Source organism: Arthrobacter sp. 147(2020), assembly GCF_013116715.1.
In the GTDB taxonomy this organism is placed as follows: Bacteria; Actinomycetota; Actinomycetes; order Actinomycetales; family Micrococcaceae; genus Arthrobacter_D.
Genome location: NZ_JABFOM010000006.1, coordinates 1 through 170,966, shown reverse-complemented (window position 1 = coordinate 170,966; position 170,966 = coordinate 1). Strand labels below are relative to the sequence as shown.

Annotated in this window: 156 protein-coding genes, 2 tRNA genes, 1 pseudogene and 1 riboswitch; of the genes and pseudogenes, 112 read left to right on the top strand and 47 right to left on the bottom strand. The window is 65.7% G+C overall.

The window, feature by feature from the left end; genetic code table 11:
• Positions 1-319, top strand: a pseudogene (locus tag HMI58_RS06860) (hypothetical protein); the annotation flags it as partial.
• 38 nt (positions 320-357) lie between these two features.
• Here the strand turns inward: HMI58_RS06860 and HMI58_RS06855 are convergent.
• From HMI58_RS06855 to HMI58_RS06845, 3 genes are all read right to left on the bottom strand, one after another.
• The gene (locus tag HMI58_RS06855) at positions 358-2,154 is read right to left on the bottom strand and encodes a biotin carboxylase N-terminal domain-containing protein (protein ID WP_171618611.1); all 1,797 of its coding nucleotides are present in this window, start codon (positions 2,152-2,154) and stop codon (positions 358-360) included.
• 190 nt (positions 2,155-2,344) lie between these two features.
• Positions 2,345-2,971 (bottom strand): Maf family protein, encoded by a 627-nt coding sequence (locus tag HMI58_RS06850; protein WP_171586362.1) that lies wholly within the window; start codon positions 2,969-2,971, stop codon positions 2,345-2,347.
• Between the two features lie 83 nt (positions 2,972-3,054).
• Entirely contained in the window at positions 3,055-4,773 is a 1,719-nt protein-coding gene (locus HMI58_RS06845; protein WP_171618610.1) for a DUF885 domain-containing protein, read from the bottom strand.
• A 159-nt stretch (positions 4,774-4,932) separates the two neighbouring features.
• On the opposite strand from HMI58_RS06845, the gene HMI58_RS06840 reads away from it, so the two are divergent.
• Positions 4,933-6,195 carry a serpin family protein gene (locus HMI58_RS06840; RefSeq protein ID WP_171618609.1) on the top strand — a complete coding sequence of 421 codons (1,263 nt, stop codon included), beginning with the start codon at positions 4,933-4,935 and terminating at the stop codon, positions 6,193-6,195.
• A gap of 34 nt (positions 6,196-6,229) precedes the next feature.
• On the opposite strand, the gene HMI58_RS06835 is transcribed toward HMI58_RS06840, so the two are convergent.
• The 3 genes from HMI58_RS06835 to HMI58_RS06825 all read right to left on the bottom strand — a co-directional run bounded on the left by HMI58_RS06835 (position 6,230) and on the right by HMI58_RS06825 (position 10,235).
• Entirely contained in the window at positions 6,230-8,287 is a 2,058-nt protein-coding gene (locus HMI58_RS06835) for an acyltransferase family protein (RefSeq protein WP_171618608.1), read from the bottom strand.
• Positions 8,288-8,361: 74 nt separating this feature from the next.
• Positions 8,362-8,619, bottom strand: a complete 258-nt coding sequence (locus HMI58_RS06830; RefSeq protein WP_318779156.1) for an acyl-CoA carboxylase subunit epsilon — start codon at positions 8,617-8,619, stop codon at positions 8,362-8,364.
• Positions 8,616-10,235 (bottom strand): acyl-CoA carboxylase subunit beta, encoded by a 1,620-nt coding sequence (locus tag HMI58_RS06825; RefSeq protein ID WP_171618607.1) that lies wholly within the window; start codon positions 10,233-10,235, stop codon positions 8,616-8,618. Before HMI58_RS06825 ends, HMI58_RS06830 begins: the two co-directional genes overlap by 4 nt.
• Before the next feature lie 211 nt (positions 10,236-10,446).
• Here HMI58_RS06825 and HMI58_RS06820 point away from each other — a divergent pair, with 211 nt between their 5' ends.
• Positions 10,447-11,307, top strand: coding sequence for an NAD(P)-dependent oxidoreductase (locus HMI58_RS06820; RefSeq protein ID WP_171618606.1), 861 nt, complete (start codon positions 10,447-10,449; stop codon positions 11,305-11,307).
• Here HMI58_RS06820 and HMI58_RS06815 read toward each other — a convergent pair.
• A complete protein-coding gene (locus HMI58_RS06815) occupies positions 11,304-12,236 on the bottom strand; it encodes a DUF559 domain-containing protein (protein ID WP_225667945.1) in 933 nt (310 codons plus the stop codon). The genes HMI58_RS06820 and HMI58_RS06815 overlap by 4 nt on opposite strands.
• Positions 12,237-12,519: 283 nt before the next feature.
• Between HMI58_RS06815 and HMI58_RS06810 the strand changes: the two genes are divergently transcribed.
• The 4 genes from HMI58_RS06810 (at position 12,520) to HMI58_RS06795 (ending at position 16,076) form a co-directional block, all read left to right on the top strand.
• Positions 12,520-13,401, top strand: coding sequence for a biotin--[acetyl-CoA-carboxylase] ligase (locus HMI58_RS06810; RefSeq protein WP_171618605.1), 882 nt, complete (start codon positions 12,520-12,522; stop codon positions 13,399-13,401).
• A gap of 18 nt (positions 13,402-13,419) precedes the next feature.
• A complete protein-coding gene (locus HMI58_RS06805; protein WP_171618604.1) occupies positions 13,420-13,980 on the top strand; it encodes a PH domain-containing protein in 561 nt (186 codons plus the stop codon).
• 34 nt (positions 13,981-14,014) lie between these two features.
• Positions 14,015-15,196 carry an adenylate/guanylate cyclase domain-containing protein gene (locus HMI58_RS06800; protein ID WP_171618603.1) on the top strand — a complete coding sequence of 394 codons (1,182 nt, stop codon included), beginning with the start codon at positions 14,015-14,017 and terminating at the stop codon, positions 15,194-15,196.
• Positions 15,197-15,308: 112 nt separating this feature from the next.
• Positions 15,309-16,076 (top strand): protein phosphatase 2C domain-containing protein, encoded by a 768-nt coding sequence (locus HMI58_RS06795; protein ID WP_171586355.1) that lies wholly within the window; start codon positions 15,309-15,311, stop codon positions 16,074-16,076.
• 62 nt (positions 16,077-16,138) lie between these two features.
• On the opposite strand, the gene HMI58_RS06790 is transcribed toward HMI58_RS06795, so the two are convergent.
• Positions 16,139-16,894 carry a LysE family translocator gene (locus HMI58_RS06790; RefSeq protein WP_171618602.1) on the bottom strand — a complete coding sequence of 252 codons (756 nt, stop codon included), beginning with the start codon at positions 16,892-16,894 and terminating at the stop codon, positions 16,139-16,141.
• A 130-nt stretch (positions 16,895-17,024) separates the two neighbouring features.
• Here HMI58_RS06790 and HMI58_RS06785 point away from each other — a divergent pair, with 130 nt between their 5' ends.
• Positions 17,025-17,936, top strand: coding sequence for a LysR substrate-binding domain-containing protein (locus tag HMI58_RS06785; protein ID WP_171618601.1), 912 nt, complete (start codon positions 17,025-17,027; stop codon positions 17,934-17,936).
• A gap of 21 nt (positions 17,937-17,957) precedes the next feature.
• Here HMI58_RS06785 and HMI58_RS06780 read toward each other — a convergent pair whose 3' ends face one another.
• Positions 17,958-18,395, bottom strand: coding sequence for a hypothetical protein (locus HMI58_RS06780; RefSeq protein WP_171618600.1), 438 nt, complete (start codon positions 18,393-18,395; stop codon positions 17,958-17,960).
• Between the two features lie 35 nt (positions 18,396-18,430).
• Here HMI58_RS06780 and HMI58_RS06775 point away from each other — a divergent pair, with 35 nt between their 5' ends.
• From HMI58_RS06775 to HMI58_RS06750, 6 genes are all read left to right on the top strand, one after another.
• Entirely contained in the window at positions 18,431-19,144 is a 714-nt protein-coding gene (locus tag HMI58_RS06775) for a VOC family protein (RefSeq protein WP_171618599.1), read from the top strand.
• Positions 19,145-19,317: 173 nt separating this feature from the next.
• Complete coding sequence (locus HMI58_RS06770) at positions 19,318-19,755, top strand: hypothetical protein (protein ID WP_171618598.1); 438 nt, start codon at positions 19,318-19,320, stop codon at positions 19,753-19,755.
• Positions 19,756-19,824: 69 nt separating this feature from the next.
• On the top strand, positions 19,825-20,712 hold the full coding sequence (locus HMI58_RS06765) for a hypothetical protein (protein WP_171618597.1): 888 nt from the start codon (positions 19,825-19,827) through the stop codon (positions 20,710-20,712).
• Between the two features lie 44 nt (positions 20,713-20,756).
• Complete coding sequence (gene ligA / locus HMI58_RS06760; RefSeq protein ID WP_318779155.1) at positions 20,757-22,937, top strand: NAD-dependent DNA ligase LigA; 2,181 nt, start codon at positions 20,757-20,759, stop codon at positions 22,935-22,937.
• Entirely contained in the window at positions 22,934-23,785 is an 852-nt protein-coding gene (locus tag HMI58_RS06755) for an inositol monophosphatase family protein (RefSeq protein WP_171618596.1), read from the top strand. The genes ligA and HMI58_RS06755 overlap by 4 nt, the downstream gene beginning before the upstream one ends.
• Entirely contained in the window at positions 23,782-24,234 is a 453-nt protein-coding gene (locus tag HMI58_RS06750) for a DUF2087 domain-containing protein (RefSeq protein WP_171618595.1), read from the top strand. The genes HMI58_RS06755 and HMI58_RS06750 overlap by 4 nt, the downstream gene beginning before the upstream one ends.
• Before the next feature lie 20 nt (positions 24,235-24,254).
• Here the strand turns inward: HMI58_RS06750 and HMI58_RS06745 are convergent, their stop codons facing one another.
• The 3 genes from HMI58_RS06745 to HMI58_RS06735 are packed head-to-tail and all read right to left on the bottom strand — an operon-like array spanning position 24,255 to position 25,768.
• On the bottom strand, positions 24,255-25,091 hold the full coding sequence (locus HMI58_RS06745) for a formate/nitrite transporter family protein (protein WP_171618594.1): 837 nt from the start codon (positions 25,089-25,091) through the stop codon (positions 24,255-24,257).
• Between the two features lie 6 nt (positions 25,092-25,097).
• On the bottom strand, positions 25,098-25,490 hold the full coding sequence (locus HMI58_RS06740) for a VOC family protein (RefSeq protein ID WP_171618593.1): 393 nt from the start codon (positions 25,488-25,490) through the stop codon (positions 25,098-25,100).
• Positions 25,487-25,768 (bottom strand): metalloregulator ArsR/SmtB family transcription factor, encoded by a 282-nt coding sequence (locus HMI58_RS06735; RefSeq protein WP_171586344.1) that lies wholly within the window; start codon positions 25,766-25,768, stop codon positions 25,487-25,489. Before HMI58_RS06735 ends, HMI58_RS06740 begins: the two co-directional genes overlap by 4 nt.
• 59 nt (positions 25,769-25,827) lie before the next feature.
• On the opposite strand from HMI58_RS06735, the gene HMI58_RS06730 reads away from it, so the two are divergent.
• From HMI58_RS06730 to HMI58_RS06690, 9 genes are all read left to right on the top strand, one after another.
• Positions 25,828-26,514, top strand: coding sequence for an ABC transporter ATP-binding protein (locus HMI58_RS06730; RefSeq protein ID WP_225667944.1), 687 nt, complete (start codon positions 25,828-25,830; stop codon positions 26,512-26,514).
• Positions 26,459-28,072, top strand: coding sequence for a DUF6297 family protein (locus tag HMI58_RS06725; protein WP_192476254.1), 1,614 nt, complete (start codon positions 26,459-26,461; stop codon positions 28,070-28,072). Before HMI58_RS06730 ends, HMI58_RS06725 begins: the two co-directional genes overlap by 56 nt.
• 18 nt (positions 28,073-28,090) lie before the next feature.
• Complete coding sequence (locus HMI58_RS06720) at positions 28,091-28,789, top strand: GNAT family protein (RefSeq protein ID WP_171618592.1); 699 nt, start codon at positions 28,091-28,093, stop codon at positions 28,787-28,789.
• Positions 28,790-28,847: 58 nt separating this feature from the next.
• Positions 28,848-29,363, top strand: a complete 516-nt coding sequence (locus HMI58_RS06715; RefSeq protein WP_171586342.1) for a GNAT family N-acetyltransferase — start codon at positions 28,848-28,850, stop codon at positions 29,361-29,363.
• 6 nt (positions 29,364-29,369) lie between these two features.
• Positions 29,370-29,786: a hypothetical protein gene (locus tag HMI58_RS06710; RefSeq protein ID WP_171586341.1), complete on the top strand. Its 417-nt coding sequence runs from the start codon at positions 29,370-29,372 to the stop codon at positions 29,784-29,786.
• A gap of 406 nt (positions 29,787-30,192) precedes the next feature.
• The gene (locus HMI58_RS06705; RefSeq protein ID WP_171618591.1) at positions 30,193-31,653 is read left to right on the top strand and encodes a hypothetical protein; all 1,461 of its coding nucleotides are present in this window, start codon (positions 30,193-30,195) and stop codon (positions 31,651-31,653) included.
• A 51-nt stretch (positions 31,654-31,704) separates the two neighbouring features.
• Positions 31,705-33,393, top strand: a complete 1,689-nt coding sequence (pelF, locus tag HMI58_RS06700; RefSeq protein ID WP_171618590.1) for a GT4 family glycosyltransferase PelF — start codon at positions 31,705-31,707, stop codon at positions 33,391-33,393.
• Complete coding sequence (locus HMI58_RS06695; protein ID WP_171618589.1) at positions 33,390-34,457, top strand: putative glycoside hydrolase; 1,068 nt, start codon at positions 33,390-33,392, stop codon at positions 34,455-34,457. Before pelF ends, HMI58_RS06695 begins: the two co-directional genes overlap by 4 nt.
• A gap of 102 nt (positions 34,458-34,559) precedes the next feature.
• On the top strand, positions 34,560-36,050 hold the full coding sequence (locus tag HMI58_RS06690) for a hypothetical protein (protein WP_171618588.1): 1,491 nt from the start codon (positions 34,560-34,562) through the stop codon (positions 36,048-36,050).
• A 25-nt stretch (positions 36,051-36,075) separates the two neighbouring features.
• Here the strand turns inward: HMI58_RS06690 and HMI58_RS06685 are convergent, their stop codons facing one another.
• Genes HMI58_RS06685 through HMI58_RS06675 form a run of 3 tightly spaced genes read right to left on the bottom strand, consistent with a single transcriptional unit; the run spans position 36,076 to position 37,490 of the window.
• A complete protein-coding gene (locus tag HMI58_RS06685) occupies positions 36,076-36,414 on the bottom strand; it encodes a transcriptional regulator (RefSeq protein WP_171618587.1) in 339 nt (112 codons plus the stop codon).
• Positions 36,404-36,868 carry a hypothetical protein gene (locus HMI58_RS06680; RefSeq protein ID WP_171618586.1) on the bottom strand — a complete coding sequence of 155 codons (465 nt, stop codon included), beginning with the start codon at positions 36,866-36,868 and terminating at the stop codon, positions 36,404-36,406. Before HMI58_RS06680 ends, HMI58_RS06685 begins: the two co-directional genes overlap by 11 nt.
• A gap of 46 nt (positions 36,869-36,914) precedes the next feature.
• Entirely contained in the window at positions 36,915-37,490 is a 576-nt protein-coding gene (locus HMI58_RS06675; protein WP_171618585.1) for a dihydrofolate reductase family protein, read from the bottom strand.
• Between the two features lie 130 nt (positions 37,491-37,620).
• Here HMI58_RS06675 and helR point away from each other — a divergent pair, with 130 nt between their 5' ends.
• The 13 genes from helR to HMI58_RS06610 all read left to right on the top strand — a co-directional run bounded on the left by helR (position 37,621) and on the right by HMI58_RS06610 (position 61,565).
• Complete coding sequence (gene helR / locus HMI58_RS06670) at positions 37,621-39,804, top strand: RNA polymerase recycling motor ATPase HelR (protein ID WP_171618584.1); 2,184 nt, start codon at positions 37,621-37,623, stop codon at positions 39,802-39,804.
• A 400-nt stretch (positions 39,805-40,204) separates the two neighbouring features.
• The gene (locus HMI58_RS06665) at positions 40,205-41,626 is read left to right on the top strand and encodes an HNH endonuclease signature motif containing protein (protein WP_225667952.1); all 1,422 of its coding nucleotides are present in this window, start codon (positions 40,205-40,207) and stop codon (positions 41,624-41,626) included.
• A gap of 12 nt (positions 41,627-41,638) precedes the next feature.
• Entirely contained in the window at positions 41,639-42,226 is a 588-nt protein-coding gene (locus HMI58_RS06660; RefSeq protein ID WP_171618582.1) for a DUF1349 domain-containing protein, read from the top strand.
• A gap of 80 nt (positions 42,227-42,306) precedes the next feature.
• Positions 42,307-42,603, top strand: a complete 297-nt coding sequence (gatC, locus tag HMI58_RS06655; RefSeq protein ID WP_171586331.1) for an Asp-tRNA(Asn)/Glu-tRNA(Gln) amidotransferase subunit GatC — start codon at positions 42,307-42,309, stop codon at positions 42,601-42,603.
• A 2-nt stretch (positions 42,604-42,605) separates the two neighbouring features.
• Positions 42,606-44,177: an Asp-tRNA(Asn)/Glu-tRNA(Gln) amidotransferase subunit GatA gene (gene gatA / locus HMI58_RS06650; RefSeq protein ID WP_171618581.1), complete on the top strand. Its 1,572-nt coding sequence runs from the start codon at positions 42,606-42,608 to the stop codon at positions 44,175-44,177.
• A gap of 5 nt (positions 44,178-44,182) precedes the next feature.
• Positions 44,183-45,691, top strand: coding sequence for an Asp-tRNA(Asn)/Glu-tRNA(Gln) amidotransferase subunit GatB (gene gatB / locus HMI58_RS06645; RefSeq protein WP_171618580.1), 1,509 nt, complete (start codon positions 44,183-44,185; stop codon positions 45,689-45,691).
• Between the two features lie 100 nt (positions 45,692-45,791).
• Positions 45,792-46,745, top strand: a complete 954-nt coding sequence (locus HMI58_RS06640) for an aminoglycoside phosphotransferase family protein (protein WP_318779154.1) — start codon at positions 45,792-45,794, stop codon at positions 46,743-46,745.
• 1 nt (position 46,746) lies between these two features.
• On the top strand, positions 46,747-47,499 hold the full coding sequence (locus tag HMI58_RS06635) for a hypothetical protein (RefSeq protein ID WP_171618579.1): 753 nt from the start codon (positions 46,747-46,749) through the stop codon (positions 47,497-47,499).
• 125 nt (positions 47,500-47,624) lie between these two features.
• Positions 47,625-48,668 (top strand): L-threonine 3-dehydrogenase, encoded by a 1,044-nt coding sequence (gene tdh / locus HMI58_RS06630; protein ID WP_171618578.1) that lies wholly within the window; start codon positions 47,625-47,627, stop codon positions 48,666-48,668.
• A gap of 11 nt (positions 48,669-48,679) precedes the next feature.
• Positions 48,680-49,879 carry a glycine C-acetyltransferase gene (locus HMI58_RS06625; protein ID WP_171618577.1) on the top strand — a complete coding sequence of 400 codons (1,200 nt, stop codon included), beginning with the start codon at positions 48,680-48,682 and terminating at the stop codon, positions 49,877-49,879.
• A gap of 18 nt (positions 49,880-49,897) precedes the next feature.
• Positions 49,898-50,971 (top strand): FAD-dependent oxidoreductase, encoded by a 1,074-nt coding sequence (locus HMI58_RS06620; RefSeq protein WP_171618576.1) that lies wholly within the window; start codon positions 49,898-49,900, stop codon positions 50,969-50,971.
• A gap of 149 nt (positions 50,972-51,120) precedes the next feature.
• A complete protein-coding gene (locus HMI58_RS06615; protein ID WP_171618575.1) occupies positions 51,121-57,930 on the top strand; it encodes a hypothetical protein in 6,810 nt (2,269 codons plus the stop codon).
• 2 nt (positions 57,931-57,932) lie between these two features.
• Positions 57,933-61,565, top strand: a complete 3,633-nt coding sequence (locus tag HMI58_RS06610; RefSeq protein WP_171618574.1) for a hypothetical protein — start codon at positions 57,933-57,935, stop codon at positions 61,563-61,565.
• Between the two features lie 3 nt (positions 61,566-61,568).
• Here HMI58_RS06610 and map read toward each other — a convergent pair whose 3' ends face one another.
• On the bottom strand, positions 61,569-62,339 hold the full coding sequence (map, locus tag HMI58_RS06605; RefSeq protein WP_171618573.1) for a type I methionyl aminopeptidase: 771 nt from the start codon (positions 62,337-62,339) through the stop codon (positions 61,569-61,571).
• Between the two features lie 154 nt (positions 62,340-62,493).
• Here map and HMI58_RS06600 point away from each other — a divergent pair, with 154 nt between their 5' ends.
• Both HMI58_RS06600 and HMI58_RS06595 read left to right on the top strand, forming a co-directional pair.
• Positions 62,494-62,976: a cation:proton antiporter regulatory subunit gene (locus HMI58_RS06600; RefSeq protein WP_171618572.1), complete on the top strand. Its 483-nt coding sequence runs from the start codon at positions 62,494-62,496 to the stop codon at positions 62,974-62,976.
• A gap of 7 nt (positions 62,977-62,983) precedes the next feature.
• The gene (locus HMI58_RS06595) at positions 62,984-64,174 is read left to right on the top strand and encodes a cation:proton antiporter (RefSeq protein WP_171618571.1); all 1,191 of its coding nucleotides are present in this window, start codon (positions 62,984-62,986) and stop codon (positions 64,172-64,174) included.
• 20 nt (positions 64,175-64,194) lie between these two features.
• Here HMI58_RS06595 and HMI58_RS06590 read toward each other — a convergent pair whose 3' ends face one another.
• Entirely contained in the window at positions 64,195-65,019 is an 825-nt protein-coding gene (locus tag HMI58_RS06590) for a siderophore-interacting protein (RefSeq protein ID WP_171618570.1), read from the bottom strand.
• A 180-nt stretch (positions 65,020-65,199) separates the two neighbouring features.
• Here HMI58_RS06590 and HMI58_RS06585 point away from each other — a divergent pair, with 180 nt between their 5' ends.
• Positions 65,200-65,745: a hypothetical protein gene (locus HMI58_RS06585; RefSeq protein ID WP_171618616.1), complete on the top strand. Its 546-nt coding sequence runs from the start codon at positions 65,200-65,202 to the stop codon at positions 65,743-65,745.
• Positions 65,746-65,769: 24 nt separating this feature from the next.
• Here HMI58_RS06585 and hutH read toward each other — a convergent pair whose 3' ends face one another.
• A complete protein-coding gene (hutH, locus tag HMI58_RS06580) occupies positions 65,770-67,347 on the bottom strand; it encodes a histidine ammonia-lyase (protein ID WP_171586318.1) in 1,578 nt (525 codons plus the stop codon).
• A gap of 126 nt (positions 67,348-67,473) precedes the next feature.
• Between hutH and HMI58_RS06575 the strand changes: the two genes are divergently transcribed.
• The 5 genes from HMI58_RS06575 (at position 67,474) to HMI58_RS06555 (ending at position 73,787) form a co-directional block, all read left to right on the top strand.
• A complete protein-coding gene (locus HMI58_RS06575) occupies positions 67,474-68,160 on the top strand; it encodes an IclR family transcriptional regulator (protein ID WP_171618569.1) in 687 nt (228 codons plus the stop codon).
• Positions 68,157-69,851 carry a urocanate hydratase gene (hutU, locus tag HMI58_RS06570; RefSeq protein WP_171618568.1) on the top strand — a complete coding sequence of 565 codons (1,695 nt, stop codon included), beginning with the start codon at positions 68,157-68,159 and terminating at the stop codon, positions 69,849-69,851. The genes HMI58_RS06575 and hutU overlap by 4 nt, the downstream gene beginning before the upstream one ends.
• 161 nt (positions 69,852-70,012) lie before the next feature.
• Positions 70,013-71,239 carry an allantoate amidohydrolase gene (locus HMI58_RS06565; RefSeq protein ID WP_171618567.1) on the top strand — a complete coding sequence of 409 codons (1,227 nt, stop codon included), beginning with the start codon at positions 70,013-70,015 and terminating at the stop codon, positions 71,237-71,239.
• Positions 71,236-72,585, top strand: coding sequence for a formimidoylglutamate deiminase (locus tag HMI58_RS06560; protein WP_171618566.1), 1,350 nt, complete (start codon positions 71,236-71,238; stop codon positions 72,583-72,585). Before HMI58_RS06565 ends, HMI58_RS06560 begins: the two co-directional genes overlap by 4 nt.
• Positions 72,582-73,787 (top strand): amidohydrolase family protein, encoded by a 1,206-nt coding sequence (locus HMI58_RS06555; protein ID WP_171618565.1) that lies wholly within the window; start codon positions 72,582-72,584, stop codon positions 73,785-73,787. The genes HMI58_RS06560 and HMI58_RS06555 overlap by 4 nt, the downstream gene beginning before the upstream one ends.
• Positions 73,788-73,832: 45 nt before the next feature.
• Here HMI58_RS06555 and HMI58_RS06550 read toward each other — a convergent pair whose 3' ends face one another.
• Complete coding sequence (locus HMI58_RS06550; protein WP_171618564.1) at positions 73,833-74,777, bottom strand: SDR family oxidoreductase; 945 nt, start codon at positions 74,775-74,777, stop codon at positions 73,833-73,835.
• 210 nt (positions 74,778-74,987) lie between these two features.
• Here HMI58_RS06550 and HMI58_RS06545 point away from each other — a divergent pair, with 210 nt between their 5' ends.
• The 3 genes from HMI58_RS06545 to HMI58_RS06535 all read left to right on the top strand — a co-directional run bounded on the left by HMI58_RS06545 (position 74,988) and on the right by HMI58_RS06535 (position 77,000).
• Positions 74,988-75,815 (top strand): helix-turn-helix transcriptional regulator, encoded by an 828-nt coding sequence (locus HMI58_RS06545; protein WP_171618563.1) that lies wholly within the window; start codon positions 74,988-74,990, stop codon positions 75,813-75,815.
• A gap of 125 nt (positions 75,816-75,940) precedes the next feature.
• A complete protein-coding gene (locus HMI58_RS06540; RefSeq protein ID WP_171618562.1) occupies positions 75,941-76,312 on the top strand; it encodes a glyoxalase superfamily protein in 372 nt (123 codons plus the stop codon).
• A gap of 49 nt (positions 76,313-76,361) precedes the next feature.
• Positions 76,362-77,000, top strand: a complete 639-nt coding sequence (locus tag HMI58_RS06535) for a DinB family protein (protein WP_171618561.1) — start codon at positions 76,362-76,364, stop codon at positions 76,998-77,000.
• Here HMI58_RS06535 and HMI58_RS06530 read toward each other — a convergent pair.
• The 3 genes from HMI58_RS06530 to HMI58_RS06520 all read right to left on the bottom strand — a co-directional run bounded on the left by HMI58_RS06530 (position 76,978) and on the right by HMI58_RS06520 (position 80,153).
• A complete protein-coding gene (locus HMI58_RS06530; RefSeq protein ID WP_205207958.1) occupies positions 76,978-77,883 on the bottom strand; it encodes a carbohydrate ABC transporter permease in 906 nt (301 codons plus the stop codon). The two genes, HMI58_RS06535 and HMI58_RS06530, sit on opposite strands and share 23 nt — an antisense overlap.
• 2 nt (positions 77,884-77,885) lie before the next feature.
• Positions 77,886-78,821 carry a sugar ABC transporter permease gene (locus HMI58_RS06525; RefSeq protein WP_171618560.1) on the bottom strand — a complete coding sequence of 312 codons (936 nt, stop codon included), beginning with the start codon at positions 78,819-78,821 and terminating at the stop codon, positions 77,886-77,888.
• Positions 78,822-78,905: 84 nt separating this feature from the next.
• Positions 78,906-80,153, bottom strand: a complete 1,248-nt coding sequence (locus HMI58_RS06520; protein ID WP_171618559.1) for an extracellular solute-binding protein — start codon at positions 80,151-80,153, stop codon at positions 78,906-78,908.
• Positions 80,154-80,449: 296 nt separating this feature from the next.
• On the opposite strand from HMI58_RS06520, the gene HMI58_RS06515 reads away from it, so the two are divergent.
• The 6 genes from HMI58_RS06515 to HMI58_RS06490 are packed head-to-tail and all read left to right on the top strand — an operon-like array spanning position 80,450 to position 85,841.
• Positions 80,450-81,370 (top strand): SIS domain-containing protein, encoded by a 921-nt coding sequence (locus tag HMI58_RS06515; RefSeq protein WP_171618558.1) that lies wholly within the window; start codon positions 80,450-80,452, stop codon positions 81,368-81,370.
• Between the two features lie 5 nt (positions 81,371-81,375).
• Positions 81,376-82,335, top strand: a complete 960-nt coding sequence (locus tag HMI58_RS06510) for an ROK family protein (protein ID WP_171618557.1) — start codon at positions 81,376-81,378, stop codon at positions 82,333-82,335.
• Complete coding sequence (locus HMI58_RS06505) at positions 82,332-83,342, top strand: 1-phosphofructokinase family hexose kinase (protein WP_171618556.1); 1,011 nt, start codon at positions 82,332-82,334, stop codon at positions 83,340-83,342. The genes HMI58_RS06510 and HMI58_RS06505 overlap by 4 nt, the downstream gene beginning before the upstream one ends.
• A complete protein-coding gene (locus tag HMI58_RS06500) occupies positions 83,339-84,205 on the top strand; it encodes a class II fructose-bisphosphate aldolase (protein ID WP_171618555.1) in 867 nt (288 codons plus the stop codon). Before HMI58_RS06505 ends, HMI58_RS06500 begins: the two co-directional genes overlap by 4 nt.
• The gene (locus tag HMI58_RS06495; RefSeq protein WP_171586302.1) at positions 84,202-85,002 is read left to right on the top strand and encodes a DeoR/GlpR family DNA-binding transcription regulator; all 801 of its coding nucleotides are present in this window, start codon (positions 84,202-84,204) and stop codon (positions 85,000-85,002) included. Before HMI58_RS06500 ends, HMI58_RS06495 begins: the two co-directional genes overlap by 4 nt.
• Positions 85,003-85,022: 20 nt before the next feature.
• Positions 85,023-85,841 carry a CPBP family intramembrane glutamic endopeptidase gene (locus HMI58_RS06490; RefSeq protein ID WP_225667943.1) on the top strand — a complete coding sequence of 273 codons (819 nt, stop codon included), beginning with the start codon at positions 85,023-85,025 and terminating at the stop codon, positions 85,839-85,841.
• Positions 85,842-85,889: 48 nt separating this feature from the next.
• On the opposite strand, the gene HMI58_RS06485 is transcribed toward HMI58_RS06490, so the two are convergent.
• Complete coding sequence (locus HMI58_RS06485) at positions 85,890-86,531, bottom strand: VOC family protein (RefSeq protein ID WP_171586301.1); 642 nt, start codon at positions 86,529-86,531, stop codon at positions 85,890-85,892.
• 142 nt (positions 86,532-86,673) lie between these two features.
• A riboswitch (SAM riboswitch) is annotated at positions 86,674-86,808 on the top strand.
• A 19-nt stretch (positions 86,809-86,827) separates the two neighbouring features.
• Here HMI58_RS06485 and HMI58_RS06480 point away from each other — a divergent pair.
• Positions 86,828-87,958, top strand: a complete 1,131-nt coding sequence (locus HMI58_RS06480; protein WP_318779153.1) for a homoserine O-acetyltransferase — start codon at positions 86,828-86,830, stop codon at positions 87,956-87,958.
• A 27-nt stretch (positions 87,959-87,985) separates the two neighbouring features.
• On the opposite strand, the gene HMI58_RS06475 is transcribed toward HMI58_RS06480, so the two are convergent.
• Together HMI58_RS06475 and HMI58_RS06470 are read right to left on the bottom strand one after the other, a co-directional pair.
• Positions 87,986-89,125: a winged helix DNA-binding domain-containing protein gene (locus HMI58_RS06475; RefSeq protein ID WP_318779152.1), complete on the bottom strand. Its 1,140-nt coding sequence runs from the start codon at positions 89,123-89,125 to the stop codon at positions 87,986-87,988.
• A gap of 8 nt (positions 89,126-89,133) precedes the next feature.
• A complete protein-coding gene (locus tag HMI58_RS06470; RefSeq protein ID WP_171618554.1) occupies positions 89,134-89,979 on the bottom strand; it encodes an SGNH/GDSL hydrolase family protein in 846 nt (281 codons plus the stop codon).
• 62 nt (positions 89,980-90,041) lie between these two features.
• Between HMI58_RS06470 and HMI58_RS06465 the strand changes: the two genes are divergently transcribed.
• Positions 90,042-90,749 carry an alpha/beta hydrolase-fold protein gene (locus HMI58_RS06465; protein WP_171618553.1) on the top strand — a complete coding sequence of 236 codons (708 nt, stop codon included), beginning with the start codon at positions 90,042-90,044 and terminating at the stop codon, positions 90,747-90,749.
• 9 nt (positions 90,750-90,758) lie between these two features.
• Here HMI58_RS06465 and HMI58_RS06460 read toward each other — a convergent pair whose 3' ends face one another.
• The gene (locus HMI58_RS06460) at positions 90,759-91,004 is read right to left on the bottom strand and encodes an RNA-binding S4 domain-containing protein (RefSeq protein ID WP_171586298.1); all 246 of its coding nucleotides are present in this window, start codon (positions 91,002-91,004) and stop codon (positions 90,759-90,761) included.
• Between the two features lie 91 nt (positions 91,005-91,095).
• Here HMI58_RS06460 and HMI58_RS06455 point away from each other — a divergent pair, with 91 nt between their 5' ends.
• The 3 genes from HMI58_RS06455 (at position 91,096) to HMI58_RS06445 (ending at position 94,564) form a co-directional block, all read left to right on the top strand.
• The gene (locus HMI58_RS06455; protein ID WP_171586297.1) at positions 91,096-92,064 is read left to right on the top strand and encodes a DMT family transporter; all 969 of its coding nucleotides are present in this window, start codon (positions 91,096-91,098) and stop codon (positions 92,062-92,064) included.
• A 188-nt stretch (positions 92,065-92,252) separates the two neighbouring features.
• Positions 92,253-93,641, top strand: a complete 1,389-nt coding sequence (locus HMI58_RS06450; RefSeq protein WP_171586296.1) for a glycine--tRNA ligase — start codon at positions 92,253-92,255, stop codon at positions 93,639-93,641.
• Positions 93,641-94,564, top strand: coding sequence for a GNAT family N-acetyltransferase (locus tag HMI58_RS06445; RefSeq protein ID WP_171618552.1), 924 nt, complete (start codon positions 93,641-93,643; stop codon positions 94,562-94,564). Before HMI58_RS06450 ends, HMI58_RS06445 begins: the two co-directional genes overlap by 1 nt.
• A gap of 8 nt (positions 94,565-94,572) precedes the next feature.
• On the opposite strand, the gene HMI58_RS06440 is transcribed toward HMI58_RS06445, so the two are convergent.
• Genes HMI58_RS06440 through HMI58_RS06430 form a run of 3 tightly spaced genes read right to left on the bottom strand, consistent with a single transcriptional unit; the run spans position 94,573 to position 97,042 of the window.
• The gene (locus HMI58_RS06440; protein WP_171586294.1) at positions 94,573-95,412 is read right to left on the bottom strand and encodes a lysophospholipid acyltransferase family protein; all 840 of its coding nucleotides are present in this window, start codon (positions 95,410-95,412) and stop codon (positions 94,573-94,575) included.
• A complete protein-coding gene (locus tag HMI58_RS06435; RefSeq protein ID WP_171618551.1) occupies positions 95,409-96,239 on the bottom strand; it encodes a DUF1295 domain-containing protein in 831 nt (276 codons plus the stop codon). The genes HMI58_RS06440 and HMI58_RS06435 overlap by 4 nt, the downstream gene beginning before the upstream one ends.
• A gap of 50 nt (positions 96,240-96,289) precedes the next feature.
• Entirely contained in the window at positions 96,290-97,042 is a 753-nt protein-coding gene (locus HMI58_RS06430; protein WP_171586292.1) for an alpha/beta fold hydrolase, read from the bottom strand.
• Between the two features lie 155 nt (positions 97,043-97,197).
• Here HMI58_RS06430 and HMI58_RS06425 point away from each other — a divergent pair, with 155 nt between their 5' ends.
• The 6 genes from HMI58_RS06425 (at position 97,198) to HMI58_RS06400 (ending at position 104,862) form a co-directional block, all read left to right on the top strand.
• On the top strand, positions 97,198-98,547 hold the full coding sequence (locus HMI58_RS06425; protein ID WP_318779151.1) for a YibE/F family protein: 1,350 nt from the start codon (positions 97,198-97,200) through the stop codon (positions 98,545-98,547).
• A gap of 85 nt (positions 98,548-98,632) precedes the next feature.
• Complete coding sequence (dusB, locus tag HMI58_RS06420; RefSeq protein ID WP_171586394.1) at positions 98,633-99,829, top strand: tRNA dihydrouridine synthase DusB; 1,197 nt, start codon at positions 98,633-98,635, stop codon at positions 99,827-99,829.
• A 7-nt stretch (positions 99,830-99,836) separates the two neighbouring features.
• Positions 99,837-101,120, top strand: a complete 1,284-nt coding sequence (locus tag HMI58_RS06415) for a deoxyguanosinetriphosphate triphosphohydrolase (protein ID WP_225667951.1) — start codon at positions 99,837-99,839, stop codon at positions 101,118-101,120.
• A 105-nt stretch (positions 101,121-101,225) separates the two neighbouring features.
• Positions 101,226-103,175 (top strand): DNA primase, encoded by a 1,950-nt coding sequence (gene dnaG / locus HMI58_RS06410; protein WP_171618550.1) that lies wholly within the window; start codon positions 101,226-101,228, stop codon positions 103,173-103,175.
• 55 nt (positions 103,176-103,230) lie between these two features.
• A tRNA-Asn gene (locus HMI58_RS06405) sits at positions 103,231-103,306 on the top strand.
• An 86-nt stretch (positions 103,307-103,392) separates the two neighbouring features.
• Complete coding sequence (locus HMI58_RS06400) at positions 103,393-104,862, top strand: SDR family oxidoreductase (RefSeq protein ID WP_171618549.1); 1,470 nt, start codon at positions 103,393-103,395, stop codon at positions 104,860-104,862.
• Between the two features lie 97 nt (positions 104,863-104,959).
• Here HMI58_RS06400 and HMI58_RS06395 read toward each other — a convergent pair whose 3' ends face one another.
• Entirely contained in the window at positions 104,960-106,180 is a 1,221-nt protein-coding gene (locus HMI58_RS06395; protein WP_171618548.1) for a multidrug effflux MFS transporter, read from the bottom strand.
• Positions 106,181-106,504: 324 nt separating this feature from the next.
• Between HMI58_RS06395 and HMI58_RS06390 the strand changes: the two genes are divergently transcribed.
• The 5 genes from HMI58_RS06390 to HMI58_RS06370 all read left to right on the top strand — a co-directional run bounded on the left by HMI58_RS06390 (position 106,505) and on the right by HMI58_RS06370 (position 110,366).
• Complete coding sequence (locus HMI58_RS06390; RefSeq protein WP_171618547.1) at positions 106,505-107,308, top strand: phage holin family protein; 804 nt, start codon at positions 106,505-106,507, stop codon at positions 107,306-107,308.
• Between the two features lie 74 nt (positions 107,309-107,382).
• A complete protein-coding gene (locus HMI58_RS06385; protein ID WP_318779150.1) occupies positions 107,383-108,030 on the top strand; it encodes a CDP-alcohol phosphatidyltransferase family protein in 648 nt (215 codons plus the stop codon).
• Positions 108,031-108,081: 51 nt separating this feature from the next.
• The gene (locus tag HMI58_RS06380) at positions 108,082-108,975 is read left to right on the top strand and encodes a DMT family transporter (RefSeq protein WP_171618546.1); all 894 of its coding nucleotides are present in this window, start codon (positions 108,082-108,084) and stop codon (positions 108,973-108,975) included.
• Between the two features lie 58 nt (positions 108,976-109,033).
• A complete protein-coding gene (locus HMI58_RS06375; RefSeq protein ID WP_171618545.1) occupies positions 109,034-110,230 on the top strand; it encodes a glycosyltransferase in 1,197 nt (398 codons plus the stop codon).
• 62 nt (positions 110,231-110,292) lie between these two features.
• A tRNA-Ile gene (locus HMI58_RS06370) sits at positions 110,293-110,366 on the top strand.
• A 67-nt stretch (positions 110,367-110,433) separates the two neighbouring features.
• Here the strand turns inward: HMI58_RS06370 and HMI58_RS06365 are convergent.
• Positions 110,434-110,880 (bottom strand): DUF5956 family protein, encoded by a 447-nt coding sequence (locus HMI58_RS06365; RefSeq protein ID WP_171618544.1) that lies wholly within the window; start codon positions 110,878-110,880, stop codon positions 110,434-110,436.
• A 63-nt stretch (positions 110,881-110,943) separates the two neighbouring features.
• Positions 110,944-111,267 (bottom strand): DUF6504 family protein, encoded by a 324-nt coding sequence (locus HMI58_RS06360; protein WP_171618543.1) that lies wholly within the window; start codon positions 111,265-111,267, stop codon positions 110,944-110,946.
• Between the two features lie 231 nt (positions 111,268-111,498).
• Between HMI58_RS06360 and HMI58_RS06355 the strand changes: the two genes are divergently transcribed.
• The gene (locus HMI58_RS06355; RefSeq protein ID WP_171586283.1) at positions 111,499-112,689 is read left to right on the top strand and encodes an acyl-CoA dehydrogenase family protein; all 1,191 of its coding nucleotides are present in this window, start codon (positions 111,499-111,501) and stop codon (positions 112,687-112,689) included.
• A 66-nt stretch (positions 112,690-112,755) separates the two neighbouring features.
• On the opposite strand, the gene HMI58_RS06350 is transcribed toward HMI58_RS06355, so the two are convergent.
• Positions 112,756-113,325 (bottom strand): M23 family metallopeptidase, encoded by a 570-nt coding sequence (locus HMI58_RS06350; protein WP_171618542.1) that lies wholly within the window; start codon positions 113,323-113,325, stop codon positions 112,756-112,758.
• A 429-nt stretch (positions 113,326-113,754) separates the two neighbouring features.
• Between HMI58_RS06350 and rpsB the strand changes: the two genes are divergently transcribed.
• From rpsB to HMI58_RS06320, 6 genes are all read left to right on the top strand, one after another.
• On the top strand, positions 113,755-114,681 hold the full coding sequence (rpsB, locus tag HMI58_RS06345) for a 30S ribosomal protein S2 (protein WP_171586281.1): 927 nt from the start codon (positions 113,755-113,757) through the stop codon (positions 114,679-114,681).
• 107 nt (positions 114,682-114,788) lie between these two features.
• Complete coding sequence (gene tsf / locus HMI58_RS06340; protein ID WP_171586280.1) at positions 114,789-115,625, top strand: translation elongation factor Ts; 837 nt, start codon at positions 114,789-114,791, stop codon at positions 115,623-115,625.
• A 165-nt stretch (positions 115,626-115,790) separates the two neighbouring features.
• Positions 115,791-116,528, top strand: coding sequence for a UMP kinase (gene pyrH, locus HMI58_RS06335; RefSeq protein WP_171586279.1), 738 nt, complete (start codon positions 115,791-115,793; stop codon positions 116,526-116,528).
• A gap of 112 nt (positions 116,529-116,640) precedes the next feature.
• Positions 116,641-117,198: a ribosome recycling factor gene (gene frr, locus HMI58_RS06330; protein ID WP_171586278.1), complete on the top strand. Its 558-nt coding sequence runs from the start codon at positions 116,641-116,643 to the stop codon at positions 117,196-117,198.
• On the top strand, positions 117,198-118,256 hold the full coding sequence (locus tag HMI58_RS06325; protein WP_225667942.1) for a phosphatidate cytidylyltransferase: 1,059 nt from the start codon (positions 117,198-117,200) through the stop codon (positions 118,254-118,256). The genes frr and HMI58_RS06325 overlap by 1 nt, the downstream gene beginning before the upstream one ends.
• A gap of 36 nt (positions 118,257-118,292) precedes the next feature.
• Positions 118,293-118,871, top strand: a complete 579-nt coding sequence (locus HMI58_RS06320) for a DivIVA domain-containing protein (protein WP_171586277.1) — start codon at positions 118,293-118,295, stop codon at positions 118,869-118,871.
• Positions 118,872-118,878: 7 nt separating this feature from the next.
• On the opposite strand, the gene HMI58_RS06315 is transcribed toward HMI58_RS06320, so the two are convergent.
• The 4 genes from HMI58_RS06315 to HMI58_RS06300 are packed head-to-tail and all read right to left on the bottom strand — an operon-like array spanning position 118,879 to position 122,754.
• Positions 118,879-120,366, bottom strand: a complete 1,488-nt coding sequence (locus HMI58_RS06315; RefSeq protein WP_171618541.1) for a cation acetate symporter — start codon at positions 120,364-120,366, stop codon at positions 118,879-118,881.
• A 21-nt stretch (positions 120,367-120,387) separates the two neighbouring features.
• Positions 120,388-120,771 carry a hypothetical protein gene (locus tag HMI58_RS06310; RefSeq protein ID WP_345890615.1) on the bottom strand — a complete coding sequence of 128 codons (384 nt, stop codon included), beginning with the start codon at positions 120,769-120,771 and terminating at the stop codon, positions 120,388-120,390.
• A gap of 10 nt (positions 120,772-120,781) precedes the next feature.
• Positions 120,782-121,516, bottom strand: a complete 735-nt coding sequence (locus tag HMI58_RS06305) for a LytTR family DNA-binding domain-containing protein (RefSeq protein ID WP_171618540.1) — start codon at positions 121,514-121,516, stop codon at positions 120,782-120,784.
• Between the two features lie 47 nt (positions 121,517-121,563).
• Positions 121,564-122,754, bottom strand: a complete 1,191-nt coding sequence (locus HMI58_RS06300; RefSeq protein WP_171618539.1) for a histidine kinase — start codon at positions 122,752-122,754, stop codon at positions 121,564-121,566.
• Between the two features lie 237 nt (positions 122,755-122,991).
• Here HMI58_RS06300 and HMI58_RS06295 point away from each other — a divergent pair, with 237 nt between their 5' ends.
• Positions 122,992-123,375 carry a DUF485 domain-containing protein gene (locus HMI58_RS06295; protein ID WP_171586273.1) on the top strand — a complete coding sequence of 128 codons (384 nt, stop codon included), beginning with the start codon at positions 122,992-122,994 and terminating at the stop codon, positions 123,373-123,375.
• Positions 123,372-124,994 (top strand): cation acetate symporter, encoded by a 1,623-nt coding sequence (locus HMI58_RS06290; protein WP_171618538.1) that lies wholly within the window; start codon positions 123,372-123,374, stop codon positions 124,992-124,994. The genes HMI58_RS06295 and HMI58_RS06290 overlap by 4 nt, the downstream gene beginning before the upstream one ends.
• An 80-nt stretch (positions 124,995-125,074) precedes the next feature.
• On the opposite strand, the gene HMI58_RS06285 is transcribed toward HMI58_RS06290, so the two are convergent.
• Entirely contained in the window at positions 125,075-125,551 is a 477-nt protein-coding gene (locus HMI58_RS06285; protein WP_171587399.1) for an Lrp/AsnC family transcriptional regulator, read from the bottom strand.
• A gap of 202 nt (positions 125,552-125,753) precedes the next feature.
• Here HMI58_RS06285 and pdhA point away from each other — a divergent pair, with 202 nt between their 5' ends.
• Genes pdhA through HMI58_RS06270 form a run of 3 tightly spaced genes read left to right on the top strand, consistent with a single transcriptional unit; the run spans position 125,754 to position 129,306 of the window.
• Positions 125,754-126,878 carry a pyruvate dehydrogenase (acetyl-transferring) E1 component subunit alpha gene (pdhA, locus tag HMI58_RS06280; RefSeq protein ID WP_171587398.1) on the top strand — a complete coding sequence of 375 codons (1,125 nt, stop codon included), beginning with the start codon at positions 125,754-125,756 and terminating at the stop codon, positions 126,876-126,878.
• The gene (locus HMI58_RS06275; protein WP_171587397.1) at positions 126,878-127,885 is read left to right on the top strand and encodes an alpha-ketoacid dehydrogenase subunit beta; all 1,008 of its coding nucleotides are present in this window, start codon (positions 126,878-126,880) and stop codon (positions 127,883-127,885) included. Before pdhA ends, HMI58_RS06275 begins: the two co-directional genes overlap by 1 nt.
• A gap of 8 nt (positions 127,886-127,893) precedes the next feature.
• The gene (locus HMI58_RS06270) at positions 127,894-129,306 is read left to right on the top strand and encodes a dihydrolipoamide acetyltransferase family protein (RefSeq protein WP_171618537.1); all 1,413 of its coding nucleotides are present in this window, start codon (positions 127,894-127,896) and stop codon (positions 129,304-129,306) included.
• A 77-nt stretch (positions 129,307-129,383) separates the two neighbouring features.
• On the opposite strand, the gene HMI58_RS06265 is transcribed toward HMI58_RS06270, so the two are convergent.
• Both HMI58_RS06265 and HMI58_RS06260 read right to left on the bottom strand, forming a co-directional pair.
• Positions 129,384-129,851, bottom strand: a complete 468-nt coding sequence (locus HMI58_RS06265; protein ID WP_171587395.1) for a GNAT family N-acetyltransferase — start codon at positions 129,849-129,851, stop codon at positions 129,384-129,386.
• A gap of 50 nt (positions 129,852-129,901) precedes the next feature.
• The gene (locus tag HMI58_RS06260; RefSeq protein WP_225667941.1) at positions 129,902-130,510 is read right to left on the bottom strand and encodes a TetR/AcrR family transcriptional regulator; all 609 of its coding nucleotides are present in this window, start codon (positions 130,508-130,510) and stop codon (positions 129,902-129,904) included.
• Between the two features lie 160 nt (positions 130,511-130,670).
• Between HMI58_RS06260 and HMI58_RS06255 the strand changes: the two genes are divergently transcribed.
• The 18 genes from HMI58_RS06255 (at position 130,671) to HMI58_RS06170 (ending at position 149,222) form a co-directional block, all read left to right on the top strand.
• The gene (locus HMI58_RS06255; RefSeq protein WP_171618536.1) at positions 130,671-132,275 is read left to right on the top strand and encodes a carboxyl transferase domain-containing protein; all 1,605 of its coding nucleotides are present in this window, start codon (positions 130,671-130,673) and stop codon (positions 132,273-132,275) included.
• A gap of 6 nt (positions 132,276-132,281) precedes the next feature.
• Positions 132,282-134,384: an acetyl-CoA carboxylase biotin carboxylase subunit gene (locus HMI58_RS06250; protein ID WP_171618535.1), complete on the top strand. Its 2,103-nt coding sequence runs from the start codon at positions 132,282-132,284 to the stop codon at positions 134,382-134,384.
• Positions 134,385-134,387: 3 nt separating this feature from the next.
• On the top strand, positions 134,388-135,548 hold the full coding sequence (locus tag HMI58_RS06245) for an acyl-CoA dehydrogenase family protein (RefSeq protein WP_171587391.1): 1,161 nt from the start codon (positions 134,388-134,390) through the stop codon (positions 135,546-135,548).
• Between the two features lie 34 nt (positions 135,549-135,582).
• Entirely contained in the window at positions 135,583-136,419 is an 837-nt protein-coding gene (locus HMI58_RS06240; RefSeq protein ID WP_171618534.1) for a CoA transferase subunit A, read from the top strand.
• 3 nt (positions 136,420-136,422) lie between these two features.
• Positions 136,423-137,076 carry a CoA transferase subunit B gene (locus HMI58_RS06235; protein ID WP_171618533.1) on the top strand — a complete coding sequence of 218 codons (654 nt, stop codon included), beginning with the start codon at positions 136,423-136,425 and terminating at the stop codon, positions 137,074-137,076.
• A complete protein-coding gene (locus HMI58_RS06230; RefSeq protein ID WP_171587388.1) occupies positions 137,069-137,593 on the top strand; it encodes a MaoC family dehydratase in 525 nt (174 codons plus the stop codon). Before HMI58_RS06235 ends, HMI58_RS06230 begins: the two co-directional genes overlap by 8 nt.
• Positions 137,590-138,402 (top strand): CoA ester lyase, encoded by an 813-nt coding sequence (locus tag HMI58_RS06225; RefSeq protein WP_171618532.1) that lies wholly within the window; start codon positions 137,590-137,592, stop codon positions 138,400-138,402. The genes HMI58_RS06230 and HMI58_RS06225 overlap by 4 nt, the downstream gene beginning before the upstream one ends.
• A 60-nt stretch (positions 138,403-138,462) precedes the next feature.
• Positions 138,463-139,134 carry an SDR family oxidoreductase gene (locus HMI58_RS06220; protein ID WP_171618531.1) on the top strand — a complete coding sequence of 224 codons (672 nt, stop codon included), beginning with the start codon at positions 138,463-138,465 and terminating at the stop codon, positions 139,132-139,134.
• Between the two features lie 130 nt (positions 139,135-139,264).
• Complete coding sequence (gene dxr / locus HMI58_RS06215; protein WP_171618530.1) at positions 139,265-140,482, top strand: 1-deoxy-D-xylulose-5-phosphate reductoisomerase; 1,218 nt, start codon at positions 139,265-139,267, stop codon at positions 140,480-140,482.
• Positions 140,483-140,497: 15 nt separating this feature from the next.
• Positions 140,498-141,853: a site-2 protease family protein gene (locus HMI58_RS06210; protein ID WP_171587384.1), complete on the top strand. Its 1,356-nt coding sequence runs from the start codon at positions 140,498-140,500 to the stop codon at positions 141,851-141,853.
• Between the two features lie 94 nt (positions 141,854-141,947).
• Positions 141,948-142,556 (top strand): helix-turn-helix domain-containing protein, encoded by a 609-nt coding sequence (locus HMI58_RS06205; protein WP_171618529.1) that lies wholly within the window; start codon positions 141,948-141,950, stop codon positions 142,554-142,556.
• Between the two features lie 123 nt (positions 142,557-142,679).
• Positions 142,680-143,198, top strand: coding sequence for a hypothetical protein (locus HMI58_RS06200; protein WP_171618528.1), 519 nt, complete (start codon positions 142,680-142,682; stop codon positions 143,196-143,198).
• A 19-nt stretch (positions 143,199-143,217) separates the two neighbouring features.
• The gene (locus HMI58_RS06195; protein ID WP_171587381.1) at positions 143,218-143,508 is read left to right on the top strand and encodes a YciI family protein; all 291 of its coding nucleotides are present in this window, start codon (positions 143,218-143,220) and stop codon (positions 143,506-143,508) included.
• Positions 143,509-143,568: 60 nt separating this feature from the next.
• A complete protein-coding gene (gene ispG, locus HMI58_RS06190; RefSeq protein ID WP_171587380.1) occupies positions 143,569-144,735 on the top strand; it encodes a flavodoxin-dependent (E)-4-hydroxy-3-methylbut-2-enyl-diphosphate synthase in 1,167 nt (388 codons plus the stop codon).
• A gap of 82 nt (positions 144,736-144,817) precedes the next feature.
• On the top strand, positions 144,818-145,654 hold the full coding sequence (locus HMI58_RS06185; protein ID WP_171587401.1) for a GNAT family N-acetyltransferase: 837 nt from the start codon (positions 144,818-144,820) through the stop codon (positions 145,652-145,654).
• On the top strand, positions 145,651-146,496 hold the full coding sequence (locus HMI58_RS06180; protein WP_171618527.1) for a hypothetical protein: 846 nt from the start codon (positions 145,651-145,653) through the stop codon (positions 146,494-146,496). The genes HMI58_RS06185 and HMI58_RS06180 overlap by 4 nt, the downstream gene beginning before the upstream one ends.
• Positions 146,497-146,606: 110 nt before the next feature.
• Entirely contained in the window at positions 146,607-148,406 is a 1,800-nt protein-coding gene (locus HMI58_RS06175; protein ID WP_171618526.1) for a proline--tRNA ligase, read from the top strand.
• A gap of 9 nt (positions 148,407-148,415) precedes the next feature.
• Positions 148,416-149,222, top strand: a complete 807-nt coding sequence (locus HMI58_RS06170; RefSeq protein WP_171618525.1) for a TSUP family transporter — start codon at positions 148,416-148,418, stop codon at positions 149,220-149,222.
• Between the two features lie 44 nt (positions 149,223-149,266).
• Here the strand turns inward: HMI58_RS06170 and HMI58_RS06165 are convergent, their stop codons facing one another.
• Together HMI58_RS06165 and HMI58_RS06160 are read right to left on the bottom strand one after the other, a co-directional pair.
• Positions 149,267-150,271 (bottom strand): aminoglycoside phosphotransferase family protein, encoded by a 1,005-nt coding sequence (locus HMI58_RS06165; RefSeq protein WP_171587377.1) that lies wholly within the window; start codon positions 150,269-150,271, stop codon positions 149,267-149,269.
• A gap of 127 nt (positions 150,272-150,398) precedes the next feature.
• Positions 150,399-151,517 (bottom strand): DUF4439 domain-containing protein, encoded by a 1,119-nt coding sequence (locus HMI58_RS06160; RefSeq protein WP_171618524.1) that lies wholly within the window; start codon positions 151,515-151,517, stop codon positions 150,399-150,401.
• 87 nt (positions 151,518-151,604) lie between these two features.
• On the opposite strand from HMI58_RS06160, the gene rimP reads away from it, so the two are divergent.
• The 5 genes from rimP (at position 151,605) to rbfA (ending at position 157,466) form a co-directional block, all read left to right on the top strand.
• On the top strand, positions 151,605-152,291 hold the full coding sequence (gene rimP / locus HMI58_RS06155) for a ribosome maturation factor RimP (RefSeq protein WP_171618523.1): 687 nt from the start codon (positions 151,605-151,607) through the stop codon (positions 152,289-152,291).
• The gene (nusA, locus tag HMI58_RS06150; RefSeq protein ID WP_171587374.1) at positions 152,292-153,263 is read left to right on the top strand and encodes a transcription termination factor NusA; all 972 of its coding nucleotides are present in this window, start codon (positions 152,292-152,294) and stop codon (positions 153,261-153,263) included. It abuts the gene before it with no gap.
• A gap of 68 nt (positions 153,264-153,331) precedes the next feature.
• Positions 153,332-153,661, top strand: coding sequence for a YlxR family protein (locus HMI58_RS06145; RefSeq protein WP_205207956.1), 330 nt, complete (start codon positions 153,332-153,334; stop codon positions 153,659-153,661).
• Positions 153,662-153,813: 152 nt separating this feature from the next.
• Positions 153,814-156,711, top strand: coding sequence for a translation initiation factor IF-2 (infB, locus tag HMI58_RS06140; protein WP_171618522.1), 2,898 nt, complete (start codon positions 153,814-153,816; stop codon positions 156,709-156,711).
• A gap of 290 nt (positions 156,712-157,001) precedes the next feature.
• Positions 157,002-157,466 carry a 30S ribosome-binding factor RbfA gene (rbfA, locus tag HMI58_RS06135; protein WP_171618521.1) on the top strand — a complete coding sequence of 155 codons (465 nt, stop codon included), beginning with the start codon at positions 157,002-157,004 and terminating at the stop codon, positions 157,464-157,466.
• Between the two features lie 108 nt (positions 157,467-157,574).
• Here the strand turns inward: rbfA and HMI58_RS06130 are convergent, their stop codons facing one another.
• Both HMI58_RS06130 and HMI58_RS06125 read right to left on the bottom strand, forming a co-directional pair.
• A complete protein-coding gene (locus HMI58_RS06130) occupies positions 157,575-158,762 on the bottom strand; it encodes a ScyD/ScyE family protein (RefSeq protein WP_171618520.1) in 1,188 nt (395 codons plus the stop codon).
• Positions 158,763-158,948: 186 nt separating this feature from the next.
• Entirely contained in the window at positions 158,949-160,112 is a 1,164-nt protein-coding gene (locus HMI58_RS06125; RefSeq protein WP_171618519.1) for an aminotransferase class I/II-fold pyridoxal phosphate-dependent enzyme, read from the bottom strand.
• A 127-nt stretch (positions 160,113-160,239) separates the two neighbouring features.
• Here HMI58_RS06125 and truB point away from each other — a divergent pair, with 127 nt between their 5' ends.
• The 8 genes from truB to HMI58_RS06085 all read left to right on the top strand — a co-directional run bounded on the left by truB (position 160,240) and on the right by HMI58_RS06085 (position 168,249).
• Positions 160,240-161,199, top strand: a complete 960-nt coding sequence (gene truB, locus HMI58_RS06120; RefSeq protein WP_318779148.1) for a tRNA pseudouridine(55) synthase TruB — start codon at positions 160,240-160,242, stop codon at positions 161,197-161,199.
• Entirely contained in the window at positions 161,196-161,567 is a 372-nt protein-coding gene (locus HMI58_RS06115) for a hypothetical protein (RefSeq protein ID WP_171586859.1), read from the top strand. Before truB ends, HMI58_RS06115 begins: the two co-directional genes overlap by 4 nt.
• Positions 161,564-162,034 carry a hypothetical protein gene (locus HMI58_RS06110; protein WP_171618517.1) on the top strand — a complete coding sequence of 157 codons (471 nt, stop codon included), beginning with the start codon at positions 161,564-161,566 and terminating at the stop codon, positions 162,032-162,034. Before HMI58_RS06115 ends, HMI58_RS06110 begins: the two co-directional genes overlap by 4 nt.
• 64 nt (positions 162,035-162,098) lie before the next feature.
• On the top strand, positions 162,099-162,767 hold the full coding sequence (locus HMI58_RS06105) for a DUF4345 domain-containing protein (protein ID WP_171618516.1): 669 nt from the start codon (positions 162,099-162,101) through the stop codon (positions 162,765-162,767).
• A gap of 71 nt (positions 162,768-162,838) precedes the next feature.
• Positions 162,839-163,831 (top strand): bifunctional riboflavin kinase/FAD synthetase, encoded by a 993-nt coding sequence (locus HMI58_RS06100; protein ID WP_171618515.1) that lies wholly within the window; start codon positions 162,839-162,841, stop codon positions 163,829-163,831.
• A 125-nt stretch (positions 163,832-163,956) separates the two neighbouring features.
• On the top strand, positions 163,957-164,226 hold the full coding sequence (gene rpsO, locus HMI58_RS06095; protein ID WP_019483462.1) for a 30S ribosomal protein S15: 270 nt from the start codon (positions 163,957-163,959) through the stop codon (positions 164,224-164,226).
• Positions 164,227-164,508: 282 nt separating this feature from the next.
• Positions 164,509-166,779 (top strand): polyribonucleotide nucleotidyltransferase, encoded by a 2,271-nt coding sequence (locus tag HMI58_RS06090; protein ID WP_171586863.1) that lies wholly within the window; start codon positions 164,509-164,511, stop codon positions 166,777-166,779.
• A 3-nt stretch (positions 166,780-166,782) separates the two neighbouring features.
• A complete protein-coding gene (locus HMI58_RS06085) occupies positions 166,783-168,249 on the top strand; it encodes a pitrilysin family protein (protein WP_171618514.1) in 1,467 nt (488 codons plus the stop codon).
• Positions 168,250-168,485: 236 nt separating this feature from the next.
• Here HMI58_RS06085 and HMI58_RS14930 read toward each other — a convergent pair whose 3' ends face one another.
• The 3 genes from HMI58_RS14930 to HMI58_RS14525 form a co-directional block, all read right to left on the bottom strand.
• Entirely contained in the window at positions 168,486-168,686 is a 201-nt protein-coding gene (locus tag HMI58_RS14930) for a KTSC domain-containing protein (RefSeq protein WP_225667947.1), read from the bottom strand.
• A gap of 30 nt (positions 168,687-168,716) precedes the next feature.
• A complete protein-coding gene (locus tag HMI58_RS06075) occupies positions 168,717-170,558 on the bottom strand; it encodes an ATP-binding protein (protein ID WP_225667946.1) in 1,842 nt (613 codons plus the stop codon).
• Positions 170,551-170,966, bottom strand: a 416-nt coding sequence (locus HMI58_RS14525) for a hypothetical protein (RefSeq protein WP_205207955.1), incomplete at its 5' end; no start/stop codon positions are given. The genes HMI58_RS06075 and HMI58_RS14525, both read right to left, overlap by 8 nt.

The following is a 170,966-nucleotide window of genomic DNA, read 5'->3' as shown; positions in this document are numbered from 1 at the left end:
CCAGCGCGGACGCGTCGGGCAGCAACCCCCCCCCGAGCCGACGACGAACACGCCGGTGGCCCCGGCGGCCACCCCGGCCGAGACCCCCACCCCGCCAGCCGAACCCTCGCAGGACGAGGACCAGGACGAGGACCAGGACGAGGACCAGGACGATGGCGAGGGTAGCGAGGATACCGGTCCCGCCGGCGACAAGGCGCAGCGGGATGCCGAACGGGAGCGCGAAAAGCAGCAGCGCGAGCAGGAGAAGCTCGAGAAGGAACAGCGTGAGCAGGCCGAACGCGAGCAGGAGCAACGCGAAGACGCCGACGACGACGCGTAGCAACAGGTGCCCCGACCTGCACGGCCGGTGTGGTGTGCCTAGTCGGAAATGGCGGCGATCACGGCGCCGGCCGCCACGGTGTCCCCCGGGGCGGCGCTGAGGCCGGACAGGGTGCCGGATTTGTGGGCGGTCAGGGGTTGTTCCATCTTCATGGCTTCCAGGACCACGATCAGGTCTCCCTCGGAGACGAGGTCGCCGTCGGCAACTGCCACCTTGACGATGGTGCCCTGCATGGGGGAGGTGAGATCGTCGCCGTCGGCCGCTGCTGCCGACCCGCCGCGTGTGCGCAGTGCCTTCTTCGGCTTGCTGGCGGTACCCTGCCGACCTGTACCGCCCAGGCCCGCTGGTAGGACCACTTCAAGGCGCTTGCCGGCTACCTCGACCGTGATGCGCTGGCGGCCACCGTCCTCGTCGGACGCCGAATCGGCCGCATCCGCCGGGCTCCACGGCGCGATGGTGTTGGTGAACTCGGTTTCAATCCAGCGAGTGTGGACGGTGAACGGTCCGTCGGTCGGGGCGAACGCGGGGTCGGAGACGACTGCGGCGTGGAACGGCAGGACCGTCGGCATCCCGATGATGCGCATTTCGGCGAGGGCACGCCGGGCACGCTGCAGCGCCTGGGTGCGGGTCGCGCCGGTGACAATGAGCTTCGCCAGCATCGAATCGAAGTTCCCGCCAATGACTTCGCCGGCTTCGATCCCTGAATCGACCCGGATACCGGGTCCGGTGGGGAGGGTAAGGGTCTGGACGGTGCCGGGGGCGGGCATGAAGTTCCGGCCGGCATCCTCACCGTTGATCCGGAACTCGAAAGAATGGCCGCGGACGGTCGGGTCGCTATAGCCAAGGGCTTCCCCGCGGGCGAGGCGGAATTGCTCCCGGACCAGGTCGATGCCCGTAACCTCCTCGGAGACCGGGTGCTCCACCTGCAGCCGGGTGTTCACCTCCAGGAAGGAAATGGTCCCGTCCTGGCCCACCAGGAACTCGCAGGTTCCGGCACCCTGGTAACCGGCTTCCCGGAGGATGGCTTTCGACGCCTCGTAGAGTCGCCGGTTCTGGTCCTCGCTGAGGAACGGTGCCGGCGCTTCCTCAACCAGTTTCTGGTTGCGCCGCTGCAGCGAGCAGTCACGGGTGGAGACGACGACGACGTTCCCGTGCGCATCAGCAAGGCACTGGGTTTCCACATGGCGGGGTGCGTCGAGGAACCGTTCGACGAAACACTCACCCCGTCCGAACGCCGCGGTTGCCTCGCGGACCGCCGAGTCGTAGGCCTCGGGGATGTCGGCTGCGTCCCGGACCACCTTGATGCCACGGCCGCCGCCGCCGAAGGCGGCCTTGATGGCGAGGGGGAGCCCAAACTCGTCGGCGAAGTCCTGGACCTCGCGGACGGAGGCAACCGGATCCTTTGTGCCGGGGACCAGCGGGGCGCCGACCTTCTCGGCGATGTGGCGGGCCTTGACCTTGTCACCGAGTTGGGAGATGGCTTCCGGTGAGGGGCCGATCCAGGTGATCCCCGCGTCAATGACCTTGCGCGCGAACTCGGCGTTCTCGGACAGGAAGCCGTAGCCGGGATGGATGGCGTCCGCGCCGCTGCGCTGCGCGGTCTCCAGGATGCGGTCCATCACCAGGTAGGAGTCGGCGGCGGTGCTGCCGCCCAGGCCGTAGGCCTCGTCGGCGAGCCGGACGTGCAACGCGTCCCGGTCCGGATCGGCGTAGACCGCAACCGATACGAGGCCCTCGTCGCGGGCTGCGCGGATGATGCGCACGGCAATCTCACCGCGGTTGGCGATCAGGACCTTGGTAACTGGATTTATTGCAGCGGAAAAGGACTCGCTCATGGTGTGGTCTGGCTCCTTCGTATCTGTTCGGAGCCTAGCGCCATATTGTCGTTTATGCCCATAATCCATGCGGATAGCGCGTGTGGCGGCCGGTTTCTTTGTAGGGATGCTACAACGATAGCCGCGGTTGCACCTCTAAATAGTGAGGTATCCACCGGCCAGTGTGCGGGGCAGGTGGCGTGCCCGCCGGTTAGGCCCAGAAGTCCATGACGGTCAGGTTCGCCGAGGCCAGCAACCCGCGCAGGGTCGAGACGCTCAGCCCAATAACGGCGTGCGGATCGCCGTCGACCCGGGTGATGAACGCCCCGCCCAGACCGTCGATGGTGAACGACCCGGCGACCTGGAGCGGTTCGCCGGTGGCCACGTAGGCATCAATCTCCTCGTCCGAGAGCTGGGCGAAGTGCACCGAGGCGGAGGCGACGGCGCCCACGGTGGCGCCCGATCCGCCGTCGGACGCGGCACGGGTATCCACGAGCCAGTGGCCGGTGTGCAGGACGCCGAACGAGCCGCTCATCCGGCGGATCCGGGCGCGGGCAATCTCCGGTTCCCAGGGCTTGCCGTGGGCGGCTCCCTCGAATTCGAAGATCGAGTCGCAGCCGATCACCAGTGCGCCCTCGGAACCATCCGCCTCCGCGACAGCCTCGGCCTTGGCGCGGGCGAGCAGGAGCGAGGTGTCGAAGGCGTCCAGCGGGCCATACGCGGCGGCGACGGCGTCCTCGTCCACATCGGAGACCAGTACCGAGTGGTGGATACCGGCATCGGAGAGGACCTTGGTGCGGGCGGGGGATGCTGAGGCGAGGATCAGGCGGGAAGTCATACTTCAGCTTAGGCACGTCGGGGCGCGACGGTGTACCGTCGCGCCCCGCTACAGCAGACTGATCCCTCGCAGGGTGACGGCGTCTAGCCGACCAGCGCCCGGCGCAGCGTGTCGAGCCCGACAGATCCGAGGTTCAGCGCGCGGGTGTGGAAACCGCGCAGGTCGAACGCGTCGCCTTCGCGGCCCCGGACCTCGTCGCGAATCTGCTCCCAGAGCCGCTGCCCAATCTTGTACGAGGGGGCCTGACCCGGCCATCCCAGGTAGCGGTTGAACTCGAAGTCCAGTTGGCCCTCCGAGATGGCGATGTTCTTCTTCAGGAACTCATAGCCCTTGTCAGGCGTCCAGGTACCGGTGCCCCAGCGTTCGGGAACGTCCAGTTCCAGGTGAACCCCGATGTCGAAGACCACCCGTGCTGCCCGCATCCGTTGTGCGTCGAGCATGCCGAGCCGGTCGCCCGGGTGGTCAAGATAGCCTAGTTCCTGCATCAACCGCTCGGCGTAGAGCGCCCAGCCCTCGCCGTGGCCGGAGACCCACACCGCGTTGCGGCGCCAGTTGTTCAGCAGCCCGCGCTGCATCGTGGCCGTCGCGATCTGCAGGTGATGCCCGGGAACACCCTCATGGTAGACGGTGGTGGTCTCCTTCCACGTGGTGAAGGAGTCCTCGCCCTCCGGTACCGACCACCACATCCGGCCGGGACGGGAAAAGTCGTCGCTGGGCCCCGAGTAGTAGATGCCGCCCTCATGCGTCGGAGCGATCTTGCACTCGATGGTGCGCATGATGTCGGGGATATCGAAGTGGACCCCGGCCAGTTCGTCGACAGCCTTGTCGGAGAGCTGCTGCATCCAGGCCTGCAGGGCGTCGGTGCCCTGCAGCTGCAGTTCGGGGGTCTCGTCGAGGATCTTCATGGCTTCCTCGACGGAGGCGCCGGCCTTGATCTCATTCGCCACTACCTCCTGCTCGGCGATCACCCGATCAAGCTCTTCGACTCCCCACCGGTAGGTCTCCTCTAGATCGACGACGGCGCCCAGGAACCGTCGCGACATCAGCGCGTAGTGATCGCGGCCCACCGCATCCTTGGCCGGCGCCGCGGGGAGCACCTCATCCTGCAGGAAGGCGCCGAGGCGTCCGTAAGCGGCCCGCGCCGCAGCCGATCCTGCTACCAGGTCCTGGCGCACCTGGTCCGGCAGCGCGCCGTCGTCCAGCGACGCGTTCGACACGAACTCATCGAAGAATCCGCCGTCCTCCGCGTACTTAGCGGTCTGGCCGATCACGATCTTGACCTGGCGCTCGGCGGCAACCAGACCACGGTCCTTGCCGGAGCGCAGGGAGCTGATATAGCCGGAAAGGGCATCGGGGATGTTGTGCATGCGGCCGGCGATATGGCCCCACTGGTCGGCCGTCGCGGTGGGCATCAGGTCAAAGATCGCCCGGATCTCCTGGGCGGGGGATGCGAGGTTGTTCAGATCGGCCAGGTTCAGCCCGGTCGCGTGGATTTCCAGTTCAAGGCCGAGACGCTCCTGCATGGCGTCGAGGGTGACGCGGTCGACGTCGTCGGCGGGTTCCAGATCGGTGAGACGACCGAGGGTTTCCCTCGTGGCCTCGGCCCAGGCCTCGAGGCCGGCAGGGGAGTAGTCGCGGTATTCGGTTTCGTGGCCGGGGAAGCCGAGCTCGGTCGCGAAGCCCGGATCGAGCTCCAGCAGGGTTTCGGTATAGGCGTCGGCGACGGCGTCGATAGCGGTCTTGGCGCGCGTCGGTAGCGAAGCGGGCGACTGGCTAGCTGTGGCGGGGGTCTCATTGTTCACAGATCGAGCCTAGCCGTTTTGCCGCCCGAGTGGTTGCTTTGAGCCACGGTAATCGGCTGTAACCGGATTGTGCCCTGCGTTCCCGGTCGGTGCCCCTGCTGGGGAAGTACCTTGGACTCAGTGATGCCGCCGCGGGCAAGGAAGCGAAGGGTGAGATCAATGGTGCGGGTTCGCAGAATCGTCGCAGTGGCCTGGCTCTCCGCCGCCACGATGGCTCTGACGGGGTGCACCCCCACCGCCCCGGATCTTCTCAGCGCCGACGAGGTTGACCGTGCAGCCGTTCAGGTAGGGGACTACCCGGAGGCAGTGGCCAGCCTGCGGGACTCATCGTTCCGGCTGGGCGCAGTGATGCTCGCCGGCGCCGACCCGACCGACAATGCGGTGACGAGCCCGGTCAGCGCCCTGTATGCGCTCTCCATGCTGCGTGCCGGGGCAGCGACGACGACGGCGGCCGAGATGGACGAGGTGCTCGGTTTTCCTGCCGAGAACCGCGACGAGGCAATGAACGCGCTGCTGGCCCTGTGGCAGGAACACGACGGTGATCCCGGGACAGTCGACGAGGACGATCCGCCCGAAGCCCCGCTCCTGCACCTGGCGAACGGGATCTTCATTGATCGCGGCCTGACCGTGGGGGAAACCTTCCTTCAGACGCTTGCTGCCCAGTACGGCTCGGGCGTGTACCCGGTGGACTTCAGCGACCGCTCCACCGAGGACACGATCAACGCCTGGATCAGCGAGCACACCGGCGGCCGGATCGACCAAGCGCCGCTGGACTATGATCCCGACACCCGGGTCAGCCTGCTCAACACCGTCTACTTCGCGGCGGCGTGGGCAACCCCCTTCGACCCCGTGGATACCGCGCCCGGGCCGTTCCAGCTCGCCGATGGCGGGACCATCCAGGCCGACATGATGCGGCAGCTGGGGTCGGCCAACTATGCCTCCGGGGACGGGTGGACCGCAGTGGATCTGCCCTACAACGAGGGTTTCCAGATGCGGCTGATTCTGCCGGATCAGGGAGGATCGCCGGTGATGAGCGCGAGCCAGCTCGCTGATGTCCGGGTGGGGATGGAGAGCGGATCAGCGGTCGACGTCGGCCTCGTCTTGCCGAAGTTCGATCACCGCTACCACCAGGATCTGTTGGAGCTGCTCGCCAACATGGGCCTGACCGAGACCTTCGGCCTGGACCCCGACTTCAGCCCGATCAATCCGGCCCTCTTCGTCTCGGGAGCGGCACAGGACGCCAACATCACCGTTGCCGAACGAGGCACGATCGCAGCAGCCGTCACGCAGATCAACATGGTCGAATCGGGGATGCCTACCCCCGACGTGGACTTCGTCCTCGACCGGCCGTTCCAGTACCAGATCATCCACACGGAGACCGGCATGCCCCTGTTTATGGGGACAGTGACGGATCCCCGTTGACGTCGGGGCGGCTGGCGGGAGCGTGGGCGGGCGGCTAGTCCAGGGATTCCAACAGACGTCGTTCGAACTCAGGCACCATCGTCCTGATATAGGTTTCGCTGAGGTGGTTGTCATCCATGTAGACGAGGACGTTGCCGATCACCGGTGGGCAGACCCCGTCGGGGCAGATCAGGTCGGTCAGCTCGATCGAGTGCAACGCAGGGAATCGGGCGGCCAGCTCATTCACCGGGTTCACCGGCGCCAGCTTGTCTCCGACGTCGAAGGTGCAGGATGGGTCATCCTGCCCGGAGCTTTCCACACACTCAGGAATGTTGATCCCGAACCGTGGATTGTCACGGATGGCGATGACCTGGGCGCCGCCATCCATGATCCGCTGTGCGGCTTCCTCATAGCCGGGAACAAGGCGGTCGTCGGGGCGGGTGTGGTGTGAGGTGGAGGAAACGGTGAAGACCAGGTCGGGATTCACCTCCTCCAGGTAGGAGAGCACATCGGCGTTCCACTGGTCGCAGTTCTCGACCGGTTCCTGTCCGACCGGCGCACCGAAGGGGCACTGCCCTTTGCGCAGCACCACGAGGTCCCAGCCCTGGCGTTTGGACACGGGCTCGATCGCTGCCACCCACTGCTGCGGGTGCGATGCCCCGACAACGACTGCCAGCTTGGTCGGGTCCTCAACTGTCGACTGGGTGCAGCCAGCCTGCAATAAGCCGAAGGAGGAGGCGTCGAATGCGCCGGAACAGTCCTCCTCAAGATTGACCCATTCTCTGTCCAGAGCCGTCATCAGCGGCATCAGGGGAGCCTGGTCATCACCGAAGGGAACGAATCCCTCCCGGAGGGAGGCAGCGCCCGGGTTGTTGGCGTCATCAGCGGCTGCGGTCGCGGCGGTGTGGATTTGCAGTTGCCAGGCTCCCACCGGAACACCAACGAAGATGGCGCAGAGGGCGATGACGACGGCGGACCGCCTCCGTTTCCGTGCCGCCCACTTCAACTGTCGGATGGGTTTGTCGATGAACCGGGTGGTCACCATCGCCCAGAGCACTGATACGGCGATGATTGCCAGGCCCGAAAACAACCCGGCCGATTCCTGGTCCCGGTTGATCAGGAAGACCACCAGCAACGGCCAGTGGACCAGATAGAGGGCGTAGGAGGCGTCCCCCAACCGCACCAGCGGACGCGAGGAAAGGAACCGGTCCACGCCGAACCGGCTTCCGGTGCCGCCCGCGCTGATTACTGCTGCGGCGGCGAGGGTTGGCCAGAGCGCGATATAGCCGGGGAACTGCTGCTCCACCTGGAGGACGATTCCGACGGCGAGCATGGCGATGATGCCGACCCAGCCCAGGACAACCCGGCTCAGCACCGGGAGCCGAACGTAGGGCAAGGCCAGCGCTATCAGTGACCCGAGGGCGAATTCCCACAGCCGGGTGCGGGTGTCGAAGTAGGCAAAAGCCTGGTTTGTCGCGGTCTGCCACACGGAGTAGGCGAGCGACGAGGCGAATACCAGGCCGAACAACCCGATCAGAACCCTCCGCGGCTTGATCCTGAACCGGTGGGCGGCAACGGCGGCGCCCGCGAACAGCAACGGCCACAGGATAAAGACCTGGCCCTGGATGGAGAGTGACCAGAAGTGCTGGAACGGGCTCGCGGTGCTGTGGTCGGTGGCGTAGTAGTCGACCGAGTTCGCCGCGAGCAGCCAGTTCTGGAAGTAGAAGAGGGAGGCCCACGCCTGGTCGAGGATTTCCGTCCAGCGTCCCCGGGGGACGAAAGCCAGTACGGCTCCGAGGGTGACGACGATGGTCAGGGCCGCCATCGGTACCAGTCGCCGGAAGAGGTTGACCCAGTACCGCAGCAGGTCCAGCGGCGTCCCGGTCTCCAGCTTGCGGGTGAAGGAGAGGGTGAGGAGGAACGCGGAGATGAGGAGGAAAACGTCGACGCCCCCGGAGACCCGCCCCAGCCAGACGTGGTAGACCACCACCATCAACACGGCGAGGGCTCTCAGGCCCTGCACCTCCGGTCGGTAGCCGGATTTCACTGCCCCCGGCGCCGGAAGGATTGGTGCAGTCACCAATGGTGCGCGGCTGGTGTGCCTGCCGGTCATGTATCGATCTCCTCAGCCGACAGAATTACCTGACTATCCTAGTGGCAGGTGAGACCGCTCCCTCTCACAAGGGTCTAGCGGCCGCTGCGTTTCCAGGAGCCTGGCCCGGGCAGGGGCGCCAGGCGCAGCTGGTTCCGGCGGACCCAGGTGCGGTGCGGGGTTCCGGCGTCGGGCTCCGGGGAATCACTGGAGAGCGCGACGACGACGGCGGTCAGCGCCGCCAGCTCCTCGGCCGTCGGGGTGCCACGGACCACTGAAAACACAGCGTCCGCGGGGGCAACGGCGTCGTCGTCGGCCGCGGAATGGCCGGGCCGGATCGGGGTAATGGTCACAGGGGGATGTTCCCGTGCTTTTTGGCGGGGTTGGTGGCCCGTTTGTCGCGCAGGGCCCGCAGCCCGCGGACAATCTGCTGCCGGGTGTCCGACGGCGCGATCACGGCGTCGACGTAGCCCAGCTGCGCTGCCTGGTAGGGGTTGAGGAGCTCTTCCTCGTACTGGGTGATCACCTGGGCACGGGCGGCCTCGACGTCGCCGCCCGCGTCGGCCACTGACTTGAGGTGACCGCGGTAGAGGATGTTCACGGCCCCCTGGGCTCCCATCACGCCGATCTGCGCGGTGGGCCAGGCCAGGTTGAGGTCGGCACCGAGCTTCTTGGAGCCCATCACGATGTACGCGCCGCCGTACGCCTTGCGGGTAATGACGGTGAGCTTGGGGACGGTGGCTTCAGCGTAGGCGTAGAGCAGTTTGGCGCCCCGGCGAATGATGCCGTTGAACTCCTGATCCTTGCCGGGAAGGAAGCCGGGCACATCCACGAGGGTGAGGATCGGGATGTTGAAGGCGTCGCAGTTCCGGACAAAGCGGGCGGCCTTTTCGGACGCGGCGATGTCCAGGGTGCCGGCGAACTGCAGCGGCTGGTTGGCAACGATCCCGACGGTGTGGCCCTCCACCCGGGCGTACCCGATCATCACGTTCGGTGCGTAGAGGGACTGCATCTCGAGGAAGTGGCCGTCGTCGACAATCGTGGAGATCACCGTGCGCATGTCGTAGGGCTGGTTCGCCGAGTCGGGGATCAGGGTGTCGAGCTCCTCATCCTCGGCGGTGAGCTCCAGCTGCTCGACGAACTCGGTGAGCGGTGCCTCGGCCAGGTTGTTCGAGGGCAGGAAATCCAGCAGCTCCCTGACGAAGTCGATCGCGTCGCGTTCGTCGGAGGCGAGGTACGCGGACGTCCCGGTGGTGGAGTTGTGCTGCCGCGCGCCGCCGAGGGTCTCCATGTCGACGTCCTCGCCCGTCACGGTCTTGATCACGTCGGGTCCGGTGATGAACATGTGGGAGGTCTTGTCCACCATCACCACGTAGTCGGTGAGGGCGGGGGAGTAGGCGGCACCGCCCGCGCAGGGCCCCATGATCAGGGAGATCTGGGGGATCACCCCCGAGGCGTGGACGTTGTTCCGGAAGATGTCGGCGAACATGGCCAGCGAGGACACGCCCTCCTGGATCCTGGCGCCGCCGCCGTCGTTGATCCCAACCACCGGGCAGCCGTTCCGGAGCGCGAACTCCTGGACCTTGACGATCTTCTCGCCGTTGACCTGGCTCAGCGACCCGCCGTAGACGGAAAAGTCCTGGCTATAGACGGCGATCTGGCGGCCCTCCACCGTTGCGTACCCCGAGACGACGCCGTCGCCCAGGGGTTTCTTCGCCTCCATGCCGAACGCCGTCGACCGGTGGACCGCCAGGGCGTCGAACTCGACGAAGGAGCCGGGGTCCACCAGCAGGTCAATGCGCTCGCGGGCGGTGTTCTTGCCCCGCGCGTGCTGCTTCGCGACCGACTCGGGGCCGGACGGTTGCTGCGCGAGTCCCTCGCGGCGACGGAAATCGGCGAGCTTCCCTGCGGTGGTGGTGAGGTCGATCGAGTGATCCTGCGCGACCAAAGGTACTGAGCCAGGCTGCATTGAGTCTCCGGGTTGACGGTGAACGGGCCGTTGTCGGGGTTAAGTAGGTTCTCCACAAAACCTCCGGCGTTTCACCCAGTCTAGTGACGGTTCTGGCCGTCCGGACTGTAGGACACCTACAATTTCCGCTTCGCTGTGTTAGCTCCACGCCGCATGTTACCCACGAGTAACAATTAGGTTTTTCGGGCCTCCGCCCCACTATTCTTACTTCATGACTGCCAGCAACGACGCCCCGCGTCAGTCCAGCCCAGCCACCCTTGCGGGTCGCACCATTCTCATGTCCGGCGGTAGCCGGGGGATCGGCCTCGCGATCGCCCTGCGCGCCGCGCGCGACGGCGCCAACATCGCCCTGATGGCCAAAACGGGGGAGCCGCACCCCAAGCTCGACGGCACGGTGTTCACCGCCGCCCAGCAGATCCGCGACGCCGGAGGCAACGCCCTGCCCATCGTCGGCGACGTCAGGAACGACGACGACGTCGCTGCCGCCGTCGCGGCGGCCACCACCGAGTTCGGCGGGATCGACGTCGTCGTGAACAACGCCTCGGCCATCGATCTTTCCCCAACCCGGGACGTCAGCATGAAGCGTTATGACCTGATGGCCGACATCAACGTCAGGGGTACGTTCCTGTTGAGCAAGCTGTCGCTGGAGGCGCTGCTGGCCTCGGAAAACCCACACATCCTGACACTGTCGCCGCCATTGAACCTGGAACCGAAGTGGGCCGGCATCCATTTGGCCTACACCATGGCGAAGTACGGGATGAGCCTGACCACTCTCGGACTGGCCGAGGAATTCAAGGCCGAAGGGATCGCGGTGAATTCACTCTGGCCGCAGACCCTGATCGACACCGCTGCGATCCGTAACCTCCCCGGCGGAGAGCAGATTGTGCACGGCGCCCGCAATGCTGAGATCGTCGCCGACGCCGCCCATGCGATCCTGGTTCGACCCTCCCGCTCCTGTACCGGCAACTTTTTCACCGACGAGGGCGTGCTGCGCGACGAAGGTGTCACCGACTTCTCCAGGTACAGCCTGGGAGCCACCGAGGACCAGCTGGTCCCCGATATCTTCCTCTAGCCGGGCCACCCCTGGCGGCGGAGCGCGCTCGCGGCTTTCGCCACGATCCAGTTGCTCCCCTGCCGGAGGTCCAGTTTGTTGAACCTGACCTGGGCCCAGCCGAGTTCGGCTGCCCAGGCATCGCGGCGGGCGTCGGCTGACTGCTGTTCAGGGGTCAGGTGATGGGAGCCGTCGTACTCAAGACAGGTCCGATACTCCTCGCACCCAAGATCGGTCCAGAATGCGACGCCCCCTGTCGGGTCGAATACAGGGCAATCGACAGTGAAGCGTGGAAGTCCAGCATCCTCAAGTGCCAACCTGACCCGGGTCTCAGGGGGTGAATCGACACCCACCCTTAGCCTGGCGAAGGCGGCGCGCGCGGCCGGGATTCCCTGCGTTCCGCTACGGTGGTCCAGAAACTGGCCCAGAGCGGCGAGTTGGATGATGGCGCGCTTCGTCTCGCCGAAGGACCGCTGGTGCGAGCAGACGAGATAGTCGCCCGCACACACGAGGTCCTCGTGTGTCAGCAAGCCGGCAAGGTCCAGCCAGGTGCGAGCCGGTGTTGTCACGGGCACACCATCGCGATCGAGGACGTCGCCCGGTTGGAGTGCGAGCCGATGCCCGTGCACGCCGCGCCGGCGCGGCACAGCTTTCCCTGCGCTCCGGGACAAATGCAATACCGTATCAACGCTGTACCGGCTTGGCAGCGGTATCCCATGGATGGCCGCTGCGGTGGTGTGGCTGATGAAGGACCCGGGGGCCAATTCGGTGTAGGGGCGGCACCGATCGAGGATGCCCTGAGTGGATTGTCGGGGCACCCGGATGCCCCTGCTCGGAAGGCTCAGGTCGCTGGCCCGGGTCCGGCTGCGCGGAACGCCGATGGCTGCCGCGGCGATGGTAGTGAATGACCGCCCGTCGATGGGTCCAGGGAGCGGCATGCGCTGTGTCATGGCTCCATTGGAGCGCAAACAGACGTGCCACGGGATTGTTATCCACAGCGTTGGACCGCGTGTGCAGTTGTGGCGGGTAGGTCCGGTCGGCACCGACGAGAGTCACCAGCATTTGTGCAGTTGTGGCGGGTCCATTGTCCGGCGTCCGGTGTCCGTCGTCCCTCGTGTGCAGTTGGGGCGGGTGGTGGGGCGGAGAACCCACCAGAGGTGTACAAGCCAGGTAGGGGGACCCGCCACAGCTGTACAAATGCCCGGCCAAAGCCGTGCTGGGTAAGATCGCTGTATGACTTCCCGCTACTCCAACCTTGAACGCCCCGGTTTGGACGAAGCGGCGCTCCGGGACGCCCTGTGCGCGCCCAAGGGACCGTACGGCAGGCTCGACGTCGTCGCCGAAACCGGATCCACCAATACCGACCTGGTCCAGCACGCCCAGCACCGGGCGGGCGAGTGGCCGGACCTCAGCGTCCTCACGGCCGAACAGCAGAGCGCCGGACGCGGACGGCTGGACCGCCAGTGGATAGCCCCGGAGCGGTCCTCGCTGATCGTGAGCATCCTGTTCCGACCCCGTAACCCGCAGGGCCGGCCGCTGCCCACGCAGAGCTACTCCTGGCTCTCCCTGCTCGCCGCGCTCGCACTGGCGGAAAGCATCGAGGAGCGCACCGAGATCAGTCCCCAGCTCAAATGGCCCAACGACGTGCTGGTCGACGGGCGGAAACTCGCCGGTGTCCTGGCGCAGCTGGTCGCCGACGACCGTGGGGGGCCAGCGGCCGTCGTCGTCGGCGTCGGAGCGAATGTGTCCCTGACCGACCAGGAGCTGCCCGTCCCCAGTGCCACCAGCCTGCTGCTCGAATATGCAACCACCACCGACCGGAACGTGCTGCTGCGGGCGTTCCTCCGCCGGCTCGCCGACCACTATGCCGCCTTCCAGGCGGTCGACGGCGACGCCCGCCGTGAATGGGCGGACGGCACTACCCTCGCGCAGCGGGTGAGTGACCGCATGGTGACCCTGGGTGAGCGCGTCCGGGTCGAGCTGCCGGGCGGGATGGAACTTTTGGGCCGCGCGCTGGGTCTTGATGCCCACGGCGCGTTGCTGGTCCGCGACGACGACGACGAGCTGCACACTGTCACGGCGGGCGACGTCGTGCACGTGCGGCAGGTCCCCTGACGTGGGCGGCTGAGCACTGTGCGACTGAAACTCGCGCCGGGGGAGCATGTGATTGTGCGGACCCGTCCTCACCCGCGGCCGCTGGCGCTGCCGTTCGTGGGAGTGCTGGTGGTCCTGGCGGCGACTGGGTTCGGGCTGGGTCTGCTGAGCAGGCAGGGTCTCCCGCCCACCCTGGTCGACTGGGTGCCGCTTGCGGTGATCCTTATCCTGGCGGTGGCGGTCCTGATCCTGCTGCGGATGTTTGTGCGGCCATTGATGCGCTGGTGGGGAATGCGGTACATCCTGACCAGCCGCCGGCTGATCACCCGCCGCGGGTTTTCGACCCGGCGCGAGCATGAACTGGCGCTGGCAAGCATCTACCAGCTGGACACTTCCCAGACGCTGCTGCAGCGCTCCACCGGCAGCGGAAACCTCACGGTGGATCTGGGTCGCGACCGGACCGTGGTTTACCCGGACATGCCCCAGGTCCACACGTTCAAGGAGTTCATGGTGGAGGCGATCGGCGACCTCCCACTGACTGTGATGTTTGATGGTGTAGACATGGAAGCTGACCCGGTGCACGACCTCGAGGGTTATTGATCACCGGATGACAGCACGGACGGGAGAAGAGCGGATGACGGATGACGACCAGTCCGACAGGGAACAGGACGAGTCGCAGCCCACCCCTGCCCCGGAATCGGCGGGGAACGGCTCCGAAGCGATCAGGGGTTACGAATCGGGAACCGACGTTCCTCAGTTGGAAGTTCCCCAGGTGGAGCTGAGCCGCGAGGCGATCCGGAACCTGGAGATCGAACTCCTCGGTGCCGAGCGGACCCTGCGACGCCGTGACGTTGCCGCCCGCGCAGGGGTGTCCCTGCTGTCGGCACGCAAGCTCTGGCGGGCCATGGGCTTCCCGAACATCTCCGACGAGGACGTTGCCTTCACTGAGAAGGACAAGGATGCGCTGATCACCATCATCGAACTGGTCCGCAGCGAGAAGGTCTCCGAGAACGCCGCCATCTCCATCACCCGGGCCATCGGGCAGATGACCGACCGGATGGTGGTCTGGCAGATTGAGGCACTGGTCGAGGAAATGGCTGCGCAGCGGCAGATCCCCGACGCCGTCGCCCGGAAGGCCCTGGTCGCCGAACTGCCCGACCTCATCGAGCCCCTGGAGAAGACGCTGGTCTACGCCTGGCGCCGGCAGTTGAACGCCGCGGTCCAACGGCTCGCACTGCGGGCCGAATCCGGTCTCCAGGCCAGCGCGGAGGGCCGCATGGGCGACGAGGACGACGCCCCGCTGCCCCTGGCCCGCGCCGTCGGCTTCGCTGACCTGGTCTCCTACACCAGTCTGTCCCGGCAGATGAATGAGCGCACCCTGGCCCACCTGGTGCAGCGCTTCGAGAACGTCTGCGCCGAGATCATCTCGGTCGGTGGCGGCAGGCTCGTCAAGACCATCGGCGACGAGGTGCTCTACATCGCCGAATCGCCGGAGGCCGGTGCCGAGATCTCCCTCGCGCTGGCCAAGGCGTTCACCGAAGATCACCTGCTGCCCTCGGCCCGCGTCTCAATGGTGTGGGGCCGCATCCTGTCCCGTCTCGGCGACATCTACGGGCCAACGGTGAATCTGGCGTCTCGCCTGACCTCGCTGGCGGAACCCGGCACCGTGCTGATCGACGCGTCGACGGCTGCAACCCTGAGGGAGAACGAACGGTTCGTCCTGATCCCGCAGAAAGCGCGAACCATCAGGGGCTTCGGCGAAGTCACGCCGGTGACCCTCGCACGGGGCACCGGCACCGGACTGGTCCTCGACTAGCGACGATGGGCAGAAGTGCCCATCGTCAGTGGCCTCTAGGGACGGTCGGCTAGGGTAGCCAAGTAACTACGTGACACATTGCATGTGACGGAAGCTGGATGACAGGGCGTAAATGACAACCGACGACACATCGGCCGCGGGCCTCGACCTCACGGTGAGCTGCGGGTACGCGTCGGACGTCGGGCTGCGCCGCGAGCACAACGAGGACTCGCTCATCGCGGCGAACCCCATCTTCGCCGTCGCCGACGGGATGGGTGGCCACGAGGCCGGCGAAGTGGCCAGCAGCATCTGTATCCGCACTCTTGGCGAGAGCCGGATCGCCGGACACCCTTTCCCCGATCTTGACCCTGATGAACTGCAGGAACTCCTGGTCCACGCCGATGAGCAGATCCGCGCGGAGACGGGCGGGCGTGCCGGTACCACCCTGAGCGGGACGGTGCTGGTGCAGGAGACGGGCGTCCCCTACTGGCTGGTGTTCAACGTGGGTGATTCGCGCACGTACCGTTTCAGCCAGGGCGGTCTGGAGCAGATCACCGTTGATCATTCCGAGGTGCAGGAACTCGTGGACTACGGCCGGATCACTCCCGAAGAGGCCCTGACCCACCCGCGACGGCACGTGGTCACCCGGGCGCTGGGCACCGGGAGCGATATCGACGCCGATTTCTGGCTGATCCCCGCCGCTGCGGGCGATCGCATGCTGGTCTGCTCGGATGGTCTCATCAACGAGGTCGGTGACGAACAGATCTTCGACCTGCTCGCCTCGATCGCGCACCCCCAGGAGGCCACCGATGCCCTGGTGCAGGCGGCGCTGAGGGCCGGTGGCCGGGACAACATTTCGGTCATTGTTGTCGATATCGCAGGCGACGCAGCAGAAAGCTAGGACGGCGCAGTGACCCGGTACGTCCTCGCTGGCTACCCCTGGTAGTCAGGGCTAGCCGTGGATCAGGTCATGGCGACGAGAACGGGGGTCATGGTCATCAGGCCCAGAGCGATGAAGATACCCCCTGACACCCGCTCGATCCACCGGGTGACAGCTGGCCGATTGAGCCAGACGCTGGCCGTATGGGCTCCGAAGGCAACCATGACGAGGTAGCCGCCAATCACCACTGAAACGGTCCCGCCGACGACGGCGATCACGTACGGCGCACCGGTGCCGGCCGGGGTGAACTGGGGGATGAGGGCAAGGAAGAACAGGCCGGTCTTGGGGTTCGTGATGCAACAGAGTATCCCTGCACTGAACGCCTTCCATCCCGACGTCGCCGCTGCCCGGGTGTCAGTCACCGATGATTCCAACAGCGCCGCTGACACCGCCGGGATCGATGGCGAAGGCAACTGCTCTTCGGCCGCCGACGGCTCCGTGGCAGTCCCGGCTCCGGCCGTGACCCGCCTGGTGGCTGGCGCTGCGACCCGGGCGCGAGGGTGGCTGGTCAGGGAGCGGTAGCCGAGGTAGAGAAGGTACAGCCCTCCCACCACGCGCAGCGTGTGGAACGCGGCAGGGGAGTCCTGGAAGAAGGTCGCCACACCTGCTGCGACCAGGGCTGCCCAGACGAACACTCCCAGTGCGGAACCCAGGGCTGCACAAAGTCCGGTCCGGCGGCGACGCAGTGAGTACTTCAGGGTCAGGAGGGTGTCCGGCCCGGGTGTGATCGCCAGGATGACAGCGACACCCAGAAGGGCGAGGTAGTTCGCTGTGGTCATTGAGTGGTTTCTTTCTGATCAGCGGGGGAAATGTGGAACCGGGTGTTCCGCATTCCAGAATGACATCTCCTGCCAGATGGCACCAGCAGATATTTAGCGACAATTGGCAGTCAACGACATATGATGAGGGATGATCGATCCCCATAAGCTCGTCATCCTGCGTGCCGTCATCTCCGCGGGATCAGTGCACGGCGCAGCCGCCGGGCTGCACCTCACCCCCGCCACCGTTAGCCAGCACCTGCGCGTCCTCGCACGTCAGACCGGACTGGTGCTGTTCGAGAAGCGGGGCCGGGGGATCGACGCCACCCCGGCCGCCCTGCATCTGGCCGAGGAGAGTGGCCAGGCCCTGGCAAGCCTGGAGCGGCTTGACCGCAGCGTCGCAGATCTTCGGGCTGGCCGCGCGGAACAGATCACGTTCGCCTGCTTCGCATCAGTGGCCCAGGCCTGGATGCCCCATGTGGTGGGGGTTTTGCGGGACCGGTTCTCTGCCACAGTGGTCGAGATCATTATCAGCGAACTTCAACCGGGCGGGACCAGGTGGCAACCGGACATCGACATTCGCAACGAACCCACTGACGGTGATCCATTGAATCTTGAGGGCTATCAACGACATGTTCTCGCCGAGGAGAAGCTGGATCTGGTGCTACCGGCGGATCATCCCCTGTGCTCCCAAGAGGTGGTGGACATGATTCAGCTCAGGGATGAGCCATGGATCGATCACGACATCAACGATGGCCCAACCGGGCAGATCATCGCCCGGGCCTGCACCACCGCAGGGTTCACGCCCCGGTATGTTGCCCGGCTGGACGACCACCATGGTGCACTGAGCCTGACGGCAGCCGGGCTGGGGGTGACCATGCTTCCACGCATCGCCCTCACCCGGCTGCCCGATAACCTGGCCATCCGTCCTCTTGCGGGCCCCGGGGTCGAACGCCGAATAGTAGCCTTCACCAGAACGCATCCGATTCGCGCCAGGATTATCCATACCGCCCTGACCGCGCTGCGTGAGATTGCCGGTCAGACCGAAGCCTTGAGTCGCTGAACGTCAGTCCTCCGGTGGACGCTAGGGGTGGGATTTACCCACGGGGTCACCGGCAGTCTCAGCCCCGTCAACAGCGGGTGGGAAGAGGCGCCGGACGCCGCCGCGGGCCAGCATCAGGACGATGATCAACGCGGTCACCTGGAAAAATCCGCCGAGATAGACGGCGTCCCCGAAGACCAGAGCCACCACCTCCAGCACCAGGAATTTGCTTCCCGGCAACACCAGCAACAGGGCGATGGCGTTGATTGCCCGGGCGGTACCGGTCTGTGCGTCGCGTACCCGCCGGATGATCAGTTTCTTCACCCGCAGTACCAGTTCCAGCACGAGCTTCAGCAGGATCGCCGTGAGCAGTGCCAGGATGAACGTCTCCGAGATGACCGCTGGAAGCAGCTGGATGAACAGGCCGAGAACCACCAGGTAGACGAAGACGTCAACGAGATCGATCGGCCGGATCCGCATGCAGCAATGTTAACGCTGGAGGTAGGGTGTGGACCATGTATCTGGAGAACATCGTCATTGACGCGATGGAGCCGCATCGCCTGGGACAGTTCTGGGAGGCAGCGCTCGACGGCGAACGGCTCACCGACGAGCCCGGCATCTTCGAAACACGGCTGGCCGTCGATGGCGGACCGGCGCTCGATCTATGCTTCCAGCGCGTCCACGAACCGCCGTCGTCGGAACCCCGGATTCACCTGGATCTGCTCGGCGGGAATCGCCAGGCCGACGTCGTCGAGCGGTTGCTCGGGCTCGGTGCACGGCATCTCGACATTGGACAGGGCGGTGTGCCCTGGACCGTGCTCGCCGATCCGGAAGGCAACGCCTTCTGCGTCATGAATGAGCGGCCGGCCTATTCCAACACCGGACCTATCGCTGCCCTGCCGATCGATTCTGCCGATCCGGAGCGGGACGCCGCGTTCTGGTCGTGGCTCACCGGATGGCCCCAGCTGGCCGGATCGCCCACCACGTTGCGGCATCCCTCCCATCGCGGCCCATTGCTCGAGTTCTGTCCCGAGCCTGCACCGAAGGGAACCGCGAAAAACCGGCTTCACCTCGATGTCCGGCTCGAGTCCGCAGACAGCCCCGACGACGTCGCCGAGGGGATCGCCACCCGTGGCGGGCAAGAGCTCAACCCCGACTGGGGCGACCTGCCCTGGCGGATCTATGCCGACCCCTCGGGCAACGAATTGTGCGTCCTGCCAGCCCGATAACCTCGGGGCACCGAGGTTCTGCTAGTGATCGTGAACGACGGTTGTTGACCGGCGGAGAAGGATGAGAGGTTTACATGGTTGAGTTGCGTCTGGTTCCTCCGCCCGACCCAGAGAACCGTCTACCGGATGAGCCGTTGTCTGAGAATTACGTGGCTTGTCCTGATGGTGTCCTGGTGTCCGGGCACTACATCGAGTGGAATGGGAACTTTTACGAGGGCTACTCGATCGGCACCGACATGTGGATCAGGCACCGGGTCGCAGAAGATTTGTCGGCTGAATGGATCCCGCTTCCCGGCTCCTTCAATCCAGGGTCCGGGAGGACTACCTACCGCCGGAGGGTCCTGACGGCGGAAGTAGAACGCTATGTGAGCCTCACCTCCACCGGGATGTGGCGGGGACTTCAGTTCGGGATCATCGCCTACTCCGAAGACGGAACCGTTGCCGTGCGCGGGGGATACTCGCCGGAGATGATCGAACTGTTGGAATCTGGGGCAGCACCGCAGCTCGAGGCCGTGGAAGCGGGCCGGGCAGGTGTCATCGGGGACCTTCCTTGGTCGCAGATGTCAGATTTCAGCACCATAATGACCGATTTGGCCCTGCCTCAGGCCTAGGGTCATCCGCACTTCCGGACCCGTGGTAGACATGGGGCGTAGCCCCGGACACCAACGTAAGGACTCGCAGTGATTTTCCAGAAGGCCCTCAGCCCGGCACATGTTGCACAACTGGTGGAAGGCAACAGGGACACGGTGTCGGGTTTCGTGTTGAACGCTGCCGACGTCGTCGGGCTGTCGAAGGATCGTCTGTACCAAGCACATGGCGTGGGCTTCGCCGGGTCGCCCTGGGACCCCAACGCCGCCTACTTCGATGTGCTCCGCTTTGCCGAGCCGCCGGGCGTCTACGTTCACACGCCAATCGCCCCTGAGTTCGTGGATCGCCCGCCGTTCACGGGCAACGGCTTCGCACTGTTCGACGGCGGCTACGTGCCGCAATACTTCCTTGACGAGGTGAGGATCCCGCCTGCAGCTGAGCTGTACCGGATCACCCCGGACGGCAATGCCGCCTTCCTTGCCGTCTACCGCGATGTCGCCAACGGGTGGGCTTTGGCCCAGGGTTCGGGTTTGGCGACTCCAGCCCCTAGTCTGCCCTCTCTCGTCATGGGGTGGGTCGCAATCTGGGACGGCTTCCGTTTCAGCGCCGACCTGGTGAAGGAAAACACCGCTGTGATCCTCGCAGCAACCAGCCAGCCACCCGAAGAGGTTGGCGGATTCACCCAGACCGAACGCGGCTGCTGGGCCCGCGAAGTGCCCCTGTCGGATCTCGATGAGCTGTTCGAGCTCAACTCCACCTGCCGTTTCAAGGGCGAGCCGTTCAGGATCACCGCTGTGTCCCACGACGGCGAAACCCGCGTGTTCCGCCTTTTCTACACCGGTCACAACGCGGACACTGCCGAAGCTATGCGGCTGAACAAGTCCGACGCTGGCGTGTACTGGACAACAGTCCCCGAAACCGAGGTCACCGACGTCGAGCTGATCCAAAACACGTTGAAGGATCTCCGGGTCGGGTCGTAGCGGCACAACAAGCATCCTGCTTACTACTGAGGCAAGATAGGACTGTGGCCAGAACACCTGATAACCCAGACATCGAACTCGCTCCGGATCAGACCCCGGTAGATTCCCTGCGGGAGGAATACGACTCGCTGGCCGAGGAAGTGCGCCGTCACCGGTTTGCCTACTACAACGAGAACGCACCGACCATCTCGGACGCCGAGTTCGATGAGCTGTTCCGCCGGCTGGAGAAGATCGAGGCGCTTCACCCCGAGCTGGTAGCGAACGATTCCCCGACCCAGGAAGTCGGCGGTGACGCGTCCTCCGCATTCGCTGCCGTGGACCACCTGCAGCGGATGTACAGCCTGGAGGACGTGTTCTCGCTGGACGAACTGGATGTCTGGGTGAGCCGTGCCGCCGCCAGCGTTGAGTCCGTCAGTCCGGGGAGCACCATCAAGTGGCTGACCGAGTTGAAGATTGACGGTCTGGCAGTCAACCTGCTCTACCGGAACGGGGAGCTGGTGCGTGCCGCTACCCGCGGGGACGGCACCACCGGTGAGGACATCACGCACAACGTCCTGACCATCAAGTCGATCCCCAGGGTCCTCGCCGGGACCGGCCACCCGGCCGAGATGGAGGTCCGCGGTGAGGTCTTCTTCCCGTCCGCAGCGTTCGCCCAGCTCAACGAACGGATGGTCGCCGCGGGGAAGGCGCCGTTTGCCAACCCCCGCAACGCCGCAGCCGGTTCCCTCCGCCAGAAGGACCCTGCACTGACCGCCGAGCGCCCGCTGGACATGTACGTGCATGGTATCGGCGTCCGCGAGGGACTCGCAGCGCAGTCCCAGTCGGAAACCTACGGCCTGCTGAAGGAATGGGGCCTGCCCACCTCTCCCTACTACAAGGTGCTCGACGACGCCCCTGCGGTGGTTGACTTCATCGAGCACTATGGGAAACACCGGCATGACCTGTTCCACGAGATCGACGGCATCGTCGTCAAGGTCGATGATTTCGCGTTACAGCGGGCCCTCGGACATACCTCCCGGGTGCCCCGCTGGTCGGTGGCCTTCAAATACCCGCCCGAAGAGGTCAACACCCGGCTGCTCGACATCCGGGTGAACGTGGGCCGCACCGGCCGCGTCACGCCGTTCGGGATGATGGAGCCGGTCAAGGTTGCTGGCTCCACAGTCGAAATGGCGACCCTGCATAACCAGGACGTGGTCAAGGCCAAGGGGGTCCTGATCGGGGACATGGTGGTGCTCCGCAAGGCGGGGGATGTGATCCCGGAGATCGTGGGCCCAGTGGTCGCCCTCCGTGACGGGACCGAACGCGAGTTCGTCATGCCGACCGAATGCCCGTCCTGTGGCACCCCGCTCGCCCCAGCGAAGGAGGGCGACGTCGACATCCGCTGCCCCAATGCCCGGTCCTGCCCGTCCCAGCTGCGGGAGCGGGTGTTCCACCTCGCCGGTCGAGGGGGCTTCGACATCGAAGCGCTCGGGTGGGAAGCGGCGATCGCGCTCACCCAGCCCGCCGAGCCGACCGACCCACCGCTGACCTCCGAGGCGCAACTGTTCGACCTGACCCCCGAGGCGCTCGCCGACGTGCGGATCCTGCGGGACAAGCGGGTCAAGGGCGAGGTGGTTGGCAAGGAACTGGTGCCCTACTTCTACACCAAGGGCACCGCCAAGAAACCGTCCGAACCCAGCGCCAACACCCGGCGTCTGTTCACCGAACTGGAGAAGGCAAAGCAGCAGCCGCTGTGGCGCGTCCTGGTCGCCCTGTCGGTCAGGCATGTGGGACCGACGGCCTCGCGTGCCCTGGCCACAGCGTTCGGCTCCATGGACCGCATCCGGGCGGCCTCCGAGGAGGAACTGGCGAACGTCGACGGCGTCGGCCCTACCATCGCCGCGGCGCTCACTGAATGGTTCGCTGAGGACTGGCACCGGGAGATCGTTGACGCCTGGGCTGCCGCGGGGGTCCGGATGGAGGACGACGTCGACACCTCCATGCCCCGCACCCTTGAGGGAGTGACAGTCGTCGTGACCGGATCGCTGGAACGCTACAGCCGGGATGAAGCGAAAGAGGCGATCATCCAGCGCGGTGGCAAGGCGTCGGGATCGGTTTCGAAGAACACCCACTACGTAGTGGCGGGGGAGAACGCCGGCACCAAACTGGACAAGGCCGAAGCCCTGGGGCTGACGGTGCTGGACGAGGAAGGCTTCACCCGGCTGCTCGAGGAGGGGCCAGCGTGAGTGTTACCCCGACGGAGCTGCTGCACCTGGCAAAACAGGCTGCCTCTGCGGGAGCTGACGTGTTGGTCCGCCGGACAACCGAGGCCATGGGGTCGCAGAACAAGAGTTCGGACAGCGATTGGGTGACGGCTTTCGATCTGGCGGCCGAACGCGCCGTGCGGAATGTCATCTCCCGGTCCCGACCCCACGACGTGATCACCGGTGAGGAGCTTGGAACCACTGTTCCCGACAGGGCCTCCGGAGCCGACCAAGTGCGGTGGTCCATCGACCCGCTGGACGGCACCACCAACTTCATCCGCAACATTGTCTACTACTGCACGTCGGTGGCGGCCGCCGATGCCGATGGCCGCTGGCTGGCCGGGGTGGTCCATGCGCCGGCGCTGGACCGGGTGTACTGGGCAGCGGCCGGGCAGGGTGCCTGGGTGAGGGATCATGGCCGGGTGACCCGTCTCAAGGGCCCCGAGAACGGACGGGTCGGCGCCCTCCTGGGCACCGGTTTCACCTACGACGCCGCCGCCCGGGCGCAGCAGGTGGGGGAGTTGTCCTCACTCCTCGAGGGGTTTGGGGACGTCCGTCGGCTGGGATCGGCGGCACTTGACCTGTGCATGGTTGCGGATGGCACCCTTGACGGGTATCTGGAACGGGGACTGAATGAACACGATTGGGCTGCCGGCGTCCTCATCGCCGAGGAGGCCGGCGCCACGGTGCTCCGCCCGGATCTTACGTCCTCGCTCGACGGCGGGCCGGATGCAGCCGAACGGTTCGGAGCCTTCACCGCCGCCGGGACGCCGGAGCTGGTGCAACGGGCCACAGCACTGACCCTGCTCCCGCCGGGGAGCAACGCATGACCACGAGTTGGCAGAAGGCCTTCTCAACCCTCTCCGCACCACGGTTGCGCGAGCTCTACGCCGCTGCTGTGCTCGGCCAGCACACCGATGCGTCGACGAAAGAACTGGAAAAACTCACGACGGCGGGGCTGCTGACCACGCACGGCACGGTGAACGCCGACCTGTTCCAGGAAGTGCTGGCAGCCTCCGCCCGGAAGAAGCCGCAGGGAGTTGACCGGTTCTTCCTCGACGGACGATTGGACGGGTTGCCACGGAACCCTGCGGAGCGCACTGCGGTGCTTGAGCACCTGGCCGAACGGCTCATACCCGCGGACCAGGAGCTCTCCGAACGGGAAGTGAATCTGGTGCTCGCCACCGTCACCCGGGATATCCCCACCTTGCGCCGGGCACTGGTGGACTATGGCCACCTGGTCCGGCGCCCGGATGGCACCGGGTACCGACGCTCCTGAGCGTAAGGCTGTCGACGTCGTCAGCGCTCGTGTGGGGCGTCCGGATCCGCTGGAGCCTCCTCGCGCCGCTTCTCGATCAGTTCCTTGGTGCGGACCAGGCGAAGCAGCGTCACGAGGAGCAGTCCACCCAGCATGTTGAACGCCAGGGTGTATCCAAACCAACCGAGCCACTGCAGGTAGCTGATGTCGGCACCGGAATGGATGGCGGCGAAGATCAGCAGGGAATCCAGGATTGAGTGGAACAGCTGCAGGCCTGCCAGCAGGAATCCGCCGATGACCGTTGCCACGATCTTGGCGACGTCGTTGGATGTGCCCTGCTGCATCCGGCTCATCAGGGTGATGGTGCTCCCACCGAGCACGGCCAGCGCGACCACCTGCAGGGAGAACGGCGCATCAATGAAGTGGTGTGCACTCTCGGCAACCGTCTCGTTCCACTCCGGGAACGCCTGCATGACTATCCAGACGAAGGCCCAACCGCTGACCAGGTTCGCGACGAGGGTGCCTCCCCAGAGCTTGCCTAACTGCTTCAGGCTGCCCTCTTTAGCGACGACTGCCGCTACCGGCATCAGGAATTTCTCGGTGAACAGCTCACTGTGAGCCAGGAACAGGGCGACGAGGCCCACGCTGAATGCGAGCCCGGAGAGCAGGTGATCACCCGTCTCGTGCAGTACCGCCAGGTAGGCCATGATGCCCAACCCTATTTCGAACCCTCCGAACACCCCCGTGACCAGGATGTTCCGGAAGGTGCGATGCAGCCGCTCGGCACCCTCTTCGACGGTGTTGTCGAAGGACTCCTTCAGCTCATCCTCGACCGGGGCGTCTGTGTCCCCGAGTTCCCTTCGACGTGCTTCGCTCATAACGCCTCAGACCTGTTTCATTTCGACCAACTGAATCAGGTTGCCACAGGTGTCATCGAAAACGGCCATCAGTGCAGTACCAATGTCGGTGGGAGCCTGGGTGAACACCACTCCCTTTGCGGTGAGCCGGTCATACTCGGACTGCAGGTCCTCCACAGCGAACTGTGCCAGGGGGATTCCGTCTTCAATCAGCGCATCGCGGTAGGGCTTCACCGCGGGGTGGCTGGACGGTTCCAGCAGGATTTCGGGGCTGTCGGGGGATTCAGGCGACCGGACGGTCAGCCAGAAGTCCTCACCCAACGGGATGTCGTGGCCCTTGGTGAAGCCCAGGACGTCGGTGTAGAAGGCTAACGCCGCTCGCTGGTCGTCAACGAACAGGCTGGTCAGTGCGATTTTCATTCGGTCCTCTTCTCTGTGGGCCATCTGCCGGTGATTTCGGCGAGAGGTCCCGGATTGAAATAGTGGAACTTGGAGCGGCCGCGCCGCTCGGTCACCACCAGGTGGGCTGACTCAAGTACGGCCAGATGCTGCGAGATCGCCTGACGGGTCAGGCCCCGCTGGTGTCGCATGGCGAGCACCGAACATATTTCGAACAGGGTCTGACCGTCGCGGGCTGACAGTTCGTCAAGGATGATCCGCCGCGTTTCGTCGTCGAGAGCGTGGAAGACGTCGGCCATGAACCCAGTATAGGCAAGTAGCTGCTTGCCTATCAAGGGCTCAGTACTACGATGAGTGAATGGCTGAAATGGGGGCAGTACTTCAGGCCACGGGACTACTCGTTGGCTATTTCAGGGCGCCGGTCTGTGGTGAGGTGTCCGTGACGGTCCACCAGGGTGAGGTTCTCGGCGTCGTCGGCGTCAACGGCGCAGGCAAATCGACTGTCGTCCGGACGCTTGCGGGTCGGCAGCCCGCCCTGGCTGGCGACGTGCTGGTGCAGGGTCTGCCAGCGGTCCCCGATGCCGTGATGTTCCGTCGCCAGGTCTCGGCGATCTTCGATGATGACGTGTTCTTCCCGGCCCTTACCGTCCGGGAACATCTGCTGCTCGTCGCACGTGGCCATTCACTGGATTCCCCGGACGAGCGGGTCGAAGCCGAGCTGGAGTTCTTCGGGCTCCAGGAGAGGGCCGACGTCGTTCCCGAGTCCCTGTCCTCCGGCCAGCGGCGGCGGCTCCTGCTGGCGGCCGGGCTGATCCGGCCATCATCCCTCCTGATCCTTGACGAACCCGAACAGCGACTCGACCCGGTCATGCGCGATGCGCTCGCGCAGCGGATCAGGGACCACGCAGAGGCGGGTGCCGCTGTCGTGCTGGTGACCCACGATCCGCGGTTGCTGGTGCAGACCGCATCGACCTGCCTGGTGATTGACGATGTCGTCGAGCAACTCGACCCTGACCGGGGAGCTGCGATCATTGCCGGCTCCTGAAGCGCTTCGGCTCCGTCCCGCCGCCGGTGCGGACGCGGACGGGGCCCTCGCCACTGCCCGAGCCGTCGTCGCCTTCACCCGCACGTCGTCCCGCCGGTACAACCGTGCCCGGACCTCGGTTGGCGGGCTCTTCGTTGATATCTACTCGAACGCTCTCGCCCTGGCCTGCGTCCTCGCGATCGCCGGCTCCTTTGTGGTTGCGCTGCGCGACGAGATTGCTCGCAGGGATCCTACCCGGGGCGGTTTGGCTGACACGCAGTGGCACATACTCCCCGCCGAACTCATGTGGTTTCTCTTGACCTACGTTGCACTGGCTGGCCTTCTTACCGTGGCCCGACGCCTTGGACCAGCATCGGTGAGTTCCAGCGAAGGGTCCTGGTGGCTGCCGCTACCGGTTGACCGGCGCCCCATGGTCCTCCCTGGAACCGTCCGCCTCATCCTGGGGATGGGACTGGCCAGCGCAGTTGCGTACTTGCCCTTCAGTTTCCTGACCGAACTGGGCAGGTCAGGGACGGCCCACCTGCTGGCGTCGGCCACTTTTGGTCTGACGGCCGTGATCGCAGTCGGCGGCGCGGCGGTGCTGCAGCTCCGGGCCAGACCCACACGCGGCGAACGGGTGTGGCCGGTCCTGACGCTCCTCCCGCTGGCTGTGCTGCCCTCACTGGCCGCTGCCGTCTGGCCGCTCGCGCTCGCAGGCGTGACCTCGCTGGTGGTGCTCGCCTATGTGCTACCGAGGGTCGGTTCAGTGGCCGGGCACGAGCTGATCCGTGGGGGAGGCGTGTCGGGTCATGCAGGGGCTTCGGTGTTCCTGCTCGATGTCAATGAGCTCCGCAGGGCGCTGGCGCCGGATCCACGACTCAAGGCATCACAACGGGCGCGGAAACTGTACGCACGGCCAACCCGCAGCCCTCTCACGGCTTTGGTGCGAGCCGATATCGTGTCGTTCCTCAGGTTGCAGCGCGGGCTCGCCGGGCCACTGCTCTGGATCGGAGCCTGTATTGCTCTGGTGCTGGCTGACGCTGCCCTGCCAGCCCTGGTCCAGCTCCTTGTCATCACCATCGTCGGATGCGTGACCGCAGGCAGCATGGGGGTCGTCGCGCAACGGACCGCGCTGGTGCCGGATCTCGATTCGATGCTTCCGGTGTCCTCATGGGCGGTGATGCTCAGCCGGATGCTCATGCCAGCGGCGGTGATGAGCCTCTGGATGGCAGCCGTGACCGGAATGCTCGTGATAGTCGGCGCCGGCGGACCGGCTCTGATCCTGCTGGGTGCGGTGGCTGGCCTCGGGATGGGGGCTGGATCCGTGCGGGCCGCCACCAAACCGCCCACCGATTGGACCGCCCCGGCTGCCGAGACGCCCTTCGGTCCAGTCCCACGTGCCCAGATCGCTGCCCTGATCCGTGGTCTGGATGTGACTGTCCTGTCGATGGTGCCGGTGCTGCTTGCCCTGTACATCGGAGACGTCTATCCCTGGCTGGTCGGGGTGCAGGCGGCAATCAGCGTCGGGATTGTCCTGATCCAGATGGCCGCGAAGCCCAGTTCCCAGTCAGGAGCCTGAGCTGTGTTTTCTCCGAGAGTGACCCAGCACTGGATCCCTGCGGAACTGTCCCCGGGGACGGCGGGGAGCGTCCAGGTGGTCATCGACCCGTCAATGGCTGAGGACCGGGCGGTGGCAGTGTTGCACGTAGTGGACGGCCCCAGTCTGCTCACTCTCACACCCGAACGGGCCCAGCTCCTCGGTGTCTCTTCCCACCAGGGAATCCGCGTCGAGGACCTCGCTCCGCGACTCGCTGCCGCGGGGATTAGGCTGAACGGTCCGGACTGCCTGTTCTACCTTCCCGCCACCGATCACGAAGCAGTCAGGAGTGAACCCAGTCCCGAAGGCACGAGGCAGCTCACACCGGAAGACCAGGAGGCCTTTACCCGTTTCACGGGTCAGGCACCGGCAGCGGACCTGGACGAAGCGTTCGTCGAACTCGACCATTGGCTCGCGTTCGGCACGTTCACCGGGGGGAGGTTGGTCGCCGCGGCGAGCATGTATCCCTGGCGCGGCACCAGGCTGGCCGACCTCGGAGTCATCACCTTGCCAGCCGACCGTGGCCACGGACACGCCCGGCGGGTAGTGAGAGCCATCAGCTCGATGGCTCTGCAACTGGGTTACGAACCGCAGTACCGGTGCCAACTGAGCAACGTGGCGTCGGCTGCGCTGGCGGAATCGGCGGGATTCGTCCGCTTCGGCCAATGGGACGTTGTGGAGAAGCAGCAGGACCTGTAGCAGAATTGGAAGGCGGCATTCCGGCGTCGTGCCCGTCCGCCTTCCCGATGAGGATTAGATGACCACCACAGCACCAACCGACCTCGTGATCCGCCCCGTCACTGCGGCGGATTACGACGACGTCCGCCGCATCACCTGCGCCGCCTACCTGGAGGCGGGGTACTTTGAGGGACCGGACCACCCCTACCTGCTGGTGCTGGCCGACGTCGAACACCGTGCTGAGCACGCCGAGATCTGGGTGGCCGAGCGGGAGTCAACGGTGGTGGCATCGGTGGCGATCACCTTTGAGGGGCAGCGCTACACGGACATTGCCGTTGCCGGCGAGCTGGAGTTCCGCATGCTCGCCGTTGACCCGGCCTGTCAACGGGGCGGGGTGGGACGGCAGATGGTCGAAGCGATCATCGAGCACGCGCGGTCGTTGGACGGCATCACCGCAGTATCTCTGACCAGTGGATCCGACATGACCCGCGCGCATGCGCTGTACCGGTCCTTGGGGTTTGAACGCCAGCCGGAACGGGACTGGTGGGTACGGGACGAGGAAATCCTCCTCTGGGTCTTCCGGCTGACCCTGTAGCCGGCGATGAAACATCGGAGGCACACCCTGACCCGGGCCCAGCGGGCGCTCGCGACCGCCGGTGCGATCGCGCTCAGCGCTGGCCTGTGGCTGGGCTGGTTCGCCTGGGACACGGGCTACCAGATTGACCCTGCCACCGGTTCGGCGTCGGGCCCCTACGAGCCCTGGCAGGTAATCGGGTGCGTGGCCTCGTGGGTTGCCCTCGGGTGGATCGCGAACAAGTTCCTCGCACCGGCCATCGTCATTCTCGCCATGCCCGCTGGTTTCACTGGCGCGTTCGCTGTCACGGCCGCCACCTCAGACGACTCGGGGCTCTGGATGATCGGTGCCACTCTCGTCGCCTTTGGCACACTGGCCGGAACCGTTCTCCTGGTCGCCGCGATGAACTGGCGCAGACCGGCCATCGACAGCACCTCCCGTTAGGAATCGACCGGTTTTCGGCTGTGCGATTGGTCACAGACTCCCCCCGGGGAGGAGGGCTGACGGACCCGCAGCGCCGCAGGCTTCTCCGGTATCGCGGGGATTCGGACCGTTAGCGGTCAAACGTTCAAGTAACTACGCGGTTTCTCCAAGTACCTGAATGAGTGCCCTAGGTAAGCGTTACTCGTGACGACGCTGCACCTGACAGATATTTTTCTAGAAGGTGCTCGCTGGCAGAGCCGGCGACGACGCACCCCTGGCCTTCGGGCGGGAAAAAATCGGATCCATCTGCCGCTGGCCTCACCAGCACCAACGCATGGCTCAATCCGAATAACCGTCTCATTCACGTCTCACAGCGCGGCCGCCGCACCCGGGTTCCACACCGGGACCGACGGGCCCAGGGGAAATCATGACATCGCTACAGTCCCTCCTACAGGACTCCTTTGCCCGACGACGCACGATCATCATCATGGTTGCGCTCATCCTGACGGCGCTCGTACCGCTCACTGGCAGCATCCTCCCCGCGGGGTGGTCCTACGCCCTACTGGGTGCCGGCGCAGTCCTGTTCATGGCGGTGCTGCTGCTGGCCAGGCCCCGCCCCAGCTCCTCAGGAGGAGATCGGGTGAAGACCGAGGGCAGCTCCCGGCCCGGTGCCGGTCTGCTCCTGTACCTCTCGCCAGTGATCCTGCTGAATCTGGTTTACCCGCTGGTCAGCCCCGAGATGGCGGCTGTCAGCGTGGGCGGAGTCCAACTCACGCTGGTGGTCCTTGCTTCCTCAATCACCGTGCCGTGGCTCGCGCAGGCCGCCTGCCTTCCGGCATACCGAGCCATCGGAGACCTGATGGCCGAGCGTGACATGCTTGCGATCACCCGCCGCTTCTGCACCACGTGGCCGGCCATGCTCGTTCAGGCCCTGCCGATCGTCCTCGTGTTTGCGGTCCCGCTCTGGCTGGCGACTGACTGGTCCTTCACCGCCCTCGCGACCTACGCCGCCCTGGTCGCCCTGCACCTGCTCTTCGTCCAGTCGCTCGTTCTGGCGAATGTTGGCGACCGCCGCGGCCTGTGGGCCATCGCCTGGGTGGGATACGCCGCGGCCCTCTTCATCGCTCCCACCATCTGGTGGCTCCCACCGCTGGTTGGCGCGCTCACCCAGATCGTCGCCATGGGGCGCGGGCTGTCTGCCATCAGTCTCACCCGGCGCCTCGGTGCACGCGACTTCGCGACTGACCTGGTCCGCGGGCTGTTGCTCGGCGCGGTGCTCTGGGCCGACAAGTTTGTGCTCTTTCTCGTCACCGACGGCGACTTCCAGGTAGTGATCGTGTTCCTGGCCATGCTTCCCGCGGTCATCGCCTACAACTACTACTTCGTGAACCTGGCACCGCGCGTCGACAAGGCTGTGGCCGAACTCCACCACACCATCGCCAACGAGCCACTCACCGTTCTGGCCAAGCGATCGAAGCGGCTCAGCAGGACGGTGGACCGGGCTATCCTCAGCACCGGAGCCGTCGGCATGGTTCTCGTCCTCGTCGTGTCGCTGCTCCTCGATGGCATCCAGCCGGTCAACGTTCTCCTGACGGTGTCGGTGGGAGTGGCCTCGTGGGCCTTCATGATCCTCACCCTCCTCAGCTACGAACTGGACTACATCGGCGAGAAGATCCTGCCCCAGGTGCTGGGTGGTATCCACCTGGCGCTCTGCGTCGCTGCTTTCCTGCTCGTCGGCGTCGTCGACACCTCTGGCGGAGCCGCGCTCGCCTATGGCGCCCTCGTGGTTGCCGACCTTGTCCTGGTCGGCGTCGCCTGGACCCTCTACAAACGTCACTGGGCGCAGCCCGAGTACACCCTCTTCTGGCGTCACGCTACCTCCTGGTAGCCCGGCCCTCTTCCCCTCCGTCCTGCGCAAGACTCTGCCGAAGGAAAAACCATGTACGTGTTCAAAACCCCCAAGTCACGCCGCGCCCGCCAGCACTCAGCCGTCGTCCTGCCCGGTCAGGCAGTGGCACAGCACCAGTACGACGACGTCGATGTCGCCATCGTGATGGAGTCCACCTACCCCTACCTCAAGGGTGGGGTCTCGGCAGTGGTGCACGACATCGTGACCCATAACCCGGACCTCACCTACGGGATCATCCACATCACCTGGGACTCGGAAGCACCCCACGAGGATCTCTACGGGATGCCCGAGAACGTGGTGTGGGTGCGGCCCGTGTACCTGAGCATGCAGGAGCACCGCCACGACTTTATGGCCGTCTCGTCGAAGGACCTTGGGATGAGCCCCGCCGAACGGTCAGCGCTCGCCAACCGTCTCTTTGATGCGCTCTACGCCCTGTCCGAGCGGCGCGAGGTGGAACCCCTCTGGGAACTGATCGATGAAGGTTTCAACCAGCGCACGCGCTCCTACCCGCTGTGGGCGCTACTGGGGACCCGTGAATTCATGGAGGCACTCTCCCTCCGGATGCCGCAACTTGACCTCTCGCTCGCTGACTCATTCTGGACCCTGCGCAACTTCCTCTCCCTCGCATACGCGATCCTGGGGGAGACCATGCCGAGGGCCCGCGTGTACCACGCGCACACCACCGGCTATGCCTCCCTGCTCGGTGCCGCAGCAGCGCGGGATCACGGCACTTCGTTCCTCCTGACCGAGCACAACCTGTACGTCCGCGACACGGTCAACACGCTGCTGGACCGGAACATGGCGCTGTCAATCACCTCTGAGGACTACCGCACGTTCGATGTGACCCCGGAGCAGCGGGCCTGGATGGCCTGGTGGACCGAGATGGGCCACTTCTGCTATCCGAGTGCGGCCCTGATCACCTACCTGTATCCGACGGCGATCACCGAGGCGGCGCGCCTGGGCACCGACATCGACAAGGCAGTCGTGGTGCCGAACGCAATGGTCATCGAAGAGTTCGAGGACAAGTACAAGGCGCGGCTCACCGCTCAGGCACACCTGATCGAGAACGGTGATGACCACGTCTGGCGGCTCGTCTACATTGCCCGCGTGGTCCCGATCAAGGGGCTGCTGGACCTGCTGTCCAGCATGGACATCCTGCGCCGTCACGGATTCCCCAACCTGCACCTCGACGTCCTCGGGCCAACCGAGCATGTGCCCAAGTACTACGAGGCGTGCCTCGCGAAGATCGATAGCCTGGGGCTTCACGACCACGTGACAGTCCATGGCACGGTGAACGTCCGTGACATGCTCCACCAGTTCGATCTCCTCGTCCTGCCCAGCTACAACGAGGGCCAGCCCATTGTGGTCCTCGAAGCCATGGCCGCGGGGATTCCCACCGTCGGCACCGACGTCGGCGGCATGAGGCAGCTGATCGGGGATCAGCTGTTGACCAGCGATGGCCGCACCGTCGGTTCCTGTGGCGAGCTTGTCGTCGCGGGCGACGTCCAGCAGATGGCTGACAACATCCGCACCGTGATCGGGAACGGGAAGCTCTACTCCGAGTACGCCGAGAACGCCCGGACCCGGGTCCAGGAGTTCTTCCAGATGCACGAGATCATGTCCTCGTACAACGAGATCTACCGGACGGTTGGTGACATCTCCGACCTGCGAAACCTCACCACTGCCGAACTGGATGAGTTCACCCGGGCCGGCCTATGACCGGAGTCGGCGCCTGGATCCGGTATGGCGACCCGTTTCTGCCGGGGCAGCTGGCTTTCGCCGCAGAGCACTACCGGGTGGCGATCCTTCAGCCCTGGGAGACAGCCGCCGCGGCCGAGCTGAAACGGCTCCGGCCGGACATGACAGTGCTCTGCTACAAGTGCCTTTCCTCGACCCGCAGCTACGAGCCGGGGCCGGTCTACAGCTCGGGTGTCTCCTATGCGGAGGCCGACGACGGCTGGTTCGCCACGCATCTCGACGGCACCCGTATCGAGTGGGAACGCTACCCGGGACACTGGCAGATGCAGGTGTGGGATCCGGCCTATCAGCGCCGCTGGGTGGACAACGTGGTTGAGGAGCTGCGCGACTCTCCCTTTGACGGCGTGATGGCCGACAACGATGTCTTCGATGACTATTACGGCTTGGGGTTGCCCATTGACGGCGCAGCGGAGATGGCGGAACTACGGACCGCGCTCGGCGACCTGGTGAATGCCGCGGGCACGGCATTGAACGGGCTGGGCAAGATCCTGGTACCGAACATCGCCGAGTCGCGGCGTGAGGCCGGGCGGTGGGAGTCGCATGCTGCGTTTGGTGGCGGCTTCGAGGAGGTCTGGCTCGGCTACAGTCCGGTCCACCTGTTCGATCCGGTGACGGCTGAGGCGCAGCTGTCGCAGGCTGCCGGGCCCGGGCTCTCCATCCTGCGGGTCCCCACGGATGGCGATGACCGGCATCCGAACTTCGCCTACGGATTGTCCGCCTTCTGGATCTTCGGGGCGGGCCGCGGTGCGTACTCGGCCACCGCCCATGACGACTACAGCCGCACTCAGTACGCCCCGGAACTGGACTGGGAGCTCGGCGATCCGACCTCTGATCCCGTGGGCAGGAACCATTCCTGGTGGAGAGAATTCGAGGGCGGATTCGCGGCCGTCAACTTCAACAGTGATGGCCGCCGCCGCCGCAAGGTCAAGGTTCCCGCTGGGATGGTTGACGCTGAGGGCAGTCCCGCGCCGTCGACCGTGGTGCTTCCTCCGCGCACAGGCGTGATGTTCCGCCGCCCCGCCTGATTAAGCCCCTTATCAGGGGGCTTTGGGAAGTTTTTCCGCAGGATTCTCCCAGATTCAGACCATTCCGGGATCTTGCCGCCGGCGGTGCACCACTATGTGTTTATGAAACTAAATGCCGTTGGGGCAACGTTTGTTTCCGTGGGTCTGGCTGCCGCACTCGTCGTCAGCTCTCTCGCCGTCCCGGCAAGTGCCGGCAGCCAGACGCTCCCCACGTCGTTGCAGGCCAGCAACCTGACCGTGAGTACCGGTCAGCAGCTTCCCGCTTATCTCCAGGGCTACCGTCAGGGCCAGTTGCTGTGCCCCGGGGCAGCTCTCACCGGCAAGGTCTCAGTGGCAATCGTTGATCCCATGATGGCCACCACCGACGCACCAGGGGACTGCACCCTGTCCGACATGAAAGCGGCCAACCCCACCACCGAGTTCCTCGCCTACCTGAACATCGGGGCGATGCGCGACGCTGAACCCTGGAACGGCGTCTTCCAGAACTCATGCGCCGACACCGCAACCGCTGCCGGGAAGCAGTTCGCCGTCAGTACCACGAACCCAAAGGTAGCCAAGAACGACGACGGCTTTGTCACCTACCCGTCGTACCGCTACCTCACCGTGGCCAATCTCTCGCCGGCCTACGCCGACGCCTGCGCAGCCACGGCACGCAAGATTCTAAGCACCGACTCGCAGCGCGGCACCACCAATGCCGCGCCCGCCCGGTTCGACGGGATTTTCCTCGACGACGCCTCAATGTCTCCTTCCCACGGCCAGGACATGGTCGACGTCGGGCAGTGGGGTCCCTGGGCCAACGATGATGCGTACGGTTCGGCACTCATTGCCGCCGTGCAGCGCTTCGACACAACCCTCACCCGCACCATGGGCAGGGACGTTCCGGTCGCCATGAACCTTGGTGTCTACCCGGCGTGGAGCAATCAGGTGAACCTCGCCAAGAAACTGGCGGCGACCCGCTCGGTTGATTTCGCGCTCCGGGAGCACGTCGTCGCCAGCGGGACGGGGCGCCCGTTGTCGGTCGTCGATCTGGAGCAGGCGAGCACCGCCTACCAGGCGATTACCGCAGCCGGGATGCCCGTCGTCGAACATGACTACTCGGTCCCGCTGCGCGAGGTTCCGAGCACCGCGTACCGCCAGGGCCTCGACATCGGCTCTTCGGCTCCCTGCTTGCGGGACGGTTACAGCCTCCGGACCTCGGTGGTCGCAGCGGCGAAAACCCGGCGAACGCTCGATCACCGGATGACGCTTGGACACCTTCTGCAGACCCGGACCTATGCCGCCCGGCAGATGACGGCGACCCTGTCCCAGGCCGAACCCACCTGCCAGGACAACGCCTGGGACGACGACTCCAACTTCGAGACCGTGACCACCGCTTCGGTCAACGCGCTCGACACACAGGTCAAGGCTCTCACCACGGCCGTCACCTCTGGTGCCTATGCAACAGCGGCGCCGTTGAAGCTGGCCGGTGTAAACGTCGTGAAGCTGTCCAACGGCGCGGTCGTGGCGGTCAACACCACCACCATTGCCCGCACGGTTACCGCCCACGGCAAGACCCTGAACGTCCCGGCCCGCTCAGCCACCATCAGCGGCTAGCCGGTCCCGTCGTCGTTGCAGGAGTTCAGTCGTCGACGTCGTTCAATCCGGCGGCAATGGCCTGCAGGGCAGCGAGGTGGGAATCGAAGGCCGCTCTTCCCTGAGGGGTCAGGGAGAGCCAGCTGACCCGGCGGGCATCTGCCCGGCCCGCCGAGGACGATTTCGTCATGGCGACAAAACCGCCGTCGGACAGCACCTTGAGGTGTTTCGACAGTGCCGCATCGCCGACGTTGAGGGCTTCACGAATCGCCGAGAAGTCTGCACTCTTCACGTTCCGGAGCAGTCCACAGATCCTGAAACGCAACGGAGCGTGAATCAGCTCGTTGAACACAGCGCCAGTGGCGTCGGTGGTCTCAGCGGGCATTGCGGATCCGGCTGATGGCACTTCGCATGAAGTAGTGGGCACCCAGGGTTCCCGCACCGAAGGCGGCCGCAGCGGGAGCGATGACCCACCAGAACAGGTCAAATGACACGAGACCCAGCGAGACGCTGAGCATGAGCAGGCAAAACACCAGGGTCGCGGCGTAGATGAGCCACGCCGTCCAGCCGATACTGGCCAGTCTCACACCGGTGGTCCGCTGGTAGAGGTAGACCACCAGGATTCCGACAATGATCAGCAGGGCTGAGTTGCCCGAACGGTTGTCTCCCGCCGCGGGGGAGGCGACACAGAGTGCGGCAAGGACGCCGAACGCGGGAGCAGCCCAGCGGGGAGCGGTCATGCGGTGGATGAGGGCCGACCGGTCCTTGTCGACGTCGGCAAGCAGTGCAGCAGCAGAACGCGGCTGATCAGCTGTGGATGGAGGCAAGTTGTTTTCCATAATGGAAAGTGTAATCACTTTCCATTATGGAAAGCAACTGCCAGGGTCAGCCGACGACGTCGTAGATTACCTTGACCACGCCGTTGGAGTACGCGGCGGATTCCCTGAGTGCGAGTTGCCGCGAGCCCCTGTCAACGGTGCCGAAGATCCTCTTGCCGGAGCCCAGCAGAACCGGGTACACAAGGAGGTTGTACCGGTCGATGAGGCCCGCATCGTCAAGGCTTCGCGCCAATCCCGCACTGCCATGGATGAAGATCGCGCCGCCGTCGCCCTGTTTCAGGGTTGCTACACCGTCGATCGATCGCAGGATCTCGATCGATCCCCAGTCATCGATCAGGGCGTCGTCGGCCAGCGTTGTGGACACCACGTACTTGGGCAGGTCCTGATAGCTGGCATGGTCAGCCGATCGCGACCAGATGGGAGCGAACGCTTCGTAGCTCTTGCGGCCGAACATCAGCGCTGACGTCTCGGCGAGTTCCTCGCTCTTGAGGGAAAAGGCTTCGGGTACGAACTCCGTGTTCAGCACCCACCCGCCGCTCGGATGACCTTCGATGGTCCCGCCCGGCGAATCAACCACGCCGTCGAGTGTCATGAAGCCCGTCCACACCAGTTCCCGCGACATCGCGCCCCCTTCACGCTTGGCGAGGTCAAACCCCTGCCATATTCAATCTATAACCCATGGGGGGCCTTGCCGCAAGGCCCCCTGGAGCGCGAAGAATGGGTCCCTCAGGGAAACTGTGAAGGGGTGCTGGATGAGTATTTTTGCGTTGTCGCCGCCGCTTTCGGCAAAACTCGATCCGTCGCTGATCAGTGAGGATGAGTCGCACTTTGAGAGGGTCAGGACCAGTCTCGCGGAAACCCTTGCCGATCTGGCTGCACGGCTGGAGGCAGAGCGGAAGGCTCCCGGAATCAAGGGGCAGCCCGCCCTCGACAGGGACGAGGAAATCCACCGGGTGAGCGATCGGATCCGGGCGCTCACCCGGTTCGGTCTCGATCTCTGCCTGGGACGGATGGTCCCGGCCGACGGAGTGGGCCCCATCTATGTGGGCCGGTTTGGCCTGACTGACGGATCAGGTCGACGGCTTCTGATCGACTGGAGGTCTCCGGCAGCCGAACCGTTTTTCGGCGCCACCCATGCCAATCCCATGGGACTGGCCAGTCGGCGTCGGTATCACTGGTCGAGGGGACTGATCACTGACTACTGGGATGAGGTGTACACAGCGGACGGACCACAGAGCCATGGAGCGCTGGATGACCAATCGGCGTTCATCGCGAGCCTGGGCCGGAGCCGCTCGGGGCAGATGCAGGATGTACTCGGGACCATCCAGAAGGACCAGGACGCGATCATCAGGGGCGGCTCCCGCGGTGCGCTGGTGGTGGATGGAGGCCCGGGAACCGGGAAGACGGTTGTGGCACTCCATCGCACCGCCTACCTTCTCTATTCCGATCCGCGGTTGAGCGATCGGACGGTTGACGGCCGGAGTGACGTGCTGTTCGTCGGCCCTCATCAGCCGTACCTGGCGTATGTTGCCGATGTCCTTCCCAGCCTGGGGGAGGAGGGGGTTCTCACTAGTACCCTCCGGGGTCTGGTTCCGGAGGGCGCGACCGCGCTCGCAGACGCGGACGACGTCGTCGCACGCCTCAAATCCTCGGCCCGGATGGTGCACGCCATTGAACCAGCTGTCCAATTCTCGGAAAGACCCCCGACCCACGGAATGAGTATCGACACGCCCTGGGGAGAGGCGTGGCTTGGCGTCGCGGACTGGGAGGAGGCGTTCGCTGCCTCTGATCCCGGGACGCCACACAATGAGGCCCGCTCCGAAATCTGGGACTCCCTGGTGACCATCCTGGCGGACAAGCATGAGGACGGGGAGGTGACGCCCGAACTCCTGCACCCGTACCTGCGGCAGGATGGTGCGCTGGGTCGGGAGTTCGCCGCCGCCTGGCCGGTACTTGACCCTGGCGACCTGGTCGCGGACCTCTGGCGGGTGCCAGCCTATCTGCGGCTATGCGCCCCATGGCTCAGCGCTGAGGAAGTCCTCCTGCTGCAGCGTAGCGATGCGAAGGCGTGGACCCTTTCCGATCTGCCGCTGCTGGATGCTGCCCGGCAGCGCATCGGAACCGCCGCAACAGCGACGCTGAAGCGGGCTCACGCCAAGAGCATTGCCTCCGAGCGTGAGCAGATGTCAATGGTGGTGGACAATCTGATCCGGGCCGACGACGACGGCACCGGTCTGGTCACGATGTTGCGCCAACCCGATCTGGAGGATGGGCTGATCGACGGGTCGGGGACGCCCTGGAAAACGCCTGACCGTCTCGCGGGACCGTTTGCGCATGTGGTGGTCGATGAGGCCCAGGAGCTGACCGATGCGCAGTGGCAGATGCTGCTGCTGCGCTGCCCGTCCCGTAGTTTCACGATTGTGGGGGACCGGGCGCAGGCCCGCCATGGGTTCCCCGAGTCCTGGCCGGAACGGCTGGAACGGATCGGCCTCGACCGGGTGCGGATGACCGAACTGAGCATCAACTACCGGACTCCTGCCGAGATCATGGACGAAGCTGCGCCAGTGATCCGTGCGGAACTGCCGGACGCGAATGTTCCAGTATCTATCAGGGTGGGAGGGCTCCCTGTCCGCCGGGGGAGGCTTGCCGACCTTGGCGGGATTGTCGACGATTGGTTGGCTCAGTATCCGGTGGGGACGGTGTGCATCATCGCCTCTGGGCCGGTAAGTGTTGCCTCCGGGGCGGTTGGCCGTGCCCGTGACCGCGTGAGTGTCCTCACCCCTGAGACAGCCAAGGGCCTGGAGTTTGATCTGGTGGTTCTGGTCAATCCTGAGTCGTTTGGGGAGGGGATCGAAGGTGCTGTGGATCGTTATGTTGCCATGACGCGTGCAACCCAGCAGCTGGTGCTATTGACCGATGACGGGCTGCTTTCCTGAGGCTCTGCCACCTGGTGCTTCCTGACTATCTATCGCCTACTCACCGACCGCAACGTGGTGCTCTAGGGTTCGAATATTTCTTCGAGAGATTTGTCCACATAGCCTGTACATCCGCAGAAATGTCGGTGCGGTTTGGGACAATAGAGGTATGGAAGGCAGCACAGCTCCATCACCGCAACGGAAGGGAATCCCCTCCTGGGTAACCGATCCGCGGGGTATTTCTGGTGCGGTAGGCGGGCCCGACGGCGGCGCCTCCACCTCTGCCTCTGCATCCGTCCGGACTCGGGCTGGTGCCGCTGCCTCGTCACCGGTCTCCAGATATGCGTCGGCATCGGGCTCTGCCGATACTTCACACACTGCTACCCGGTCCGGCAGTCGCAGTGAATCTTCCGTTCGGGCCCTGGCCGAAGCCCTCCACTCCCTGCGACCAGCCGGTGATGCGGCGGGGTTGATTGATCAGCTGCGGGAGTTGGAGGATCTGAAGTCCGCGATCGCGGGCGTGCAGGCCCGGATTGCGGTGGCTGTCGACGTGGCCGAACGCCAGGCCCAGGCCGGCGCCGGTATGCCCGCTGCGGAGCAGGGCAAGGGTGTGGGTGCGCAGATCGCATTGGCCCGCCGTGAATCCCCGTCCCGCGGCAGCCGGCTCCTTGGCCTCGCACGGGCCTTGGTCACGGAGATGCCCCACACGTTGGCCGCGTTGCATTGTGGCCAGTTGAATGAGTGGCGGGCCACCCTGCTAGTGAAGGAAACCGCGTGCCTGTCCGCTGAGGACCGGGCAGCGGTCGATGAGGAACTCGCCCCGGATACGGGGACGTTCGACGGGTGCGGGGATAAGGCGATTATCGCGGCCGTGAAAGCAGCCTCGTATCGGAGGGATCCCCGGTCGGTGGTGAACCGGGCCGCCCGCGCGGTGACGGAGCGGAGTGTGAGTATCCGTCCCGCACCGGACACCATGGCCTACCTCACCGCCCTCCTCCCCGTAAAAGAAGCAGTCTCCACCTACGCAGCCCTGTCCCGCCACGCCGACACCACTAAGGCCGCCGGCGACCCCAGATCTCGGGGTCAGGTCATGGCTGACAGCCTCGTTGAACGTGTCACCGGGGTCCCCGGCGGTGTCAGCCGGGTCGAATTGCAGCTCATCATGACCGACCGTGCCCTCTTCCAAGGCGACAGCGAACCAGCCCGCATCCCCGGCTACGGCATCATCGGCTCCCACTGGGCACGCACCCTCCTCCAAACAGCGAAAACCACCAACGGAACAACCGGGCCGAAGGATTCGGATACCTCCGGGGATAAGCGGTCCACTTTCGATGTGTGGTTGCGTCGGCTCTATACCGCGCCGTCGACCGGGGAGTTGGTGGCGATGGATTCCACCGCCCGCCTCTTCACGAAAGCCCAACGCCGGTTCATCACCGCCCGCGACGACACCTGCCGCACTCCGTACTGTGGCGCACCGATCCGCCACTTCGACCACATCATCCCCTGGCACCGTGGCGGACCCACCACCATCACCAACGGGGCAGGACTCTGCGAAGCGTGCAATCACACCAAAGAACAACCCGGCTGGACAGCCCAAACAATCCCCGGACCAAGACCACAAACCCGCCCCCGACACACCTTCAGCATCACCACGCCCACCGGCCACACCTACCACTCCACCGCACCACCCCTACCCGGCACCGGAGCCGTCACACGTGCCAGCGTCGGTGCAGGCGCCGGAGCGACAATCGAGGGGGCACAGGTCAGAACCCGAAACCGGCCCAGCCACCGCAGGGAACGAAGTCCCGGTAGGCGCGCCTTGTCTCAGGAGCAGGGCACCTGAAAGATTGAGGACATGAGATACGTTGAGTGGTCCGAAGGACGCTGGACAACCGAGCCCGAGAATGTTCGCACCTCCGACGAGGGATTGTTAGTGACCGCCAAGGAGGGCAGCGACGCCTGGCGGATCACATCGTACGGCTTCATCCATGACACCGAACACGCACTGCTCCGGTCGATCACAGTGGGCGAAGCAATCGAGGTGGCCTTCCGGGCCGACCTCCCCGAACAGTTCGACCAGGCAGGTGTCTTCATCAAAACCGATGACACGAACTGGATCAAGGCCGGCGTCGAATGCAGCGACGGCGAGCTGGGTGTGGGTGCAGTAGTCACCCGTGGAGAATCCGATTGGTCGCTATCACCCGTTCCAGAATGGGCCGGGCGGATGGTGACGGTGCGTGCCAGCTTGGCCCCCGGAGCGGTCACTATCCGGGCGAGGGTCGACGAGGAACCCTGGCGGCTCGTCCGTGTTGCGCCGCTCGCCACAGACGCGATCCTCCAGGCGGGACCTTTCTGTTGTGCACCAACCCGGCCCGGGCTGGTGGTCCACTTCCTGAGCTGGCGCACGACAGACGCTGACACGGCGCTTCACCCAGAGGGATAGGAGACGCCCGCCGAATCGGCCACGGCCGATGCCGCACGTAGACTTGAGCCAAACACCAATTCATTGACCATGGGAGATTTATGGCTGAGATCAACCGTGAGGACGTTGCGCACCTGGCGCGGCTGGCCCACATCGATATGAGCGCCGAAGAGCTGGACCGGATGACCGGTGAGCTGGCAGTAATTGTCGACTCGATCAAACGGGTGAGCGAAGTGGCCGGCGACGACATCCCGACCACCAGCCACCCCATCCCGCTGAGCAATGTGTACCGCGAAGACGTGGTCGGCGAGACCCTCACCAACGAGGAAGCCCTCTCCGGCGCCCCCGACAACGCCGACGGACGCTTCAAGGTCCCAGCAATCCTGGACGGGGAATAACCATGACTGAACTGATTCGGCTCAGCGCCGCAGCGCTCGCCCAGAAACTTGCCTCAAGGGAAATCTCCGCAGTCGAAGCCACCCAGGCCCACCTCGACCGGATCGCCCACGTTGACGGCGGCGACGACGGCGTCCACGCCTTCCTGCACGTCAACACCGATGAGGCACTCGCCGTCGCGGCCGGGGTCGACAAGGCCCGCGCGAACTCCGAGGAACTCCACGCACTGGCTGGCGTCCCGATCGCCGTCAAGGACCTGATCGTCACGAAGGGTCAGCCGACCACCGCTGGCTCCAAGATCCTTGAGGGCTGGCACAGCCCCTATGACGCGACAGTGATCCGCCGCCTCCGCGCCGCCGGAATGCCCATCCTGGGCAAGACCAACCTGGACGAGTTCGCGATGGGCTCCTCCACCGAGCATTCCGCGTACGGCCCCACCCGCAACCCATGGGACCTGGACCGGATCCCCGGTGGATCGGGCGGCGGCTCGGCCGCTGCGGTCGCTGCCTTCGAAGCGCCCCTCGCGCTCGGTACCGACACCGGCGGCTCCATCCGCCAGCCCGGCGCTGTCACCGGCACCGTCGGCGTGAAGCCCACCTACGGTGGAGTCTCGCGGTACGGCGCCATCGCGATGGCGTCGTCACTGGACCAGATCGGCCCCGTCTCACGGACCATCCTGGACTCCGCGCTGCTCCACGAGGTCATCGGCGGCCACGACCCCAATGACTCCACCTCCCTCACCGACCCCCTCGGCGCGCTGGTTGAGGCCGCCCGGCTGGGCAACGTCGAGGGCATGCGGATCGGCGTCATCAAGGAACTGCAGGGCGAGGGCTACCAGGCCGGCGTCCTGACCCGGTTCCAGGAATCGCTGGAGCTGCTGCGCGGTGCGGGCGCCGAAATCGTTGAGGTTTCCTGCCCCAACTTCGAATACGCCCTGGGCGCCTACTACCTGATCATGCCCTCCGAGGCATCGTCGAACCTCGCCAAGTACGACGGCGTCCGCTTCGGCCTGCGGGTAGTGCCCGACGGCGCGCCGACCATTGAGCGCGTCATGGGAGCCACCCGCGCCGCCGGGTTCGGCGACGAAGTGAAACGCCGCATCATCCTGGGCACCTATGCCCTGAGCGCCGGCTACTACGACGCCTACTACGGTTCAGCACAGAAGGTCCGCACCCTGATCCAGCGGGACTTCGACAACGCGTTCAAGCAGGCCGACGTCCTGATTTCCCCGACCGCGCCGACCACCGCATTCAAGCTGGGGGAGAAGCTCAACGATCCACTGGCCATGTACCTGAACGACGTCGCCACCATCCCCGCGAACATGGCTGGCGTACCGGGGCTGTCCCTGCCCGGCGGCCTTGCCGACGAGGACGGACTGCCCGTCGGCATCCAGTTGCTGGCTCCGGCCCGCCAGGACGCCCGGCTGTACCGGGTGGGAGCGGTGCTCGAATCGCTGCTCGAAGCCAGCTGGGGTGGCCCCCTGCTGGACCGCGCACCCGCCCTGAGGCCTGACGTTTTGGGGTCTAACGGCGCAGCCGACCGCGTGGAGACTAGCACTGCAGGAGGAACCAACTGATGGTTATGGCAACTGAAGAAATTCTGTCGTTCGAGGAAGCACTCGAGAAGTATGATCCGGTGCTGGGGTTCGAGGTCCACGTGGAGCTGAACACCCAGACCAAGATGTTCTCCTCGGCTCCCAACGCGTTCGGTGACACCCCCAACACCAACGTCACCCCGGTGGACCTCGGCCTGCCCGGCGTCCTCCCGGTCGTGAACCGGGTGGCAGTTGAATCGTCCATCAAGATTGGGTTGGCGCTGGGCTGCAAGATCGCCGAGAAGTGCTACTTCGCCCGGAAGAACTACTTCTACCCGGACACCCCGAAGAACTTCCAGACCTCCCAGTACGACGACCCGATCGCGTACGACGGGTCGATCGACATCGAGCTGGCCGACGGCACAGTGTTCACTGTCGAGATCGAGCGCGCCCACATGGAGGAGGACGCCGGGAAGCTCACCCACATGGGCGGCTCCACCGGCCGGATCCACGGCGCCGAGTTCTCCCTCGTGGACTACAACCGCGCCGGCGTGCCCCTGGTCGAAATTGTCACAAAGCCGATCGTCGGCGCCGGTGCCCGCGCACCAGAGCTTGCCAAGGCCTACGTCGCGGCGATCCGCGAGATCGTCAAGAACCTGGGCGTATCCGACGCGAAGATGGAGCGCGGCAACGTCCGCTGCGACGCCAACGTGTCCCTCAAGCCCAAGGGGCAGGAGAAGTTCGGCACCCGCACCGAGACGAAGAATGTCAACTCACTGCGCGCCGTCGAGCACGCGGTGCGTTACGAGATCCAGCGCCACGCAGCGGTGCTCGACTCGGGCACTCCGATCACCCAGGAGACCCGTCACTGGCACGAGGACACGCGGTCGACGACGTCGGGCCGCCCCAAGTCCGACGCCGACGACTACCGCTACTTCCCGGAACCGGACCTGGTGCCCATCGTCACCACCGAGGACTGGATTGAGCGTCTCCGCGCTGAGCTGCCCGAGCCACCGGCCGAACGCCGCAAGCGGCTGCAGCAGGACTGGGGTTACTCCGACGCCGAATTCCGCGACGTCGTCAACGCCGGCGTGATGTCCTCCATCGAGGACACCATCGCTGCAGGGGTCAAGCCCGCCGTCGCCCGCAAGTGGTGGATGGGCGAGATCGCACGCCGAGCCAAGGTGGCCGACGTCGAGCCGTCCGAGCTGGGTGTCACCCCCGAGCTAATCGTCGAGCTGAACTCGCTGATCGAGTCCGGCAAGATCAACGACAAGCTCTCCCGGGAGGTGCTCGACGGCGTCCTCGCCGGTGAGGGCACTCCCACCGAAGTGGTCGAGGCCCGTGGGCTGGCAGTCGTCTCCGACGACGGTCCGCTGCTCGAGGCCATCGACGCGGCGCTGGCAGCCCAGCCGGACGTGGCGGACAAGATCCGCGGCGGCAAGGTGCAGGCTGTCGGAGCGATCGTCGGCGGCGTCATGAAGGCCACCCGTGGCCAGGCCGACGCCGGCCGGGTGCGTGAACTGATCCTGCAGCGCCTCGGCGTCGAGGGCTAACACCCAGATCACCCGAACGGTGAGCAACCTGGACCTGGAGGGAGCACCATTCCCTCCCGAAGGTCCAGGTTGCTCACCGCTTTCTTCAGAAAGGACCCTCGTGGCGAACAGGCCGGCCGCCGAGGTGCTGATGACCGCTGACCTGGTCCGTGAGCTCCTGGGGGAGCAGCATCCGGACCTCGCCGGGCTGCCCCTGAATGCCGTCGCCGAAGGGTGGGACAACTTCATCTTCCGGCTGGGGAGCGACCTGGCGGTCAGGCTGCCCCGCCGAGAGGCCGCCGCCCGCCTAGCCAGGAACGAACAGCGCTGGCTGCCACGGTTGTTGTCCGACCGGCCCGACGACGGCCCGCAGGCCCCGGCGCAGGCCTCGGCGTTGCGCTTCGCAGCGGCACCGGTGCGCTCAGGGGAGCCGTCGTCGTCGTACCCCTGGCACTGGAGCATCACCAGGTGGGCCGAGGGCACCGCCGCAACGCACGTACCCCTCGGGGACCGGACTCGGGCGGCGGAAGACCTCGCCGACTTCGTGCTGGCCTTCCAGCAGCCAGCTCCGGAGGACGCTCCCTACAATCCCGTGCGCGGCGGTGCGCTTCGCGACCGCGACAGCGCACTCCACCAGCGCCTCGCCGCCCTTGATCTACCCACCTCAGGTCTCCTCACCCTGTGGCAGGAACTACGTGACCAGCCAGCGTGGGATGGCCCCTCCCTCTGGCTCCATGGCGACCTCCACGCCGCGAACCTGGTGGTTGCCCCCGACAAAAAACTTGCAGCAGTCCTGGACTTCGGCGACCTGGGCAGCGGCGACCCGGCCACCGATCTGGCCGCCGCGTGGCTGGTCTTCGACCGGTACGGCCGCCGGGTATTCCAGAACCGGATCAACGCCGCCCGCCCCACCTCCGATGCCACCTGGCAGCGGGCCCGGGGCTGGGCCCTCTGCATCGGCGCGGCGATGGCCGTGCACTCCGACGACGATTCAGTGTTCAAGACGATGGGCCACCAGGTCCTCCACTCGGTGCTCGTTGACCACGGCACCCGGGTCGCCGGGGGTGCCCGCTGACATGGCGCACTGGACCCACCTGTCCCGCGTCCAGACCGAGGGCGACAACCACATCATGGAGGACGCCTGCGGGTACCGCGGCAACGCTGCCTGGATGATCGACGGCGCCACCTCCCTCCTGGAGGAAATCGACCTACCCGGTGCGTCCAACCCGTCCTGGTACGCCCAGGTCCTCAACCTCGCGCTGGCCGAACACGCCGGACCCGCCGACCCCCGTGCTGTCCTCGCTGCAGCGCTGACCACGGTTGACGAGCTGGGGGAACGGCTGGTGGGCAACCGGTCCCACTTCTTCCCCAGCGCTGCTGTCTCGCTGGTCACGGCCGACGACGACGGACGGGTGCGGGTGCTCAGCCTCGCCGATTGCCACGTCGTCGCACGCCGCGATGACGGCAGCACCCTGCACATCGGCACGCCGATCAGCGAGCCCACCGGCACCCAGGCCGACCACGAACAGGCGAGACGGGAACGGAACACTGAACAGGGCATCTGGGTGGCCCGTCGGGAGCCCGAGGCTGCCGAGCGGGCCAGCCTGGTCCGGATGGGCAAGGTCCACACGGTCGCGCTGGCGTCCGACGGCGCCTGGCGGGCTGTGGACCTTGGCCTGGTGGCAAGCCCGGAAGCGTTCCTTGACGCCGTCAGCACCCCCGAGGGAGCGCAGGAATTGATGCTGACCCTGCGCATCACGCAACTGGAGATCGGCGAAGCCGCAGACGACGCCTCGGTGATGTGCCTGGCGCTGCAGGACGGGACCTGATCCCCTGATCGGACGCGGCCCGGCTGATACGCTGACGAGGGTGCCACAGCACCACTTGAGATGAACTGCACGCGCCACGGCGTACCACGCTGAACCCCGCGTGCCGGTGGAAGGAATCCCCCTAAGTGAAGGCGCTGTACAAGTCCGGGCCGCAGCCCGGCTTCGAGCTCATCGACCGTCCCGAGCCCACACCGGGACTCGGCGAAGTCAAGATCCGCGTGATGACCACCGGGATCTGCGGCACCGATCTCCACATCGAGTCCTGGGACCAGTGGGCCGCCAGCACCATCAGCGCGCCGCTCATCCCCGGCCACGAGTTCTACGGCGAAGTGGTCGAGCTCGGTTCCGGCGTGCGCGACGTCAAGGTGGGGGACAGGGTCTCCGGCGAGGGCCACATTGTCTGTGGCACCTGCCGCAACTGCCGTGCCGGCCGGCGCCAGATGTGCATCAGGACCGCAAGCGTCGGGGTGCAGCGTGACGGTGCCTTCGCCGAGTTCGTGGTGATCCCCGAACCGAACGTCTGGGTCCACCCGGCTGGTATCACCCCCGAGCTGGGCGCCATCTTCGACCCCTTCGGCAATGCTGTGCACACCGCGCTGAGCTTTCCCCTGGTCGGGGAGGACGTGCTGATCACCGGCGCCGGACCCATCGGGCTGATGGCCGCTGCCGTCGCACGCCACGCCGGGGCCCGCTACATCGCTGTCACCGACGTGTTCCAGCCACGGCTGGACCTGGCCCTCACGGTGGGCGCTGACCTCGCCGTCAACGTGGCCACCACGCGGATCGTCGATGCCCAACGCCAGCTTGGGATGCGGGAGGGATTCGACGTCGGGATGGAAATGTCGGGCCATCCCACCGCGCTGCCCGAAATGATCGACAACATGAACCATGGCGGCCGGATCGCCATGCTCGGCCTCCCCTCGGCGGACATCACCATCGATTGGGCCAAGGTGGTCACCCACATGCTTACCCTCAAGGGCATCTACGGCCGTGAGATGTTCGAAACCTGGTACGCCATGAGCGCCATGCTGCAATCCAACCCCGTCCTGCAGCAGGCCATCTCGAGCGTCGTCACCGACATTCTGCCCGCAGCCGCGTGGCAGCAAGGCTTTAACACCGCACGCAACGGAGCCAGCGGCAAAGTGGTCCTCGACTGGACCGGATTCTAAGGAGCAACGCGATGTACACGAGCATTCAGGAACAGCTGACCGAAGAACTGGACGGCATCCGCAGCGCGGGCCTGTTCAAGAACGAACGGCGGATTTCCTCCCCGCAGTCCAACCACATCGAGGCAGCCACCCTCGACGGCGCCCCGCAGCGGGTACTGAACTTCTGCGCCAACAACTACCTGGGGCTGGCCGACCATCCCGACATCATCGCCGCCGCCAAGCAGGCGCTCGACGACCGCGGGTTCGGCATGGCCTCGGTGCGGTTCATCTGCGGCACCCAGGACCTCCACCTGGAGCTCGAGGCGCGGGTGTCGAAGTTCCTGGGCACCGAGGACACCATCCTGTTCTCCTCCTGCTTCGATGCGAACGGCGGAGTCTTCGAATCCCTGCTCACTGCCGAGGACGCAGTGATTTCCGACGCGTTGAACCACGCCTCCATCATCGACGGCATCCGGCTGTCCAAGGCCCAGCGGTACCGGTACGCCAACCGTGACATGGCGGATCTTGAAGCAAAGCTCAAGGAAGCCGCCGGCGCGCGCCGCACCCTGATCGTCACCGACGGGGTGTTTTCAATGGACGGCTACCTGGCACCATTGGAAGCCATCTGCGACCTCGCCGATCAGTACGGCGCGATGGTCATGGTCGACGACTCCCACGCCGTCGGTTTCATGGGCGAGACCGGGGCGGGCACTCCTGAACACGCCGGTGTCTCCAGCCGGGTCGATATCTACACCGGAACCTTCGGCAAGGCGTTGGGTGGTGCCTCGGGCGGCTACGTCGCCGCGCACTCAGAGATTGTGGCCTTGCTGCGGCAGCGGGCGCGGCCGTACCTGTTCTCCAATTCGCTGGCACCCTCGATTGTCGCCGCCACGCTCACCGCGCTGGATCTGGTCCAGAACAGCGCCGACCTACGGGCGCAGCTTGAGGAAAACTCGGCGCTCTTCCGGCGCCGGATGACCGAGGAGGGCTTCGAACTGCTGGACGGCGAGCACGCGATTATCCCGGTGATGTTCGGCGACGCGGCACAGGCAGCCAAGGCAGCTGATGCCATGCTGGCGCGCGGCGTGTTTGTCACTGCGTTCAGCTTCCCGGTGGTGCCCCGAGGTGCTGCCCGGATCCGGGTCCAGCTTTCGGCCGCCCACAGCGCCGAGGACATCGAAGCCTGCGTGCAGGCCTTCATCGGCGCCCGCGACGACGTCGCCGCCGCCTAGCCCAGGGGTACTGCTGCCATGGCACTGAATGCTGATGTTCTGATTGTGGGCGGCGGCATCGCCGGGCTGTCTCTGGCCACGCAGCTGGCGGGACGCTGCACGGTGGTGCTGGTGGAGGCAGAGCAGATTCTCGCCTACCACGCGTCATCGCGGTCGGCCCGGCAGCTTATTCCCAGCTATGGGCCGCCCGAAGTGCAACAGCTCACCGGCCGCACCCTCGACCTCCTCCGGGCTGTTGAGGATCAACACCTGCAGCACTTTCTGACCCCACGCAGCTTCATGCTGGTCGGGTCCGAGCAGGACGTCACTGACCGTTCCAGCGGCGCCATGACCGTCATCAGCCAGGCCGAGGCGCTGGCCCTCTGCCCCCACCTCCGCCCGGAAAGCTTCGCTGCTGCGGGCATCGACACCACGTCGGTAGGCCTGGACGCCGAGGCCCTGATCGATTTCCACCGTCGCACAGCGCTCGACGCCGGGACCACGATCCTGACCGGTGCCAAAGTGCACTCCGCCCAACGGATGGGCAACGGCTGGAGCGTTGGCGCCGATGCTCACGCCATCCACTCAACGGTTGTCGTGAACGCGGCGGGCGCGTGGGCCGACGAACTCGCTGTGGTCTCAGGGGTCGAGATCCAGGGATTGCGCCCCTACCGCAGGACTGCCGCCATCGCGCAGCTGACCCACGAGCTGGCCCCCGGCATGCCGATGGTGGCCGCAGCCGACGACAGTTTCTACTTCCGGAACGAAGGTACCGGCCTGCTGATCTCGCCCTGCGAATCAGTGCCGAGTGTTCCCGAAGACGCCCAACCCGTTCCCGCCGACCTGGACGCGCTCCTGCAGAAACTTCAGGAGGCCACCACCCTGGGGATCACCGCCATTGACCGGGCCTGGACCGGGCTTCGCACCTCCACCAAGGCAGGACTGCCAGTGGTCGGGTTCGATCCGGAGGCTGAAGGGTTCTTCTGGCTGGCCGGCCAGGGCGGTTACGGGTTCCAGACGTCGTCGGGAATCGCCGAGTTGGCGGCAGGGCTGATCCTGGGCGAGGAGGGCACCACCCCATCCCTGGCGAATGCTCTGCGCCCCACCCGCTGAATGTGCTGAAACGGTTGCCTAATAAAAGCAAGCGGCAGAAATTAACACGGGCGTTTTGAATCATCAGGAATGTGGTTGTCGAGTTTCTTCTGCGGGTCCATACTCGTCTCATTCTGACGTGCTTGGACAGCCGCTGAGGAGCCGGGGCCATGCCTTCACTCTTGGATACGCTCACGCCCCTGCTGGGTGATGGCACCGATCTCGGCGATTTCGGTGACGCCCTCGACGAATTCACCGTCGACGATGCGCAGAACCCCACCAATCCCGACGGCGTCACGGTCACCGGATCAGTGTCGTTCGCCGCAGGACTGAGACTCGGCGTCGACGTCGTCAGTAAACGGCTGGTCTGGACACCCGCCTCGACGGCAGGGGGAGAGGACGCCTTCGGGGAGAATTCCTGGATTGATGTCCGCAACACCACCCTCGCTTTTGAACTTCAAGTCCCCGGGCTGGACGGCGAGGATTTCACCCTTGACCTAAGCCTGAGCAATATTGTCCTGAAAGCCCCGTTCCTCAGGGGTGCCAGGCATGCCAGCCCGGGCGAGTTGGTCCCTGACCCCCAGAACCCGGAGGTCACGTTCACCCTGCCGGATGTCGAGTTCCAGATTTTCGGCGCCGGTGGGGGCACTGACGCCAGGTTCCTGGGACTGGGCGACACCGGGACTGACGACCCGGCGATCGCCGCTTTCGTTACGATGCAGCCCCCATTTGCATTCATCGGGTCCACGGACGTGGTGGGGTTCGGCTTCCGGTCCGGCATGCTGGACCTCTCAGGCGATGCCACCCCGCCTGCCGTCCTCGATCTCCTTAACCTCGGCGCCGAGTGGCAGGGCCTCTACCTGCCGGAAATCCGACTCTTCGTCGCCCCGAACGGCGCCCGTGACCTCTGCGTCGACGCTGGCGCCAGAAACCTCCTCATTGGATTCGGGAAGACCTCGGGAGTGTCCGGCGACTTCGATCTGACCGTCGCCTACCAGGGTGCCGGTGCCCTCCAACTCGGTGCACGCTTTTACGACGCCGCCGGTCGCTGCTACTCACCGGTCGGCACAACAGAGACCCGCACGGTCACCCTGCCGCCGCTGACCCGGATGGTCGCCGACGTCGACGGCGGACTGGCCCCCTATACGTTCACCATCTCCATCGACGGCGCCGCTCAGCCACCGGGCAGGGTCACCGACATTGACCTCTCGGCGAACCCCACCCGGAGCATCGTCATCACCGTCAGGGATGGGAGCGGCACCCCGCAGACGGCTACGCTCACCCTGACGACGTCGGCCCTCGCCACAGTGCCGGGCGGAGGGACCAACGCCCAGCTCCGCACCCTCAGCACCACCTCCGGAACAGTACCTGCCGCGTCGCCTCGGCTACGGATCGACTCCGAGGCTGCAGCGGGCACGACGACGACAGTGGTCCTCGCCCTCGACGTGGACGCAGCGACTGCGGCAACCACCGAATGGCGGGTCAACGGTGGGGCGCCCACGACAGGACCCACCCTGTCCGTGCCGGTGGGGCCGGGGCAGCGCTTCGCGGTGCAGGCGCGCCTGCCTGGCTCCAGCGCCGTCGGGCACGCCACCGCCCACTATCGCTTTGACACACCCGACCGCGGCGCCGAAGCCTCGGCACAGAGCCGCTCCGCACCCGCCCCCAATGCCGGAGCCACCACACCCTGGACGGCGGGCACCGACACCGATGACACCCTGCGGCCGCTCCTCGCCGCACTTCCCACCGGCCACCCCATCACCATCAGGGGGTACGCCAGCTTCGAGGGCACCGACACCCCGACCGTGCGCCAGTACAACGAACGTCTAGCACGACGTCGTGCAGACGCACTGCAGTTACGCATTGAACGGCTGTGTCAGGAGCCAGCCCTCGCCGGACGGAACCCCTCGATCACCGCGGTGGCCGACATGTCGGGGTGGACCAGCCAGGGGCCAGCCCTCGACGTCCGACGAACCTTTTGGAAAGCCGAGGCAACCTGGCCGCCCGTCACCACCGGGGACACGCTGGTCACCGCCGAACTGTGGCGCGAAGAAACCACCGGTCCCGGCACTGACCTGACCACGCCCGATTCCGACGCAGGCACCCGGCCCAACCCGCCCTCCTGGTTCCGGAAGCTCGGCACGGTGGTCAGGATCGTCAGGAACACCTTCGTCTCCTGTGAGGTGTTCGGCGAGTTCGACATCCAGACGCCGGCAGAGAACCGGCTTGCCGGCGAAATGAATCCGGAACGCGAGGAACTCAGCGCTGCCCGGGCCATCGGCAGAAATCCCGCCGACGGCATCATCAGGATCCGTTTCCTGATCGAAATCGACGAGGCCGTCGGCTCGGTGAAGATCACCGCCCAGTACGGGGCGCATCCCGAAGACACGGACGGCCTGTACCTGTGGGGAATCCGGCCCGGGGAACCACTGCAGGACCCGGAATTCGGGTTGGACTTCTTCGGCGCAACAGTCGTCTTGATGCCGCTGCTGTCCCAAACCGCCGGGGCCGTCGCCAACGAGGGCGGGATCGTCCAGATGGGTGTCACCGCGGCGATGCTTGGCATTCCGGCAGCAATCGCCGCCACACAGATCGTCAAGACCGAACGGGTGGTGTGGCATGGTGGCGAAGTTCTCCTGAACGCCGTCCCGGGAGCCAACGAACTGGTAGTTCTCTTCGATATCGAAGCTGCCATTTCCATGAACATCTTCGACCTGGTGACCATCACCCGGGAAGCCCCGCTGACCGTCCGGTACAAAGCCGTCGGGATCAGGCTGGGCGACGGCCTTGCCGGGCAGCCGTTCCAGTTCCGGCCGGTATTCGACGCCTCCAAGGGCTACTCGATCGATGTGTCGGTTCCAGGTGGCCTCAACATCGCCGAACCGCTCGGCCAGCTGCTCCAGGTACTCGGCGCCCGGGTGGCGCGCAACAACCCTCTGATCTTCGAGATCGATCTGGGCTTCGCCATCGATCTGGGGGTGGTCAGCATCGACAGGGCCCGGTTGCGTGTCGCTTTCGAACCCTTCAGTTTCGCCATCACCGCCTTCGGGGCATCGATCGACATTCCGGGGGCCGTGGCCGGGAAGGGGTACCTCGAGCTGAGCCAGACCGAGGTCAAGGGGCAGCTGGACCTGACGCTGGTCCCGGTGTCGGTGCGGATTGCCGCCGGGGTGGGAGTGGCGAACATCAGCGCTGAGGAGGGCGGACCAGCGACTGGGGTGATCGTGACCCTTGAGGTGGAGTTCCCTGTCGCCATCCCGCTAGGGCAGAGCGGCATCGGGATCTACGGGTTCATGGGCCTGTTCGCCATGAACTACTCCCGCGATATGACCGGCATCGATACTTCCAACATGGCTCCCGCACTGGCCTGGCTCCGGGCCACCGGGGGCAACCCCCTGAACGTGGCGTTCTGGAAGCCCGAGGTCAACACCTGGGCCTTCGGAGTCGGCGCGATCATCGGCACCATGGGCAGCAGCGTGATCTTCAACCTCAAGGGCCTGATCATGCTGGAGCTGCCCGGCCCGCGGCTGCTGCTGATCATGAAGGCGAAGCTTCTGGCGATCATGCCCAACCTCGGAGGAAACGCTGAGGGTGTCTTCCTCGCCGTGATCGACCTCGACATGGGACGCGGGACCCTCACCATCGGGATCTCCATCGATTTCGAGATCTCCCCGCTGCTGGAGCTCCACATCCCAGTGGAGGCGTTCTTCAACTTCACCGATGTTGCGGACTGGCACCTGTACCTTGGCCGACAAAGCAGCCCCATCCACGCCAACATTCTGGAAGTCTTCGACGGCACGGGCTACCTGATGCTTTCCGGCAACGGACTCGCCCTGGAGAATCTGCCGGAGGTCTACGGGTTCTCTATCGGGACTGGCCTCCACGTCTCCTTCGAATGGGGAGACCGCAGCAGCGGTCTCTACGCCGAACTCGCCGCCGGCTTCGATGCCGTCGTGGGCTTCGACCCGTTCTGCCTTGCCGGCATTCTGTATGTCAGGGGCAGCCTCCATCTCTTCATCATCGAAGTGAGCGCGTGGGCCAAGCTTGAGGTCTTCGTGGGGGAGAAGATGATCGGGGGAAACCCTGCCAAGGTGTCCCGCATCAGCGGCGAGATCTGTGGACGGGTGAAGTTCCTATTCTTCTCGGTGCAGGGGTGCGTCACCTTCGAGCTCGGTGAAACAGTCATCCAGACCCCGCCCCCGCCACCCCTCGTGGAAGTGCTCAAACTCGTCGGCAGATCACCGGCACTGGTCCAGGGGTCCGGTGTCGACAAACCCATCGACAGTGGCCTGGCCGACGCCGCAGAGTCACTCGCCGCACTGAGCCCCGAGATGGGAGTGCCGCTGGACGCCGTCCCGGTGCTGATGATGAATCTTCCACCCGTACCCGACCCGGCGGTGCGGTTCAAAGGCGAAGTGCTGGCCGGGAGCACCGGGGTTGCTCCCGGCGGGTGGGTGAAGAAGGGCTCTGCCTCGTACAAGTTCACCCTCACCTCGGTCACGCTGGACGCTGTGGGACCCGACGGCGCTGTGTTGCCGGGCGGGTTCACCGACGGATCGACTCCCGCCACCTGGTGGCAGCAGAAGAGCGGCGACACCGCATTGTCGGCTCAGCTGGCACTGCTGAGCTGGCTCCCCGAAGGAACCCCCAAGGCGGTCGAAACCGGGTACATCCTCGAAGAGTCAGTCACCGACAGCTGGGGGACGATCTGTGACCCCATCGCCCCGCCGACGTCGGTCCTGTTCACCTTCCTTGGCGAACCTCTGGGACCGTCCGATGCCGGTTGGCAGCTCGATGGGACGCCGTGGCCCGACCCGCCGGGCAGCCACCGTTCGACGCCCCCTGCTACGCGGCTATTCGTCACCGAGCGCTGGCGCTCGGGCGACTTCTCGGTCGATAGCCTCCTCGCCGTCGTTCCCGCCCAGGTCGAAGGCCTCGCCGTCTCCTGCCCGGAGGGCCGCGACTCGAACCGGGCAGCCCCCAACCGGGCCGGGAGGTACGACGGCGACAACCCGGTCCTCGCCGCGATTGGCGGGAAGGAACCAGAGGATACGGTGCTGCCCCGGATCGACTGGGGCGACGTGATCATCAACCCGGATCCAGACCGTACCGTCCACCGGGCGCAACTGTTGGATGGCGTTCCGATCAAGCAGGGCCGCGCGAAGTGCTCGTCCCGGGCGCTCGCCGCCCCTGTCTATGACGCCCGGGAACCGATGCATCACGGGGACGACGAGCGGAAGCAGGACATTCACGACGGGTGGAAAGCTGCAGGATTCCGGCCGGGGCCGCTCGACAATGCCGTCGTCCTGCACACTGGCCCCTTTGCACACGCAGTGTTGTTCCTGCTGGTGCGCAGGGAGTTGCTTGAGGGAGGGCTGGTGGTCTGCACGTACGACGCCGGCGAGAACGAGCTGGCCAGGGAACCCGTCACCCCCGCAGCCACCAGCCTTCCGCCACGGTGGACCGATCCTACGGGCCCCTGGTCAACTGATGCGTTCCTGCTCAGCCAGCAGGCCACCGCGATGGCCCGTCTGGGCTACCTCGGTGTCCTCGTGGAGGTGAAAGGCGGTGAGGCTGCCGACCACTTACAGATCGGGATGCCTCCGGAGGAAGCAATCAACGAACGCCTCGATGTGCGCGGCTACTACCTGGCCGGCACCGAGCTGACCAGTTACGCCGAATACCTGCGGTACGACTGGGACGAGAGAGACCGTGTCTCCCGTCAGAGCGCCATCGCCAACGTCCTCGGAGGTGACACTGACGATTACGCGCTGCTTCACCCCGATACCGTCTACCGCGCCACTATCGGCTACTCGGTGCAGGCACGGCCGGTGCTCCCGGACGGAACTGATGGGCCCGCAGCCGACGTTCCCAGTTCCCCGCAGGAGTTCTTCTTCAGGACCGACAACCTCCCGCCCCGCCGACTCGACCCCTGGATTCTTGGCAGCACCCCCCAGGAAGGCGAACGACACTTCCCCACCGGAGAACCGATCAGGATCATTTTCGGGACCACCAACGTGGTCAGGATGTTCGCCGCCTACGGCAAGCGGCTCCAGGTGCGGCTACGCTCCTCGGCCTTCCGGCCCATCCAGGCCAAGCCCGGTTTCGTCCACCCGCTGGAGTTGCTCCCCTGGACCCCTGGCGGCCACAACAACCCGGACCTCGTTGCGGCAGCGGTGCTCTCGCCCTGGGAGCAGGCGCTCGCCGGTGTGGTGACAGGCAGCTGCATCCCGGTGGATGAGGAACGGGTCAGGCATTCAGTGGTGACGGTAGGAGTGGAACTCGAAAGCTACACCGACTACATCATGGATGTGGAGTCCGTCGACCTGACGGCATCCGACGGCGCCCAGGGGGAGGTGATCTGGCGCCGGTCCTTCAGCACCGGGGCTTTCACCACCGTCGAGGAGTTCAGCGGATCGTTCGCCGACGCCAGGATTGTGCACCGGTACGCTGCGCCGGGCGCACTCCAGGACGTTGCCGCTTCCTTCGCTGTCCGCCCGCCGGAGGGCGCCGAACTGGATCAGGCGCTGTTCCTCGCAGGACTGGAGCCGATGGGAGTGCCCACAGCGGGCCAGATTGTGGTGTTCTGGGAAACGGCGGCCGCCGCCGGTTCACTGCCGCAGCCGGCAGCCGTGCTGCTTGATGCTTCGGAGCCCATGTGGCGAAGCCGGGCGGTGGCCGTGGAGGAGGTCGATGCGGCGGTAGCAGGCAACCGCCGTTACGCGATGGTGCAGCGCGGGTGGCTGGAACTCGCCGAAGGTGCCAGCCCCGACGCCATCGTGGACCTGATTGTCCGGGCCCCCGGAGGCCAGCGGGCCCTGGTCTGTCTCAAACCCGGATCGCGGGGCAAGGGGCTCAGCCTGGTCCTGGATCGTCTCGCTCAACCGGAGACGTATCTCGACGGGCCGGCCGCCGCCGACATTGCCTACCCTGTCGCCGACCTTTTGCTCACCACCGCACCGTGGGAAGAAACCGACTGATCATGAGCTACGTATTCAATCCACGCCGGTTCCAGGCTGAAGGCGTCGCCATCAATTGGGCGGTGCACGCCCGCACTCTGGGCGGGCTCAAAGAGTATTCGCGCACCCTGAAGGTCAGACCGGCGAACGTACAGCTGCGGTGGCTGCCCAATCAGGAGATAGGCATTCCCAGCCGACCCTTCAGCGTGTGGCGCCGGGCGAGCATGCGCGCGGAAATCACTGACCTGGACTTCCGCGCAGTTCTCGTTCCCTCACTGGGCGGGCGCACCCTGGTGACCTGGCCCGGTGTTCGGCTGGTCACCACCCAGCTGGCCCTCACCGGGAGCGCAGGCTACATCTATGCCTTTGCCGGCTGGCCCAGCACCTCCGGTGCCGTGGCCGTCAGGCGTTTCGAACCCGGAGCCGGAACAGTAAGGATCGGTGCGGGGGCCATGGACGGCCTCCTGGTCGACCCGGGCATCAGTATCGAATCGCTCCTGGGCACAGACCTGTCGCAGTATGACGAGGGAATGGGCTGGGAAGAGCTGGAACGGGTGGGTCTTCCGGTGGATGGTGCACGGTGGACAGGCACCGCCTACGGCAGCCACCTGCAGGGCATGCTGGTCGACGGATCCGGCTCCTCCCCGGCCCTCACCGACCCTGTGGTCGCCGCCGGGCAGCGGCTGGAGCGGGGTGCGCCGTCGTCGGGCTGGGACCCACAACTGGCCGCCGGAATCACGGCACCGGGGTGGCAGGAGCCGGACTTCACCGCTGTCATCGCTGACGCCAACGACTCGCTGGTGCACCACCTCGCGGTCATCTCCCACGCCCATCCGCCGCGGGACCATGCTGGGCGCACCATCGCTGTCACCATGCCGCCGCCCGCCAACTCCGGTGGCGGCTCAGCACCGGGTGATCCGACCACCTCCCTTGTCTCGCCCTGGGGGATGACCCTGCTCGCCGCCGGAACGGATCCCTACGCAGCACTGGCGCTGGGCATGGGTACTGCGTACGGGCCCGATGACCTTCCGAAGGACGATCACGGCGAGCGCAGCGACTACGACTTCCTGGTGACTGCCACCTACGAAAAAGGGCTCGACGGGCAGTCGGCCGAACGCACCTATGCGGCTGTGATCCCCTCCCCGCAACCAGGGATTGCGCCCCTGGCACCGGCCGGCGCAACGGTCCAGAAAATGGGGTACCTGCGTCCCGCGGCCCGTGACCTACCGTGGCGGACGTCCCTGCGCACGGGGTGGGAGCGGCCACCGATGACCCCGCTAGCCCGCCCGCGCAGCTACGCCTTCGCCCGGCTTTCCCACCCGGGGGACCTCGCCGCGTCGTCGCTCCTACCCCCAAGGATCGGTGGCGGATGGCTGCCAGGGGTGATCAACGATGCCCAAATGGACGGGGACCCAGCGCCCCACAAAATCTCCGCTGTGGACCGCGAGATTCCGATCCCACCCGATCCGGGCAGCATCTCGCCCGCCTACTCGGTGGCGCACCAGGACCTCTACGGGCTGTGGAGCAAATGGCGGTCCGCCAGCACCTCAGTCGACCAGCCGGGAGTCGACGCCGTGCGGATTGTCAGCGCCGCGCTGACGGCAGTGGGCAGCCCGACGGCGGGAAGCCCGGTCGCCGGGCAACTCGAGGTCGAGTTCCTCTGGGACTGGTCAGCCAGGGGGCCACAGACCATCAGGTTTGCTGGCAGACTGTTTGCCGCCCCGTTGCACGGGGCGAAGCCGCCAGACACGTCGGTGCCCGTCGGGATGCAGCGCAGCCTGGGTGGTGGTGGAGCATTCGTGGACGTCGAGTTCACCGGCGACCATGCTCAGCACGCCGGTGTGCCCCTGACGGGTATCAATCTTGCAGGCGACGCCGTGGTGCCCATGGGTGCCGCAGGGCAGGGGGAGCGGGAACGGCGTTACCGGCTCCGCGTTCCCGGTTTCACCCTTGACTTCGATGCGTCGGGACACCTTGGTTTGGCACTCTGGGCTGTTGGGCAGGAACGTGTGGCACCGCACCGGTGGGGCAACTGGCCCACCGAGCCCAGTGTCGTCACGACCTCCGATCCCCGGCCCCCGGTGGTCATCATGAACACCCTGCCCACCGTTGCCCTCGGCAGTCTCCCGGACGCCAACGGGGAATCGCACGCTCGGCTGTCCTGGTCGGCTGCCGGATCGGTCGCCGGCTACGCAATCTACGAGTCCACTGAGACCAAGCTGGCGCAGACCGCGGGGTCGCCGCCAGCGGATATCGAGACCACCCTGTCCGAGCGGCTCGAAGCGATGAAGGCCGTGTTCAACGCCGACCCGTCCCGGCGGGCGTTCACCCGCCGGAACTCCACCCTGATCACCGGTACCTCAGCCGACGTGACCCTGCCCCGCGGCACCACCGACATTCACGTCTTCGTGGTCATTGGGGTCAGCGCCGGTCAGATCGAGGCGACGTGGCCGTCCGGCCCCAGTGCCTCCGACCAGTGGTTTGCCTACGCCGTGCCCCGCCGGTCACGTCCCGCACCACCAACACTCGAACTCCATCCGCTGCAGGATGGGGGGATCAACAAGGCGCGGGTGCTGGTGGGCGCGCGCGACGGCGCACCGGTGACCCGGGTGGAACTGCACCGGGTCAGGGTGGACGAGGCTGTCGCATCCCTGGGGACCATGGGGCCGCCCGTGGCAGCCGTCTCGGCGGGCACCCCCGGGTGGACAGTCGGTCAGGGGCTAGCACCCGGTGGAGGAATCCGGACCCTTGATGGCTTCGACGTCCCCGATGGGTCCTGGAAACGGGTCTGGTACCGGGCGACCGCCTGGAGCAGCGATGACCCATCACGGGGCATCCTGGGGGACCGCTCGGACGCCAGTTCGGCCGCATGGGTGGTGGTACCCCCGGCGGGACCCCCTGATCTCTCCTCCCTTGACCTTTCGCCCGGGCCAGGCGGTGCGGGTGAGGCAGTAATCACCTGGACCAGCCGGGCACCGGCCACCCCTAGCCCGCTCGGCACCCATCGGATCACCGTGTCCGCGACCGTCCCCCTCGGCGCAGCGCTGATCAGCTCATCGGAACAGCTTGGCCTGGTCTCCGAGGTGGAGCCAGCCACAGGGTCGGGATTCTGGCGGATCGAGGGCGCTGGCGGTGCCGCAACCGGCTATCGGGCACTTCTCCGTCGCGCCGATCCAGGGGACACCGTCGAGGTGAGTGTGACAATAACCGACCCCCTCGGCCGGACTACCACTGAAACGGTGACCGTCCCGCCCGGGGCGCTGCTCCCTGCACCGGAGGTGACGGGGCTGGCCCTGGCGCGCCGTCAACCCCTTGCGGGCGCGCTTGCCGAATGGACGAGCAACACGCCACCGGTGGCCACTCCCGCCGGATCCTATCGGCTACGGGTGACCCTGCGGCCCCGGGCGGCCAGCCCGCTCCCGGTGCGGCCACCCCGGCCGGTGGTGATTGATGTGCTGCTGGAGGATGTGCCGGTGGCCAACCCCACAACAGCGTCCGCGCGGACGCTCGTGGGGCGGTATCCAGGTCGTGCCGGCGGATACTGGGTGTACAGCCCTGCGGTCCCGGAACGGATCACTGTGAGTCTGGCGGCCCCGGATGGCCGAACCGCCGAGCAGTCCATTCAACCGCGACCGAACCAACTGCGGCGGCCATGATGGTTAGCGGGGAAGGGTGAGAATCTCGGCTCCATCATCGGTGATGGCGATCGTGTGCTCGCTGTGCGCGGTCCGACAACCCGTGGCGCTGCGAAGCGTCCATCCATCGGCATCGGTGAGCAGGGTTGCGGTGTCCGCCATGATCCAGGGCTCGAGCGCGAGCAGCAGCCCGGGGCGCAGCACGTAGCCGCGGCCCGGCCGCCCGGTGTTGGGAATGTGGGGGTCCTGGTGCATTGTCGAACCTATCCCATGGCCACCGAACTCGGTGTTGATGGGGTAACCGGCGTCGCTGAGCACCGCCCCGATGGCATGCGAGAGGTCGCCGATGCGCGCGCCGGGACCGGCTGCGGCGATTCCCGCACGCAGGGCCTGCTCGGTGGTGCTGATCATGGCGACGCTTTCCGCGGGACGCGCATCACCCACGATGAAGCTGATCGCCGAGTCCGCTGCGATGCCGCGCTTGGAGACCGCCAGATCGAGCGTCAGCAGATCCCCATCCACGAGGGCGTAATCGTGGGGGAGCCCATGAAGCACTGCGTCATTGACGGCCGTGCAGATGTAATGCCCAAACGGGCCGCGGCCGAAAGAGGGCGCGTAATCCACATAGCAGGACTGTGCCCCGGCGTCGGCGATCATCGTCTTCGTCCACGCATCGATATCCAACAGGTTCGTACCCACCGTGGCGCGGCTTTTCATCGTCTGCAGAATGTCGGCAACCAGGGCGCCGGTGTCCCTGGCACGGGTCAGTTCGGTGGGGCTCAGGATCTCGATCATTCGGCGCCTTTCATACGCAATGCTCATGCACCCACCCACTATCCCCGTAAGGGGAGACCACGGCAACCGGCCCGCCCGCTCGGCTGAACCGGGCGGGGCCCAGGTGGCCGTTCGCCCCGGGTGGAATGCCGCTGCCAAGGTCTAGAATTGAATCATGAAGGTCGACAAAACGCCGCTGCCGGGAATCGGTATGCGCAAGGACATTGTGACGTCCTCCGGGCGCCGCATTGGAACTGTCACACAGCGCGACGGCGAGACCGCGCTCATCATCTCCCGGCAGGATGACCCGGACGCCTGCCTCGTCTCCGTCCCGCTCACCGCCGACGAAGCCGCGACACTCGGTAACCTGCTCGGTGCCCACCAGCTGGTGGCCCAGCTGACCGAGGAACACCGTGATCTTCCGGGGGTGAACACCCGGCAATTCCTTATTGCCCGCGGTTCACCGTTCGAGGGGTACCGCCTCGGAGACACCAGGATGAGAACCCGCACCGGCGCCTCAGTGGTGGCGGCGCTGCGCGACGGCAAGGTTGAACCCTCGCCGAACCCCGATTTCACCCTGCAGACCGGGGACCTCCTGGTCGCCGTCGGAACGTCGGACGGTCTGGAAGCGGCCGCCGAAATCCTCGGCGGCGGCTGAGTCCGGCTTGGAGGCCGGTAGTGCGCTGACGCTGATCGAACTGGGGGCTGTGTTCTTCTGCCTCGGCATCCTGGGGCGTCTTGCTGGACGGATCGGCCTCTCACCCATCCCGCTCTACCTGCTGGGCGGGCTTTTCTTCGGGCACGGCGGTTTCATTGAACTGGAGGGCCTGAACGAGTTCAGCGAAATTGCCAGCGAGATCGGCGTTATCCTGCTGCTGCTCATGCTGGGCCTTGAGTACACGGCCAAGGAACTGGTTACCGGGCTCCGGCAGTCCTGGCTGGCCGGTGTCCTCGACATAGTCCTGAACTTCACCCCCGGCGCTGTGGTGGCGCTCCTCCTCGGCTGGGGGCCGGTGGGTGCCATGGTGATGGGCGGCGTCACCTACATTTCGTCGTCGGGAATCGTGGCGAAGGTACTGACCGATCTGGATCGACTGGGTAACCGGGAAACCCCTGTCATCCTGTCCCTGCTGGTATTTGAAGACCTTGCCATGGCCGTGTACCTGCCCATCCTGACCACTGTCCTCGCCGGCGCCAGCTTTGCCGGCGGGATGCAGGCGGTCGGAATCTCGCTGGTGGTGGTCACCGTGGTGCTCATCATTGCCCTGCGGTTCGGGAACGTGGTCTCGGCGATTGTGGACAGCAAGGACCGGGAGGTCTTCCTCCTCACAGTGCTCGGTGCCGCGCTCCTGGTGGCGGGCGTCGCGGCAGCGATGCAGGTATCGGCGGCCGTGGGGGCCTTCCTCCTCGGCATCGCCATCTCGGGGGCCACAGCGACCAACGCCACCCGGCTCCTCGAACCACTGCGTGACCTGTTCGCCGCGATCTTCTTCGTGGTGTTCGGGCTGAACACCGCCCCGGCGACCATCCCCCCGGTGCTCGGGATCGCGATCCTCCTGGTCCTCATCACGTCGACCACCAAGATTGCTACCGGCTGGTGGGCAGCCCGCCAGCACGGGGTGGGACGGCTGGGACGGGCACGGGCCGGCGTCGCCCTGATCGCCCGCGGCGAGTTCTCGATCGTGATCGCGGGCCTGGCGGTCGCGTCGGGGGCGATCACCGGGGAGCTTGCCGCCCTGGCCAGTGCCTATGTGCTCCTGACAGCGGTCCTCGGACCGGTCGCTGCCCGCCTGGTCGAACCGGTGATGGGCAGGCTGCAGCGCCGACCCCGGCCGGAACCACTGCCAGCCACCTGAGCGTCGCGGGTAAACGGACCTCAGTCGAGGATTTTGCCGACCGGTTCTTTCTTCTCCGCCTGGAACCGGTCTTCGGTGCGGCCCAGCGCCCAATAGCCGGACAGCGATACCTGGCTGCGTTCCAGACCGTGCTTGACGAAGAACACATCCCGCAACTGCTTCATCGACTCCCGCTCGCCGTGGGCAAAGACGTGCACCCGGCCATCACGCCATGAGGCTTGCTGGAGGGCAGCGGCCAGGAGGGTCCCCGCCGTCGCCCCGCGACGGTACAGCCAGACAAGTTCGACGCCGGACGGGGCAGTGAGATCCAGACGGTCCGGCTCATCCTCCACCTCAAGGAAGGCCATCCCGACGGCGTCGGCGGGCAGTGACTCCAGGGCAGCGGCCACTGCGGGCAGTGCCGTTTCGTCGGCGGCGTAAAGGTACCAGTCGGCCTCTGGGTTGGGAGAGTAGCCGCCACCGGGCCCCGCCACCACCAGGGTGTCACCGGGCTGGGCCGACGCCGCCCACGGTCCGGCGAGACCCTCGTCGCCATGCACCACAAAGTCGATGGCCAGCTCCTGGGCCGCATAGTCCACCCAACGGACGGTATAGGTCCGGGTGACCGGGAGGTCGGCAGGGTCGAGGGTTTCACGGAGCGCCTGGTGGTCGTACGGCGGCACCAGCCCCAGCTCGGGTTTGGCGAAGTGGATTTTCACATACCGGTCGGTGAAGTCATTACGGCCAAACGAGGCGAACCCATCCCCGCCGGCAACTACCCGCACCATGGCCGGAGACAGCCACTCGGTGCGCTGGACGGTCAGGATGGACTGAGGCTTGGGCTTGCGTACTGGGGCGACACTCACTGGCTGGATCTCCTTTGGCGGGTTTGTCCAAGGCTAGCAACACGGTGCCGTGGTCAAGATCCACCGATCCCACCGAGACCCACGTAACGGTTCGGGGTCAGAGAGTTTCCGTCCGGCGCTTTACTGCCGTCGTCGCGATATCTTTGATTCATCAAATCCACAACCCATGAGGGGTGCATGATGAAAAAACTTGGCGCGTTGCTGGCAGCATTCCTGCTGGTGCTCGGTCTGGGACTGGTGGTTCCAACCGCTGCCACGGCAGCGCCGTACTGCGGTATAACCTGGGGCTCGCTGGCGAAAACCAGTGCGCCGATGACCACTGCGCCCATCACGAATGTGAGGGCGGGACAGCACCCCTGCTTTGACCGGATGGTGGTCGATATCCGGGGGAAGGGTGCAGGGTACCGGGTCGAATATGTCAGCGCAGTGAGGGCTGACGGAAGTGGCCAGCTCATCCCGTTGCGCGGTGGGGCTTTCCTGCGGGTCATCGTCAAGGCACCGAGCTACGACAGGTTTGGCAACGCCACGTATCGGCCAGCCAACCCGTCGGAACTGGTCAACCTGGCCGGGTACACCACCTTCCGCCAGCTCGCGTCTGCCGGCAGCTTCGAAGGACAGTCCACCTTCGGACTCGGTGTGCGTGCCCGACTGCCCTTCAGGGTGTTCACCCTGGACGGCCCGGGCACTGCCTCACGGCTGGTGGTCGACGTCGCCCACCGGTGGTAGCGGCCTACAAGCCCGCTGAACAGCCTAGGCCAGGGGTCCGCCCAGGGCTTCCTGCACGGCGGTGACCAGCGAACCGTTGTCGACCAGTACCCGCACCGCTTCGATCTCGGGGGCGAGGTAGCGGTCGGTATCCGGTCCCTCAACCACCTCGCGGACCACCGTCCGTGCCGCGTGGATGGCCACCGCACTGCGGGAGGTGGCCAGGCCGCCATCGCGCATGTCCAGCGCGCGGGCGGCCGTCAGGATTTCGATCGCTAGGACCCGGGTCAGGCCATCGAGGGCCCGCCGGAGTTTCAGTCCGGCCGCCCACCCCATGGAGACGTGGTCCTCCTGCATGGCCGAGGAGGGGATCGAATCCACCGACGCGGGATTCGCGAGCCGCTTAAGCTCCGACACAATCCCGGCCTGCGTGTACTGGGCGATCATGTGGCCGGAATCGACCCCTGGGTCGTGCGCCAGGAAGGGGTTCAACCCATGGCTGCGGGCCTTATCGAGGAACCGGTCGGTGCGGCGCTCGCTCATGGAGGCCACATCGGCGACGGCGATGGCGAGGAAGTCCAGCGCGTAACCCACGGGGGCGCCGTGGAAGTTGCCATTGGACTCGACCCGGCCGTCGACAGTGACCACTGGATTGTCGATCGCCGACGCCAGTTCAATGGCCGCCACCGACTCGACATGGGCGAGGGTGGAACGGGCTGCCCCGTGCACCTGCGGCGCGCAACGCAGCGAGTACGCGTCCTGGACCCGGGTGCTGCGGTGGGCGCTGAGCTCTGAAGCGGAGTGCGCCTGGATCAGCGGTGACCCGTCCAGCAGATGGCGGATGTTGGCGGCCGACGAGATCTGGCCCGGATGGGGCCGCAGCGCATGGAGGTCCGCGGCGAACACGCCGTCAGTGCCGAGCAGCCCCTCGACGCTCATGGCTGCCGCAAGATCTGCAGTTTTCAGCAAGCGGTGAAGGTCAGCGGACGCCAGAATCAGCATGCCGAGCATGCCGTCGGTGCCGTTGATCAGGGCCAGCCCTTCCTTTTCGCGGAGCTCCACCGGAGTGATCCCGGCTGCGGCGAGCGCCTCGCTGGCGGGACGGAGGACGCCGTCGTCGTCGCGCACGTCACCCTCGCCCATCAGGGCCAGGGCAATATGCGACAGCGGGGCCAGATCGCCGGAGCAACCCAGCGAGCCGTACTCGCCGATGACCGGGGTGATACCCGCGTTGAGGAGGGCCGCGTAGGTCTGCGCCACGAGGGGACGGACACCGGTCCGGCCGGTGGCCATGGTGGAGAGTCGGCCGAGCATCAGCCCGCGGACAACCTCGCGATCCACCTCCGCGCCTGAAGAGGCAGCGTGGCTGCGGATCAGGCTCCGCTGCAACTGGGTGCGCTGGGCCACCGGAATGTGGGTGGTCGCCAGGGCACCGAAGCCGGTGGACACGCCGTAGTGGGGCATGGGGTCGTTGACGAGGTCCTCAATCACCTGTCGGGAGGCTTCCATCGCGGTGATCGACTCCTGAAGGATCTCGACCCTCGCGCCGTGCCGTGCCACCGCGACGACGTCGTCGGGCCGGAGGGCTCCGACGCCCACGTTGACTGTCTGACTGGTGCCCACCTGCGGACCCGCTTCCACACTAAGTCTTGCCAATGAATGAAAAGAGCGTTTCAATAAGTGAAATGCATTACGTCCTGCAATGCAAGGCCCACCGCACCGAGTCACCCGTAGAAGGAGGCACACCGCATGGCCGACACATCGACCCGTACCGTGGAGCGTGCGCTCCTGCTCCTGGGCGCCGTCTGCGACAGGGGAGCGGTCAGCCTGGCCGACGCCGCCCGCGACGCGTCGCTCTCCGCGTCCACAGCCCTGCGCCTGCTGCGCACCCTCGAAGCCACCGGTTTCGTCAGGAAGGACGACGACGGCTACCGCCCCGGCATGCGCATCGTGCAGCTCGGTGCCCAGGCGCTCAGCCACGAATCCCTCGTGTCGCTGTCAGGTGCAGCCCTGGACCGGCTGGTGGCCAGCACGGGGGAGTCCGCCTACCTCAACGTCCCCGCCGACGACGGGCACGGCATCTACATCGCCGTCCGTGAAGGCACCCACTCAGTCAGGCACACCAGCTGGGTGGGCCGGCGTATTCCGCTCACCGGCACTGCGGCCGGCAGGGTGCTGGCCGGAGAGGCACCCGCCTGCGGCTACGTGGTGGTCCGCAACGGCGTCGAACCCGATGTCACGGCCGTCGCCGCACCCGTCATGATCGGGGACCGGATTGCCGCCTCGCTGAGCGTGGTGGTCCCCAGCTACCGCATCAGTGAGCACCAGGCCGAAATCCTGGGCCAACTGGTCGCCGGCGAAGCATCGGGCATCCTCAACACTTCCACTACCCCCACCCATCCGGGACACCTCACCATCGACGGAGAATCCGCATGAGCACCTCATTCACCCAGCACGACCCCTCCCGCTCCATCCGTGCCGCCCGCGGCACCACACTCACCGCCAAGAGCTGGCAGACCGAGGCACCCCTGCGGATGCTGATGAACAACCTCGACCCCGAGGTGGCCGAACGGCCCGAGGACCTGGTGGTCTACGGCGGAACCGGCCGAGCCGCGCGCAGCTGGGAAGCCTACGACGCCATCGTCAGGTCCCTGGAGGACCTCGAGGATGATGAGACGCTGCTGGTGCAGTCGGGGAAACCCGTCGGTATCTTCCGCACCAACAAATGGGCGCCGAGGGTACTGCTGGCCAACTCCAACCTGGTGGGGGACTGGGCCACCTGGCCCGAGTTCCGCAAGCTCGAAGCCGAAGGTCTGATGATGTACGGGCAGATGACTGCCGGCTCCTGGATCTACATCGGCACGCAGGGCATCCTGCAGGGCACCTACGAGACGTTCGCGGCGATTGCCCGCAAGCTGTTCAAATCCCCGACGGCTACGCTGGCCGGGACACTGACCCTGACCGCTGGCTGCGGCGGCATGGGTGGTGCCCAGCCGCTCGCCGTCACCCTGAACGGTGGCGCGGTGCTGATTGTCGACGTCGACCGGTCCCGGCTGGAGCGCCGCGCCGCGAAACGCTACCTCGACGTCGTCGCCACCGACCTTGAGGACGGGCTGCGCCAGGTGCTGGCCGCCAAGGAGGAGAAGCGCGCCCTGTCGGTCGGCGTCGTCGGTAATGCTGCCGAAGTCTTCCCGGAGTTGCTCCGCCGCCACCTGGCCGGCGAGCTCACCATCGACATCGTCACCGACCAGACCTCCGCCCATGACCCGCTGAGCTACCTCCCCGAGGGAGTGTCCACTGACGAGTGGGACCGCGAGGCGAAGGGCGATCCCGACGGTTTCACCAAAAAGGCCCAGACCTCCATGGCCCACCATGTGGAGGCGATGGTCGGGTTCCAGGACGCCGGCGCCGAGGTCTTCGACTACGGCAACTCCATCCGTGACGAAGCCCGGCAGGGCGGCTACCCGCGGGCGTTCGAGTTTCCCGGCTTCGTCCCCGCGTACATCCGGCCGCTGTTCTGCGAGGGCATGGGTCCGTTCCGCTGGGTGGCGCTCTCCGGCGACCCGGCCGACATCGCCGTCACCGACGCGGCGCTGAAGGAGCTGCTCCCCGAGAACGCCCACCTGCACCGCTGGCTCGACGCCGCCGGTGACCTGGTTGAGTTTGAGGGCCTGCCCGCGCGGATCTGCTGGCTCGGCTACGGCGACCGGGCCAAGGCCGGGAAGATGTTCAACCAGCTCGTCGCCGACGGCAAGGTGTCAGCGCCCATCGTGATCGGCCGCGACCACCTCGATTCCGGGTCGGTGGCCTCACCCTATCGGGAGACCGAGGCGATGGCCGACGGGTCCGACGCCGTCGCCGACTGGCCCCTGCTCAACGCCCTGCTCAACACCTCCTCCGGTGCCACCTGGGTGTCAATCCACCACGGTGGAGGAGTGGGCATTGGCCGGTCCATCCACGCCGGCCAGGTGTCAGTGGCCGACGGGACACCGCTCGCCGCCGAGAAACTGGAACGGCTGCTCACCAACGACCCCGGGATGGGCGTGATCCGCCACGTCGACGCCGGATACCAGCGGGCATCCGACGTCGCGGCAGAGCGTGGAGTCCACATCCCCATGGCAGACTGACTCTTCTGGGGTGTGGGGCCTCCGGCCCCCTGCCGCCGGCTCGACAAAGATTTCCGCTGGCTCGTTCCTCGCTACCGGAAATCCAACTCGCCTACACGGCAGGCGGCCTCCGGCCCCCTGCTCAACCCTGTTGGCATGGAGATTAGATGGTGGAGAAATCGATGAATACCGTTAGTAGCATGCTCGCGTCGATTTCCGGCGTCGGACGTGATTCCCATCGGGGTGGGTACTCCCGGCCGGTGTTTTCCGGGGCCGAGCTTGAGCTGCGCGACTGGTTCACCGCCGAAGCCTCCCAGCGTGGCCTCGAGGTCAGCACCGACCGCAACGGGATCATGTGGGGCTGGTGGGATGCAGCGGCGGGGGACCGGACCGGCGCGCTGGTCACCGGCAGCCACCTCGACTCGGTGCCCGGTGGCGGGGCATTCGACGGACCGCTCGGCGTGAGCGCTGCGCTCGCCGCCGTCGACGTCCTGAAGGAACGCGGCGTCGAGCCGCGACGCTCCCTCGCCGTGACCGTCTTCCCGGAGGAGGAAGGCTCCCGGTTCGGGGTGGCCTGCCTCGGATCGCGGCTCCTCACCGGTGCCATCGACGCCGATAAGGTGCGGAACCTCAAGGACACCGACGGCAACACCTTCGCCGACGTCAGCCGGGCGAACGGACTCGACCCGGCACGTCTCGGCCGCGACGAGGAAGCGCTCCGGACCATCGGCGACTTCGTCGAACTCCACGTCGAGCAGGGCCGGGCGCTGATCGACCAGGGCGCACCGGTCGGCGTCGGCTCCTCCATCCTCGGGCACGGACGGTGGCGGCTGAGCGTCGCAGGTCAGGGCAACCACGCCGGCACCACCCTGATGGCAGACCGCGCCGACCCGATGGTCGTCGCCGCACAGATTATCCTGGCCATCCGCCGGATCGCCGCAGCACAGGATGACGCCCGCGCCACCGTCGGACGGCTGCAGCCAGTCCCGGGCGGCACCAACGTCATCGCCTCGCGCGTCGACCTGTGGCTCGACGTCCGCCACCCCGACGATGCCGTCACTGCTGCCCTCGTGGAGTCGATCCACGGTCAGGCCCAGAAGGCAGCAGCGTTCGAGGGGTGCGCAGTGACACTGACTGAGGAATCCTTCAGCAGCACCGTCCACTTCGATGCACCCCTGCAGCGGCAGCTGCAGAACTCGCTCCGCCGGTCGAACGACGGGAACCCGGTACCAGCCCTGCCCACCGGTGCCGGGCACGACGCCGGCGTGCTGGCCGGTTACGTCCCCTCGGCCATGGTGTACATCCGCAACCCCACCGGCATCAGCCACTCGCCGGAAGAGTACGTCGAACGCGACGACGCCAACCTCGCAGCCACGGCGCTCGCCGACGTGCTGGAAGACCTGCTGTGACGACGTTCTGGTGTGAACAGGCCTGGGTGGCCGGACGGGGGATCCAACAGCGGGTCCGCATTGAAACCGATGACTCAGGCACCATTACCGGCGTGACCTGCGACGTTGACGCCGCACCGGACGACAACAGGGACCTCACCGGTGTGGTGTTCCCCGCCGCCGCCAACGCCCACTCGCACGCGTTCCACCGGGTGCTCCGGGGACGGACCCACGACGGCGGCGGTGACTTCTGGGTGTGGCGTGAGGAGATGTACCGTGCCGCCGGAACGCTGACCCCCGCCAGCTACGAACGGCTCGCCACCGCGGTCTTCGCCGAGATGGTGGTTACCGGCTGGACCAGCGTCGCCGAATTCCACTACGTACACCACCAGCCCGGTGGTGAGCCCTACGGGTCGACCGGGGACGGCCCGCACGCGATGGAGCTGGCCCTGTGCCGCGCCGCGATCGCTGCCGGAATCCGGTTGACGCTGCTGGACACCTGCTACCTCGCCGGCGGCATCGGAACACCGCTGTCTCCCGATCAGGAACGGTTCGGCGACGCCAATGCGGCGGCCTGGCTGGAGCGGTTCGCCGACCTGCGCCGGACTATTGCCGAACACTTCGACCCGGACCTCGTGACCGTCGGGGCAGCCCTGCATTCGGTCCGGGCGGTGCCTGAAACAGCCCTGCGCATCCTCGCCGCAGGCCTCCCCACCGATGTCCCACTCCACATCCACCTGTCCGAGCAGCCCGCCGAGAACGCGGACTGCGAAAAGCACTACGGCACCACACCGGCCGGACTGCTGCACCGGCACGGATTGCTCTCCGACCGATTAAGCGTCGTCCACGCCACTCATCTCACCGCTGAGGACATCGCCCTGTTGGGAGGCGCCGGGACCACAGCAGTCCTGTGTCCCACCACCGAGGCGGACCTTGCCGACGGGATCGGCCCCGCCCGGGCGCTGCAGGACGCCGGAGCGCGGATCGCGCTCGGCACCGACCAGCACGCGGTGATCGACCCCTGGCTGGAAATGCGGGCCCTCGAACATGGGGAACGGCTCGGTTCGGGCCTGCGCGGACGGTTCAGCCCCGCAGACCTGCTCAACGCCGCCACCACCGGGGCCACCCACTCGATGGCCACCCCCGTCTCCGCCATCGAGGTCGGTCGACCCTGCGACCTGGTCAGTATCAACCCGGCGTCGCTGCGCACCATCGGCTCCAGCCCCGCCCAGTTACCCCTCACCGCCACCGCCGCGGATGTGACAGCCGTGGTCGTCGCCGGTCATCTGGTGGCGCGCGACGGACACCATCTCGCACTCGGCGACCCGGCCGGACTGCTGGCCGCTGCCCTGAAAGGAAACGCATGAGCCTCGTGATCACCAACATCGGTGAACTCACCACCCAGGACCGTGAACACACGGTCCTGCGGAACGCCGCGGTGGTGTTCGAGGGAGAACGGATCAGCTGGATTGGCGCGGCAGCCGATGCGCCAGCCGCCGACGACATGATCGATGCGCAGGGCCGGGCAGGGCTTCCGGGCTGGGTGGACAGCCACACCCATCTGGTCTTCGCGGGGGACCGCACCGCCGAATTCGAGGCGCGGATGGCGGGCCAGGACTACGCCGCCGGCGGGATCGCCGTCACCACTGACGCGACCCGCACTACGTCCGATTACGACCTCACCCGACTGCTCCTGGGCCGGGTCGCCGAAGCGAACGCGGGCGGCACCACCTACCTGGAAACCAAGACGGGGTACGGGCTCGACGTCGAGCACGAGGGGCGCAGCGCCCGCATCGCCGCCGGCGTCGTCGACGAGGTGACGTACCTCGGGGCGCATCTGATTCCCGCAGGGATCGACCCCGACCAGTATGTCCGTCTGGTCTGCGGTCCCATGCTCGACGCCGTCCGCCCGTACGTCAGCTGGGCCGACGTGTTCTGTGAGCGCGGAGCCTTCAGCGCCGAGCAGTCCCGCGAAATCCTCACGGCCTGCCGCGACGCGGGACTGGGACTGCGGGTCCATGGAAACCAGCTGGGTCCCGGTGCCGGGGTGCAGCTCGCCGTCGAGTTCGGCGCCGCCAGTGTAGACCACGTGAACTACCTGGACGAGGCGGACATCGCTGCCCTCGCCGACAGTTGGTCCGGGTACGACGACGGCACCGGACCCCGGGGAACGGTCGCCGGCTGCCTGCCCGCCTGCGACCTGTCCACCCGCCAGCCCCTCGCGCCGGGGCGTGCTCTGCTGGATGCCGGTGTCCAGATCGCGCTGGCCTCCAACTGCAACCCCGGCACCTCCTACACCACCTCGATGGCCTACTGCGTGACCACTGCAGTGCTTCAGATGGGGCTCAGCGTTCACGAAGCCGTCCGGGCCGCCACCTTCGGGGGCGCGCTGGCCCTGCACCGGGAAACGGGGACCGACGACGACGGCGCCCGCGCGGTCGGGTCCCTCGCCGTCGGGCACCGGGCGGACCTGCAGTTGCTGAACGCACCGTCGGCCACCCACCTGGCGTACCGCCCGGGAGTGCCGCTGACCCACGCCGTCTGGAAGCAGGGCAACCGGATCGGCTGAGCCCCGGCGGGGGAACCGAACGGCACAGGGTCCGGTGGCGCACAGTCAGACGGCGGGAATCCGGGTCCGGGTCAGTTCCTCGGAGAGCTCCCACAGCCGGGCGGCGTCCTCAGCACTGCGAAGGGGCAGGTACAGCTGCTGTTCGGCAGGTGCCCCGCCCAGATGGCCCGCCCCGCTCGGGCCATAAAGCGCCGCTCCGGCGGCGACGGTAGCGGTTGCCGCCAGGAGTGCGGGGAGACCCGCCGTCTCCGCCGTGCCGAGCAACAGGCCACGGGCGGAGAGCCAGCGAATCAGCCGGACCTGCGGCGTGTCCGACCTCCGACCAAGTTCAGGGCGGGCGGCGAGCAGGTTGGTGGGGGCAACCCCCGGGTGCGCAAGGTTGCTGCTGATTCCCCAGCCACCCTCCCGGCTGCGGCGATCAAGCTCGAGCCCGAACAGGCCCACCGCGATCTTGGACTGGCTGTAGGCCCGCTGCCCGTCATAGCTGTGGCTCCAATTCACGTCGTCCCAGTTGATGGCACCCCGGCGGGCAGCGATGCTGACCTGCGAGGTGACTCGTGCGCCACCCTCCTGGAGCAGCGGCAGGAGCTGGCTGACGAGCGCGAAGTGGCCCAGGTGGTTCGTCCCGAACTGCAGCTCAAACCCGTCGGTCGTCTGCTGGCGGCTCGGTGGGGTCATCACTCCCGCATTGTTGATGAGGATATGGATCGGCTTTCCTTCAGCGCGAAGGTTCCGGCCAAGCGCGGCGACCGAGCCCAGCGACGACAAGTCGAGGTCTCTCAGCGACACGGTGGCAGCCGGTACCCGGCTGCGGATCCCCGCGACGGCGGCTTCCCCCTTGCTCAGGTTCCGCACGGGCAGGATCAGTTCCGCCCCGGCCTGGGCGAGGCGCCGGGCCATGCCCAGGCCCATCCCGTCACTGGCTCCGGTGATCAGGACCCGCTTTCCTGCCAGTGATGGAAGGGTGAGGTCAGGTGTTGTGCGTGCCATGTGCTGCTCCTTCGATGGTGTGTTCCTTCACGATCACCCCTGGGCCGCACCGCAACAAGGGCCTCCCGATCCGAGGCTGGGGAGAGCTCCCCAGCCAGGAGACTCCGGGCAGGGGTGGTAACCAGTCCGGTGCGCAAAGGGGGATTCGCAGACCGTGGCTCCCGCTGGGCCGGGTGACTAGCATGAGACATCGCTGCGAAAGGAATCATCGTGATCGACCGCACCGGACTCGCCGGGTTCCTGCGGACCCGCCGGGAGGCGCTGCAACCCGAGGACGTGGGGCTGCCACGTGGCGAACGACGCCGAACCGCTGGCCTCCGCCGTGAGGAGGTCGCATCCCTGTGCCACATGTCGACCGACTACTATGCCCGGCTCGAGCGCGAGCGGGGGCCGCAACCGTCCGAGCAGATGCTTTCCTCAATCGCTCAGGGACTGCACCTCTCGCGCGACGAACGCAACCACCTGTTCCTGCTTGCCGGCCATAATCCGCCAACGCGCGAACAGACGGGTGAGCACATCAGCCCCGGGCTCCTTCGGGTCCTGGACCGGCTGGAAGACACCCCCGCCGAGCTGGTTACCGAGCTGGGCGAGACACTGAAGCAGACCAGGCTGGGGGTGGCGCTCACCGGGGACACCACGGGGCTGACGGGGCCGGAGAGGTCCCTCGGCTACCGGTGGTTCACCAATCCCGAGGTCCGGACCCGCTACGCCCCCGAGGACCATTCGTTCCTGAGCCGCATGTTCACCGCCGGGTTGCGGGGAGTCCTGGCACACCGGGGACCGGAGTCCCGGGCCGCCGAGCTGGCGGAGCTGCTCCTTGACCGCAGCGACGAGTTCCGCCGTCTTTGGGCCGACCACGAGGTGGGGCTGAGGCCACGGGACGTCAAGCACTTCATTCACCCGGAGATAGGCGCCCTGGAACTGCACTGTCAACAGCTGGTCGATCCTGGCCAATCCCACTCGCTGCTTGTCTACACGGCTGTTCCGGGCAGCGAGACAGCGGAGAAGCTGCGGTTGCTCTCAGTCATCGCGGTGTAGCGGGTCGACCCCATCCGGCCACCTTTGGTCCCGGGATCCGGACCAAAGGTGACCGCATTAGGTTCTAGGCTGTGAAGCAGAATCCGCCACCGGGTGGGCTCGAAGGACCGAGAGAGGACCGCGTAATGGACTGGAAGATTGAGGTTGTTCCGATCCCTGTCACAGATGTTGACCGGGCCAAAGCCTTCTACGTTGACCAGGTCGGTTTCACTGCCGATCACGACCAGCAGGTCGATGAGAACCTGAGGTTCGTCCAGCTCACCCCACCGGGATCCGCCTGCTCCATTGTGATGGGGACAGGGCTGACCGAGATGGCTCCGGGGACACAGAAGGGGGTCATGATCGTCGTCCCCAATGCCGATGACGCCCTTCGGCAGCTCACCGACAACGGGGTATCTGCGCGCGGGGTCGAGGAGATGGAGTGGGGCCGGTTCGTGTACTTCGCCGACCCCGACGGCAACGAGTGGGCACTCCAGGAACTGCCAAACTACTCGTGAACCGGGACCCGGCGAGAACGCTGAGCTGGGTGATGAGAGGACCCGCCGCATGACGAATGACACCGCCAAGGAAGATCTTCACCGCTATCTGCGCACGGCCCGCGCTGCCCTGCTATGGAAGCTGGACGGTCTCTCCGAGTACGACGTCCGCCGGCCGCTGACCCCGACCGGCACCAACCTGCTGGGCCTCGTCAAGCACGTCGCGAGCGTGGAGTTCGGCTACCTCGGCGACACGTTCGGTCGCCCCTCCGGCGAGCCTCTGCCCTGGTTCGATGACGACGCCGAGCCGAACGCGGACATGTGGGCCACCGCCGACGAGTCGCGGGAGCAGATCATCGGGCTGTACCACCGGGCGTGGGCACATGCTGACGCGACGATCGACGCGCTGACGCTTGAGTCGACCGGGCACGTTGCGCACTGGTCCGATGACCGCAACCCGGCGACGCTGCACCTGATCCTGATCCATCTGCTTGCGGAGACCAACCGTCATGCCGGGCACGCCGACATTGTGCGGGAACTCATCGACGGATCGGCCGGGCTGCAGCCGCACAACGACAACCTGCCGCCCGGGGACCTTTCCTGGTGGGAAACCTACCGGAACACCCTGGAACATAGTGCAGTGGAAGCAGCACGGAACACGCGGCGGCGGGTGACCGGGGGAGGAGCTACTTTACTGCTCCTGCTGTGAGGCCGCCGATCAGCCTCTTCTCGATCAAGGCGAAGAGGATGATCACGGGAATGATCGCCACGATCGAGACACCGAACACGTACTGCCACGAGGTGGCGTACTGACCGATGAACTTGGTCAACGCAACTGACAGCGGCTGGTTCTCCGCCGTCGACATGATCACCAGAGACGCCGCGAACTCGTTCCACGATGAGACGAAGGTGAAGATCACCGCCGTGACGATGCCCGGCCAGACCAGCGGCAAGTTCACCCTGAACATCACCGTCAGCTTCCCTGCGCCGTCCAACTGGGCTGCTTCATCGATCTCCTTCGGAATTGCCGCGAAGAAGCTGTGCATGATCCACAGGGCGAAGGAAAGGTTGAACGCCGCGTTAATCAGGATCATCGCCAGCCAGGTGTCGTTGATCCCCAGCACCAGCATTTCCCTGAACAAACCGGCGGTGAGCACCGCAGGTTGCAGCATCTGGGTGACGATGACCAGGAACAGGAACACCGTCTTCCCGGGGAAGCGGAACCTCGCTGTGTAATAGGCCGCCGGGGTGGCGACGAGCAGCACCAGCAGGGTCGCGAACACGGCGATGATGATCGTCGAGACCAGGTTGTAGGGCAGCGGTGTTTCGGGGGTGTCCCACATGGTCACATAGTTGCTCCACTGCAGGCCCTCGGTGGGGAAGTAGGCGGGCGGCACCGCGAGGATCTCCGAGCGGGTCTTCAGCGAACCCACGAGCATGATCACGTAGGGGAGCAGGAACACCAGTGCGACGACGGCGCCGATCGCCATCCGCAGTCCCATCCGGCGGCCTGATACCTGGTCGGAGCCATACCGTTTCCGGCGTGCCTGCGCCGGGGGGAGGGTTGCCGGACCCGGGGCGATGGTGGCCATGTCTAGAGCTCCTTCATCGGCTTGACGATTTTCACGTACGCCGCAACGATCACGATGACAATGGCAAAGTTGAGCACGCTCAGGGCACTGGCAATGTCGACCCGGCGGTCAAACTGCAGCACCTTGAAGATGTAGGTCATCAGGGTGTCTGCCTGGTACCCGGGAATCGAACCGGTGATGATCCTCAGGATCGGCAGGTTATTGAACACGTTGATGATGTTGATCAGCACCGCCACCGCGAGGGCCCCGCGAAGCTGCGGCAGCACAATGCTGAAGTAAGTGCGGAACCGGCCCGCCCCGTCCATCTTTGCCGCCTCCAGCGCGTCCTCCGGTACCGCCTGCAGCCCTGCCAGCAGGGTGTAGGCGGTGAAGGGGATCGAGACGAACACGGCGACGATGATGGCCAGGCCGAGCGCCGGGATGACGTTCTTGGTGAAGCCGTAGGGACTGTCGAGGATGCCGATGTCCACCAGGAAGGCATTCATGATGCCGTAGTTGCTGTCCAGGCCGTAGTAGAACACGGTGGTGGTCATCACCACGCTTGCGGCCCACGGGACAACCACTGCCATCCGGACCAGGGTGCGTCCGGGGAAGGGCTTGTTGAGGAACTGTGCCAGGGCCAGGGAGATCAGCACTGTCAACGAGACCACCACCACCACCCAGACCACTGTGTTCAAGAGAACCCGGGGCAGGTTGGGGTCGGAGAAGACATCGGCGAAGTTCGCAAACCCCGCGGACCCCTGGTCGATCCCGCTCTGGCTGATTTCCCGGGTGGAGTTGTAGATCATGAACCCGGCCGGGAAAATCACTATCGCGAAGATCAGGAGGAGTACCGGCCCAATCCAGGGGAGGGCTGCGGGAAGGCCGTCGGAATTCTGGCGGCGGCGCTTTCGTCCTGGGGACGCGGCCGGGTTGACCAGTACGGGCTGTGCACTCATGGTAAATAGCTCATTCTCTGCCGCCGGTGGGGGTGGTACCGCGAAGTGCCTTCCGCAAGGGGAAGGCACTCCGCGGTGTGTGGGCTACTCGGCTGCTTCGTCGGCCTCGGCCTGGATCTGCTCAAGTACCTCTGCAGGTTCCATCCCCTGGCCCAGCTGGCCGAACAGGGACTTGAACGCACCGTCGGTGGCGTTCCAGGCCGGGTTGGAGGTGGGGTAGAACACCGCGCTCGGCAGCATCTCCAGGAACGGCGCCAGGGTCTCGTCACCGGACATCTCCTCGGCACCGGAAATGGTGGTCGGGAGGAAGCCCTCGGTACTGACCCATTCCACGTAGTTCTCCGGGGCGAAGAAGAAGTCCATGAAAGCGGTGACAGCCTCGGCCTTGTCGCCGTCGTTCTTGAACGACATCAGCCGGTCGGCAACGCCCAGGGTGGCCGGTTCGCCCGACGCCGTGGGAATGTTCGCCAGCCCGTAGTTCAGCTCGGGGTTCTCGGCTTCAATCTGCCCCACGGTCTGCGGCAGGCCGTACACCATGCCGATCTGGCCCTGGATGAACACATTGATCATCGGGGTGCGCTGGGTGGCGCCCGGATCAGCCTGGGTCAGGCCGTCGTCGATCATGCGCTTCATGAACTCGGCTGCCTCGAGGTTCTCGGGAGTGTTCACGGTGATTTCGCTTTCGTCACCGAATCCACCGCCGTTCCCTGCCATCCAGATCAGTGCCTCGCCCTGGGCTTCCTCGGACCCAAGCGGCATGCCGTAGCCGGGCGTGCCCGTTTCGGTGATTGCCGCTGCCGCATCGTAGAGCTCATCCCAGGTGGTGGGCGGGCCATCGACGCCGGCCTCCTCGAACAGGTCCTCGTTGTAGAACAGGGCCCGCGCCGAAGCGAGGAGTGGCAGGGCGTACTGGGTGCCGTCCACCTGCTCGTTGGCGGCGAAGGACTCCTGGAAGTCGGCGATCGTCTCTGGAGACGCGATCTCCTCGGCGGTATACAGCAGACCCTCGGTGGCGAACGCTGAGAACGCGCCGCCGTTATAGATATCCGGCGCCTCGCCAGCCTGGATCTGGGTGTTCAGCACCGATTCAAGGTTCTCCCACGATTCGACCTGAAGATTGATGGAGATGTCCTCGTTGGCTGCCTCGAACTCCTCGATGACACCCTCCCAGAGGGCCCGGCTTCCGTCGGAGTAGCTGGGCACCAGCAGGTCCAGTGATGTTCTGCCCTCCTCCTCTCCACCGCTGTCTCCGCCGCCGAAGCCGCAGGAGCTGAGCATAAGACCGGCGACCGCCACACTGGCGACCATGCCGGTACGGATTGATTTCTTCATGGTTTCCTCGTTCTCCCAAAGGTGGCGCAGCGGCTGTGGCTGACACCGGAATACTTGCAACAAGTTGACGGTATTGCCTTCAGAATGAGCATTACTGTTCATCCGTTGTGGATTGATAATTGCGTGATCCATGTCTCACGTCAAGCGGGCGCGCTGATCGAGATCTGAGTGTTACGGCACCCGCACTGCCAAAAGTGCCCGGGGAGTGGTTAGATTGTTACTGACCGCTTTACCCCTTGAAACGTCAGACCCAATCACCGCGGATGATGCCGCCTCAAACCGCAAAGGAGCTCCCGATGCCCCACTCCGCCCCCCATGCACCCGGATCCGCAGGCACGCACATGGACCAGGAGCTCCACTCGCAGCCCGCCGTCTGGCGCCAGGCCATCGACCAGGCCGCCTCCGAGAATCTCCTCCCCGCCGACGGCGAACGCGTTGCCGTCATCGGCTGCGGCACGTCCTGGTTCATGGCGCAAAGCTACGCCGCCGCGCGCGAAAGCGCCGGGAAGGGACTGACTGATGCGTTTGCGGCCTCCGAGGCAGCGGTGGTGGCTGGCCGCGGCTACGACGCCGTCGTCGCGATCTCCCGCTCCGGCACCACCACCGAGGTGCTCGAACTCATGACGGAACTCAAGGGGTCCGTCCGGATCATCGCCGTCATCGGCGACACCAGTTCCCCGGCCATCACCCTGGCCGACGCCGTCGTCGCCCTGCCCTACGCCGACGAGCAGTCGGTGGTGCAGACCCGCTTTGCTACCGCAGCCCTCGCCTACCTGCTGGCGTCACTGGACATCGACCTGGGCGGAGCGATCACCGATGCGACAGCGGCACTGGAGATGGACCTCAGTCCCGAACTGCTCGACGCCGAGCAGTTCACCTTCCTGGGGACCGGCTGGACCGTGGGGCTTGCGCACGAGGCGGGGCTGAAGATGCGTGAGGGAGTGCAGGGCTGGACCGAGTCCTACCCCGCCAAGGAATACCGCCACGGACCCATCTCGATCGCCGCCCCGGGCCGGGTGGTGTGGCTGTTCGGCGACGACGTGGCGGGGCTCGCCGACGACGTCGCACCCACGGGTGCCGACTTCATCCACACCGGGCGCCACCCGCTGGCCGACCTGGCCCTGATCCACAAGATCACTCTCGCCCGGGCCCGTGCCCGCGGGCTGGACCCGGACCTGCCCCGGAACCTCACCCGCTCAGTGATCCTGGACTCCTAGTACCGATGACCCACCACCCGGCGACGACGGCGGACCCGGCACCAGCACCCCTGACGGACCTGGTGCTGGCCATCGACGTGGGCGGCACCGACCTGAAGTCGGCCCTTGCCGATCCGGACGGGACCCTCCTCGATATCCGGCGCACCCCCACTCCGGCACCCTCGCAGGTCCCCGGGGAGAGCATCGTGGAACGCGCGGCCGAGGTGCTCGCCGACTACCGCGCCGCCTGGCCAGCCCACCGCATCGGCGCCATCGGGCTGATCGCTCCGGGACTGGTTGATGAGATCAACGGCGTCGGAATCTACTCAGCGAACCTCGGCTGGCGCGACTTCCCGTTTGTCCGGCGCCTCCAGGACGCCACCGGTCTTCCGGTCACCTACGCGCACGACGTCGGCGCTGCCGGCGACGCCGAGATGCGCTTCGGCGCTGCCCGCGGGCTCGAGGACGTCGTCGTCATGATCATCGGGACCGGGATCGCGGGCGCCGTGTTCTGCGGGGGAGTACGCGTGCTGGCCGGCGGATATGCCGGTGAGCTGGGGCACGCCCAGGTGCCCGGCGGGCTGCCGTGCACCTGCGGTGTGGTCGGGTGCCTGGAAACCGTTGGTTCAGCGGGAGCAATCGCCCGCCGCTATGCAGAACAGAGCAGCCAACCGGTGACCGGTGCGCGGGGCGTGTTCGACGCCGCAGCCGCGGGGGATCCGGTCGCCCGCCAGGTGATAGACGACGCCGTCGCGGCGCTGGCCTTCAGCATCAGCCAACTGGTCGCTATCCTCGGCACCGAGGCTGTGGTGATCGGCGGCGGGCTGGCCCAGGCCGGTGAGTCGTTGCTCGGCCCGCTGCGCCGCGAGGTCGACAGGAACCTCTCCTTCCACCGGCGACCGGTCCTTCTGGAGGCGCGGATGGGCCAGGACGCCGGCCTGATCGGCGCGGCACTGCGCGCCCGCAGCCTCCTGGATACGCCATGACTGGGGACCTGCGCCCCCACGGGACCATCATCACGGTGACGGCGAACCCGGCGGTCGACCTGACCTATGCGGTGCCGCGACTGATCCCCGGATCATCCCACCGGGTGCGCCAGCCCCTGCTGCGCGCCGGCGGCAAGGGGCTCAACGTTGCGCGGGTCCTGCACCAGGCGGGATACCGGACCGTTGCACTGGCACCGGTCGGTGGTCTGTCAGGCACCGAGTTCCGGGAAGAACTCGTCGCCAGCGGGGTCCCACACATGCTGACCCCGACGGCGGCCGCCACCCGCCGCAGCATGGCCTTCGTCGACGGCGAGGCCGGGCAGACCAGCATCTTCAACGAGACCGGGCGCCCCCTGACGGACACCGAATGGGAGGCGTTCTCCGCGGCGTTCGAGGCCCAGCTCGACGGTGCCGGGGCGCTGGTCGGATCCGGCAGCCTGCCCGACGGCGCGCCGGTAGACTTCTACCCCTCCCTTGTGCGGCGTGCCCGGAAGCATGGCATTCCCAGTCTCATCGACACCTCCGGCGACGCGCTGCTGGCGGCGGCCGACGCCGGTGCGGACCTCCTCAAACCCAACCACCACGAACTGCTGGCAGCCACCGGCGCCACGACCCTCGACGACGGCGCCCGGCAACTGTTGGACCGTGGTGCGGGTGCGGTGGTGGTCAGTTGCGGGGAGGAGGGCATGGCCCTGCACCGGACCGGGAGCCCCACCCTGTGGGCGTCACTGCCACGGGTGGACGGCAACCCGACCGGTGCTGGGGACGCCTCAGTCGCCGCCCTCGCCGTCGTGCTGGCCTCGGGCGCGACCGGTGCCTGGGACACCGCAGCCTCCCGGCACCGCGACGAGACTCTGCTGCGGCTGGCCACCGCCTGGTCGGCCGCCGCTGTCCTGATGCCGGCAGCGGGAGAGCTGCACGACAGCTACCCGGAGCTGATCGAAGCAGTGACCATCACCCAGGACCGACCCCCGAGCCCCCACGCACAGCAGGAGCCCCAACCATGACCCTCACACCGACACGCGATCTGATGGCCGCGGCTGTTGCCTCAGGGGCGGGCCTCGGCGCCTTCAACGTGATCCACCTGGAAACCGCCGAAGCGCTGGTGGCCGGCGCCGAGACGGCGGGACTCCCGGTGATCCTGCAGATCTCCGAAAACTGCGTCAAATACCACCGGGGGCTGGAGCCGATCGCCCTGGCAACGCTCGCGGTCGCCCGGTCGGCGAGCGTGCCGGTTGCCGTGCACCTGGACCACGCCGAGGACCCCGAGCTGGCCCTCGCCGCCGTGGACCTGGGCTTCGGCTCGGTCATGTACGACGGCGCCGCGCTGCCGTTCGACGACAACGTCGCCACCACCTCCCGGGTTGCCGCCTACGCCCGGGAACGCGGCGTGTACGTGGAGGCCGAACTGGGCCGGATCGGCGGCAAGGACGGCGCCCACGCGCCGGGGGTCCGCACCGACCCGGGGGAGGCCGCGTCCTTCGTGACGGCAACGGGCGTGGACGCCCTGGCCGTCGCCGTCGGCTCGTCCCACGCCATGACGCAGCGCAGCGCCGAACTGGACCTGGTGCTCATCGCTGCCCTGAAGTCAGTCCTTGAGGTGCCGCTAGTGCTCCACGGATCATCGGGGGTCTCCGACGCGAACCTTACCGCGGCAATCCGGGCCGGAATGACGAAGATCAACGTCTCCACCCACCTGAACCAGCTGGCCACCCATGCCGTCCGCCTATACCTCGAGCACAACCCGTCAGCGGTCGACCCGCGCAAGTACCTCGCCGCCGGACGCGCCGCCATCGAACCTGAGGCGGCCCGCCTGCTCACCCTGTTCGCCGCCGCGGGCACAGCACCCGGGAAGGGGCAGACACCATGAAACGTGCAGAACGGCTCAACGCCATCCTTGACCTGCTGGCAGTGGCCAGCCAGGTGGACGTCGAGGAGATCGTCACCAAGCTTAAGGTCTCACCAGCGACCGCCCGGCGGGACCTGGACAGCCTCGCTGAGCAACGGCTGCTGACCCGCACCCACGGGGGTGCCAGCATCGAGGCTGTCGCGTACGACCTGCCCGGGCGTTACAACAGGGACGCCCACGCGGACCAGAAGCGGGCCATTGCCCAGGCAGCAAGTGACCTCATTCCCAAGGGAGCGGTGATCGGGCTCTGCGGTGGGACCACCAGCACTGCGATCGCCTCGGCGCTGAGCAAGCGCAGCGACCTGATGGAACCCTCCACCAAACCCACCCTGACGGTCGTGACCAACGCGATCAATATCGCGGCCCAGCTGGTGGTCCGGCCCAACTTCAAGATCATGGTCACCGGCGGGATCGTCAACCCGCGCTCCTACGAGTTGGTGGGATCCTATGCCGACGCGGTGCTGCAGCGGGTAGCCCTTGACTTCGCATTCGTCGGGGTCAATGGCCTGGACCCGATCGTTGGCCCCACCATCAGTGACGAGGGCGAGGCGGCAGTCAACGCGATGGTCGCCAAGCGGGCAACCACCGCCTACGTGGTCGCTGACTCATCGAAAATCGGCACCCGCTGCTTCGCCACCATGACCGGCTACACCTTCAGCAACCTGATCACCGATTCTGGGATCACCGACGCCCAGCGACAGTCGTTCGAGGACCACGGCACCACGGTGATCGTGGCGCCGATGGTGGCCACCGACTAGCCACAGGAGCTCCCACTAGGATGGCTGCCATGCCCACCGATGCCACCCACCCGTCCGCACGGCCCGCCCCCGGCGACGCCGGGACTTCCTCGTCCGGCCAGCGCCGCCGGATCACCGCGGAGATCGCAATTGTCCTGGGGTTATCCCTCGGCCAGTCAGCGGTCTACGCCGTGGTGAACCTGCTCGACAAACTCAGCCAGGCCCCGCTGGCGGCCCAGACCACGCGGCTCAACCCCGTGCTCAACGACCGGCAGTACTTCGACCTCACCTACCAGCTCCTGGGCATTTTCTTTGCGCTGATCCCGGTGTTCCTGGTGCTGTTCCTGCTCACAGAGCCCGGAAAGTCGGCGTTCAGGACGCTGGGCTTCACCTTCAGCCGGCCCCGGGTGGACTTCGGGCTCGGCTTTGGTCTGGCAGTCCTGATCGGTGCCGGCACGCTGGGCGTATACGCGGGCGGCAGGGCGCTGGGCATCACGACGGCGATCGAACCGGCCGCGCTCGACGCCTACTGGTGGACGGTGCCGGTGCTCATCCTGTCGGCACTACGCCATGCTGTGGTGGAAGAGGTCATTGTGGTGGGGTATCTGTTTCACCGGCTGCGCCACCTCGGCTGGTCGATGCCAGTCATCATTGTCAGCAGCGCACTGCTGCGGGGCAGCTACCACCTGTATCAGGGGTTCGGGCCGTTTATCGGCAATTTCATCATGGGGTTGATCTTCGGGTACGCCTACACCCGCGTCAAGCGGGTGATGCCGCTGGTGATCGCCCACGCCCTGCTGGACATTGCGGGCTTCGTGGGCTTCGCGCTCTTCGGGTCGGCGATCGGGATCGGCGACTAGGAACCCCGGCCTAGGAAAGGACCTAAGAATCCGGCGCGTGAGGAGGAGCTAGATCTCCACCAGGCCGCTGGCGGTCTCGAAAGTCACCGACATCACGCCGGGGGTGCCGTTCGGGGCCACCCACCTCACCGCTACACCATCGAGGGGATCGGTGGCGGGGGTGCCCAGCCATTCGGCGATCCTGTCGGGTGAACCTGCGATGGTCAACGAGTCGAGCCGGACCGTCGTCGGGCGGGCCTGCGACGGGTGCAGCGCCTCGGTCCCGTCATCCCACCTCAACATGTAGGGCACCTGAGGGTCGGCGATCAAACCCTTGATACCGATCTGCTGCCAGGTCAGTTCCTGTCCGTCAGGGAACTTGCGGTTCCCGGGGACCGCGCTGCGGCCAAGCCGCTGCTCAAACGGGGCGAGGTCATCGACCGCGACGCACCAGCCCATCCAGCCTCCGCCGGCTTCGGAGCGCGCACGGACCGCCTGGCCGAAGGGTGCCTTGTCCGACGCGGGGTGGTTGAGCACCTCGACCACCTCAAGGTACTGGCCATTCAGCAGGGGGAAAATCATGTTTCGCGTGCCGAAGCGGGGGTGGACACCGCCCTTCACCGGTTCGATCCCCAAGGCAGCGGAAATCCTCCCCGCTGTCGCTACGAGGCCGTCGGGTTCACAAGCATATGAGACATGGTCCAAGCGCATGGCCCTAGTTTTGCACTTTGTGATGTGTGTCTCGACTTAGGGTACCCTAACCTCCTCCGGGGCCGCGCTACGGCGGCAGCCAGCATGACCGCCGCGTTCATATATTTGCACCCGGACGGCTTCTTCGGGTTATCTAGGAGCAGGTCACGAGTGCCAGCACGGAGCGGATTGCCGCTCCACCAGAGCCCCGGCTTGCTGGACGGCAACCCTCCTTCGCGGCGGGGTGCCCCGGGTGACGACCAGGCGGTGGGCAAGGTGTCCGGCGCAAGCGCGGACTTCGAGGCGGGCGGTTTTCAGTGACATCTCTTCACACGACCCAACAGGGCAGCACCATCCATTCCCAGCAGGACGGGGTGGTACGGACCCGCAGCCTGGGCTCCTTCACCTGCGAAACCGGGGGGTATCTCCCGGAGCTCACCCTCGCCTACGAAACCTGGGGCACCCTCAACGAGGACGCCTCCAACGCAGTCCTGATCCAGCATGCGCTGACCGGCAGCTCCCACGTGGCCCGGGGGGATTCGGACGAGGACGGCTGGTGGGACCAGCTGGTCGGCCCGGGCAAGACCATCGACACCACCAGGTACTTCGCCGTGTCGATCAACATGCTCGGCGGGTGCTACGGTTCCACCGGCCCCGCCAGCCTGGATCCCGACGGCGTCCCGTGGGGGTCGCGGTTCCCTTTCCTGACGGTGCGGGATTCAGTGCAGGCCGAGGCGCTGCTCGCGGATGCACTGGGAATCGGGACCTGGCATTCGGTGCTCGGGGGGTCCCTCGGCGGGGCGAGGGCGCTTGAGTGGGCGCTGACGTACCCGGACCGGGTTCAACGATGCGCGGTCATCGCGTGCACTGCGGCGAGCTCCGCTGAACAGATCGCCTTCGCCCAGGCCCAGCTCGCGGCCATCCGCCTGGATCCCGGGTTCGCTGGCGGCGACTACTATCCCGGCAGCGGGCCCACCGCCGGGCTGGGACTGGCGCGGCGTATCGCCCACATCACCTACCGGTCCGAGCCCGAACTTGAGTACCGGTTTGGCCGGTCGCCCCAGGGTCGCGAGACCCCCTTCGGCTCCACCGATCCGGCGGCACGTGGCCGCTACCAGGTGGAGAGCTACCTGGACCACCAGGCGGACAAGCTGGTGGATCGCTTCGACGCCAACAGCTATGTAGCGCTGACCGAAGCGCTGATGGGGCATGACGCGGGCCGCGACCGTGGCTCGCTGCACTCAGCGTTGCGGTCGGCCCGGGCACAGTTCTTCATTGCCGCGGTGGACTCGGACCGGCTCTACTATCCCAGCCAGTCCCAGCTCCTGGCGGACTCGCTGCCCGGTGAGGTACCAGTGCACCTGATCACCTCGCCGATCGGCCACGACGCGTTCCTCACCGAGGTCGGCCAGCTCGACGGCAGGCTGCGGGAGGCCTTTTACTCCTAGCCCGGGACGACGCCGGGCCCGGTCGGCTCAGTGATCGACCAGGCGCACCTCGCCTGCCACCCCGAGGAAGCGCGAGTACCGTCGCAGTGCCGCCTCGTGTTCACTGCGGGACGTTGCCGGGAAGTCGGCGAACAGGTGGGTGTGGATGCTCGCGCCGGCCGCCGTCACCTCATGTTTCCAGTGACCGCGCAGCTGGCCATCCAGCAGCACCAGATGGCTGGGGATGCCGTCCTGCGCCCGCCCGGGGGTTGGGGCCTTCCCGCCCAGATGGAACCGGGTCGCCGAGTATCCCATCACGTACTCGTCGTAGCACTGGACCAGGTCCACCCGGCCCGGCGTCGTCTTTCCAGGTTCCTCACCGGTGAGCCCCTGCGGGCCGACGTCGGGAAGGTGCAGATAGTCGATTCCCTCGATCCGGCTGGTCTCGAAGGTGTCGGCGGCCTCGTCCAGCCCCCGCCGGATGTCCGACATCGGAAGTCCGGACCAGGCGGCACAGTCCTTGACGGTCGCCGGCCCGCGGCTGGAGAAGTACCGGACCGCGAGCTGATGCAGCGCTTCGTCCCGGTCCAGCGAGGGCCCCGCCGGGACCCGTTGGCTGAAGGCCGCGTAGGTGTGGGTGAGCACGCCCGTCGTCCCGGGGCGTGGTGTGCCGCTGACGAGGATCCCGCTCAGCTCGGCCTCCATCAGTAGCTGGGCCAGCGGGATGCCGGTGGTGGGGAGCCCCGCCGCCCGCAGGTGGGCGGCCAGCTCCTTCCGGGAATGGTGTTCGCCGTCGGCGACCGCAGCCTCCAGCACACGGTCGCTCAGCTGCAGCAGCTCGTCGTCGACACCCCAGCCCGAGTTGACCGACCGGTTCTGGTGACGGACGCGGGGTGCGCTGAGTTCCATCAGCCAGCCCAGATCCAGCCGGTGCACGAAGTGCCAGGTGGGCCGCAAGACATGAGTGCGCAGAATGTCTCCCGCAGCGTAGGCGTTCTCCACCTCGGCTGCTGACGGGTCGCCGCACCGCTGGGCCAGCGACCAGCGGGCGTAGGCGAACTCCTGGGCCTGCACGGCACCCAACCAGCTCACCACCTGGTCCGGGCTCGTTGCGGGCGATCCCCACAGCCGCTGCTGCGCCATGCGTCGGGCAACGATCCGCCGGTCCGGGTGGGCTGGCTGAGGCACGGCCGGTCCTAGCCGCCAGCGCCGGGCGGCATCCCCGGACCAAAAATGGGTGCGGCGTCGGGACGCTTCGCCAGCACGCCGTCACCCGAGGACTGGCGGCGGAGCCGGCGCAGCACCCAGGGGACGAAGTACACCTTCGCCCAGACGAGGTCCTCGGTGCGTGCCGCCCGCCAGCTCTTGTGAGGCAGGGGCTGCGGCTCCAGCGGTGTCAGGGAGTGCGGCACGGCGAGGGTCTCCAGCACCATCATTGCGATCGTGTGGTGGCCCAGTGGGGAGAAATGCAGCCGGTCCCCGTCCCACATCTGCGGGTTGACCAACTGGCGCAGCGCCCACATGTCGGCGATCAGAGCGTCGTGGCGCGCCGCGATAATCCGCAGGTTCTCGTTGAAGATGGCGGTCCGGGACCTGAAGTTCCCCAGCACCGACTCGCGGGCGTCCGGTCCGGTGAACAGCACGACGGTCGCGTGGTCCGCGCTGAGCTGTTCAACGGCGCTATCGAGTCGTTCGGCGAGCCGGTCGGGGTCGCCGCCCGGACGGATCAGATCGTTGCCGCCGGCTGAAATGGTGATCAGGTCCGGCCGCAACGCCAGTGCGGGCTCCAACTGCTGGTCCACAATCTGGTGCAGGAGCCGCCCGCGCACCGCGAGGTTGGCGTACGCGAAGTCCTCACGGCTTCTGGCGAGTTCCTCGGCCACCCGGTCGGCCCAGCCCCGGTTGCCGCCGACGCTCTCGGGGTTCGGGTCCCCAATGCCCTCAGTGAACGAATCACCAAGGGCGACGTAACGCGTCCAGGGGTGCGGGGTGGGGTTCCCGGCGGGATGGGGTTCCGGTGGCAGGTACAGGTTCCGGTTCATCCTCCTATCCTGTAGCAGTCTCCGGCTGGGTGCCACCGTCGGGCGCATGCCAGAATACTTCAATGACACTTTCGGATATCCCCAGCACATCAGCCGCGCAAGCCACCGGGCCGGCCTGGGATCCGGTAGTCCTGTGGTCCCGTCCCGAAGAGGAGAGGCGGGGGACCGCCCTGCTGGTGATGTTCCACGGACACCTTGCCAATGAAGAAGACCTGATGGGCCTGGTGGACCACCTGCCCGCCGACCTGACCGTCGCCTCCGTCCGGGCCCCCCACGCCCAGGGACCCGGATTCACCTGGTTCCCCCTCAGCCAGGACACCGGGTACTCGGTGGACCTGGTCACCGATTCGGTCGCGCGGGTGGCCACCTGGCTGGATTCGGTGAAGTCGGCGCACTCGAGCGTGTCGCTACTCGGCTTCTCCATGGGGATGGCCGTCGCCACCACCCTGCTGCGCCACCGGCCCCGCGACTTCACCACCGTCGTCGGCCTGTCAGGCTTCGCAGTCCCCGCCGACGGGAGCGACTTCTTCCACGACGACGACGTCGCAGCCCACCCGGTGCCCCTGTTCTGGGGCCGGGACCAGGATGACCCGGTGATCACCGGGGACCGGATCGAGTACACCCACCGCTGGGCGGTTGCCCACACCAACCTCACGAAGGTGCTGTACGCGGGGATCGGGCACAGCATCAGCGTCAGGGAACTGGCTCACGTCAAGGAGTTCCTCGACCTGACGGTGTTCGGGATCGAACCGCAGCCCAGCCGCGGGTAGTTTCTGGTCTCAGGCGCGCGTGATGGTCACTGAAACGCCGTTGACGGTCACCACGTCGCCGGGGTGCAGTTGGGCACCACGGCGTTCCTCGATGGCCCCGTTGACCTTCACCAGGCCATGATCGACCAGTTCCTTGGCTTGCGTGCCGTCCTCGGCAAGGTTTGCCAGCTTCAGGAGCTGGCCCAACCGGATCATGTCATCCGAGATCTGGATGGTGTCAGCAGCGGTGGGGTCGACGTCGCGGGATTTGCTCATGGATCCATTCTGCCTTGCCGGGTGTCCTCCAGCTGGCCAGTATGTGACATCTGCATCCTGCGGACGGGCCACGCTGCCATAGGATCAATGGGTGTCACACCACCCCCGGCTTCCCCTCGTCCCTGGCCTGCTTCTCGCCGTCGGGGCTGGCGTCGCCATCCCGCTGCAGGGCAGAATCAACGGAGCCCTCGGGACCGAGCTGGCCGACGGGGCCGCGGCGGCGCTGGTCAGTTTCAGCACGGGGCTGGTTCTCATGGTGATCATCACCTGCGCCCTGCCCCGGGGCAGGGCCGGTTTCCGCCAGATCGCCCCGGCAGTCCGGGAACGGCGCTTCCCGCCCATCTACCTCGCTGCCGGGACCGTCGGTGCCTTCTTCGTCTTCTCCCAGTCCCTGACCATCGGCGTCCTGGGTGTGGCGTTATTCACAGTCGCAGCGGTGATGGGGCAGACACTCAGCGGCCTGCTCGCTGACCGGGCCGGCATTGGCCCGGCGGGAAAGCGGCCGCTGACCCTGATGCGGCTGATCGGTACCGCGCTCGCCGTCGCCTCGGTGGTGTGGGCGGTATCACCGCGCTTTGGCGCCTCCGGCGACGTTCAGTCCTGGCTGATCCCCGTTCTGCTCCCGGTCGCTGCCGGGTTCCTGATCAGCTTCCAGCAGGCCATGAATGGCACCGCTGCCGTCCACTACGGGACGCCGATCACCGCCACCCTCCTGAATTTCGTCTCAGGCACCTCGGTTCTGCTGGTCGCCTGGCTGATCAAGGTGCTGGTGGCCGGACCGGGAGAGGCGCTGCCCACCGAGTGGTGGTACTACCTGGGTGGGCCCCTCGGATGCATCTTCATCGGGCTCGGCGCGGTCCTGGTCCGGAGCCTCGGCGTGCTCCTGACCGGGTTGGGAATGATCGCTGGACAACTGGTCGGATCGCTGGTCCTTGACCTGGTGTTCCCCACCCCGGGAACCGTTGTCGAAGTGGCGACGGTAGCCGGACCCCTCCTGACCCTCGTGGCCATCGTGCTGACCACACTGCCGTGGCCCCGGCGCGCGCTGCGCTTCCGCTGACCCGCACCCCGGCCCCGCACCCCGGCCGGGTGCAGGTAACTCTGCGCCGGGACGCCGGTCCGGCCGCCTCGGTAGGCTAGGGTTGTACCTTCGATTCGCGCAGGCCGCGGCCCATTCCTGGGCCGTCTGAGACCTGCCGGGCACCACCACGGACCGCACCCAGCGGCCTGTAGAAATGGAGAACCACCGTGGCCAAGAACCAGTCCGCACTCGACCCCATCATTTCCCTGGCGAAACGCCGCGGATTCGTCTTCCAGGCGGGGGAAATCTACGGCGGATCACGGTCGGCGTGGGACTATGGTCCGCTCGGGGCCGAGTTGAAGGAAAACATCAAGCGGCAGTGGTGGCAGTCGGTGGTCCGTGGCCGCGACGACGTCGTCGGCCTCGACTCCTCGGTGATCCTGCCCCGCAAGGTCTGGGAGGCCTCCGGCCACGTGGACGTCTTCAGCGATCCCCTGGTCGAGTGCCTGAGCTGCCATAAACGTTTCCGCGCCGACCACCTCGAGGAAGAGTACGAGGAGAAGAAGGGCCGGGCCCCCGAAAATGGCCTCAAGGACATTGCCTGCGCCAACTGCGGCACCCGCGGCGAATGGACCGAACCCCAGGAGTTCTCCGGCTTGCTGAAAACCTTCCTGGGCCCCGTCGCGAACGAGGAGGGGATGCACTACCTGCGGCCCGAGACCGCGCAGGGCATCTTCGTGAACTTCAACAACGTGCTCAACACGTCCCGGAAGAAGCCACCGTTTGGCATTGGCCAGATCGGCAAGAGCTTCCGCAACGAGATCACCCCGGGCAACTTCATCTTCCGTACCCGTGAGTTCGAGCAGATGGAGATGGAATTCTTCGTCGAGCCCGGCACCGACGACGAATGGCACGAGTACTGGATCAAGAACCGCCTCGACTGGTACACCGACCTGGGTATCAAGGCGGACAACCTGCGCCTGTTCGTCCACCCGCTGGAGAAGCTCAGCCACTACTCCAAGGGCACCACCGACATCGAATACCGGTTCGGCTTCCAGGGCTCCGAGTGGGGCGAGCTGGAAGGCATCGCCAACCGCACCGACTTCGACCTCTCCACCCACTCGAAGCACTCGGGCACCGACCTGAGCTACTTCAACCAGGGCACCAACGAGCGGTACACCCCGTATGTGATCGAGCCCGCCGCCGGGCTGACCAGGTCCTTCATGGCGTTCCTGGTGGACGCTTACACCGAGGACGAGGCACCGAACTCCAAGGGCGGCGTCGACAAGCGCACGGTCCTCAAGCTTGACCCGCGCCTCGCACCGGTCAAGGCCGCCGTGCTGCCGCTGAGCCGCAACGAGGACCTGTCCCCGAAGGCCAAGGATCTCGCAGCACAGTTGCGCCGGAACTGGAACATCGACTTCGACGACGCAGGTGCCATCGGCCGTCGTTACCGTCGCCAGGATGAGATCGGCACCCCGTTCTGCATCACCGTCGACTTCGACACGCTCGAGGACCAGGCCGTCACCATCCGCGAACGCGACACCATGGCCCAGGAACGCGTGTCACTGGACAAGGTCGAGGGCTACCTCGCCGCACGGCTGATCGGCTCCTGATGGCACTGAACTACCGTGAGTGGCGCGACGGCGACGACCTGGAGCTCATCCAGCTCTGGGGCGGACCCGAGAATGCGCAGGTGGAGCAGGCCAGGGCCCTCTTCAGGCCCTCCTCCAACACCCCGTGGCTGCGCTGCATCGTGGCCGAGGACCTTGTGGGCAGCGACGCGGGGGTTCCCGTCGCCGCTGCGTACGTCTTCGAACCCAAGCTTCACAACCAGCGCCTGTGGGCGTACGTCGAGGTGGCAGCCGACCACCGGCGCGCTGGTGTCGGGTCCACCCTGCTCGCGATGCTGCGGAACGAGGCGGCCGGGTCGCCGTCGGGCGCCACAGCGCTGCGGGCCAAGGTGATTCCCGGTTCCACCGGCGGGGACTTCGCCCTCGCATCGGGGCTGGCACCGATCCAGCGCTCGCGCATCGTCCGGGTGGAACCCGGGGCGCTGGCGCTACCGGTCTTCGAGGACAACGATGGTCCGCAGCTGGATGAAGCGGCGACCGGGTCGGTGGAGCTGACCACGGCCGTCGCCGCCTGGTACAACGCGGTGCACGCCTGGGATCCGGCGGACATGACCCTGGGCCAGGCCCAGCAGTACCTGCTCGCCGACACCACGGGCGCCGGGGGAGCGGTGATCCTCAGGGACAAGCCCCAGGCCGACGGCGGCAGGATCGCCGCGTTTGCGATCAGCTACACCCAGGCCCGGACCGACGATCCCGCCGACGTCCTGGTGGGGTACGACCCGACGCTGGCGCCCGCGGAGCAGGAAGCCGCAGTGGCGTCACTGCTCGCGATGCTGGTGCACCAGTTCCCGGTGCTCGTGGAGGTGGACGATTCGATGACCGCCCTGGTCAACGTGATCGACCCGCTCCTGGCGATGGGGACCGCGAGCGTGAGCGCCCCCGAGACGCTGGTCGTCAGCGACTAACTGGAGCTCTACTGGCGCTCGTGCCGGCCGGTCGCCTTGTCGTGCGCGTCAGCGGCGATGCGCTCCTCCTCGGTCATGGCGCCACCGCCGAGGTGGGCCGGCTGCCACCAGGCACCGGGCTCCGGAACCATTGGGAAGCTGGCGATGCCGCGGTCGATGCCGTCCTGCAGTTCGGCGCGCAGCTGCTCAGTCTCGATGACGACGTCGGCATCGGCGCCGTGCCGGATCGGCTTGCTGATGTGGACCCGGACGGGTGCGCGGAACACGGTCTTCAGGGACAGCTTGTGGCCCCGGCTCATCAGGCGGTGGGACCCCCACACCGAGATCGGGATGATGGGCACCCCTGCCTCCGCAGCGAGGCGCACCGCGCCGGTCTTCAGTTCCCGCACGGTGTAGCTGCGACTGACGCCGGCCTCCGGCAGGATGGCCACGTACTCGCCGGCCTTCAGTTTCTCGAGCGCACCCTGGTAGGCGGCGCTCCCGGCACTGCGGTCAACGATCACGTGACCAGCCGCACGGATGGCGGGGCCGGCAAACCAGTGCGACCCCGCGCCCTTGGTGATGAGGAACCGCATCTGGGCGCGGGCGTGCCGCCACAGCACCAGCTCCGCGAAGGCGAAGTCGAGGTACCCGAAATGGGTGATGGCGACTACCGCACCCTGACCCGGTACCGGGCGGCGTGACCTGCCGTTCAACGGCCCCGGCGGCAGCAGGTTCTCCTCGCCGGTGACGATCACGCGGATGCGGAACACGAACCGCAGCGCCTGCCCGGTGTGCACGATCATCCGGTAGAAGCGGTCGTTGGGCTGGGGCTGCCAGCGCCCGATCTTCTCAGTGAGTCGACTCATGATGATGCACCTCGTCCGGGTTTGGGGGGAAGGGGGAAGAAGCCGCTGGTGTTCTCGATGTACTCCCGGTAGCCGGGTCGGGTGCTGAGCCGCTTTTCAGTCAGCGGCTTGCCGGTCTTGTTGGACAGGGTCCAGAACATCAGGGCCGGGGAGAGAATGGTCAGGACGCCGGGCCACGAGTCGGCGGCGACCAGGAAGAGGCCCACCCACACCGCAGCGTCCCCGAAGTAGTTCGGATGACGGGTGTAGCGCCAGAGGCCCTTGTCCATCACCGTGCCCTTGTTCGCCGGGTTACCCCTGAACGCGGCCATCTGGTAGTCACCGACGGTCTCGAAGAAGAAGCCGACCAGCCAGATCACCGCTCCCACCCACGCCAGCCAGCCCAGGGGCCCGGTCGAGTACATGGCCACCTGAACGGGCAGGGAGACGAAGAGCATGACGACGCCCTGCGTCAGATAGATCTTGCGCAGTGCGTAGGCGTTACGGGAGCCCGGCGCATCACTGAGCATGTCCTCGTAGCGCGGGTCCTCGGCACCGTCGCGGGCACGCCATCCGATGAATCCGGCCAGGCGCAGCCCCCAGGCGGCGGTGAGGATGAGCATCAGAACGCGGCGGCCGTCGTCGCCCGCTGACCCTCCGGCCACGTCGGCCGACGTGAAGAAGGTGATGGCCGCAATCACCACAAAGCCGAGCCCCCACGCCGTATCGATCACCGAGTGGCGCTTCTGGATTTGTGCCAGGGCGAAGGTGGCGGCCAGCAGCCCGACGACGCCGAGCGTCGCCCAGCCGAAACCGGCAGCAAAGCTGAGGAAGGGGAAGTCAGGCATCGTTCACCTTTGGTGGATGGAGTGGAACATACCGGTTAGGTAGTCGCGGCCTAGACCGAGATGGCCAGTGGCTGGTCGCTGGCCAACAGGTCACGAGCCGGGAGGGTGCCGGCCGGTGGCACTGACGCGCCCGTGTCGTCCATGAAGGCTTTCAGCACAAAGGAGGCGGTGAGCTCGTGCCAGAGCCGGGCTTTCGTGACCATGAAGTGCCCGGCGTTGGTGACCGTGACATAGTGCAACTCCTTGGCCAGCCCCTGCGCCCGCTGGGCGTAACGGTACGACTGCCGCTGGGAGGTCCACCGGTCCTGGTTGCCGTGCAGGATCAGCACCCGCCTGCCGTCGACGGGATCTGCGGGGGTAGTGTCGCTGAGCCAGGGGGCGAGGGACACCACTGCACGCACCTGCGGGTCGTCGGCGACGCAGAGGGCCACCAGTCCGCCCATCGAATGGCCGACCAGGTAGATGGGAACCCCTGGATGGCGGTCGCGAATCGCGTCCAGAGCCCAGCGGGCATCGTGCAGGGGCGACATCTCCTGGCCGTTCCACCCCCTGACGCTGTTGCGCAGGGACCACACTTCCAGGCCGTGACGCTTGCCGCGGCGATGGATCAGCGCGGCGAAAGGCACCATCCGCACCGGGCTCAGGTGGCGGGCGCGTACCGGTTCGAAGCTGTTCGCACGGCCGCCATGCAACACCAGTGCGACGCCGGTGACCGGGCCGGAGCCCTTACGGACGGTGATGACCGGGGCATGCGCGACGGTTCCCGCGGGAACCTCGCTTGATTCACTGAACCGCTCTTTCATCTGTCCTTTTCCGCCTACCGCTGTAGGTAACTCATCCTGGTAATAGCTTATGTCCCGAACCGTGCGCTGGATCCCCGGGGAGGGGCCCCGCGTAGAATTCCGAAGGGCACCGAACAGGTGCTCTTTTTCGACCATCTTGGACAGCTAGGAACTTCGTGGGCCACAGTCACAGTCAGGACACTGGGAATTCGGAGCTGAGCGCCTCAACGATTGGTGCCCGACGGCGGGCGAACCTGCTGCTCTCAGCGATCCTCGTGCCCCTCGGCATCCTGACGGTGATCGGCATGATCCTGCTGTGGCCCAGCGGGGACCGCAGCGACGTTACCGTCGCGAATCCCTACGCCACCGCCGACGGCGTCACCATTGATACGGGGGAGGTCCAGCGGATCTCCCTGGAGGACTGTCCGTCCTCCCAACCCACCGTCGACGCTGGCGGCGTCGCCCAGCAGTGCCAGGTCGCCTACACCCTGCCCGACGCCGGCGGGGCGGAGGTTCCGGTCGAGGTCACCCCCGAACTGGCCCGGGCCAACGCCGTCGAGCCCGGTGACCGGATCCGCTTCCTGAACCTGGACGGGGTCATCCAGGGCGGAAGCGCCCCCTACATCTTCATCGACTTCGTCAGGACCATCCCGATGATCTGGCTCGCCGTCCTCTACGCGGTGGTGGTGGTCGCCGTCGCCCGGTGGCGTGGACTGCGGGCGATGATCGGCCTGGTCGGCGCCCTGATCGTCCTGGGCCAGTTCATCTTGCCGGGACTGGTGGAAGGCAAACCGCCGCTGCTGCTCGCGCTGGTCGGGTCGGTGGTGATCATGATCGGGGTCCTCTACTTCGCCCACGGCTTCTCCGCCAGGACCTCCACTGCCCTGCTGGGGACCCTCTTCGGTTTGTCCATCACGGCGCTCCTCGCCGCGTGGGCCACCGAATCGATCTACCTGTTCGGGGTGGGGGACGAGAACGCCTACGCGCTGGTCAACGCCTCCGGTAGCGTCTCCATCTCGGGCATCATCATGTGCGGGCTGATCATCTCCGGGCTGGGAGTCCTCAACGATGTGACCATCACCCAGTCCTCGGCGGTGTGGGAGTTGTACGAGCTGGCCCCGAACACCTCGGCCAGGAGGCTATTCGCCGGGGCAATGAGGATTGGCCGCGACCACATCGCCTCCACCGTCTACACCATTGCGTTCGCCTACGCCGGGGCAGCGCTTCCGCTGCTGATCCTGGTCTCGCTGTACGAGCGGACAGTCCTGGAGAACCTCACGAGCGGGGAGCTCGCGGAGGAGGTGGTCCGCACCCTGGTGGGCTCCATCGGCCTGGTGCTCGCGATTCCCGCCACCACCCTGATCGCCGTCCTGGTGGTCAAGGCAGTGGGAATTACCCGGTCGGCGGGGCACGACGACGACGGGCAGCGGCCCGCGGCGCTCGCCGCCGAGAGTGCCGCAGCCGGGCCGGTCAGCGGGAACCCGCCGTCGGATACCCGCCGTGCCCGGCGGGATCGAAGCGACTGACCCGGGCCCTGGCGCGCCGGGTGAACCAAACGCTTCCCGATTTGCCTCAGCTTGCGACAATGGACTGGTGACTGTTGTATCAACCCTGCCCGGCGTAGCCGAGGCCTCCGCCCCCGGCCCATCAGCTGAAACCCGACTCGATCTGCCCCCGCTGCAGCTCGGGAACATCACCGTGAAGACCCCAGTGGTCCTCGCGCCGATGGCCGGGATCACCAACACCGCGTTCCGCCGGCTGTGCCGCGAATACGGTGGCGGTCTGTACGTCTCCGAAATGGTGACCTCCCGTGCCCTGGTGGAACGCAACCCCGAGTCCCTGCGGATCATCTCGCACGACGACGACGAAGCGGTCCGCTCAGTCCAGCTCTACGGCGTCGACCCGGTCACGGTGGGCGCCGCGGTCAGGATCCTGGTCGAAGAAGACCGCGCCGACCACATCGACCTGAACTTCGGCTGCCCCGTCCCGAAGGTCACCCGGAAGGGTGGCGGTGCGGCGCTGCCGTGGAAGCTTGACCTGTTCACCGGCATCGTCCAGACAGCGGTCCGTGAAGCCTCGAAGGGTGACATTCCGCTGACCATCAAGATGCGCAAGGGGATCGACGAGGATCACCTCACGTTCCGCGAGGCGGGGAAGATCGCCCGCGACAGCGGCGTTGCCGCCGTGGCACTGCACGGTCGCACCGCTTCCCAGTTCTACTCCGGCAAGGCCGACTGGAATGCCATCGCCGAACTCCGCGAGGCGCTCCCGGACATCCCGGTGCTCGGCAACGGCGACATCTGGTCGGCGGAGGACGCCATCCGGATGGTGCGGCAGACCGGCGTCGACGGCGTCGTCATCGGGCGTGGCTGCCAGGGCAGGCCGTGGCTGTTCGGTGACCTGATGAACGCGTTCGAGGGGGACAGCAGCAGGCACCAGCCCGGCCTCGGGCAGGTCGCCGACACCGTCTACCGGCACGCCGAACTGCTGGTCGACACCTTCGGCAACGAGATGATGGCCCTGCGGGACATCCGCAAGCACATGGCCTGGTACTTCAAGGGCTACGTGGTCGGCGGGGAGCTCCGCGCCAAACTGGCCGCCGTCCCCACCCTTGAGGTGTTGCGTGAACTGCTGGCCGAGCTCGACGCCGCGTCCCCTTACCCGGGTGCTGACGCCGAAGGCCCCCGGGGCCGCGCTGGCAGCCCCAAGAAGACCTCACTGCCGCAGGACTGGCTTACCTCACGGGCACTGAACGATGCGCAGCAGGCGGACATCTCCGCCGCGGAAGTGGATGTCTCAGGTGGCTGAGTCCGGAATGAGCTTCCCGAACGCGCCGGTCACCCCCGGCTACACCGACTCCGACATGCAGCGGTGGGTCGACGAGCCCGCCAAAAGCACCCACCGGTCCCACTTCGAGCGCGACCGAGCCCGGGTGCTGCACTCCTCAGCGCTGCGGCGCCTCGGGGCGAAGACCCAGGTGGTGGCCCCCGATACCGACGACTTTGTCCGCACCCGCCTGACCCACAGCCTCGAGGTCGCCCAGGTGGGCCGCGAACTGGGCCGTGCGCTGGGTTGCGACCCGGACATTGTCGACGCCGCCTGTCTGGCACACGACCTCGGCCATCCGCCCTTCGGGCACAACGGTGAATCGACGCTCAACGACCTCGCGCACTCCGTCGGCGGGTTCGAGGGCAACGCCCAGACCCTGCGCCTGCTCACCCGGCTTGAGCCGAAGGTGATCCGCGCCGACGGCACCCCGGCGGGCCTCAACCTCACCCGTGCCAGCCTCGACGCCGCCGCCAAGTACCCGTGGACCGCCGCCAACGCCCCGGTCCGGCACGGGCAGCGCACCTCCAAGTTCGGGGCCTACGAGGACGACCTGCCGGTCTTCGACTGGCTCCGTCAGGGCGCCCCGGCCGGTCAGTCCTGCCTTGAGGCCCAGGTCATGGACCTGGCCGACGACATCTCCTACTCGGTGCACGACGTCGAGGACGCCATCGTCGCCGGACACTTCCAGCTGAAGCAGATGGACAACTCCGACACGCGGGCCCGGGTGGTCGGCTACACCCAGCAGTGGTACCTCCCGGACAGCGACGCCGCAGCCATCGACGCCGCCCTCGCCCGGCTGGAAGCGACCGACATGTGGGTCCGCGACGCGGATGGCAGCAGGCGGTCGATGGCCGCGCTGAAGAACATGACCAGCCAGCTGATCGGGCGGTTCTGCCTGAGTGCCCTCGCCGCCACCCGCGCCATCTACGGGCACGACCCGCTCACCCGGTACCACGCGGAAATGGTGGTGCCCGAGGACACGGAACTGGAAATCGCGGTCATGAAGGGGCTGGCCACCACCTTCGTGATGACCACCGAACGGCGCCAGCCGGTCTACGAACGCCAGCGGGAGGTCCTCAGCTCCCTGGTCGCCCAGATGGCCGCGGCCGGGGACAGGTTCCTGGAACCGACCTTCGCTGCGGACTGGAAGGACGCGCCCGACGACGACGCCCGGCTCCGGGTGGTCATCGACCAGGTGGCCTCGCTCACTGACGCCTCAGCGCTGGCCCTCCACCGGCGCGCCGTCGGACCCGTTCCGTCCCTCTGGTAGCCCCTGCCCCTCCCGATACCCGGTCCCGTGGCGTGCAGCGGGACTGGTCCTGCACAGGCGTTGCCCGCGCGCCCGGACCCCACCGCTGACGCATAGACTGTTTTCATGGCCGGACTCATCAAGCGCGAAGACATCGATGAGGTACGCCAACGCACTGACATCAAGGAAATCGTCGACGGCTACGTCACCCTGAAGTCCGCCGGCGTGGGCTCCTACAAGGGACTGTGCCCATTCCACGACGAGCGTTCGCCGTCGTTCCACGTCCGCCCCCAGATGGGCTCCTACCACTGCTTCGGCTGCGGTGAGGGCGGCGACGTCATCTCGTTCGTCCAGAAGATGGACCACACCTCCTTCTCCGAAACGGTCGAGAAGCTCGCGTCCCGGATCGGGTTCGAATTGCGGTACGAGGACGGCGGCACCGGCCCGCGGCGGGAAGACATCGGGAGGCGCCAGCGGATGCTGGACGCCCACAAGATCGCCGCCGAGTTCTACCGCGACCAACTGCTCACCCAGGGTGCTGCTGCAGGGCGCCGGTTCCTGCAGGACCGCGGCTTCGACCGGGCGGCCGCCGAACTGTTCGGGGTGGGCTACGCACCACAGGGCTGGGACGGACTCCTCACCCACCTGACCGGCAAGGGCTTCACCCAGGACGAGCTGAAGCTCACCGGCATGTTCAGCGTGTCCTCCAACAACGCCGGGCGCATCTACGACAGGTTCCGCGGCCGCCTGATCTGGCCGATCCGCGACATCACCGGCGACACCGTCGGCTTCGGGGCCAGGAAGCTCTACGAGGAGGACCAGGGGCCCAAATACCTGAACACCCCCGAAACCTCGCTCTACCGCAAGTCCCAGGTGCTCTACGGCATCGACCTGGCCAAGCGGGAAATCGCCAAGACCCGTCAGCTCGTGGTGGTCGAGGGCTACACCGACGTGATGGCCTGCCACCTCGCCGGGGTGGGGACCGCCGTCGCGACCTGCGGCACCGCGTTCGGGGCCGACCACATCAAGATCGCCCGCCGGCTGCTGTCCGACGACGGCTCCGGTGGCGAAGTGGTCTTCACCTTCGACGGTGACGCCGCCGGGCAGAAAGCCGCCCTGCGCGCCTTCGAGGAGGACCAGCGGTTCGTCGCGCAGACCTACGTCGCCGTCGAGCCCAGCGGCGCCGATCCCTGCGAGCTCCGCCAGACGAAGGGCGACGACGCCGTCCGCGGGCTGATCTCGTCGCGGCGGCCCCTGTTCGAGTTCGCCATCAAGGCCTCCTTCGGCAACTATGACCTCTCTACCGGCGAGGGGCAGGTCAACGCCCTGCGGCACGCCGCCCCGATCGTCGCGCGCATCCGCGACGTCTCGCTGCGGTCCATCTACACCCGCGAGCTGTCCCGGTGGCTCGGAATGCAGTTCGTCGGCGAGGATCAGGTGGCCCGTGCGGTGGCGACCGCCGCCCGCAAGGGGACAGGGGTGAGCAGTGGCCCTGGCCCGGGATCTGGTGCAGCGTCCCGCGAGGGGACAGCGCCGTCGTCGTCCGCCGGATCCAGCGAGGGCACCGCCGACGCCGCAGGTGGCGAGGGCGACGCCCAGCACTTCCCCCGCCCGGATCCGAAGGACCCCATCGGCCGGATGGAGCGCGAGGTCCTTGAGGTGGTGCTGCAGTACCCGAACCTGTTGGAACCGGTGCACTGGGAGCGGTTTGCCGAGTCGGGGTTCTCTGAGCGTGTCTACGGGGTGCTGAAGGACGCTGTGCAGGCCGCGGGCGCCGCGGGGGTGGATCCGGCCCTGTGGGTGGAACGGGTCCGGCAGGAGGTCCCTGAGGTGCTGCGCGGGCTGGTCACCGAGCTGGCAGTCACCCCGCTGCCGTCGAAGGCCGAGGACGCACTGGCACTGTACTGCCGGGACATTGTGAACCGACTTTTCGAGCTGCGTATCACCCGGCTCAAGGCCGAGATGCAGGGGAAACTGCAGCGCGTCGACGCTGCTGCCGACCCCGAGCAGTACGTCCAACTGCAGCGTGACCTGCTGGCGCTGGAGATGCGGCGCCGCCAGCTGCGCTCCGACTGATTTCCGGCCAATTTCACTTACCCGCACTTGGTATGTAAAGTTGTATCTGCTGCTTTCCTCCGTAGCTCAATTGGCAGAGCATTCGACTGTTAATCGAAGGGTTACTGGTTCAAGTCCAGTCGGAGGAGCCACCAAACCCCTTCCCACCAGCTTCGTGCTGGCGGGGAGGGGTTTTCTTTTGTCGTGAGTCACCCCGCGTGGGGCGTATTCTGAGGAAATGGAACAAGACAGCAAACTGATCTTAGTCACCGGCGCTACCGGGTACATCGGTGGCCGGCTGGTCTCCCGTCTGGTCGCTGAAGGCCACACCGTCCGTGTGCTGGTGCGCTCCCCGCAGAAGCTCAAGGATGTTCCCTGGACCTCCTCGGTGGAAGTCGTGGAGGGCGACCTCGAGGATGAGGAATCACTCAGGAAGGCCTGCGAGGGTGTCGACACCCTCTACTACCTGGTCCACTCGATGGGCACCGGTAAAGGTTTCGAGACCAAAGAGTCCAAGATCGCCTCACTGGTTTCCAGCGCCGCGACGACGGCCGGCGTGACACGGATGGTCTACCTGGGCGGGCTGCACCCCGCGAACGTGAAACTGTCCACCCACATGCGCTCCCGCGAGGAAGTGGGGCGGATTCTGCTGGAGTCCGGGACGCCGACCATCGCCTACCAGGCCGGAGTGGTGATCGGATCCGGTTCCGCGTCGTTCGAAATGATCAGGCACCTCTCCGACGTCCTCCCGGTCATGCCGGCACCCAAGTGGGTGCTGAACCGGATTGAGCCGATCGCGGTGCGCGACGTCCTGCACTACCTGCTCGGCGCGCTCACCCTCCCGACGGACCTGAACCGGACCTTCGACATCGGCTCGCGCAACGTGCTGTCCTATGCCGACATGATGAACCAGTACGCTGTCGAGGCGGGCCTGCCGCGGCGCAAGATCTTTGCCCTGCCCGTACTGACCCCCCGCCTTGCAGGCCACTGGGTCAACCTGGTCACCCCCATCCCGCGGGTGATGGCCATGCCACTGATCGAGTCCCTGCAGCACGATGCGATCACCGCCGAGCACGACATCGACGACTACCTTCCCGCGCCCGACGGCGGCCTAACCGACTACCGCACAGCGGTGAGCCTGGCGCTGGGCAAGGAACGCGGGGGAGAGGTGGAAACCAGCTGGGCCGGGGCCTCACGGGTGGACACCGCAGCCGATCCGCTCCCCACCGACCCGGAATGGGCTGGCCACACGGTCTTCACCGACGTCCAGGTCTACCAGTCCAAGGCGTCACCCGACCGGCTCTGGAAGGTTATCGAGGGCATCGGCGGGGACAACGGCTGGTACTCCCTGCCCGTCGCCTGGGCCGCCCGTGGCTGGATGGACAAGCTGGTGGGCGGCGTCGGGCTGCGCCGCGGCCGGCGCCACACCGATCAGCTGCTGACCGGCGACCCGCTGGACTTCTGGCGGGTCGAGGAAATTGTCCGGGGTGAGCGGCTGCGCCTGCGCGCCGAGATGAAGCTCCCGGGCCGCGCCTGGCTGGAGATGTCGGTGCGCCCCGACGGCATCGGCAGCGAATACACCCAGCGTGCGGTGTTCTTCCCGAGGGGACTCGCTGGCCGGTTGTACTGGCTGGGCGTGCTCCCGTTCCACGGCACCATCTTCAAGTCGATGGCCCGCAACATTTCCAGCAAGGCCGAGCGGAGCTAAACCAAAACTACCCCTGCGCCGTCTGGCGCAGGGGTAGTTTGTTCTACTTCACGGATTGGCACTGCAGTTACCAGCTACTGCAGTTACCGGTTACTAGCTACTGCAGGGCGGGGACGGTCCGGGGCCGGACCACCGTCCACAGGAACACCACTGCGGCGCCGATGCAGACCGCCATCACTCCACCCATGGTGGTCGCCGAGACACCGAGCAGGCCGACCACCGGGGAGATCGCACCCGCCAGACCGAAGGTGACGGCGCCGAGGAGCGAGGCGGCGGTTCCGGCCTGGGCACCGTGGTTGGCCAGCGCCAGCACCTGCACGCAGGGGAACGTGAATCCAGCCGACATGATGTAGAACCAGAGCGGCACCATGATGCCCCACAGGCCGAACCCCAGCTGGGCGAAGAGCACGATGAGCAGCGACATCAGGAGCATCGACGCGGTGGAGTACACCATCACCCACTGGGGTCCGATCCGCCGCAGGACCCTGGCGCTGATCTGCACGCCTGCCACAATGCCGAGCGAGTTCACGGCGAACAGCAATCCGTACTGCTGCTCACTGAAGTTGTAGGTGCCCTGGAACAGGAACGGCGACGCCGACAGGTAGGAAAACAGTCCAGAGAAGTTCATGCCGCCCACCAGCAGGACGCCGATGAAGATCCTGTCGGTGAGAACCGCACGGTAACGCTGCAGTGCGGTGGCACCCGAGTTTCCACGCCGGCCCGCTGGCAGCGTTTCGATGAGGAACACCCACGCAGCGATGATGACGAGCACCCCGTAGGCCGCGAGGAACCAGAAGATCCCCGGCCAGGGCATAACGAGCAGCAGCGACGATCCGATCACCGGCGCGAAGATGGGTGCCAACCCGTTGACGAGGGCCATGTAGGAGAGCATTCTCACCAGCGGGTATCCGCTGAACAGGTCGCGCAGCATCGCCATGGCGACCACGCCGCCTCCGGCAGCGCCGATGCCCTGCAGCACCCGGAAGACCATCAGCATGGTGATGTCCGTAGCCATTGCAGCGCCCAGGGAGGCCAGGATGTGGACGCTGGTCGCGAGAATCAGCGGGACCCGGCGCCCCACCTTGTCGCTGAGCGGGCCAACAATCAGCTGCCCGACGGCGAACCCCACAATCGTGCCGGTCAGGGTCAGCTGTACAGCTGCCTCGGTCACACCGAGATCGCTCTGCAGGGATGGAAACGCCGGCAGATACAGGTCGATGGTGAACGGGCCCAGGGCGGTGAGGGAGCCGAGGATCACTACATAGATCAGTTTTTGGCGCCGGGTCAGGGAATCTCCGGGGTGGGTCACGGTGCTCAACTGGTGCCTATCCGACCAAGGTCTTACCTTGCGTCACGGGTGGCCGGGAGGCCTCGAAGGATGGTTGTGTCGACTACCGCTGGGTTGGCGCGCTGAATCTCATCCAACAAAAAAAGGGGGGAGGGACAACGGACCACGATGTCGCCTATACCATCTTAGGCTGGAACGCCCACCACCTGTCACTACCCTGTCACTAAGGGTGCTTGCTATTGACGTAGGCTTACGCACGAGGCATTAGCCGGTCAATGGTAATTTTAGGAAAAGGTTTACGCAGCTTGCAGGTCCGCCGAGGCGGCCTGTTAGACGAGGGATGGAGGCAGAGCTATGGATAGCTCCGCTAGCGCACGAGGCACGGGAACTTCCAACAAGCCATCGGTCTTTGGGCTGATCAAGCTGCTGGCCAGGCTGACACCACGACAGTTCGGCGACGAACTCTCGATGGCGCTCGAGCAGATGAAACAGAAGGGCGTCAAGGCCGGGATCGCCGCGGCGTTCCTCGCGGTGGCGGTACTCTTCCTCGCCTTCCTCTCCGTCGCACTGATCGCCGCAGCGATCCTAGGCCTTTCCACCATCATGGACGGCTGGCTGGCCGCGCTGCTGGTTGCAGGACTGTTCCTGGTGGTCGCTGCCATCGCCGCACTGATCGGTGTCTCGCGATTCAAGAAGGCACTACCGTTGCTGCCCGAGGATGCCATTCGTGGCGTGCGCTACGACATCGGCGTGCTGCGCGAGGGTCGAAGCTTCGATCCCGCAACGCTCGACGTCAAGAAGCCCAAGGAAGAAAAGGCCGACGACAAGCCCGAGGATAGCAAGCCCAAAGAGCCAACGCCGTCGTACGGCGAGCTGCGCCGCCGCTCCGGCACCCGCCGCGACCACCTGGCCGAGCTCCGCGACGAGCTGGGGCGTGGCCTCGATGTCAAGTCGCTCTGGAACCGCACCAAGGCCTCGGCCAAGACCGGGGCGGACCGTCTCTCGGAGCAGGCCCGATCAGTGATCCCCGCACGCACCTCCGCCGACAGTGAGCCCTCGCACAACGTAAGCCTCGCCGACCGCTGGAAGCCGCTCTCGGTCGTGGCCGGCTCGGTGGCGGCGATTGTCGTCATGGTGAGGAAACTGGTCTCCCGCTAGCGGGCACCCGCCGCGGTCCCGGACTTAGCGTCCAGGACACCGTCTCTACCTGCATAATGGAGGTGGAGGGGATAGTGATCAGACTCATTGGGGCCGGGGCCAGACCGGGGCACGAGAACAACGAACTAACCACGTTCTGGACACTGCCCAATATCGTGACGGTAGTTCGGTTCCTGGGGGTTCCGCTCTTCGTCTACTTCATCGTGCAGAACGAAGACGCCCTTGCGGTGATCACCCTCGTCGTCCTCGGGTCGACCGACTGGATTGACGGGTACATCGCCCGCCGCTTCGACCAGGTGTCGACAGTGGGGAAATGGCTTGATCCGATTGCCGACCGCACCGCCCTAATCGTCATTGCCGTCACCTTCGTGGTCGACGGGATAGCGCCCGCCTGGCTGGTCTGGACCATCGTGATTCCCGATGCCATCCTCATCCTGAACGCGTTGATCCTGTTCCGGGGTCCGCTCCACCTCCCGGTCACCAACGTCGGCAAAATCCGTACCGCACTGTTGCTGATCGGTTCGCCGATGCTGCTGCTCCACCGGGTGCCGGGCTTCGACCTTGACTGGCTGATAGTGACAGCCCACATCCTCCTGTTTCTGGGCTGCGTGGGGCATCTCATCGCGTTCTACGGGTACTTCACCGCAGCGCACCGGAAGTATCGCTCGGAGGGTAGATCCGAAGGATCCTCCCGGGCTGGTGCGGCTGATGCCCCCCAGTAGCCTTCGCCGCACCCCGGTTCCCGGGCGCCTCCGCCGCGTTAAAGTTGGCGCATGGTCTGGCTAGCCATCCTCCTCGCCCTCATCGGGGCCTGTTTCCTCGCCGTCGGGGCGCAGCGCCAGGGGAGCGCGGTGCGATCCAACACGGGTGGACTGTCCCTGAACTCGAAGGGATTCGTCCGGCTGCTGCGCAACCCACGCTGGGTCCTGGGACTTATCCTGCTGGTAATGGGGATGGCCCTGAACGTGGTTGCCCTCAGCATGGCCAGCCTCACCGTTGTGCAACCAATCGGCGCGATCGCGCTGGTCATCACCACAGTGGTCAATTCCAAGGACCAGGGCATCAGGCTCAACCGGGCCACCGTCGTCGCCATCGCCGCCTGCGTGAGCGGTAGTGCAGTATTTGTCCTGCTGGCCGTTAACGTCACCCGCGAAAACCATTCAGTACTCCCCGAGCAGGAGCTCGTCACGGTGCTCCTGCTCGCCGTCGCCGTCGCCGTGTTTGGTTCGTTGGCGGTGATGTTCCGCCGGCGTCTTGGTGCCTTCGCCTACATCCTCGGTGCCGGAGTCCTCTTCGGGTTCGTGGCGGTCCTGACCAAGATTATTGCTACCCACCTGCTGGACCCCAACGGCCGGTTCCTCCTCAATGTGCCGCCCTACACGCTGATCGCCATCGCTGTGGCTGCGGCGCTCGGGTCCTGGTTTGTGCAGAGCGCCTACGCCACCGGCCCGCCCGACCTGGTCATTGCGGGGCTGACCGTGATCGACCCTATTGTCGGCATCGCGATCGGCATTGTGATTCTTGGTGAGCTGGAACCCGACGTGGAATCAGTCATCGCAATTGCCATGGGGATGGCCGCTTTGGTTGCTATTGTGGGGGTCATTGCGTTGTCCCGCCATCATCCCGATGTGGTGCAGCGGCAAAAAGAACTACGACGCCGGCGCTAGCTGAGGCAGACTCCGCCCAGCCGCCCCAATCCGCCAGTAACCCACAGAGGAACCCACCGTGAGCCACCCGGCAGATAAATTACCGTTGACGATCCTGATTGCCGCAGAGACCTATCCGCCCAACATCAACGGCGCAGCCCAGTTCGGCTACCGGCTGGCAAAGGGAATGCATGCGCGCGGCCATGACGTCCACGTTCTGGCGCCCAGCACCCAGAACGGGAAAAGCTTCACCGAGGCCGGCGGCGAGTGGCCGGTGCACCGGCTGAAGTCCCACGCCGTCCCCACTCACGACTACTGGCGAATCTGCCTCCCGTGGGAAATCAAACGGGATATCAGCATGCTCTTCGACCGGGTCCAGCCCGACGTCGTCCACATCCAGTGCCACTACATGGTGGGGGAGTACACCCTTTACGAAGCGGTGAAACGCGGCATCCGTGTCGTCGCTACCAACCACTTCATGCCGGAGAACCTCAATCCGTTCCTGCCCTTCCCTGAGTGGTTCAAGAAGATCGTCGCCAAGAATTCCTGGCGCGACATGGGCAAGGTCATGGGCAAGGCGGCTGTTGTCACTACGCCGACCCCGCTCGCCGCGAAGGCGATGCACGAGCACGCGTTCCTGCGCAAGGTGGTCCCGCTGTCCAATGGCATCGACTCGGCGGCGTATGAGCTCAATCCCGGTGAATCGCTCGAACCCCAGGACTATCCGACTGTTCTTTTCGTGGGTCGGCTTGCCGAGGAAAAGCATGTCGATGTCCTGATCGATGCGGTAGCCAAAACGCCGCCATCGCTCAATGTCCACCTCGAGATCGTGGGCGGCGGCGAGGTGAAGGCGGCTCTGCAGGCGCAGGTGGCGCGGCTGGGTCTCGGCGGGAGAGTGGTCTTCCGCGGTCTGATCACCGACGAGGAGCTGCGGCAGGCGTACCTGAGGGCCGCCATCTTCTGCCAGCCCGGTACCGCCGAACTCCAGTCGCTGGTGACCCTGGAGGCGATGTCCGCGTCAACCCCGGTACTGTTGGCCAACGCCATGGCCCTGCCGCACCTGGTGGACCACGGGGTGAACGGCTACCTGTTCACCCCCCACGACAGCGCCGAACTCGCGGATCGCATCACGCAGCTCCTGAGCCTGCCCTCGGATGACCTCGACCGGATGGGCAAGGCGAGCCGCTCGATGGTGGACGTGCACTCCCTGTCAGCCACCCTCGCGACGTTCGAGGGCCTGTACTACGGTGACTCGCTGGATTCTGAAGCGGTCTAGCGGCGGTTAGCCGGGACCTGGAGTGTCGTTAGAATGAACAGTGCGCTTCGTGCGCACTGCGAGGGGCTGTAGCTCAGCTGGTTAGAGCAGCGGACTCATAATCCGTTTGTCCTGGGTTCAAGCCCCAGCAGCCCTACCGAAAAGAGCCCCTGGCCTGCGGAAACGCGGATCAGGGGCTCTTTGCTTTGGAGGTTGGGCGGCAGCTAGCTGTATAGAGATGCCAACGTGTCGACGATCTGCGGAAGGAACTGGGACGGACGACGAGCATCGGGGGTCTTATCGGCGATTGCCTGATTGAGGATCGACCAAAACTCTCGTTCGTTCCTCACGCTGTGAGGTAGGCGGATGTACCAAGTGAATCCGCGGGGGCGCGGCGGTATGCCTGCTTCCGAGAGGTACATATCGACGTCGTCATCCGACTCCTGACGACCCTCGAGCGTCAGGGGCAGTTCATGCGTTGTGGTGACGCCACCCGCTGTGACAGTTTGGACCACCTGTTCCTGATCCGACTGGCCCGGGTGTCTCATGAGGTTGCGAGATTCGGAAGCCCAGAGAACGAGTGCTCCCCAGCCGTTATCTGTCGCTTCGATCCAGGCGTCACGATTTGGGGCAGCAGCTAACGCGACTTCAGCCCATCTGTTGAGAGTCATCAAGTCCTTCTCTAGGCCACCGGCACCATGCTCACTCGACTAAATTGCTTAGTTCCGCCTAATCTACTCAGCTCCGGCGATCCTGCGCAGACGCCAACCGTCGGTCTGTGGATCTGAGCTGATATCGAACTCAAGGGTGGGGGAGACCGGGCCGGTTTGGGCCTGGAACCTCCACGCCTGCTTGGTGATCAGACTGCCCTGCCCGTTCGCTGGGGTGTTTCCTGGCTCCCACCAGCTGCGGGAACTGGACCAGCTCACCGGTTCTCCAACTGCCTGCCAGATCCTGCCCCGCCACCGCATCGCCAGGGGCGCACCGCTGCTGCTGAACCTCACGTCCACCTCGTCGTTGACCGTCCGTATCCCAGCTTCCGTCGATTGTGCTGTCATGTGTGCGCCACCCTTCACCCGTGATCGGTTCCCTTGTCAGAGTTAAAAGTAGAACACATATTCGATAAATATGACCCCTTCAGGAGTGATGCAAAATGTGTCGTGTAGGCGGGGGATTCGTGGTGGCCGGGAACATGCGGGCGCTCTTGGCTGTGCGTTGCCCAATTGGCAGGGAAGTTACTCGTGGGTAACATAGTCGTCAGAACTACTGGACGACCCAAAGGACACCCCATGAGCAAGCCGGTCATCGATGTCAACAACCTGCCGTACGCCGACGGCGACTTTTACTCCTTCGAGGCGCTACTGAGCCAGAAGGAACGAGACCGGCTGGACGAGGTCCGTCAGTTCCTCAACACCGAGGTGAAGCCGCACGCGACCGGATGGTGGAACGAGGCAACCTTCCCTCAGCACCTCATCCCGAAGCTCGCCGAGTTGGACGTGATGAGCCCCGTTCGCCGCCAGGGCTACTCCAACCTGTTCGCCGGTCTGGTGCACGCCGAATTCACGCGCGCCGACACCTCAATTGCCACCTTCATGGGCGTCCACGATGGCCTGTTCACCGGGTCAATCGAGGAGCTCGCCTCGAAGGAGCAGCAGGAAGCCTGGCTGCCGGATATCTACTCGATGAAGAAGATCGGCGCCTTCGGCCTGACCGAGCCCCTGGGCGGGTCCGATGTCGCCGGCGGCACACGCACCACAGCGCGCCGTGAGGGTGACAACTGGATCCTCAACGGGGCGAAGCGATGGATCGGCAACGCCACCTTCTCCGACTGGGTGGTCATCTACGCCAGGGACCTCGCCGACAACCAGGTCAAGGGTTTCCTCGTCGACACGAAGCTCGAGGGCTACCGCGCCACCAAGATCGAAAACAAGATCGCCCTGCGCTCGGTCGAAAATGCTGACATCACTTTGGACAACGTGGTAGTCCATGACGACTTCCACCTCAAGGGTGCCAACAGCTTCAAGGACACCAACAAGGTTCTGAAGGTCACCCGCCTGTCGGTTGCCTGGCAGGCAGTGGGCCAGCAGCTTGCTGCGTTCGACGTCGCCCGCCGCTACACGGTTGAGCGCCACCAGTTTGGGCGTCCCCTGGCCTCCTTCCAGTTGGTCCAGGCTCAGTTGGTCGAGATGCTGGGCAACACGGTCAGTTCAATGGGCATGATGGTTCGGCTGGCCCAGCTGGAGGATGAAGGCCAGGCCAAGGACGAACAGTCGGCGCTGGCCAAGGCCTTCACCACCGCACGGATGCGGGAGACAGTCGCGATGGGACGCAGCCTGCTCGGCGGCAACGGCATTGTGACCGACTACGAGATGGCCAAAATCTTCTCCGACGCCGAAGCCGTGTACTCCTACGAGGGAACCCACGAGATCAACACCCTCGTCACCGGCCGTTCGATCACCGGAATTGCCGCGTTCGTCTGATCCGGCACGCGCCAGCGTGCAAGGTTCCACTGCCGACCCTAACCCCAGCTGAGGTGAGGGTCGGCGTCAGGGGCCACGCAACGGCAGAAGGATCGACGGCCGGCGATCCGTGACGTAATTCAACGGATTCACATACTCCCCGTCGACCCGGACACCCCAGTGCAGACAGCTCGACGGACAGTGTGAACTGGCCCCGTGTGAACCGGCTCCCGTATCGAGGGTGCCGATCTGTTGCCCGTCCTGGACCGCCTGACCGCGGTCCAAGACGGCAGTGACCGGTTCGAAGCTGCTCAGCACCCCACCTCCGTGGTCCACGGTAACCACCGGCCGGTCGACCACCCAGCCAGCGAACACCACCCGTCCCGCCGCAGGACTGTTGACCCGGGCCGTCTCTTCCACCGCCAGATCGACACCGCGGTGTCCGGGCAACCACGGCTGCTCCGGCCGATCGAACTGCCTCAACACGACGGGTGTGGGGGAGAGCGGCCAGCTCCACGGTGGGGCATACTCTTGACCCGGCGCTGCTACTCCTTGCTCCCTCGGCGGGGAGGGGGCCGACGATCCAGTAATCACCAGCGCCGTGACCAGCAACGCTGCGACCAGAGTTGAGCGGTGAAGCCTTGATCCCGAGGTCATTACGACAGTGTGTCGCCGTCGGCCGAGGCGTGGGGAACCATCGAGGGGATTGTGGATATCCGCAGCGGACCGCCAAACCCGTCGGCGACCTGCCGGACCCCTCCAGTGACCTACCCCGGCTGCCCCTGACGCGTCCCGGGCGATGCCAGCCCTGTAGTACACTCGATACAGCAGTTTGCTGCGATTCCGCGTGCCCGGAGAACATCCGGGTAGGTACAGATCGCCAGTAGCTGACTACGCGTACTACGTTCCCCCGCAACCATTACGGAAGCGACGGGCACGGGTCCAACGGTCCGGACAGGAGTCCGGTGCTGGGCCAGTGGGTGAAAACCAACGGGTACCAGGAGTGACGTTCAACCCGAACGGAACACTAGCAACCGTCAACAGGCAGAACAGGCGCCTTGCGCCCTGCCGATAGAAAGGAACGACATGCCAGTCGTTACCATGCGCCAGCTGCTCGACAGCGGCGTACATTTTGGCCACCAGACCCGTCGCTGGAACCCGAAGATGAAGCGCTTCATCTTCACCGAGCGCAACGGCATCTACATCATCGACCTGCAGCAGTCACTGTCCTACATTGACCGCGCGTACGAGTTCATCAAGGCCACCGTCGCACACGGCGGCACTGTCCTCTTCGTCGGTACGAAGAAGCAGGCACAGGAAGCCATCGCCGAGCAGGCGACCCGCGTGGGCCAGCCCTACGTCAACCAGCGCTGGCTCGGTGGCATGCTCACTAACTTCCAGACTGTCTCCAAGCGTATCCAGCGCATGAAGGAGCTCGAGGAAATCAACTTCGACGATGTGGCCGGCTCCGGGCACACCAAGAAGGAACTCCTCCTCCTGCGCCGCGAACTCACCAAGCTGGAAACCAACCTCGGTGGTATCCGCAACCTGACCAAGGCTCCCTCAGTCGTGTGGATCGTTGACACGAAGAAGGAACACCTTGCCATCGACGAGGCCAAGAAGCTCGGCATCCCCGTCGTCGCGATCCTCGACACCAACTGCGATCCCGACGAAGTTGATTTCCCGATCCCCGGCAACGACGACGCCATCCGCGCCGTCCACCTGCTGACCCGCGTGGTCGCAGATGCCGTTGCAGAGGGCCTGATCGCCCGTCACAACCGCTCCGGTGGAAACGACACCGAGGCAGCAGCTGAGCCTATGGCCGAGTGGGAGCGCGAACTGCTTGGCGACAGCGCCACCCCGGCAGCCGACGCCGCACCTGCCGAGGCAGCAGCGGAAGAAGCACCAGCAGCATCCGCAACCGAGGAAGCCCCAGCAGCTGAAGAAGCTCCTGCCGCTACCGAGGAAGCCCCAGCAGCCGACGAAACTCCGGCAGCCGACGACAGCAAGTAACTGGATTCGGGGGTGCGGGTGAAAATCCGCACCCCCTTCTCCATGTGCCCAGGCGTCACCGCCTGCAGGCATAGCTCTTCTTAGACACAACATACTTAGGAGTTCATATGGCGAACTACACCGCCGCCGATATCAAGGCCCTCCGCGAGCGCACTGGCGCTGGCATGATGGACGTAAAGAAAGCCCTCGACGAGGCTGACGGCGATGCCGGCAAGGCTATGGAGCTCATCCGCATCAAGGGCCTGAAGGGCGCAACCAAGCGCGAAGGCCGTTCCACCGCAGAGGGCCTCGTGGCAGCCAAGGTCGACGGCAACGTTGGCGTCATGGTTGAGGTCAACTGCGAAACCGACTTCGTGGCCAAGGCTGGCCCCTTCGTCGAGTTCTCGAACAAGGTTCTCGCCGCAGCGATCGAGTCCGGTGCTTCCGACGTCGACACCCTCCTGGCCTACACGGTTGACGGCAAGCCTGTCTCCGAGCATGTCATCGAGGCTGGCGCGCTGCTGGGCGAAAAGGTAGCCATCCGCCGCCTGTCGCGCATCGAGGGCAACATCGTCGACGCGTACCTGCACAAGACCTCCAAGGATCTTCCCGCGCAGGTTGGCGTCCTGTTCGCCGTCGAGGGCGAAGGCGACGCTGCCAAGGAAGCCGCTCACGACATCGCGGTTCACATTGCTGCCTACTCGCCGACGTACCTCGTCCGCGACGACGTGCCAGCAGAACTGGTTGAAACCGAACGCCGCATCGCCGACGAGACCGCACGCGCCGAGGGCAAGCCCGAGGCCGCACTGACCAAAATTGTCGAAGGCCGTCTGACGGGCTTCTTCAAGGAGGGCGTGCTCGTGGACCAGGCATTCGCGAAGGATGCCAAGAAGTCGGTTGCGCAGGTGCTCACCGAAGCCAACGCCAAGCCAAGTGCATTCGCCCGGTTCCGGGTCGGAGCGTAGGTTCGAATAGGCCAGGCAGGTAGTTGAATGAAGGGGTGGTCACCGCGGTGACCACCCCTTTTTCCTGCCCTGACAACCTGTCAGCAGTTCCCGCGGGGGATCATTCAGTTGGCCCCCGCAACGTATTCTTTTAGCAACAACCCCACAAATGCCCTGGGAGGCACAATGGACAACTCTGATATGGGCACTCATGACCAGCCAACCCGCCGTCGGGTGCTGCTGAAGCTTTCCGGTGAGGTATTTGGCGGCGGCAAGCTGGGAGTCGATCCGGAAACCGTACGTTCAGTGGCCAAGCAGATCGCCGCGACGGTCGGACAGGTCGAGGTGGCCATCGTAGTCGGCGGCGGCAACTTCTTCCGTGGCGCTGAACTCTCGCAAAGTGGGATGGACCGCTCACGCGCCGATTACATGGGCATGCTGGGCACCGTCATGAACTGCCTCGCCCTCCAGGACTTCCTGGAGCAAGCGGGGGTCGAAACCCGGGTGCAGAGCGCCATCACCATGGGGCAGGTCGCCGAGGCGTACATTCCGCGCCGGGCCATCCGCCACCTGGAGAAGGGCCGCGTCGTCATTTTCGGTGCCGGTGCCGGCCTGCCGTACTTCTCCACCGATACGGTCGCAGCCCAGCGTGCCCTTGAGGTGCACGCCGACCTGGTGCTCATGGCCAAGAGCGGGGTCGACGGCGTCTACACCGCGGACCCGCACAAGGACCCTACCGCCAAGAAGCTCGAGACCCTCTCCTACGATGAGGCACTCCGTCAGGACATTAGGGTGATGGATCAGACTGCCATGACCATGTGCAAGGACAACGACCTGTCGATGGTCGTCTTCGGTATGGAGGGCGAGGGGAACGTCACCCGGGCGATCCTCGGCGAAAAGATCGGCACCGTCGTCACCACATAGACGCCCGGCCGCCCGGCCTGCCCTGGTCGGGCGGTCCATGTGAACTAGGATTGAAAACTGAACCGGACAACGCGCGGCTGTAGCCCAGCCGGCGAACAGCTTAGGAGCTACAGTGATCGACGAGACATTGCAAGAGGCCACCCAGAAAATGGACAAGGCTGTGGAAGCGGCGAAAGAGGACTTCGCGACGATCCGCACCGGACGCGCCAACGCCTCGCTGTTCTCCAAAGTCATGGTGAACTACTACGGGGCGCCGACGCCGCTGCAGCAGTTGGCCTCGTTCCAGAACCCTGAGGCGCGCACCCTCCTGATCACCCCCTTCGACCGGGCCGCCCTGAATGACATCGAACGGGCCCTGCGGGACTCCGACGTCGGAGCGAACCCCTCCAACGACGGCAACATCATCCGGGTGGTTCTCCCCGAACTGACGGAAGAGCGCCGCAAGGAGTACGTCAAGCTGGTCAAGACCAAGGCCGAGGACGCCAAGATTGCCATCCGCAACATCCGCCGCAAGGCGAAGGACGGCATCGACAAGTCAGTGAAGGACGGCGACGCCGGCGAGGACGAAGGAGCGCGCGGCGAGAAGGAACTGGACCAGCGCACCAAGTCCCACACCGACATGATCGACGAACTGCTCAAGCGCAAGGAAACCGAGCTGCTTGAGGTCTAATGAGCGACACCCACCACTCCGCTAACTCTGGCGGTCTGCCCGCCCCACAGGTGAAGGCAGGCTCCGCCACCGGCGAGGCGGCCCCCGACCACGGGGACGCGGCCGACCCTGCCCCGACGGAGCCCTCAGCTGGTGGTCAGCCCGGTGCTGGTGCAGGGGGTGCCGGGCGGGCCCGACGGGCCCCCGGCACCCGCCAGCTCCGGCGTCGGGCCAGCCGCAAGGCGGCGGGCCAGCCGAAGGCCCCCTCGAGGGCCGGGAGGAACCTTCCCGCGGCGACGGCGGTAGGTGTTGCCCTGCTTGGCTCGGTCCTGGGTGGAATCCTCTTTCTTCCGATCGCTTTCGTCGCGATCACCACCGGCTTCGCCCTGCTGGGTGTCTGGGAAGTCTCCCGGGCGCTGGAGGTGCGCCAGATCCGGTTGCCGCTGGTCCCGACCATCGGCGCAACCATCGCGTTGCCCTTCGCCGCCTACCTGGGCGGCCCGGAGGCCCTTGCCTACGCCGTCGTCTTCTCCACCACGATCCTTGCGCTCTGGCGCAGTCTCGATCCAGCCCCCGACGCCGCCCGATCCATCGTGGCGGGCGTCTTCGTGGTGCTCTGGGTGCCGCTGCTTCTCAGTTTCGCGATGCTCCTGCTGCAGGAACCTTCGGGCAAGCTGCTGGTCGCGACCCTGCTGTTGCTGGTTGTCGCCAACGACACCTTCGGCTACCTCGTCGGGGCCTTCTTCGGCAAACACGCGATGGCGCCCAAGATCAGCCCCAAGAAATCCTGGGAAGGCTTCGCCGGATCAGTGGGCGGCGCCGTCCTGGTGGGTACGATCGCCGCTGTCTTCCTGCTCGACCGGCCCTGGTGGTTCGGCCTGGTCCTGGCCGTGGCTACCGTGTCCGCTGCGACGGCCGGCGATCTCGCCGAGTCGATGATCAAGCGCGAACTCGGAGTCAAGGACATGGGAAACATCCTGCCCGGGCACGGAGGCATGATGGACCGGCTCGACTCGATTGTGTTTGCCTCCCCGGTTGCGTTCGTGCTGTCGGTTACATTGGTACCGGGATTTCTCTAGCCCAGGGTCGACCACTGACAAAGGATTCACAACACCATGAACGAAGCTCGCCAGGGCAGCTCTCCCTTCGCTCGGGTGGGGCGCCGGCAGTACGGGTACAACCTTCGGCAGGTGGACAGCTTCCTGACCCGCACGCGGGAGTACTACAACACTGAAGATCCCACGCACGGCCCCGTCACCAGCGCTGACGTCCGCTCCATGGCGTTCGATCCGGCCAAGGGTGGCTACGAGCCCCAGGCGGTTGACGCGGCCCTCGACCGGCTCGAGGATGTTTTCGCGCAGCGGGAGCGGGACCGTGTCATCGAATCCGACGGCGAGGAGGCCTGGCTGATGCAGATCGGCCGGTCCGCGGCGGTACTGCGGGGCAGGCTGCACCGCCCCGCCGGTGACCGGTTCAGGCGGCCCACCAAGAAAAAGACCCAAAGCTACAACGTCGACGACGTCGACACCCTCTGCGACCGGCTGCTCGGCTACTTCGAGAACGACCTCCCGCTGAGCGTGGACGTGGTCAGGCGCGCCGTCTTCCGTGAGGCCAAGGGCGCCGAAGGCTACGAGGAAAGCCAGGTCGACGCGTTCATGGACCGCGTGGTCGGCTTGATGGCCTCGATCGACTAGATCCGTCTCATCCCGGCGGCTGCACGGGTTCGGGAGTGTGCAGCCGGGCGAGGACCCGTGACACGCTCCCCGGTCTCCTGCCGGCGGTAAGCCGGGAGACCACGATGGTGACTGCAAACGCCGCCGGCACCGTCCACAGGGCGGGCTGCTCCAGCCACTCGTAGCGGGCGGACTCAGCGCCCAGTGCCGCTGCGGCGAGGATCGACCCACCACACAGCACCGCGCCGGCAAGCATGCCGGCCACCGCGCCCACATCGGTGAGGCCACGCCACCAGATCCCGAGGAGCAGCAGCGGGCAGATGGTCGACGCCGTAAAGGCGAACACCATGCTGACGCTTCCCGCCAGGGCAAGGGTGTTGGTGGCCAGCGCCAGCAGTAGCGGGATCGCGGCGGAAATGACCGCCGCCCGCCGGAACCCCTTGACGCTGCCCTGGAAGAATTCCTGGCTGACCACCCCGGCGAGGGACACCACCAGTCCACTCGTCGTCGACAGGAACGCGGCAAAGGCACCGGCCGTCACCAGCGCGGACAGCAGGTCACCTGCGGTCCCCTCGAAGATCCGGCTCGGCAACAGCAGTACCGTCGCGTCGGCCGCGCCGTCGACCGCCAAATCCGGGGTATAGATCCGCCCAAGGATCCCGTACATGGTGGGAAACAGGTAGAACACCGACAACAGCCCGAGCACGATCAGGGTGGTGCGCCGCGCAGAGGCACCGTCCGGGTTGGTGTAGAAACGCACCAGCACGTGCGGCAGGCCGAGGGTCCCGAACAGCAGCGCGATGACCAGCGAGATGTTGCGGTACAGCGAGGCGTCCTCGCCGATGTTCAATTCGGCGGTGAACACCGCACCGGCATCGGTGAGCGGGCTGCCGTCGGCGGTGAGCCGCAGCAGGATGAACACGATCGGCACGGCCAGCGCGGTGAGCTTGAGCCAATACTGGAAGGCCTGCACAAAGGTGATGGAGCGCATTCCGCCGGTGACCACGCTCAGGCACACCACCACCACCACCGCGACGGCGCCCACCCACGGCGGCAGGCCGGTGGTGATCTGGACGGTGAGGGCGGCACCGTGCAGTTGCGGCACGATATACAGCCAGCCGACGACGACGACGAGCAGGCTGGTCACGCGCCGGACCATTAGCGATTCCAGGCGGGCCTCAGCGAAGTCCGGAATGGTGTACGCGCCGGACCGGCGCAGGGGAGCGGCGACGAAGAGGAGGAGCATCAGGTATCCGGCGGTGTAGCCGATGGGGAACCAGAGGGCGTCGACGCCCGAGATCAGGATGAGTCCGGCGACCCCGAGGAAGCTTGCCGCCGACAGGTACTCACCGCCGATCGCTGACGCGTTCCACCAGGGGCGCACCGTCCGGGACGCGACGTAGAAGTCACCGGTGGTCCGGGAAATCCGCAGCCCGTAGATCCCGATCAGCACGGTGCTCAGTGACACCAGGGTCAACGCCACGTACCCGACCACCGGGTTGAGTTCGGCGTTCACCGGGAATCACCCACCAACAGGTCAGTCCTCATCGACCAGGTCCCTGAACCGCATTTCGTTGCGAGATGCACTGCGCACGTAGAGGGCGGCACAGCTGATGACCAGTGGGTACACACCCAGCCCCAGCAGCAGCCAGGGGACCGGCACGGTGAAGACCGACAAGTCACCGATCTGCGGGAAAACGGCCAGCAGCACCGGGATGCCGATCAGAATCACCAGGAAGCCCGTCGCCACCACGACAGCCAGCCGGAACTGCGACCGGATCAATGACCTGACAAACAGTTCCCCCACCTCGGATTGCTCGGCCATTTCCCGGGTGACAGGGTAGGCGCCGGGGTGCAGCCGGCCAGCACTGCGGGGCGCCGTTACCCGGACCCGCTGGGGCGGACCCTGGGCGGGGTTCACTGGGCCCACGTCACTGCTGCCGGGGACGGAGGCGGGTCGCCTCAAGCTTGTCCCGCACCACCGGCAGATGCCGCCGGCTGACGGGAAGCTCGGCGTCGCCCACCATCAGGGACGCCCGCCCGGCACCGATCTTGACCTGTTGGACCTGGTTCATCGCCACCAGGTAGGAGCGGTGGGTGCGCAGGAAGCCCGCCTCGGCCCACTGGCGCTCCAGATCGTTGAGGGGGATTCGGATCAGGTAGCTCGACTCTGCGGTATGCAGCCGGGCGTAGTCGCCCTGCGCCTGGACGTAGCGGACCTCATCGCGCCTGATCATCCGGCTGATGCCACCCTGGTCAACGGTGATCACCTCGGGTGCGGCGATGGTGCCATCCTTGCCCGCCTCGATCAGCTCGCAGATCCGCCGCACCGATTCGGCGAGGCGTTCCATCCGGACCGGCTTGAGCAGGTAGTCCACCGCGCGCAGGTCAAACGCCTCAAGGGCCCTGTCCTCGTCAGCGGTCACGAAGACGACGGCGGGTGGCCGGCTGAACCGGGAGATGACCCGGGCAATGTCCAGGCCCGAGAGGGCCGGCATGTGGATATCAAGGAACAGGGCGTCGACGTCGTGAGTCTCCAGGGCGCGCAGCGCCTCGGCCCCGCTCGACGCACGGTGGATGGTACCGACTCGGGCATCCTTGGCGAGCAGAAAAGCCAGTTCCTCGACTGCGGGGAGCTCATCGTCGGCGATGACAACATTGACCATGTGCTCCAGATTACGCGTCCCACCGGCCCACCGTGTGACCGACGTGCTCAGGTCTGGTGGTCGGGTTGAGACTTCGGGATCCGCAAGGTGATCATGGTCCCTGCTCCGACCGCCGTGTCGATGGTGAGTCCGTGGTCCTCGCCGTATACCTGACGCAGCCGCTGGTCAACGTTCCGCAGCCCCACATGCACCCCGTCGGTGTGCCCGGCCAGGACCGAACGCAGGTAGTCGGGGTCGATGCCCACGCCGTCGTCCTCGATGGTGACCTCGGCGAAGGCGCCGGCGTCGTGGGCGGTGATGGTGATGTGGCCCATCCCGTCAGTGGACTCCAGGCCATGACGCACCGCGTTCTCGACCAAGGGTTGCAGGCTGAGGAAGGGGATCACCGTGCTCAGCACCTCGGGCCCAATCTCCAGGCTGACTTTCAGTCGCTCCCCGAACCTGGCCCGCTCCAGCAGCAGGTACCGGTCGATGGACTTCAGTTCCTCGGCAACCGTAGTGAAGTCGCCGTGCCGCCGGAAGGAGTACCTGGTGAAGTCGGCGAACTCCACCACCAGTTCGCGGGCCCGGGCGGGGTCGGTGTTGATGAAGGAGGCGATGGCGTTCAGGGAGTTGTAGATGAAGTGGGGGCTGATCTGGGCGCGCAGCGCGCGCACCTCGGCTTCCATCAGCAGGGTCCTGGAGGAATCGAGTTCGGCGAGCTCCACCTGGGTGGATACCCAGCCAGCCACTTCATTGGCCGCACGCACCAGCCCCGCATTCACGTACGGCGCGAATGCTCCCACGGTGCCCACCACCCGCTTGTCGACCCGGATGGGTGAGATCACCACCTGCCCGTCGCCGGGGACTGCACCCGGGTCGCCGAGCTGCGCTTCCCTGAAAATCTGCGTGCGGCCGCTGGTGAGCACCTGCTGCACCAACTCCATCATCTGGGCGGGCAGTTCCCGTCCGCCGTCCCAGGCGAGTACGGCGTTCTCATCGGTGATCAGGAGGGTGTCACACCGCAGGAGGCTCCGCAGATGCTTGCTGGCCTTGGACGCCCCGGCGGGGGTCAGGCCGGCACGGAGATGCTCCGAGGCGAGCGCCGCGGTGTGCAGGGTGGCGTAGGTGGCGCGGTCGGCGTCGGACCCCAGATCGCGGTAGGACCGGGAGAGCTTGAATCCCAGGCCCGCGACCACCGTGATCGTGAGGACAACAATCGCGCCCACCAGGGCGGTGTCGACGGCGGTGCTGAACATTGCTCTACAGTAGCCGTCCGTGGCGCGCTCCAGCGTCCGCCGGCACTCCCATTCGCCGCAGGAGGTGGCCGCTCACCGCAGCTGGGTGTTCACTGGGCGATGAACGGTGCTGCGGTATTGGAGAACCGTGTCCCGAGGGCTCAAGGTGATGGGAGTCACACCTTCACGTGCCCGACGCAGCTCCTGGACCCTTCGGAGTCGGCCTGGCGCGGAAGACGTTCTCAACGAGGAGGAATCATGGCTACCGAGCCATCGCCGCCGGACGCTCATACAGCAGCGCCCGTCGACTTCACCGCATACCAGCAGAATCCCCAGTTCCAGGAACTACGCAAGCGCCACCGCAGCTTCGTTTTCCCGATGGCGATCTTCTTTCTGCTCTGGTATTTCCTGTATGTACTGCTGGCGTCCTACGCGACCGACTTCATGTCGACCCCCGTCTGGGGAAACATCAACATCGGCCTGATCATGGGGTTGCTGCAGTTCGTCACCACCTTCGCCATCACCATGGGGTACGTCACCTACGCCAACCGGAAGCTGGACCCGATCGCTGCGGACATCCGCCACGAGCTTGAGGTCACCGCTCCGGAGATCTTCGTCGAAAAGCCAGGAGCTAACAAATGATGCCGGTGTCCCTGCCGATGCAGACGGTCGAGAGCACCCAGGTTGGTGAACCATGGCTGAACATGACCATCTTCGGTCTGTTCGTCGCCGTCACCCTGGTGATCGTGCTCCGGGCAAGCCGTAACACCAAGACCGCCGCCGACTATTACGCGGCCGGCCGATCCTTCAGCGGGCCGCAGAACGGGACCGCCATCGCGGGCGACTACCTGTCCGCGGCCTCCTTCCTCGGCATCGTCGGTGCCATCGCCATCAACGGCTACGACGGCTTCCTGTACTCCATCGGCTTCCTCGTCGCCTGGCTGGTAGCGCTCCTGCTCGTCGCCGAACTGCTGCGCAACACCGGCAAGTTCACCATGGCCGACGTCCTCTCGTTCCGCCTGCGCCAGCGTCCGGTACGCATCGCAGCTGCCATCACCACCCTGGCCGTCTGCTTCTTCTACCTGCTCGCGCAGATGGCCGGTGCGGGCGGACTCGTATCGCTCCTGCTGGGCATCGACGACCGGATCGGCCAGTCCCTGGTGATCACCGTCGTTGGTGGGCTGATGATCCTCTACGTACTGATCGGCGGCATGAAGGGCACCACCTGGGTGCAGATCATCAAGGCCGTCATGCTGATCTCCGGTGCGTTCGTGATGACCATCTGGGTCCTTGCCATCCACAACTTCAACCTGTCCACCCTGCTCGGTGCCGCAATGGAGACCGCAGGCAACCCCGAGATCATCAACCCGGGTCTGCAGTACGGGGTCAGCTCGACCTCACAGCTGGACTTCGTCTCGCTGGCACTGGCACTGGTCCTCGGTACGGCTGCTCTGCCTCACGTGCTGATGCGGTTCTACACGGTGCCGACTGCCAAGGAGGCCCGCCGCTCAGTGGTGTGGGCCATCTGGCTCATCGGTGGGTTCTACCTGTTCACTCTGGTACTCGGTTACGGTGCAGGTGCCCTCATCGGCGCCGACCGCATCACCGCCGCCCCGGGTGGAGTCAACTCGGCCGCACCGCTGCTCGCTTTTGAGCTCGGCGGACCAATCCTGCTCGGCGTGATCTCGGCGGTCGCCTTTGCCACCATCCTCGCGGTGGTTGCCGGTCTGACCATCACCGCAGCTGCCTCCTTCGCCCACGACATCTACGCCAACGTGATCCGCAAGGGCAACCTCGATCCCGACGGCGAGGTGAAGGTGGCACGACGCACCGTCGTCGTCATCGGCATCCTGTCCATCCTCGGCGGTATCGGCGCCCAGGGGCAGAACATCGCCTTCCTGGTAGCCCTGGCCTTCGCTGTAGCGGCCAGTGCCAACCTGCCCACCATCCTCTACTCGCTCTTCTGGAAGCGCTTCAACACCCAGGGTGCAATCTGGAGCATGTACGGCGGGCTGGGTTCTGCAATCCTGCTCATCATCTTCTCGCCAGTCGTTTCAGGCCGGGAAACCTCGATGATCCAGGGCGCCGACTTCGTCCTGTTCCCGCTGAACAACCCGGGCATCGTCTCCATCCCGCTCGCGTTCTTCCTCGGCTGGCTGGGTAGCGTTCTGGCCAAGACGAAGGAGGATCCGCAGAAGCAGGCGGAAATGGAAGTCAGGTCCCTCACCGGGGTCGGCGCGGAAAAGGCCACCGACCACTAGGCCGCTCTTCGCAGACGTCTTTCGCTGGCAACAGGCCGGTCCGATCACTTCGGACCGGCCTGTTGCTATGTGCGGGGGGTTTAGCTGGACGCCCGGGGCCCGCGCTCCAATAGTGGTTCCACCCGAAAGGGGACGAGCTCTCCCATGGCCAGGGACGTGTCGCAGCGCTCCACGCCGTCACAGCCGAGGATCTTGCCGTTGATCCTGAACAAATCTTCAGCGTCGGCGCAGACCACCCGGACCAGGATGTCGGCCTGGCCGGTGAGCCCGTAGGCTTCCAGCACCTCGGGGATGCCGGCGAGCTGCTCGGTGATGGTCGCCAGCTTCTGCTGCTGCACATGCACGTGGATGAACGCCATCAACGGGTAGCCGAGGGCTGCCGGGTTGATCCGACGCTCGAAGGAGAGGAACACTGACTTCTTCTCCAGCTGGGCCATCCGCGCCTGCACCGTATTGCGCGACAACCCCAGCTTCTGCGCCAGCGCCACCACCGTGCGGCGCGGGTCTTTGGCCAGCGCAATCAGAAGGCGGGTATCGGTGGAATCGAGGGGTTGCATAATGCGCAATGCTAACACGCCCGCCGCCGGCAATATCTGGCATTGTGCTCAGTCAAACGGCGATCGGTTGTGCTCCATGGCCCCTGTGAGTAGGGTCACAGTATCTTTGGGTAAAGACGCCCAGGGGTCATGGTCGGACCAATCGACCGGATCTTGTGCGATCCGTCCACGGTCAGACCCAATCGATGAAGGTTGTGTAATTGTGCCTCTGAATGACACCGCTTCCGCCGGGGAAGACACGCTGATCCAGCTCCTTTCGCCCTCCGGCGTCCGGCGGGAGAACAGTGACTACGACCGGTGGGTCGCCGACGTCGACGGCCCTGCGCTGCAGGCGTTGTATGAAGACATGGTGGTGGTCCGCCGGATCGATGCCGAGGCGACAGCGCTGCAACGGCAGGGCGAGCTGGCCCTCTGGCCGCCGCTGCTGGGCCAGGAGGCGGCGCAGATCGGCTCCGGCCGCGCCCTCCGCGAGGACGATTTCGTCTTCTCCAGCTACCGGGAGAACGCCGTCGCCTACTGCCGGGGCGTGGATTTCACCGACATCCTGCGGGTGTGGCGGGGCAACGCCTCCTCGGGCTGGGACCCCTTCACCATCAACATGGCCACCCCCCAGGTCATCATCGGCGCGCAGACCCTGCACGCCACCGGGTACGCGATGGGCATCCAGAACGATGGCGCCGACTCGGTGGCCGTCACCTACTTCGGCGACGGTGCCACCAGCCAGGGTGATGTCAACGAGGCAATGGTCTTCGCCGCGAGCTATCAGGCCCCGGTCATTTTCTTCTGCCAGAACAACCACTGGGCCATCTCGGAACCGGTTGGCCTGCAGGCTCACGTGCCGATCGCCAACCGCGCACCCGGGTTCGGCATTCCCTCGGTACGCGTTGACGGCAATGACGTGCTGGCCTGTCTGGCAGTCACCCGGCAGGCTCTGGACCGTGCCAGGACCGGTGGGGGACCGAGCTTCATCGAAGCCGTCACCTACCGGATGGGACCCCACACCACCGCCGACGATCCCACCAAGTACCGTGACGCCAACGAATTGGAGGACTGGGCGGCAAAGGACCCCATCTCCCGGTTGGCAACGCTCCTGAAGTCGATGGGCCTGATGACTGACGAATTCGTGACTGCGGTGGACGCGAAGGCGGGCGACGTCGCAGCGAAGCTCCGGGCAGGCTGCATTGAAATGCCCGAACCCGAGCCAATGGACGTCTTCAAGCACGTCTACAGCACCCCCAACTCCTGGCTGGACCGTCAGCAGGAGAACTATGGCCGCTACCTCGCCACCTTTGAGTCGGGCCCCGCAGCCACGGAAGGAAGCCACTAATGTCCACCATGACATTCGGCCGGGCCATCAACGCCGGCCTGCGCAGGGCAATGGAACATGACCCCAAGGTGATCCTCATGGGCGAGGACATCGGCAAGCTCGGTGGCGTTTTCAGGATCACCGAGGGGCTGCAGAAAGACTTCGGCGAGCACCGTGTCCTGGACACTCCGCTGGCAGAGTCCGCCATCATGGGGACCGCCGTCGGGATGGCCTACCGCGGCTACCGCCCGGTCGTGGAAATCCAGTTCGACGGGTTCATCTACCCGGCCTTCGACCAGATCGTCTGCCAGGTCGCCAAACTTCATTACCGCACCCAGGGTGCGGTGAAGATGCCCATCACCATCCGGGTGCCGTTCGGCGGAGGCATCGGGTCGCCCGAGCATCACTCGGAATCGCCCGAGGCCTACTTCACCCACACCTCCGGCCTGAGGGTCATCAGTGTCTCCAACCCGCAGGACGCGTACACGATGATCCAGCAGGCCATTGCCAGCGATGACCCGGTCCTGTACTTCGAGCCGAAGCGGCGGTACCACGTGAAGGGGGAGGTGGATGAGTCGGTCGACCTCGCAGCGACCTCTATGGAGGACGCCCACGTGGTGACCCAGGGGAGCGACGTCACCCTGGTGACCTACGGTCCGCTGGTTCCCACGGCACGGGACGCAGCGATCGCCGCGTCCGACGACGGCCTGTCGGTTGAGGTCATCGACCTGCGGTCGCTGGCTCCCATCGACTTCGCGACCATCGAGGCCTCGGTGCGCAAGACGGGTCGGCTGGTGATCACCCACGAGGCTGCGCAGTCGGGCGGTCTGGGTGCCGAGATAGCGGCAAGCATCACCGAACGCTGCTTCAACTATCTGGAGCACGCACCGGTCCGGGTGACCGGCTTCGACATCCCGTACCCGTACTCCAAACTGGAATTCCATCACCTGCCCGACCTGGATCGTATTCTCGACGGCGTTGACCGCGCTATGGGACGACCCAATTCGCTGAGCGGGCTCGAAAGGTAGTGGCAACTGTGATCAAGGAATTCAGGCTCCCGGACCTGGGCGAAGGACTGACCGAGTCGGAGATCGTGAGCTGGCATGTCGCTGAGGGCGACATTGTCGAGCTGAACCAGATCATTGCCGATGTGGAGACCGCCAAGGCGGTGGTCGAACTGCCATCGCCCTACGCAGGGGTGGTGGCGCGGTTGCATGAGCAGCCCGGCACCGTGGTCGAGGTTGGTGCGCCGATCATCTCGTTCGATGTTCCGTCAGCAGGCGGCTCCGATGGTGGGGGCGCAGGTGTCGGCGGCCCGGCCGCAGCGGACTCCGACGGTGCGGGTGGCGACGACGCCGTCCCCGCCAAGCGCGAACCCAACCTCGTGGGTTACGGTGCTGCAGTCGAAAAAGGGGGACGGCCTTCCCGGCGTCCCCGTGGCGGGGCAGCCGGTGCTCCGCCGGCACCCGCTGCATCAGCACCAGCACCAGCACCAGCACCGGCGCCGGTGGCAGTTGTGGCCCCGGCGTCTCCGGAGACTTCTGCATCCACGGACCGGCCCCGCTCCACGCCACCGGTGCGGAAACTGGCGCGCGATCTTCGGATCGAGCTGGAATCAGTCACCGGGACCGGGCCGAATGGCCTGATCACCCGCGAGGATGTCCTGGCGGCCTCGGACAATGCCAACGGTGGGGCGTCCGACGTCGTCGGATCCGTTGCCCCAACCAAGACCCCAGCACCCAGCGGGCACCGGGAGACCAGGGCGCCGATCAAGGGCATGCGCAAGCACACGGCCGCCGCGATGGTTGCCAGCGCCTTCACCGCACCGCACGTCACCGAGTTCCTCACCATCGACGTCACCCCAACCATGGATCTGGTGGCACGCCTGAAGGCCAGCAGGGCTTTCGCTGATGTGAAGATCACCCCGCTGACCCTCGTGGCGAAGGCGTTGTGCATTGCCGTGGACCGCAACCCCACGATCAACACCCGCTGGGATGAGGCGAGCGCCGAGATCGTGCAGCACCACTATGTGAACCTGGGGATTGCCGCGGCCACGCCGCGCGGACTGATGGTGCCCAACCTCAAGGATGCCGACCGGATGTCCCTGCTGGAGCTTGCCCGGGCCCTGACCACGCTGACCGAGACTGCCCGTGCCGGGAAAACCACACCGGCAGACCTTTCAGGCGGCACCATCTCCATCACCAATGTCGGAGTATTCGGGATCGACGCGGGAACGCCCATCCTCAATCCGGGGGAGGCAGCCATCCTCGCGATGGGCGCTGTCCGCCGGACGCCCTGGGAGTACCAGGGTGAGATCGCGTTGCGGTCGGTGATGACGCTCAGCCTGTCGTTCGACCATCGTCTGGTGGATGGCGAGCAGGGGTCACGTTTCCTTGCCGACATCGGCACGATCCTGTCCGATCCCGGGATGGTCCTGACGATGATCTGACCCAGCGCTGGCAGGGAGGACCTTGACGGGTCTCCTGCCGGCGCTGGGATGCTGCCAGCGTAATTTGTTACCCGCTGCTAGCGCAGTTCCAGGACCAGTTCCTTGACGACGGCGCCCCGGGCGTTGGCGAATCCCTGGACCTCACCGATCTGCTCGAAGCCGTAGCGCTCGAGGATCCTGATGGAGTTGACGTTGTCCACCACAGCGCGTGCCCGGATGGGTCGGTCGGTGAACTCTTCGAGGAAAAGCCCCACTGCCGCCGTCGTGATGCCCTGACCCCAGCGGGCCTTGTCGATCCAGTAGCTGATCTCGGGGGTCTCGTCGTTGCGGTACGCGAGGATGCTTCCCACCACAACGCCGTCGTTGAGGATGGTGCGCACGGTGATCTGGGGGTCGTTAAGGATGTTCTGCCAGTGGTGGTTGAACACCCCGCGGTCTGCGGGGTTCTTGGCCGTGAACGCAGCCATGTGGTTGGCGCTGGGATCGAGCTGATGGGTGAAAAACTCGTCCAGGTCGGAGGGTTCAACGGCGCGTAGTGAAGTCACATCGAACTTTCGGTTAGGTGTCGGGTAGAAACAGGTTACTAGGCAATTGGCTAGGCATTAAGCGCCGACCAGGCCATCTTCTCCAGCAGCGACCGCAGATCGGCGATATCGTTACTGGTTTTCCGGCGGCTCGTGGTGTGCGGTGTGGAGTTGATCAGCCCGAAGGCGGCGTGGGCCTTTCGTCGAAGGTGGCCGGGGTCGGCGTCCGGTAGGAGCTGGGCCATGACATCCACCCACACTTCCACATATTGACGTTGCAGGAACCGCACGGTGTGTTCGTCCTCGGGGGAGAGGCTGTTGAGGTCGCGGTCCTGCACCCGGATCACGTTGGCGTTGCGCAGGGCGAAATCAACCTGAAACTGAATGAGTCCGCGCAGCGCCGACGCCGGATCGGCGGCCTCCGCGACGACAGCGTTGCTTCCCTGCAGCAAGTCCTCGCTGACCCCGGCCAGGAGGGCGGCAAGAACTGCCGGTTTGCCGCTGAAGTGGCGGTACACCGCTGGGCCACTGACGCCCGCGGCGGCCCCCAGGTCTTCGATCGACACCCCGTTGTAGCCCCGTTCAGCAAAGAGCTGGGCGGCGGCGTCCAGCAGTGCAGCGCGACGGGACGCCTTCGCCCTGCTGCGCCCGGTGATCCGGCTCGGCGCCGAAGCTTCCATTGATGCCCCCATCTCGTCCGGTCGCGAGGACCGGTCATCCCATTTTGGTGGACAAGTCGGTTATTAGCTACTAACCTAAACTCAGTTAGTACACACTAACTGAAAATGCTTCCGACCGACGGTCAGCTCGCCGATGAGCACCAGTCAGGGAAAGACCTCAATGCAGACGCTGACTTCCCAGGTAGATCCCACCAGCCCCGGCTTTCGCGAGAACGACAACGCGCAACGGGGCCTGGTGGCCGAACTTCGCGACCGGCTTGCCGAGGCGGCCCTCGGTGGTCCTGCCCGCTCGCGTGAACGGCATGTGGCCCGCGGCAAACTCCTGCCACGGGAGCGCGTTGACCAGTTGCTCGACGACGGCAGCCCCTTCCTCGAGATCGCGCCGCTGGCCGCCAACGGCCTGTACGACGACGAGTGCCCGGGTGCCGGTGTCATCGCCGGTGTTGGCCTGGTCCATGGCCGCCACGTCCTCGTGATCTCAAACGACGCAACCGTCAAGGGCGGCACCTACTACCCGCTCACCGTCAAGAAGCATCTGCGCGCCCAGGAAATCGCGTTGGAGAACAACCTGCCGTGCGTCTACCTGGTGGACTCCGGTGGAGCGTTCCTGCCGAAGCAGGATGAGGTATTTCCGGACCGGGAACACTTCGGGCGGATCTTCTTCAACCAGGCCACCATGTCGGCCAGGAAGATCCCACAGATCGCAGCGGTCATGGGCTCCTGCACCGCGGGTGGAGCGTACGTTCCGGCGATGAGCGACGAGACGGTGATCGTCCGCAACCAGGGAACCATCTTCCTCGGTGGGCCCCCGCTCGTGAAGGCGGCCATCGGTGAAATTGTCACCGCCGAGGAGCTGGGCGGGGGAGACGTCCATTCGAAAATCTCAGGTGTCACCGACCATTTGGCCGAGAACGATACCCATGCGCTTGAGATCGTCAGGGATATCATCTCCACCCTGCCCCGCAATACCCCAGCCTGGGAGATCACTGCGGCCACCGAACCGGCCGTCGATCCCGACGAGATCTATGGGGCCGTCCCGACCGATGTCAACGCCTCCTACGACGCCCGCGAAGTGATCGCCCGGCTCGTCGACGGCAGCGAGTTCCACGAGTTCAAGAAGGAGTACGGCGCCACCCTGGTCACCGGCTTCGCCCGGCTGCACGGCCACCAGGTCGGGATTGTCGCCAACAACGGAGTGCTGTTCAGCGAATCCGCCCTCAAGGGCGCCCACTTCATCGAACTGTGTGACCAGCGCGGCATCCCCCTGATCTTCCTGCAGAACCTCTCGGGCTTCATGGTCGGCCGCGACTACGAAGCTGGTGGCATCGCCAAGAACGGCGCCAAAATGGTGACCGCCGTCGCTACCTGCCGGGTCCCCAAACTGACCGTCGTCGTCGGCGGTTCCTTCGGCGCAGGCAACTACTCGATGTGTGGGCGCGCCTACTCACCACGCTTCCTGTGGATGTGGCCCTCCAGCCGGATCTCGGTGATGGGCGGTAACCAGGCCTCCTCCGTGCTGGCCACCGTCAAGCGTGACCAGCTGGAAGGCCGCGGCGAGGAGTGGAGCGCCGACGACGAAGAGACCTTCAAGGCCCCCATCCGCGACCAGTACGAGGAACAGGGCAGTCCCTACTACTCGACAGCCCGGCTTTGGGACGACGGCATTATTGACCCCGCGGATACCCGCACGGTGCTCGGCCTGGCGTTGGACATCTGTGCCGACGCTCCGGTCCGGGACACTTCCTTCGGCCTTTTCCGGATGTGAGCGACGATGCTACCGATTGACCCCACCACTGACAGCACCGCCCTGAAGACAGCCCTGTTTGAGACAGTGCTCGTTGCCAACCGCGGCGAGATCGCCTGCCGGGTCCTCAGGTCCCTCCGGGCGCTCGGCATCAGGTCGGTGGCGGTCTACAGCGACGCCGATGCCGATGCTCTCCATGTGAGGGAGGCCGACGTTGCCGTCAGGATCGGCCCGGCCGCCCCGGCCCAAAGCTACCTGTCCATCGACGCCATCGTCGACGCATGCCGTCGGACCGGTGCGCAGGCCGTGCATCCCGGGTATGGGTTCCTCAGCGAGAACCAGGCCTTTGCACAGACGCTCAGTGACGCCGGCATCGCCTTCATTGGCCCGTCGGTGCACGCCCTGAACGTGATGGGTGACAAGATCAGGTCCAAAAACCACGTGATGGACCACGGGGTGCCAGTAGTGCCCGGCATCGCGCAGCCGGACCTGACCGACCAGCAGCTGCTCGACGCCGCCGCAGACGTCGGGTTCCCACTGCTGATCAAACCCTCCGCGGGTGGCGGCGGCAAGGGAATGCACGTTGTCGAGCGGCACGAGGACCTTGCAGCCACCCTGCCGACAGCCCGGAGGGTCGCCGCCTCAGCGTTCGGGGATGACACCCTGTTCATGGAACGCCTGATCCTCACCCCGCGGCACATCGAGGTGCAGGTCCTCGCTGACAACCACGGGAATGTCATTCACCTGGGGGAGCGGGAGTGCTCCCTGCAGCGCCGCCACCAGAAGGTCATCGAAGAGGCCCCCTCACCCCTTTTGGACGAGGCCACCCGGATCCGCATCGGTGAGGCTGCGTGCAACGCTGCGCGCAGCGTCGACTACAGCGGAGCGGGAACCGTCGAGTTCCTGGTCTCAGCAGACGCGCCGGACGAGTTCTTCTTCATGGAAATGAATACCCGCCTCCAGGTGGAGCACCCGGTTACGGAGATGATCACCGGTATCGATCTGGTCCAGTGGCAGGTCCGGATTGCAGCCGGCGAGAAGCTCACGCTCAGCCAGGAGGACGTGGTGCTCACCGGCCACGCCGTCGAGGCCCGGGTCTACGCCGAGGACCCCGAGGCTGACTTCCTGCCCTCCACCGGCACGGTCGTCGGGCTGGCCGAGCCCCGGGGCGAGGGCATCCGCGTGGACAGTTCCCTGCTCCGCGGACTCGACGTCTCCGCCAGCTACGACCCCATGCTCTCCAAGGTCATCGCGTGGGGACGCAACCGCACCGAGGCGCTGGACCGTTTGGACCGGGCGCTCGCCGATACGGTGGTGCTCGGCGTCCACACCAACATCGAATACCTCAAGCTGCTGATCAACGACGTCGACGTCCGCGCCGGCCGCCTCGACACCACCATGATCGAACGCAAGCTGCCCGGGCTCGCCTTCCGCCGCATCAGCGATGAGGAGATCGCGATCCTGGCGGCGGTCGACGCCGGTGGAGGCGACGGCGGGGCTGACGGCTCGCGCGATGGAAGTGTTCCGTCGCCCTGGGCCCGTCGCGACGGCTGGCGGATTGGTGCACACCGGCCCCGGCGGCTGAACCTCGCTGTCTCGTCCGACGACGTCCGCGAAGTCCTCATCGAGCCGGGCCGGGGCGGGTTTGAGGTCCGGATCGGGGACGCGGCGTCCCGCCTCGTCACCCACGATCCTGAGCAGGGGACCGTGACGGTTGACGGGATCCGGCGCAGCGCGTCGATCGAACGGGGTGCGGGGAGGATCTGGTACTCGGACGCCGGCTGGTCGACGTCGGTACGCAGCCTCAGCAGGGCGGAGCGCCTCGAAGCCCAGCTGGCGCTGATCGCCCGCGCCGAGGGCACCGCAGACCCCGAGGTGCGCTCCACCATGCCGGGCACCGTCACCTCGGTGGCGGTCGCCGACGGCGACACGGTCGATAAGGGTCAGACCCTGCTCAGCGTCGAGGCCATGAAGATGGAGCACCAGCTCACCGCATCGGTTGCAGGTACCGTCTCGATCCACCTGAAGCCCGGCGACCTGGTCAAAGCCAACCAGATCGTCGCCCGAATCCACGCGACAGAAACCCTGCCCGACCCAGCGGGAATCATCTCAACGAAAGAAGAAGCGTAAGTCATGAACTTTGAACTCAGCGAGGAATACCAGGACCTGGTAGACACTGTTCGCGAATTCGCCGACGAAGTTGTCGCGCCCGTGTCAGCCAAACACGACGAAGAGCACAGCTTCCCGTACGCAGTCGTCGACCAGATGGCCGACATGGGCCTGTTCGGGCTGCCCTTCCCCGAGGAATTCGGCGGAATGGGTGGCGACTACTTCGCCCTGTGCCTCGCACTGGAGCAGCTGGCCAGGGTGGACCAGTCAGTAGCCATCACCCTTGAGGCGGGCGTTTCCCTGGGCGCGATGCCGGTCTACCGGTTCGGCACCGAGGAGCAGAAGCGCGAATGGCTGCCGCTGCTGGCCAGCGGCAAGGCGCTCGGCGGCTTCGGCCTGACCGAGTCCGAGGCTGGATCGGACGCGTCCGGCACCAAGACAACAGCGAAACTCGTGGACGGTGAATGGGTCATCAACGGCACCAAGGAATTCATCACCAACTCCGGCACCGACATCACCCGGCTGGTCACCGTCACGGCGGTCACCGACACCATCACCCGCGAGGACGGCTCGGTGAAGAAGGAAATCTCCACCATCCTTGTCCCGTCCGACACTCCCGGATTCAAGGCGGAGAAGGCCTATAACAAGGTGGGCTGGAACGCCTCCGACACCCACCCGCTGACCCTGACCGATGTGCGGGTCCCCGAGGCGAACCTGCTCGGGACGCGTGGGCGCGGCTACGCGAACTTCCTCCAGATTCTCGATGAGGGACGCATTGCCATTGCTGCGCTGGCCACCGGTGCCGCACAGGGCTGTGTCGAGGAATCGATCAAGTACGCGAAGGAACGTCAGGCGTTCGGCACCAATATCGGATCATTCCAGTCGATCCAGTTCAAGATCGCCCGGATGCAGGCCAGGGCGCACACCGCCCGCCTGGCCTACTACGACGCCGCGTCACGCATGCTCGCTGGCAAGCCGTTCAAGACGCAGGCATCCATCGCTAAGCTGGTGGCTGGTGAAGCAGCAATGGACAACGCCCGCGACGCCACCCAGATCTTCGGCGGCTACGGATTCATCAACGAGTTCACTGTGTCACGGCACTACCGCGACTCGAAGATTCTCGAAGTGGGCGAGGGGACAACCGAGGTTCAGCTGATGCTGATCGCCCGGGAACTCGGCCTCTAGCACCACGCCACACGCCAGTACCTAAGGAGTTACAGTGATCGACAAAGTTGTTGCCACGGCCGCCGAGGCGGTCGCCGACATCCCCGATGGTGCCTCACTGGCCGTCGGTGGGTTTGGCCTCTGCGGAATCCCGGTTGCCCTGATCGACGCCCTGCACCAGCAGGGAACCACCGACCTGGAAACCATCAGCAACAACTGCGGGGTGGACAACTGGGGGCTCGGCGTCCTCCTGTTCGATGGGCGGATCCGTCGCACCATCAGCTCCTACGTGGGTGAAAACAAGGAGTTCGCCCGCCAGTACCTCTCCGGCGAACTGGAGGTGGAACTGACGCCGCAGGGCACCCTTGCGGAGCGGTTGCGCGCGGGCGGCGCCGGGATCCCGGCGTTCTACACACCCGCAGGGGTCGGCACGCAGGTGAGCGAGGGTGGGTTGCCGCAGAAGTACGACGACGCCGGCAACGTCACTAAGGCTTCAGCGCCAAAGGAAGTGCGCACTTTCGGTGGGCAGGACTATGTGCTGGAGGAATCGGTCAACCCCGATTACGCGCTGGTGCATGCCTGGAAGGGTGACCGGCACGGCAATCTGGTGTTCCATGCCACCGCGATGAACTTCAACCCGCTGTGCGCCCAGGCCGGCAAGATCACCATCGCCGAGGTCGAGGAGCTGGTGGAACCGGGCGATCTCGACCCTGCCCAGGTCCACATTCCCGGGATCTTCGTCCAGCGCGTAGTGCTGGCGGCCAACCCGGAGAAGCGGATCGAGAAGCGAACCGTGTCACTCACTTCCGAAGCGGCTCCCGGCTCCAACCGGTCTGACACCAACTCTGCCGATTCCAACCCGGCCGATTCCAACGCTGCAAAGGCGGTCTGAGACATGGCACTGACCCGTAACGAACTCGCTGCCCGCGTTGCCCTCGAGCTGGAGAACGGCCAGTACGTCAACCTGGGCATCGGTATGCCCACGCTGATCCCCAACTACATCCCCGACGGCGTGGAGGTGGTGCTCCACTCGGAGAACGGGATCCTCGGCGTCGGGCCCTATCCCACCGAGGAACAGCTTGATCCGGACCTCATCAACGCCGGCAAGGAAACCGTGACCGCCAACGCGGGTGCGGCCTACTTCGATTCGGCTGCCTCGTTCGGCATGATCCGTGGCGGCCACGTTGACGTGGCGGTCCTCGGGGCGATGGAGGTCGCTGCAAACGGGGACCTCGCCAACTGGATGATTCCCGGCAAGATGGTCAAGGGGATGGGCGGCGCCATGGACCTGGTCTTCGGTGCGAAGCGCGTCATCGTGATGATGGAACACGTTGACCGCAGTGGCAGGCCGAAGATTGTCAGCAGCTGTTCGCTTCCCCTGACCGGCAAGGGCTGCGTCAACCGGATCATCACCGATCTTGCGGTGATCGACGTCGACGCCGACCGTAACGGTGGCACCCTGGTGCTGCGGGAGACAGCCCCCGGGGTGAGCGTCGAGGAGGTCCTCGCGGCTACGGGAGCACCGCTGGAGGTTGACCTGCATGGCTGAGACTGACTCGCCGGACCGTCAGGGAGCAGCGCCCGAGCGTGCGGTGGTGGAGCAGCGGGGCCTCTATTTTGAGGAACTCGACACCGAGGTGGTGTATTCGCACCGGCCCGGACGCACCCTGACGGAAACCGATAACGTCCTGTTTACAACGATGACCATGAACACCCAGGCACTCCATCTCGACGCGGCGTGGAGTTCATCGCAACCGTTTGGCCAGCGGCTGATGAACTCGATGCTGACGCTGGCGACCGTCGTCGGCCAGTCGGTTCCGCAACTGACCCAGGGGACCATCGTGGCGCAACTGGGGATGACCGATGTGAAGTTTCCGCATCCGCTGTTCCACGGGGACACCCTGTACACGGACACGGTGGTGACCGAGAAGCGGCTTTCGGCGTCGCGGCCGGGCCAGGGGATCGTCACGATGGAACACACCGGCCGCAACCAGGACGGCACCGTCGTCGCGCTGGTCACCCGGAGTGTGCTGATGTGGACCAGGGAAGGGCACCAGAGCTCATGAAGACCTTCACCATGGGGCCAGCGCTGCTGTTCTGTCCCGCCGACCGGCCGGAGCGGTTCGCGAAGGCTGCCGACCGTGCGGATGCGGTGATCCTTGACCTCGAGGACGCGGTAGCTCCGGCTGGCAAGGCAGCGGCGCGGGAAGCGGTCGCCGCGAGCACGCTCGACCCGTCGCGCACCATCGTACGGATCAACCCTGCGTCGACCGGGGACTACGCGCTCGACGTCGACATGCTCAAGCACACCCCGTATCGCACGGTGATGCTGGCCAAGGCCGAATCGGCCGCCGATCTGTGGGGATTGAGTGCGTTCTCGGTGGTTGCCCTGTGCGAGACCGCGGTAGGGGTGCTGAATGCGCAGGCGATTGCTGCCGAACCGAACGTGGTGGCATTGATGTGGGGTGCCGAGGACCTGGTGGCGTCGTTGGGAGGGTCGTCCAGCCGGACATCTGACGGCTCCTATCGGCAGGTAGCGTTGCAGGCCCGCTCCCAGGTGCTGTTGGCGGCGGCTGCTGCGGGCAAGGCGGCGATGGACTCCGTCTATATCAACATTGCCGATCTGGACGGGTTGGCCGCAGAGTCCCGGGATGCAGTGGCCTCAGGGTTTGGCTCGAAGGCGTGCATCCACCCAAGCCAGGCGCCAGTGATCCGCGAGGCGTATCGGCCGTCGGCCGAGGAAGTCGACTACGCCCGGGCAATTCTGGCCGAGGCAGCCCGGAGCGGCGGCGTCTTTCAGTTCCAGGGTCGGATGATCGACGGGCCGATTCTTCGTCACGCCGAGCAGACCCTGGCGAGGGCCGGGGAACGGTAGCTTCGGAATCTACCCGCAGCTTTCGGGAATTTGTGGTGGTCCGTAAGCCGTTACCCCCATATGAGAACAGTGATAGCAGGAGCCCACGGAAAAATTGCCCGCGAACTCACCCGCCAGCTTGTTCAACAGGGTCACGAGGTTGTCGGACTGGTCCGCAACCCGGAGCACAACACAGACATTGAGAACGACGGCGGCACCCCGGTAGTGATTGACCTCGAGTCAAGTACTCCCGAGGAGGTCGCCCAGGTGTTGACCGGAGCCGACGCCGTCGTCTTCGCCGCCGGTGCAGGTCCAGGCAGCAGTGCTGAACGTAAAGACACGGTCGACCGCGGTGCCTCAGTGCTGCTGGCAGACGCCGCAGAGATTGCCGGCGTCAAACGGTTCGTCCAGGTTTCCTCGATGGGGGCCGATTCGGTTCGGGACGGCCAGCGCCCCGACGGACTCGACGACATCTTCTACGCCTACCTCCAGGCCAAGCTCGCCGCCGAGGAAGACCTCGCGGCACGGTCGTCCTTCAGCTGGACGATTGTCCGCCCCGGTGGACTGACCGACGACCCCGCCACCGGCAGGGTGCGCCTCTCCTCCAAGACAGGGCAGGGGTCGGTACCCCGCGCGGACGTGGCGGCGGTCATCGCAGCATTGCTCGACAGCAGGCTAGGGGACAGGCAGGTCCTTGAGCTGATCTCCGGCCAGGAAACCATCGCAGACGCGCTCGCCTCCATCAGCCGCTAACCAGCGACCCGCCTTAACCAGCCACCCGCACAACAGAAACGGCCCTCGGGCTCAGGAACTGCCGCGGCAACCGGCGGATCTGAGCCAGGGGGCCGTTTTTGCATCCGGTGCTGTGCGCGATACTTGAACCATGGAATTTATCGCGCCAGCTACCGGACAACGTCGGGTGGTCATCCTTGGGTCCACCGGCTCCATCGGCACCCAGGCCATCGACGTGATCCGGCAGGCTCCCGATCGCTTCATCGTCACTGCCATTTCCGCTGGCGGGAGTAACCTGGCGCTGCTGGCAGAGCAGGCCGTGGCGGTCAACGCCCAGGCCGTCGCCTCGGCCTCCGGCACTGACGCCGAGCTCAGCGACGCCATCCGCAAGGCGGCCGACGCGGCACCGGCAGCGAAAAACTATTCCCCGGCACTGTTTACCGGACCCGACGCCTCAGCCCACCTCGCCGCCTGGCCCGACGCCGACGTCGTCCTCAATGGCATCACCGGTTCCATCGGGCTCGCGCCTACCCTCGCAGCGCTGAAGGCCGGACACCTGTTGGCCCTGGCCAACAAGGAATCCCTCATCGTGGGCGGGCAACTGGTCCACGACCTCGCCGCTGAGGGCCAGATTGTTCCCGTCGACTCGGAGCACTCGGCCCTTGCCCAGTGCCTGCGCTCCGGCAGCGCAGCAGAGGTCGACCGGTTGATCCTCACCGCATCGGGTGGACCCTTCCGGGGCAAGGCCCGGAAGGACCTGCAGAGCGTCACCCCTCAGCAGGCCCTCGCCCACCCCACCTGGGACATGGGCAAAATGGTCACCACCAACTCCGCCACCATGGTCAACAAGGCGCTCGAGGTGATTGAGGCCCACCTGCTGTTTGGCATTCCGCTGGAACGGATCGACGTCGTCGTGCATCCCCAGTCGATCATTCACTCGATGGTGCAGTTCACCGACGGCTCAACCATCGCGCAGGCCTCACCGCCTGACATGCGCCTGCCGATCGCCCTAGGCCTCGGATGGCCGCATCGCATCCCGGGCGCGGCAACCCCCTGCGACTGGACCACTGCGGCCACCTGGACCTTCGAACCCCTCGACGAGGAAGCGTTCCCCGCCGTCCGGCTGGCCAAGGCCGCTGCGGCACGCGGCGGGACGGCGATGGCCGTCTTCAACGCAGCCAACGAGGAAGCCGTTGGGGCTTTTCACAGCGGAGCCATAGGTTTCACTGACATCGTGGATACGGTGGAGGCCGTCACCGCCGAGCATGACAGCAGCGGGCCACTCACTCTCAGCAGCGTGCTCGGCGCCGAGGAACGGGCACGCACACTCGCCCGGATTCGTTGTGGTGTGCAGGATCAGTACAGCTAAGCCAAAGGAACCACGTTGTCCATTCTGCTCTTCGTTCTGGGAGTGCTTTTCGTTGCAGTAGGTATTGCGGCGTCCATTGCTCTGCACGAAGTGGGGCACCTTGTCCCCGCCAAGCTTTTCAAGGTCCGCGTCACCCAGTACATGATCGGGTTCGGACCCACCCTCTTCTCCCGCCGTCGCGGCGACACCGAATACGGGTTCAAGGCGATCCCGCTGGGCGGATACGTGTCGATGGTGGGGATGTTCCCGCCCGCCAAGAACGACGACCCCGGCTCGGGCACCGCGGTCCGCCCGTCCAGCACCGGGATGTTCCAGCAGCTCACCAATGACGCCCGGCAGGCGGCCGCCGAGCAACTCCGTCCGGGCGACGAGAACCGGGTCTTCTACAAGCTGCCCATCTGGAAGCGGATCATTATCATGCTCGGCGGACCGGTGATGAACCTGATCATCGGCGTCATCATGTTCGCCGTCCTCATCATGGGCTTCGGATCCCCCCAGGCAACCACCACTGTCTCCGAGGTGTACGAGTGCGTGGTGCCCGCCAGCCAGCAGGAATCCACCGGTCAGACTTCCTGCGCTGCTGACGATCCTGCGGCTCCCGCGTTCGAGGCGGGCCTGCAGCCGGGGGACCGCGTGGTGAGCTACGACGGCCAGGACGTCACTGACTGGACCGAGCTCTCCGCCTGGATCCGGGATACCGCCGGCGCCGAAACGGACATCTCTTACGTGCGCGACGGCGAAACCATCAACACCACCATCACGCCGCTGCTCACCGAACGGCCGGTGCCCGACATTGACGGCCGTCCCAAGCTCGACGCCGACGGCAATCCGGTGCTGGAGGCCGTCGGATTCATCGGCGTCGGTTCGCAGCAGGAATTGGTCCCCGGCCCCGCCAGCGAGGTGCTGCCGGCGGTTGGCGAGAACGTCGTCGCGGTCACCGGCGTCGTGATCAACCTCCCGCAGCGGGTCGTCGAAGTGGGTCAGGCGGCGTTCTCGGATGCACCGCGTGATCCTGAAGGTCCGATCAGTGTTGTCGGCGTTGGCCGGATCGCCGGCGAAGTCTCAGCGATGGACGAAGTCCCGATTGAATCCCGGGTGGCGACCCTGGTCGGCCTGGTGGGCGGCGTCAATATCGCCCTGTTCGTGTTTAACCTCATACCGTTGCTGCCTCTCGACGGCGGCCACATTGCCGGTGCGCTCTGGGAGGGACTCCGCCGGACCGTCGCACGGCTGTTCAGGCGCCCCGACCCCGGGCCCTTCGATATGGCGAAACTTCTCCCGCTCACCTATGTGGTGGCCGTGTTGCTGATGGGAATGGGCGCGCTGCTGATCTACGCCGACATCGTGAAGCCAGTCAATCTCTTCGGCTAGTCGGCCTTCCTCCTCCCACCCGCATAATAGGTTGTAAATCAATTTGAGCACTAAATAGGTTGTTATTTGATTTACAACCCCATAGGGTTGCTACATGTTCGTGATGACGATTGACCAGAAAGGCAGTTCGCAGTCCGAGGACGGCGTCCCCGGGCTGCTCGACCTGCTGAGGCCGGTGCCGGTGGTTGTTCCCTTCGACCGATCGGTGGGGGATGAGGCGCAGGGAGTACTCGACTCTCCCGAGGCGGTGGTCGACGCCGCCCTGCTCTGCCTGCGGGCGGGCGGCTGGTACGTGGGCATTGGGGTGGGCGACGTCGACCTGCCGCCGCCCGCCACTGCCCGGGAAGGCCGGGGCGAAGCCTTCGTTGCCGCCCGCGCCGCCGTCGAGCGCGCCAAGAAAGCGGGGGATCGGGCCGCCGTCGCCGTGGAAGGGGAGTTCGGGGTTGCCGAAGCCGAGGGTGTGTTGATGCTCATTGGGTTGCACGTCATGAAGCGAACAGCTGCTGAATGGCGGATCCTGGACCAGCTGAAACCCAACACATGGGGAAGCCAGACCGTCGCGGCCCGGCAGTTGGGGATCACCACTCAGGCCGTCAGCAAGGCAGTTGCCCGCTCAGCGTGGGTCGAGGAGTGGGCCGCCCGGCCGGCTGCCGCCGTCCTGCTGGCCCGCGCGGATGCGGGGGAGGCTGCAGCGCCACGTTAAGCGTCGTACCCGGACGGTGTCGTACCCAGCCGGTAGAGTCCCGGAGTGAAGGCAGCAGGTGGGAGGCCCGGTTACCGGATTCCAGCCAGGCTGTGATGCGTTGGCCGCGACGGAGGACTAGCTATGGAAGTGCTGTGGGTGATACTGACGCTGCTCGTGGCAGCCGGAGTGGGCTGGCCCGTGACGATCGGCGTCTTGAAGATTGCACGATCAGTCGACGAGCACGGTGACTCCACAGCCAAAAGGCGGACGATCGAGTACGGGACCCCGGGCAGAACCCTCACGATCGTGGTCCCCGACCCGCCCGCACACGAGCCCGGCACCCCGGCACCCCCGATGGACGGGTCAGCCCTCCGCGAAACCACTGACAGTGCTGAACCTCCTGAAACCCCTGCGATGCCCCGCCCGGGTGTCCTGCGGGGCGGCCTGGTAATCGGGATCCTCGAGCGGCTCGGCGTTGCCGCAGCCATCCTGGCCAACGAGCCGGTTGCCATTGCCTACGTGGTGGCGATCAAGGGTCTGGGCCGGTACGCCGAACTGAAGGAAACGCCAGCGGTCGCCGAGCGGTTCATCATCGGCACCCTCGCGTCGCTGCTGTGGGCTGCCGCCGTCGCCGTCCTCGCGGCGAGGTACCTGCTGTAATCACGTATAAGGTGGTTCCATGAGTGTTTTCGCAGTGGAATATGTGTATGGCCCTGATACCTCCGACCTACGCGACGAGCACCGTCCCGCTCACCGCGAATGGCTGACCGATCTGGTAGGGGAAGGGCGTGTCCTCGCATCCGGGGCGTTTACCGACGGAGCCGGCGCCCTCCTGATCTTCACCGCTGACAGCGAGCAGTCGCTCAACGACCTGCTGAGCCAGGATCCGTTCGCACTGGTGGGCGCCATCGCCGCAGTCAAGGCCACCGAGTGGAAGCCCGGTATCGGCCTCCTGTCGCAGTACGCCTGATCCCCGGTCTCACAGCCGACAAATATTTGATGTACCGATGAACTACACATGGAGGATCCTTTGACCTCGGTCAGTTTAGGAATGCCAGCCGCCCCGCCACCCGTCCTTGCCCCGCGCCGTAAAACCCGGCAGATCAAGGTCGGCTCCGTGGGCGTTGGATCGGATTCGCCGATCAGCATCCAGTCCATGACCACCACCCCCACCACCGACATCAATGCGACGCTGCAACAGATCGCTGAACTGACCGCCACCGGGTGTGACATTGTCCGGGTTGCGTGCCCATCGGCAGACGATGCCGCAGCGCTGCCGATCATCGCCAGGAAGTCCCAGATCCCCGTCATCGCCGATATCCACTTCCAGCCGAAGTATGTGTTCGCGGCGATCGATGCCGGCTGTGCAGCGGTCCGCGTCAACCCCGGCAACATCAGGAAGTTCGACGACCAGATCAAGGAAATCGCAGCAGCAGCCAAGGCGGCGGGAACCTCGATCCGAATCGGCGTCAACGCCGGCTCGCTCGACCCACGTCTGATGGAAAAGTACGGGAAAGCCACACCCGAAGCGCTCGTCGAATCGGCGGTCTGGGAAGCCTCACTGTTCGAGGAGCACGATTTCCACGACTTCAAGATTTCGGTCAAGCACAACGACCCGGTGATCATGGTGCGTGCCTACGAACTCCTGGCTGAACGCGGCGACTGGCCCCTTCACCTTGGCGTCACCGAGGCCGGACCGGCCTTCCAAGGCACCATCAAGTCGGCCACTGCCTTCGGAGCCCTGCTGGCCAAGGGCATCGGCGACACCATCCGGGTCTCCCTGTCGGCGCCGCCCGTCGAGGAAATCAAGGTGGGCAACCAGATCCTGCAGTCGCTGAACCTGCGCCCGCGCAAACTGGAGATCGTGTCCTGCCCTTCCTGTGGCAGGGCCCAGGTGGACGTCTACACCCTCGCCGAGCAGGTCACTGCTGGCCTGGAAGGGATGGAAATTCCCCTGCGCGTTGCGGTGATGGGGTGCGTCGTCAACGGCCCCGGCGAAGCACGTGAAGCCGACCTCGGTGTGGCGTCCGGAAACGGAAAAGGCCAGATCTTTGTCAAGGGACAGGTCATCAAGACTGTTCCCGAGGACCAGATTGTTGAGACACTCATTGAAGAGGCCATGAGAATTGCTGAGGAGATGGGGGAAGCCGATGGCGAGACTGCTGGCCAGGGTGGCCCCATGGTTACCGTCAGTTAGGTCGCACGCAGAGCAAGTCGACGGGACCGGTACTGCCGCGGCCGGACCGGACGCTTCCAGTACTACAGCTGCGGGCGCCGCAGTGGTTGACGGCTTCGTGACGCTCGACAAGGAGCACAACGAGGCACTCGGTCGCCTGGTGGATCTGGACCCGACGTCGAATGTCTTCATCGCGTCCCATCTGGAAGCCTCACGCGGGCTGTCCCCGTCCTATGCGGGCGGCGAAGTGATAGGGATTTTCCGGGCCGGAGAGCTGGTTTCGGCCTGCTGGGCCGGCGTCAATCTGGTGCCGATCGGGGTGTCCCCGGATGACGGTGCCGCGCTGGGCACCTACCTGGGAACATCGGGCCGGAAATTTTCCTCCATCTTCGGACCCGCCGACGCGGTGCTGGCCATCTGGTCGACCCTACGGCTGCACAGCCCGGAACCGTTCGATGTGCGGCCCCAGCAGCCACTGCTGGCCATCACCGGGACGCCGAAAGTCGACCCCGCACCAGGGCTCCGGTTCACCCGCGAGGATGAGCTGGATGTGATAGTTCCCGCCTGCGCCGCCATGTTCGAGGAGGAAGTCGGGTACTCACCCTTCACCGGTGGCGGCGAGCACTACCGTCGCCGCGTCGCCTCCCTGGTCCGGCGTCAGGCGTCCCTCGCCGATTTCGACGAGGACGGGCAGGTCATCTTCAAAGCCGAGCTCGGCACCGTCTCCAGCACCACCGTCCAGATCCAGGGGGTCTGGATGAACCCGGCCTACCGTGGACAGGGACTCAGCGCCCGCTACCTCGCCGCCGTCGTCCTCGCTGCGCAACAGCGCGCGCCAGTGGTGAGCCTGTACGTCAACTCATTCAACACCCGTGCCCTCTCCGCCTACCGCACTGTGGGCTTCGAAGAAGTGGGCACCTTCGCCACGGTGCTGTTGTGACCCACGGTGCTGGTGTAAAAGCCCGGGGGCGACGCCGGCTCGCGGTGCTCTCGTGCGCCGCGCTTCTCGCCGTCGGCGGCTGCAGCGTGGGCCCGGACATTGATGACCTCCCCGCTCCCGCCACGCTGTCAGCCGAACCCACCGACGGCGCCCAACCCACCGGCGGCGCTGAACCGACCGGCGGCGCCGAACCAACCGGCACGGACCCGGCCGGGACCGATCCCACGGCGGCTCCCCGGCCAGACACCGAGTACAACCCCGAGGAACTGGTCGCGGCGCTGACCGCGGTGAATGAGGACGAGTCACTCGCTGGCGTGATCCTCGACGACGCAGAAATCCGTGATCTGGTGGACCAGGCCGGCACCGAGGCCCCCAGCGACCTGACAGTTTCCCCCGAGGAATGCAACGTCTTCGCTGACACCGACGTTGTCGGGGATGCCCTCAGCGCGACCCTTGCCGTCATGACCTTCGCGGGAGCATCCTCCCTCCAGCCTGATTCACTCAGCCTCACCAGCCACGGGTCCGACGACGTCATCCAGGACCAGCTCGAAGCCAACCGCACCCAACTCGCTGATTGTTCCGAGTTCGAGATGGACATCGGCGGTGAAGTGGTCACGGCAGCTGTCACCGAGCAACAGGCGACCACCAACGCCGACAAGACCTTCGCCGTCCGGACCGTGGTCCGGGTGCCCGGGACCATTCAGGAGACCGTCTCCCTGACCGCGCTGATCGGCACCACCACGATCAACGTCACGGTCGGCAGCTCGGGCGACAATGCGGACGATCTGACCCGGGGCGAGGAGCTCGTCGACGCGACGGTCGCCGCGCTGCGGAGCCTCTAGGACTGCATCACCTGGCGCCCGTGTCATCAGGTGCCGCCTGAAACGGTTAGATTGGTATCTGATTCTAAGCTGCCCTCGGCAGTCAGTGCTCAAGAAACGGATTTTATCGCGTGGTCCTTCGACTCTCCACCCTCTTCCTGCGCACCCTGCGCGAAGACCCCTCCGACGCCGAGGTGGCCAGCCACCGGCTCCTCGTGCGGGCCGGCTACATCCGCAGGGCCGCCCCCGGCATTTACAGCTGGCTGCCGCTGGGACTGAGGGTGCTCGGCAAGGTGGAGACCATCATCCGCGAGGAGATGGCCGCCATCGGCGCGCAGGAGGTGCACTTCCCGGCGCTGCTGCCCAAGGAGCCCTACGAGGCGACGAACCGGTGGACCGAGTACGGCGACGGCATCTTCAGGCTCCAGGACCGCAAGGGAGCCGACTACCTGCTGGCTCCGACCCATGAGGAGATGTTCACCCTCCTGGTCAAGGATCTGTACAACTCGTACAAGGATCTGCCGCTGAGCCTTTACCAGATCCAGTCCAAGTACCGCGACGAGGCGAGGCCACGCGCTGGCCTGCTGCGCGGCCGCGAATTCATCATGAAGGATTCCTACTCCTTCGACATCGACGACGCCGGGCTGGAGCGCAGCTACCAGCTGCACCGCGCCGCCTATCTGCGGATCTTCGAACGGCTCGGCCTCACCATCGTGCCCGTCGCTGCGACTGCCGGCGCTATGGGTGGGTCCAAGAGCGAGGAATTCCTACACCCCTCGGAGATCGGCGAGGACACCTTCGTGGCGTCCGAGGGCGGCTACACCGCCAACGTCGAGGCGGTCACCACGGTTGTCCCGGACTCGATTGACTTCACCGGAGCCGCTGCCGCGGAAATCAAGGACACCCCTGACACCCCGACCATCGACACGCTGGTAAACCACGCGAACGAAGCCCTTGCCCGTGACGGCGGCCCCTGGACCGCCGCCGACACCCTCAAGAATGTCGTGCTGGCCGCCATCCTGCCGACCGGAGAGCGCCGGCTGGTCATCATCGGTCTGCCGGGTGACCGCACGGTCGATCTGAAGCGCATCGAAGCGAACCTTGCACCGCACCTCGAGGTGGGTGGCGAAGTGATGGTGGAGCCTGCCTCCGACGAGGACCTGAGGAAGCATCCGGGCCTGGTCAAGGGGTACATCGGCCCCGGAGTAAGCCTGGACGCCGCAGTGCTCGGCGCCGACGGGTCAACGGGGATCACCTACCTGGTGGACCCCCGCATCGTGGCGGGAACCTCCTGGATCACCGGTGCCAACGTCACCGGTAAACACGTCTTCGGCCTCGTCGCCTCCCGGGACTTCTCCTGGGACGGGACCATCGAGGCTGTGGAGGTGCGCGACGGCGACGAAGCCCCCGACGGTTCGGGCCCGCTCAAGGCGGCCCGCGGAATCGAAATGGGCCACATCTTCCAGCTGGGCCGGAAGTATGCCGAGGCGCTGAACCTGAAGGTCCTCGACCAGAACGGGAAGCTGGCCACCGTCACGATGGGATCCTACGGCGTCGGTGTGACCCGGGCCATTGCTGCCCTGGCCGAATCGAACCGCGACGAAAAGGGCATTATCTGGCCCCGGAACGTTGCGCCGGCGGACATCCACCTGGTCGCCACAGGCAAGGGCGAGGAAATCTTTGCCGCTGCCAACCAGCTTGCCGAAGACCTTTCCGCTGCTGGTCTTGAGGTCATGTATGACGACCGGCCCAAGGTATCCCCGGGCGTCAAATTCGGTGATGCCGAGCTGATCGGCGTGCCGACCATCGTCGTCGTCGGGCGCGGCCTGGCCGACGGCGTGGTGGAGGTCAAGGACCGCCGCAGCGGTGAAGCAGAGAACATTGCAGTCGCGGAGGTCGTCGAACACCTTCGCCGCCTCGTTACCTCCTAGCAGGGCCGGTTGAACTCCGGGCTGGAGGAGATCCAGCTCGCGACGATTCTGCTGGTGCTGGTTGCCGGGTTCGCTGCGGGCTGGGTCGACGCGGTGGTTGGGGGCGGCGGCCTACTCCAGCTGCCGGCCCTGCTCCTGGTTCCGGGGATCACCCCGGTGCAGGCGCTGGCCACCAACAAGATGGGCTCGCTGTTCGGCACCACCACCAGTGCCATCACCTATTACCGGCGGGCCAAGCCCGATCTCAGAACCGCACTGCCGATGGCAGGGATAGCGCTGCTCGGCGGGTTTGGTGGCGCGATCATTGCGACGTCGTTGCCGTCGTCGGTGTTCAAGCCCATCATCGTTGTTGCACTTATTGCCGTGGCGGTGTTCACCGCCTTCCGGCCCACCGTCGGAACCCTGACCAAACTGCGCCACACCGGCGGGCGGCACTATGGGACAGCGGCAGCGATTGGTCTGGTGATCGGGTTCTATGACGGGCTGATCGGGCCCGGGACCGGCTCCTTCCTGATCATCGCGATGGTCACCCTGCTCGGCTACAGCTTCCTTGACGCCAGCGCCAAGTCGAAGATCGTGAACCTCGCCACTAACTTCGGCGCGCTGATGTTCTTCCTCCCCAATGGCTCCCTGCTGTGGGGCCTGGGCCTGGTGCTGGGGTTGGCCAACATGGTCGGCGGCTACGTGGGGTCGCGGATGGCCATCACCCAGGGCAGCAAATTCATCAGGATTGTCTTCCTCGTGGTGGTCGGCGCGCTGATCGCCAAGCTGGGGTACGACGTGTGGGTGGAAAACGTGCAGCCAGCGCTGCAGTGATTCTGAAGCTCCGGTGATTCTGAAGCTGCGATTCGGGAGCTCCGCTAGGGCCGGGCCAGATCTGCTGCGGCGGGCAGCTCGGGAAGGGTCCGACGCAGCAGCGTACTGGCCACCCACAGCGAACGTTGGGCGTCGTCCTGGTTCCCAGCCTCCACGGCGGAGAGTGCGTTCTGGACCTCCCGGACCACCGCCCAGTCCCGTGCCAGAAGTGGGTCAAGACCAGCGGCGAACGCCAGATCCGAGCACCGTTCCCGCAGATGGCCCTCCGGGTCACCGGGGAACAGATCCCCAATCCGGTTCCACAGCATCGGTGCCACCGCAAACTCGGCGTCGCCTACCACCGGCTTGGGATCGATGGCCAGGTAGCCTGCCTGTTCGACGGCATCGGAATCCAGGCGGGCCAGAATATTGAGGTAGTGCAGGTCCGAGTGGACCAGGACATCCTGCTCGGACCGTCGCCCCACAGCTCCGCGCACCTGGCACACTTCCAGGGCACATTCCAGGAGCCACCGGTCAAAGGGGCGTCCCAGCAGATCCCAGTCCGCAGGCATTGTGTCGGTCCACATCTCCGCCTGCGCAGCTACTGACGGAATGTCGCGCCACAGCTCACCCTTGTCAGGTGTCAGTGCCAGCTCCCGGACCAGTCCGCCCCAGATGGCGGCAGTGTCATCCAACGGCACCCCGGCCAGTGACCGGTCTCCGTCTAGCCTCTGCAGCAAGAGCACGTAGTCATCACGGGAGGCCGCGAGCAGCCGCACCGCACCCCTGCCTCCCCACAAGACCAGGGCGTCGGGTTCGGGGAGCGCTTCCTCGTGGGGAATGGTGATCTTCAGGACGGCGGGGCTGCCATCGGCGCGGCGGACCGGCACTACCAGGGCGGCGCTGCCGACCCAGGGCAGGGTGCCGCCGGGCAGGTCCAGGGTGAGCCCCCACTCGGTGAGCGCGGTCCGGGCTAAATCCCTCCACCGGTCCAGCCAGCCGTGCCCGGACGGCAGTGCGCGGGCGCTTCGCACCAAGGCGGAGGGGAGCTCGATCGTTGAAAGGTCCACGACGCCCAGTCTAGGCTCCGTGCGCTCACCACATCGCTCTCCTTGACCGCCAACTCGGCGTTAGGGTGGGCTGCCAGCGCGGCGTGGCCGGTCAGATCGACGGCGACTGTGAGAGGGATCCCTCGCCTCACTCACTGATGCCGGGAAATGCCTCTGGGGTGTCGCTGATCGTCTGCTGTTGGCCGGCGACGTCGATGAACCGTTCGACAGCCCATGACCGTGCGGGTCCCTCGGTCAGCCCGACCAGATCCGCGTACATTCCCACCAGCTCGGCGTTCAGCTGGTCCAGGGTGCCAGCCGGGTCGTCAAGGAAGCCGGCGTCGAGGGTGAACGCCGGAATTTGCGTTGGCAGTTGAGTGCACGCCAGACCCTGGAGGACACCCTCGCCTGCGACGGCGGCGAGGGCGTGCTGCTCGGCACGCTCGGTGAGGTGCGCGCCGTCGGGGATGCGCGCCGCTGCAACCTCGTAGGCGTAAGCGGCCTGGTGCTCGGCGGACACCGCCGCGCTCAGCGGCTCTGCCTCAGGTGGGTCGACGGGGTCCGTGCCGGCACACTTGGGCAGCGGGCCGGGACCGGCCGCAGGCAGCGGCTCCCACTCCGGCGCCTCCAGGCCCTGGAGCCCCGCCAACGCCAGTGCCTGATGCCGCTGGCTCACGGCTACCGACGCGAGCAGACGTGCTATCCCCGGTTCCGTGGCGATCGAGGCCTCAAGGTTCTGTTGAGCCGCGGAGAACAGGTCGGCCACGAAACTCGTTGGCGTGGGCGCTGGCTGGGTTGCTGCGGCGGAGCTGCCACCGGTAGACGCCAGACCTTCCCCTCGGGCGACTTCGGCAGAGGGCTGGGGTGCGGCTGAAACAGTACCGGAGGAAACAGTGGGGGAGGACACCATTGACAGGACAGGGTGTCGGAGCGCCGCGGCCTGCTCCTGCAGAAGACCAGCTGTCACAGCGTAGGCCTCACCCACCCCCTGGCCATCGGCGGCCGCACCGTCGGAAAGGATGGTTGCCGCGGCAGCGAGGTCAGTCGCTGACACCTCAGCGATCACCTGGGCCTGTTCGGTGAGGGATAGCGGCGGTGGGCCGGGGGGTGGGGGGCCATCGAGGTTGATCCCGAGGGCGACCACCAGCACGAAGGCGAGGACCAGAGCGAGGCTGCGGATCGTCCGGTGTGCGACGCTCCGGGCGACGCCGCGGGGGCCGGAACGCCGGGGGCCAGAAGAGTCCTTCACAACTGTTGATGATGTCATGATCCCCGCCCGTTCGGGACCTGGTACCCCGTATTTGCTGGAATGTCGCTACGCTAGAGCTACAACATCATCGAGTGGGAGGCAGCAATGGCGGTTCGGCCGGGCAATGACAGTCCGCCTGCGGCAAGTACGCTGCAGCAACAAGCGCGTGACGCGGACAACCAGGCGGAATCGGTCAGGCTCACAGCGCTGCTGCAGCCCACCGTTGAGCAGCACGGGCTCTTCCTTGAGGCCGTGGAAATTAAATCCGCTGGATCGGAACGCACCGTCAACGTGGTTGTTGACCTGCCGGAAGATCAGACCGGCAGCGTCAACCTCGACCTGATTTCCGACGTCGCCCACGACGTCTCACTGGCCATGGATGCCGACCCTCATGACCACGGGCGGCCCTACAGCCTTGAGGTCTCCTCGCCGGGTGTGTCCCGACCGCTCACCGAGCCCCGCCACTGGCGGCGGAACGTGGGCCGCCTGGTCACCGTCCGCCAGGTCAAAGGGGACGACATCACCGGGCGGCTTCTGGAAGTCAGCGACGACGGCGTCCGACTGACTCCCCAGATTCCGGTGAAGAAGGGGATGAAGCCGAAGACCGGCGACCCCCTGACGCTGCCCTTCACGGGTATCCGCAAAGGCACCGTGCAGGTTGAGTTCGCGCACCTCGACGAGACGCCACTGAACGACACACATCCTGACGACACACTTCCTGACGACAGCGGGGACGAAGGCATCTTTGACGATGCCCGCCCCACCACTACACCCACAGCTTCGGAGAACTAAATGGATATTGATATGAGTGCGCTAAGGCTGTTGGAGCGAGAACGGGAGATCCCGTTGGAGCTCCTGATCCCCACCATCGAACAGGCACTGCTGGTCGCCTACCACAAGACCGCAGGGTCACAGGAGACCGCGCGGGCGGAACTGGATCGCAAGAGCGGTCACGTCACCATCTGGGCAACCGAGACCGACGACGACGGCGCCCCGGTCGGCGAGTTTGACGACACCCCCACGGGCTTCGGCAGGATCGCGGCGAGCACTGCGCGGCAGATCATCCTGCAGCGCCTCCGCGACGCCGAGGACGACAACATCCTCGGCGAATTCCGTGGAAAAGAGGGCGAACTCGTAGCCGGGATGATCCAGCAGGGCACCAACCCGCACATGATCCAGGTCAACCTCGGATCCGTCGAGGCACTGCTCCCACCACCCGAGCAGGTTCCGGGGGAGAAGTACCTGCACGGCGCGCGGCTGCGTGCCTTCGTCGTCGACGTCCACCGCGGCATGAAGGGCCCCTCCATCACCTTGTCCCGGTCCCATCCGGGACTGGTCCGGAAACTGTTCGAACTGGAAGTACCGGAAATCGCGGACCACACTGTCGAAATTGTGGCTCTGGCCCGAGAGGCCGGGCACCGCACCAAGATTGCCGTCAAGGCACAGGTTCCAGGCGTCAACGCCAAGGGCGCGTGCATTGGGGAGATGGGATCCCGTGTCAGGGCGGTCATGAACGAGCTCAACGACGAGAAGATCGACATCGTGGACTACAGCGACGATCCGGCCACCTTCATCGCCAGCTCACTGTCGCCATCACGGGTCTCGTCGGTCACGATCACCGATGAGAGTACCCGGTCCGCGCGAGTGGTGGTTCCCGATTACCAGCTGTCGCTGGCCATCGGGAAAGAGGGTCAGAACGCGCGGCTGGCAGCAAAGCTGACCGGGTGGCGCATCGACATTGTCTCCGACGCGGTCAAGGCCTGAACAGCGGGTAGTGCTGCCAATGCGGCCTTGCCTGCCGAAAAGCGCTAGAATGGAAGAGGCTTAGGTCATTGCCATCCCAACAAACCGCGATTAGAACGTGCGTCGGTTGCCGGAAACGTGATGACCAGGCTGTTTTGCTGCGGTTGGTGAGAGACAATCCGGACGGCTCCAACGCCGTCGTGATTGATGATCGCCGCCGTCTCTCCGGTAGAGGTGCGTGGTTGCACCCCACGCCGGCGTGCCTGGAGCAGGCCCTCAAGCGGGGTGCGTTCAACCGTGCCTTCCGAGGCCAGGTTGACTCTCGCGAAGTCGAGGACCGGCTCCACACACTCAAGGAAGCTTCGCTACGGAGCCACCCTAAAGAAACCGTCCCCCCTGAAAGCGGGTCAGAAAACTGATGGATTCCCGATGAGTACCCAGCGATGAGTGCCCAACGATGAACAATCTGTTGAGCTTTGCAATCGGATTTTCAGTTGCCCCGGCAGCTGTGGTCTGCAGTAGGAAATAATTGGTTCGTGCCTGACTCGGTGCGGACCGAGACAGGAGAAATGTGGCTAAGGTCCGCGTACACGAGCTCGCCAAAGAGCTCGGAATTACTTCGAAAGATGCAGTAGCCAAACTGCAGGAACTGGGCGAATTCGTCCGTTCCGCCTCATCAACTATTGAGGCACCCGTCGTGAAGAAACTTCGCGGCGCTTTCCCGGCAGCACCTGCTGCCGCACCACCAGCACCGGCAGCAGCCAAGCCTGCCGCTGATCCAACACCCGCCAAGGCCTCGCCGGCACCCGCAGCAAGCCCAGCGGCCTCCACCCCTGCCCCGCCGAAGTCAGCCTCCCCGGCTACTCCCGGTCCGAAGGCACCGGAGAAGGACCGCCAGGACACCCCTGTGGCGACCCCCGAACCAGCCGCTCCGGCAGCGGCCCCGGCCGCTCCAGCAGCAGCCGACCCAGCAGCGCCGGAAGCCTCATCGGCAGCCAAGCCGGGCGCCCGTCCGGCACCCAAGCCAGCCGAGGCGCAGGCTCCTGCCGCGCGTCCCGGATCGGCGGCGCGCCCCGGTGCACCCCGACCAGGCAACAACCCGTTCGCACCCTCGCAGGGCATGCCCCGCTCGGGTCGCGGCGACGGCGACCGCTCCGGCGGGCCCCGCCCCGGCAACAACCCCTTCGCACCATCCCAGGGCATGCCCCGTCCGGGACGCCGTGACGATGCGGCTGGCCAGCGGCCAGCCGCTGGTGCTGGCGGACCCCGTCCGGCAGCCGGTGCCGGTGGCCCACGTCCAGCCGCAGGCTCAGCACGTCCAGGCGGTCCCCGTCCGGCAGCTGGCGCACCAGGATCACGTCCAACGCCAGGCATGATGCCTAACCGCACCGAACGCCCAGCGGCCCCAGGCCGCGGCGGCGCTGCACGCCCAGGCGGCGGCCCAGGCCGTGGTGGCCCAGGTGGCGCACCCGGCGCCGGTGGCGGCGCACCCGCAGGCGGCGGCTTCGGTAAGGGTGGTCGCGGACGCGGCGGCACTGCCGGCGCCTTCGGCAAGGGCGGCGCAGGACGCGGCAAGCAGCGCAAGTCGAAGCGCGCGAAGCGTCAGGAACTGGAGCAGATGTCAGCTCCGTCCCTGGGCGGCGTCAGCGTACCCCGCGGCGACGGCAACACAGTTGTCCGGTTGCGCCGTGGCTCTTCACTCTCCGAGTTCGCCGAGAAGATAGATGCGAACCCGGCGGCACTGGTTACGGTCCTGTTCCACCTTGGTGAAATGGCGACCGCTACCCAGTCCCTCGACGAAGGAACCTTCGAGGTGCTCGGCACCGAACTGGGTTACAAGATCCAGGTCGTTTCTCCGGAGGACGAGGAGCGCGAGCTGCTCGGCAACTTCGACATCGACATTGACGCCGAACTCGAAGCCGAGGGCGACACCCAGCTGGAGGCCCGTCCTCCAGTGGTCACCGTCATGGGTCACGTCGACCACGGTAAGACCCGCCTGCTGGATGCGATCCGCAAGTCGAACGTCGTCGAAGGCGAGCACGGCGGCATCACCCAGCACATCGGTGCCTACCAGATCGACCACGAGCATGAGGGCACCGAAAGGGCCATCACCTTCATTGACACCCCCGGCCACGAGGCGTTCACCGCCATGCGTGCCCGTGGTGCCAAGGTCACTGACATCGCGGTCCTGGTTGTCGCGGCCGACGACGGCGTGATGCCCCAGACTGTTGAGGCACTGAACCACGCTCAGGCAGCAAACGTGCCGATCGTCGTCGCAGTGAACAAGATCGACCGCGAAGGCGCCAACCCTGACAAGGTCAAGGGTCAGCTCACCGAATACGGTCTGGTTCCCGAGGAATACGGTGGCGACACCATGTTCGTCCACGTATCGGCGCTCAAGGGCGAAGGTATCGACGAACTGCTCGAAGCCGTCTTGCTGACCGCTGACGCTGCGCTGGACATGCGGGCCAACCCGAACAAGGACGCCCGCGGTATCGCCATCGAAGCCAACCTGGACAAGGGTCGCGGTGCAGTCGCAACAGTGCTGGTCCAGTCCGGGACGCTGCACGTCGGCGACACGATCGTCGCCGGTGTGGCGCACGGCCGTGTCCGTGCGATGTTCAACGAGGACGGCGACAACGTCATGGTCGCAGGACCATCCCGCCCCGTTCAGGTGCTGGGCCTCTCGACTGTGCCTCGCGCAGGTGACACCTTCCTGGTGACGCCTGACGAGCGGACCGGCCGCCAGATCGCCGAGAAGCGTGAAGCAGCCGACCGTAACGCAGCCCTGGCGAAGCGCCGCAAGCGCATCAGCCTCGAGGACTTCGACCAGGCCGTTGCAGACGGCAAGGTCGACACCCTCAACCTCATCCTCAAGGGCGACGTCTCCGGTGCTGTCGAAGCACTCGAAGATTCACTGCTCAAGATCGATGTGGGCGATGGAGTTGCACTGCGGGTCATCCACCGCGGCGTCGGCGCCATCACGCAGAACGACGTCAACCTGGCCACCGTGGACTCGGCGATCATCATCGGGTTCAACGTCCGGCCAGCCGAGCGGGTGGCAGACCTTGCCGACCGCGAAGGCGTCGACCTGCGCTTCTACTCGGTCATCTACGCAGCAATCGATGACATCGAGGCAGCGCTCAAGGGCATGCTCAAGCCAGAGTACGAAGAGGCTCAGCTCGGAACCGCAGAGATCCGGGAAGTCTTCAGGTCCTCGAAGTTCGGCAACATTGCCGGCTCGATCGTCCGCTCCGGTGTTATCCGCAGGAACTCCAAGGCGCGCCTGGTCCGCGACGGCACGGTTGTCGGCGACAACCTCACCGTCGAGTCCCTGCGTCGGTTCAAGGACGACGCCACCGAGGTCCGCACGGACTTCGAATGTGGTATCGGCCTCGGGTCCTTCAATGACGTCAAGGAAGGCGACATTGTCGAGACCTACGAGATGCGCGAGAAGCCGCGCGTCTAGGCTGACGAAGTAGTGGCGCGGGCGCCCCGGGATCCGGGGCGCCTTTGCCCACTTCGAGGGCGCGGGCGCCGTCGTTATCCGGCGGCCCCGCCCCTTCGCTGGGCGGCAACGACCTGCGGTCGTCGGCCGCCCAGCTCCGGTAGGCCCGATGCCACTCCCGGGCCGCCGGATAACGACGACGGCCGGTTGCTCTACGGGGTCACAATAGCGGCGACCATGCTGGTCCCTCGGCGGTACATGAAGTCCCAGCTTTCTGGGTAAGTTTAGTTTTTAGGCAAGAGGAGTTAGTTATGGCAGATCCGGCACGGGCTTCACGGCTCGCCCAACGGATTAAGGTAATTGTCGCTGAGGCTCTACGCCGCCGGGTCAAGGATCCACGGCTTGAGGCCGTGACCATCACCGACGCGCGGGTGACCAACGACCTCCAGCACGCCACCCTGTACTACACGGTCTTTGGCGACGCTGAGGAGCAGGCAGCCACCCGCACCGCTTTGGAATCTGCCCGCGGAGTGCTGCGCTCCGAGGTGGGCAAGAACATTACCGCCCGGTTGACGCCCACCCTCGAATTCGTTCCCGACGAAATCCCGGTCAACGCCAGCCACCTCGAAGAACTGCTGCGCACCGCCCGGGAGCGCGACGCCGAGGTTGCGGCAATCGCCCAGGGTGCAAAGTTCGCTGGCGACGCGGACCCGTACCGCAAGCCGGACGAGGACGACGACGACGCTGAGTCGGGAAGCCCCGACACAGCCAAGTAGGCCAGTACAGATCAGGCCAGTACACCCCAGGCCAGTACAGACCAGGAGGGCGGGTCCGCAGCTGCGGACCCGCCCTCCCGGCGTTAACACTGGTGATGTTCCTGCTGATCAGTCCTGGTTGACGTCGGCCGTGTCACCGGTCGGTTCCTGCCCTGACTTGTACCAGCCGTGTCCGCCCTTAAGCTTGACCTTGATGACCTTCCCGTCGGGAGGTGTCCCTTCCCCGGGCAGCACATCGGTGGTCGCGTACAGGGTTGACCCCCGCAGCTCCACCTCTCCCGGCAGGGTTGCCTCCAGCAGGGGCTGCGCCGTCGACGATCCGCGGGGGATCACAGAAATCCGGTTGGCGAACAGTTCAGCCACGTAGAGGTTCCCGCGCCTGTCCACTGCCACCCCGGTGGGGGAGACCAGCCCGGCGGCCACCTGGGTGGTGGTGCTCTTCCACAGGTTGACGGCGAACACGGACCCGAGGGCACCGAGCGATGGATCCTCAGGCCCGCCGGGGAGGGAGGTCACGTAAAGCTTTCCGTTCCACCCAAACTCGAGGTCGGTAGGTACCGGCTCCAGATAGTAGGTGGATCCGATCGCGCACGGATCGAGTCCGAGTGCCGTGGCGCGTTCCTCGGTGATCTCCAGGGGGATCGCCGGAAGGACCGCGACGGTGGATACCTTGCCCTTCCGGTCGACCTTGAAGATGGCGTTGGCTCCCGCGTCGGCTACGAGCACATGACCGCGGAAGGCTACCGTGGCATAGGGATTGGAGTCCTGGGCTCCCGGGTACCGGGCAAACGGACCGAGGTTGACCTGAGCGGCCAGGCACTCCTCGTCCAGGTCCCGGAACCCGTAGACGGTGTCACCATCCGGATTCGCCGACCGCTCATACGCGGCGATGTCAGTGATGGTCCTGATCTTGCCCTTCTTGTCGATCGACTTCAGGAGGGACTCGTTGGCTTCCGGGACTCCCTCACCCGCACCGACAGTCATCGTGTAGTAGGTAGTCCCCCCGAAGCGCGATACCGAACCCGCGAAGTAGCCGGGCATGGCGTCGAGTTGCTGGATCGACCCATCCGACTTGATGCGGTCGACGGTCCCGCCGAAGGACTGGGCGACGTCAACCGATTTCCCAGACCCGAGGGCCAGCCTCAGGGGCGACAGGAGTCCATCGGCCAAGGTGGTGGTCTTGCCCGGCGTGGGTAGGGGTTTGCTGTACCCCCAGGAATGCGCTGGGCCGGCTCCAAGGCCCAAGGTCGCCGCAAGCGCAATTGATGCGAGCGCGGCGGAGGTTGCTTTTTTCACGGTGTATCTCCTCGACATTGACGAAATTAACAACGTGAGACCCTTGTTCCGGCGAGAACGCCGCGCGCCCCAAGCCCCCCATCTCGTCCGCGTTAGCGTCGTCCTAGGACGGTAAACTGCCGAAAACATTCACAGGATAGACCCAGCCAAAATTGATGTAAATATCAGCCAGCTTCGGATCCGGGCTCAGTCGAGGTTGCCTACTGCGCGGCCCGGGAGGCGCGACAGACCCTCCACCAGCTCGTCGGTATCGCCGCACAACGAGATGCGAATCCACCCCTCACCAATCGAACCGAACGCGGTGCCCGGAGCTACCGCAACACCCTTCTGGCGCAGCATCCGGTGCACCCAGTCCCTGACGTTTCCCTCGGTGGCGTGGGAGAGGTCTGCCCACAGGTAGAAGGCGCCCTGCGCGTCAAGGAATTCGATTCCCAGCGCAGCCAGGACAGCCGACGCGGCATCCCGATTGCGCCGGTAATGAGCCAGGGCTGTGGCGACGTAGTCCTGGGGCCCGGTCAGGGCGGCCAGGGCTGAATACTGCGACGACGCCGCCACACACGAGACGATGGATTCCATCACATTGTCCAGGGGCTGCTGCATCCCCGGCGGGGTGATCAGCGCACCTACCCGGATCCCGGTCAGCCCGTACGTCTTGGACAGGGTCACCGAGGTGAACACCCGTTCCGATCCGGGCCCTTCAAAGCGAGCGGGACTGACGTGCGGCACATCGTAGGTGAATGACTCGTAGCACTCATCGGAGATGACCCACAGGTCGTGGGCCTGAGCGAACTCCATCAGCGCACGGGTCAGGTCCTCGCTGAACACCGCACCCAGCGGGTTCGACGGCGAGTTGAGGACCAGCACCCGGGTGCGCGGCCCGAGCAGCCGCTCCAAATCCTCAACCCGCGGCTGGAACCCGTGCTGGGCGTGCAGCGGGTACTCCACCGGAACGGCATGCAGCAGGCGGGCCGTCATGCCGAACGTGGGGTAGCCGGGGTTCGGGATCAGGACCTCATCCCCGACGTCGAGTAGCAGGCTCATCGCCAGGTGCAGGCCCTGTTGCGCGCCAGCTGTCACATACACCCGCCCGGGATCCACCTCGTGAGAGTTCTGGTCGCCAAACCGCTTGGCGAAGGCTTCACGCAGGGGCGCGATGCCGGCGTTGGGTGTGTAATTCGTCTCATCCCGGTCCAGCGCAGCCATCCCGGCCTCCAGCACGTGTCGTGCTACCGGAAATCCTGGTTCGCCGATACTGAGCACTATCGCGCCCGGGGTGGCCCAGGCAGCCTGCGTGATTTCACGGATCTGGTTCGGTGGCAGCGCAGCGGTGTGGGTCGAGATGTTCGGCATGGGCCAAGCGTATCGCCGCCCGGGCTCACTGGCCGCCGTCGACCCGGCGGTGTGGCAGCTCCCTGCCTGCCCGGGTGTGGTCCGGTGCCGGACGGCGGGCCGCTGCATCGCGCCTATACTGAGAGGCGTGAATTCCGGGCAAGTCCACTCAGGACTGATTATTGTGGACAAGCCTCAGGGCTGGACCAGCCATGACGTCGTGAGCAAGATGAGGCGGATCGCGGGAACCCGGAAGGTGGGCCACGCGGGCACCCTCGACCCCATGGCGACAGGGGTGCTGGTGGTCGGCATCAACCGTGCCACCCGGCTCCTGACCTTCGTGGTGGGCACCTCCAAGACCTATACGGCCACCATCAGGCTCGGCCAGTCAACAGTGACGGACGACGCCGAGGGCGACGTGGTCACCACCACCTCAGCCGCCGGTATCACTCCCGAGGCCATTAGCGCAGGGATTGCGGACCTCACCGGCGACATCGAACAGGTTCCCAGCAGCGTCAGCGCCATCAAGGTCAAGGGCCAGCGCGCCTACACCCGGGTCCGCTCCGGCGAGGATGTTGTCCTGGCAGCCCGTCCCGTGACCATCCACCGGTTCGAGCTCCACGACATCCGGACCGTGACAGGCCCGGACGCTGACGGGACACTGCTGGACCTCGATGTCACTGTCGAATGCAGCTCCGGCACCTACATCCGCGCCCTCGCCCGTGATCTGGGCGGGGCCCTCGGGGTCGGCGGCCACCTGACCGCGCTCCGGCGCACCCAGGTGGGACCCTACTCCCTGGACCAGGCTTCCACTCTCGAGGAGCTCGCCGCCGACCTGCGCCTGCTGCCCATCAACGACGCGGCGCGGGTCCTTTTCACCCCCCGGGAACTCTCAGCTGGTGAGGCGCTCGACCTGTCCCACGGACGGTTCATCCCAGCCGGGGACGACGTCGGTCCGGTGGCCGCGTTCGCTCCCGATGGCACCCTGGTCGCCCTGCTGAAAAACTCGGCCGACCGGGCGCGTCCCCTGTTGGTCTTCGCGCCCGGCAACGGCACCGCCGTCGACGAGAACACCTCTACCGTTGGCGAGAACGGCACCGCACCATGATCGTTGACGGGTTTTTCATTGCCGGGGTAATTGTCTGTCTGGCCTCTGCGGTCATCTGCTTCGGCGCGGCAGCGATCCGTCAGCCGCCCAACGATGTCACCATCCTCTCGATCGCTGCAGTTGAACTGTTCCTGCTGGTCTACGGTGTGGCAGCCATCATCAGGCAGGCCGGTGGTGAAGCGATCGCCGGGGAAGCCTGGGAGTTCTGGGGCTACCTCCTCACCGCGCTGTGCATCCCGCTGGCCGGCTTCTGGTGGGCCATCCTCGAGCGGAGCCGGTGGAGCAACGTGGTGCTCGGCGCCGTCGGGATCACCGTCTTCGTTATGCTGTTCCGGATGGAACAGATCTGGGACCGGGTGCCCCTGTGAGCACGCACCGCACCGAAAAGAGCTCCGCTCGGCCCACGCGCCACCGCAACAGCGGTCCGGGCCGGCTGCTCATTGCCGTCTATGGTGTCTTCGCCCTGGCGGCAACCGCCCGGGCAGTCTTCCAGATCAGCACCAAGTTCGCTGAAGCCCCGCTGGCGTACCTGCTGACAGCTCTTGCAGCCGGCGTGTATGTCCTGGCCACCGTGTCCCTCGCGATGCCCGGCCAGCGCTGGTACTGGATCTCGGTGGGAGCGGTCGGGCTGGAACTGGTCGGGGTGCTGACCGTTGGACTGTTCAGCCTCCTCGACCCCGAGGCGTTCCCCAATGACACCGTCTGGTCACTGTTCGGACGCGGGTACGGTTTCGTTCCCCTGCTGCTGCCGGTGCTGGGGCTCTGGTGGCTCTATCTCAACCGGCGCGGGCGTGCAGTTGAACCAGCTACCGAGCGGGCCAGCCCCACTGCGTGAGAGTATGACAGCAGCACACAGATTCCACCGTCGACCAGTAGCGGCACATCCATAAGGGAGCCTCATGTCCAGCCCAGAGAATCACCCCGCCGGCAATCCACAGGACAGCACCCGTCCAGGCTCCGGCAGCAAGCCCTCCAGCCCGGCGGCAGGTCAGTCACGCCCCGCCGGTAGCCCCGCCCCCGGCCAGTCACGTCCAGCGGGCAGTCAGCCGAGCGCCACCCCCGGAGCCTCGTCCCGGACCGCTACGCCGTCGTCGGATCCGAAAACGGCAGCAAAGAGCCCAAAGAAGGCGAGCAAACCCAAATCGGCCAAGGGGGAGTGGGGCGTCTTCCGGACCGTCGTCGTCCTGGTCGGACTGATCCTTGCCGGTTTCGGTGCGTACTACCTGATCACCGGGACCTCGGGCCTGCCTGACACCGACATCGGTAACCCCAGCCCCACCCTCGAAAGCCAGTTCCGGTTCTTCGCCGCGATGATGGTGGGCGTGGGCGCAGCGTTCATCACCATCGGTGTGAAGTTCGAGTGGGCCAACATGCTCTGGATGGTCTGCCTGATGGTCTTCATCGGCGGGATCGGTCGTGTTCTGTCATGGGCGTTCTCCGGCACCCCCCACTTCATGATGATCATCCTGATGGTCATCGAACTCGCCTTCCCGGCCGCCCTGCTGGTGTGGCACCGATACATTGCGAAGACCACCGAAATCCGCAACGAATACGCCGCCCGCGGCTAACCGGATTCACGGGGCACGCTGTCCCGGCGGTTTGCCGGCAGCACTGAACGAGGAAACGAAAGAGGAGATGCGTGTACTACTGGAATGACCTGGCCAGTGTTCCGAATGGTTTTGGTCCATCTGTGGTCACCATCGGCAACTTCGACGGCGTCCACATCGGGCACCAGCGGGTGTTGCAGCAGCTGGTGGCTGCCGCCGAGTCCCACCACGCCGCGGCGGTGGTGGTGTCCTTCGAACCGCACCCGGCAAAGGTGCACCGGCCGGACCAGGCGCCCGAGCTCATCATGGGCCTCGAGGACCGGATCGAAACCCTCGCCACCACGGGCATCCAGGCGCTCCTGATGATGCACTACACCCTCGAACTGGCCGCTAACACGCCGGAAGAGTTCGTCACCAAGGTCTTCGTCAACGCCCTGAATGCCCGGGCGGTGGTGGTGGGCCACGACGTCCGCTTCGGGCGCGACAACAGCGGGGACCTGGGCACCATGCGGGACCTCGGCGCGAAGCTCGGCTTCGAGGTGATCGTCATTGACGACTTCGGTGCCAGCCCCACCGAACCGACCGAGGCCGACGGCGACCGGCGCTGCTCTTCCACCTGGGTGCGCGAAGCACTGGAGGACGGCGACGTCGCCACGGCGGCCCGGATCCTGGGACGCCCGCACCGGATGCGGGGCGAAGTGGTGCACGGTGCCGCGCGGGGCAGGGAGCTGGGCTACCCGACCGCCAACCTGTCCCCGGCCTCCGGGGGCTACATCCCCGCCGACGGAATCTACGCCGGATGGCTGGTGGATGAAGCGGGCACCCGGTGGCCGGCAGCCATCTCAGTGGGGTCGAACCCCACGTTCGAGGGCGTCAGCCGGCACGTTGAAGCCCATGTCATTGACCGACCCCAGGAAGAGGTCTCCGACTTTGACCTGTACGGGCAGACCATCATCGTTGAGTTCACGGCGCGGCTGCGGGGCATGGTGGCCTACACCGGGCCCGAAGCACTGATCGCACAGATGCATCTGGACGTCGAACGTACCCGCGAGGTCCTTTCGACAGAACAACACCTCAGCAGGTAAACTGAACCGTGGATCCGGCTGCAGTCCGTGGTGGCTGGATCTTTCTGTGTCTATGACTCAACAGTCAAAATTGACTGCAGTGAAGACCAGGAAACTTGTTCACGGTACAACTCTAGGAGTTAATTGTGGCCCTTGACGCCGCTATCAAGCAGGAAATCATCAAGGAATATGCAACCGGGGAAGCCGATACCGGCTCACCTGAGGTGCAGATTGCTATGCTGTCCCGCCGTATTCTCGACCTGACCGAACACCTCAAGATGCACAAGCACGACCACCACACGCGTCGTGGCCTGCTTCTGATGGTTGGACGCCGTCGTCGTCTGCTGGACTACCTGCGCAAGACTGACATCACGCGCTACCGTACGCTCATCGAGCGTCTCGGCCTGCGCCGCTAGTAAGACACGTGGGGCGGCGCCTTCCTTGAGGGAAGGAGCCGCCTTCCACATGTGGCCACCGGCCACACGAACAACTCAACACATTGGAGCCAGGCAGGCACCGCGCATTCGCGGTCCTCGGTAGTGGTCTCCGGGAGCAGACGGCGTGTCCAGCGCACTTTTCAGTGCCGACGACACGTGAGCCCCCGTGGATCTCGATCGAAGACCGGATGCGACATCCACCGCGAAGACGGTGGACAGGTTCCGGCAAGGCTCGCTAAACAGAAACGGAGGTGACTCTCTATGGAGGGTCCCGAAATCCAATTCGCCGAAGCCGTTATTGACAACGGCCGGTTCGGCAAGCGCACCGTACGGTTCGAGACTGGCCGCCTTGCACAGCAGGCAGCCGGCGCCGCAATGGTGTACATCGACGAAGACACTGCACTCCTGTCAGCAACGACCGCTGGCAAGCACCCCCGCGAAGGCTTCGACTTCTTCCCCCTGACCGTCGACGTTGAAGAGCGCATGTACGCCGCAGGGCGTATCCCAGGCTCCTTCTTCCGCCGCGAAGGCCGCCCCTCCACCGAGGCGATCCTCGCCTGCCGGCTGATGGACCGCCCGTTGCGCCCGGCGTTCGTGAAGGGCCTCCGCAACGAGGTCCAGATCGTCGTCACCGTCCTGGCGATCAACCCCGACGTGCGGTACGACGTCGTCGCCATCAACGCCGCGTCGATGTCCACGCAGCTCTCCGGCCTTCCCTTCTCCGGCCCCATCGGCGGTGTCCGCGTGGCACTCGTGTCCGACGGCAGCGGCGAGGACCAGTGGATCGCCTTCCCCAAGCACTCCGAGCTCGAGAACTCGGTCTTCGACATGGTCGTCGCCGGCCGTGTTGTCAGCGGACCCGAGGGTGACGACGTCGCCATCATGATGGTCGAAGCTGAAGCGACCGACAACTCATGGAAGCTCATCAAGGAAGACGGCGCCACCGCGCCGACTGAAGAGATCGTGGCCGACGGCCTGGAAGCGGCAAAGCCGTACATCCGCGCCCTCTGCGACGCCCAGGCCGACCTTGCCGGCCGCGCCGCCAAGCCAACCGTCGAGTTCCCGGTCTTCCTTGACTACCAGGACGACGTCTTCGCAGCAGTCGAGTCGGCAGCAGCAGCCAAGCTGACCGAGGTCTTCCAGATCGCTGACAAGAAGGAGCGCGACCTCGCCTCCGACGCCCTCAAGGACAGCGTCATCGCTGACCTCGCCGGGCAGTTCGAAGGCCGCGAAAAGGAGCTCTCAGCTGCTTTCCGTTCGGTCACCAAGAGCGTTGTCCGCCAGCGCATCCTCAAGGACCAGATCCGTATCGACGGCCGTGGCCTGAGCGACATCCGTCAGCTCACCGCCGAGGTCGAGGTGCTGCCCCGCGTCCACGGTTCGGCAATCTTCGAGCGCGGCGAAACCCAGATCATGGGCATCACCACTCTGAACATGCTCAAGATGGAACAGCAGATCGACTCGTTGTCGCCGGTAACGCGCAAGCGCTACATGCACAACTACAACTTCCCTCCCTACTCCACCGGTGAAACCGGCCGCGTCGGTTCCCCGAAGCGCCGCGAAATCGGTCACGGTGCCCTCGCAGAGCGCGCCCTCATGCCGGTCCTGCCGAGCCGTGAGGAATTCCCGTACGCCATCCGCCAGGTCTCCGAGGCGCTGAGCTCCAACGGCTCGACGTCGATGGGCTCGGTCTGTGCCTCAACCCTGTCGCTGCTCAACGCCGGTGTGCCTCTGAAGGCACCCGTCGCTGGTATCGCCATGGGCCTGGTGTCCGATGTCGTTGACGGTCAGACCCGCTACGCGGCACTGACCGACATTCTCGGCGCCGAAGATGCTTTCGGCGACATGGACTTCAAGGTTGCCGGTACCTCCGAGTTCGTGACAGCGATTCAGCTGGACACCAAGCTCGACGGAATCCCCGCCTCGGTGCTGGCAGCAGCACTGAAGCAGGCCCGCGAAGCCCGCCTGCACATCCTGGGTGTGCTTGAGGCAGCCATCGACGTGCCGGACGAGCTCTCCGAGTTCGCGCCACGCATCATCTCGGTGAAGATCCCGGTTGACAAGATCGGCGAGGTCATTGGCCCCAAGGGCAAGATGATCAATCAGATCCAGGAAGACACCGGCGCTGACATCTCCATCGAAGATGACGGCACCGTCCTGATCGGCGCCACCAACGGTGGTGCGGCCGAGGCTGCACGCGCCGCGGTGAACGCCATCGCCAACCCTCAGGTCCCTGAGATTGGCGAGCGGTACCTGGGAACGGTCGTCAAGACCACCACCTTCGGTGCCTTCGTCTCCCTGACCCCTGGCAAGGATGGGCTGCTGCACATCTCCGAGCTGCGGAAGCTGGCCAACGGCAAGCGCGTCGACAACGTCGACGACATTGTCTCGGTGGGCCAGAAGGTCCAGGTTGAAATCACCAAGATCGACGACCGCGGAAAGCTTTCGCTCTCCCCAGTGGTTGCCGACGACGCCGCCACCGACGACGCTTCGGCAGTCTCGGTTGGCTCAGCAGAGGGCGACGACAACTAACGAATGGCTGTCTTAGCTAACAACGCCTCCGGCTCCGTTCCCGACACTTCGTCGGGAACGGGGCCGTTGGCCGTTTCACACGAGAATCCCACTGGCCCTTCCTCGATCCTCCTGCCGTTGGTGCCCACCCCGGCGCCTACGGCCGACGGCTCTCCTGCGGCGCAGGATCCTACCCTGGTCGCCGGAACCCTGGGCGGAGTCGTTGTGCGCCGGTCGGTGCTTCCCGGCGGGGTGCGTGTCCTCACCGAGGCGATGCCCGGCCAGCGGTCGGCGACCATCGGATTCTGGGTGGGCGTCGGATCCCGGGACGAGGCCGAGGGCCAGCACGGCTCAACCCACTTCCTGGAGCATCTGCTCTTCAAGGGCACCACCCGGCGCACCGCGCTCGAGATTGCCGAGGCGTTCGACGAGGTGGGCGGCGAGTCGAACGCTGCCACAGCGAAGGAGCACACCTGCTACTTCGCCCGGGTACTGGACGCGGACCTGCCCATGGCGATCGACGTGATCGCAGACATGGTGACCAGCGCGGTGATTGACGCCGACGAACTGGAGCAGGAACGCGACGTCATCCTCGAGGAAATCGCGATGGACAGCGACGACCCCGCCGACGTCGCGCACGAAGAGTTCGTCGAGGCCGTCCTGGGCTCACACCCGCTGGGCCGGCCCATCGGCGGTACGCCCGAGGCGATCAAAGCCGTTCCCCGCGAGTCTGTCCTGGACCACTACCGCAGGTACTACCGGCCCTCCGAGCTCGTGGTCACCGCAGCAGGCGGGCTGGACCACGAGGTGGTCTGCTCTCTGGTGCTCGACGCGCTGCGCACCGCCGGCTGGACCCTCGAGGAGGACGCATTGCCCGTCGCCCGGCGGTCTGATACGCCGGTCGCGATTGAAAGCACCGGCGGGATCCGCGTGATCCGCCGTGCGGTGGAGCAGGCGAACATCCTGGTCGGCTGCCCGTCGATCACCGCCACCGACGAGCGACGGTTCGTCATGAGCGTCCTGAACGCCGTGCTGGGCGGGGGCATGTCATCAAGGCTGTTCCAGGAAATCCGGGAGAAGCGGGGACTGGTCTACTCGACCTACTCCTTCTCGGCCTCCTACGCCGATGCCGGGTACTTCGCCATGTACGCAGGCTGCTCCCCAGCGAAGACCGGACAGGTGATCGACCTGCTCGGTGCCGAACTGGACCGGCTCGCAGCCGACGGCATTTCGGCCGACGAGCTGCGCCGCGCCGTCGGGCAGCTCTCCGGCGGCATGGTGATGGCTCTGGAGGACAGCGGTTCGCGGATGTCGCGGCTCGGCAGGGCAGAACTGGTCTCCGGGGAGTTCCTCGGACTGGACGAGGTGCTCGCCCGGGTCAACGCCGTCACCAAGAAGCAGGTACGGGAACTCGCGGCTGAGTTGGCTGCCGCGCCACGCACCATTACCGTCGTCGGACCGTTCGACACACCAGCTGACTTCGGTCACTAGCTAAGGTTCGATTCACGCAAAACCGACGAGCGACGCGTCCCCGGCAGGAGGCGCGTCGCCCCCAGGTTTTGGTTGGGTCCGGCATCGGAAATGCAGAAACTGGCGCAGACCACCCGCGACGGGTTTTAGTGGGGACTAGGATCTATTTTCCATTTGCCGCGTGAGAGGACTTGCTAAGCAGCCAAGCCTAAGGGACGTCTGCATAAAAGCCGTGACAATAAAATCGACCACCCAGTCTATAATTGAGCGTATCGGTATGAATTCTTAATGTTCTGTGAAAAATACTGACCAACGCTGCTTGCTCCAATAAGTTCATTGTGGACGGTTGGTGGAACGTCGAAGTACTGATATAGAGATCCACTTTTAAACTCTATTTCTAGTGTCATGCTCGTTTCGTCGTAACCGGCTGAAACAAGATTCGAACTTGATACTGGCATGCGATCCATATTTTCTGTTCCTCTATTTGATTAGTTTGGGTGAATAATGCGTCGGCTATGGGGCGTAAGGTTGCGCCATGCCGAAGCAACGTCTTTATAGTCTTGCGGAACTCTTGGGGTGTCCCACCCACCTGGTAAATCCCTGCCGACGACATCTGGATCGGAACTGTCAGGACGACTGGACTCGCTCGATTCAATGACGACTCTGCTAGGAAGCTTCATGATATCGCCGGTAACAATCGCTTCTCCGGTACGAAGGACCGAAACTGCGTCGAATAGACCAGACAGATTATCGGGCAGACTCGACCGAACCAAGGCGCGGTCGGACGTGTTAGTCAGCCGAAGAACAACGAAGGATCCAATCTGCGATAACACCGTGGATCTGATTTCACTTGGGCGTTGACTGACAATCATAGTTCCAACGCCGAACTTACGTCCTTCTTTGACGATACGCTCGACTATTTCTCCTGCAGCATCTTTGCTGTCGCCTAGATAGCGATGTGCCTCTTCGAGGACTATTAGGAGCGGACGAGAGCGGCCGCCCTCAGATAATTTCCTCGCCCAGATTAGGGACTCGTATAGGAGCCTTAATAATACGCTGACAATGCGCTGGAGGACCTGGTTGGGAACGCCGGAGAGGTCGGCAATCACAACGGGCCGAGATGCTCCGAGCCATGTTTCAAGAAATTCTCCAAGGTCACTCGTGACCTCTCCATCCGAGTTGACATCCCAAGGGCCCGGTCGGAATAGAAAGTTATATCTTGGATCCCGCAGCTTCGCTCCTAACGAATTGGTTTGGCGTCGAATATTTATGGAAGTTCCGCTCAAGAAAGTTTTGCTTGCCACGGTCGGCTGATATGTCGGAGGTGATACCTTCTCGGCATCGCCAACGAGAGGCTGCCCATTTTCGTTACTCGCATATGCGCGAGTATCGACAGTTTGAGCATTCGCAGCTACAGAATGTGTAGCAAAATGCATTTCGTGGAGGTGCATCCATAATTGTCGGATACTAAACGGTACTGGTGTATCGGCGGTTATACTGTTTGGCTCTAAACCTAGATTTGGGTGGTTAACTGCGTACTTCCTCTTAGCATCTGTAACCATTTGCTGGACGGTCGTAGCAGAATTATCATCCACGGACCCAAGAGAAAGTTCGAGGAAATCCTCAAACGGCAAAGCCCAGTATGGGAGGCAAAGTTGCGTTTGATTCTCCGCAGGAGATGCCAATTCATTGGCGTCCACTTGTAGTCGAAGGGCGGAGTCGCCAAAGGCATGCCCGTACTCGCCATGCACATCGATAACCAGGACTCGAGTCGAAGGAAACCTCTCTTTCGATGCGAGACCCTGAAGTATTGTCGCTACGGTCGAAGATTTTCCGCTGCCTGTACTTCCAACAATAGCTGTGTGTCTTGTCACCAATTTTGTGACATCGACGAGCGCTGGTAGGTGCGGGGCATTAGCAATGTGTCCGATCCTTAATGACCGAGCATCATCTTTCACCTGATAGAGAAGGCTAAGGTCGTTAGCAGTCACGAGAACTACTCGATCATTGATAGACGGATATCGCGCTACACCTCGTTGAAAGGAGCCGTTACGATGTGCCTCGCCCAGCAACTCAAGTCGCATCCAAGGACGACCGGGGACTGCGCCATCCACTGGTTCTTCGTTGTTGGCGCTTGATCCGACTTGGACCACAATCGCGAAGAGATCGACGAGACCCAGAGGGATCCTGACGTAGGCACCGACCTGACCGACGAAGTACGCGTGACCATTCGAGAATGTAAGGCCTGGAGCGGCTTCGGGGCGCACAGCGGCGGTGATTGTGTCACCCTGGACGTTGGTTACATCGGCAATATGCTTTGGGTCATTCATCGAGCTCACGCGGGTCGTTCCTTTGGGAGAGGTGACCCGTGAGAGATTGAAGCATTGAACCGAACGCTACAAAGTCGCCCAGTTCACAGGTCGTTGGCGATGGTCCTTCTTCATTAGTAGAACCACTTCGGGCCCAAGTTCCTTTGATGCCGCCGATCGAAGCACTGTCCTGCGCGAGAAGAGTCAGATTGTGCAAGATGGCAGAAAGAGAAAGAGCTTCTTCATATTCGGTCAGGGAGCCGTAGAGCAATGCGTGGACGCTAGCTGTCGGGTTGGCGCGGAGCGACTGGTCGATGACCTCGTTAATATGTTGATCCCTATATGAGAATCCGCAACTGATTAGAATCGCTCCATGAACCGCCCTGGGTTTGTTGGAGGCTTCTGACCTTGGAATCGAGAATAGAGTCA

Coding starts and splice junctions, on each gene's coding strand:
- HMI58_RS06445 (WP_171618552.1), top strand. CDS start 93,641: ATGGCACTGAACTACCGTGAGTGGCGCGACGGCGACGACCTGGAGCTC.
- HMI58_RS06495 (WP_171586302.1), top strand. CDS start 84,202: ATGAAACGTGCAGAACGGCTCAACGCCATCCTTGACCTGCTGGCAGTG.
- HMI58_RS06125 (WP_171618519.1), bottom strand. CDS start 160,112: ATGCCGAACATCTCGACCCACACCGCTGCGCTGCCACCGAACCAGATC.
- HMI58_RS06855 (WP_171618611.1), bottom strand. CDS start 2,154: ATGAGCGAGTCCTTTTCCGCTGCAATAAATCCAGTTACCAAGGTCCTG.
- HMI58_RS06250 (WP_171618535.1), top strand. CDS start 132,282: ATGCTACCGATTGACCCCACCACTGACAGCACCGCCCTGAAGACAGCC.
- HMI58_RS06320 (WP_171586277.1), top strand. CDS start 118,293: ATGAACGAAGCTCGCCAGGGCAGCTCTCCCTTCGCTCGGGTGGGGCGC.
- HMI58_RS06540 (WP_171618562.1), top strand. CDS start 75,941: ATGGACTGGAAGATTGAGGTTGTTCCGATCCCTGTCACAGATGTTGAC.
- HMI58_RS06555 (WP_171618565.1), top strand. CDS start 72,582: ATGAGCCTCGTGATCACCAACATCGGTGAACTCACCACCCAGGACCGT.
- HMI58_RS06285 (WP_171587399.1), bottom strand. CDS start 125,551: ATGCAACCCCTCGATTCCACCGATACCCGCCTTCTGATTGCGCTGGCC.
- tsf (WP_171586280.1), top strand. CDS start 114,789: ATGGCGAACTACACCGCCGCCGATATCAAGGCCCTCCGCGAGCGCACT.
- dxr (WP_171618530.1), top strand. CDS start 139,265: ATGGAATTTATCGCGCCAGCTACCGGACAACGTCGGGTGGTCATCCTT.
- HMI58_RS06790 (WP_171618602.1), bottom strand. CDS start 16,894: ATGACCACAGCGAACTACCTCGCCCTTCTGGGTGTCGCTGTCATCCTG.
- HMI58_RS06620 (WP_171618576.1), top strand. CDS start 49,898: ATGGCACTGAATGCTGATGTTCTGATTGTGGGCGGCGGCATCGCCGGG.
- HMI58_RS06550 (WP_171618564.1), bottom strand. CDS start 74,777: ATGGCACGCACAACACCTGACCTCACCCTTCCATCACTGGCAGGAAAG.
- HMI58_RS06675 (WP_171618585.1), bottom strand. CDS start 37,490: ATGTCGCGGGAACTGGTGTGGACGGGCTTCATGACACTCGACGGCGTG.
- HMI58_RS06745 (WP_171618594.1), bottom strand. CDS start 25,091: ATGAGCGAAGCACGTCGAAGGGAACTCGGGGACACAGACGCCCCGGTC.
- HMI58_RS06750 (WP_171618595.1), top strand. CDS start 23,782: ATGACCACGAGTTGGCAGAAGGCCTTCTCAACCCTCTCCGCACCACGG.
- HMI58_RS06300 (WP_171618539.1), bottom strand. CDS start 122,754: ATGTTCAGCACCGCCGTCGACACCGCCCTGGTGGGCGCGATTGTTGTC.
- HMI58_RS06075 (WP_225667946.1), bottom strand. CDS start 170,558: ATGAATGACCCAAAGCATATTGCCGATGTAACCAACGTCCAGGGTGAC.
- HMI58_RS06350 (WP_171618542.1), bottom strand. CDS start 113,325: ATGACCTCGGGATCAAGGCTTCACCGCTCAACTCTGGTCGCAGCGTTG.
- HMI58_RS06780 (WP_171618600.1), bottom strand. CDS start 18,395: ATGCGGATCCGGCCGATCGATCTCGTTGACGTCTTCGTCTACCTGGTG.
- HMI58_RS06500 (WP_171618555.1), top strand. CDS start 83,339: ATGACCCTCACACCGACACGCGATCTGATGGCCGCGGCTGTTGCCTCA.
- gatC (WP_171586331.1), top strand. CDS start 42,307: ATGGCTGAGATCAACCGTGAGGACGTTGCGCACCTGGCGCGGCTGGCC.
- rimP (WP_171618523.1), top strand. CDS start 151,605: ATGGCGGTTCGGCCGGGCAATGACAGTCCGCCTGCGGCAAGTACGCTG.
- HMI58_RS06810 (WP_171618605.1), top strand. CDS start 12,520: ATGACTTCCCGCTACTCCAACCTTGAACGCCCCGGTTTGGACGAAGCG.
- HMI58_RS06400 (WP_171618549.1), top strand. CDS start 103,393: ATGGAACAAGACAGCAAACTGATCTTAGTCACCGGCGCTACCGGGTAC.
- HMI58_RS06835 (WP_171618608.1), bottom strand. CDS start 8,287: ATGACCGGCAGGCACACCAGCCGCGCACCATTGGTGACTGCACCAATC.
- HMI58_RS06820 (WP_171618606.1), top strand. CDS start 10,447: ATGACTGCCAGCAACGACGCCCCGCGTCAGTCCAGCCCAGCCACCCTT.
- HMI58_RS06715 (WP_171586342.1), top strand. CDS start 28,848: ATGACCACCACAGCACCAACCGACCTCGTGATCCGCCCCGTCACTGCG.
- HMI58_RS06435 (WP_171618551.1), bottom strand. CDS start 96,239: ATGCCTGACTTCCCCTTCCTCAGCTTTGCTGCCGGTTTCGGCTGGGCG.
- HMI58_RS06785 (WP_171618601.1), top strand. CDS start 17,025: ATGATCGATCCCCATAAGCTCGTCATCCTGCGTGCCGTCATCTCCGCG.
- HMI58_RS06725 (WP_192476254.1), top strand. CDS start 26,459: ATGTCGTCGAGCAACTCGACCCTGACCGGGGAGCTGCGATCATTGCCG.
- HMI58_RS06295 (WP_171586273.1), top strand. CDS start 122,992: ATGGCTACCGAGCCATCGCCGCCGGACGCTCATACAGCAGCGCCCGTC.
- HMI58_RS06520 (WP_171618559.1), bottom strand. CDS start 80,153: ATGAAGAAATCAATCCGTACCGGCATGGTCGCCAGTGTGGCGGTCGCC.
- HMI58_RS06255 (WP_171618536.1), top strand. CDS start 130,671: ATGCAGACGCTGACTTCCCAGGTAGATCCCACCAGCCCCGGCTTTCGC.
- HMI58_RS06585 (WP_171618616.1), top strand. CDS start 65,200: ATGAAAAAACTTGGCGCGTTGCTGGCAGCATTCCTGCTGGTGCTCGGT.
- HMI58_RS06525 (WP_171618560.1), bottom strand. CDS start 78,821: ATGAGTGCACAGCCCGTACTGGTCAACCCGGCCGCGTCCCCAGGACGA.
- HMI58_RS06105 (WP_171618516.1), top strand. CDS start 162,099: ATGTCCAGCCCAGAGAATCACCCCGCCGGCAATCCACAGGACAGCACC.
- HMI58_RS06440 (WP_171586294.1), bottom strand. CDS start 95,412: ATGAGTCGACTCACTGAGAAGATCGGGCGCTGGCAGCCCCAGCCCAAC.
- HMI58_RS06230 (WP_171587388.1), top strand. CDS start 137,069: ATGGCTGAGACTGACTCGCCGGACCGTCAGGGAGCAGCGCCCGAGCGT.
- HMI58_RS06205 (WP_171618529.1), top strand. CDS start 141,948: ATGTTCGTGATGACGATTGACCAGAAAGGCAGTTCGCAGTCCGAGGAC.
- HMI58_RS06600 (WP_171618572.1), top strand. CDS start 62,494: ATGAAGGTCGACAAAACGCCGCTGCCGGGAATCGGTATGCGCAAGGAC.
- gatA (WP_171618581.1), top strand. CDS start 42,606: ATGACTGAACTGATTCGGCTCAGCGCCGCAGCGCTCGCCCAGAAACTT.
- rpsB (WP_171586281.1), top strand. CDS start 113,755: ATGCCAGTCGTTACCATGCGCCAGCTGCTCGACAGCGGCGTACATTTT.
- HMI58_RS06730 (WP_225667944.1), top strand. CDS start 25,828: ATGGCTGAAATGGGGGCAGTACTTCAGGCCACGGGACTACTCGTTGGC.
- HMI58_RS06470 (WP_171618554.1), bottom strand. CDS start 89,979: ATGAACCGGAACCTGTACCTGCCACCGGAACCCCATCCCGCCGGGAAC.
- HMI58_RS06415 (WP_225667951.1), top strand. CDS start 99,837: ATGAGCTTCCCGAACGCGCCGGTCACCCCCGGCTACACCGACTCCGAC.
- HMI58_RS06815 (WP_225667945.1), bottom strand. CDS start 12,236: ATGACACAGCGCATGCCGCTCCCTGGACCCATCGACGGGCGGTCATTC.
- HMI58_RS06325 (WP_225667942.1), top strand. CDS start 117,198: ATGAGCGACACCCACCACTCCGCTAACTCTGGCGGTCTGCCCGCCCCA.
- HMI58_RS06380 (WP_171618546.1), top strand. CDS start 108,082: ATGGTCTGGCTAGCCATCCTCCTCGCCCTCATCGGGGCCTGTTTCCTC.
- HMI58_RS06735 (WP_171586344.1), bottom strand. CDS start 25,768: ATGGCCGACGTCTTCCACGCTCTCGACGACGAAACGCGGCGGATCATC.
- HMI58_RS06535 (WP_171618561.1), top strand. CDS start 76,362: ATGACGAATGACACCGCCAAGGAAGATCTTCACCGCTATCTGCGCACG.
- HMI58_RS06850 (WP_171586362.1), bottom strand. CDS start 2,971: ATGACTTCCCGCCTGATCCTCGCCTCAGCATCCCCCGCCCGCACCAAG.
- HMI58_RS06485 (WP_171586301.1), bottom strand. CDS start 86,531: ATGCGCTTGGACCATGTCTCATATGCTTGTGAACCCGACGGCCTCGTA.
- HMI58_RS06625 (WP_171618577.1), top strand. CDS start 48,680: ATGTACACGAGCATTCAGGAACAGCTGACCGAAGAACTGGACGGCATC.
- HMI58_RS06460 (WP_171586298.1), bottom strand. CDS start 91,004: ATGAGCAAATCCCGCGACGTCGACCCCACCGCTGCTGACACCATCCAG.
- HMI58_RS06840 (WP_171618609.1), top strand. CDS start 4,933: ATGGTGCGGGTTCGCAGAATCGTCGCAGTGGCCTGGCTCTCCGCCGCC.
- HMI58_RS06685 (WP_171618587.1), bottom strand. CDS start 36,414: ATGCCCGCTGAGACCACCGACGCCACTGGCGCTGTGTTCAACGAGCTG.
- HMI58_RS06355 (WP_171586283.1), top strand. CDS start 111,499: ATGAGCAAGCCGGTCATCGATGTCAACAACCTGCCGTACGCCGACGGC.
- HMI58_RS06160 (WP_171618524.1), bottom strand. CDS start 151,517: ATGACATCATCAACAGTTGTGAAGGACTCTTCTGGCCCCCGGCGTTCC.
- HMI58_RS06085 (WP_171618514.1), top strand. CDS start 166,783: ATGGCTGTCTTAGCTAACAACGCCTCCGGCTCCGTTCCCGACACTTCG.
- HMI58_RS06660 (WP_171618582.1), top strand. CDS start 41,639: ATGAGATACGTTGAGTGGTCCGAAGGACGCTGGACAACCGAGCCCGAG.
- HMI58_RS06505 (WP_171618556.1), top strand. CDS start 82,332: ATGACTGGGGACCTGCGCCCCCACGGGACCATCATCACGGTGACGGCG.
- HMI58_RS06245 (WP_171587391.1), top strand. CDS start 134,388: ATGAACTTTGAACTCAGCGAGGAATACCAGGACCTGGTAGACACTGTT.
- gatB (WP_171618580.1), top strand. CDS start 44,183: ATGGCAACTGAAGAAATTCTGTCGTTCGAGGAAGCACTCGAGAAGTAT.
- HMI58_RS06305 (WP_171618540.1), bottom strand. CDS start 121,516: ATGGTCAATGTTGTCATCGCCGACGATGAGCTCCCCGCAGTCGAGGAA.
- rbfA (WP_171618521.1), top strand. CDS start 157,002: ATGGCAGATCCGGCACGGGCTTCACGGCTCGCCCAACGGATTAAGGTA.
- HMI58_RS06775 (WP_171618599.1), top strand. CDS start 18,431: ATGTATCTGGAGAACATCGTCATTGACGCGATGGAGCCGCATCGCCTG.
- helR (WP_171618584.1), top strand. CDS start 37,621: ATGAGTATTTTTGCGTTGTCGCCGCCGCTTTCGGCAAAACTCGATCCG.
- hutU (WP_171618568.1), top strand. CDS start 68,157: ATGAGCACCTCATTCACCCAGCACGACCCCTCCCGCTCCATCCGTGCC.
- HMI58_RS06635 (WP_171618579.1), top strand. CDS start 46,747: ATGGCGCACTGGACCCACCTGTCCCGCGTCCAGACCGAGGGCGACAAC.
- HMI58_RS06795 (WP_171586355.1), top strand. CDS start 15,309: ATGACAACCGACGACACATCGGCCGCGGGCCTCGACCTCACGGTGAGC.
- HMI58_RS06530 (WP_205207958.1), bottom strand. CDS start 77,883: ATGGCCACCATCGCCCCGGGTCCGGCAACCCTCCCCCCGGCGCAGGCA.
- HMI58_RS06360 (WP_171618543.1), bottom strand. CDS start 111,267: ATGACAGCACAATCGACGGAAGCTGGGATACGGACGGTCAACGACGAG.
- HMI58_RS06430 (WP_171586292.1), bottom strand. CDS start 97,042: ATGAAAGAGCGGTTCAGTGAATCAAGCGAGGTTCCCGCGGGAACCGTC.
- HMI58_RS06680 (WP_171618586.1), bottom strand. CDS start 36,868: ATGGAAAACAACTTGCCTCCATCCACAGCTGATCAGCCGCGTTCTGCT.
- dnaG (WP_171618550.1), top strand. CDS start 101,226: ATGGCCGGACTCATCAAGCGCGAAGACATCGATGAGGTACGCCAACGC.
- HMI58_RS06695 (WP_171618589.1), top strand. CDS start 33,390: ATGACCGGAGTCGGCGCCTGGATCCGGTATGGCGACCCGTTTCTGCCG.
- HMI58_RS06225 (WP_171618532.1), top strand. CDS start 137,590: ATGAAGACCTTCACCATGGGGCCAGCGCTGCTGTTCTGTCCCGCCGAC.
- HMI58_RS06465 (WP_171618553.1), top strand. CDS start 90,042: ATGACACTTTCGGATATCCCCAGCACATCAGCCGCGCAAGCCACCGGG.
- HMI58_RS06260 (WP_225667941.1), bottom strand. CDS start 130,510: ATGGAAGCTTCGGCGCCGAGCCGGATCACCGGGCGCAGCAGGGCGAAG.
- HMI58_RS06235 (WP_171618533.1), top strand. CDS start 136,423: ATGGCACTGACCCGTAACGAACTCGCTGCCCGCGTTGCCCTCGAGCTG.
- HMI58_RS06490 (WP_225667943.1), top strand. CDS start 85,023: ATGGCTGCCATGCCCACCGATGCCACCCACCCGTCCGCACGGCCCGCC.
- HMI58_RS06615 (WP_171618575.1), top strand. CDS start 51,121: ATGCCTTCACTCTTGGATACGCTCACGCCCCTGCTGGGTGATGGCACC.
- HMI58_RS06825 (WP_171618607.1), bottom strand. CDS start 10,235: ATGCAGCCTGGCTCAGTACCTTTGGTCGCGCAGGATCACTCGATCGAC.
- HMI58_RS06195 (WP_171587381.1), top strand. CDS start 143,218: ATGAGTGTTTTCGCAGTGGAATATGTGTATGGCCCTGATACCTCCGAC.
- HMI58_RS06220 (WP_171618531.1), top strand. CDS start 138,463: ATGAGAACAGTGATAGCAGGAGCCCACGGAAAAATTGCCCGCGAACTC.
- pyrH (WP_171586279.1), top strand. CDS start 115,791: ATGGACAACTCTGATATGGGCACTCATGACCAGCCAACCCGCCGTCGG.
- HMI58_RS06740 (WP_171618593.1), bottom strand. CDS start 25,490: ATGAAAATCGCACTGACCAGCCTGTTCGTTGACGACCAGCGAGCGGCG.
- HMI58_RS06690 (WP_171618588.1), top strand. CDS start 34,560: ATGAAACTAAATGCCGTTGGGGCAACGTTTGTTTCCGTGGGTCTGGCT.
- nusA (WP_171587374.1), top strand. CDS start 152,292: ATGGATATTGATATGAGTGCGCTAAGGCTGTTGGAGCGAGAACGGGAG.
- map (WP_171618573.1), bottom strand. CDS start 62,339: ATGATCGAGATCCTGAGCCCCACCGAACTGACCCGTGCCAGGGACACC.
- HMI58_RS06390 (WP_171618547.1), top strand. CDS start 106,505: ATGGATAGCTCCGCTAGCGCACGAGGCACGGGAACTTCCAACAAGCCA.
- HMI58_RS06510 (WP_171618557.1), top strand. CDS start 81,376: ATGACCCACCACCCGGCGACGACGGCGGACCCGGCACCAGCACCCCTG.
- HMI58_RS06610 (WP_171618574.1), top strand. CDS start 57,933: ATGAGCTACGTATTCAATCCACGCCGGTTCCAGGCTGAAGGCGTCGCC.
- HMI58_RS06710 (WP_171586341.1), top strand. CDS start 29,370: ATGAAACATCGGAGGCACACCCTGACCCGGGCCCAGCGGGCGCTCGCG.
- HMI58_RS06515 (WP_171618558.1), top strand. CDS start 80,450: ATGCCCCACTCCGCCCCCCATGCACCCGGATCCGCAGGCACGCACATG.
- pelF (WP_171618590.1), top strand. CDS start 31,705: ATGTACGTGTTCAAAACCCCCAAGTCACGCCGCGCCCGCCAGCACTCA.
- HMI58_RS06575 (WP_171618569.1), top strand. CDS start 67,474: ATGGCCGACACATCGACCCGTACCGTGGAGCGTGCGCTCCTGCTCCTG.
- HMI58_RS14930 (WP_225667947.1), bottom strand. CDS start 168,686: ATGCCAGTATCAAGTTCGAATCTTGTTTCAGCCGGTTACGACGAAACG.
- HMI58_RS06115 (WP_171586859.1), top strand. CDS start 161,196: ATGATCGTTGACGGGTTTTTCATTGCCGGGGTAATTGTCTGTCTGGCC.
- HMI58_RS06090 (WP_171586863.1), top strand. CDS start 164,509: ATGGAGGGTCCCGAAATCCAATTCGCCGAAGCCGTTATTGACAACGGC.
- HMI58_RS06800 (WP_171618603.1), top strand. CDS start 14,015: ATGACGGATGACGACCAGTCCGACAGGGAACAGGACGAGTCGCAGCCC.
- HMI58_RS06365 (WP_171618544.1), bottom strand. CDS start 110,880: ATGACTCTCAACAGATGGGCTGAAGTCGCGTTAGCTGCTGCCCCAAAT.
- HMI58_RS06290 (WP_171618538.1), top strand. CDS start 123,372: ATGATGCCGGTGTCCCTGCCGATGCAGACGGTCGAGAGCACCCAGGTT.
- HMI58_RS06705 (WP_171618591.1), top strand. CDS start 30,193: ATGACATCGCTACAGTCCCTCCTACAGGACTCCTTTGCCCGACGACGC.
- HMI58_RS06275 (WP_171587397.1), top strand. CDS start 126,878: ATGTCCACCATGACATTCGGCCGGGCCATCAACGCCGGCCTGCGCAGG.
- HMI58_RS06565 (WP_171618567.1), top strand. CDS start 70,013: ATGAATACCGTTAGTAGCATGCTCGCGTCGATTTCCGGCGTCGGACGT.
- HMI58_RS06200 (WP_171618528.1), top strand. CDS start 142,680: ATGGAAGTGCTGTGGGTGATACTGACGCTGCTCGTGGCAGCCGGAGTG.